Annotated in this window: 201 protein-coding genes, 2 tRNA genes and 5 pseudogenes (2 of these 208 running past the window's edge); 122 read left to right on the top strand and 86 right to left on the bottom strand. The window is 36.9% G+C overall.

Going from position 1 to position 230686, the window contains the following annotated elements:
- The 7 genes in view from JM83_RS05310 to JM83_RS05280 are tightly spaced (at most 40 nt apart) and all read left to right on the top strand, a layout consistent with a single transcriptional unit that may run on beyond the window.
- On the top strand, positions 1 to 146 hold the end of the coding sequence (locus JM83_RS05310; RefSeq protein WP_261376360.1) for a glycoside hydrolase family 16 protein. Its footprint begins 805 nt before the window's first position; the window shows 146 of its 951 coding nt (coding positions 806–951); the start codon falls outside the window, past its left edge; its stop codon occupies positions 144 to 146.
- Positions 147 to 169: 23 nt separating this feature from the next.
- Entirely contained in the window at positions 170 to 1615 is a 1446-nt protein-coding gene (locus tag JM83_RS05305) for a glycoside hydrolase family 30 protein (protein WP_144960063.1), read from the top strand.
- A gap of 27 nt (positions 1616 to 1642) precedes the next feature.
- The gene (locus JM83_RS05300; protein WP_144960061.1) at positions 1643 to 3376 is read left to right on the top strand and encodes a cellulase family glycosylhydrolase; all 1734 of its coding nucleotides are present in this window, start codon (positions 1643 to 1645) and stop codon (positions 3374 to 3376) included.
- Between the two features lie 22 nt (positions 3377 to 3398).
- The gene (locus JM83_RS05295) at positions 3399 to 4856 is read left to right on the top strand and encodes a glycoside hydrolase family 30 protein (protein WP_144960059.1); all 1458 of its coding nucleotides are present in this window, start codon (positions 3399 to 3401) and stop codon (positions 4854 to 4856) included.
- A gap of 3 nt (positions 4857 to 4859) precedes the next feature.
- Positions 4860 to 7136 carry a beta-glucosidase BglX gene (gene bglX / locus JM83_RS05290; RefSeq protein ID WP_144960057.1) on the top strand — a complete coding sequence of 759 codons (2277 nt, stop codon included), beginning with the start codon at positions 4860 to 4862 and terminating at the stop codon, positions 7134 to 7136.
- A 15-nt stretch (positions 7137 to 7151) separates the two neighbouring features.
- Entirely contained in the window at positions 7152 to 7907 is a 756-nt protein-coding gene (locus JM83_RS05285; protein WP_144960055.1) for a family 16 glycosylhydrolase, read from the top strand.
- 40 nt (positions 7908 to 7947) lie between these two features.
- Positions 7948 to 9351 carry a sugar porter family MFS transporter gene (locus JM83_RS05280; protein ID WP_144960053.1) on the top strand — a complete coding sequence of 468 codons (1404 nt, stop codon included), beginning with the start codon at positions 7948 to 7950 and terminating at the stop codon, positions 9349 to 9351.
- 535 nt (positions 9352 to 9886) lie between these two features.
- Here the strand turns inward: JM83_RS05280 and JM83_RS05270 are convergent.
- Positions 9887 to 10336, bottom strand: a complete 450-nt coding sequence (locus JM83_RS05270) for a nucleoside deaminase (RefSeq protein WP_144963687.1) — start codon at positions 10334 to 10336, stop codon at positions 9887 to 9889.
- Positions 10337 to 10374: 38 nt separating this feature from the next.
- Here JM83_RS05270 and JM83_RS05265 point away from each other — a divergent pair, with 38 nt between their 5' ends.
- Positions 10375 to 12153 carry a 1-deoxy-D-xylulose-5-phosphate synthase gene (locus JM83_RS05265; protein ID WP_144960051.1) on the top strand — a complete coding sequence of 593 codons (1779 nt, stop codon included), beginning with the start codon at positions 10375 to 10377 and terminating at the stop codon, positions 12151 to 12153.
- A gap of 14 nt (positions 12154 to 12167) precedes the next feature.
- Entirely contained in the window at positions 12168 to 13184 is a 1017-nt protein-coding gene (locus JM83_RS05260) for a DUF3078 domain-containing protein (RefSeq protein ID WP_144960049.1), read from the top strand.
- A 95-nt stretch (positions 13185 to 13279) separates the two neighbouring features.
- Here the strand turns inward: JM83_RS05260 and JM83_RS05255 are convergent, their stop codons facing one another.
- The 6 genes from JM83_RS05255 to JM83_RS05230 form a co-directional block, all read right to left on the bottom strand.
- On the bottom strand, positions 13280 to 14419 hold the full coding sequence (locus JM83_RS05255; RefSeq protein ID WP_144960048.1) for a sensor histidine kinase: 1140 nt from the start codon (positions 14417 to 14419) through the stop codon (positions 13280 to 13282).
- A 26-nt stretch (positions 14420 to 14445) separates the two neighbouring features.
- Positions 14446 to 15792 (bottom strand): dGTP triphosphohydrolase, encoded by a 1347-nt coding sequence (gene dgt / locus JM83_RS05250; RefSeq protein ID WP_144963686.1) that lies wholly within the window; start codon positions 15790 to 15792, stop codon positions 14446 to 14448.
- A 105-nt stretch (positions 15793 to 15897) separates the two neighbouring features.
- Positions 15898 to 16149 (bottom strand): GxxExxY protein, encoded by a 252-nt coding sequence (locus JM83_RS05245; protein WP_261376359.1) that lies wholly within the window; start codon positions 16147 to 16149, stop codon positions 15898 to 15900.
- A gap of 262 nt (positions 16150 to 16411) precedes the next feature.
- Positions 16412 to 18877 (bottom strand): ribonucleoside-diphosphate reductase subunit alpha, encoded by a 2466-nt coding sequence (locus JM83_RS05240; protein WP_144960046.1) that lies wholly within the window; start codon positions 18875 to 18877, stop codon positions 16412 to 16414.
- Positions 18878 to 19072: 195 nt separating this feature from the next.
- Positions 19073 to 20050, bottom strand: coding sequence for a ribonucleotide-diphosphate reductase subunit beta (locus JM83_RS05235; RefSeq protein WP_144960044.1), 978 nt, complete (start codon positions 20048 to 20050; stop codon positions 19073 to 19075).
- A 577-nt stretch (positions 20051 to 20627) separates the two neighbouring features.
- Complete coding sequence (locus tag JM83_RS05230; RefSeq protein WP_144960041.1) at positions 20628 to 21197, bottom strand: DUF3109 family protein; 570 nt, start codon at positions 21195 to 21197, stop codon at positions 20628 to 20630.
- A 145-nt stretch (positions 21198 to 21342) separates the two neighbouring features.
- Here JM83_RS05230 and JM83_RS05225 point away from each other — a divergent pair, with 145 nt between their 5' ends.
- A complete protein-coding gene (locus JM83_RS05225; protein ID WP_144960039.1) occupies positions 21343 to 21918 on the top strand; it encodes a MarC family protein in 576 nt (191 codons plus the stop codon).
- Entirely contained in the window at positions 21915 to 22118 is a 204-nt protein-coding gene (locus JM83_RS05220) for a hypothetical protein (protein WP_144960037.1), read from the top strand. Before JM83_RS05225 ends, JM83_RS05220 begins: the two co-directional genes overlap by 4 nt.
- 635 nt (positions 22119 to 22753) lie before the next feature.
- On the opposite strand, the gene JM83_RS05210 is transcribed toward JM83_RS05220, so the two are convergent.
- The 7 genes from JM83_RS05210 to JM83_RS05180 all read right to left on the bottom strand — a co-directional run bounded on the left by JM83_RS05210 (position 22754) and on the right by JM83_RS05180 (position 27724).
- A complete protein-coding gene (locus JM83_RS05210) occupies positions 22754 to 24343 on the bottom strand; it encodes a S41 family peptidase (protein ID WP_144960034.1) in 1590 nt (529 codons plus the stop codon).
- The gene (locus tag JM83_RS05205; protein WP_144960032.1) at positions 24340 to 24771 is read right to left on the bottom strand and encodes a deoxycytidylate deaminase; all 432 of its coding nucleotides are present in this window, start codon (positions 24769 to 24771) and stop codon (positions 24340 to 24342) included. Before JM83_RS05205 ends, JM83_RS05210 begins: the two co-directional genes overlap by 4 nt.
- Positions 24772 to 24873: 102 nt before the next feature.
- Positions 24874 to 25464 carry a HupE/UreJ family protein gene (locus tag JM83_RS05200; protein WP_144960030.1) on the bottom strand — a complete coding sequence of 197 codons (591 nt, stop codon included), beginning with the start codon at positions 25462 to 25464 and terminating at the stop codon, positions 24874 to 24876.
- 229 nt (positions 25465 to 25693) lie between these two features.
- Positions 25694 to 25876: a hypothetical protein gene (locus JM83_RS05195; RefSeq protein ID WP_144960028.1), complete on the bottom strand. Its 183-nt coding sequence runs from the start codon at positions 25874 to 25876 to the stop codon at positions 25694 to 25696.
- A gap of 1 nt (position 25877) precedes the next feature.
- Positions 25878 to 26642 (bottom strand): PD40 domain-containing protein, encoded by a 765-nt coding sequence (locus JM83_RS05190; protein WP_144960026.1) that lies wholly within the window; start codon positions 26640 to 26642, stop codon positions 25878 to 25880.
- A 1-nt stretch (position 26643) separates the two neighbouring features.
- Entirely contained in the window at positions 26644 to 26847 is a 204-nt protein-coding gene (locus JM83_RS05185) for a hypothetical protein (RefSeq protein ID WP_144960024.1), read from the bottom strand.
- A 400-nt stretch (positions 26848 to 27247) separates the two neighbouring features.
- A complete protein-coding gene (locus JM83_RS05180) occupies positions 27248 to 27724 on the bottom strand; it encodes a GNAT family N-acetyltransferase (RefSeq protein WP_144960022.1) in 477 nt (158 codons plus the stop codon).
- 805 nt (positions 27725 to 28529) lie between these two features.
- On the opposite strand from JM83_RS05180, the gene JM83_RS05175 reads away from it, so the two are divergent.
- The 8 genes from JM83_RS05175 to JM83_RS05145 all read left to right on the top strand — a co-directional run bounded on the left by JM83_RS05175 (position 28530) and on the right by JM83_RS05145 (position 34047).
- Positions 28530 to 28612, top strand: a tRNA-Leu gene (locus tag JM83_RS05175).
- A gap of 750 nt (positions 28613 to 29362) precedes the next feature.
- Positions 29363 to 29500 carry a hypothetical protein gene (locus JM83_RS19085; RefSeq protein ID WP_186435063.1) on the top strand — a complete coding sequence of 46 codons (138 nt, stop codon included), beginning with the start codon at positions 29363 to 29365 and terminating at the stop codon, positions 29498 to 29500.
- 84 nt (positions 29501 to 29584) lie between these two features.
- A complete protein-coding gene (locus JM83_RS05170) occupies positions 29585 to 29929 on the top strand; it encodes a single-stranded DNA-binding protein (RefSeq protein ID WP_144960020.1) in 345 nt (114 codons plus the stop codon).
- 78 nt (positions 29930 to 30007) lie between these two features.
- On the top strand, positions 30008 to 30388 hold the full coding sequence (locus tag JM83_RS05165) for a DUF6876 family protein (RefSeq protein WP_144960018.1): 381 nt from the start codon (positions 30008 to 30010) through the stop codon (positions 30386 to 30388).
- 11 nt (positions 30389 to 30399) lie between these two features.
- Positions 30400 to 30597, top strand: coding sequence for a hypothetical protein (locus JM83_RS05160; RefSeq protein WP_144960016.1), 198 nt, complete (start codon positions 30400 to 30402; stop codon positions 30595 to 30597).
- Between the two features lie 431 nt (positions 30598 to 31028).
- Positions 31029 to 31409: a BfmA/BtgA family mobilization protein gene (locus tag JM83_RS05155; RefSeq protein ID WP_144960014.1), complete on the top strand. Its 381-nt coding sequence runs from the start codon at positions 31029 to 31031 to the stop codon at positions 31407 to 31409.
- Between the two features lie 10 nt (positions 31410 to 31419).
- On the top strand, positions 31420 to 32451 hold the full coding sequence (gene mobB / locus JM83_RS05150; protein WP_144960012.1) for a MobB family relaxase: 1032 nt from the start codon (positions 31420 to 31422) through the stop codon (positions 32449 to 32451).
- A gap of 9 nt (positions 32452 to 32460) precedes the next feature.
- Entirely contained in the window at positions 32461 to 34047 is a 1587-nt protein-coding gene (locus tag JM83_RS05145) for a type IV secretory system conjugative DNA transfer family protein (RefSeq protein WP_144960010.1), read from the top strand.
- A gap of 19 nt (positions 34048 to 34066) precedes the next feature.
- Here the strand turns inward: JM83_RS05145 and JM83_RS05140 are convergent, their stop codons facing one another.
- From JM83_RS05140 to JM83_RS19080, 4 genes are read right to left on the bottom strand one after another with little or no spacing between them, the layout of a single operon-like run.
- On the bottom strand, positions 34067 to 34537 hold the full coding sequence (locus JM83_RS05140) for a Mov34/MPN/PAD-1 family protein (RefSeq protein ID WP_186434951.1): 471 nt from the start codon (positions 34535 to 34537) through the stop codon (positions 34067 to 34069).
- On the bottom strand, positions 34528 to 36213 hold the full coding sequence (locus tag JM83_RS05135) for a ThiF family adenylyltransferase (RefSeq protein ID WP_144960006.1): 1686 nt from the start codon (positions 36211 to 36213) through the stop codon (positions 34528 to 34530). Before JM83_RS05135 ends, JM83_RS05140 begins: the two co-directional genes overlap by 10 nt.
- Before the next feature lies 1 nt (position 36214).
- Entirely contained in the window at positions 36215 to 36487 is a 273-nt protein-coding gene (locus JM83_RS05130; protein WP_144960004.1) for a DUF2604 domain-containing protein, read from the bottom strand.
- 6 nt (positions 36488 to 36493) lie between these two features.
- Positions 36494 to 36667: a hypothetical protein gene (locus JM83_RS19080; RefSeq protein ID WP_186434950.1), complete on the bottom strand. Its 174-nt coding sequence runs from the start codon at positions 36665 to 36667 to the stop codon at positions 36494 to 36496.
- A gap of 139 nt (positions 36668 to 36806) precedes the next feature.
- On the opposite strand from JM83_RS19080, the gene JM83_RS05125 reads away from it, so the two are divergent.
- The 3 genes and pseudogenes from JM83_RS05125 to JM83_RS05115 form a co-directional block, all read left to right on the top strand.
- Positions 36807 to 37157, top strand: a complete 351-nt coding sequence (locus JM83_RS05125) for a helix-turn-helix domain-containing protein (RefSeq protein ID WP_144960002.1) — start codon at positions 36807 to 36809, stop codon at positions 37155 to 37157.
- Entirely contained in the window at positions 37154 to 38062 is a 909-nt protein-coding gene (locus JM83_RS05120; protein ID WP_144960001.1) for an ImmA/IrrE family metallo-endopeptidase, read from the top strand. Before JM83_RS05125 ends, JM83_RS05120 begins: the two co-directional genes overlap by 4 nt.
- A 142-nt stretch (positions 38063 to 38204) precedes the next feature.
- A pseudogene (locus JM83_RS05115) lies at positions 38205 to 38474 on the top strand (DUF4372 domain-containing protein); the annotation flags it as partial.
- A gap of 21 nt (positions 38475 to 38495) precedes the next feature.
- Here JM83_RS05115 and JM83_RS05110 read toward each other — a convergent pair.
- Positions 38496 to 40046, bottom strand: coding sequence for an IS1634 family transposase (locus tag JM83_RS05110; RefSeq protein WP_222430213.1), 1551 nt, complete (start codon positions 40044 to 40046; stop codon positions 38496 to 38498).
- Positions 40047 to 40264: 218 nt separating this feature from the next.
- On the opposite strand from JM83_RS05110, the gene JM83_RS05105 reads away from it, so the two are divergent.
- From JM83_RS05105 to JM83_RS05095, 3 genes are all read left to right on the top strand, one after another.
- Positions 40265 to 41506: an IS4 family transposase gene (locus JM83_RS05105; protein ID WP_144959997.1), complete on the top strand. Its 1242-nt coding sequence runs from the start codon at positions 40265 to 40267 to the stop codon at positions 41504 to 41506.
- Between the two features lie 257 nt (positions 41507 to 41763).
- On the top strand, positions 41764 to 43116 hold the full coding sequence (locus JM83_RS05100; RefSeq protein WP_144959995.1) for an RNA-binding domain-containing protein: 1353 nt from the start codon (positions 41764 to 41766) through the stop codon (positions 43114 to 43116).
- Positions 43117 to 43122: 6 nt separating this feature from the next.
- Positions 43123 to 43860: a DJ-1/PfpI family protein gene (locus JM83_RS05095; protein WP_144959993.1), complete on the top strand. Its 738-nt coding sequence runs from the start codon at positions 43123 to 43125 to the stop codon at positions 43858 to 43860.
- A gap of 37 nt (positions 43861 to 43897) precedes the next feature.
- Here JM83_RS05095 and JM83_RS05090 read toward each other — a convergent pair whose 3' ends face one another.
- From JM83_RS05090 to JM83_RS05050, 9 genes are read right to left on the bottom strand one after another with little or no spacing between them, the layout of a single operon-like run.
- Positions 43898 to 44269 (bottom strand): hypothetical protein, encoded by a 372-nt coding sequence (locus JM83_RS05090; protein ID WP_144959991.1) that lies wholly within the window; start codon positions 44267 to 44269, stop codon positions 43898 to 43900.
- Between the two features lie 7 nt (positions 44270 to 44276).
- Positions 44277 to 45113 carry a DUF4138 domain-containing protein gene (locus tag JM83_RS05085; protein ID WP_144959989.1) on the bottom strand — a complete coding sequence of 279 codons (837 nt, stop codon included), beginning with the start codon at positions 45111 to 45113 and terminating at the stop codon, positions 44277 to 44279.
- A 30-nt stretch (positions 45114 to 45143) separates the two neighbouring features.
- Positions 45144 to 46073, bottom strand: coding sequence for a conjugative transposon protein TraM (gene traM, locus JM83_RS05080; RefSeq protein ID WP_144959987.1), 930 nt, complete (start codon positions 46071 to 46073; stop codon positions 45144 to 45146).
- Positions 46063 to 46677 carry a conjugal transfer protein TraK gene (locus JM83_RS05075; protein WP_144959986.1) on the bottom strand — a complete coding sequence of 205 codons (615 nt, stop codon included), beginning with the start codon at positions 46675 to 46677 and terminating at the stop codon, positions 46063 to 46065. Before JM83_RS05075 ends, traM begins: the two co-directional genes overlap by 11 nt.
- A 12-nt stretch (positions 46678 to 46689) precedes the next feature.
- The gene (locus tag JM83_RS05070) at positions 46690 to 47532 is read right to left on the bottom strand and encodes a hypothetical protein (RefSeq protein ID WP_144959984.1); all 843 of its coding nucleotides are present in this window, start codon (positions 47530 to 47532) and stop codon (positions 46690 to 46692) included.
- A gap of 2 nt (positions 47533 to 47534) precedes the next feature.
- The gene (locus tag JM83_RS05065; protein ID WP_144959982.1) at positions 47535 to 48116 is read right to left on the bottom strand and encodes a conjugal transfer protein; all 582 of its coding nucleotides are present in this window, start codon (positions 48114 to 48116) and stop codon (positions 47535 to 47537) included.
- 4 nt (positions 48117 to 48120) lie between these two features.
- Positions 48121 to 50523, bottom strand: a complete 2403-nt coding sequence (locus JM83_RS05060; RefSeq protein WP_144959980.1) for a TraG family conjugative transposon ATPase — start codon at positions 50521 to 50523, stop codon at positions 48121 to 48123.
- Positions 50516 to 50794 carry a hypothetical protein gene (locus JM83_RS05055; RefSeq protein ID WP_116769710.1) on the bottom strand — a complete coding sequence of 93 codons (279 nt, stop codon included), beginning with the start codon at positions 50792 to 50794 and terminating at the stop codon, positions 50516 to 50518. The genes JM83_RS05060 and JM83_RS05055 overlap by 8 nt, the downstream gene beginning before the upstream one ends.
- 2 nt (positions 50795 to 50796) lie before the next feature.
- A complete protein-coding gene (locus tag JM83_RS05050; protein ID WP_121344404.1) occupies positions 50797 to 51084 on the bottom strand; it encodes a hypothetical protein in 288 nt (95 codons plus the stop codon).
- Positions 51085 to 51272: 188 nt separating this feature from the next.
- Between JM83_RS05050 and JM83_RS05045 the strand changes: the two genes are divergently transcribed.
- Together JM83_RS05045 and JM83_RS05040 are read left to right on the top strand one after the other, a co-directional pair.
- A complete protein-coding gene (locus JM83_RS05045) occupies positions 51273 to 51920 on the top strand; it encodes an N-acetylmuramoyl-L-alanine amidase (protein ID WP_144959978.1) in 648 nt (215 codons plus the stop codon).
- Positions 51921 to 52063: 143 nt separating this feature from the next.
- Positions 52064 to 52720, top strand: a complete 657-nt coding sequence (locus JM83_RS05040) for a class I SAM-dependent methyltransferase (RefSeq protein ID WP_144959976.1) — start codon at positions 52064 to 52066, stop codon at positions 52718 to 52720.
- Between the two features lie 182 nt (positions 52721 to 52902).
- Here the strand turns inward: JM83_RS05040 and JM83_RS05035 are convergent, their stop codons facing one another.
- The 4 genes and pseudogenes from JM83_RS05035 to JM83_RS05020 form a co-directional block, all read right to left on the bottom strand.
- Complete coding sequence (locus tag JM83_RS05035; RefSeq protein ID WP_144959974.1) at positions 52903 to 53943, bottom strand: PepSY-associated TM helix domain-containing protein; 1041 nt, start codon at positions 53941 to 53943, stop codon at positions 52903 to 52905.
- A gap of 10 nt (positions 53944 to 53953) precedes the next feature.
- The gene (locus tag JM83_RS05030) at positions 53954 to 56305 is read right to left on the bottom strand and encodes a TonB-dependent receptor (RefSeq protein ID WP_144959972.1); all 2352 of its coding nucleotides are present in this window, start codon (positions 56303 to 56305) and stop codon (positions 53954 to 53956) included.
- A 75-nt stretch (positions 56306 to 56380) separates the two neighbouring features.
- On the bottom strand, positions 56381 to 57043 hold the full coding sequence (locus JM83_RS05025) for an ATPase (RefSeq protein WP_144959970.1): 663 nt from the start codon (positions 57041 to 57043) through the stop codon (positions 56381 to 56383).
- Positions 57027 to 57515 (bottom strand): annotated as a pseudogene (locus JM83_RS05020) (hypothetical protein); the annotation flags it as partial. The pseudogene JM83_RS05020 and the gene JM83_RS05025, both read right to left, overlap by 17 nt.
- 143 nt (positions 57516 to 57658) lie before the next feature.
- Here JM83_RS05020 and JM83_RS05015 point away from each other — a divergent pair.
- Together JM83_RS05015 and JM83_RS05010 are read left to right on the top strand one after the other, a co-directional pair.
- Positions 57659 to 58057: a winged helix-turn-helix domain-containing protein gene (locus tag JM83_RS05015; protein WP_186434943.1), complete on the top strand. Its 399-nt coding sequence runs from the start codon at positions 57659 to 57661 to the stop codon at positions 58055 to 58057.
- Positions 58058 to 58070: 13 nt separating this feature from the next.
- A complete protein-coding gene (locus JM83_RS05010; RefSeq protein WP_144959967.1) occupies positions 58071 to 58631 on the top strand; it encodes an IS630 family transposase in 561 nt (186 codons plus the stop codon).
- On the opposite strand, the pseudogene JM83_RS19390 reads toward JM83_RS05010, so the two are convergent.
- From JM83_RS19390 to JM83_RS04985, 5 genes and pseudogenes are all read right to left on the bottom strand, one after another.
- Positions 58623 to 58904, bottom strand: a pseudogene (locus JM83_RS19390) (hypothetical protein); the annotation flags it as partial. The gene JM83_RS05010 and the pseudogene JM83_RS19390 overlap by 9 nt on opposite strands.
- A 3-nt stretch (positions 58905 to 58907) precedes the next feature.
- The gene (locus JM83_RS05000) at positions 58908 to 59192 is read right to left on the bottom strand and encodes a helix-turn-helix domain-containing protein (protein WP_144959965.1); all 285 of its coding nucleotides are present in this window, start codon (positions 59190 to 59192) and stop codon (positions 58908 to 58910) included.
- A 287-nt stretch (positions 59193 to 59479) separates the two neighbouring features.
- Positions 59480 to 60316, bottom strand: a complete 837-nt coding sequence (locus tag JM83_RS04995; RefSeq protein ID WP_144959963.1) for an RteC domain-containing protein — start codon at positions 60314 to 60316, stop codon at positions 59480 to 59482.
- Between the two features lie 221 nt (positions 60317 to 60537).
- Positions 60538 to 60963, bottom strand: coding sequence for a RidA family protein (locus tag JM83_RS04990; protein ID WP_261376354.1), 426 nt, complete (start codon positions 60961 to 60963; stop codon positions 60538 to 60540).
- A 39-nt stretch (positions 60964 to 61002) separates the two neighbouring features.
- Entirely contained in the window at positions 61003 to 61632 is a 630-nt protein-coding gene (locus tag JM83_RS04985; protein ID WP_144959961.1) for an NAD(P)H-dependent oxidoreductase, read from the bottom strand.
- A 92-nt stretch (positions 61633 to 61724) separates the two neighbouring features.
- On the opposite strand from JM83_RS04985, the gene JM83_RS04980 reads away from it, so the two are divergent.
- Positions 61725 to 62630, top strand: coding sequence for a LysR family transcriptional regulator (locus tag JM83_RS04980; RefSeq protein WP_144959960.1), 906 nt, complete (start codon positions 61725 to 61727; stop codon positions 62628 to 62630).
- Between the two features lie 163 nt (positions 62631 to 62793).
- Here JM83_RS04980 and JM83_RS04975 read toward each other — a convergent pair whose 3' ends face one another.
- The 4 genes from JM83_RS04975 to JM83_RS04960 all read right to left on the bottom strand — a co-directional run bounded on the left by JM83_RS04975 (position 62794) and on the right by JM83_RS04960 (position 66728).
- The gene (locus JM83_RS04975) at positions 62794 to 63633 is read right to left on the bottom strand and encodes an RteC domain-containing protein (RefSeq protein ID WP_144959959.1); all 840 of its coding nucleotides are present in this window, start codon (positions 63631 to 63633) and stop codon (positions 62794 to 62796) included.
- Positions 63634 to 63815: 182 nt separating this feature from the next.
- The gene (locus JM83_RS04970) at positions 63816 to 64577 is read right to left on the bottom strand and encodes an MBL fold metallo-hydrolase (RefSeq protein ID WP_144959958.1); all 762 of its coding nucleotides are present in this window, start codon (positions 64575 to 64577) and stop codon (positions 63816 to 63818) included.
- A gap of 79 nt (positions 64578 to 64656) precedes the next feature.
- Positions 64657 to 65478 carry a helix-turn-helix transcriptional regulator gene (locus tag JM83_RS04965; protein ID WP_144959957.1) on the bottom strand — a complete coding sequence of 274 codons (822 nt, stop codon included), beginning with the start codon at positions 65476 to 65478 and terminating at the stop codon, positions 64657 to 64659.
- Between the two features lie 35 nt (positions 65479 to 65513).
- Positions 65514 to 66728, bottom strand: coding sequence for a site-specific integrase (locus JM83_RS04960; RefSeq protein ID WP_144959956.1), 1215 nt, complete (start codon positions 66726 to 66728; stop codon positions 65514 to 65516).
- A gap of 451 nt (positions 66729 to 67179) precedes the next feature.
- On the opposite strand from JM83_RS04960, the gene JM83_RS04955 reads away from it, so the two are divergent.
- Positions 67180 to 68406, top strand: a complete 1227-nt coding sequence (locus tag JM83_RS04955) for a site-specific integrase (protein ID WP_144959954.1) — start codon at positions 67180 to 67182, stop codon at positions 68404 to 68406.
- 123 nt (positions 68407 to 68529) lie between these two features.
- Here JM83_RS04955 and JM83_RS04950 read toward each other — a convergent pair whose 3' ends face one another.
- The gene (locus tag JM83_RS04950; RefSeq protein ID WP_144959952.1) at positions 68530 to 68877 is read right to left on the bottom strand and encodes a hypothetical protein; all 348 of its coding nucleotides are present in this window, start codon (positions 68875 to 68877) and stop codon (positions 68530 to 68532) included.
- A 188-nt stretch (positions 68878 to 69065) separates the two neighbouring features.
- Here JM83_RS04950 and JM83_RS04945 point away from each other — a divergent pair, with 188 nt between their 5' ends.
- Positions 69066 to 70145, top strand: a complete 1080-nt coding sequence (locus tag JM83_RS04945; RefSeq protein WP_144959950.1) for a transporter substrate-binding domain-containing protein — start codon at positions 69066 to 69068, stop codon at positions 70143 to 70145.
- A gap of 55 nt (positions 70146 to 70200) precedes the next feature.
- Positions 70201 to 71091 carry an IS1595 family transposase gene (locus JM83_RS04940; protein WP_144959948.1) on the top strand — a complete coding sequence of 297 codons (891 nt, stop codon included), beginning with the start codon at positions 70201 to 70203 and terminating at the stop codon, positions 71089 to 71091.
- 224 nt (positions 71092 to 71315) lie between these two features.
- Here JM83_RS04940 and JM83_RS04935 read toward each other — a convergent pair whose 3' ends face one another.
- On the bottom strand, positions 71316 to 72191 hold the full coding sequence (locus tag JM83_RS04935; RefSeq protein ID WP_144959946.1) for a DUF808 family protein: 876 nt from the start codon (positions 72189 to 72191) through the stop codon (positions 71316 to 71318).
- 485 nt (positions 72192 to 72676) lie between these two features.
- On the opposite strand from JM83_RS04935, the gene JM83_RS04930 reads away from it, so the two are divergent.
- The 31 genes and pseudogenes from JM83_RS04930 (at position 72677) to JM83_RS04780 (ending at position 112979) form a co-directional block, all read left to right on the top strand.
- On the top strand, positions 72677 to 73885 hold the full coding sequence (locus JM83_RS04930) for a primase-helicase family protein (protein ID WP_144959944.1): 1209 nt from the start codon (positions 72677 to 72679) through the stop codon (positions 73883 to 73885).
- Positions 73886 to 74192: 307 nt separating this feature from the next.
- Positions 74193 to 75077, top strand: coding sequence for a toprim domain-containing protein (locus JM83_RS04925; RefSeq protein WP_144959942.1), 885 nt, complete (start codon positions 74193 to 74195; stop codon positions 75075 to 75077).
- A 111-nt stretch (positions 75078 to 75188) separates the two neighbouring features.
- Entirely contained in the window at positions 75189 to 75485 is a 297-nt protein-coding gene (mbpA, locus tag JM83_RS04920) for a mobilization protein MbpA (protein ID WP_144959940.1), read from the top strand.
- Positions 75482 to 76348, top strand: a complete 867-nt coding sequence (locus JM83_RS04915; RefSeq protein ID WP_144959938.1) for a relaxase/mobilization nuclease domain-containing protein — start codon at positions 75482 to 75484, stop codon at positions 76346 to 76348. The genes mbpA and JM83_RS04915 overlap by 4 nt, the downstream gene beginning before the upstream one ends.
- Before the next feature lie 12 nt (positions 76349 to 76360).
- Positions 76361 to 76810 carry a DUF6730 family protein gene (locus JM83_RS04910; protein ID WP_144959936.1) on the top strand — a complete coding sequence of 150 codons (450 nt, stop codon included), beginning with the start codon at positions 76361 to 76363 and terminating at the stop codon, positions 76808 to 76810.
- A gap of 357 nt (positions 76811 to 77167) precedes the next feature.
- Positions 77168 to 78532: an ATP-binding protein gene (locus tag JM83_RS04905; RefSeq protein ID WP_144959934.1), complete on the top strand. Its 1365-nt coding sequence runs from the start codon at positions 77168 to 77170 to the stop codon at positions 78530 to 78532.
- Between the two features lie 365 nt (positions 78533 to 78897).
- Positions 78898 to 79371 (top strand): transcription termination/antitermination protein NusG, encoded by a 474-nt coding sequence (locus JM83_RS04900; RefSeq protein ID WP_144959932.1) that lies wholly within the window; start codon positions 78898 to 78900, stop codon positions 79369 to 79371.
- Positions 79372 to 79449: 78 nt separating this feature from the next.
- Positions 79450 to 80127: an outer membrane beta-barrel protein gene (locus JM83_RS04895; RefSeq protein WP_144959930.1), complete on the top strand. Its 678-nt coding sequence runs from the start codon at positions 79450 to 79452 to the stop codon at positions 80125 to 80127.
- A 687-nt stretch (positions 80128 to 80814) separates the two neighbouring features.
- Positions 80815 to 82026, top strand: a complete 1212-nt coding sequence (locus JM83_RS04890) for an ATP-binding protein (protein ID WP_144959928.1) — start codon at positions 80815 to 80817, stop codon at positions 82024 to 82026.
- Between the two features lie 226 nt (positions 82027 to 82252).
- Positions 82253 to 82855: pseudogene (locus JM83_RS04885) on the top strand (sugar nucleotidyltransferase); the annotation flags it as partial.
- Complete coding sequence (locus JM83_RS04880; protein ID WP_144959925.1) at positions 82856 to 84292, top strand: lipopolysaccharide biosynthesis protein; 1437 nt, start codon at positions 82856 to 82858, stop codon at positions 84290 to 84292.
- A gap of 2 nt (positions 84293 to 84294) precedes the next feature.
- Positions 84295 to 85377, top strand: coding sequence for a DegT/DnrJ/EryC1/StrS family aminotransferase (locus JM83_RS04875; protein WP_144959923.1), 1083 nt, complete (start codon positions 84295 to 84297; stop codon positions 85375 to 85377).
- 2 nt (positions 85378 to 85379) lie between these two features.
- On the top strand, positions 85380 to 86012 hold the full coding sequence (locus JM83_RS04870) for an acetyltransferase (RefSeq protein WP_144959921.1): 633 nt from the start codon (positions 85380 to 85382) through the stop codon (positions 86010 to 86012).
- The gene (locus JM83_RS04865) at positions 86013 to 86912 is read left to right on the top strand and encodes a glycosyltransferase (protein WP_144959919.1); all 900 of its coding nucleotides are present in this window, start codon (positions 86013 to 86015) and stop codon (positions 86910 to 86912) included.
- A gap of 118 nt (positions 86913 to 87030) precedes the next feature.
- Positions 87031 to 88113, top strand: a complete 1083-nt coding sequence (locus tag JM83_RS04860; protein ID WP_186434948.1) for an O-antigen polymerase — start codon at positions 87031 to 87033, stop codon at positions 88111 to 88113.
- 404 nt (positions 88114 to 88517) lie between these two features.
- Positions 88518 to 89645 (top strand): glycosyltransferase family 4 protein, encoded by a 1128-nt coding sequence (locus JM83_RS04855; protein WP_144959916.1) that lies wholly within the window; start codon positions 88518 to 88520, stop codon positions 89643 to 89645.
- Between the two features lie 895 nt (positions 89646 to 90540).
- On the top strand, positions 90541 to 92658 hold the full coding sequence (locus tag JM83_RS04850; protein ID WP_144959914.1) for a bi-domain-containing oxidoreductase: 2118 nt from the start codon (positions 90541 to 90543) through the stop codon (positions 92656 to 92658).
- A gap of 260 nt (positions 92659 to 92918) precedes the next feature.
- Positions 92919 to 93305: a GxxExxY protein gene (locus JM83_RS04845; protein WP_144959912.1), complete on the top strand. Its 387-nt coding sequence runs from the start codon at positions 92919 to 92921 to the stop codon at positions 93303 to 93305.
- Between the two features lie 361 nt (positions 93306 to 93666).
- On the top strand, positions 93667 to 93891 hold the full coding sequence (locus tag JM83_RS04840; protein WP_144959910.1) for a DUF433 domain-containing protein: 225 nt from the start codon (positions 93667 to 93669) through the stop codon (positions 93889 to 93891).
- Positions 93888 to 94229: pseudogene (locus JM83_RS04835) on the top strand (DUF5615 family PIN-like protein). The gene JM83_RS04840 and the pseudogene JM83_RS04835 overlap by 4 nt, the downstream one beginning before the upstream one ends.
- A gap of 378 nt (positions 94230 to 94607) precedes the next feature.
- Complete coding sequence (gene wecB / locus JM83_RS04830) at positions 94608 to 95705, top strand: non-hydrolyzing UDP-N-acetylglucosamine 2-epimerase (RefSeq protein ID WP_144959908.1); 1098 nt, start codon at positions 94608 to 94610, stop codon at positions 95703 to 95705.
- A 94-nt stretch (positions 95706 to 95799) separates the two neighbouring features.
- Positions 95800 to 97635 (top strand): alginate lyase family protein, encoded by a 1836-nt coding sequence (locus JM83_RS04825; protein ID WP_144959906.1) that lies wholly within the window; start codon positions 95800 to 95802, stop codon positions 97633 to 97635.
- Between the two features lie 4 nt (positions 97636 to 97639).
- Positions 97640 to 98980, top strand: coding sequence for a glycosyltransferase family 4 protein (locus JM83_RS04820; RefSeq protein WP_144959904.1), 1341 nt, complete (start codon positions 97640 to 97642; stop codon positions 98978 to 98980).
- A 542-nt stretch (positions 98981 to 99522) separates the two neighbouring features.
- On the top strand, positions 99523 to 101493 hold the full coding sequence (locus JM83_RS04815) for a polysaccharide biosynthesis protein (protein WP_144959902.1): 1971 nt from the start codon (positions 99523 to 99525) through the stop codon (positions 101491 to 101493).
- A 98-nt stretch (positions 101494 to 101591) separates the two neighbouring features.
- Positions 101592 to 102386: a polysaccharide biosynthesis/export family protein gene (locus JM83_RS04810; protein WP_144959900.1), complete on the top strand. Its 795-nt coding sequence runs from the start codon at positions 101592 to 101594 to the stop codon at positions 102384 to 102386.
- Positions 102387 to 102389: 3 nt separating this feature from the next.
- Entirely contained in the window at positions 102390 to 104786 is a 2397-nt protein-coding gene (locus JM83_RS04805) for a GumC family protein (protein WP_144959898.1), read from the top strand.
- Between the two features lie 256 nt (positions 104787 to 105042).
- Positions 105043 to 106395: a capsule assembly Wzi family protein gene (locus JM83_RS04800; RefSeq protein ID WP_144959895.1), complete on the top strand. Its 1353-nt coding sequence runs from the start codon at positions 105043 to 105045 to the stop codon at positions 106393 to 106395.
- A 265-nt stretch (positions 106396 to 106660) separates the two neighbouring features.
- Positions 106661 to 107125: a DUF6730 family protein gene (locus JM83_RS04795; protein ID WP_144959893.1), complete on the top strand. Its 465-nt coding sequence runs from the start codon at positions 106661 to 106663 to the stop codon at positions 107123 to 107125.
- A 529-nt stretch (positions 107126 to 107654) separates the two neighbouring features.
- The gene (locus tag JM83_RS04790; protein ID WP_144959891.1) at positions 107655 to 109328 is read left to right on the top strand and encodes a M1 family metallopeptidase; all 1674 of its coding nucleotides are present in this window, start codon (positions 107655 to 107657) and stop codon (positions 109326 to 109328) included.
- Positions 109329 to 110717 (top strand): aminopeptidase P family protein, encoded by a 1389-nt coding sequence (locus JM83_RS04785; RefSeq protein WP_144959889.1) that lies wholly within the window; start codon positions 109329 to 109331, stop codon positions 110715 to 110717.
- A 15-nt stretch (positions 110718 to 110732) separates the two neighbouring features.
- Positions 110733 to 112979: a S9 family peptidase gene (locus JM83_RS04780; RefSeq protein WP_144959887.1), complete on the top strand. Its 2247-nt coding sequence runs from the start codon at positions 110733 to 110735 to the stop codon at positions 112977 to 112979.
- A gap of 312 nt (positions 112980 to 113291) precedes the next feature.
- Here JM83_RS04780 and JM83_RS04775 read toward each other — a convergent pair whose 3' ends face one another.
- From JM83_RS04775 to JM83_RS04755, 5 genes are all read right to left on the bottom strand, one after another.
- Positions 113292 to 114368: an alpha/beta fold hydrolase gene (locus JM83_RS04775; protein WP_144959885.1), complete on the bottom strand. Its 1077-nt coding sequence runs from the start codon at positions 114366 to 114368 to the stop codon at positions 113292 to 113294.
- 26 nt (positions 114369 to 114394) lie between these two features.
- The gene (gene ggt / locus JM83_RS04770) at positions 114395 to 116092 is read right to left on the bottom strand and encodes a gamma-glutamyltransferase (RefSeq protein WP_144959883.1); all 1698 of its coding nucleotides are present in this window, start codon (positions 116090 to 116092) and stop codon (positions 114395 to 114397) included.
- An 18-nt stretch (positions 116093 to 116110) separates the two neighbouring features.
- Positions 116111 to 117541: a SusD/RagB family nutrient-binding outer membrane lipoprotein gene (locus tag JM83_RS04765; RefSeq protein ID WP_144959882.1), complete on the bottom strand. Its 1431-nt coding sequence runs from the start codon at positions 117539 to 117541 to the stop codon at positions 116111 to 116113.
- Positions 117542 to 117551: 10 nt separating this feature from the next.
- Positions 117552 to 120752, bottom strand: coding sequence for a SusC/RagA family TonB-linked outer membrane protein (locus tag JM83_RS04760; RefSeq protein WP_144959880.1), 3201 nt, complete (start codon positions 120750 to 120752; stop codon positions 117552 to 117554).
- 523 nt (positions 120753 to 121275) lie between these two features.
- The gene (locus JM83_RS04755) at positions 121276 to 122118 is read right to left on the bottom strand and encodes an AraC family transcriptional regulator (protein WP_144959878.1); all 843 of its coding nucleotides are present in this window, start codon (positions 122116 to 122118) and stop codon (positions 121276 to 121278) included.
- A 145-nt stretch (positions 122119 to 122263) separates the two neighbouring features.
- Between JM83_RS04755 and JM83_RS04750 the strand changes: the two genes are divergently transcribed.
- Genes JM83_RS04750 through JM83_RS04735 form a run of 4 tightly spaced genes read left to right on the top strand, consistent with a single transcriptional unit; the run spans position 122264 to position 127020 of the window.
- Complete coding sequence (locus tag JM83_RS04750; protein WP_144959876.1) at positions 122264 to 123193, top strand: dihydrodipicolinate synthase family protein; 930 nt, start codon at positions 122264 to 122266, stop codon at positions 123191 to 123193.
- Complete coding sequence (locus tag JM83_RS04745; protein WP_144959874.1) at positions 123193 to 124761, top strand: aldehyde dehydrogenase (NADP(+)); 1569 nt, start codon at positions 123193 to 123195, stop codon at positions 124759 to 124761. Before JM83_RS04750 ends, JM83_RS04745 begins: the two co-directional genes overlap by 1 nt.
- A 3-nt stretch (positions 124762 to 124764) precedes the next feature.
- Positions 124765 to 125766 carry a 4-hydroxyproline epimerase gene (locus tag JM83_RS04740; protein ID WP_144959872.1) on the top strand — a complete coding sequence of 334 codons (1002 nt, stop codon included), beginning with the start codon at positions 124765 to 124767 and terminating at the stop codon, positions 125764 to 125766.
- Between the two features lie 12 nt (positions 125767 to 125778).
- Positions 125779 to 127020 carry an NAD(P)/FAD-dependent oxidoreductase gene (locus tag JM83_RS04735; protein ID WP_144959870.1) on the top strand — a complete coding sequence of 414 codons (1242 nt, stop codon included), beginning with the start codon at positions 125779 to 125781 and terminating at the stop codon, positions 127018 to 127020.
- A gap of 492 nt (positions 127021 to 127512) precedes the next feature.
- Here JM83_RS04735 and JM83_RS04730 read toward each other — a convergent pair whose 3' ends face one another.
- From JM83_RS04730 to JM83_RS04715, 4 genes are all read right to left on the bottom strand, one after another.
- The gene (locus JM83_RS04730; protein ID WP_186434946.1) at positions 127513 to 128715 is read right to left on the bottom strand and encodes a serine hydrolase domain-containing protein; all 1203 of its coding nucleotides are present in this window, start codon (positions 128713 to 128715) and stop codon (positions 127513 to 127515) included.
- A 1-nt stretch (position 128716) separates the two neighbouring features.
- Complete coding sequence (locus tag JM83_RS04725; RefSeq protein ID WP_144959866.1) at positions 128717 to 129313, bottom strand: hypothetical protein; 597 nt, start codon at positions 129311 to 129313, stop codon at positions 128717 to 128719.
- 288 nt (positions 129314 to 129601) lie between these two features.
- Positions 129602 to 130567, bottom strand: coding sequence for an N-acetylmuramoyl-L-alanine amidase (locus JM83_RS04720; RefSeq protein WP_222430211.1), 966 nt, complete (start codon positions 130565 to 130567; stop codon positions 129602 to 129604).
- 463 nt (positions 130568 to 131030) lie between these two features.
- Positions 131031 to 131408, bottom strand: a complete 378-nt coding sequence (locus JM83_RS04715; protein WP_261376349.1) for a BlaI/MecI/CopY family transcriptional regulator — start codon at positions 131406 to 131408, stop codon at positions 131031 to 131033.
- Positions 131409 to 131654: 246 nt separating this feature from the next.
- On the opposite strand from JM83_RS04715, the gene JM83_RS04710 reads away from it, so the two are divergent.
- From JM83_RS04710 to JM83_RS04580, 29 genes are all read left to right on the top strand, one after another.
- Positions 131655 to 132095, top strand: a complete 441-nt coding sequence (locus JM83_RS04710) for an ABA4-like family protein (protein WP_144959862.1) — start codon at positions 131655 to 131657, stop codon at positions 132093 to 132095.
- Positions 132073 to 132945, top strand: a complete 873-nt coding sequence (locus tag JM83_RS04705) for a hypothetical protein (RefSeq protein ID WP_144959860.1) — start codon at positions 132073 to 132075, stop codon at positions 132943 to 132945. Before JM83_RS04710 ends, JM83_RS04705 begins: the two co-directional genes overlap by 23 nt.
- A gap of 10 nt (positions 132946 to 132955) precedes the next feature.
- Complete coding sequence (locus JM83_RS04700; RefSeq protein WP_144959858.1) at positions 132956 to 134035, top strand: sensor histidine kinase; 1080 nt, start codon at positions 132956 to 132958, stop codon at positions 134033 to 134035.
- A complete protein-coding gene (locus JM83_RS04695) occupies positions 134016 to 134768 on the top strand; it encodes a LytR/AlgR family response regulator transcription factor (protein WP_144959856.1) in 753 nt (250 codons plus the stop codon). The genes JM83_RS04700 and JM83_RS04695 overlap by 20 nt, the downstream gene beginning before the upstream one ends.
- A gap of 109 nt (positions 134769 to 134877) precedes the next feature.
- A complete protein-coding gene (locus JM83_RS04690) occupies positions 134878 to 136200 on the top strand; it encodes a M20 family metallopeptidase (protein ID WP_144959854.1) in 1323 nt (440 codons plus the stop codon).
- A gap of 3 nt (positions 136201 to 136203) precedes the next feature.
- Positions 136204 to 137856: a hypothetical protein gene (locus tag JM83_RS04685; protein WP_144959852.1), complete on the top strand. Its 1653-nt coding sequence runs from the start codon at positions 136204 to 136206 to the stop codon at positions 137854 to 137856.
- A 629-nt stretch (positions 137857 to 138485) separates the two neighbouring features.
- On the top strand, positions 138486 to 141722 hold the full coding sequence (locus JM83_RS04680; protein ID WP_144959850.1) for a T9SS type B sorting domain-containing protein: 3237 nt from the start codon (positions 138486 to 138488) through the stop codon (positions 141720 to 141722).
- A 315-nt stretch (positions 141723 to 142037) separates the two neighbouring features.
- Positions 142038 to 142436, top strand: coding sequence for a winged helix-turn-helix domain-containing protein (locus JM83_RS04675; protein WP_186434943.1), 399 nt, complete (start codon positions 142038 to 142040; stop codon positions 142434 to 142436).
- Positions 142437 to 142449: 13 nt separating this feature from the next.
- Positions 142450 to 143010, top strand: coding sequence for an IS630 family transposase (locus tag JM83_RS04670; protein WP_144959846.1), 561 nt, complete (start codon positions 142450 to 142452; stop codon positions 143008 to 143010).
- A 345-nt stretch (positions 143011 to 143355) separates the two neighbouring features.
- Positions 143356 to 144078, top strand: coding sequence for a serine hydrolase domain-containing protein (locus JM83_RS04665; protein WP_144959844.1), 723 nt, complete (start codon positions 143356 to 143358; stop codon positions 144076 to 144078).
- On the top strand, positions 144078 to 144413 hold the full coding sequence (locus JM83_RS04660; protein ID WP_261376883.1) for a serine hydrolase: 336 nt from the start codon (positions 144078 to 144080) through the stop codon (positions 144411 to 144413). Before JM83_RS04665 ends, JM83_RS04660 begins: the two co-directional genes overlap by 1 nt.
- Before the next feature lie 828 nt (positions 144414 to 145241).
- On the top strand, positions 145242 to 145571 hold the full coding sequence (locus tag JM83_RS04655) for a dsDNA nuclease domain-containing protein (protein ID WP_144959840.1): 330 nt from the start codon (positions 145242 to 145244) through the stop codon (positions 145569 to 145571).
- 84 nt (positions 145572 to 145655) lie between these two features.
- Positions 145656 to 146627: a virulence protein RhuM/Fic/DOC family protein gene (rhuM, locus tag JM83_RS04650; protein ID WP_144959838.1), complete on the top strand. Its 972-nt coding sequence runs from the start codon at positions 145656 to 145658 to the stop codon at positions 146625 to 146627.
- A gap of 1 nt (position 146628) precedes the next feature.
- On the top strand, positions 146629 to 147231 hold the full coding sequence (locus JM83_RS19385; protein ID WP_261376348.1) for a type I restriction-modification system subunit M N-terminal domain-containing protein: 603 nt from the start codon (positions 146629 to 146631) through the stop codon (positions 147229 to 147231).
- Positions 147128 to 147547: a class I SAM-dependent DNA methyltransferase gene (locus JM83_RS19380; protein ID WP_315897858.1), complete on the top strand. Its 420-nt coding sequence runs from the start codon at positions 147128 to 147130 to the stop codon at positions 147545 to 147547. Before JM83_RS19385 ends, JM83_RS19380 begins: the two co-directional genes overlap by 104 nt.
- A 13-nt stretch (positions 147548 to 147560) precedes the next feature.
- Positions 147561 to 148169 carry an SAM-dependent methyltransferase gene (locus tag JM83_RS19375; protein WP_261376347.1) on the top strand — a complete coding sequence of 203 codons (609 nt, stop codon included), beginning with the start codon at positions 147561 to 147563 and terminating at the stop codon, positions 148167 to 148169.
- A 582-nt stretch (positions 148170 to 148751) separates the two neighbouring features.
- Entirely contained in the window at positions 148752 to 149693 is a 942-nt protein-coding gene (locus JM83_RS04640) for a ribose-phosphate pyrophosphokinase (RefSeq protein WP_144959836.1), read from the top strand.
- A gap of 545 nt (positions 149694 to 150238) precedes the next feature.
- Positions 150239 to 150877: a 50S ribosomal protein L25/general stress protein Ctc gene (locus tag JM83_RS04635; RefSeq protein ID WP_144959834.1), complete on the top strand. Its 639-nt coding sequence runs from the start codon at positions 150239 to 150241 to the stop codon at positions 150875 to 150877.
- 197 nt (positions 150878 to 151074) lie between these two features.
- Positions 151075 to 151701, top strand: coding sequence for an aminoacyl-tRNA hydrolase (gene pth / locus JM83_RS04630; protein ID WP_144959832.1), 627 nt, complete (start codon positions 151075 to 151077; stop codon positions 151699 to 151701).
- Between the two features lie 7 nt (positions 151702 to 151708).
- Positions 151709 to 152647: a bifunctional riboflavin kinase/FAD synthetase gene (locus JM83_RS04625; protein ID WP_144959830.1), complete on the top strand. Its 939-nt coding sequence runs from the start codon at positions 151709 to 151711 to the stop codon at positions 152645 to 152647.
- Entirely contained in the window at positions 152637 to 153956 is a 1320-nt protein-coding gene (locus JM83_RS04620) for an HTTM domain-containing protein (RefSeq protein ID WP_144959828.1), read from the top strand. The genes JM83_RS04625 and JM83_RS04620 overlap by 11 nt, the downstream gene beginning before the upstream one ends.
- Before the next feature lie 53 nt (positions 153957 to 154009).
- The gene (gene serS / locus JM83_RS04615) at positions 154010 to 155281 is read left to right on the top strand and encodes a serine--tRNA ligase (protein ID WP_144959826.1); all 1272 of its coding nucleotides are present in this window, start codon (positions 154010 to 154012) and stop codon (positions 155279 to 155281) included.
- 360 nt (positions 155282 to 155641) lie between these two features.
- A complete protein-coding gene (locus JM83_RS04610) occupies positions 155642 to 157429 on the top strand; it encodes a tetratricopeptide repeat protein (RefSeq protein ID WP_144959824.1) in 1788 nt (595 codons plus the stop codon).
- Positions 157430 to 157591: 162 nt separating this feature from the next.
- Complete coding sequence (locus tag JM83_RS04605; RefSeq protein WP_144959821.1) at positions 157592 to 157900, top strand: DUF4286 family protein; 309 nt, start codon at positions 157592 to 157594, stop codon at positions 157898 to 157900.
- 42 nt (positions 157901 to 157942) lie between these two features.
- Positions 157943 to 158812, top strand: coding sequence for a 16S rRNA (adenine(1518)-N(6)/adenine(1519)-N(6))-dimethyltransferase RsmA (gene rsmA / locus JM83_RS04600; protein ID WP_144959819.1), 870 nt, complete (start codon positions 157943 to 157945; stop codon positions 158810 to 158812).
- The gene (gene mgtE / locus JM83_RS04595) at positions 158802 to 160154 is read left to right on the top strand and encodes a magnesium transporter (protein WP_144959817.1); all 1353 of its coding nucleotides are present in this window, start codon (positions 158802 to 158804) and stop codon (positions 160152 to 160154) included. The genes rsmA and mgtE overlap by 11 nt, the downstream gene beginning before the upstream one ends.
- A gap of 57 nt (positions 160155 to 160211) precedes the next feature.
- The gene (locus JM83_RS04590; protein ID WP_144959815.1) at positions 160212 to 160577 is read left to right on the top strand and encodes a cupin domain-containing protein; all 366 of its coding nucleotides are present in this window, start codon (positions 160212 to 160214) and stop codon (positions 160575 to 160577) included.
- Positions 160578 to 160582: 5 nt separating this feature from the next.
- The gene (locus tag JM83_RS04585; RefSeq protein WP_144959813.1) at positions 160583 to 161530 is read left to right on the top strand and encodes an NAD(P)-dependent oxidoreductase; all 948 of its coding nucleotides are present in this window, start codon (positions 160583 to 160585) and stop codon (positions 161528 to 161530) included.
- Between the two features lie 38 nt (positions 161531 to 161568).
- Entirely contained in the window at positions 161569 to 161955 is a 387-nt protein-coding gene (locus tag JM83_RS04580; protein ID WP_144959811.1) for a VOC family protein, read from the top strand.
- Between the two features lie 227 nt (positions 161956 to 162182).
- Here JM83_RS04580 and JM83_RS04575 read toward each other — a convergent pair whose 3' ends face one another.
- On the bottom strand, positions 162183 to 164510 hold the full coding sequence (locus JM83_RS04575; RefSeq protein ID WP_144959809.1) for a M28 family peptidase: 2328 nt from the start codon (positions 164508 to 164510) through the stop codon (positions 162183 to 162185).
- Positions 164511 to 164637: 127 nt separating this feature from the next.
- Between JM83_RS04575 and JM83_RS04570 the strand changes: the two genes are divergently transcribed.
- Entirely contained in the window at positions 164638 to 165105 is a 468-nt protein-coding gene (locus JM83_RS04570; RefSeq protein ID WP_144959807.1) for a CBS domain-containing protein, read from the top strand.
- Here the strand turns inward: JM83_RS04570 and JM83_RS04565 are convergent.
- On the bottom strand, positions 165102 to 165449 hold the full coding sequence (locus JM83_RS04565; RefSeq protein WP_144959805.1) for a hypothetical protein: 348 nt from the start codon (positions 165447 to 165449) through the stop codon (positions 165102 to 165104). The genes JM83_RS04570 and JM83_RS04565 overlap by 4 nt on opposite strands.
- 209 nt (positions 165450 to 165658) lie before the next feature.
- A complete protein-coding gene (locus tag JM83_RS19370) occupies positions 165659 to 165781 on the bottom strand; it encodes a hypothetical protein (RefSeq protein WP_261376346.1) in 123 nt (40 codons plus the stop codon).
- A 182-nt stretch (positions 165782 to 165963) separates the two neighbouring features.
- On the opposite strand from JM83_RS19370, the gene JM83_RS04560 reads away from it, so the two are divergent.
- Complete coding sequence (locus tag JM83_RS04560; protein ID WP_144959803.1) at positions 165964 to 166668, top strand: hypothetical protein; 705 nt, start codon at positions 165964 to 165966, stop codon at positions 166666 to 166668.
- 204 nt (positions 166669 to 166872) lie between these two features.
- On the opposite strand, the gene JM83_RS04555 is transcribed toward JM83_RS04560, so the two are convergent.
- The 6 genes from JM83_RS04555 to JM83_RS04535 form a co-directional block, all read right to left on the bottom strand.
- The gene (locus tag JM83_RS04555; RefSeq protein ID WP_144959801.1) at positions 166873 to 167757 is read right to left on the bottom strand and encodes an MBL fold metallo-hydrolase; all 885 of its coding nucleotides are present in this window, start codon (positions 167755 to 167757) and stop codon (positions 166873 to 166875) included.
- Between the two features lie 104 nt (positions 167758 to 167861).
- On the bottom strand, positions 167862 to 168359 hold the full coding sequence (locus JM83_RS04550) for a PaaI family thioesterase (RefSeq protein ID WP_261376345.1): 498 nt from the start codon (positions 168357 to 168359) through the stop codon (positions 167862 to 167864).
- Positions 168347 to 169135 (bottom strand): PhzF family phenazine biosynthesis protein, encoded by a 789-nt coding sequence (locus JM83_RS04545; protein WP_144959799.1) that lies wholly within the window; start codon positions 169133 to 169135, stop codon positions 168347 to 168349. The genes JM83_RS04550 and JM83_RS04545 overlap by 13 nt, the downstream gene beginning before the upstream one ends.
- 10 nt (positions 169136 to 169145) lie before the next feature.
- On the bottom strand, positions 169146 to 169721 hold the full coding sequence (locus tag JM83_RS04540) for a pentapeptide repeat-containing protein (RefSeq protein ID WP_144959797.1): 576 nt from the start codon (positions 169719 to 169721) through the stop codon (positions 169146 to 169148).
- A 200-nt stretch (positions 169722 to 169921) separates the two neighbouring features.
- Complete coding sequence (locus JM83_RS19075) at positions 169922 to 170065, bottom strand: hypothetical protein (protein WP_186434945.1); 144 nt, start codon at positions 170063 to 170065, stop codon at positions 169922 to 169924.
- A gap of 1339 nt (positions 170066 to 171404) precedes the next feature.
- On the bottom strand, positions 171405 to 174188 hold the full coding sequence (locus JM83_RS04535; protein WP_144959795.1) for a M16 family metallopeptidase: 2784 nt from the start codon (positions 174186 to 174188) through the stop codon (positions 171405 to 171407).
- A 690-nt stretch (positions 174189 to 174878) separates the two neighbouring features.
- Here JM83_RS04535 and JM83_RS04530 point away from each other — a divergent pair.
- Complete coding sequence (locus JM83_RS04530) at positions 174879 to 175211, top strand: single-stranded DNA-binding protein (RefSeq protein ID WP_144959793.1); 333 nt, start codon at positions 174879 to 174881, stop codon at positions 175209 to 175211.
- Between the two features lie 367 nt (positions 175212 to 175578).
- Here the strand turns inward: JM83_RS04530 and acs are convergent, their stop codons facing one another.
- From acs to metG, 3 genes are all read right to left on the bottom strand, one after another.
- A complete protein-coding gene (acs, locus tag JM83_RS04525) occupies positions 175579 to 177486 on the bottom strand; it encodes an acetate--CoA ligase (protein WP_144959791.1) in 1908 nt (635 codons plus the stop codon).
- 212 nt (positions 177487 to 177698) lie between these two features.
- A complete protein-coding gene (locus JM83_RS04520) occupies positions 177699 to 178010 on the bottom strand; it encodes a GIY-YIG nuclease family protein (RefSeq protein WP_144959789.1) in 312 nt (103 codons plus the stop codon).
- 227 nt (positions 178011 to 178237) lie between these two features.
- A complete protein-coding gene (gene metG / locus JM83_RS04515) occupies positions 178238 to 180307 on the bottom strand; it encodes a methionine--tRNA ligase (RefSeq protein WP_144959786.1) in 2070 nt (689 codons plus the stop codon).
- 123 nt (positions 180308 to 180430) lie between these two features.
- On the opposite strand from metG, the gene JM83_RS04510 reads away from it, so the two are divergent.
- Positions 180431 to 181006 carry a hypothetical protein gene (locus JM83_RS04510; protein ID WP_144959784.1) on the top strand — a complete coding sequence of 192 codons (576 nt, stop codon included), beginning with the start codon at positions 180431 to 180433 and terminating at the stop codon, positions 181004 to 181006.
- A 262-nt stretch (positions 181007 to 181268) separates the two neighbouring features.
- Positions 181269 to 181628, top strand: coding sequence for a YraN family protein (locus JM83_RS04505; RefSeq protein ID WP_144959781.1), 360 nt, complete (start codon positions 181269 to 181271; stop codon positions 181626 to 181628).
- Positions 181629 to 181888: 260 nt separating this feature from the next.
- Here the strand turns inward: JM83_RS04505 and mfd are convergent, their stop codons facing one another.
- The 6 genes from mfd to JM83_RS04475 all read right to left on the bottom strand — a co-directional run bounded on the left by mfd (position 181889) and on the right by JM83_RS04475 (position 192101).
- Entirely contained in the window at positions 181889 to 185341 is a 3453-nt protein-coding gene (gene mfd, locus JM83_RS04500) for a transcription-repair coupling factor (RefSeq protein ID WP_144959779.1), read from the bottom strand.
- 91 nt (positions 185342 to 185432) lie between these two features.
- Positions 185433 to 186227, bottom strand: coding sequence for a tryptophan-rich sensory protein (locus JM83_RS04495; protein WP_144959777.1), 795 nt, complete (start codon positions 186225 to 186227; stop codon positions 185433 to 185435).
- A 16-nt stretch (positions 186228 to 186243) separates the two neighbouring features.
- Positions 186244 to 186879: a ligase-associated DNA damage response endonuclease PdeM gene (gene pdeM / locus JM83_RS04490; RefSeq protein WP_144959775.1), complete on the bottom strand. Its 636-nt coding sequence runs from the start codon at positions 186877 to 186879 to the stop codon at positions 186244 to 186246.
- 13 nt (positions 186880 to 186892) lie between these two features.
- Positions 186893 to 189415, bottom strand: a complete 2523-nt coding sequence (locus tag JM83_RS04485) for a ligase-associated DNA damage response DEXH box helicase (RefSeq protein WP_144959773.1) — start codon at positions 189413 to 189415, stop codon at positions 186893 to 186895.
- Positions 189416 to 189456: 41 nt separating this feature from the next.
- Positions 189457 to 191049, bottom strand: coding sequence for an ATP-dependent DNA ligase (locus tag JM83_RS04480; RefSeq protein ID WP_144959770.1), 1593 nt, complete (start codon positions 191047 to 191049; stop codon positions 189457 to 189459).
- Positions 191046 to 192101 (bottom strand): ligase-associated DNA damage response exonuclease, encoded by a 1056-nt coding sequence (locus tag JM83_RS04475; protein WP_144959769.1) that lies wholly within the window; start codon positions 192099 to 192101, stop codon positions 191046 to 191048. Before JM83_RS04475 ends, JM83_RS04480 begins: the two co-directional genes overlap by 4 nt.
- Positions 192102 to 192259: 158 nt before the next feature.
- Between JM83_RS04475 and JM83_RS04470 the strand changes: the two genes are divergently transcribed.
- Positions 192260 to 192685, top strand: a complete 426-nt coding sequence (locus tag JM83_RS04470) for a TerB family tellurite resistance protein (protein WP_144959767.1) — start codon at positions 192260 to 192262, stop codon at positions 192683 to 192685.
- Position 192686: 1 nt separating this feature from the next.
- Here JM83_RS04470 and fbp read toward each other — a convergent pair whose 3' ends face one another.
- Positions 192687 to 193697, bottom strand: coding sequence for a class 1 fructose-bisphosphatase (gene fbp / locus JM83_RS04465; protein WP_144959765.1), 1011 nt, complete (start codon positions 193695 to 193697; stop codon positions 192687 to 192689).
- A gap of 115 nt (positions 193698 to 193812) precedes the next feature.
- Here fbp and JM83_RS04460 point away from each other — a divergent pair, with 115 nt between their 5' ends.
- The 6 genes from JM83_RS04460 to JM83_RS04435 all read left to right on the top strand — a co-directional run bounded on the left by JM83_RS04460 (position 193813) and on the right by JM83_RS04435 (position 199763).
- The gene (locus tag JM83_RS04460; protein ID WP_144959763.1) at positions 193813 to 194289 is read left to right on the top strand and encodes a GNAT family N-acetyltransferase; all 477 of its coding nucleotides are present in this window, start codon (positions 193813 to 193815) and stop codon (positions 194287 to 194289) included.
- A gap of 243 nt (positions 194290 to 194532) precedes the next feature.
- Complete coding sequence (locus tag JM83_RS04455) at positions 194533 to 195006, top strand: GNAT family N-acetyltransferase (protein ID WP_144959761.1); 474 nt, start codon at positions 194533 to 194535, stop codon at positions 195004 to 195006.
- A 2-nt stretch (positions 195007 to 195008) separates the two neighbouring features.
- Positions 195009 to 196262 carry an aspartate kinase gene (locus JM83_RS04450; RefSeq protein WP_144959759.1) on the top strand — a complete coding sequence of 418 codons (1254 nt, stop codon included), beginning with the start codon at positions 195009 to 195011 and terminating at the stop codon, positions 196260 to 196262.
- Between the two features lie 53 nt (positions 196263 to 196315).
- On the top strand, positions 196316 to 198115 hold the full coding sequence (locus JM83_RS04445) for a GNAT family N-acyltransferase (protein ID WP_144959757.1): 1800 nt from the start codon (positions 196316 to 196318) through the stop codon (positions 198113 to 198115).
- A 102-nt stretch (positions 198116 to 198217) separates the two neighbouring features.
- A complete protein-coding gene (locus JM83_RS04440; RefSeq protein ID WP_144959755.1) occupies positions 198218 to 198862 on the top strand; it encodes an SDR family oxidoreductase in 645 nt (214 codons plus the stop codon).
- A gap of 97 nt (positions 198863 to 198959) precedes the next feature.
- Positions 198960 to 199763: an SDR family NAD(P)-dependent oxidoreductase gene (locus tag JM83_RS04435; protein WP_144959753.1), complete on the top strand. Its 804-nt coding sequence runs from the start codon at positions 198960 to 198962 to the stop codon at positions 199761 to 199763.
- A 505-nt stretch (positions 199764 to 200268) separates the two neighbouring features.
- On the opposite strand, the gene JM83_RS04430 is transcribed toward JM83_RS04435, so the two are convergent.
- The 3 genes from JM83_RS04430 to JM83_RS04420 form a co-directional block, all read right to left on the bottom strand.
- Entirely contained in the window at positions 200269 to 202341 is a 2073-nt protein-coding gene (locus tag JM83_RS04430; protein WP_144959751.1) for a M13 family metallopeptidase, read from the bottom strand.
- 426 nt (positions 202342 to 202767) lie between these two features.
- Complete coding sequence (locus JM83_RS04425; RefSeq protein WP_144959749.1) at positions 202768 to 203322, bottom strand: nuclear transport factor 2 family protein; 555 nt, start codon at positions 203320 to 203322, stop codon at positions 202768 to 202770.
- Between the two features lie 33 nt (positions 203323 to 203355).
- A complete protein-coding gene (locus JM83_RS04420) occupies positions 203356 to 203961 on the bottom strand; it encodes a hypothetical protein (protein ID WP_144959747.1) in 606 nt (201 codons plus the stop codon).
- 144 nt (positions 203962 to 204105) lie between these two features.
- Here JM83_RS04420 and JM83_RS04415 point away from each other — a divergent pair, with 144 nt between their 5' ends.
- Positions 204106 to 205050 (top strand): NAD-dependent epimerase/dehydratase family protein, encoded by a 945-nt coding sequence (locus JM83_RS04415; RefSeq protein ID WP_144959745.1) that lies wholly within the window; start codon positions 204106 to 204108, stop codon positions 205048 to 205050.
- A gap of 94 nt (positions 205051 to 205144) precedes the next feature.
- On the opposite strand, the gene JM83_RS04410 is transcribed toward JM83_RS04415, so the two are convergent.
- The 8 genes from JM83_RS04410 to JM83_RS04375 all read right to left on the bottom strand — a co-directional run bounded on the left by JM83_RS04410 (position 205145) and on the right by JM83_RS04375 (position 216185).
- A complete protein-coding gene (locus tag JM83_RS04410; protein ID WP_026837247.1) occupies positions 205145 to 205342 on the bottom strand; it encodes a cold-shock protein in 198 nt (65 codons plus the stop codon).
- 100 nt (positions 205343 to 205442) lie between these two features.
- Positions 205443 to 205682: a hypothetical protein gene (locus JM83_RS04405; protein ID WP_144959743.1), complete on the bottom strand. Its 240-nt coding sequence runs from the start codon at positions 205680 to 205682 to the stop codon at positions 205443 to 205445.
- A 3-nt stretch (positions 205683 to 205685) separates the two neighbouring features.
- Positions 205686 to 207476, bottom strand: a complete 1791-nt coding sequence (locus JM83_RS04400) for a chloride channel protein (protein ID WP_144959742.1) — start codon at positions 207474 to 207476, stop codon at positions 205686 to 205688.
- Between the two features lie 132 nt (positions 207477 to 207608).
- Complete coding sequence (aspS, locus tag JM83_RS04395; RefSeq protein WP_144959740.1) at positions 207609 to 209357, bottom strand: aspartate--tRNA ligase; 1749 nt, start codon at positions 209355 to 209357, stop codon at positions 207609 to 207611.
- Between the two features lie 163 nt (positions 209358 to 209520).
- Positions 209521 to 213012 (bottom strand): efflux RND transporter permease subunit, encoded by a 3492-nt coding sequence (locus JM83_RS04390; protein WP_144959738.1) that lies wholly within the window; start codon positions 213010 to 213012, stop codon positions 209521 to 209523.
- A gap of 14 nt (positions 213013 to 213026) precedes the next feature.
- On the bottom strand, positions 213027 to 214187 hold the full coding sequence (locus tag JM83_RS04385) for an efflux RND transporter periplasmic adaptor subunit (RefSeq protein WP_144959736.1): 1161 nt from the start codon (positions 214185 to 214187) through the stop codon (positions 213027 to 213029).
- Positions 214188 to 214209: 22 nt separating this feature from the next.
- Complete coding sequence (locus JM83_RS04380; protein ID WP_144959734.1) at positions 214210 to 215574, bottom strand: TolC family protein; 1365 nt, start codon at positions 215572 to 215574, stop codon at positions 214210 to 214212.
- Positions 215574 to 216185: a TetR/AcrR family transcriptional regulator gene (locus JM83_RS04375; RefSeq protein WP_144959732.1), complete on the bottom strand. Its 612-nt coding sequence runs from the start codon at positions 216183 to 216185 to the stop codon at positions 215574 to 215576. The genes JM83_RS04380 and JM83_RS04375 overlap by 1 nt, the downstream gene beginning before the upstream one ends.
- Positions 216186 to 216717: 532 nt before the next feature.
- Between JM83_RS04375 and JM83_RS04370 the strand changes: the two genes are divergently transcribed.
- A complete protein-coding gene (locus tag JM83_RS04370) occupies positions 216718 to 217692 on the top strand; it encodes a polyprenyl synthetase family protein (protein ID WP_144959730.1) in 975 nt (324 codons plus the stop codon).
- Here JM83_RS04370 and JM83_RS04365 read toward each other — a convergent pair.
- On the bottom strand, positions 217689 to 218237 hold the full coding sequence (locus JM83_RS04365; protein ID WP_144959728.1) for an alpha-ketoglutarate decarboxylase: 549 nt from the start codon (positions 218235 to 218237) through the stop codon (positions 217689 to 217691). The genes JM83_RS04370 and JM83_RS04365 overlap by 4 nt on opposite strands.
- 110 nt (positions 218238 to 218347) lie before the next feature.
- On the opposite strand from JM83_RS04365, the gene JM83_RS04360 reads away from it, so the two are divergent.
- Complete coding sequence (locus JM83_RS04360) at positions 218348 to 221125, top strand: 2-oxoglutarate dehydrogenase E1 component (RefSeq protein ID WP_144959726.1); 2778 nt, start codon at positions 218348 to 218350, stop codon at positions 221123 to 221125.
- Between the two features lie 69 nt (positions 221126 to 221194).
- The gene (gene odhB, locus JM83_RS04355; protein WP_144959724.1) at positions 221195 to 222520 is read left to right on the top strand and encodes a 2-oxoglutarate dehydrogenase complex dihydrolipoyllysine-residue succinyltransferase; all 1326 of its coding nucleotides are present in this window, start codon (positions 221195 to 221197) and stop codon (positions 222518 to 222520) included.
- Between the two features lie 256 nt (positions 222521 to 222776).
- Here the strand turns inward: odhB and JM83_RS04350 are convergent, their stop codons facing one another.
- Positions 222777 to 223214, bottom strand: coding sequence for a retropepsin-like aspartic protease (locus JM83_RS04350; RefSeq protein ID WP_144959721.1), 438 nt, complete (start codon positions 223212 to 223214; stop codon positions 222777 to 222779).
- A 51-nt stretch (positions 223215 to 223265) separates the two neighbouring features.
- Here JM83_RS04350 and JM83_RS04345 point away from each other — a divergent pair, with 51 nt between their 5' ends.
- The 9 genes from JM83_RS04345 (at position 223266) to JM83_RS04305 (ending at position 229655) form a co-directional block, all read left to right on the top strand.
- A complete protein-coding gene (locus JM83_RS04345; RefSeq protein WP_144959719.1) occupies positions 223266 to 224033 on the top strand; it encodes a TatD family hydrolase in 768 nt (255 codons plus the stop codon).
- A 55-nt stretch (positions 224034 to 224088) separates the two neighbouring features.
- Positions 224089 to 225231 (top strand): 1-acyl-sn-glycerol-3-phosphate acyltransferase, encoded by a 1143-nt coding sequence (locus tag JM83_RS04340; RefSeq protein ID WP_144959717.1) that lies wholly within the window; start codon positions 224089 to 224091, stop codon positions 225229 to 225231.
- Positions 225215 to 226243, top strand: a complete 1029-nt coding sequence (locus JM83_RS04335) for an asparaginase (protein ID WP_144959715.1) — start codon at positions 225215 to 225217, stop codon at positions 226241 to 226243. Before JM83_RS04340 ends, JM83_RS04335 begins: the two co-directional genes overlap by 17 nt.
- A gap of 73 nt (positions 226244 to 226316) precedes the next feature.
- A tRNA-Ser gene (locus JM83_RS04330) sits at positions 226317 to 226404 on the top strand.
- A gap of 71 nt (positions 226405 to 226475) precedes the next feature.
- Positions 226476 to 227270, top strand: coding sequence for a MotA/TolQ/ExbB proton channel family protein (locus tag JM83_RS04325; RefSeq protein WP_144959713.1), 795 nt, complete (start codon positions 226476 to 226478; stop codon positions 227268 to 227270).
- Between the two features lie 13 nt (positions 227271 to 227283).
- The gene (locus JM83_RS04320) at positions 227284 to 227721 is read left to right on the top strand and encodes a hypothetical protein (protein WP_144959711.1); all 438 of its coding nucleotides are present in this window, start codon (positions 227284 to 227286) and stop codon (positions 227719 to 227721) included.
- A gap of 3 nt (positions 227722 to 227724) precedes the next feature.
- Positions 227725 to 228336 carry an ExbD/TolR family protein gene (locus tag JM83_RS04315; protein ID WP_144959709.1) on the top strand — a complete coding sequence of 204 codons (612 nt, stop codon included), beginning with the start codon at positions 227725 to 227727 and terminating at the stop codon, positions 228334 to 228336.
- 30 nt (positions 228337 to 228366) lie between these two features.
- Complete coding sequence (locus JM83_RS04310) at positions 228367 to 228843, top strand: ExbD/TolR family protein (protein ID WP_144959706.1); 477 nt, start codon at positions 228367 to 228369, stop codon at positions 228841 to 228843.
- Positions 228844 to 228950: 107 nt separating this feature from the next.
- On the top strand, positions 228951 to 229655 hold the full coding sequence (locus tag JM83_RS04305) for a porin family protein (RefSeq protein ID WP_144959705.1): 705 nt from the start codon (positions 228951 to 228953) through the stop codon (positions 229653 to 229655).
- Here JM83_RS04305 and JM83_RS04300 read toward each other — a convergent pair.
- A complete protein-coding gene (locus JM83_RS04300) occupies positions 229650 to 230255 on the bottom strand; it encodes a hypothetical protein (RefSeq protein ID WP_144959703.1) in 606 nt (201 codons plus the stop codon). The two genes, JM83_RS04305 and JM83_RS04300, sit on opposite strands and share 6 nt — an antisense overlap.
- A protein-coding gene (rpoN, locus tag JM83_RS04295) for an RNA polymerase factor sigma-54 (RefSeq protein WP_144959701.1) crosses the window boundary here: on the bottom strand, positions 230255 to 230686 show its 3' portion. It continues 1032 nt past the right edge of the window; the window shows 432 of its 1464 coding nt (coding positions 1033–1464); its start codon lies off the right edge, out of view; its stop codon occupies positions 230255 to 230257. The genes JM83_RS04300 and rpoN overlap by 1 nt, the downstream gene beginning before the upstream one ends.

The following is a 230686-nucleotide window of genomic DNA, read 5'->3' as shown; positions in this document are numbered from 1 at the left end:
CCGTAAAGAATGCCCAAACCTGGCCATTTGATAAGGAACAGTTTATAATTCTAAATGTCGCAATGGGTGGTAACCTTGGAGGGGATATTGATCCTGAATTTACGGAAGGGATCATGGAGATAGATTATGTAAGAGTATATAATTAAAAGATTTGAAAACATTTAAAGGAATGAGATTAATTATTTTGTCGATGTTGTTTTTATTTGGGGTGAATTGCAGCAGCAGTGATCCTTCAGATGAAACACAGGTTACTCCCGAAATTCCGGAGCAGCCACAGGTTCAAAATGAAGTTGATTTCTATATCACGAAAGGCGATGGATCTCAAAAACTCGCAAAACAATCAGGGATACTAGCTTTTGGAAACACCTTTAATAATTATGCAAATATTGAAGTTGACGCTTCGCAGCAATACCAAACTGTAGATGGATTTGGATTTACCCTTACCGGGGGAAGCGCAGAAGTGATCAATTCTTTGAATGCTTCAAAAAAATCCGAATTACTGGAAAAACTTTTCGGGGATTCCGAAAGTTCCATTTCCATTAACTTTTTAAGGCTGAGCATTGGCGCATCAGATCTGGATAGTTCTACTTTTTCATATAATGATCTCCCGGAAGGAGAAACTGATATAGCTCTGGAACATTTCAGTCTTGAACCCGATATGGATAATCTTATTCCGGTTTTAAAGGAAATCCTTACTATAAATCCTGATATAAAGATAATGGGAAGTCCGTGGTCTCCACCCGTATGGATGAAGGATAATAAAAATACTAAAGGTGGTAGTCTATTGCCGGAATATTATGATGTGTACGCACAGTATTTTGTGAAATACATTAAGGCAATGCAAGATGAAGGAATTAATATTTATGCGATCACACCTCAAAATGAGCCATTACATCCCGGGAATAACCCCAGTTTATATATGCCGGCATCAGAGCAAGCTAAATTCATCAAAAATTCCCTGGGGCCAGCCTTTGAAAATGCAAATATCAATACCAAAATTGTGATCTATGATCACAATGCAGATAAGCCGGAATATCCAATTAGCATTCTAAATGATGCTGAAGCCAGAAAATATATTGCTGGATCGGCATTTCATTTGTATGCCGGCGATATCAGCGCCCTTTCTACTGTACATAATCAATTTCCTGATAAGGAAATCTATTTTACCGAACAGTATACCGCTTCTTCTGGTGAGTTTGCTGGTGACCTTAAATGGCATCTAAAAAATGTAATTATTGGTTCAATAAGAAACTGGAGCCGAACTGCCCTGGAATGGAACCTGGCCAATAACGCCAATTTTGGGCCACATACCGATGGCGGTTGCACCACATGTAAAGGGGCTATTACCATTAACAATTCATCGTCTTATACCGAAAATGTTGGGTTTTATATAGTGGGTCATGCTTCAAAATTCGTCCCGGCAGGTTCCCAGCGAATTAAAAGCAGTGTGGTGGGGAACCTTAACAATGTTGCCTTTAATACTCCTGCTGGGAAAAAGGTGCTAATTGTGGAAAATGACAGCAAAAACAGCGAATTGTTCAATGTGAAGTTTAATGGGAAATGGTTTACGGCAAGCCTAGATGGTGGAGCAGTGGGAACATTTGTCTGGGAATAAAACAATTTAAAAACTTAAGTATACTAAATGAAAAATTTATTCCTTGCCTTTTGTGTTCTGTTTTCCTTTCAGAATTATGCTCAGGAAAACAGCTTTTCTGGTTTTCTTAAAGTAGAAGGACAAAAGATTCTTAACGATAAAAATGAAAATGTTGTATTGCGAGGGTTTGGTCTTGGTGGATATATGCTTCAGGAAGGCTATATGCTAAAAGTTCCTTTTTCAGGACAGCAGTATGTTTTTAAAGCACATGTTCAAGAATTAATTGGCAATGAGAAAACGGAAGAATTTTATACTAATTGGCGTAATAATTTTATGCAAAAGAAGGATGTCGATTCTCTAAGAAAATGGGGATTTAATTCCATTCGACTTCCAATACATTATAATCTATTTACGCTACCGGTGGACCAAGAACCTGAAAAAGGTAAAAACACCTGGCTTGAAGAAGGTTTTAGATTGACAGATCAATTGGTTTCTTGGTGCAGGGATAATGAAATATACCTAATCCTGGATATGCATGCAACCCCGGGAGGGCAGGGTAACGATGTGAATATTGCAGACAGAGATCCTTCAAAACCTTCCCTGTGGGAAAGTCAAGAGAATCGGGATAAGCTTGTTGCGCTTTGGGTTAAACTAGCAGAACGTTATAAAGATGAGCCGGTAATTGGCGGTTATGATCTTATCAATGAACCAAACTGGAGTTTTGAGGAAGGAAAGAATATAAATGGCACTGAGGATTCTAAAAACACATTGTTATGGGAGTTTCAGAAAAAACTTACTCAATCTATCAGGGCAGTCGACACTAATCATATCATTATTATTGAAGGAAATGGTTGGGGTAATAATTACAATGGACTTATAGACCTTTGGGATGATAATTTAGTAATGAGTTTTCATAAGTACTGGACCTATAACACAAAAGAATCTATCCAAAATTTTCTTGATTTTCGTAAAAAATTGAATATCCCAATTTGGCTTGGAGAATCTGGTGAAAATTCCAATGCTTGGTTCACTGATGCAATTGGTCTTATGGAAGACAACAATATTGGCTGGTGTTGGTGGCCTTTAAAAAAATTAGGGTCTAATAATCCAATTGAAATTAAGATTAATCCTGGATACGAAAAGATTTTAAAATATTGGAAAGGAGAGGCCTCAAAACCCTCCGCGTCAGAAGCTGAAAGTGCCTTTATGAACCTTGCAGAAAACACAAAGATTGAGAATAGTATTATCCACTATAACTTAATAGATGCTATAATAAGACAGCCAAGGAATACCGAAACTAAACCTTTCAAAATCCATAATATTCCTGGCGATGAGATCCTCGCAGCAGATTATGATATGGGGAATGATGGGTTCGCCTATAAAGATAAAGTTTCTGGCAATTACTGGGTTTCTGAGAATAGTAAAAGAGTACGTTGGAATAATGGCGAAGCTTATAGAAATGATGGGGTAGATATTTATAAGGAAGAAAACCTTCTTTATGTTGGAAATACAGAAAGCGGGGAATGGCTTAAATACACACTCCAAGTTATTGAAGATGGAGTATATGATCTGAATTTTAAACTGACTTCCCCGAATAATGAAGCAAAGGCAAGCATCCATATAGATCAATCTAAAATAGGAGAAATTGTAATTCCTGTTTCTCAAGAATGGAATTGGATTAAGATTGAAAATGTGGAACTAAATGAGGGATCACACTCTCTTGTTTTTAGGATAGAGAATGGAGGATTAAAGTTTGAGAAGTTCAGTTTTGAGCTTAAATAGTTTGGAAAGATAAAAACTAAGAATGAAAAAATGCATACGAAGGGGAGCATTGCTGCTTATAGCACTTTTGACTCATAATATTCATGCTCAGTCTGAAAATAAGGCTATAGACCTAAAAGGCAGGTCTATTCAAATCTATACCACAGCTAAAGATTCAGATCTTAGACTAAGCCAAAATGGGAGTCAGACATTTGGAGATTATAAACAACCTCTAGAGACTGAGATTTCGGTATTTGTAAATCCGAATAAAGAATTTCAAAAGTTTATGGGAATAGGTGCAGCAATTTCTGATGCTAGTGCTGAAGTCTTTGCCCAACTTAAAAAGGAAGACCAAGAGAAATTATTGGAGGCTTATTATGATGTAGATAAGGGTATTGGATACTCATTAACCCGAACTACCATTCATAGTTCAGATTTTTCGAGAGAAAGTTATACCTATGTGGAGGAGGGAGACGAAGAATTAAACACTTTTAGTATAGAACACGATCGCAAGTATAGAATTCCGATGATAAAAAGAGCGATTAAAGCCGCTGGCGGAAAATTGTTATTATATGTATCTCCATGGAGTCCTCCGGCGTTCATGAAAACAAATGGCTCAATGCTTCAGGGTGGTAAATTAATACCCGAATTCCGCCAGAGTTGGGCAAATTATTATGCAAAGTTTATTAAGGCTTATGAAGCCGAGGGAATGCCAATTTGGGGTCTTACCATTCAAAACGAACCTATGGCAACCCAAACTTGGGAATCTTGTATTTATACCGCTGAGGAAGAGAGAGATTTTCTAAAGGACTACTTAGGGCCTACTCTTGAAAAGCAAGGGCTGGGAGATAAAAAAATTGTGGTTTGGGATCATAATAGAGATTTGATGGTTAATAGATCAAATGTGATCTTTGATGATCCTGAAGCTTCAAAATATGCGTGGGGCACCGGATTTCACTGGTATGAAACCTGGACAGGGGCCGAGCCATTATTTGAGAATGTTGGAAAGGTTAATAATGCCTACCCAGATAAAAAATTGATGTTTACTGAAGGCTGTATAGAAAAATTTGATGCTGCAAAATACCAGTTCTGGCCTAATGCGGAACGTTACGGAGAACAGATGATCCACGATTTTAATAATGGTACCGTGGCTTGGACAGATTGGAATATTCTTCTAGATGAAAATGGAGGACCTAATCATGTTGGAAATTTCTGCTTTGCTCCGGTTCATGCAGATACAAGAACCCAAGAGTTAATTTTTACACCTTCTTATTATTACATAGGACAGTTCTCCAAATTCGTTCGCCCTGATGCTAGGCGAATAAGCACTGCCAGTAGCCGCAGCAGTTTGTTAAGTACGTCTTTCAAAAATACGGATGGAAGTTATGCTACTATCGTAATGAATAAAACCGAAGAATCAATTCAATATAATCTTTTTGTAGGAAGTGATAAAGCCAGTTTTGAAATACCTGCACATTCTATACAAACTTTAATATATTAAAACATGAAAAATAGCTTTTTATACTCTTTACTTATTTTATCATTTTCAGGAATGAATGCGCAGAATTCGGAAATAAAGAGTTCGATTAAAAATGTCGAAACTAAGGTTGATTCCGTATTGTCTCTTATGACTTTGGAAGAAAAAGTTGGACAATTGGTACAATACAGCGGAAGCTGGGATTTAACAGGTCCAGCATCAGATTTGAATGATAAGCAAAAAGAAACCAACCTTAAAGAAGGACTTGTAGGCACAATGCTTAATGTTCTTACTATGGAGGGCAAACGAAAAGCTCAAAAATTAGTTATGGAAAATTCCAGAATGAAGATTCCGTTGATTTTTGGATATGATGTAATTCACGGCTATAAAACAATTTTTCCTGTACCCTTAGGTGAAACTGCCAGCTGGGATCTGGAAGCCATGGAATTGTCTGCTAGAATTGCAGCAATAGAATCTGTAGCAGAAGGAGTTAATTGGACTTTCTCACCAATGATAGATGTTTCCAGAGATGCTCGTTGGGGTAGAATTATGGAAGGATCTGGGGAAGATCCTTATCTTACTTCTTTAGTAGGTGTTGCCAAAATTAAAGGATATCAGGGAGATGATCTTGCCGGAGATCTTACTATTGCAGCAACAGCAAAACATTTCGCCGGATATGGTTTTGCTGAAGCTGGAAGGGATTATAACACGGTGAATTTAGGAGAAAACGAATTGCAAAATACAGTGCTTCCTCCTTTTAAAGCAGCAGCGAAAGCTGGAGTAGCATCTTTTATGAATTCTTTTAATGAGATTGATGGTCTTCCTTCAACAGGAAACAAATATCTACAAAGAGAGCTTTTAAAAGGAGAATGGAATTGGAACGGACTTGTAGTGTCAGATTGGGCTTCAATCCCGGAAATGATCGTTCACGGAATTGCCAAAGATAAAAAACAGGCTTCACAGATCGCAATGAATGCAGGAAGTGATGTGGATATGGAAGGTGGTGCTTATGAAACCAGCTTAGTAGAATTAGTAGAAGAAGGCAGCCTAGATGGGGCATTAATAGATGATTCAGTAAGAAGAGTGTTAAGAGTGAAGTTTAAATTGGGACTTTTTGATGATCCTTATAAGTACAATAATCCAGAAGTCGAAAAGAATATTTCTTATGAAGATCATAGAAAAACTGCAAGAGAAATTGCGGCAAAATCCATTGTGCTTCTTAAAAATGAAAAAGAATTATTGCCAATTAAATCTACTGTAAAATCCATTGCTGTTATCGGCCCACTTGCGAATGATAAAGACGCCCCAATCGGAAACTGGAGAGCTCAAGGAGAAAAAAATTCTGCTGTTTCCGTAGTGGAAGGAATTAAAAATGCAGTAGGAAAAGATACTAAGGTGAAATATGCCTTAGGAACCACCTTAGGAATAAGTGAAGGTTCTTTTCTATTATCATTAGAGATCAACAAATCCGACAGATCTGGATTTAAGGAAGCTATTGAATTGGCCAAGAATTCTGAATTGGTGGTCATGGTGTTGGGTGAAGATGCTTTTCAAGCGGGAGAAGGTAGAAGTCAGGCGAAAATTGGGTTAGCTGGGCTTCAACAAGAGTTATTGGAAGAAATTAAAAAGGTGAACAGCAATATAGTTTTGGTATTAATAAATGGTCGCCCAATGGAGATCTCTTGGTCATCAGAGAATCTTCCCGCCATTGTTGTGGCCTGGCAATTAGGAACGGAAAGTGGAAATGCGATTGCAGATGTGTTGTTCGGGAAATATAATCCTTCAGGAAAATTACCGGTATCATTCCCTAGATTGGTAGGGCAAGAGCCTTTATACTATAATCAGAAAAATACGGGAAGGCCTACAAATGGCGAACATGTAACCTATTCCCATTATACCGATGTAAAAAAAGATGCCTTATATCCATTTGGATACGGATTAAGCTACACGCAATTTGAATATGGAGATTTATCACTTTCAGAAGTTGAAATGAATCCAGAAAATAATTTAGAAGCAACAATTAGCATTACGAATACCGGAAAAGTTAAAGGTAGGGAAGTGGTACAGTTGTATCTTCAGGATATCATAGGTAGCAGAACAAGGCCGGTGAAGGAATTAAAAGGTTTCCAATTGGTAGATTTGGAACCGGGAGAAACTAGAAAGGTTACTTTCCCGATTACCCCAAAAATGTTGGAATTTTATACAGCAAACAGAATTTGGGAAGTGGAAGATGGCGATTTTAATATATTTGTGGGCGGGAATTCCAGAGATCTGAAGACAGCCGAGTTTACTTTTAAGAATTAATAAAAATATAGCTTTATGAATTATAAAGTTGCCAGTTTACTTTTAAGCATCATGGCGTTTACCTCTTGTGCCCCCAAGATCTTTCAGGATAATTTTAATGGGGACTCCCTAAATATGGAGCACTGGAGTTACGAAGAGGGGAACGGTTGCCCGGACTTATGTGGATGGGGTAACAATGAACTCCAGACCTATAATAGGGAATATGTAAAAGTGGAGGATGGAAACCTGGTTATTACAGCTGTTAAAAAAGGGGATCACTATTTTTCAGGAAAAATAAACACGAAGGACAAAGTGGAATTTCAATATGGAAGTATTGAAGTAAGGGCGAAGTTGGCAACTGCAAAAGGTTTCTGGCCGGCACTTTGGATGCTGGGAGCAGATGTGAACGAGGTGGGATGGCCTGCTTCCGGGGAAATAGATATTATGGAATATGTGGGCAAGGAACCAGGGATTGTATTCACTTCGCTGCATACACCTGCCAGCCATGGAAATACCATCAATACAAAAAAGACCAAAATAGAAGGCATCCAAGATGGGTTTCATGTTTTTAAAGCAGACTGGAGCAAGGACGACATCAAATTTTATGTAGATGGCAACTTATTGTACACTTTTGTGCCCCAAGCCTATGACGATAAACATTATCCCTTTAGAAAGCCCTTTTATTTTCTGGTCAATCTTGCGGTTGGCGGAAATTTGGGGGGTGCAGAAGTGGATGATTCTTCGTTACCTCAAAAACTTTACGTAGATTACATCAAGGTTACAAAATTATAGATTCAAACCAATTCAGCTAACAAGATCTAATCCAGTTCCTATGAAAAACCAAACATTTCTAATTTTAATAACCATCGTTTCTGCCTTGGGCGGATTGCTTTTTGGGTACGATACCGGGGTAATTAATGGATCTCAGTATTATTTCAGTCAGTATTTCGATTTGGATGCGGGCATGAAAGGTTGGGTAGTTGGGAGTGCATTAATAGGGTGTTTTGTGGGAGCCATTGTGGCGGGCCCCCTTAGTAAAGGAATAGGCAGAAAATATTCGTTGATAATTTCAGCAGTATTATTTTCCATTTCTGCATGGGGATCGGGATTGCCGGCATTTCTACCGGAATCTGTATCGCTTTTGGTGGTTTTTAGAATTATTGGTGGTTTGGGAATTGGGATAGCCTCTATGAACGCACCAACCTATATTGCTGAAATTGCTCCGGCAAAAATAAGGGGAACCTTGGTTACCTACTATCAACTGGCAATTGTAGTTGGGTTTTTTGTGGTCTTTTTAGCTACTTATTTTATTGGGAACAGCGCAACGGAAGCAGAAAATATTCAAACCGGATGGAGGTTTATGTTCTGGTCCGAGTTGATTCCCAGTTTATCATTTTTAATATTACTGTTCTTTGTTCCCAAAAGCCCAAGATGGTTGGCGATTAAAGGATTGAAGGTGGAAGCTTTAAAAGTTTTGACCCGTATTCATGGAGCGGAGGTTGCTCAATTGGAAATAGTGGAGATCGAAAAATCCATTCAAAAAGATCAACATAAATTGAAACTCAGCATCTTTGCGAAAGGAATCTTTGGCATTATAGCAATAGGAACCGTGTTGTCCATGTTGCAACAATTCACGGGTATTAATGCGGTGCTTTATTACGGAGCCGATATTTTTGAAAAAGCTTTGGGTTTTGGAAAAGAAGATGTATTGCTTCAGCAAGTTTTGTTGGCCGGGATCAATTTGTTGTTCACTTTCGTTGCTATGGCAACGGTAGATAAGTTTGGGAGAAAACCGCTTTTATATATTGGAGCTGTAGGAATGTTAACGGGATTTCTACTATTGGGCGCTACCTTAATGACCAATTCGGTAGGCCTGCTCTCTTTAATCGGGGTGCTGCTATTTATTGCCTCTTTTGCCATGTCCATGGGACCGGTGGTTTGGGTAATACTCTCGGAAATGTTCCCAAACAGTATACGAAGTGCAGCAATGTCCATAGCTGTTGCGGCACAATGGGCAGCAAATTATTTGGTGACCCAATCTTTCCCGATGGTTGCTGAAAGTAATTTGAATGAAGGGGACTTTTGGAATGGATCCTTGCCTTATTTCATCTTTTCAGTATTCATCTTGGGAATCATATTCTTTACCTATAAATATATTCCCGAGACCAAAGGGAAAACTTTGGAAGAGTTGGAAGATATGTGGGATATTCCTGAAGAAGCAAAGAAAGTGGTTTAAGCCAATATTGAAGGCAAATACATTCATTGATGTTTCGAAGGAGCTTTTAGCGACCGGTAAATCTCCATTTTCATTTAAAACACATCTCAATTCAAAAAATCCCACTTCGGGTTAAAATCAGAAATCAGTTTATTTTTCTTTTCCCTTCTGTATTATTTCAACTGTTTTTCTCTTCTTATGGCTTCAGAAGGAGTTACGAATGCTTCGTAATAAACCACATAATAGCAATTATATTTCCCAGCAAATGATTTTTAAAATGAATACTATCAAAATAAGGTTATCCTGTTCGCTTCTGAATATTATTTGTCATTCCCACATATAAGGTGGTTTTTGTTTTGATTGGTGACTATATGAACAAAGTAATTATGAAGCATCCATTAATTTAAGCAATATTTATTCACTTACCCTGTCATTTCGAAATGAGCCCGCTAGGGCAATTGAGAAATCTCACGATTGAAGGCGCAGATTTCTCGTCGCTCCGTGCCTGCGCTCTGTCGAAATGACAACCTATTTCATTCAGAGCGCAACAAAGGATCTAGTTCAAATTCCTGCGTTCTATAAAAAAGCGTTTTAAAAGGTTGGAGGCCTCTTCCTCCATAATGCCACTTTTCACGATCGTTTTTGGATGGAGTTGCGATCCCATTTTTCTGTAACCCCGTTCATGATCTGTCGCAGCAAAGACCAGGTTGGAAAGCTGACTCCAATACAACGCCCCTGCGCACATCTGACAAGGCTCCAAAGTTACATACATGGTGCAATCTTTCAGGTACTTTCCACCCAAAAAATTGGCAGCGGCGGTGATCGCCTGCATTTCGGCATGTGCGGTTACGTCATTCAGCATTTCGGTAAGGTTGTGCCCTCGCGCGATGATCTGCTGATTGATCACAATCACCACCCCAACGGGAATTTCTCCTTTGTCGTACGCGTAAGAAGCCTCTTCTATGGCTTTCCTCATAAAATAGGCATCGTCAAAAATCATTTGCATATCCAAAAATACAAATTCAAAATGTACCTTTGCTTTCCATGGAAAAAAGTATTTTAAACAATATTGATTCCCCATTAGAGCTACGCAAACTTTCTACTGAAGAATTACCTGTTCTGGCAAAGGAACTTCGGAAATTTATTATAGATGTCGTGGCAACTAAAGAGGGGCATCTAGGTGCCAGTTTAGGGGTGGTGGAATTGACCATTGCACTTCATTATGCTTTTAATACTCCCAAAGATCTCTTGGTCTGGGATGTAGGCCATCAAGCCTACGGGCATAAAATCCTTACAGGACGAAGAAATATATTTTATACCAACAGGCAATTGAACGGCTTAAGCGGATTTCCTAAACGATCTGAAAGCGAATATGACACTTTTGGAGTAGGACATTCTTCTACTTCTATTTCTGCTGCTCTCGGGATGGCAATTGCTTCCAATTTAAAAGGAGAATTTTCCAAACAACATATTGCGGTGGTAGGTGATGCTTCCATTGCCAGTGGAATGGCTTTTGAAGGTCTAAATCACGCCGGAGTTAGCAAGGCAAACTTATTGGTGATCTTGAATGACAATGCTATTGGAATAGATCCAAGTGTGGGCGCACTGAAGCAATATCTTACCAAAGCCAGAGTGGGGCATAAACCGGCACAGGACAATATTATTGAAGCCTTGAATTTTAAGTATTACGGTCCTGTAGATGGTCATGATATTAAAGGCTTATTAGAGGTTTTTGAAGAATTGAAGAAAATACAAGGTCCTAAATTCCTTCATGTAATTACTACAAAGGGGAAGGGACTGCAAAAGGCAGAAGAAGACCAGGTGAAGTACCATGCTCCAGGGAAATTTGTTCCCGATACCGGAGAGTTGTTACCTTCCAGTTCCGAAGGCTTGCCCTTAAAATATCAAGATGTTTTTGGCTTGACTTTGGTTGAATTAGCAGCAAAGAACGAAAAAATAATTGGGATCACCCCGGCAATGCCAACTGGGAGTTCCTTAAAATATATGATGGAAGCCTTTCCAAAAAGAGCTTTCGATGTGGGAATTGCAGAACAGCATGCGGTAACACTTGCCGCGGGAATGGCCACTCAGGGATTTGTGGTGTATTGTGCTATTTATTCCACTTTTCTTCAACGCGCCTATGACCAACTGATTCATGATGTTGCACTACAGAATTTGCCGGTTATCTTTTGCTTGGACAGGGCAGGATTGGTGGGGGAAGATGGAGCTACGCATCATGGTGTTTTTGACATTGCTTATTTAAGGTGTATCCCTAATTTAATAATCGCTGCACCCAGAGATGAGGTGGCGCTCCGGAATTTATTGTACACGGCTCAATTAGATCTTCAACACCCATTAGTGATTCGATACCCTCGCGGGAGAGGTGTGCGATTGGACTGGAAGCAGGAATTTAAAATGGTGGAAATAGGTAAGGGGGAATTGCTGAGTGAAGGAACAGAGCTAGCCGTACTAAGCGTGGGTAGCATTGCTGAAAATGTAAAAAAAGCGATTACTTTGGCTAAAGCCACAGAAAAAGTCGCTCATTACGATGCCGGTTTCGTAAAACCGTTGGATGAGATGATGCTTCATAAAATATTCTCCAAATTCAAACAAGTTGTCACCGTGGAGGAGGGTGCAATTTCTGGGGGATTTGGAAGTGCAATTTTAGAGTTTGCTTCTAAGTGCAATTACACAAGTCAGATCGAATGTTTAGGAATTCCAGATCAATTTATCGAACAAGGAAATATGAAAGAATTATATGAAATCGTAAAACTGGACGTTACAAGTATAGCCACAACCCTAAAAAGTCTTTTAAATAAATAGTTTATCCATTACAAATGAAGTTGACGTTTACCCCGGTCCTGGTTATTTTATTAGTTTTATCCTTCTCGATTTCAAGCTCGTTCGCTAGCCGAATCCCAAAAAGGGTTTCAGACACTACTACTGTAAATCCTCCTAAGAATGATTCTGTTAAAAAGGAAAATCAGGATCTAACGATGCCATGGTCTAATAAGAACGCTCTTGGTGTCAATCTTAGTGAGGTGGCTTTTGTGAATTGGAATGCAGGTGGAAATAATTCGGTTTCGGCCTTGTTCTACGGTAATTTCGAACGAAAGTTTAAAAAGAGGTTATTGCTTTGGAAGACTTCCGCATCCATTCGTTATGGGCTAAATGCTCAAGAAGGCAGGAAACTTAGAAAAACAGATGATGAGATCTCGTTAAATTCAACTTATGGATATAGAAGGGATTCTACTTCTAATTTCAGGTACTCTGCAAAATTCAATTTTAAAACACAGTTCGCAAATGGTTATAAATATCCGCAAAGAGATAAATCGATCTCCAGCTTTATGGCTCCTGGATATGCCTTTCTGGGAGTAGGTGCCGAATATTCTGCACCTAATGAAGATCTCACAGTGTACCTATCCCCCTTAACCGATAAATCCACTTTTGTTTTAGACCAAAGATTGGCGAACGAAGGAATGTTTGGGGTCACCCCTGCTGTTAGGGATAGTATTGGAAATATTGTTGCCAAAGGGGAAAATGTACGCACAGAATTTGGGGTTCTTCTTACCAGCAACTTTAGTAAAGAGGTTTTCACTAATGTAAACCTGGATAATCAAATCAGTTTTTATACAGATTACCTCAATAAATTTGGGAATATAGATGTGGACTGGGAATTGAAACTGAATTTGGTTGTCAATGAATTTGTAAAAGCAAACATTGGTTCCCATTTAATTTACGATGACGATGTAAAATTTAAAGAAGACACCAATGATGATGGTGCCTTAGAAACCCTTGGGCCAAAAATACAATTTAAGCAACTCCTTGGGGTTGGTTTAATGTATGAGTTTTAATCCCTCATTGAGGGTTTAATTCCCCGAGGCTTGCCTCGAATTTTTAAAATTATTTTCCAATGCATACCTCGTGGACTTGCCCGGAGGCTCTTGATTTAAGCTTCGGCATTTAAAATTGCCCTCTTTTTCCCTGGTACATTACTGTGTTTATTTAATTTGATTTGAAATTCGGTTCCAAAATCTTCTTTACTGCGCAAGGATACCGTGCCGCCATGCGCTTCAGCAACCATTTTTACGAGTGTTAACCCAATTCCATAACTTTTCAGTTCCTTTTCCCTTTGTTGTTTTCCATGATTTAAAAAGGTGAAAATATCTTCCTGTTTCTCCAATGGAATAGGGTTCCCATAATTATGGACCGAAATATTTAACCATTCTGCTTCATTTTTAATTTTAATAACTACCGGTTTATCGGATTGCCCATATTTTATAGCGTTGGTCACTAGGTTTTCCAGCAATCGTCTTACCGCGGTCGCATCAAAAACGCCTTTTATAGGCTCATCTTTTTTCTCTAGGATTATTTCTTCTGAAAACACCTCACAAGCTTCTTCATAAACGGTTTGAATATCTTCATTAAGGTCCATTTCAGAAAAAGAAAGCATGATGCCTTCGCCAGCCTTTACCGTAATAGAATCCAACAAGCCTTCAATAAGATCTATAGCCTTGTTTACGCTATTGTAAGACATTTTTTTAACCTTTTTGAATCTTTCCTCGCCAGCTTCATAAGCCAACATTTCTATAGCCATTCTTGCCGCGGCCAATGGGTTTCTAATATCATGCGCCAGCGTACCTATTAGTTTGTTCTGCATTTCCTGGATGGATTCGGTAAATGAGGAAACAGAATTAAGCATTGCTTTGTCGATAGCGCATTTTATAAGATGAAATAGGGATTCTTCAGTGACTTTGTTTTCATGAAGCACCCTGATGATCACATTATTAAAGATCATATATTCTTGGATTATCTGATCTACGGTATAATTTGGAGAAGTAGCTCGATGCCTGCCATGCTCCAAACTATTTTCTTCTATCTGATGTATCTTGTTGTCACTAAGATAATGATCTGTATTTTCATGACTATTCATGATACTTATAATATCGTCCAGAATATTTGGAACATGATCGTGAAGTGCTATCTTATTGGTACTTGGCGCTGCTTTTACTTGTTCCAAGACTTCCTTTTCCCAAATTGCAATGATCTCCCCATGCTTGTTTTTTAATACTCTGGCAGTTTTTCTCATGAATGCGAACTATAAAACAGTGAAAATTAAATTTTTAGGCCTTGATATTTTTCAAATGAAGCTACCGTAATTCCATCTGTTAAAGAAGCAGTATAGGAACAAAGTTGTATTAAAGTTTCATAAACAGATTGCCCCTCTTGATCCTTTAATTTCAGAACAGATTTCCTAACTAAATTATTATAATTGGAGCCATCTAATTCCAGGGATTCTGGTAGAAAAGCCTCGGTATAGGTATCTAAAAGATGGGATAGCATTTTGTACCCCGCAATCTCTTTGTTTATAACATCTTCGCTCTGGTATATTTTTTCTACTGAAATTTTAATAATATCCTTGATTTGCGCTTCGTAACTGCTTTTATCGAACAGGGCTTCATGAAACTCTCCTTTCAATATAGCGTCTTCATTTTCCAGAAAAATTTCAACGGCTTCTGTGATCAAGGTGTTAATTGCCAAAGCGCGTAAATAGCTCAACCTATCTGCCGTGCTGGTAAGCGAATTGTATTTTGAGGTGTTAATACTATTTTTTACAAGCTTTATTAAATACTCTAAGGCATATTCTTCATCTATCAATCCTAGATTGATGCCATCTTCAAAATCGATGATCGTGTAGCAAATATCATCGGCTGCTTCCACTAGAAATGCCAATGGATGACGTGAAAAGGCAGTAAATTCCCCGTTTCTTACATTTTTAAGGCCTAATTCCTGTGCGATCTCTTCGAATATTTCCTTTTCTGCTTGAAAGACGCCAAATTTCTTGTCTCCTATATTTTTTGTGGGTTTATGCGGAAGGGATTCTTTTGGATACTTTATAAATGCTCCTAAAGTAGCATAAGATAAACGAAGTCCACCTTCTATCCCGGGCCTGTTTTCGGTAAGGATCTTGAAGCCATTGGCATTTCCTTCAAATTTTATAAGGTCCTGATATTCTTTTTCTGAAAGTTGCTTTTTAAAACGTTTCCCGTTGCCTAGGCTGAAGTATTCTCCTATTGCTTTTTCACCAGAATGGCCAAATGGGGGATTTCCAATATCATGTGCCAAGGCAGCCGCAGCTACAATAGCCCCAAAATCGTTCATCTTGTAGCCATGGGTTTCCCTAAGTTGTGGATGTTTCTCCAGGATCTTTTGCCCTGCAAGCCTTCCCAAAGATCTTCCAACAACCGATACTTCTAAACTGTGGGTTAAACGAGTGTGTACAAAATCTGTTTTGGAAAGTGGGATTACCTGGGTTTTATCTTGCAGACTTCTAAATGCTGAAGAAAATATAATTCTGTCGTAATCTACTTCAAACCCAAGGCGGGTTTCATTTTGCTCTTTTCTTAATCTTTTATTTGTGTCTCCGTATCTTTTTAAAGACAGCAATTGTTCCCAATTCATCATATTGTAATTTTATTTCTCCCGCAGATTTTGCTAATTTCCGCAGATTTTTATGCAATCTTTCTATTTCTTATCTCACCATATTTGAATACAAGAATAAACTTACTATAATCCATTTACTTTCCTAAATATGCCAGAGTTTATATTTTCGACATTAAAATTGACTAAAATAGCCAATTTTAATTTTGTGAGCTTTAAATACGTGATTGTTTGTTTATGATGAACTTCGGCTAAGTTCTCGACAGATTTCACTTCTATAATCACTCTATCTTCAATTAACAGATCTATCCGGAATCCAATTTCTAATTTTTCGCCTTCGTAGTATACTGGAACGGGAGCTACTCTCTTTACATTCAAATTTTGTTTTTGAAGTTCATATTGTAACGTTGTTACATAAATCGATTCCAAAATACATGGGCTAAATTGTTACAAATATTGAATATAGCACCTCTAATTTTATAAGAAATTTCATTTTCATCCATAATGCAATTTTACTTTTCTGCGTTTATCGGCGAAATCTGCGGGCTTATAATTTCATTTTAAAAAAGGGAAGTAAACTTGCGAATACTTCCCTTTAGTTAATTGTAACTATATATTGGTTGGGGTAAAAAATTCAATTTTAAGACCCACACATTAAGCAATCGTCGCCTTCGGCCTCCTTGGCTTGGGCAATAAGAGCACGCAATTCGTCTGGAGATAGTGCATTTCCTGCTGCAACCACTGGAGCCACTGCCGCTTCTTCTTGTGGTTTGGTTTGAACTACCTCATCTGGTTGTGCCAATTCAGCATAAGATTCCAATACCGGTTCTTTTTTGGTTTCCTTTTTAAGGGTGAATTTAATGGCGTCTACCGCACTCTTGGTCCTTAGGTAATACATCCCGGTTTTTAGTCCGCTTTTCCATGCATAAAAATGCATAGAGGTAAGCTTGCTGTAATTCGCATTTTCCATGAACAGGTTAAGCGATTGCGACTGATCTATAAAATAGCCCCTGTGCCTGGACATATCTATAATGTCCTTCATGCTTAGTTCCCAAACAGTTTTGTACAGTTCCTTAAGATCGTCTGGAATAACATCTATTCCTTGTACAGACCCATTGGCACGTAAAATGGCATTTTTCACATCTTCTGTCCATAGTTTGCGTTCTACAAGATCTTCCAGTAAGTGCTTGTTCACTACTATAAACTCTCCAGAAAGTACTCTTCTAGTATAAATATTGGAAGTGTAAGGTTCGAAAGCTTCATTGTTTCCAAGGATTTGGGATGTCGAAGCTGTTGGCATAGGTGCCATTAACAACGAGTTTCTAACTCCGTTTTTCATCACTTGTTTGCGCAATTTTGCCCAATCCCAACGTCCGCTTAAATCTTCATCTTTAATTCCCCACATATTATATTGAAATTCCCCTTGACTTATTGGAGAACCTTTAAAGGTGGAATAGGGACCTTCTTCTTTGGCCAATTCCATAGAAGCGGTTACAGAAGCGAAATACAAGGTTTCAAAAATTTCCTGATTCAAGGTTTTTGCCTCGTCACTGGTAAATGGCATTCTCAGTTTTATAAAAGCATCTGCCAATCCTTGCACTCCCAATCCAACAGGACGGTGGCGCATATTGGAATTTTCTGCTTCTTTAACCGGGTAGTAGTTTCTATCGATTACCTTATTCAAATTTTTAATTACCCTTTTTGTGATCCTATAAAGTTCTTTATGGTCAAACTCCTTTCCTTTTACAAACATTGGCAACGCAATGGAAGCCAAGTTACATACAGCCACCTCATCTGGGCTGGTGTATTCCATGATCTCTGTACAAAGGTTGGAAGAGCGAATAGTTCCAAGGTTCTTCTGATTGGATTTTCTGTTTACTGCATCTTTATACAACATATATGGCGTCCCGGTCTCTACCTGGGATTCCAGGATTTTTTCCCATAATTCGCGTGCTTTTATGGTTTTTCTTCCTTTTCCCTCTGCTTCATATTTTAAGTACAATGCATCAAACTCATCTCCGTGAATATCAAAAAGGCCAGGGCATTCATTAGGGCACATTAAGGTCCAAGTGGAATCTTGCTCTACACGCTGCATGAAAAGATCTGGGATCCACATAGCATAAAAAAGATCGCGTGCGCGCATTTCTTCTTTTCCGTGGTTCTTCTTAAGATCCAAGAAATCGAAAATATCTGCATGCCAGGGCTCTACATACATTGCAAAAGATCCTTTGCGTTTTCCTCCACCTTGATCTACATACCTTGCCGTATCGTTAAATACGCGAAGCATTGGTACAATCCCGTTCGAAGTACCGTTGGTCCCGGAAATGTAAGATCCGGTAGCACGAACGTTATGGATAGATAAACCTATTCCGCCGGCCGATTGTGAAATCCTGGCGGTTTGCTTTAGCGTGTCGTAAATACCATCTATACTATCATCTTTCATGGTAAGGAGAAAGCAAGATGACATTTGTGGTTTTGGGGTTCCAGAATTGAACAAGGTTGGAGTTGCATGCGTAAAGAACTTCTTGGACATTAAGTCGTAAGTTTCCAGTGCAGCATCAATATCATGTATATGGATCCCGATAGAAACACGCATCAACATATGTTGTGGGCGCTCTGCTATTTTTCCATTCAGTTTTAATAAATACGAGCGTTCCAGGGTTTTAAATCCGAAGTAGTCATAATTGAAATCGCGATTATATATAATGGTAGAATCCAGCAATTCTTTGTTCTCCTGAATCACTTTTTGAACCTCCTCTGCTAAAAGCGGTGCTTTTTTTCCGGTTCTTGGATTTACATATTCATAAAGGTCTGTCATCACTTCAGAAAATGTCTTTTTGGTGTTCTTGTGGAGGTTAGAAATCGAAATTCTAGCTGCAAGCCTTGCATAATCTGGATGGGAAGTCGTCATGGTGGCAGAAACTTCTGCCGCCAAATTATCCAGTTCGCTAGTGGTAACCCCATCGTACAGTCCTTCTATTACACGCATCGCCACCTTAAGCGGATCTACTATTTCGTTTAGGCCATAACATAATTTTCTAATTCTGGCTGTAATTTTGTCGAACATAACGGGCTCCTTACGGCCGTCTCTTTTTTGTACATACATAGGCTTATGGTGTTTAGTGGGCTTGTATCTTATGAAAATTCATAGGATCCAAACAAAAATTCATATAGTAACCGAAAAGTGGAAATCGAGAAATCAGGGGTTCTCAAACTCGGTTTTTCGAATATTTTTGGGTTGTAAAAAACATTAAATACAATCGTGTTGGGGGACACGATCGTACCCAATAATGACGCTTAGTTAAAAGTCGGCGTCAAAACTTATTTTATCGGTGTCTTTATCCTTGTTCATCACACCTGCTTTTTGATATTCCCCTACCCGTTTTTCAAAGAAGTTTGTTTTCCCTTGTAGGTTGATCATATCCATAAAGTCAAATGGATTTGCACTGCCGTATTCTTTTTCACAGCCAAATTCCACCAACAATCTATCTGCAACAAATTCCAGATATTCTGTCATTAATTTAGCGTTCATACCAATAAGGCTGGCAGGTAAAGATTCGGTAATGAACTCACGTTCAATGATAAGTGCATCGGTAATAATAGCGCGAATACGTTCTTTTGGCACCTTATTTACAATGTGGTTTTGGTGCAAATGCACTGCAAAGTCACAGTGTACACCTTCGTCACGGGAAATCAATTCGTTAGAAAAGGTCAATCCGGGCATCAATCCACGTTTCTTCAACCAGAAGATGGAACAGAATGCTCCAGAAAAGAAGATTCCTTCAACGGCAGCAAATGCGATCAATCTTTCAGCAAAAGAATCGGATTCTATCCACTGTAAGGCCCAATCTGCTTTTTTCTTGATGGCAGGAAAAGTCTCTATAGCGTGAAACAGCTGATCTTTTTCTTTTTCATCCTTCACATAAGTATCTATAAGCAAGGAGTACGTTTCAGAATGGATATTTTCCATCATGATCTGGAACCCGTAAAAGAATTTTGCCTCGGCATATTGAACTTCGTTCACGAAATTCTCGGCAAGGTTTTCATTCACAATCCCATCGGAGGCCGCAAAAAACGCAAGGATATGTTTTATAAAATACCGCTCATCTGCATTCAACTTGTTGTTCCAGTCTGTAAGGTCTTGATGAAGATCGATCTCTTCAGCAGTCCAAAAGCTGGCTTCCATTTTTTTATACCAATCCCAAATATCGTGGTGTTTGATGGGAAAAATTACAAAACGATCCTTGTTCTCTTGTAAAATGGGTTCAAGTTGTGCCATAGATTAGTGGTTTTTTTGTGATTTAAACGTGAAATTCCCGCTTAAACAAATATTGAAAAATCTAATAGATTTTGAAAGGAAAATGGACAAACGTTTTCAACAAAGTTTTTAACACAAGCCTGTTCTTATATTCTTAAAAAAAAGTGAATTTTGTTATTTAAAATACTGGTATATAGTATATTATTAATTTTTGTAAAAAATTAAAAAAGTAGCTACTTTAGATCCTCATCCCTTTACAGCAGACTGTTGCACGCAAATTTTAGAGCTATTAACAATTGCAAATTTTGAAAGAATATTTAACAGAGGTATGTTGGAAGTTTTTAAAATAAAAATGTAAGAAAGTGCAATTGAGAAGCATTTTGTGCCAATGAAGCATTCATTATGAATATTGTTAAGATTGAAAACAGCACGGGTTCCTTTTTGGTATATGAAGGATTCAGAAGCTAAGATTAATTAAAAAAGGGGGAAAGGGGAATACTAAAATAGTGCGGGGTAGTATACTGTTTTCAACAATACATTTCCAAATATAACCTACAATTATAATTAACTAATAATTAGCGGATTATTGAAAATTTTATTATTTATTTAGATTTGCAGCAACCTTTTCGAGTTCTTCATACCAATCTTCACCAAATTTCCTAACCAATGCCTGTTTTACAAATTTATAGACTGGGACCTGGAGTTCTTTTCCAAGGGTGCAGGCATCATCACAAATATGCCAGTGATGGTAGTTCACAGCAGCAAATTCTGAATAATCTTGAACCCTAACCGGATATAAATGACAAGAAACGGGCTTTTTCCAATCGATTTCCCCTTGATTATATGCTTCTTCGATTCCGCACAGTGCAGTTCCTCTATTGTCGAATGTCACATAGGCGCAATCTGCACCCTCTATCAGGGGTGTTTCCAATTCTCCGTCTTCTGTAGTGATAGAAGTGCCCTGGGCTTCTATTGCAGCAATTCCTTCCTTCCGAAGAAAAGGTTTCACTTTGGGATAGAGCTCTTTTAAAATCAAGGTTTCCTCTTTGTCCAAAGGTGCTCCCGCATCACCATCGATGCAGCACGCTCCTTTACATGCAGAGAGATTGCACACAAAATCCTTTTGGATTATATCTTCAGAAATGATGGTTTTACCTATTTGGAACATAGCCGCAAATATATTATATAAACTGAATTTTTGATCTCTTTATATGGGCTTTTTTAAAGAATTCGACTTTCTTAAATTTCCTTGGGATTTTATTTTCTTTCTATATTTTAAACGTAATTTTGCCACTATTTTAATGTATGTTGTTATGAAGTTTGATATCAGGGAAATTGGTAGTGCCACTATGATCTTATTTGCAGTAATAGATATTATTGGGAGTATCCCAATTATTATAGACCTAAGGAAAAAAGCGGGTCATATTCAAAGTGAAAAGGCTACTATAGTCGCTGGTATTTTAATGGTGCTGTTCCTTTTTGTGGGTGCAGAGATTTTAAAACTTATAGGAATAGATGTAAACTCTTTCGCCGTTGCAGGTGCTTTTATCTTGTTTTTTTTAGCATTGGAAATGATTTTGGGAATTACATTATATAAAGATGAGACACCCGAAACTTCGGCAATTGTTCCATTGGCATTTCCGCTTATTGCCGGGGCCGGAACCATGACCACTTTACTGTCGCTTAGAGCTGAATATGATGCTATTAATATAATTGTAGCCATAATAATCAATATTGTTTTTGTCTACATAGTGCTAAAATCTTCAAACAAAATCGAGCATTTTCTAGGAAAACAAGGAATCAATGTGATCCGAAAAATATTTGGAGTAATTTTATTGGCGATTGCTGTAAAATTATTTGCTGCTAACATTCAAAATTTATTTAAATGAGAATATTTATCTATCTATTAATCGCGCTATCGGTTGTTGTTATAGTCTATAATACAACTGTTTTGAACTTCGATGATCTTTTAAGTAAAGATAGTGCCATTGCCTTAATTGGGGTTGTAGCTGCGGCTTGTGTAATCGTGCTACTTTCAGTTTTATTGACCTCTAAAGCGATAGACCGCAAAATTGGTGAGAAGAAATAAGTCTAAATGTGTAAGATAAATCTTATAGCTTTATTTTATGCGTAAGATTTTACTTTCAACTGATGGAATTTAAAAATATAAAAGAATTAGGTTGATTTTTTATAACTAATTGCCTGTTTTTGTGCTCCTTATCATTTTTGTGGCCAAAGCGCTTATCCAAAAAAATCACTTTTTTCAAAACTCTCAAGTCACCTAGTTAAATTAAATAATAGTGGTTATTTGTTAATAATACAATGAGCTTTAGGATCGGTTTGACTACTAAAAATCTTTGTGCCTCTCATTTGGATGACAAAAAAATTTAGTTTTGTGCAAATTAGAATAAAGTGAAGTAAGTCACGACTGTAACAGGAAGCGCAGCAATCATTAAGATGATAAATACCCGATGCAACTTTCTGTATAATAAAGCCCTTTTGAGTTTTAATTTAAATTGATAGTCTGCTGAAGAATTTATTTGATCTTTAATGTCACCCAAGGAAACGTTTGAAGAATCTACCAAGATATCCTTTTGTAAGAATAATAGCGCACTATTGTCTAAAAGGCGGAAACTCACTGCTACAATGTAAAAGAACAAAGGAGAGAGTAAAAGAAAAATGGCCGTATAGTCGTTGTAAGCATCCAAAGTGGCTACGAATATACTAGTTTGTAAGTGATAATTCTATCACTTTATCAACAATTCGGTCATTTTCATTAATAATCCGCTGAAATTCATTGGTGCCAAAAAGTTGTTCTGCCATCACTGCTTTGATATATTTCTTTATTAGAGGTTGATAATTATTGACCTTCATTGGTACATTCTGACTTTTCATATATGCCAAAAAGTTCTCGACCGTGCTATCTGTAACGATTTCGCCTTTGTAAAAATCCTTCCATGAAAGTCCATTATAATAGGACCTGTTTTTCTCCAATTCTTCAAATACAAATCTACTGAAGAGTCCCATTCTAAGAGCATAGGTAATATTTTCCCGCTCCATATTGGTGTCCTTGGCGACGAAGATGTCTGGAATTATTCCACCTCCACCATAAACTATTTTTCCTCCAGGAGTTTCGTAACGTAGAGAATCTGTGACGTGAATGCTATCTCCATTGGTCATTTCCCCATTTTTATACCTCAGGATATAATCATTGAAATAGGCTTCATTTCCCATTTCATATGATTTTTGTATCGATCTTCCTGTTGGGGTGTAATATCTTGCAATGGTGAGTCTCACCGCACTTCCATCGCCTAACTCCATTTCCCTTTGTACAAGGCCTTTCCCATAAGAACGCCTTCCAACAATGGTTCCGCGGTCGTTATCTTGAAATGCGCCCGCGACAATTTCGCTTGCCGAAGCCGAGTTTTCATTAATGAGCACGAAAAGTTTGTTTTTTTCGAAAGCTCCTTTTTTATTGGAAAAAGTTTCTTCTATCGTTCCTTTCTTATTTTTTGTAAATAAAATGAGTTGTCCATCTTCCAAAAATTCATCAACTATATTAATAGCTTCGGAAAGGTATCCTCCGGGGTTATCCCTAAGGTCTATGGCAATTTGTGTGGCACCCTCGTTTTTTAATTCATGAAGACTTGCTTTAAATTCTTTATAAGTTGTTTCAGAAAAACGATTGACTTTTATATACCCAAGATTTGAGTTCAGCATATAAGCGGCATCCACGCTTTTTAATGGCACTTTAGAACGTTTCACATTAAACTTCAGCAACTTGTTCAGCCCTTTTCGCAAAACTGTGAGCGTAACCCTGGAGTCCTCGGTGCCCTTTAGTTGTGCAATTATAGAGTCGTTGCTTATTTGCTTGTCAAAAAGTTGTTTGTCGTTGGCATAAAGAATTCTATCGCCACCGCGTATACCCAACTTTTCACTGGGCCCACCGGTCATGGCCTGAATTACCACGATAGTGTCTTGGACATTGTAAAAACTCACTCCAATGCCCACAAAATCCCCTTTCATATTTTCGGTTACCCCGGCATATTCGTTCTTTGGGATATAAACAGAATGTGGATCCAAATTTTCCAAGATCCTATTTACAGTTACATCTACAATGCTATCGGTATTTACCTCATCTATATATTCGTAGTCTATATAATCTATAAGCCTATTGAGCTTCTCTTTCTTGGAATTGGAAGAAAAAAGCCCTTTTTGATCTGGGGCAAAATTTAACTTGGCACCTAGTAGAATCCCCACGGCACAAGCTAAGCCCAATAATAAAGGAAGGTATATTTTGTGTTTTTTCTTCAATTGTCTAAATCTGTTACTTGGTCCAATTCTATCCCGGCTCTCTCTAAAAATTCCAATCCAGTGTTGTCTTTATATCCAATTTCGTATACAATTCTGGTAATACCAGCTTGATGAATCAATTTACTACATTCCTTGCAAGGCGACATCGTGATGTAAAGGGTGGCACCTTGGCAAGATTGTGTAGAAGAAGCGACCTTTAAAATTGCGTTGGCTTCGGCATGTAGGACATACCATTTTGTATAGCCTTCCTCATCTTCACAATAATTCTCAAAACCGGTAGGGGTGCCATTGTATCCGTCGGAAATTATCATTCTATCTTTCACAATAAGCGCACCAACTTGTTTTCGTTTGCAATGAGAGAGCTTTCCCCACTCATTCGCTATTCTTAAATAAGCTTTATCAAATTTTAACTGCTTTTCTTTCTGCATATTTTTAAATAATTTCCTTCTATAAAGTTCAGTAAGCTTTAAACAAAAAGCTTGCTAAAATATTGTGAGACACGGGTTAAAACAATTTATAGCATAAAATTTTCACCAAATGGCTTGAATGGTATCTTTTAAAAGTGGTAGTATAATGCCAATTACAATTGCTGAAATTACTAAAATCCAATCTCTTCTTGTAACACGAAACATGTTTTGAAGTATAAAAGATATTATTAAGACAGAAAGCACCACAATAATTTGGGCCGCTTCAATTCCTAGGGCGAACTCTATAAGCGGGAAAAACTTTTTTGAAGCATCTGGAAAGATCATTTTAAAATATCTTGAAAACCCAAGCCCATGTATAATTCCAAAGAACGCCGTGCTAAAATAAAGAATATTGATATTCCTTTGATGTTCCCTTTTCTTTGCGGAGATGATATTATAAAAAGCTGTAAAAAGAATTGTTAATACGATTAATAATTCTACCCAAGATGCATCTACTTTTGCAACATCATAAACAGCCAGAAAGAGGGAGAGGGTATGTCCAATTGTAAAAATGCTTACCAGCCATAAGACCCGTTTCCAGCTACTAAACGAATAGGCTGCAACTAAAACCATTAAAAACAATACATGATCGTAGGCCATCCAGTCCAGGACATGCTCCAAGCCCAATCTAAAATACAACCAAAATTCAGACATATTGTGGGAGTGCTAAAGCCCGAAAATACAATTTATTATAGAGTTGGCAAAAATATGATTTCATCATTTTTGATGATGAAATTATTCCTTGAAAAGAACTGTTTTGGAAGCGTTATCTAGAATTTTGGACATGTTCCCGAGAGGTCTCCTGATGCCCATGGGGAGATAAATACGTTTAAAATTAGAGGAATGATGCGGGAAGTTAAATCCTTATTGAGGGATCAAATGTTCAATTCAAGAGCTGATTTGGGTTGAAGTTCACTTTATAAATTTTGCTTTGTCCATTTTCTGAAATTTTCAATGCTGTTTTAAAATCTTCCAATATCAAGAATTCTTTAGCCATGATCCCACTTCTTTTACTTGTAAAATAAAGAGTGTTGGTTGTGTAGTCTATAAATGGGCAATAATCCATTTTATCTGAATTTATGGTAGTGCCTAAATTTTGGGATAGTTTCCAATTGACCGTCTTTTAGTCTAGTGCTTTTATAAAGATCCCCACTTCCTAAACCATCTTCACGGTCATATCCGCTAAAGATTAAAAAGTCCTCCTTTGGTGAGATATACGCATTGAATTCATAGCCTTCGGAATTTATGGAATCACTTAAAGAAATTGGTGTTTTATATGAATTGGAATTCCATTCACTTTTATAAATATCATCCTTTCCTTTTCCCTCTGGCCGATCACTGGTGAAATATAAATTTTCATTAGCTGCAACGGGAGGATAAAATTCATGGAATTCAGTGTTAACTGAAGTGCCAATATTAATTGGGTCGGACCATTTATCATCTTGACTTTTACGTTCTAAATACCAAATGTCAAAGTCGGTTTTTATTTCTGATTCATTTTTAAAAGGGCGATTAGAGGCAAAATATAATTTTAAACCATCGGGTGACAAAAAGGGTTCCAGATCTTTATACTTGCCCGAATGTGGCAGGAAAAGCTTCGTTTCCCACGAACTATTTTTCTTTATAGCTTGTACAATGATGGACAACTCTCCTAAATGGCTTTGTGCTGTAAAAAACAGTTCTGTTCCATCTGAAGCCATGCTGAAATCCCGAATATTTTGAAACTCTGAAAGCAATTCTGGAAACGCCAGATCTACAGGTTCTGGTGTTTGAGCAGAAAGATTCATAATGAAGAATAGGAAACAAAAAATAGAAAGTAGGTTGTACTGCATTTTATTTTTTTAATTTATAGATGCCTTCAAAAGCAACGGAAATAAGCTGATCCTGATCCTTTGTGTCCAATATTTCCCAAAGTTGAGTAACGCTGCCATCTTCATTTTTTGTCCATATTACCCGATTGTAATAGGTTCCTTTTTCATTTTGAACCATCTCACTTTTTAAAGTCATTTTATTTGGAGATGCCTTTCCTTTTAACATCAAGTTATTTCCAGAATTTGCGATCCAAACCTGGTTCCAGATAGAATCTGCTGCATTGTAATAGTTATAGCTTTTCCCAGTACCACCGGTTGCGCCCTTCCAGTTTTTGCTTACAATGCAATCGTCCTCTAATTTTTAGATTTTGTTCTCGCCTATTTTTTCCGGATGTATCATAGACATCCCAATCCCCAACCCAAAAATCAAATTACTGATGATTTGCTGTACAACAAGTACAGCTGGTTTGGGCTAGGCTAAATAGCGTGCAAAAGAACAATGCGAGTGATACTATTAATGTTTGCATGCTATAAAAGTTTTCTTGAAAGTACTGATTTTTGAAAACTCAGCCTCTAAAATGATTTCAATAGGTTGAATCCTGAAGTAAACAGTCGAAATTTTTAAATTAATCTTGTTTTAAGGCCATCCATCTTATTTTCACAGCAGAAATAGTGGGTAATTCCAATCTTTCCTGCTTTAAGACAAAGAAATCATTCCTCAAATAAAACTTTAAAGGAGATCTATAAATAGAACCGTCATTTTTTAGATAATTTGTGTGGTCTATCAACCATCCATTCAATAATGGGTTAGATTGTTTCGCCATTTCTAGCAGCTTAGTTCCAATTCCCTTTCCTTGTATAGAAGCATTCAAAATCATGGCAAACCAAATCCCATCTTCCCTTTTGAAGCCTGAATACCAGGCCACAATATTGCCGAATCCATCTTTAACAAGAACATGATGTAATTCTGATAGCCCATGGAGATAACTATCAAATTCTTCTAGTTTAGAATAGCCCAAACTTTTAGGGTATTCCTGATTCCAAAGCTTGAAAACGGCTTGTTTTTCCTGGGAATTCAAAAAAGCGGTATTGGCTAAAATCATAATTTTTATTGAGTTGTTATACTTTATATCGAATAGATTTTCGGTTTTACTTTAAATTGATCTAACTGTAAATTAAAATTAATAATGTTATTAAATTTATGGAAATTGGTAATTAAGAAGTGTAAAATCAATTAAGTTTGGCAATGCTTTAAGCATAAAAATTTTAATTAAGCGCCAGTTCAAGAAAGAGCTTATACTTGTGGGGAAGTATAAGTTCCTAAAGGATGGCGCTTTTTTTATTTCCCTGATACGCTAAAGTGTCAATGGTTCTCTTGAATAAAAAAATAAGGTTCCTTGGTTCTCGTTTCTGAAGTTGAAAGTAACAATTATTTTATGCTTAGTGGAATGTATGAAACTAATTTTGCGAATAGATAATCTTTCCAAAAGAGTATTTCTTGGTAAAGAAAGAAAAAGTGATCTAGAGATATTGTGCATTTTAACCAGTAACCTTTAACATGATAAATACCACTACAGCTATGCTGCTTACTAAAAATAAAAATTCTGCAATCCGTATTAAACTATCATCTCTCCTAGTGTGAAATGCTAGTAAATAGGGTAGAGCAATAATTATTGGAGAGGCAGAACTAAGTTCACAATAATAAAGATGAATCGAAATCTTGAATATATGGGAGAAATCCCCCATTTTTGACAGCTTTTAAAAAGTTCTTCTTTTTAAAGATTAAAATGCACGATTTTATGTTGTGGTTGATTATTTTTTTATAATTTTGCCCTCCACTAGCTCGAGTGGCGGAATTGGTAGACGCGCTGGATTCAAAATCCAAATTTGAGAAAGGCAAAAAAGAATGCCGAAGTGGTGGAATTGGTAGACACGATGGATTCAAAATCCATTGCTCACAAGGCTTGCGGGTTCGATTCCCGCCTTCGGTACTAAAAAAGCTGAGATGAAAATCTCAGCTTTTTTTATGACTTGGTACAACATAGGTACAACATTTTGCTACTTTTTTGACCACGTTTAGATTAGTGGTTTTTGATGGCAAATACTATAATTCATTATTTTTATATCCTTGTTTTCATAAAATTTAGTTTTCATAAACCACTCAGCCCATTCCCCTGCATTCCGCAAAAAACTCCATTACGGTAAATGCGCTTCACTATAAAAGTCTTGAACAAAACTCCAAAGATTCCGATTTCCATTTCGTTAACCCTGCCTGAAATACGGCAGGAACACTTCATTCCCAATCTCCATCTTTAAAGTTCAGTCCGCTTTAAATCCTACTAAATAAGGATAACCAGTTTTCATAACCCGTTCAGCACATTCCCCTACATTTCGCGAAAAGCTACATTCCGGGAAAAGAGCTTCCCTACAAAAGTCTTGGACACCATCCACAATTTCTACTTTCCATTCCGCTAACCCGATCCGCTGCGCTGGAGCGGGACACTGCATTCCCAATCCGAAACTGTGAACGGAGTCCGCTAAATCGGAATTCCATTTAATCATTTGGTGCCGCTTCCTATGTTTGGGTACTTCACAAAAGCCTTTAGACCCACCTCCGCACCATCACTGTTATTCCCTTTTTTTGACAGCAAAATACCAACATTTGGAAGTTGAACGGACTGCATAAACCGTTGCGTTGCACTTCACTTTTTATAAGTCCTTATCAATTCAAAATATTGAAAATGTATCAGCAACAAAAAAAAGGTAACAGCGAAGGCGCTATGGGAAGTAAATCTAAAATGAATCTTATGAAATCTTACAAAAACATCAAAAAGGAAGCGGCACCAAAAAAACAAAAAAGGAAAACGCTCAAGATATAATAAGTAAATCACTTCAAAAGAATAGAAACGCAAACTATCTGAATGGTTCGGATAGCATTTTAATCAATTCTTAAATATTTTATTATGAGTACTTTAAAAAATCACGTACAGTTAATCGGAAACGTTGGACAAGAGCCAACCATTACAAACCTTGAAAGCGGTAAGAAAGTAGCCCGTTTTTCAATAGCCACAAATGAATTCTACAAGAATGATAAAGGCGAGAAAACCCAAACAACAGATTGGCACACGGTCGTAGCTTGGGGCAAGATTGCCGAAATCGTTGAAAAATATGTAGGCAAGGGTAAGGAAATTGGTATCACGGGAAAACTACGTACCCGAACCTATACCACAGACGACGGAAACCAACGCTATGTAACCGAAGTCGAAGCAAGAGAAATCCTTTTGCTCGGAACTAAAAACGGGAAATAGCCATTAAAATTAAAGAGGGCGTTCCTCTCGAAAGTTGCGCCCTCTTTTTCATTATTAATCCTATAAATAGAAATCAAAATGAAAGCACAAGTTAACGAAATTTTGGACGGTTTGAAACATTTTCACGGTTCAGAAACTATTTTTCAAATACCTTTATTGAGAACCCGATACACCAACGGACTGAAATATTTGGCGGAAGCTGCCGAATGTTTTTGGCTCATTACGGACACTTCCGTAATTGCAAAAAGCCTGATGAACCGAAGCGAGTTTGTAACCATAGACTTCAAAAGATTGTCCGAGGAAAAACAGGATTTTACAGGCTACGAAGCCGAAATAATCTACACGGACGGAAATGATAATATTTTAGAAAAACACGGTTATAGAGCAACAGATTTTCCGCTCGATGAACTACGTTTATTTTTTGTAAATAATACGCTGATGTTACCAAGCGAATATTAAAATGTAGAGCTATGGTATATCTAAATTTTACAGACCTAAACGAAGAGACTCAAAACCGCCTTTTGGAAGATTCCAAAAAAGACGTGGAACGAAAATTTGGCGACAGTATTCGCAAATACGTAAAGGAAAATTATACCTGTTTTGAAACTATGATAGAGGAAGAAGCATTGCGAAATTTGTATTCCTACACCTTCATATTCAATATCTGATTTTCTGAACTTAATGATGAAGCACCTCTAAATTTTGGAGGTGTTTTTCTGTTTAATTAAATTCAGTTCAATAAAAAACCGTATCTTTATTTCGCTGAAATTCAGCATTCAATTTTACGTAGGGTTATCCAATTTTCGACTTTCGCCGATAACCTTACCCATCTAAAAATAACATATCGGAAATTCTATTTCCTTAAAATGGCAATTGGCTTTTTAGCCAGATTGTATGAAATTTTTGTTCGCCTGTGGCGAACGAAAAGGAGTAGCAAGAGGGTAACACGCGATGCGATGTTAAGCACTCCTTTTCGTTTTCAAAATGCTGATATTCAGCTACTTGAAAAAATAGATAATTTCTTGACCTTCAGCAATTTGCGACAAACAGCCTGTAAACGCCCACTTTTAGGGAAGGATTTGCGACAAATCGGCGAAATATGGACTCATTTACAGGCATTAGATTCAAAAAGGAAACTGCCAAACGTTTCCAGGAATTCTCACGCACACACTTCAAATCGCACACAGAGGCAATGTCCACGATGCTCGAGTTTTTCTTCTACAATGAAATCTCGCCAAAGGAAAAATTAGGCCCAACTGGAAGGACAATCGAAGCTTCAATCAAGAAACGTATTAATGCGGTCATTGCCATAATGAGGGATATGGAAAAGACCCAGACCAAACCTACGGTCGCAATGATAGAATCGCTTTTTCAGACGGAAGAACCCAAAAAGAAACCTTTGATTTTGGAAAAGAAAACAATGGAAGAAAAGTCGAAAGTAAGATTTCAGGAAAAGAAAAACCATAACAACGAACTTTAATTTTTGAGCTATGTATATCACAATCACACCCCAAAAATTAGGAGGCACCTACTCACAAAGTTCAGCGGATTTTGTAGGCTATTTAGAGAAAGAAAATGAAGGTCTGGAACAACGGGATATGGAACATTTTTTCAATCAATATGACGAAGGGATTTCCGCTGAAGAAGTGGTAAAAGGTATTGATGGAAATGGAGCAAAACTCAAAAAGACGGAACCTAAATTTTACTCTATAACGGTCAGTCCATCGAAGTACGAATTGAACAGATTACAGAAAAGTAGCGAAGATTTAAAAAAGTACACTCGTGAACTGATGAAGGATTACGTTCAGTCCTTTAATCGGGAAATCAATGGACGACCTATAACAATCGATGACATAAAATACTATGCGAAAATTGAACATCAAAGAATCTTTAAGGGTACAGATTTTCAGATTAAAGAAAACCAACCTTATGCCACAAAAATACTTCAGCTAAAAACTGAAATCCGAAATGTACAAGATGGACGAGCGGAAGGCAATATCAATAAAATGAACAAGGAAATTTCAAAATTGGAAAAGGCAGCACCACATCAACAGAACGGAAAGCGCATTGTACAGGGAATGCCAAAAGCAGGAAACCAAAGTCATATTCACATCATTGTAAGTCGCAAGGATGCATCCAATTCGTTCAGTCTTTCGCCAGGGAGCAAACACAAAGCTTCGGAAGTTGAGATGCACGGCAAAAATGTAAAGCGTGGCTTTGACCGAGACAAGTTTTTTACAAATGCGGAGAAAACCTTTGACAAAACTTTTGGGTACAAAAGAAACTTTGCGGAAACCTATAAGGCACGAAAGGACTTCATCAAGAATCCGAAAATCTATTTTGCATCATTGATGAAGCTGCCCACCAATGAAAAGGCATTGGCGTCCAAAATAATGGGTAAAGCTGGTATTCCTATGATGCCGAGCATTCCCGTTACACAGGCGCAATTGGCTATGAAAGTTTTTAACAGGTTGCGTCGAGGTGTCGAGGTGGCCATTAAATCGAGTTCCATCGGAATCTAAATTTGAATTATGCAGCTGGAAAACTTTTTATCCGTGTTTCTCATAATTGGCTTTGCCAGCGCTCTTTTTTATGGAATGTTTCGGGTGTCGCGATATGCTTTTATTTTTAATATCCTGATACTCGGCTTCTCAATTGTTTACTTTTCCAAAGAAAACGAGTTAATCCAAATATTGCTTTATCTGGTTTGTCCACTTATGCTGATTAATATAGGACTTTACGTTTTTCTGCATAAAACCGACAAACCCAAAACTGCATATGCCAAATACCAAGTAAATTTTGTAACCACCAAAGGAAACTTCAAGATTGATAATATCAAGCGAGGTGCATCTATCATCGGTTCTGCCGGAAGTGGAAAGACCGAAAGTGTTGTTTACGGATTTCTCAAACACTTTCAAGAACAGGGCTTTTGTGGAATCATCCACGATTATAAGGATTTTGAGCTGACCGAAATGGCATATCCGTTATTTAAAAGTGGCGATATCCCTTTTAAGGTCATTTCCTTTGATAAAATTATTCATAGGGCAAATCCTATTGCGCCACGCTATTTAGAGAACGAGGAAAGCGTAAATGAGGTTTCACGGGTATTGATTGAAAACCTATTGGAGCAAAGGGAATCTGGAACGACGGGAACAACCAAATTTTTCAACGATGCTGCGGAAGGTTTGATTGGTGGATTGATTTGGAAGTTAAAGACCACCTATCCACAATTCTGTACACTACCACACTTAATTGCTATTTATCAATTCTTGGATACCGATAGCCTTATCCAATTTCTGGAAACAAATACAACATCGAGAGCAATGGCTGATGCATTTATTAGTGGTAAGGATTCCGAAAGACAGACCGCAGGGGTAAAAAGCACCCTGGCCAATGCGCTGAAACGAATTAGCACCCAACGAATTTTTATGGCGTTGTCCGCAGACGAAGTACCGTTAAATATTAATAGTACTGAAAATCCTTGCGTGATTTCGATAGTGAATAATCCCAAATTTGAAACGTCTTACTCGCCCGTAATTGCCACAATTATTCACACCATTACCAAGCAAATGAGCGTCCGCAATAGCGAGCCTTCATTTCTGTTAATGGAAGAAGCACCAACCATTCGTTTATTGAATATGCATCGTATTCCTGCAACACTTAGAAGCTATAATATTTCTACGATTTATGTGATGCAGGACAAAATTCAAAACGATATGATGTATGGCGATAAGGCAAGTAAAGCGATTTTGAGCAATCTTTCCTATCAATTCTTCGGAAAAGTCAACGATCCTGATACTGCTAAATATTATGAGCGATTTTTTGAGATTATCAAAGACCCGACTAAAAGTATCAGTCGTGGTCATAATCTTGATTTTGATACCCGTATCACTACCGGAGAAAAAGAGATTCCCAAGATTAGGGCAGACGTATTTTTTCGGTTACAGCAAGGCGAATTTATTACCTATGCAGATGGGAAGGATAAGAAGGTGCAATTCAAATTGGAAAAGATACAGAGAGAACTTCCAAAAAATACCAAAGAATTTTCAAAGGTTGATTTGGAGGCTAATTTTGAGAGGATTTATGAGGAGGCACGGTCGATATTCTTTAAAGATTAACTGAAAAAAATAGCCTTTATTAGAAAATAATTTGGTTAAGAGAATAAAATTTGTTTTCATTGAATTTTTTAATTATAGATATAGTTTGGTCTATAAATTTAGTATTGTCAAAGTCAACCGCACCAATGATTAAAAGAATATTTGTTGTTTTTGAAGATTCAGTTATCTCTAACAGTGAATTTAAATCGACTTCACTAGGTGTGGGATAAATCTGAGGGTGAGAATGCCATTCACCAACATATCCAATTTTCCCATCAGAATTGGCATATTCCATATCGATAATCATATCTATGTAGTGTGAATCCGCTTGGAAATAAAAATCTTCGTGAATTGCTTTTGGCCCACCATCTGTCGCTCTAGTAATTATTAATTGATTGTTTTGATTATAGCCTAATAAGACTCCGCCAGTTTCAATAAGTCCGAACTTTTCAATTTCACTTGAAAATACTTCCAGAACTGATTTGTGATATAAAACATCTACTAATTGCATACGGAACATTTTGGATGCTTTTTATAATTTCTGCGTTCCCAAGTAAAAGGCTCGTTGCTATCGGAACCAAAAGGCCCGTGCCAGTAAAATTGTCGATGTTTTAATTCAGGATACGTTTTGTTTTTGTCTTTTAATAAGAGTTGTAAAGAAATCCTAGCGACCTGTAATGAAATTTCTTTCGTATCTATTTCGGAGCCTGGTACGGCAGGATTCGAACAACTACCATACTCTGGCATCAGTTCTTGAAAACTTATTTTCTTAGAAGATGTTGGCAAAAAATCTTTATCTCTTAAGCTAAGGCATCTCAAACAAGCGGAATCGTTACTTACTACTTGAATAGACCCGGAGAGAGCACCTTCCGATACACGAGCGAAAACGAAGGGAACACCAAAATTAGTTATGTATCTATCGTTGATTAAATAATCTACTGACTCTTCAGCAGTAAGTACTATACACAAATCGCTTTTTGAAAGAGATTCCTCAAGCAGTCCAGAATCATCTAGAATATCGGTTTTGTAACTGTTCACTGTAATATTAGGATTAGATCTTCGTATCAAACGTTTCATAACGCTGACTTTGTCCTCCCCGATGTAAAACAAATCAGCTGCGTGTCTGACTGAATTACCAATTTCAAAGATATCGCTATCAAAAAGATTGAAATGTCCTATGCCATTTTTGGCTAAGGATAATGCCACCTCACTTCCAATTGCGCCAAGACCAATAATAGTGATGCGCTTTTTTGAAAGTATTTTATCGTCAAATAAATCTTTTGTTCTCAGGTAAAGTTCACTTGCGACATTTCTTCCGATATAATAATTGGGTTGAATGTTGACCGAAGGGCCATTTACAGTTATTACCAATTTAAAGAAGTGCCAAGGATTGACATCCCCGGGTAAATAAAATGCAACATTCCTGGTTTGGCTTTTTTCAATAAGGTTCTCGCCAAAATATTGTTTAAAAATATCGATGAAAGCTTGAGCAGTAATAGCAGGAAAGAGCTTTTTGAAACTTAGATGTTTTTCAAAACCATACCACCTAAAGACTTCTTTGTTTAATTGAAAATAAAATGGAGGCTCACTAAGTACATTTTGTTCCAGAATATAATAGTTAGGCTTGAATTGTGTTAATGTAAATTCTCCAGTTTTGAGATTTTTTGGTATATGGATTTCCTTCGGAATAATTACTTGGCCAATGTTTTGAAGTGGGGAAGGGTTCTCTTCAACAATCTCTTCTGGCTTGAAGCCTTGAGGAGAATTGACTGATATCAGCCATTTTTGAGCTCTTCTTAATAACCATCCCACATTATGTTCATTACTATTCCAAAAGCCCTGTTGAAAAAGGCATAAAGCGCCATCATTATATTGATTTCCTTTTCCAAATAATTTGGGAATTATTTGAGATACGGTTGTGCCATCAGGAGTGTAAGCTAATGATACAGCCTTTACTTTTGGAGGAGCATACGGATATTTAGTGGGGAAGACAACTAAAACGTGCTGTTCAGAACTATTGCCAAATTTGAGTAATCCTAATACACTGACTTTATTCAATTCAGATTTGGGGGGTTCAAGAAGTTCTAATAATTTAAATTTACCGCCCAAGCCCCTTTTTAGTAAACCAAGTTCAGCCTCATATAAATTCTTATAAGCCGGATGCGTATTCCAATAAAAAACATCCATATTATGCAAATCCCTTATCTCTGTCTGGTTTAGGAGCCTTTTTGAAAAATCTTAGACATTCTCCTGCAGAAATATTAATTTCTTCAATAGTTTTATCCCAATCCAAAATTGGGGTGCCATCCTCTCTCTTTAGCTCTCTTCCATCTGAATCAATTTTCAGATTTGCCAAGCTTTTATTTATTAGAACTTTAATTTTTTGATTTTGGTTGTAATCGTCATTAAATGCCTTATCGCCCTCAATCAATACTTTGATTTGAATTTTTTCTTTTTTCATTTCTAATTATTTCTCTTTTCTAACTCCTTTAAATTTTCCTCCGGTTGTTTTCACATCCATAAATTTACCCGTTTCCGTATTCCTTTTTACGAAGAGGTTTGTTTTCGGGTTAAGCGTTTGTGAACGTTGTTTCACAGCTCCTTTTCTAGCGTTGTCCCCAACAGGTTTATTTTTTGCCATTTTAATAAGATTAAGTATTACGATGCAAACATAAGAATAAATCTAATTATATCAAGCAAAATTATAAATAAAATTAGAACAGTTTAGATTATCGCTATTTTTATCAAGCAATATTTTGTATATTTACAAAAAATTCAAGATGAATTCACTTGGAGCTACTTTAAAAGAAGCCCGTAAAAATGTTGGTCTTACCCTAAGACAAGTGGAGGATAATTCTGGTATTTCCAATGCCTATCTCAGCCAATTGGAAAATGAAAAAATTAAAAATCCTTCAGCTAATATCCTTTACAAATTGTCCGCGCTTTATAGAGTGCCTCTTAAAACATTTCTAAGTAGTGCTGGAATAATTGACAAGAAAAATGAAGAAAAAGATTCCGCCAATGACAGTTTTGTCCAAAAAGTAGCTTTTTCTTCTGAAGATATGACTTTTGATGAAAAGGAAGAAGTTTTAAGATATTTAGAATTCGTCAAAACTCACAAGCGAGTATGATTGACGATACGACTAAGAAGGACATCGAAAAAATATCTTACGAAGTTCTTAAACAAAGTAAAAGCTTTGATGTTTTTCCAACTCCTATCAATAATATTTTAGGACATACCGAATTGACAATAGATAATGGGATAGACCTCCGAAATGTTGATTATAGTTTTATCGAGAAACTAAAAGATAAGTCAGCGGATCGCTTCAAAATTTTACAGTCTGGTTTATCGAAAATTAAAGGCCTATTTTTTAGACCTGAAAAGGTTATTTATGTTGATTTGAGCCAAACCACGGGAAGACAAAATTTCGTTAAACTTCACGAAGTTGGTCACGGCCTGTTGCCTTGGCAAAATGAGATAATGTTAGCTCTGGATGACAATGAAACCCTCAAAGCCAGTTTTGAAGATCAATTCGAAGCTGAAGCCAATTACTTTGCTTCAATTACCCTTTTTCAGCAAGATAGATTTATGACTGAAATGCATAAATTAAATCTGTCAATTGATTCAGCTATGGCTTTGGCCAAAAAATTTGGTTCTTCAGTTCACTCTTCTTTACGAAATTATGTTTTAAAGTCGAAAAATAGATGTGCTCTGCTTGTTTTGAATCCAATTAAAAAAAACGCGGGTAATGGGTCAATCTGTTCCAAGCGAAATTTGTTTCACTCTCAATCATTTGTCAGAGATATTGGGGAGCTTAAATTACCAGAGGAGTATGGATATAAGTGGGATTTTGCTCGTCATTTCAAATTTGGACAAAAGTACAAAAAAGGGGAAATTTCTTTAGAAACAATCAATGACGAGTATTTAGATTGTAGTTATCAATATTTCTTTAACTCCTTTAATATTTTTGTATTTATTTTCCCTAAAGGAGAAGTGAATAAAAGCAAAACTCAAGTAATTTTACAAAATATATAATTGCTTAATTACACTTCAACTATAATACCAATATTTTCATCATAAGAAAATTGTTGAATTTTGATCACAACTATCCGAAAGTTGAAATTTAAAAGAGCCTGAGGATCCCTTATTTTTGTTTTGCACACAAAAAATAATTTTTATGGGACTCTTCAGGCGCACCAAAAATACGAACAAACCCCTTCTTCGACAAATAATCGATCTATGTCCCCGCTGGATGCTCATGCGTTGTGCCGATGAGCACAATGGAGACAAGGGGTGCAGCAGGTACAAGACCTACGATCAATTCGTTGCCCAAACTTTCGGACAGCTGAACAAATGCTATACCCTTAGCGATATTTCCACTGGAATTGGTGTGAGCGAGACCTTTATTGCAGATTTGGGGCTAGCCCAAAGCCCTGCCCGTTCCACCTGTCTTCAGCGTTGCAACACCCTAGAAATTTTTCTCGATGATTTGATATAATTCTGCCTGCTGATCATCCATTTTCAGGAGCTTTGATTTAGTGTGTTTAGAATCAGGAAGGGTATAAGTTATTTGATATATATTATGTGTGAGTTCTGCTGCTTTTCTTAGTGATATAGTAGAGTTTTCTGTGTGCAGCAACCTTTCCAATTCCTTATAGATACTGTAAGCCGTAAATGAGATGCAGATATGGGCTTCGATCCGGTGACGTAATCTGTGGTAAATGGGCCGTATTCGTAAATCGGTCTTTGACATTCTGAAGGCCTTTTCAATATGCCATAAATTTTTGTAATTTTCGACTACGAGTTTATCTGATAGTTCTGTATTGGTTACATAGCCTTTCAATCCATCCCAGGCGTTGTCTTTCCAGAATTTTTCATAATCAATTTCAATGGTCACATCCCCCTGCATTTTTAAATATTTATTGTAACCCTTATTGTTGATGTTGGATTTGGTGAGCTTTCCAGACTTTATCCGCTTTTCCAGGCGCTGCAATCCTCTTTTTCGGTTGTGCTCATCTTTTGCCGCTCGATTGTTGGCATAGGTAACAATCAGACGGGTTTTTTCAGCCTTTGGTATTTTGATCATCTGGCCATCGATAAGCTTTTTTGCCAGTATCTGTTTCTTTATTTTTTCTGGTTCGTTTTTTAACCTTGCCCCAATGATATATTGGTAACCTTTTTCTTCAAGGGCCAAGATGTTGGAATTTGACAATAAGCCAGCATCGGCAACAATCACAGGTTTTTCCAAATTAAATTTTGCTGTTGTTTTTTCTATGAATGGAATCAAAGTATGCCCTTCATAAATATTGCCTTCGAAAATATCATAGCTAATAGCATAGCCTCCAAGCCCCACCAACAAACCAAGAAAGATCTGGGGGTTCTGATGCTTCCCATCCTTACTGAAGCCTGCTTTTCTAAGATCATCCTCATCGCTGGCCTCAAAATAAAGTGTGGTCATATCATAGAAGACAATACTGATCTTACCTCCAAGAACTTTTAAAGTATGTGCAAAAGAAATCTGCTCAACCTGTGTTTTTAAACGGTCATTGAGCTTGTCCAGGAAACGATATACAGCATCTATATCCAGCCTTACACCTTGAAACCGGTACAGGTATTCAATAGTCTTTAATTTGCTCAAAGGAAAGGCCAATCTGGCAATCACCAAATGGCGAAACAGATCTTCATTGATCTCATTAAAACCGATGCCGTCATATATTTTTCCAAAAATAATTTCCGGGCCCGCGGTTTTAATACTGGCATTGCCCAAAGCTTCAAATAACTGCTCAACAACAATGTCATTTTCTGAAACAAACAATTTTCCCTGAGCCTCCAGTCTTTCTATTTCCTGCTTTCCCAGAAAAACAAGTTTTTGGATCTCCTGCTCATTGCTACTGCTGCCAATAGACTTAACAACCTTGTATTTCCCTCTTTCTTTGGAAATAATTTGTACCGATATACTACCAGAACGATTCTTTAATTTTCTTAAAAACATCCTCAAAAATAGGCTTGCAACACCCATTTTCAAAATTCATTCCAGTAAAATCAATGCATCCCAAGCTGATTTTTAAAAAGTGCGGAAGACAGGAAATATATAATTGCTTAATTACACTTCAACTATAATACCAATATTTTCATCATAAGAAAATTGTTGAATTTTGATCACAACTATCCGAAAGTTGAAATTTAAAAGAGCCTGAGGATCCCTTATTTTTGTTTTGCACACAAAAAATAATTTTTATGGGACTCTTCAGGCGCACCAAAAATACGAACAAACCCCTTCTTCGACAAATAATCGATCTATGTCCCCGCTGGATGCTCATGCGTTGTGCCGATGAGCACAATGGAGACAAGGGGTGCAGCAGGTACAAGACCTACGATCAATTCGTTGCCCAAACTTTCGGACAGCTGAACAAATGCTATACCCTTAGCGATATTTCCACTGGAATTGGTGTGAGCGAGACCTTTATTGCAGATTTGGGGCTAGCCCAAAGCCCTGCCCGTTCCACGATGAGCGACGGGAACAAAAAACGCAGTTACAAAGTCTTCGAGACCCTCTATTACAGGTTATTGGCCCACTATGGGCGGCTATTGACAAAGTACGGTCAAGCCAATATTATCAATGAAATCAACGACCGGGACATAAAACTGATCGACAGCACCACTATCAGCCTGTGTTTGTCCATGTTCGATTGGGCAAAGTTTCGGACAGCCAAAGGAGGTATAAAAATACACACCTGCTGGGACGATGCCTTGATGATCCCCGATATGGTCAATATAACACAGGCAAAAGTCCACGACAGCAAAGGACTGGCCCAATCCGTCTTCCGCAAGGGAACGGTCATTGTAGAGGACAGGGCATATTTTGATTTTTCGTTGATACTACAAAGGATCGTGGCGGAAAATGTTTTTGTTACCCGCATCAAGACCAATACAGTTTATGAAACCGTGGAAGAATTGGAACTCCCCGAAGACAGTGATCAGGATATTCTAAAAGATGAGATCATCACTTTGTCAAGCGATAAAGCGTTGAAAACGGGTATTGCACAACACTATCTCCGATTGGTGCACGTTTATAAGCAGGACGAGAACAAGGTAATAGAAATAATCACCAACAACTTGGATTGGAGTGCCAGGACCATTGCAGACCTTTATAAAAAAAGATGGGATATCGAGTTGTTTTTTAAGGCGATAAAACAAAACCTCCAGATAAAGACGTTCCTTGGGACCAGTGAGAATGCAGTAAAATCACAAATATATATCGCACTAATAACGTATTTGCTGCTCCAAATTATTAAGAGAACAATAGCCAAAAAAGCACAGGCATTTTCGAATTTTGTGGAAAAAATCAGGATCTGCCTGTGTTTTTACCTGACCCTGGATTACGCCTGCAATATGGTGGGGGAAGGGGCAAAAAGGATAAGGGGACAAACCCAACTTCATGTCGGGGAAAAACCAGACTTATTTTCATGGAACAGATAAGTTGCAAGCCTATCCAAAGGCCTTCACACGGAAAATTTGCTTAAATTCAAAAACTTTCGGATGAGTATGAATTTTGATTTAATAATTTTGATTGTTTAAATCTTTGTCTTCATTAAAAACACTTCCTTTTTAGACCGCCTCTCAACAACCTTCCATTCAGCTTAACCAATTTAAAAATATTAGGTGTCTTATCAAAGGTAGCAAGATCAATCTCCACAAATTAATATCAGTATCTTTATTGCCTATTTATTTAAATAATGACCGAAACAAACCGCATAGAATACAAACGAGAACTGTCTGATGGACTTGAAAAAGAGGTCATTGCTTTTTTGAACTATCGTGAAGGTGGCATTATCTATATCGGTATTGATAAGGAAGGGAACATTTACGGTTTGCCTGATGCAGATGGCGACCAGTTAAAAATTAAGGACAGGTTAAAGAACAATATCCGTCCTTCAGCTTTGGGTTTGTTTGATATTGTGAGCGAGGAACGAGAGGGCAAAAACATCCTAAAAATCATTGTGGCGAGTGGTCCCGAAAAACCCTATTATCTCAAAAAGTATGGGATGAGCGAAAAGGGTTGTTTCATTCGCTTGGGTTCAGCAGCTGAACCGATGGCACAAAAAATGATAGACGAGCTTTTTGCCAAGCGCACCCGAAATTCCATCAGCAAAATTAAAGCGAGTCGGCAGGATTTAAGCTTTAGTCAGTTGAAAATCTACTACGAAGAATCAGGACACACCCTTGGTAAAGCTTTTGCGAAGAACTTGGAACTACTAACCGAAGAAGGCGCATTCAATTATGCCGGCTATCTTTTGGCAGATAAGAATAACACTTCTATTAAAGTGGCCAAGTATTCGGGCAAAACCCGGACAGACTTGATAGAGAGCAACGAATATGGTCACGAATGTTTGGTCAAGGCCACAAAACAAGTGATTGATAAAATTGCTGTCGAGAACCGAACCAACACTAAAATAACGGCTAAGGAAAGACAACAAGCCAACCTTTGGAATCCTATCGCCTTACGCGAGGCCATCATTAATGCCTTCGTGCATAATGACTATACCAACGAAATAACACCAAAGTTTGAAATCTTTACAGATAGAATTGAAATCACTTCGGCAGGTAGTTTACCAGAAGGACTAAGCGAGCAGGAATTTTTCGAGGGCTTTTCAGTTCCGCGCAACAAGGAATTGATGCGGATTTTCAAGGATTTGGAACTGGTAGAGCAATTAGGATCTGGCATCCCTCGTATTTTGGAACACTATGGCAAAGAGAGTTTTAAATTTTCAGATAATTTCCTTAGAATGACTTTTACAGCTAAAGAAACTGCTGTTGAAGATGGTGGTCAAATAGGTGGTGTAATGGGTGGTCTAAAAGGTGGTCAAAAAGATGCTGAAATTGACGATATCAAAGAGTTGACACATAGACAAAAGGAAGTTTTAAAATTAATTGCTTCAGATAACCGAATAAGCCGTTCAGGAATAGCAGAAATACTACATATAAACGAATCTGCCATTCAGAAACATCTAAACAATTTGAAGGACGCTGGCTTTATAGAGCGTGTCGGTGGTACTCGTGGTTATTGGGAAGTTAAATTATCAAAATAAGATTATATGAATTATTTTAGAATTATAGTATTTATTGCCGCTGCATTAATGATGAGTTGCAATACCGAAAAATCAAAATCAAAAGTAGAAAATCCAGAATTCACTACTACCGAAAAGAAATCAGACACGCTTACCAAACACCTGAAACCCTTTAAATCTGAATTACCTACAATCGGGCTTTTAATGTATAATGGTGTTTTACAAAGTGAAGTCATCGCAACATCTGATGTTTTTACAAAACCTACGGAAGATGGAAAGCAACTTTTTAATGTCGTTACCATAGCAGAAACCGAAAATCCAATTACCACAGAAGAAGGAATGCGATTTGTCCCTGATTACACATTCGATAATTGCCCAAAGCTAACAGCCCTATTCGTTCCAAGTGCTTACGATATGTATGCCCAGGTTCACAATGATAGAATAGTAAATTTTATTAAAGAAAAAAATAAGGAAACAGACTATACCGTGAGCAATTGCGCTGGTGCACAATTAATTGGAAAATCTGGGATTGCAGATGGCTATAAAATAGTAACGTGGATTGGTGGTGGCGAACAGTTGCAAAAGGACTATCCGAACTTGAAAGTTCAGAACGATAGTTTAGTAACGTATGTTAAAGACGGAAAGTTTCTTTCTTCAAACGGAAATTTAGCAAGCTACATCCCAGCCTTGGAATTGGTCGAAATAATGACAAGTAAAGAACACAGAAAGTTTGTTGAAAGTTACTTGTATCTCGATAGACTTTAAAACTGGAAGGAATAATCTTAGCAATGAGACAGAAGCTTTAAAAAGGCGATTTATCCTTTGAGCCTCTCGCATCCGCCAACCATTTGCCATTTTGCTTGACCAGTTTAAAAAGGCCTGGTGTCTTATCATAGGCTGTGGTATATTTTACCCAAGCCACGTTACCCATAATCGTATCCTGCAAAACAGTAAAGTTTGAATCATCCTTTACCGTCGCATTAAACATATTTATAGTATTCATATAGTTAGAATACGCTTGTGGTGTTGAGTTAGCTTTTAAAGCTTCCTCATCCTTTTCATAAAAGCTTTCAATAACAATTTGGGCTGTAGCACTTGGTCCCGAAATTTTAGTTTCGGAATTAGCACAAGAAAGGAACAGTACTACGAGCGAGAAAACAACAATTTTTTTCATAAGATTCTTAATTTGGGTTATTGATATATCTATGTGATATTTTCAGTTCAATATTGCGTTCGCCATCCTTTTCATTCAATTCTAAAATTGCCCTACGGTCATCGGATAATGAAAATTTGGGCAATACATAAACGAAGCGAACCGTCTCACTTTTTGCAATTTTTGAAGGCAGATTGTGTTTGTAAATCGGTTCTTGATACAGGCGTTGTAACGATTTTCTTTTCCCTTTTTGTCTTGTTTCAATCGAAAGGTTCAAGAAATTCAAATCGTAATCCAACGAAGAATTATTCTCAATCTGGATAACGAAATAGAGTTCTTTCTTATCAAAAACAATATTCTCAACACTCAAAACGATACCTTCATTTCGCTTTTTGATTCGACCTATACGCTGGTTTCTGTTAAGAAGATACGAGCAGAATTTTTGGTAGTAATACTTTCTATTATCTACACGTTCTTCAGAGGATTCAGCAAGAATCGAATCGACTTTAATCGGTTTCTCATTCCCTATACTATTGCTTAGCGGAATGAAATAATTGAGCTTAGATAGCTGTTTTTTATACCTTACAATATACGAAAAAATTGAACCATTTCTGTTGACTACCAGCAAATTACTTTCCTTCCCAGGCTTTGCTTGAAGAAGTCCAAAATACTGTTCTTTTTCACGATTGTAAGTAAATACAAAATTATCTGAACCGGTTATACCTTGCCGTATAGGTTCTGGAAAGAATAGCGCAACGTTTTTGGTGTCGTTGGCATAGATTGTATCAAGCGGTATTGGTTGCTGTTGTGCTTTCGCGAAAGCGGAAACAATAATAAGTGCGGAAATAATGATATACTTTTTCATAAGAGTGCGTTTTAAATGCCCATTATGGGCTCATAATTTCGGTTTTAAGATTAATCTGTAATTGTTCAGGACAGTAACCTTTACGTTGCGGTTACTTCGTCTTAGTACTTTTGTAACGCCACCTACTTGCGGAACGGTAGGTATGTTGATGTCGCCAATAATATCGTCCAGAACTTCGGTGGTGGCTTCTGCCCTAAAATTGTTCTGTACATAGATACCTTCACTACCATCAGATAAATCAAAAGCTTTGAGTTTTGTAGGATGGTGCTTTATGTTTTCAATTTCGATTAGCGCCCGATTGGGCTGAAAGCTGATGAAACCGAAAATGGGTGTGTTCTTAAGCATTTCTTTACCATTGATTGTAGCAGTTTTGGTCAGGCGCATCCGCAATCTGGTATTCGCTTTTACGACTTGGTCGCCATCTACTACCACGTATATAGTTTCATCTGTATTACCTATGATTGAGACATCGTTTGGTTTGGGCGCAGCAGCGAAGAACAATTGATGTTCCAATCCCAATTCTTTGGCTTGAATTTTTTGTTCTCTTTTTACTTCAGCAGAATCAATTCTTGATACCACTTTTCGAGCTGTCTTCCACTGTCCCAAGTTTTGGTATCGTTTCGCCGAATACTGAATCTTGCCAGCTTCATAGATACTATCTACGATACGCTCTTTTTCGCGTTCCGGTAGATCCGGGTCGTAAAATCCCAAGGAATCAATCAGTTTTTCATCATAGATGCTCGGCGCATTGTTTTCACGTACTTTTTTTAAGTCGTTAATCGCATCCAATTTGGAATCGTACTCTTTTTGGTCTTCTTCTAAATCTGGCACTAAGGTCTGTTTAAGATTTTCTGTTTCACTTTCATCATCGCCCATTACCATTACAGAATAGGAAATCAGGAATATGAAAATCACGGACAAAACCGCTGCAAATACTATTTTATTCTTTTCAACTTTCATCTGATATTTTTTTTAAAGTGTTTTCGAAATAGTTGGTAATCAGCAATCCGTGCGGATTGTTGGGAAAGTTTCGGTCAACCATAATCAGGTTTCCGGTCGAAACCAACTCGTAAGTGTCTATGATTGAACCTCTATTGATTTCAAAAATGGTCGTCGTGGTAAAACTGTACGAGCCATTATTTTCATTTATCCTTGAATCGATGCTCAGTACTTTTTGAACCAAGGAATACTGAAGCAATCTATTGTAAACGCCATCAGCTTTTTTCTGGCGGTAGAGATTGTCCACGGAACTGTTACCCAACCACAATGCTTTTTCCAAATTGCGTACATAATTACTGGCATCGATGTTATAGAAATAGTTGTGGAACAAATCCAAATGAGCGAGAGCTTCAACCCGAAAATTTTCCTTTTGGGTCACGAGCTTCAGCGGAATGATGCTTCCATCGGTATTGATAGCAAAGGCACTATTGAGCGCTTTTTGATTGGTGTTGAAAACCATCCAAACCGAAAATGTGCTGGACAGCAATGCACAGACAACAACCGCCAAAACGATAAACCGATTCAGTTTTAGGACGTTGTAAATATTCTTGTATGGTGTTTTCATATTTAATCTGATTTAGGCGGTAAATAATCTGAGTGTAAAGGACGTGGCACGTTTATACAATTTGAATTTCAGGAAAACAATAAATGCGACTGAACCTATTTGAACCACAGGCGCAAAAAAGCCTTGACCTGTATCACTACCAAATAAGTTGACCCAGAAATTGGTGTTGATTTCCGTATAAATAGCGTTAACAAATACATTGACTAAAAAGAATGCCGGCACTAACATATATACAGCAGCATACAATTTGAAAAAGGTATAAGCGAGCGAACGAAACTTTTCAAAAACGGCAAGGCTAATTACCAGAGGAAAAAAGGCTTGCATTATTCCCAAAAGGAAGAAACGTTCTGCAAGGAATAGCGGATAAATGAACAGATCCAATATCCAGAGTATCGTACTTAGGATGAATGCCAATATTTTAAAACCGTATAACGGTGTTACTAAGGCTTCATATAAAAGCGTCATTGCGGAACTTGCGGCATCAAAGAGACTTACATCTTCCTCTAACGGAATGTCCTGCATTTGCAATGGTAATAACGCAGGTGCTGTGCCCCTATACTGCCCCTCGATGGCTACCAATATCCCATCAAAGAACCCTAACACCTGCGTTGAGAAAATTACTAATATGACAATGGCAAAATTCTTCATCAAGTCCCCTGGACTCAATCCCCAAGTATAGCCGTCTTTATCCGCAACACCTTCATTGTATTTTTTCAGGATGTTAACCAGAAAAAACAGGACAGCGAGCGTTTTCATTCCGGCAATAGTGTATTGCGAAAAGTTGCTGCTCTGTATGGTCTGGAACACCGTATCGATGTAATCCAAACCTATCCCTAAAATGATGGTCGCCGTCATTTTTAATAATTGGTTTCTCGGTTATTGACTTTATCCTGCATTTTTCTAAAGGAAATAATATCACGATAGCGTTTTGTTTTTGTTGTGATGGTGGAAACCATTTGTTTTGATTCCAGCTCTTTTGCTTTTAGAATTTCAGCACGTTCGGCATCGCTCATTTTTAGGTAATCGCTGGATAGAACTTCATCGATAAAATCCACCGTGTCCAATGAGTTTTGAACTATGGCATCAAATGATTCCATAACTTTGGAAACTTCATCTGGTTTTATATAAGGCGAGTTTAAAATATCCTGTAAATCATTTTGCATTACATTAATCAAGTGTTGATTGTTCTGTCCTATTTCCTCGACTGCTCTTAATTGTTGAACAACACTTGACACTTTTTCTATCGCCTCTTTTGCATCTTTTAAGAACTTCACAGACTTTATCATTTGAGCTGTCTGTTTACCTGATTCTATGAGTTGTTTTACCAAACTGATAAAATTGGTATTGTCATAAGTGGGCATTCCCTGTGCATTGGCATTGCCTGAAATAAATAAGGTCAGGGCTACCGTCATTACTAAAATTTTGATTTTTGTCTTCATAATATTAGGTTTTAGATGTGAATTGAATAATTGCTTTTTGCATATCCTGATGCTCGTTGTAGAGCTTCATAATTTCCTCGTTTTCCTGTCCATCGGTCAGATAAGCGGCATATACTTCCTTCGGAACTTCAAGCCGAAAAATGTTACTTTCCCTACCAATTTTGATAAACATTTCGGTGTACTTGCGTGGTCCAGAAAGGTTGTTTTTGATGGATTTTAATTGGTTTAAATCGTGGCTTGAAAGGCTGAGTCTTTTAACCAGTTCGTCATAACCTTTTTCATTGTTAAGGCTGTAAATGACCTGTGTATTTTCGAGAATACTCGCAGAAGTAGAGTTATTCGGAAGCTGATTTATCGACTGTAGAATGATACCGATAGCACCGTTTTGTTTACGTATCGCTTGATAGTAGAATTCTACACTTTCCAATACATTTTCAAACTTTAGTTGCTTTGCAAACTCGTCAAAGAGGATGATACCTTTTTCAGCTCTATTTTTCCAAATAGTTCTTTGGATAGCGGACTTAATCAGTTTCAACATCACGGAAAGAATTTCCTTGTTGTCCTTTACTTCATCCAGCTCAAAAACAATCAAACGTTTATCCTCAATCTTATAAGTCTGGTCTTCGCTGACTTCAAAGAGGAAGCTATATAGACCATCGCCGACATACTCTGACATTACGTGCAAAAAACTCGTGACATTGAAGTAATCGGGATGGATTTTAAGATTATCAAGTATGTTTTCTTGATTCTTTTCTATAAAGCTGTAAAAACCATCCAACGAATGATTTTCTGATGTACTATCGTAATAGTGGCGTAATATCTTTTTGACGGAAACCGATTGTGCTTTAGTCACTTTCAAATCTGAAGCGAACAGTTCAAATAAAAACAGCGATAGATCTTCCAGACGTTCCGGGCTTAGATCATTCTGGTTATCGATATAAAACGGATTGATCCCTAAATTTTTGCCACTTTCATAGCGAAGCACAGTATATTTTTCAGGATAGAGTTTGGCAAACTTGGTATAAGAACCACCCAAGTCTATGATGACCAGGCGAACGCCACTTTCAAAATACTGGCGTAATATGTTATTGGCCAAAAAGGATTTTCCTTCGCCCGTTGGGGCGAAAATGGCAAAGTTTCGTGCCTTGATGCGTTTCTTCTTTTCATCCCAAACATCTTTGAGCACGGGGATATTATGTTCGCGGTCATTAAAGATGATACCTGTAGGATCAGACTTATAATTTGTGTTATTGATGAACAAGCAGAGCGCGTGTTTTAAATCGGTTACATATAAATCGTTGTTTGAAAAGTTGGATGAAAAGCAGCAGTAACTATTTAGAATATAGTTTTTGCGTTCTTCGCCTCTTGGATAATACGGGATGATATCCAATTCCTTAAATTCAGTCTTGATTTTTGAAGTTATCTTGTCGAGCTCTTTGGCTTCTTTTGCCCAATAGACAATATTGAGATGACCACGAATAATTCGGGCATTGTCATCAGCATTGATTTGGTCAAGGATGTGCTGGATTTTACCAAGCACCACTTTATTCTGTGAACCAAAGTTCGAACTTTTGTTGAGTTCCTCAATCTTTTTATCGAGCAGTTTGCGCCACTTTTGCTTGTCATCCAAATACAAGATTTGATTGACAATATGGTTCTCATTAAGCGTAAGCCCTAAGCCATCAATAAACCCTTGATGAAACACAAAATCGTCAGAAGTGAATTTCTCATTAGTTTTGCTACTCTGCACACTTTCGCCAAAGCACAGTTCGCTGTTGATGGCAAGGGCATCAAAATGGTTTTCGCCAATATTGACGCTTTTTTTATCTAATATGATGTCCGTATCAAAACCCTCATTGAAACCGTTGAAATAACCGTTTGTGAGGTGCTGTATCTCATCCGCTTTAAGCGGAAGGAATGCCATTTTTCGGCTATTGTTGATAAAGGAAACAGAATCGCTTACAGAGTTTACGAAACTCTTAATGTTATCATCCAATTCCTGTACAATTCCCTTTGAAATTTTCCTAAAGGGATTGACATATTTAGGATTGTTTAGAGCCTTGTTTTTGGTCAAGATGAAGAATAAATAACAGCTGTGCTCGATATGCCCACGCCCTTTAAAATGTTCGTGGGTAGCCTTTTCCAGAAAGGTAGAATTCGGAAGTTGCTCTGAGGTATATGATTTCTTCAGGTATATATCCTGCTTGTGAACCACAGTACCAACAGGCAAAGACTTTAATGCCTGAAACCAAGCACCGTGCATATCCTCAAAATCCTTTTCAGATAAGGAATAGATTTCTGGTAGATTACCTTTATAGCACAAGACTACGTTGCCATTATTGGCAAATACGATATTGTCCTGAATATCTACAATAGGTTGATATGCTGAAAGGTTAATCTTATTCATAATCGAAGCCAGAGTTTCTTTTGTTACTGATAATTTTTGGGAAGGCTTTCGCCATTTGGAAAAGCTGTGGATTGTGGGCTATCCGTGTCAGCGCCACATATAGGGAAGCATTGAAAACCAAAACACCTATTATTATCCCGAAGCTGAAAGAGAAGATAATGATGAGCAATGAAGCCAAAATGGAAACCATCATCAAGGCAAACAGGGAAATGGGCAGCCCAAAAATAACTGCCCGTTTTCGAATGTTTTTATAGACCTCGAACCGTTTCATCTTTAAACTACGATTCCTATGAGGTAAGTAAATATGCCTACGACGGCACCTGCTATGAGTACAAAGACAAGTACGCGCGTGATACCTTTTTTTAGGTCTGCATTTTCGCCAAAGAAGTGTCCTGCATTAAAAAGGAAACCAACAAGGAAAATAACCCCTAAAATGATGGGAAAAATGGTTCGGATGGTGTTTGAAACATCATCGACCGAATCTTCAATTCCCCCAATTTGAGCAAAAAGTGATGTTGAGAGCAACGACAAAAAAGTTGCCAAATAGATTGATTTTTTCATAACGTAACAGTTTAAAATTTGTGTTGTTTTCGTTATTCGAAATTTACATATATTTAAATATAAATAACTGAAAATCAAATAATTGTGAATAAAATATTATTTGATATTGATTGAATTCCGTTGTTATTATTTGGTATCAAATGCTATGGAATTTTGAAGGGATGCTGTTAATAACTCAAAAATTGAAAATGAAAAAAGTGTTCAAAAACGCCAGTTTTGTCTTTTTACTCCTAAAAATGTGCATCATTTTTGGACAGAAAACGGCAACTCAAAAAATAATAGTTATTGATGTTGGACACGGTGGAATTGATTCCGGTGCCATTGGAATAAATGGGATTCAGGAGAAGGATGTTGTAATGAATATCGCTCTGGAAATATTAAGGATTAATAAACAATCAAAAATGCCACTTGATATTTACTTGTCACGGTATGGAGATACTCTCATTTCACTATCGGATAGAACAAAATTGGCAAAGACTTTAAATGCTGATTTTTTTATCTCCTTGCATTGCAATCATTCAGATAATGCTAGCGCAAGAGGCATTGAAGTTTATGTGGCTAATACTAAATCTCAGTTTTCAGACCTTTCAACCTTGCTTGCTTATCTGTTGCAGGCTTATTTTAAAAAAGAATTGGGTTTTGAGAGTAGAGGCGTGAAGTTTGCGAATTTTCAGGTGCTACGGGAAAGTGTTGATTACCGCCCTGCTGTTTTAATAGAAGTTGGATTTCTTACCAACGAAGATGAAGTGTTCTATTTTTTGCAGCCTTCTAAAATCAAGGCCGTGGCGATGGCTATTTTAAAAGGAATCTATAACTACTCAAATAAACGATTATGAAAGACTTATTCATCGAAACAATTAAAAGCATCCGAGAAGTATTGAAAGTTTTTTTGTCAGAAGTTCTAAGGCAGATTTATGACCTAAAAAATAAGAAATGAGTATTTTTATACATCAAGTTCATCACCAGATAAAAAAGCGTAATGGAAACTCAAATGTACGGAACAAAGGAAGAACAGGAAAACGCTATTCGTTACTACGATAAGCTTTCCGTCATTTACGATTACATCTCAAATTGGTATTATAAAAAAGCCAGGAACTATGCCATCAAAGAACTTCAACTCAAAAATGGACAGACCGTTTTGAACGTGCCCTGCGGAACAGGGGTCAACTTCAAATATTTCAACGAATATTTGAACAACTCAGGACTAATCATCGGCATTGACCTGTCCAGCGGAATGCTTGATAAGGCAAGACAAAAAATAGAAAAAAACGGTTGGACGAATATCGAAACGGAATTAAACGATGCTACTAAAATTGACCAGAATTGGCTTGATTATCGGGATGAACAAATTACCGTTGACGCTGTTTTTTGCGACCTTGGTTTGTCTGGGCTACCCGAATGGCGAAACATAATCGACAATATGATTTCAATCTTAAAACCAAACGGTAGAATTGTTATTCTGGACTGGTACCTTGAAAAACCAAGTTTGAAGGGCGATTTTGTAAAATGGATTGGGAAAGGCGAAGTGGACAGACCAATATACCAATATTTAGAGATGAAGGTTTCCAATTTTAAAGTGGATGACAGTTTCAACTATGGTGGCATATTTGTCGCTTCGGGTAGTAAACCTGAATAAGTCAGCGCAAGTTTTTTCAGTAAGAGACACTAAGTTTAATTGCACTTCCTTTTATCCCAGCCCCTTCATCAAAAGCTATCAAATTAAACAATTCTTGCATCCGGCTGCGGACACGGTTTCCAAAATTAAAATGAGAGATAAATAAATAAATTATTCATAAAGAATTGATGTATAATTCTCTTTCAGCAAAGTAATTTTTTTCTTTTTAACCAGATGAAATAACCTGATATGGATAAAAAAGGACCGGAAAGTCCAACGATACAGTATAAAACTTTACTAACCCAACCTCCATATTGACCGAAATGAAGCGGCAAGATGCTACTATTGAATTTAGTAATGAAGCTTGCTTCATTAATTTTATCGATACTGACAATAGCTCCAGTTATATAATCAACGGAAAACTTGTTGTAATATTTACTTAGATAAAACGCATCTTCTTCGAAAGTTCCATTAAAAACTATGTTTCCTTTTTTTGAAGAGGGCAATCTTATGTAAGTAGCGTTAAAGGTAGGATATTCTTTTTCAATTTTAATTAAAGATGCTTCTAAAGATGTTTTTAATATGGGGGGCGAAGGTTCTATACTTTCCCTTAATCCTGAATTGACAACTTTATACGCTAAGAAAATACCCGTGAATACAATTACAAGGTTCAATAATAACGCCCAAACCCCCACATATCGATGTAGGGCTGAGTAGAAAGTTCTTTTATTAGTACTTTTTATTTTTACTTGAAATAAAAGTGTTTTGACAATCATTTTACGGTAAAGGATAATTCCTGTAAGCAAAGAAAGAAAAAAAGCAATTCCTGCAAAAAACACTAAAAACCTACCAATAATCCCGGTATGTAATGAATAATGGAACTTTAAAAGCCATTTGGTAAAATGGGTGTTGGCATTTATAGTTTTGATAATATTACCGGTACTGGGTTGAACAAAAACATATTTTCTTGCTTCTGGTCTTCTTAAATTGAATAAAATAGTTTTGCCTTTCTCAAACTTGATTATCCTGGTATCCCAATTAGGAAATTTATCCTGAACCGTTGCTGTGGCTTTGTCTAATTGTAAGTCGGTAGTATTGATTTCAGCCTCATACTTATTAAAAAGCAGATGGTCTATGTCTTCAGTAAAGATTAATACAGAGCCCGTAATACCCATAACGAACAAGAATACACCTGCAACGATCCCGAAATAGGAGTGGTATTTTAATAGGGTTCTGTTGTTCATTAAATTACTACTATAAGTTTACAGTAAGAGATACATTAAATTGCGTCCCATTTGCCTTAATGTAATTGGAATCCCTTGCATTCCATTGAGAAATTGGGGGATAGTAATCTTCATTCAATAGATTTCTAACTCCAACGCCTATTTCTGTAGTAGGGGTAAGTTGATAATTTGTTGTAAGGTTAAATATATTAAAGCTGTTGACCGGGCCTTTACCATAAGTATATCCTCCATTTTCATTAGGGTCAAAGCGATTTCTGTCGCCACTGTAAATATGTGTTAGCCGAGCATCGAATTTATTTGTCAACTTGTAGGACAAATAAGAAACTAGTTTTAATGGTGGAATTCTATCGCCCCCTATAAAAGTTTTATAATCTCCATTGTCCTGAGTATCTATTTTCCCTTCTGTGTATGAAACCGAAGTCCCAAAATTTATATTTCTTAAAAGTTCGGTATCCAATGAAAGTTCAAATCCATATACCTTTTCCGGTTGTCTTAAAATTTCGAAGGCACCGCTTGGAGTTTCGCTATAAGTAGAACCTAAATTGGAGGTGCTAATAAAATATGCACCGCTCAAACTGGTTCTTCCTATATGTGTATTAAAACCAATTTCATAATTATTAGCAATCACGGCTTCAGAATTAATCTGATTAACGGTATTTTCCGTTGCCGAACGCAATGTTCTGCCTAAATCGGCAATGGAAAAACTTTGGGAGAAACTAACAAAAGGTTTAAAAACCCTCCATTTGTTATATCGTACCCCAGCATTAAATACCGTGGCATTGTAGTTCAGTTTCCCTCCTGTTATAGCTATTCCCCCGCTATTAGGAGTTGTTTCACCCAAATTGTACCTGGTAAGTGTAGTATAATCTGGAATTTGGATGTTGATATTTTCAAGTCTAATCCCCGCTTTTAAAACAAAATTTTTATAAAGTGTTTTCAACTGTGCATAAGGCGCAAAATTCGTCATATCCATTTCGGGCACCCATTTCCGGCCATCAACTAATTCTTGAGAAGTTCTATCATTTAAAATATCAACTCCATAAAGAATATTTCCGTTTACTTCACCGAAGGAATATGGTGTTTTAAAGTTTAATCTTGCACCTTTTTTGGTAGATAATATTGATGACTGTCCACCATCAAAACCTAAGTTGGGATCGTAAAAACTATCTGTATAACCATAAACAGTCTTAAAATCTTGCAAATAAAGATTTAACCTGAAATCGGTATTGCCAAAAATATCATCATAATCGTAGGTTAATTGTGCATTATGATTATATCTATTTCCCTGGTCTTCCCCTAAATCATCCCCAAGAACTCCGATAGTAGGACTTTCTCCATACACACCTACCAAGGGAATGTAATCGGAATCTTGATTACTGCTAAAATAGTTGTACATTAATTCTACTCGTTGTTTTTTGGTGATTTGATAATTCAATTTACCAAATAGGCTATACTGACTGGTTTCCCCTAAGCCATAAAATGGTGACAGGACCATACCGTTCGCATCTTTGTAGACACCTGTTTGTCTAAAGCTTCCACTGGTCACATATCCTAATTTATCAAGCTGCCCGGAGAATGTTTGGGTTACGTTAGCGCCAACGGTTTTATCAATATCTACCAAAGCTCCTTCTGCCCCAATAGAAGTTGTACTTTCTAATTTTTTTGTAGTGTTAGGTTTTTTTGTGATGTAGTTTACAATACCTCCATCGGCACCGTTTCCATAAATTGCGGTGGCACCTTTTATAACTTCAATTCTTTCTAAGGTACTTGGGTCAATAGTATTTACATCTCTTCCTCCCCTACGAAGCGGTGTGGATTGTGGGATTCCATCAATCAATATCAGCATATTTCTTCCTCTTAATGTCTGCCCTGTACTGCTAGTGCGGTTAGAACTTAATGCTAGGCCTGGTACTTCAGTCAATACATCTGCAATAGAATTGCTTGTTTGGGCCAAGTTTTCGATTTGCTGAGAGTTTAATACAGATACGGAGGAGGGTACTTCGTCTAAAGTTTCACGTGTTCTGTTGGAAGTGATTACAACTTCACTCAACTGTTGGTTTGATCCATAAAGCATAAAATCAAGGGTAATAATTTCTTGACTGGAAACATTTACCGTCTTGGTCTGTGATTTAAACCCTATAAAGAAAACTTTTACAGTATAATTTCCTTTTTCAATATTGGAAATAGAATACTTTCCATCAATATCTGTAATAGTTCCCCGCGTTGAAGTTAAGGTTATATTAGCACCCATAAGAGGTTCACCGCTTTCATCTTTGACAGTGCCTGTTAAGGTGGTTTGTGCATATGTAAAAGAGCTAAGTAAGCTAAGTGTGGCAAACAATAATTTTAATTTGATTTTCATTGGTCAATGATTTAATTTTTGCCAAATATAATAATTATATTTATTTAGACTTATTCTAAACAAACAAAATTTATTTTATTTTCTCTTATCCCCAGCCCCTTCATCAAAGGCTATCAAATTAAACAGTTCACGCATCCGGCTACGGACACGGTTACCGTAGCGTTCCTCAAGTTCCTCGGCATTGAGATTGGTAGTAGCGTGGGTTTTGATTTTATGCTTGGTCTGAAGATAAAGTTCGTAACGAGATAAAAGCACTTCGCCCATCACGTTCAAATCTTTGCCGTAAAATCTTCCAGCAGGTTCAATGCCTAAATCGTCAAAGCAGAAAAATTTCGTGTTACCATATTCCTCAATAGTCTTAAATCCCAAATGATTAAAACTAAACGCTACATTCCGGCACGGAATCATTTCATATGGTCGCTGTAATGGGACGATATACCTTAATAATCGCATCAATGTAGTCTTTCCACAACCAACCGGCCCGGAAAGCAGAATGCCCTTGTCAGGGTCAATTCCTTCTTTTTCACAATTCTCTTTGTCCTTGATAAAATAGTGGCACAGCTTACGGATTATAACGGTATCCTCATCATAAATTCTGAAGTTCTTGCCAAAGAGCAGCTTACCCTTTGCATTAAGATAAATCAAGATTTGGTCAAAATCGTAGAGAACGCTTTTACCATCAAACTTTCCGAGCGAATATTCCACGCCACCTTCGGTAATTTTAGAGGGGTTGTCCATAATCTTTGTTTTTAGTGGTACGCAAGTTGTCCTTGATTTGGGACGGTTGCTCTTTGTTTGGTTTGTTTTCCTCGTCGAATAATTCGGTTCTGTCCATCCAATTTTTAGCCAAGGCTCGCCAATCTCGAATTTCTTTTCCATCGCTGGTTTGCCAATGTCGGGTTTCGTAATGCTCAAAGAATTTTTTTCCTTCATCGGCATCAAAACCTTTTTCAATAAAAAAATCAATAACGGTCTGCCAGCCCTTTGGTTGTTTTTTATTGTTTACTTGTTTGGTATTGTTTATAGTAGATACCAATGCTTGTCCACCTATGGGACGGTGTGGGTCCACTACTTGTCCATTTATGGGACGGTACTGTCCCATTACTGGTTCACGTATGGGATGGTACCGTTCCGCAAGATGTTCTAATTCGGGATGGTACCGTCCCGTAACCGTCTCATCACTTTTCTCGATAATGGCCATCTTGATCTTATACCAATTTACTTATACAATGTCGCTATTTTTTTGTATATTTACTAATGGCAAAACCACAAGAATTTACAATAACCCAAAGCGTTGAAGAGCTTAGGGCACTCCGCAAAAGTCAAACTAATATAAAGCATGAAAAGCGTGTTATGTTTTTAATCTATCTAAAAGAGAACAAATTTAAAACACGCCACGAGCTTTGCGATTATTTAGGTATTGATCCACGAACCCAACAACGCTGGACAAAACAGTATCTTGAAAATGGAATATCGTTTTTATTGACTGATTTGCCCAAGAACAAAAAGTCAAAAATAATCACTCCTGAAATACATAAGGAACTTGAAAAACGTTTGAATTCTAGCGACCAGGGATTTTTAGGATATTGGGATGCGCAAGCGTGGGTAAATAATGAATTTGACATAGATATACAATACCATTGGTTGCGCAAATATTTGATAAAGCATTTTAAGACCAAGCTTAAAAGCCCCCGTAAATCTCATTATAAAAAAGATGAAGAAGCTGGAAAAGCTTTTTTAAAAACTCCCTAATGACCTAGACAACATTAGAACAAGTCTAAATAAAAACAAGTATAAGCAAGTAAATTTGTACTTTCAAGATGAAGCTCGATTTGGTATGATGACCCATACCGGCAAACACTTAACAGCCTGCGGGATCAAACCTATTGTCAAATATCAACACATATTTAAAACAACTTATCTATATGGTAGTTATTCCCCAATAAACGGAAATAGTTTTGTCTGGGAAATTAATGGAGTAGATACTACTGTTTTCGAAGCTTATCTAGAGAACTTCTCTAAATACAAACCTCAAGAATTTAAAATTGTGATAATTGATAATGCTGGTTTTCATTCGACAAAAAATATTAATGTGCCCGAGAATATATATTTGTTGAGAATTCCGCCTTACACTCCAGAACTCAATCCGTGTGAACAAGTATGGCAGTATATTAAAAATAGGTTTAAAAATCAAAGGTTTAAATCAATGCAGGAACTTAAACAATGGCTACATCAAATCGTAAAAGATATGGGCAAGCAAACAATAAAATCAATTACTGGCAATCACCATTATGTAAATGCATTTATTACGACTTTTAATAGTTAAATTGGTATTACTTCCTTTATATGGATTGTTAGATGGAAAGTAAAAGAGGTAGTTCCAAGAATCAAGCTCTGTAACACATCTATGATACGTTGATTTTGAACCTATTTTCGAGGCCATCATTAGGTCGCGTCGGTTCACGTAGAATTCATCCGCAAAGCGGCTACTGTTCCACTCTTGGAACAGCGCCATATACAGACTGATATGGGTAGGGTTAAGGCGGTCATCAAAATAGAACTTTTCAAAAGCCGCGTTGAGTAGCTTTATATAGTTCATTGCCTAAGAATTTAGACCATGCTGTACACGGTTTGCGGTCATCACATTTTGGATTTCCTCTGCATCATAATAAATAATGCCGCCTACTTTTGTGTAGGGAAGGGTGCCGTTTATTCTTAAATTTTGAAGCGTTCCCGGACTTACTTGCAGTAAATCCATAACCTGTGAAGATTTGAGGTATCTTTTCAATTTTCCTTTAGACTGTTTTGCTAAAAGGGTTTTAATGTCATCGAGCAATTCCATTTTGAATTCCCGAAGGTCGTCTGTAGTAATAATACTTGTCGGCATAATAGAACGGTTTTAAAGAAAGGGACTATCGCATCGCTATCAACTAATTTGATAGTCCCTGCCCTGATTTGACTTTCGTTCTACAAATTTGGGTAGTATTAATGGGTTTTGTTCACAAGATGAAACCAAGTTGGGTGTAACTTCAACATCTTTATAATTAGTCTGTATTGGGGTATTTTGAAAGTTAAAAATGTAATTTGGACGTTCAAAATGTATCAAAATCCATTTTAAAAAGAATTACCCAAGTTGAAACCAACTTGGGTAAGAATTTAACATTTAAAGTCACATTAGTTATCAGCGTCCTCGATTTTCCGAAGTAAGCTGGCTTTAAGTTTGTCCATAAACTTTGCGAGATCAATTTTCCGTGCCCGTATTTCCAAAAATGTTCGATAAATGTTGCCCAGATCAATATCAAAATTTTTTTCAAAGGCAGCTGCCAACTCTTTAATATCGCCCTTAACCGCGCCCGAAGCAATAAGCGCATAAGTAAGTTCTACCAAGTCTATTTTGTTGGCAATCCAAGTTAGGTTCAATCGTTCGAAAAAAATATTCTTTTGATTCCTTCTTGATGGCTTTTTTAGTTTGTTCAACTCTTCGGTATAATGGTTCAGCAATAAATCGTAGGCGATAATTTTGGCCACAGCGTTGTCGTGACTGGTAGAGAATTCTGCATCCGTATAAAAATGAGAAGTATCTGCCATCAAACCTATATTATCATTGCCACGCAAAAAATAGAACTCATCTAAAAACGTGGCGTTCTGTCTGTAGTACTTAATGAACTCGCTATTGTAGTAATAATAGTCCTGGAGTTTTTTTATTTCTGCATCTATGTATAAACGTTTTGATTTATCCGTACCTCTAGGTTTTGTCAAAAGAAATTTATAGAGCTTGGCAAAGAATTTTAGATGGCCGTAAATAAATGGCTTTTGTTTTTTAAAGAATGAAATTTCATCCTCTTTATTCTTGAATTTCCCATTTCGGAGTACAACTCGAAGTTTTTGAAGATAAGACCTAGAAATTTGAATACCTTTTTCGATATTTCGAAATTCATTGAGGTCTCCTTCTTCAATTTTAAAAATATCCTGTCTATATCCAGAAATTGTGTGGGTTATAGCTTCGACCATCTCTACTTAGTTTTATATCATCCTATTACTTTCTTTCTCGTTGAATTTGTATTTCAAAGTTCTAAGTGCATTAAAAAATAGAAGGGTATGCTCGTTCAAAGAACGTTACATACCCTTGAAATTAAATTTTAATTGGATTTTACCAGAGTTATTATTACTCCGAAGATTACTTGTAAATAAGTAACAATAGTAATTATTTCACTCCCTGATTATTTTAACCATTAATTTTCCAATACTGCTATCGCCTCTATTTCTATCAGGGCATCTGGGGAATAAAGGGAACTTACTTCTACAATTGTATCTGCCGGGTATGGCGCGGTAAAGTACTTTTTTCTTAGAGAGACAATTTTGCTGAAATTTGCCATATCCCGTAAAAAGATAGTCACTTTCACTACGCTCTTTAAACTTGATCCTCCGGCTTCAAGTACGGTTTTCAAATTTTTGAACGTCTGTTCGGCCTGAACATCAAAATCATTAATACCTATAAGCTCCCCCGTTTTACCGTAGGCAGCTTGGCCGGAAATATAGAGTACTTCGCCTACAAGATATCCTTGGGCTAAATTGTAAGGTTTGTAGGGGTCTGGACTTATTTCAATATTTTTAACTTGCATAGGATCTATTGTTTTTTTGTTGAAGGTTTCTCGCATCCCATACATATTAGGAGCGTTATAAATGTTATGTTCAAATCAATGAGCTTCATAATCGGGACTTGTTATTTTCACTTCAAATTTTTCATTCAGGAAATTTTTATAGCTTTTAAGTTGTGCTTTGGTATCAGCATTTTTTTCTACGTCAAAGAATTTTAATGATTCCAATAATTCCAGGCCGAGATACCTGTTCATTCCGTGGAAACCGGACATTGGACCATCGTCCACACTGATTTCCTTAAAAAATTCATCAGGCAGGCTAAAGGCTCCTTGGGGCGCATTCCAACTTGTGGTCAATACATAATTTTTGTTATGTAGTAAACCACCGGTACCGTAGTTTATCTCAGGATTTTTTTGGTCTCTACCATCGCTCGACCACATCCCTTTATCCTTTCCGTATCCTGCGGTCAATACTTCATCCAAATATTGTTTGAACTTGAACGGGACGTAGAACCACCATACAGGTGTATGGTATATTATGGTATCTGCCCAAAGGTATTTAGCAACTTCTTCCTCAACATCGTAATCTTTTTCAATTTCTGTAGTTTTCACGATGTAATCGTCGCTCGATTGAAAATGAGCTAGAGAGATGTCAAATAATGACTTATTGAATCTTCCTTGGGAGATTGCAAAAGAGTGCCAGCCATTTATAATCAATATATTCTGCATAGTTTTCTATTTATTTAATCACAAAACTAATTGAAATATTACACCTATAATAATAATACGAATTATACATTTGTATCATAATATTTATAGTTATGGTAAATCTGGAATGGTATAGAACTTTCAAAGCAGTATATGAAGAAGGTAATCTAACAAGAGCTTCGGAAGTATTGTTTTCATCTCAGCCCGGTGTAAGCCTTCATATAGGTTCATTAGAATCTTATATAGGCTTTAAATTGTTCGAAAGGACTTCGCGTAAAATGATACCTACAGAAAGAGGTCAAATCCTTTATGACTACATCATCGACCCCATCAATAGATTGGAAAAAGCAGAACAGCATTTTAAGAGGAAAGGGTTAGAGGAAAAACCGACTTTGAGTATAGGGATGTGTTCAGAGGTTTTCCAGGTTTTTTTTGAACCTAGCATTGGAACTTTGAAATTTGATGTCATAGCCCATTTTGGAGAATATCCACAAATGATAAAAGAACTCACGGAAGGGATACTGGATTTGGTAATCATACCTCAACTTGTCGATTCAAAGGGAATTATCTACAAGCCGTTTTTTAAGGAGAAAATCCAATTGATTGCGGGTAAAAATACAGATACCGAGGATATTGAAAATTTGATTTTCAACAAAAAATGGTCAGAATTAGAACAGGCACTTAAAAAGCAAATTTGGTATGGGTCACATAATGTAATGGAGTATTCCAAGACTTTTTGGTATCAAAATTTCGATAAGAAAAAATGGTTTAAACCTAATTTTTTAGTGCCCAATATTATTTCAATTATTAGGTGTATAAGTAATGGTCAGGGGCTAGCTTTAGTACCGGATTTTCTTTCTGTAGGGCAATTAAAGGAAAATAGTGTAAAATTATTATGGGAAGGGCGCAGCCCTTTTGAGAATACGTTTTATTTCGCTTTTCGTGAAAATTCTAGGCTAACCAAAGAGATTGCTCAAATTAAGGAAATAATTTCTCAGGAAATTAGCAAGATAAAATAATTGAAAAGTCCAGAAGATTATGCACCAACCCAATAGAAGTTATACTGTTTATTTCTAAAGGTCTGAGTAAAATTTTTATATTTCTCAAATCAGACAGAGTTTAATTCTCAGTCTCAATTTTTTTCAACTTGAATTTAACCTTTTTAAAAATACACTTTTTATCTTAGTCATCCGCTACTTTAATTCTTCCTAAGAGGCTTCTCTTTAACAAATCTAAAAACCTAGCCAAACCTTCTTTACGACCACGTATTTCTAAAAAACTACGATAGTAATTCCCTAGGTCAATATCAAAAATTTTCTCAAAGGCGGTAGCCAAATCTTTGATATCTCCCTTTACTGCTCCCGAAGCTATCAATGCATAAATAAGTTCGGTTAAATCAATCTTGTTTGAAGTCCAAGTTAGGCTCAAACCTTCCAATAGTTTTGCATTATTTGAAATTTCTCTTGTTGATTTTTTCAAATTATCAATTTCGAATGTGTAATGGTTTAATAGTAAATCATATGCTATAATTTTAGCCACAGCATTGTCGTGACTAGTTGAGAATTCCATATCTGTATAGAAGTGAGAAGTATCAGTGATTAATCCTATATTATCGTTGCCACGCAAAAAATAAAACTCATCTAAAAATGTAGCGTTCTGTCTGTAGTATTTTATGAACTCACAGTTGCAGTAATAATAGTCTTGTAATTTTTTTATTTCTGCATCTATATAGGCTAGTTTTGATTTATCCGTTCCTCTGGGTTTTGTTAAAAGAAATTTATAAAGTTTGGCGAAAAATTTTAGGTGACCGTAAATAGATGGTTTTTGCTTTTTAAAGAATAAAATTTCATCTTCTTTATTTTTGAATTTTCTTTTTCTAAGAGCGACTCTAAGTTTTTGAAGATAAGACCTAGAAATTTGAATACCTTTTTCAATTCTAGAAAAATTTAGCTCGGAAATCTGGCCCAGTTCATCTATTTCTCTTTTGTAGTTCGATAATATTTCTTCTATATTTCTCGTCATAGGGATCTATCGCATAATTTCATCCAAAATATGACAATCAACATCGAACATCAGTTCCCAAAGTCTAAGCAAATAAAAGTTCTTAAATTAGAGTTTGATATTTTAATAGTTATCTGTGCACATTTATTGAAATACCACTAGTTATTTTGGTTAAGCAATGCACAAAAAAATTATTTAAGGATTCAATTTTTAAGAATTAATTCTGTCGGATCGTGATATCCGAAATACTCTATTTTGTCCGCATACTTTTTTACAACAGTTCTTACTTTATTCAAACTTTCTTTCCTTAGATTATTGTCAACTGCCCTAATTGAGGCAAGTTCATCTATAGGATGATTGATTTCATTAATTTCGGCTTTTAAATAGTAGGCATCTCCAACGTAAAAAACCCATTTATCATCATCCTTTTGAAAAGCTATTCCGCAATGTCCAAGTGTATGCCCAAACAAAGGGATTAAGTACATCTCTGTTTCAAAATTTAAATCAATTTTTCTTGATGGAAGTCCAAACCACTCCCCATCGTTATCTTCATAGAGCTTTATTTTAGGATTATGTTCCAATTGATAGGGAAGATATCTTTCATTACCTTCTTTAAAAGCCACATATTCCTCTTTTGAAACGTGAACTCGAGCATTGGGAAAATCGGTCAATCCGCCAATATGATCTGGGTCTAAATGCGAGCAGATACAGTCAGTTACCTTGCTTGGATTAAAACCAAGTTTTTGAATTTGTTTAATTGCTGTGATTTCTGGATCTAATTGAAAACCAACAGCATCGACAAGTTCCTTACCAAGTTTTTCTTCAGGATTTTGAGCTTCTGATAAACCTATTCCACAATCAACAAGCACTAAATTTTTATTTTGCTCTAGTAACAGACAATGCCCAATAGCTTTGCCCATTGGAGATTTAATAATAACACAGTTTAGATGATGTACCTTCAACATACTTACAATTTAATAATGAATACGGGAGACAAGATATTTAACTAAGTACAGAAAAAATAGTAGAATTACGCCATTAACCTCAATTGAGGATTATTCTTTCAGTTAACAAATGAAAATTGCATTGAGAATTCTCATTTTTCGATAAATCTTTAGGCTTAAATCCAGAAAAGCTTTTAAATTCCTTAATGAAATGAGATTGATCTGTATATCCAAATTGGTAGGCGATATCAGATAATTTTTGATATTTGCCCGTCAATAAAAGATTCAAGGATTTTTGAAATTTAGAAACGCGTATGTAATTTGCAGGTGGAATGCCCACAAAAGTATTGAACCTTCTTTCAAATTGACGCTTGGAAATTTTTAGACTACTGCTTAAATTACTAATGCTTTGGTTTTCGGTGTTATGAAAAATCAGTTCTAAACTTTTCTTAATTAAAAAATCTTCTTTTTCGACTCGGCGAATTTGTTTTTTAATCAATGTATTGAAAATCAGTTCTATGGACTCCAATTTTTTAGAATTCAGTAATTTATCAGTTATATTGTGTTCTATAAAATTATCTAGATTTAGCAAATTATTTTTCATTAGATTAGCGTCAATATTGAACAATGACTTTATGGCCATAGGTTGAAATACTACCCCGTAAAGGAACGAATTCCCATTGTCAAAATTACTACACGGTTTATTGCTTGGGCCATATAGAAAAGCATTCGGTAATTTGGAACCATCTCTTTCAGAAATAGTTGCATTTCCATTATCGTGATGAAAAATTAGGCCAGGGGAACTATCCGCCATCATATTATATTTAAAAAAATTATGATTGGGTCGCTCGAAATTAGTATGCCAAAAGTATTTCACATAATTTTTCAATGGCTCTATAGGTTCTTTAAAATAAATTTTCATATTTTTCTATATCTAGTTTTTTTAATCAATTTAGTCTAAAAATTAATCACACTATCTAAGGCATCATCAGCATCACGATGCATAAAATTAGATTGGTAGTTAATCGTGGTAGTAATCGATGAATGCCTATATAGTTTTTGTAGCATATTAATAGGGATTTTATCCTCAGATATATTTCCAAAAGTATGTCGCGCTATATGCATAGTTACTTTCTTTGATATTTCTGCTTTTTCAGCGACCAATACTAAATATTTATTGAATTTCTTATTGGCTGTTTTTGTTTTAGCATAAATATCTTTAGCATTTGTCAAATCGGCTTTTTTCATTTCAGGAAAAATAAAATCCTCATCATTCTGCCTGTCGCTAGTGTAATCTTCCAAAATCGGAAAAACCTTTTCTGGAATTTTCAGGGACAATAGTTTTGAGTTTTTGTTCATTCGATAGTGAAGTCTATCATCATAAATATCGTTCCAACGAATTTTCAATACATCAGCTACGCGGATTCCGGCAAAGTAAAAACTGAAAAGCCAAAGATTTCGGGCGTGAATTTCATTCTTGGTCAAGTTTTTAACCAATTCAAGCTGTTTGACTTCATTTCTAGTAAGTCCTATTTTTTCAGTTTCAGGGAACTTGATCCGTATTTTATCCGAACCGAATGGATAAAGTTTTCTATCTACTATGCCCAATTTAATAGCTTTATTATAGATAGTTCTAATCACAATAAGATTGTTTACTATCGACCTTTCCGATAGGTTATGTTTTGTACGGAGGTAAGTTTTAAATCTCTTTAGAAAGTTTTCATCAATTTCTTGAAAAGCAAGCTGTTTTGATTTGGTAAAGTTCAATACGTGGTTAACACGAGCCTTGTCGGTCGAGAGCCTAGACAGCTTTTCGTTTGCTTCTAAATCATCAAGAAAATCTTGTGCCACTTCGAAAAAAGTAACTGATTCGGAAGAAGCATAAAGTTTCTCTTTTATTTGATTGGCCGATATATCCTTTTTGCTCGATTGCAAATCGATCAGCATTTTATTTGCCTCAGACAGTTTAGCACTAAGCAAACCGTTTAACCTATCTGAGTAAGGGTGTGATTTTCTAACTCTAATATTTTTCCCATCCCAATCGTTTGGATCAATATTATGACCTATGTAATGATAGTTTGAGCGACGGTTTTTTGTAATACGAATAGTAAGAGGACAATGTCCTTCTTTGTTAGGCTTTTTCCGGAGTACTATTTTTGCGTTTGATGCCATATCTTAAATATTGAGATTATAAAGATAATCATTTTTGGTACAACATAAGTACAACAAATTACGGTTTTAAACGATATTAATTGAAATCAAATAAAATTAGTCAATTGCTAATCAATTGATTATAATATAGTTTAGGTGATTTTGGTGGTAAATACGCTGGATTCAAAATCCAGTTCTTTCGGGAGTGCGGGTTCGATTCCCGCCTCGAGTATTTTTAACATATCAAATCATACCAAAACCCTGTAAACTTCACTGTTTACAGGGTTTTTCGTTTTTTATGTATTCATTTGATATCATATAAATCCATCTAAAAGGTGTCTAATTCGGGGACACTTTAAATAATTAGTTAGGTGTCCCCGAATGGCTTGTAAGTGACTGTTAAATAAAACCTTACGGGTTTTTTGTTATAATTTTTTCAGCTAAATTAAGATGTAATTTTAAACTGAAAAGGATGCAAGATCAATTATCAATATTATTCTATACAAGAAAAAGTAAAGATAAAAACGCTATTCAAGCCACTGTTTATCTGCGAATCACCTACGAAGGCAGAAGAGTTGAATTAAGTACAATGAGGAAAGTTACACTCTCAAAGTGGAATCTTAAAGCAAATAAAGTGATTGGAACATCCATTGAAGCTAAACAAGTAAATCGGAATTTAGACATTATCAAAAATAGGATTTATGAAATTTATCAAAAATTTTTAGACAATAAAGAGGAGATTTCGGCTCTAAAAATTAAAGATGTGTACTTAGGAAATAATGATAGCCAGAAATCCATAATTGAAATGTTCGAAGAACATAATTCTAGAATGAAAAAATTGGTTGGTAAAGATTATTCTTTTAGAACACTACAGCGATATGAAACAACAAAAAAACATATCACTTCTTTTGTTTTATTAAATTATAAAATCAAGGATTATCCGGTGAAGGATATTGATGTTAAATTCATCAATAGTTTTATCTATTATTTAAAAACAGAACTGGATATTTCACATAACTCTTCATTAAAGTATCTCTCTTACCTTAAAAAGATTGTACGAGTTGCGTATGCAAATGGTTGGATAGAAAAAGATCCTTTTTATAATTTCAAACTTAAACTTCAGGTTATAGAACGCGAATTCTTAACCAAAGAGGAGATCATTACACTAATGGAAAAGCAATTCACTATTCCGCGAATTGAGCACGTGAGGGATGTTTTTCTTTTTTCATGTTATACAGGGCTTGCTTATAGCGACGTGTTTAAACTTACTTCAGATGATATTGTAAAGGGAATTGATGGTAGCCAATGGATTAAAATAAAAAGAACCAAGACTAAAACGTTGAGCAGTATTCCTATACTTCCAGTGGCTGAAAAAATTATAGAAAAATATAAACACCTTGATAGTCCAACAGGAAAATTACTCCCAGTGTATTCTAACCAACGAATGAATAGTTATTTAAAGGAAATAGCCGATCGCTGCGAATTAAAAAAGAATTTGACTTTTCATATGGCCAGGCATACGTTTGCTACCACTGTTACCCTTTCCAATGGTGTGCCTATAGAGTCAGTAAGTAAAATGCTTGGACATCGATCCCTTAAAATAACGCAACATTATGCTAAAATTTTGGACGAGAAATTGAGTGAGGATATGAATTTATTGAAGAAAAGAATTGCTATAGAAGATAATAAAAGAATATAGAGCTTTAAGGGCTAGAATAAATTATTTTCTGCCTGCCTTTAAAGTAAAAGAGTAATTTATAAATTATTAAATATTTCAGGATTCTGGATTCGATACTAAAGACCTCTTCTGTTAACTTTTCCTTTAATGAGTATACTTTTTCTCAGCTCGCATAAGGTAACCCGCGGTAACTAAAACAGCTCCAGCTAAAACCCCTAAGGCTGGTTTGCTGGTAATGTATTGTTTGAATTTTGATGGTTTGTTAATCTGCTCAATATATTTTCTGAAGCCCAGTTCTTGAGCCTTATTAAAATTAAGATCGGGCAGGTATTTATCATCACCTTTTTTAATGATCTTATATTGAAGCAACTCTTTATAGGCCGCTTCAAATTCGGAAGGATACTCAATAATATCCTCAATCTCACCTTCATATTTAATGATGAGTAAGATCACTTCGGCAGTTTGATAAATATCTTTTTTTTCTTCTTCCATTTTACGAAAATTATTGCAAACAAAGATAATGCATTAGATCTTTTATAGAAATGGGAAAATATAAAGTTGTATTAAATTTATACTCTTTGATTAATGCTCTATAACTGCTAATCTATCATTGTTGAGGTAGCATAATTAGCTTCAGCCAAAAAAAAATCATATTTTGGGATTTCACCTAACTTTGGAATATGAAATCTATAATAACCCTATTTCTAATAAGCATTTTCTTTTTTTCAGAAATAGGGATCGCACAGGAAACAGACTCATTACAATCTCCGCGCATAAAGAGCAAACTTGTTATAGGAATTACTGAAACACCTCCATTTATAGTAAAAGAGGGCAGTGATTTTTCTGGATTGAGTATTTCCTCTTGGGAACTAATTAATGAAACTCTCAACTTGAAATATGAGTATAAAACCTATCCCTCTCTAATACGGTTAATGGAGGCAGTTGAAAATAATGAAGTAGACTTAAGTATCAATCCCGTGACTGTGACAAATCCAAGAATGAAACGCTTGGATTTCTCCCAACCATATTTCATTTCGTATACGGGTATCGCAAAAAAAAGTGAAACTATGATTTGGTCTTATCTTGCCAATATGTTTAGCTGGAAATTTTTATCAGCAATACTAATCCTTTTGGGGGTAATCCTTCTTTTTGGTTTTCTTGTATGGCTTTTTGAAAGGAAAAAAAATAAAGAGGAATTTGGAGGAGGAGTAAAAGGGATTTTCCATGGTTTTTGGTGGAGTGCTGTGACTATGACTACTGTAGGTTATGGTGATAAATCTCCTAAAACCTTTGGAGGTCGGTTTATTGGACTTATTTGGATGTTTATGGCAATAATAATGATTTCTAGTTTAACTGCGGGAATTGCATCTTCTCTTACGGTTCAAAATATTTCGGACGAGATAAGCAACATTCAGGATTTGGATAATTTTGAAGTAATTACGGTAGCCGGATCAAGTGCACAGGAGCTTCTTAATCAATATAACATTAGAAGTGAAGAAGTAGCAAACGAAAAGGAGGGTATTCAAAAAATTCAGGATAAAGAGTCTGCTTTGTTTGTTTATGACCAGCCAATATTAAAATTCGAAATCGACAGAAGAAATTTGAATGATGAGCTCGAAGTCCTTCAGCAGACTTTAAAGAGAGATTATTACAGTTACAGTTTTCCAAAAGGATCGATGCTTGTGAAAGAAATTAACCCAGTACTTATCGCCACTTTAAAAACTATGGAATGGAACAATCTTATAAAAGATTTGACTTAGGCACTTTGTTATTAGTGATAAAGTCATTAAATTAGGGCAAACAACTGTTGAAATTATGGAGCAAAGATTTAAAAGCCTATCTCTTTTCGAGTTTCAGGAACGGTATTCCTCGAAAGGAGACTGCCTCGCCTATTTGGCAGAGCTAAAATGGGGCAACGGTTTTTTATGCCGTAAATGCGGGCATGGGAAATCCTGTAAGGGCGTGCCAGCTGCTTCGCGGCAGTGCACCAGTTGCAATTATACGGAGTCCCCGACTGCCAACACACTTTTTCATATGGTCAAGTTCGATCTTGTCAAGGCGTTCTACATAGTCTATTTCGTGGCCACAAACAAAAAGGGCATCACCTCTACCGAACTCAGCCGAAAATTGGAGCTTAGGCAAAAGACCTGCTGGTCTTTCAAGCGCAAGGTCATGAAGGCCATGAAAAGCTCTGGAGACCACCCCATAACCGGAACCGCCGAAGTGGACGAAACAGTCTTTGGTGGACAGGAAGAGGGGGTGCGTGGAAGAAAAAATGGGAGCAAAAAGCTCGTGGTAGTTGGTATTCAGAAAAAGAAAAAGGGCGTTTCAAGGCTCTACGCCCGAGAGATATCCCATGCCGATGCAGCATCGTTGGGTGATTTCATGAAGCATCATATCGCTGTAGATGCCAATGTGACCACTGACCAATGGTCAGGTTATGGCCCCTTGGCCAAGGTCTTCGAGAATCTAGTGCAGATCCCGTCGGGAAAGAAAGGAGCCAATTTCCCCGATCTCCATAGGGCTATAATGAACCTCAAGGGATGGCTCAGGGGAATGCACCACCACGTCTGGGACCTTCAGGACTATTTGGATGAGTACTGCTATAGGTTCAACCGAAGCTTCATGAAGGAAGGAATATTCGAAAATCTTATGATACGAATGGTAAACGCATCGCCATGTCTTATAAAAAATATTAGTAATTAAGTGCCTAAGTCAATAAAAGATTATCAATAAAAAAATTTTGATTTTTTATAATTTATAGTGGTGAAAGTCGAAAGACTAATTGGGGATGACTGGATTGTTTTAGTGAGTCGATCAATAATCAGATGCTATATTTATTTCATCAGTATATTTATATACTACCCAATGCCTGTAGGTGAGTTTTTAGATCATACATTGGAATCAACATCTCGCTATATACGAAAGCTTTAAGCAGAGATTTTTTTCCAGACTTTAGTTGTAAGTTTAATTATCAATAAGACGACAATACCAATAACCAATCCCACCAAAAATTCAGTTACTATACTGGGAATCTTTTCAGCAAAACCATGAAAATAAGGTATTTTATGTACAAAAATTCCTCCAGAAACCAGTAGAAGTGCTATAGTACCAATTACAGAAAGACTCTTAATAACCATTGGCAACGCATTTACCAGAAACCTTCCTATAATATCTGAAAGGCTGTCATCTCTTTCATTTAATGATATAAGTTTTGCTCCAAAATTGTCCATTCTAATAATTAAGGCAACAATACCATAAACTCCAACTGTGGCAACTAAAGCTATAATTGTAACCACAATAATTTGAATATTTAGAGATTCACTTGCAACAGTACCTAATGCTATAATAACTATTTCTACGGAAAGTATAAAATCTGTTATTACTGCCGATTTAATTTTTTCTTTCTCCAAGCTTAAAGCTTCTTCTTCGGTGATTTCTCTGAGTTCTGGTTTTACTGTTTTATGATGATGAGGAAATACCCATTCATAAATTTTTTCAGCGCCTTCATACGCCAGGTACAAACCTCCCAGTAATAAAATTATAGTAATAGCCGATGGTAATAACCAGCTTAGAACGAAAGCCAATGGCAGGATGATTAGTTTATTTAGGAGAGAGCCTTTTGTAATAGCCCATAATACTGGTATTTCCCGAGAAGACATGAAGCCCGAAGCTTTTTCCGCATTAACTGCAAGATCATCTCCCAATATGCCTGCGGTTTTTTTACCAGCTAATTTTCCCATTACTGCAACATCATCCATAAGAGCTGCAACATCATCTAGAAGTGCAAAAAAGCCTGAAGCCATAAGTTGTTTTTTAAATTTCGAACAAGATACATGGAAGTTGATAATTTTTTTATTTGCTTAACATACTTTTTCATAGAAATAGTCAACCTAAATAATTATGAGCGTTTTTTGATAATTGAACTTAATGGCACTTATGGGATCTATTTTGATAAAATGGGTAGATATGGTCTTTAGATTAATTGGAATTCTTCAGGTAATTAATCCAAAATAAGATTTTAAAAAGTTTCTCTAAATCTCTTAAAAAACATCAAAATCTCAAAACCATACATTTAAATACATCTGTTATGTCTAAATTCATGAAAATGGATTTTCATTCACCAAAATACACTATTCTCAATCAAACATAATGTTTAATAAATATTATTTAATTAAAATTGGTTTTCATTATATTTAACTGATGATTTGTCAGTACAATTTTACCTCCTATTAGAGTTTTTATTCAATTCTGAGGAACCATTTTGAAGCTGATGACATCCTAAATTGAGATGATAGTTGAAAATTCATATATACGGGTAGAGGCCAGTTATTATAAAATAGTTGAAGCACCAACCATTGCTGGGCAGATAAATGAAATACTGGTCGCTTGGAACATTGAAACCATTCGACAAGACCATGGCAAAACATTTCTAGCTAGTATTCCGAAATTCGATGGCTTTACCTGTATTCCAGACCATCTAAACTTTAAATCCACCTATAACAACTTTTACAATACCTACTCCCCACTGAGCCATAGGGTCTCGAAAGGGACTTGTACTACATCTTTAGAATTTGTAACACATATTTTCGGGGATCATTTCGAACTAGGCCTGGATTATCTTCAGCTTTTATATACCAAACCCATTCAGATACTTCCCATTCTTTGCTTAGTATCCCGGGAACGCTCCACGGGTAAAAGCACCTTCTTGAAATGGCTCAAGCAGATTTTTGAAAACAATCTGACCTATCTCACCAATGATAGCTTCAGCAGCCAGTTCAATGCTGATTGGGCGAATAAGTTGTTGATCTGTATCGATGAAGTGCTGTTCAATAAAGAAGAGCTCACCGAGCGGATCAAATATTTAAGCACGACCAATTTCAATAAACTGGAAGCAAAGGGAAAGGACAAGCGCGAAGTAGAATTCTTTGGGAAGTTTATCCTTTGTAGCAATAACGAAGAGAATTTTATTAAAATAGATCATCATGAAACCCGGTTCTGGGTGTTGAAGGTTCCCTCGATCAAAAAGGAATATACGGGATTTTTGGAGGCACTGGAAAAAGAGATTCCTGCGTTTTTGTATTTCCTTCAGAATCGATCATTGCATAGCCCGCATCAAACTCGGATGTGGTTTACTCCGAAACAGATTGAAACACCCGCCCTGACCAAACTGGTTCAGAACAATCGGAATAGGGTGGAGAAGGAGCTGGCTAGTATGCTACTTATGGTGATGGAAAATCACGATCTCGAAGAAATCAAGTTTTGTCCATTGGATATACTAAACGCCTTGAGTAAAACAAGGTTGAGAACCGATTTGACCCAGATCCGTAAAATTCTAAAGAAAGATTGGAAGCTTGAAAATATAACGAACTCGAACCGCTACCAAAAGTTCACATTGTGGGGAGATGGCAGTATGAACCTTTCAGATGCCAAAGGACGCTATTTCACCATAAATAAAAGTTACCTCTTGGAGAATTTTGAAGATCAAAAATCTGACTGAATTTATAGGGATATAGGGGAAAACGATGAATCGATGACAAAACGATGACACGGAAACCCTTGGTTTTATAGGGGGTTTGGAAGGTTGTCATCGTTTCATCAAAATGAAACCGGTTTTTCAGGAAAAACCCCTCTTAATTCTTCATTTTTTTGATGAATGATGACAGAATCTTGTTAGCCCAGTAATAGTGGGAGCTAAGGCCCTCATCGTTTTGTCATCAAACTGTCATCAAAAATAAAAGTGATGACAAAAAGTTGAGAATATGGAAACTATCAAAGAGGCATAATTGCAGTTAAATAAAATGCTGATGAAAGAAAAAAGATTGACCTGTGAAAGAGCCCGTAGTATTTGCATCGTTGAAACACTCGCAAAACTAGGGCACTTTCCAAACAGGACAACGGAGAAAGAAGCTTGGTTTCTGAGTCCCCTGCGGTCAGAAACCCAAGCCTCTTTCAAAGTTTCTTTAAAACTGAATCGATGGTATGATTTCGGAATGGGCAAAGGTGGAAATGTGATTGATTTGGTATGCCTTATTTCCAATTGTTCGGTGGGTGAGGCGCTTCGATATCTATCTCATGACAAACCTATTTTTTCATTTCAACAGCCGTCTAATATTTTGGATAGTAATTTCGATAAGAACACCATTCTGGAAGTCAGAACGATCTCTCAAGGTTTTCTAAAGAAGTATTTGTACGCAAGAGGTATTTCTCTCCAGATAGCACAGAAATATTGTAAGGAGGTCTGGTATACCTGTAAAGGAAAGAAATATCACGCCCTCGGACTTCAAAATATTGAAAGCGGCTGGGAACTAAGGAACCCTTATTCCAAAACTTCCACTTCACCAAAAACCTATACCTATTTAAAAGATCATTCAGATCGTCTCATTCTAGTAGAAGGAATGTTCGACCTGTTATCCCTGGCTGAATTGTTTCCGAATGAATTGGAGAACTCTGATGTAATTATACTGAACTCGCTCTCTTTTTTAGAACAAGTAAGCCTGCTTTTTAAGAAATATAATAGGGTTGAGCTGTATCTGGATAATGATCAATCGGGAAATAACTATTCGGAAGAGCTGATCCAAAAGTATAAGAACATCATAGATAAAAGTAATCTGTTTAATGGCTACAAAGACCTGAATGAGAAACTGATTTCAATAAAGAAGAAAAGAAGTTCAATGAAGAAGTATAACTAGACCGGGTAAAATCCACAAGGGAGGATTTCATATGGAGTAGCAAAGCAAGATGTGTCATTGTCATGACAATCCTGCTTTGCTCCCGGAGGTTGCAAAGATTTAAAAGAAAAAATGAAACGGGAATACATCCAGATACGCTGCTCGATCTACGAGAAAAAGCTGCTCAAAAAAAGAGCGGCCAGGGCAGGGGTTTCCCTTTCAGAATATCTGCGCTCTACGGCATTTGAAAGAAACATTGTAGAGCGGATTACCCCGGAACAGTTGGAATGTTACCAGCTTCTGATTCAATATAAAAACAACTTTAGCCGAATCGGTAACATGTTTAAAAAGAGCAATCCCCAGCTGACTAGGGAAGTACTGCAATTGGCGCAAGAGATTAGAGGTCATTTAAAAAACTTCAGAAAATGATAGGGAAAGGTCATTCCATAGCAAGAACGGGGGCATCTATTGATTATGGGTGGAACCAAGAGAAAGATGCGGAAGTGGTTTTTAAAGAGCACCTAGCTGGTGACTCCCCTAAAGAGATCACTGAAGAATTTAAGATCATTCAGTCGCAAAACGAGCGATGTGTCAATAATACGCTCAGTTTTATTCTAAGTCCTACCGTTGAAGATGGGCAGCAGATGAGCAAAGCACAACTACAAGAGATCACCAAACTATTCCTGAAGGAAATGGAGTTAAAAAATAGACAAGCCATTGCTTTTGTACATCGGGATAAGGCACATACCCACGTTCATGTATATGTCAATAGGATTGGTTTTGATGGTAAAGCCTATAACGATAGTTTTATTGGCAAACGAAGTCAGCTAGCTGCAGACAATGTTGCAAAACAGCTCGGACTTACAAGAGTCCGCGAAGTGCAGCAAGAAAAACTACAAGAATTAAAAGGGCAGCGATCGGCCATCAAACATATTAGTGACCGGGTTCTGGAAACCAGACCTAAATCTATAGATGAATATATCAGCAAGATGAAGCTGAACCAAGTAAAAGTGATTCCAAGTATCAACAAGTCAAATCAATTACAAGGCTTTCGGTTTGAATATAAGGGAGTGAATTTGAAGGGAAGCGACGTTCACAGATCGATGACTGGGGGTAAACTCATTGGGGAGATCACTCAAAATTCAGGATATACAAAAATGAATGAAGTTCCTAGCAGTTTGAAGCTCCTAGATAAAACAGTACAATTAAGTGCTAATATGGCAGCAGGAATAGCCAAAAACTTAGTGAAACAGGTAATAAAAAGAAGCTTAGATGTGGGAATAGGATTTTAAATTAATAAAACAATGAAAAAGCTAGACGAAATAATGGAGCTCATGACCGATGAGATGGCAGATTTTAAAGCAGCTATTATAAGACTTGAAGAGCTTTCAAAACAACTATCCAATTTTAGTATTCCCATTAGTACCGAGGCTTTGGATAACAACCTGAATGCCTTTTTGGAAAAACAGGAAGAAGAGAATAGGTTGAAAGATGACGTTCTCAAAGAGATAGAGAAGAAATTAAAATATGCACGGATAATTCCTAATTACCTTTTGATTCTGTTTTGTTCACTGGGTCTCATTTTATTAAGTCTCTTGGGTTATTTTGGATATTCCTTGAAAGAAAGACAGAACGAAAATTTTGAACTCTATCAAATCCTCATGGAAACTAACAATGAAAAATATCAAGAATATTTCTCAAAAAAACCGGAAGTACAAGATGATTTTAAGCAGTGGTTAAAGGAGAAAAAATAGGCGTTGTCATGACAAATGGCTTTGCCGCAAATCATTCTAATTTTACAGTAAATGGCTTTGAAACCCCAGTAAAATCATCATATTTTACTGTAACTAATGCGGCATAAGCATGTTGCGCCCTATGCTGTTTTTACTTTACGCTTAACTTCCCGTACGCTATAAAAACAGCACAGGAACCTCGCGCAGATTAGTTATGGTAGATTTGGGGCTTAAAAATACAAGCTATCTTATAAATTCTTGGGTATAAAAGTACCATATCTCCTATTTACCCCTATTACATTACATAAATAAGCAAAATAAACCCTTATTTTATTACAATAAAATTATATATTTGCCCTTATTTTATTACAAAAAAGTATGAATTTCGCAAGGCATATCAGTTTTCATTTGGAAGAATGGAAAGAAGAAACGAACAGGAAGCCTTTAGTAATAAGAGGGGCAAGACAAGTTGGTAAAACCACTTTGGTAAAAGATTTCGCAAAAAAATATGAGCATTCCATATTTTTAAATTTGGAAAAAGTTGCGGATAGAAGATTATTCGAAGAATATGATGATGTAGAAACTATAGTGGAAGCCCTATTCCTTACCAATAATATACCTTCTGTAGATATAGACGATACTTTATTATTTATAGATGAAATTCAAGAGTTGCCAAAAGCTATCCAGTTTTTGCGTTATTTTTATGAAGATAGACCAAAACTGCATGTTATTGCGGCGGGTTCTTTACTTGAGTTTGCTATAAAGGATGTGATAAGTTTCCCCGTGGGACGTATCCAATATTTATATTTATACCCCCTTAACTTCGCTGAATATCTCAAAGCTCTTAAACACGAAAAAGCATTTGACCAATTAAATACTATTCCAGTAAAACCTTTTGCCCATTCAACACTAATGAATTTATTCCATAGATATGCCATTATTGGTGGTATGCCAGAAGTAATTAAAGCCGATTTAAAAAACAAAAACTTAGCTGACTTACCTAAGATTTATGAGAGCATTTGGGGCACTTATAAGAATGATGTGGAGAAATACACATCCAATTCTACAGAAAGACGCGTTATAAAACATATTATGGACGTAGCACATTTATATGTGGATGAACGAATCAAATTTCAAAATTTTGGAAATTCTAATTATAAATCCAGGGAAGTAGGGGAGGCTATGCGTAATTTAGATGATGCCAAAATCATTCAACTTATTTACCCTACCACAGATGCCGATAATCCAATTAAATCCAATTTAAAAAAGTCCCCTAGACTCCAGTTTTTGGATACGGGATTAATAAACCATGCTCTGGGAATTCAGGCGCAGATGTTGGGAATGCAAGATTTAAGCAATTCCTTTAAAGGAGCTATAATTCCACATCTAATTACCCAGGAACTAATTTCTTTAAATACAATGACCAATGCGAAACCAAATTTCTGGGTCAGAGATAAAAATCAATCATCCTCCGAGGTGGCTTTGGTTTACCCGTATAAAGATAAAGTGATTCCCATAGAAATAAAATCGGGGGCAAAAGGTACTCTCAGATCCCTGCATCAATTTATAGAAAGAGCAGACCATCCATACGCAATAAGAATTTATGGAGGGAAGTTTACTGTTGAAGAATCAAAGACCATTAATGGTACTCCATTTTTATTAATGAATTTACCTTATTATTTGGGCACACAACTTCCAAATTATATTGAGTATTTTGTAAAGAATTATACTCTAGAACCATAATCACAATTACAACAACATCAAAGGCTCCCAATTTTGCTTCAAATTATAAAAGCCTAAATGGTTTGCAATTCGATCTATCAAAAGGAAAAAGTTTATACTTAACTTCCCGTACGCTATAGGAAAACTAAATAATCTATCCGGATGGCCAATCATTGTATATATGGATTCTGCTATGTTTATGATTTTAATGAAATTTATTCAATAGAAATGCGTTTTTTCTATGAAACTGAAGATTTCTAAAAGTATAAAAGTGTTTGAAAGCCTTGTTAATTATCATTACAAATTATATAATTGTACTTTTATTCCTAATAATAAATGCTTTCCTAACCCTGCTCGGGAAATATATAAACTCAAATTTTTAAGGTATGCCTTGGTATGTAGTCCGCACAAAGCCCCGACATGAACTAAAGTCGGCTAAAATCTTGGAAAATCTTGGTATGGATATTTACTGTCCTGTAGTTACAGAAGTTAGACAATGGAGCGATCGCAAGAAAAAAGTTACTATGCCTCTTTTTAAATCCTACTTATTTGTACAGTTAGATTTAAAAAATAGGAGCGATGTTTTTCAAGCTCCTGGGATTTTGTGTTTTGTAGACTGGCTCGAAAAGCCTGCTATTGTTCGTGATGATGAAATTGAAATAATAAAAACTTGGTTAAATAATGAAACATTAGGAGATTTCGAGCTTACAAATTTTAAAAAAGGGGATGAAATTGAAATTAAGAACGGGAGCCTTGCCAATAAGAAGGCAATAATTCAAGGGGTAGGCACCAAAAAATTAAAATTGATTCTTTCAGAACTGGGATGGACACTTACTGTCAATATTCAAGATGTAATTTAATTTTTAAATTTCTTGGTTATAGTAACAGCTAGAAACTTTTTATAAAAATATTTAAATCATAGCAATTAATCAGAAATAATGAAGAATACACGTCAGTTAAATAGAGGAGCGAAAATCCTTTTTTGTCTATTAAGTTGTATGTTTTTCTCCACTGTACACGCTCAACAATATAGCGTAGGCTTAAAAGCAGGATTAAATTATAGTATGAATAATGAAGGTTCAGAAATCGCAGGTGGGGGTGATAGTTTTAGTGCTGAGTCTAAAATTGGATATGTGCTAGGAGCCTTTGCAGAAGTTGAATTCGGGAAATTTTTTATGCGTCCAGAAATTCTTTATAATCATACCACCGCAGAATTTCCCTTTTCTCCAAATCCCTCGGAATACGTTGTAAATAAAGTGAGCATCCCACTCTTAATAGGTTATAATATTTTTGGACCGATAGATATTTACGCAGGCCCTTCTTATCAATTTTTTACAGAGCAAACCCTGGAAAATATAATGGCACCTTTAGAACAGGAATATAATAATTTGGCTGCACAAATTGGAATAAAAGTGGTCTTTCGTCGGTTCGAACTCGATCTTCGGTACGATTTTACTTTTACATCCGATGATAATCAGTTGGTGGATATTAATGGTGTTATGAACAATGCGTATTTTGATGATGGCCGACTCAATCAGGCTATGTTAAGCCTGAGTTATAAACTATTCGGGAGCAATATTGCTCCTGCCCGTCGGAAAGACAATTGTTATTTTTAAAAATGCAAAAAGCCAATAGAAATCTCCCTTTTTTTGGAATATATAAGGATTTTATGCGTAGGAAATAAATTACAAATATTTTATTATATTACACAAATAAAGCCAATTAAATAATATTTTAGACACTTTAACGGATATTCTGACTAATTTATTTAGTGCATTAAATATAATTTTATTTAATACGTTTCGTTTTTACTTATATTTAAATTAACCGCAAAAAGTTAAAATTATTAATATTTACTTTAGTCCATTTCGAATAAAGTGTATAACTTTACCAACTTAATTAAAAGCTGAAACTTAACCCCACTTATGTATCCAAAGTCTATCCAGGCTTGGAATTTCCCAGCAATTTAATTGTCCTAAATTTTCTTTTACGGTGGTTGCAAATTGTGACTCACGATGGCGAAGCCCTGTTTTGTTGAATGGAATTTTTTGTGGTTTATAGCTCTAACCGTCCAAATTTTAAAAATTTTAATGTATATCGGTTTTTTGTCAATGGTAATTTATTTCAGGGTCTCAATTTGCTATATTGATTCCTTAGTGTAATAAGGTTCTGAAACTCCCGAACGGTCGGGACAGAATGACGTTATTTATCATTTTAGGATGCTTTACGGATACACAAAAATATTATAATCATACTTATAACTTTTGTTATATTTACACAAAGTTATAATCATAATTATATAAATGAATTTTTCAGTTCCAAAGAATATACATACCCGGGCTCCCTATTTAGAAAAAGTGCAACCTTTTATAGGGCAGAATATTATCAAGGTACTAACGGGTCAACGTCGTGTAGGTAAAAGCTACTTACTTTTTCAAATCATACAATGGATTAAAGAAAATGACAATGCTGCGGCAATTGTTTATATCAATAAAGAAGATCTCGCTTTTTCATTTATAAAAACTGCAACAGATTTAAATGAATATATACTTTCTAAAAAAGCAAAATCGGGAAGAACTTATGTTTTTATAGATGAGGTTCAGGATATTGAAAATTTTGGGGATGCCCTGCGCTCCCTGTTACTTCAAAACGATCTCGACCTGTATTGCACTGGCAGTAATGCCAATTTATTATCTGGTGATATCGCGGGGCATCTTAGCGGAAGGTATATCGCGATAGAGGTGTATAGTCTTTCCTATCCTGAATTTTTAGCTTTTCACAACCTGACAGAGGAGGCTGAAAGTTTGGACAAATATCTTAAATATGGCGGTCTACCTTATTTAATTCATTTAGAACTGAAAGATGAAATTGTATTTGAGTATTTAAAGAATATTTATCAGAGCATTGTGTACCGGGATATTATTAATCGTTATGCCATTCGTAATGTTAATTTTCTGGAACAATTGGTTTTGTTTTTAGCGGCGCATACCGGTAGTATATTTTCCGCAAAAAAAATAAGTGATTTTTTAAAATCCCAGCGCATAAAAATGGCCCCCAACCAGGTACAAAATTATATACAACACCTGGTGAATGCCTTTCTAATCCATAAAGTTGGGCGATACGATTTAGTTGGAAAACGCATGTTCGAGATAGGCGAAAAATATTATTTTGAAAACCTGGGAATTCGTAACGGGCTTTGGGGCTATAGGTTGGAAGACCGGGGAAAAATCATGGAAAACCTGGTATATAACCATCTGGTTTTTAAAGGGTATAAAGTGCAGGTAGGAATGCTGGGGCGCAAAGAAGTAGATTTTATAGCAGAAAAAAAAGGTGAGAAAATATATGTGCAGGTAGCTTTGAGCTTAAACGATCCCGCAACAATAGAACGGGAATTTGGGAATTTAAAACAAATTGAAGACAACTATCCAAAAAAAGTGGTGACTATGGAGGGCTTTTCCGGGAATTCAGTGACCGGGATCGCGGTCCAGTCACTTAGAAATTTTTTAACAAGTTAAAGAAGAATTGCTGTAGCCTCGTGCTCTCGGTACAATTTTGTTCTACTCCCGTGCCACAAAATCACTCGACCTGATGACCTGGGTAAAACGATTCCCGTCAGTTCGAGTAAACAGAAAACCCAGGGATTTTAAGTTTTGTATTGAGAACGAGAAATCAAGAAGCCGACACTAAGAATATAACAAAACACAATACATGTATTACACCAACTTAAAAAATAAAAAAGTTTTAATAGGAGAAGAATGTATGCGTAATGAAGATGTTTGTTTGGTGGTTGAGTACAATATTTTTTACGGTGCGGGATTACAGAAAATCTTAAAACAAGCTGTAGAAACTGTACAGAATGAAAAAAAGGCTGTTATCTTTGAAAACTATGTTAATGACCCTGAAAGATATGGGGTTGCAGAATTTGATCAAGAGCAACACGTTATCAGTTTAGAGGAGAAACCCCAAAATCCAAAATCTAATTATGCTGTTGTTGGGCTCTATTTTTATCCAAATTCGGTTATAGATATGACCAAACAAGTAAAACCTTCTAATCGGGGAGAGTTAGAAATAACTTCGGTTAACCAGATATATCTTGACAAGGAGAATCCTAAGACGCAAATTTTTAGCCGCGGTTTTGCTTGGCTGGCTACCGGAACTCACGAAGCGCTCACAGAAGCTACTGAGTTTGTAAAAGCAGTAGAGAAAAGAACAGGATTAAAAATAGCCTCTTTGGAAGAAATCGCTATAAATTATAACTGGATTGATAAGGATGAAGTTCACAATGCAACCAAAGATTTGAAAGGAGAATATTTTGAGTACTTATATAAAATCACATCAAAATAAATGTCGCTAAGGAAACAGACGTTGTCGGGTTTAATTTGGACTTTTATTGATACATTTTTGGTTAGTGGTCTTTTCTTTGTAGCTATGATTTATATAGCGCGGATATTGGGACCTAAAGAATTTGGTCTTATAGGAATGATATCAGTCTTCATTGCAATTGGCACTTCGCTTGTGGACAGTGGATTATCATCCTCTATTGTAAGGACAAAAGACGCAGACAACCGTGATTTTTCCACAGTTTTTTATCTAAACCTGGGGATGAGTTTTGTTGTATACCTGGTTCTATTTCTGGCTGCACCCTGGATAGCCGATTTTTTTAGCCAGCCAATTTTGAGTGGCGTAATTCGCTTGTATTGTTTTAGTTTCATAATTTCAGCTTTTTCTGCGGTTCAGTTGGCGCAGTTAAACAGAGAAATGCAATTTCAGAAAATCGCTAAGTATAATGTTCCGGGAACTCTCATAGGTATAGCTGTAGGCGTAATATTAAGCCTTTACGGCTACGGGGTTTGGAGCATAGTATGGATGTATTTGACCAAACAACTAGTCCAATCATTGATATTGTGGATATTTTCTACCTGGAAGCCTACCCTATATTTTTCAAAAGAGAAGATGAAGTATCATTATGGGTTTGGGTATAAATTGATGCTCTCAGGATTATTGAATACAGTCTTTGATAATATCTATAATATAGTAATAGGTCGTTATTATACGGTACAAAGCGTAGGGTATTTTGAGCGGGCCAGAACTTTTAATCTGTATCCGGTAAGTACTTTGACAAGCATTATTAGCCGAGTAACTTATCCTTTACTGGCAAAAATACAAGATGAAAAGGAGAGAATTTCCAAAGTTTATAAACAACTTTTGCAATTTTCATTTTTTATAACGGCACCATTAATGTTGGGTGCTGCGGCAATTGCGGCCCCATTATTTGAGTTGGTACTGGGAGAACAATGGATGCCGGCAGTAACATTTTTTCAGATATTGTGTCTTTCCAGTATCTTTATACCCATTCATTCTTTTAATTTGAATGTTTTAAAAGTATTTGGAAGGAGCGACTTATTCTTGCGCCTGGAAATATATAAAAAACTAACGGTCGTGATTGCCATAGCAATTTCATTGCCTTTTGGCGTAATTGGTTTGGTATGGAGCAGTGTGGCTACTTCTTTTATTGCACTTTTAATAAATACATATTACAGTCAGGATTTAATAAATTATAAAACAGGAAGACAACTTTTGGATATGTTGCCAACATTTTTAATTGCCGGCTTAGTGGCCGTACTTATGTTTGTGCTGGTTTACAAACTAAAATCTTATTCCTTATGGCTGCAAATAATTTTGCCTTCCATTGTTGGAGTATTAGTGTATTTTGGAACCAGCATAATTTTAAAAAGGCCCTCTTTACAATTTGGCCTCGAACTAATTAAACCTAATAAATAAAAATGATACCAGTTACCTATCCCTTTTTGCCGCCGCAGGAGAAATATCAAGAATACCTTAATGGAATTTGGAAACGTAACTGGCTCACCAATATGGGGCCTTTATCTAGTGATTTGGAAATGAAATTAAAAAAACATTTAAACCTCAATCACTTGTTATTTGTTACCAACGGTACGGTAGCTTTACAAATGGCTATAAAAGCATTGCAATTAAGAGGCGAAATAATCACTACGCCATTTTCATTTGTGGCAACTACCAGTAGTATCGTCTGGGAAGGCTGCCAACCGGTTTTTGTGGATATAGACAAAGACTCTTTGAACCTTGATGCTACAAAAATAGAAGCAGCTGTTACAGAAAACACTTCCGCGATTTTGGCAACCCACGTATATGGAAATCCTTGCGATGTAGAAGCCATACAAAAGATAGCCGATAAGCACAACTTAAAGGTGATCTATGATGGGGCGCATGCATTTGGAGTGGAAGTAAATGGCAAGTCTATTTTTGAATATGGGGACATCTCTATTTGCTCTTTGCATGCTACAAAATTGTACCACTCGATTGAAGGTGGTTTGGTTGTAACTAAAAATGCCGATTTATTAAAAAAACTGGCTTATATCCGGAATTTTGGAATTTCAAGTCCTGATACTTTTGTCGAATTAGGGATAAATGGGAAAAACTCAGAGTTTCATGCGGCGATGGGCCTGGTAAACCTTGATTTTATTGAAGAGATCCACCGTAAACGTAAAGAATTAACTGAGGCCTATGATGCTGGTTTGGCAAACTTAAAAGCTTTTAAGCCAAAATGGAATAAAAATGCAACTGAAAATTATGCCTATTATTCAATAGTATTAGAATCTGAAGCTTTACTTCTAAAGCTAAAAGAGAGATTAGATGCACATGAAATATTCACAAGACGATATTTCTACCCAAGTTTGGCAAGTGCCTTACCCTATATAGAAACACAGGCTCTAACAACAACTGACAGCCTTTCCAGACGAGTGCTGTGTTTGCCTTTGTATTATGATTTAACTTTAGAAGAGGTTGAATTAATTTGTCGCTTAATGTTAAGGATCCAAAATAATTAATTATGTTGGTTATAGGAGCAAAAGGCTTTGCTAAAGAGGTATTGGAAATTTTACATCAAAATAATCAATTAAATAATTTACATTTTTTTGATGATGTTAATAAAAATATCGGGGAATATCTATTTGATACTTTTCCAATTATAAATTCGTATACTCATGCCAAAACATTATTTAAGGAGGTTGCCCCCGACTTTACTATTGGTGTAGGAAATCCGACAGTAAGGCGAAAATTGTATCAATGTTTTGTGGTACTGGGGGGTGAATTAACTTCGGTAATTAGTAAAAATGCCGAGATTGGCTCTTATGATATTTTTATAGGCAAAGGATGTAATATCTTACCCAGCGCTGTAGTGGCCAACGGTTCTATTTTAGGAAAAGGTTGTTTAATATATTACAATGCCATGGTAACCCATGACTGCATCCTTGGTGACTTTGTCGAGCTTGCTCCTGGGGCCACGATTTTAGGGAGGGTAGAAATAGGAGATAATTGTCATATTGGAGCAAATGCCACCCTACTTCCTAATGTAAAAATAGGAGCAAATGTTGTTGTGGGGGCGGGCGCCGTAGTGACTAAGAACTTACCGGATAATTGCGTAGCAGTTGGGATTCCGGCAAAAATTATAAAAAAGCATTAAATGTCACCCTTAGAGAAAAGCCCATGTGTTAGCGTAGTTATGATTACCTACAGTCATGAGAAGTATATAAGAGAAGCCATTGAAAGCGTTTTAATGCAAGAATGTGATTTTGAAGTGGAGCTTATTGTGGCCGATGATAAATCACCAGATAATACCGAAGCCATAGTTAAAGACATTATTAATCAACATCCTAAGGGGAATTGGATAAGGTACATCAAGCATGAAGTAAACAAAGGTATGATGCCAAATTTTATTTGGGCTTTAAACCAAGCAAAAGGCAAATACACAGCTTTATGTGAAGGCGATGACTATTGGATAGATCCGTTGAAGTTACAGAAACAGGTGAACTTTTTAGAATCCAATCCAGCTTATAATTTTTCTGTAGGGAGGGTATTAACCATAGACGAAACTGGTAAAACTAATCAAATTCATGAATTTGCAAATCCTGAAAAACGTAAGACCTATACGCTACAAGATTATATTACCTATAGATTCTCACAAACATCCAGTTTCTTTTTCAGAAACAAATACGTTTTTCCAAAAGTATTTTACAAAACATTTAGTGGAGATCAGGCGCTAGTAATTGCTGCTACTAAGGATAAAAAAATTTATTATCATAACGATGTTTTTTCGCATTATAGGATAAATAGCCAAAGCGTAAGTTATAGGGCAAACCCCGAGAAAAGATATAAGCAAATGTTAGCATTTTGGGATAATGTAAACACTTTTACGAATAGCAAATATCCCCTCTCTATTTCTATGAATTCCTTGCTCATAGAAAGTGGTTATAAGTCTAAATTAAATTTCTTTTATAAAATTCAAAATATTGTAGTCAAAAGTCTGTTTTTATTACGGGTAAAATTTATTTATAAGTTTAAAGAAATTTTCAGTGGATTATAAAGCATTAATACCTTTTCTAACTTTTCTTATAATATTTATTTTAGCTTATAAGCGCAAGAATAAAATAAGTATGATAGTGGTAGGATTATATCTGCTATCTTCTTTTAGTTCATTTTTTATGGATAAAGATGTATTACCTACTCATAATTTTGAAGAGGATAGCATTTTTTTATTTATCCTTTATACGGCTCTCCTTGCTCCATTTCTTATTATGACATTATATTTAAAACCTTTTAGATTTATTGAGGCATTGCCGAGGGGCGAAATATTTAATATTATAATAGCATTTCTGGCTGTAGGAGCATTGTTTTCAATTATTTATTTAACACCTTACGCTATAGCCTCGTTGTCCATTTCCGCGAGCGAGGTGCGGCGTTCTCTTAGCGAAACTATTGTACTTCCTCAAAGTATTTTAACCACAATAGCTGTTGGTTTTCCAACCTTTTACTTTGCTTATGCCTTTATCTTTTATGTAACCATAATCCAAAAAAGAGGAATTATTATAAAAATTCTGATGCTTTTAGGTGTTTTAAGCTTCGTTGTAAATGTTTTTACTTTTGCAGGAAGGGATGGAGTATTGTTTAGCAGCTTTGCTTTAGTTTTAGGTTATTTTTTCTTTGAACCTTTATTAAAAGTAAGTACCAAAAAAACACTCAAAAAAATATTTATTCTAAGTATTTCGTTTGCATTATTTCTTATAATTGGTATTACAGCAGAACGCTTTAGTAATTCTGAAACTCTTGATATGCGGGGTCTCAAAGTTGGAATTGTTGGTTATTTAGGGATGCAACCGTACATTTTCAATGATTGGGTAAATTATAATGATGTATTTAATCATGGTCATAGTAGTTTTAAAATGATAGTTGATTTTTTTGGGATTGGTAACGCTCCTGTAAAAGTTAATAATCAACCCTATACCTGGATGTTTGGTACATTTCTCACTTCATTTTATGCCATTTCAGGATTTTCATCTTTATTATTAGTAACTTTTGGTTTTTGGTTTTATTTTAAATCAAGAATTAAATTAATACGGCAAAACAGGTACTACCCCTTGGGAGTTTATTTCTTTTTAGGCTTCTTTTTTCATTTTGTTATTTCGGGAATGTTTTATTTCCGGTTGGGTAATAGTGGTGGCAATTTATTTATGTTATTAAGTATATTAGCTGTTTTTTTGTTCCGTAAAAGAAAAATTAAATTTTGAATTGAAAAGAAATAATGAACCTCTTAATCAATCTAATTCCCATAAAACAAGGCGGCGGGCAGCAAGTAGCTTCAAATTTTATCAATCAAATCATAGCAAATCCCGAATTATCCTTATTCTTTCTGGCTACAGAAGGCACATGTAGAAAAACTGTTGAATGAAAAAGAAACGAGGTTCAAATCTGTTCGAAGTGGTATAATTCAGCGTTTAAAGTTTCAACAATTTGAATTGCGGGAAATAGTGAAGGAAAATAAATTAGGATTTGATTATAATGAATTTGCTAACGGCTTACATCAATAAATTATTAGTATTACTGACCTAACTTATTTAAAAAGTTTTTCCTTTTTATAAAAGATACAATTATTAAATTATATTTTTTCAATTTCAATTTCAATTAATAAATAATGGTTCGATTTTCAATAGATGCCACAAACATTAAAGCTGGAGGCGGTCTAACGCACCTGAAGCAGCTTGTAGAAAACAACTCGGTAAAAAATGATTCTATTGAATTAATTGGAGGCATTTGGCTAAAAGATATTATAGATCAAGATAATGTTTCAAAAATCATTTTTAAAAATGATTTTAAGAATATTGTTACTCAGGAATATTTTAAAAAATTTAAGTTAGAAGATTTTTTAAAAAGAAGCGATATAGCTTTTATTCCTGGAGGTACATTTTCATCTAAAAAAGTGGATTACGTAAGTATGTCTCAAAATATGTTAGTTTTTGAAAATTTGGAAAGAAATAGATTTCCTATATCCATAACTTGGTTACGCTATATCCTATTGGAGAAATTACAAATCAAGTCTTTTATAAATGCCAAAGGCATTATATATATTTCAGAATATGCGAAAAATTTTATAGAAAACAAATATCCGATACTGAGAGAAAAAAAATCTATAGTAATCTACCACGGTATTTCAGATGATTTTAGGCAAGAACCAAAAGAGCAATTACCCTTATCTCAATATACTGAAGATAAGCCTTTTAAATTAACCTATATATCCATTGTGAATTTTTATAAACATCAATGGAATGTGATTGAGGCTATCAAAAAATTAAAGAAGGATGACTTTAATATAGAGTTGAACATTATTGGGCCAATTTATGAGCCGGTTAGAGAAAAATTTGAAAAGTCATTAGAAGGAACCGAAACGTATGTAAATTATAAAGGTAAAGTTCCATATCTCGAGATATCGAACACATATAAAAGTTCTGATTTGTTTATTTTTGCCTCTACTTGTGAAAATATGCCAAACATTTTGGTGGAAGCAATGTCTGCTGGCTTACCTATATTATCCTCTAATTATGGGCCGATGCCGGAAATTTTAAAAGATGCTGGCGTTTATATGGATCCCACTGATGTCGATAGTATTTATTCAAATCTAAAAAAAATGATTTTAGACGAAAATTTAAGAGCTCAAGTTGCTAAAAAGGCATATACATATTCCCAAGATTTTTCATGGGAGAAAACTTCAAAAGAAACCTTTGATTTTATAAAGGAGGTAGGACAAGAAAATAAATTTAAATAAAACAAATCCTCCAATCTTTAAAACAGGAACCACCATATTAGTAGAAGTACCGGCACCACAAATAAAACGGGACCAAGGACTCATACAAACCACAAAAAGCATGGTTTCCTTGGGGACAGAACGCATGCTTGTGGAGTTTGGGAAAGTCCGATTTTATGGTGAAACCCAAAGCATACTTGTCTTAAATAGTTAAATCATTGAGGTTAGAATTCCCGGCATCAGGATTCAAAAAGATACCTATATATTTAGAAAATAATTAAGAAATGCTTTTCAGGTAGAGAGAAAGTAATATTTAAGTTAATCATTCCACGCAGCGCTCGCAGCTAAAAAAAAAGCAGCGTTCGCAGCGAGGCCTTTGCGCTCGCCGCGTGAAAAAAAGTTTCCTGCACCACTTGTATAAAAGTTTTCACGCAGCGTTCGTAGCGAAAAAAAACGCAGCGCTCGCAGCGAGGCCTTTGCGCTCGCCGCGAGAAAAAGCGGACAAGTGCTTATACAAACCACCAAAAGCCTAGTTCTCTAAGAGACAGAACGCATGCTTGTGGAATTTGGGAAGTCCGATTTTATGGCGAAACCCAAAGTATACCGGTCTTAAATTGTTAAATCATTGAGGTTAGAATTCCCGGCATCAGGATTCAAAAAGATACCTATATATTTAGAAAAGAATTAAGAAATGCTTTTCAGGTAGAGAGAAAGTAATATTTAAGTTAATCATTCCACGCAGCGTTTGCCGCGGAAAAACCGCAGCGCCCGCCGCGAGAAAGAAACATTTCGTACAACCTGTGTAGAAAAAGTTTTCACGCAGCGTTCGCAGCGAGACTGTTGCGCTCGCCATGAGAAAAAACCATTGTGGTCACCGTATGAAAAAAAATAACATCATTTTTAAAAAGATTAGTACATGAAACAAATCATCCAATCCTTTAAAACAGGAGCCACCATATTAGAAGAAGTCCCCGCGCCGCAAGTTAAACGCGGACAAGTGCTTATACAAACCACCAAAAGCTTGGTTTCCCTAGGGACAGAACGCATGCTGGTAGAATTTGGTAAGTCCAACCTTATCTCCAAAGCCCGCCAACAACCCGATAAGGTAAAACAGGTACTCGATAAAATAAAAACAGAAGGCTTGTTACCTACGTTGGAAGCAGTTTTTAATAAACTGGGAGAACCTTTGCCACTTGGATATTGCAACGTGGGGAAAGTAATTGGCGTGGGAGAGGGCGTTTCAGAATTTCAAGTTGGGGATAGGGTAGCTTCCAACGGGCAGCATGCAGAGTTTGTAAGTGTCCCTAAAAATCTGGTAGCACATATTCCCAAAAATATTAGTGATGAAGAAGCTGCCTTTACGGTTATTGGTTCCATTGGCTTACAAGGAATTCGCCTGTTAAATCCAACTTTTGGGGAAACTATAGTTGTAACCGGCTTAGGCTTAATAGGCCTCTTAACAGTACAAATGTTGTTGGCCAATGGCTGTAGGGTTATAGGGATCGATATAGATCAATCTAAGCTGGATTTGGCAAAACAATGGGGCGTAATCCCTATCAACCCAAAGCAAAGTGATGTTGTAAAGGAAGTGACAGAGCTTACTCAAGGTGTGGGTGCCGATGGGGTGATTATCACCGCTTCTGCCAAAACAGATGCAATAATTTCACAAGCCGCACAAATGTCGCGCAAACGCGGCCGAATTGTGTTGGTAGGTGTTATTGGATTAAACCTTAGCCGCGCAGAATTTTATGAAAAGGAATTAAGTTTCCAGGTTTCCTGTTCCTACGGCCCGGGTCGTTATGACGAAGATTACGAAGCCAGGGGAATCGACTATCCTTTGCCCTTTGTGCGCTGGACGGAGAAACGCAATTTCGAAGCGATACTTCAAGCCATTGCTTCAGGGAATTTGAAAGTAAAAGGACTCATTACCGAGCAAATCCCCTTAGAAGATTATATGAAGATATATGGGGAGATAGGCAGCAGCCGTTCCATCGCCTCTATTCTTACTTATCCGGAAGAAATTCAGCTCACACCAGCTCACACCATAGCCTTACGTGATAAAAAATATGAGGGCAGTAAAGGTGTTATTGGGGTTATTGGTTCGGGTAATTTCACCAAGATGACCATGTTACCTGCGCTTAAAGACAGCGGTGCAGACTATAAACATATTGCCAGCCAAGGCGGGGTAAGCGGTACCGCGATCGCTCAAAAACACGGCTTTAGCCATTCTACCACCAATTATAAAGATATCTTAAACGATCATGATGTAGATCTGGTTTTAATCACCACGCGACATCATTTACATGCGCCCATGGTTATTGATAGTTTGGAAGCCGGGAAACACGTTTTTGTAGAAAAACCTTTGGCTTTAAATGCTGAGGAATTGGACAAAATTATTGCAGCTCATGAGCAAGCCGGCAGCAGTTTGACCGTAGGCTTTAACAGGAGGTTTTCTCCTCACGCCCGCAAAATGAAAGAACTCGTGGGCAATTCTGTCATGAACGTGATAGCCACTATGAATGCCGGAAACATTCCTGCAAATGTATGGGTGCATGACATGCAAGTGGGTGGGGGAAGAATAATAGGTGAAGCCTGCCACTTTATGGATTTGATTACTTTTTTAACGGGAAGTAAGATAAAGTCGGTTTGTATGAATGCTATGGGCATAAACCCCGAAGAAACCACCGATAATGCTTCCATTTTACTGCAATATGAAAATGGTTCCACAGGAGTCATCAATTATTTCTCCAATGGTTCCAAGGCTTATTCTAAAGAGAGGGTAGAAGTTTATAGCCAGGAGCGCACCTTAGTTATGGACAATTTCAGAGTAACTCGTGGCTATGGTTTTAAAGGTTTTAGCAAATTAAAGACAAAACTGGACAAAGGCCACAAAGCCCAGTTTACTGAAATTATTGCTGCCGTAAAGAAAGGCGGAAGTCCCATGATCCCCATGGATGAATTGGTAAATACCACTCGAGCTTCCTTTGCAGCTATAGAAAGTTTAAAGCAAAAAGCCTGGATAGAAGTTAAATAGTTACATTATTCCGGAGGATAAATTAGTTGCAAAGAGATTTCACGCAGCCTTCGCAGCGAAAAAAAACGCGGCGCTCGCAGGGTGACCTCCGGTAAAAAAATAATGCTTAAAACATTTTTAACGCCGTGTTCACCGCGTAACCGTTGCGCGTGCCGCGAGAAAGAAAAAGCATTTGTTATAGCGTCCGCAGCGAGAGAAAATATAACGATAAGCCACTTCCATAGAAATAAAGTAAGTGAACCCCATAAAATATAGTTATTATGGAACCAAAAATAGAAAACCAGATTTGCACGATCATTTTGGATCAAGCATTTAAAATTCATACAGAACTTGGACCCGGACTATTGGAGTCGGTTTATGAAAAATGTTTACAATACGAATTGATCCAAGCAGGATATATTGCAGAATCACAGGTTCCAGTTCCGATGAATTACAAAACAATACGATTTGAAGCTGGGTTTCGAATTGATTTACTGGTAGAAAACAAAGTTTTGGTAGAAATAAAATCAATAGAAAATCTTGCTCCAGTTCATTTCGCACAAACTTTGACCTATATTAAAATGAAAAATATAAAACTTGGTTTATTAATTAATTTCAACACAAAAAGGTTGAAAGATGGAATTCATCGGGTAGCGAATGGGCTGTAGAAGATAAGAGTTTCATACGGGAAAAATTTCACCGCGTGCATAAAAAATTTCACCCAGCGTTCGTAGCGAAACCTTTGCGTTCGCTGCGTGAAAAAATTGTTTCCTGCACCGCCTGCCTGCATATAAAATTTCACGCAGCACCCACAGCGAGAATTTCACCCAGCGTTCGCAACGAAAAAAACGCAGCGGTCGCAGCGAGACCGTTGCGCTCGTAGCGAGAAAAAATCATTGTAATCGCCGTGAGAAAAAAATAATACCATTTTTTTTAAAAAAATAGTATATGAAACAAATCAAAAGCCCTGTATTTTTTAGATCGTAATTCTTTTGGTAGAAAAAATCGTATTTTAGATAAAAAAATAAAATGATCAATTATAAAGAATATATAACAATAGACCCAAACAAGAGATTTGGTAAACCTGTTTTATTGGGTACTAGGATTTCTGTATATGATGTTTTAAATTGGCTGGCCAATGGGATGACCAAAAAGGAAATTTTAAATGACTTTCCAGAATTGAATGAAAATAGCATCCACGCTTGTTTATCGTTTGCAGCGAACAGGGAAAATAGAATTAGGGTTGCCTCGTGAAGTTACTATTCGATCAAAACATCTCTTTTCGTGTCGTCAATAAGACACTTCCAATTTTTTCGGGATCAAAGCAAGTAAGGGATTTAGGACTTCACGACGCTTCGGATATTTAAATATGGGAATATGCAAAAAGAAATGATTTTGTAATTGTCACCTTCGATGTCGACTTTTCAGATATTGCAAGTATGAAGGGAAGTCCGCCAAAAATTATTTGGTTAAGAACTGGAAATATGACCACAAATAAGCTTGTTGAAATATTAATAAAACACCAGCCAATAATTAATGATTTTGTTAAGAATAAAGAATATGAGGAAATTGATTGTTTGGAAATCGAATAAGTAATTGGTCAAATAAAAGACAATAATTTTGGTATAAGTCAACAAAAAAATTGAATAGGACAAAATAATCAGATATACAAAAAATCATAGCGCCCGCTGCGAGACCTTTGCGGCCACCGCAAGAAAAAATCATTTAGCGCAGCGTGTGTATTAAAGTTTTCACGCAGCGCTCGCAGGGAAAAAAACGCAGTGCTTGCAGCGAGACCGTTGCGCGCGGCGCAAGAAAGAAAAAGCATTTCCCCACACCGTGTGTATAAAATATTTCACGCAGCGCTCGCAGCGAAACCGTTGCGCTCGTCGCGAGAAAAAAACATTTCGCTCGCCGCAAGAAAAAATTCTAAAAATCACTTAATCCCATCCCATAAAATCAATTTTTTAATGAAAATTACAATCATAGCGGGCGCACGTCCAAATTTTATGAAAATTGCCCCAATTATCCACGCCTTTCAAAAGGCAAAAGCCCAAGGTGAAAATATAGACTTCCGGCTAGTGCACACAGGGCAGCATTACGACAAAAAAATGTCAGGCAGTTTTTTTGAACAGTTGGAAATCCCCGAGCCTCATGCCAATTTGGAGGCTGGAGGAGGAACACAAGCAGAACAAACAGCAGCCATAATGATTGGCTTTGAAAAAGAATTGCTTGAAAATCCTAGCGATCTCGTTTTGGTCGTGGGCGATGTAACCTCGACAATGGCTTGTGCGCTTGTAGCACAAAAACTGCATACCAAAGTGGCTCATGTAGAAGGAGGTATAAGGTCTGGGGATTGGGGAATGCCTGAAGAGATAAATAGATTGGTAACAGATAGCATTAGCAATTACTTTTTTACCACCTCTGAGGGAGCCAATAATAATCTCAGAAACTCAGGAGTTGAAGAAGCACGCATTTTTTATGTGGGGAATACTATGATTGATACATTATTAAAACAAAGACCTAACTTTAAAAAACCTGCTATTTGGACGGAATTAAATTTGCAGGAAAAAGCTTATCTTGTAATGACCTTACATAGGCCCGCCAATGTAGATCAAGAGTCTAATTTAAAGAAGTTGATGGATGAAATCATCGATCACTCTCAAGATTTGCCGCTTGTCTTTCCCGTACATCCGCGCACGGCCAAGATTTTAAAAAGTATGGGGGTGTCACATCCGCGACTCCACATGGTTGAGCCCTTAAGTTATTTGGAGTTCAACTATTTGGTAGAAAGAGCCAAAGCCGTGGTAACCGATTCAGGAGGGATCACCGAAGAGGCTTCCATCATGAATGTTCCCTGCATGACCCTGCGCGACAACACCGAACGTCCAGAAACCTTGGAGTTGGGAACCAATGAACTCTTGGGCACTGATCCGAAGGCGATTGCCCCGGCGATGGAAAAACTTTTTTCCGATAACTGGAAAAAAGGTAGGGAAATACCCCTTTGGGATGGAAATACAGCGGAGCGAATAGTGAAACATTTATTGCAAATATCCCCGAAATTGTAAGGAAACATTAGCTTTCCAACAAAAAATAATTTCTAAAAACATGTTCTTTTAAGTACAGATGAAAATAAAATTAGCCCTTCAAATGTTTAATAATATGGGTATTCGATACGTCGGGTACCGCTTATTTCATGAATTTGAAAAAAGAACGGGAATCCTCAAAAAAAAGCATCCTATAAATCCTGAAATAAAAAAATTCATTTCTCTGGAAGAATGGAAAAGCGTACCAAACAATTTTATTATTGAGGAACGGGAAAAAATAACCTTGACGAAAAATCCTACCGGATCCCTTGCCAAAAAAGCAAAAAATATCCTTGCGGGAAAACTTTGTTTTTTTAACCATGAATGGAAGGATCTTGGAAAGGATTACGATTGGGTTACCAATCCTACTACTGGATTTAAATACGACATTATTAAACATTGGTCTGAAATTGATGATTTTGATTCGGACAACGGGGATATTAAAGATGTTTGGGAAAAATCCAGGTTTACCTTTTTATTAAACCTTATAAGATATGACCATCATTTTAATGAAGATCATTCTGAATTTGCCTTCTCACAAATAGAGGACTGGATAGAGAAAAACCCCGTGAATAGGGGGCCAAATTGGAAGTGTAGTCAGGAAATTTCATTGAGGCTTTTTAATTGGAACTATGCGCTTAGCTTCTACAAAAATTCACCAGCGCTTTCCAACCAACGGTGGGAAAAAATACAAAATGTAATTTATTGGTCGCTCCATCATGTATATCATCATATAAATTTTTCAAGAATAGCAGTTAGGAACAATCACGCCATCACTGAAACACTTTGTCTTTCGTTAAGTGAAATGCTTTTTCCTTTTATCCCTGAAACAAAAATTTGGGCCAAAAGAGGTAGAAAGTGGTTTGAACAGGAGATTCCCTATCAAATTTATAAGGATGGTACCTTTTTGCAATTTAGCATGAACTATCATAGAGTAGTAATTCAATTATTTTCATTAGGAATTGCTGTTTCTGAAAAACATCAAAAACCTTTCTCTTCCATAATCTATGAAAGGGCCTATAAAAGTTTGAATTTTTTATACCAATGCGTACAAGAAGAAAACGGTTTTGTCCCTAATTACGGGAATAACGACGGGGCATTGTTCTTTCCTCTTTCTGAAACTGCGTACCGCGATTACCGGCCACAGCTCAATACGTTACATTATTTATTATCAGGAGAAAATTTATATACATCTGCTCAGGTTCGGGAAGATGCTAATTGGTTAATTCCTATAAATTTGAACACCAAACTTTTTAAACCGCTTAAGATAAACTTTGGGGCTCTTTCATTTCCCAATGGTGGATTTTATACGCTCCGGGAAAAGGATAGCTTCACTTTTGTTCGCTGCGGAAATCATAAAGACAGGCCTGCACAGGCAGATAATCTTCATCTAGATATCTGGTACAAAGGAGAGAATGTTTTAAGGGATTCGGGCACTTATAAATATAACACGAAAAAAGAATATCAGGAATACTTCTCAGGAACAGCTGGACATAACACTGTTATGATTGGCAACAATTCACAAATGCTTAAAGGAAGTAGGTTCATTTGGTTTTATTGGAGCCAAGCAAATATTGCCCAGTGGGAAGTAAAAGATGATCAATTTATTTTCACCGGTGAAATTAGCGCCTTCAAACAATTGCATCCTAACATTAAACATAAACGAACAATAATAAAAGAAAAAAATTCGTTAATATGGAAGGTGAAAGATGAGGTTAATGGAAACTTTGAAGCCGAATGCAGACAGCTCTGGCATTTGGGCAGTAGTGAATCATCTATACAATTAATTAATAAAAAGGCCCCCCCAATTGAAATCCCCTCTTACAATTCCTCATTTTATGGGGAGATGAAAAAAACCAAAGGCCTAGCCTTTGGTTTCAAAAACGAACTAACCACAACTATTAAAATTTAGGATCATGAAAATCTTATTATTACATCAGTATTTTCTGGAAGAAGATGACCCCGGCGGGTCGCGCTGGAACGAAATGGCAAAAAGTTGGACAGATGAAGGAAATGAAGTTACTGTTATTGCTGGAATGATGCATTATAACGGTGATGAAAAAAGGAAAGTTTACAAAAAAAAATATTTTAGTAATCATAATCAAGGAAATATAAGGGTGATTCGAACCCACGTATCAGAATCTTATAACAATGGGTTCTTGGGAAGATTAAATGGCTATATTTCTTTTATGATCTCTTCAATATTAGCTGGTATTTTTAAAGTTAGCGGAAAATTTGATGCGATTGTTGTAACCTCGCCCCCGCTTTTTATTGGAATAAGCGGCTATTTAATCTCTAGGATAAAAAGGGCCCCAATGGTTTTTGAAGTAAGGGATCTTTGGCCTGAATCTGCAATAGATACCGGGATCCTTACCAATAAATGGATAATTAAATTAGCATATAAAGTTGAGGCTTTTCTTTACAAGAAATCTACGCTTATTAATGTATTAACACCAGCATTTCGAACAAAACTTATTGAAAAGGGGGTGCCAAAGGAAAAGATAATTTTTATACCTAATGCTGCAGATTTTAATTTGGCAGAAAAGCTTGCAAAAGATTTTGATCCTATCCAGTTTAAAAAGGATTTAGGTTTTGAAAATAATATGGTAATTACTTATGTTGGTGCTCATGGGGTAGCTAACCATTTAATCCAGGTTCTTGATGCTGCTGAAAAATTAACCAATACAAATGTAATATTTCAACTTATAGGATCAGGAATGCAAAAAAAGGCCCTTATGATGGAAGCAGTGTCCAGAAATATTACTAACGTGGTATTTCGTGATCCTGTTCCAAAAAGTGAAGTTTTTAAGTATATTTTGGCTTCAGATATGGGAGCTTCAATTTTAAAAAAGGTAGATACCTTTAAAACAGTTTATTCAAACAAAACCTTTGATTACTTTTCTTGTAAAAAACCAGTATTAATGGCCATAGGTGGGATTTCTGCTGAATTAATCAAAGAGGCGGATGCCGGGACCTATGTGGAGCCCGAGAATGCATTGGAATACAATAGGGTAATTAGAGATTATATTGCAGATCCTGAACGGCTAAATAGGGAAGGAGAAAATGGATTTAACTTTGCTAAAAAAGACTTTGACCGAATTGTATTGGCCGAAAAATTTATTAAACAGATCAAGCTTGCATTATCTATTAAGGATATCCCCAAGAAAGATGAGGTATTGAAATATAATAGACAAAAAGATTATTCAGTAAAGGGAATATCTGTTCAAAGAGCTAAAGAAAAAATTACAACAGAATAACCTACCTTAGGGTTTGAATTTTTTATTCATGATTTTTTAAGAAACATTTAACAACCCCCTTTCTTTATGACGTCCCTACTATCTTTTTTTTACAAATTATCCGAAGGTATTAATCTTCTTGTCGATCTCCTATTTTTCTTCATTTTAATGTTTGGCCTGTTTATAATTGAAAAAAAAGAGAAGTTTGATTTAATGGTATTTAAGTAATTTAAAATAATAAATCACGTTGAAGATGTGCATTATTTTATCCTACAGAAATAAAACGTAAAATTACATGAAGAAAAAATTTTAACCATTGGTTTTCTATATTTCCAATTATGGTAATCAAATTTTTGGTATCATGATGTTTCGTCCTCAGGTAAGTTTTTGATTTTTATTCGTGATGCAATTTTTAAAAAATACGCTGTGGTTACCAAAAATTAAAGGATTTGGCAACACTTTTAAGATTCAAACTCTTGTAAATTGTCATTATTAAAAAGAAAAAATCATCAGTATTTTTTCCTCACTTGACTTCTGTATGAATAGTTTAAAATTAAATTCCCATGAAAGTTCTGCGGTTCAAAGATTATATTAAAATTATATTCCTTCGCAAGTTGGACGGTTTTGATCTTTCCAACATTAACTATTTGCCAAGATATATTGTACTTTTAATAGATATTTTCCTTGCTATAATAGCGCTAACAACAACACATTTTTTCTTAAACTCGGTAAACGTTACTTTTTTTTCTGTGCTGCCTAATATTTTCAATATTGTTATATTACTGAGCGTTTATATTTTATTCTTTTTTGTTTTTAAAACCTATTCTGGTCTAGTTCGCCATTCATCTTTTATAGATATTTTGAAACTGGCTTTTGCTTCGGTTGCAACTGTTTTTACCTTGGGGGTCATACAGTATTTGTACTTTTTCTATACAGGGAATAAAATATTTACAATGGTTGGCCTGGTTCTTTATACAGTACTTTCTTTTACCTTCTTACTTATCTTTAGGGTTTTTGTAAAGCAAATCTATTTAACATTCAAATTAGAAAACCGAAAAAACAACAAAAAGAGGATTGCGATTATTGGGATAGATGATAGTTCCATATCTTTAGGAAAAGCTTTGAATACGACTTCCGGGGAAACTTTTTTTCTTGTAGGTTACTTATCGGAGAGGCCCGTAAATAAATTAAATATTGGTGGAAAACCTGTAATTTCTACAAAACCCTCACTTAAAAATATATTGCCCTCATTAAACCTAGATGGTTTACTTATTATTGGGGAAAAATTAACAATCCAAAAAAAAAATGAATTAATAAATTTATGTTCAGATAATAATATGCAGTTGTTCAATGCCCCCAGGGTGGAGGCCTGGACATTGAACGATGATATCACGAAAAACATAAAGGCTTTTGAAATTGAAGATCTTCTGGATAGGGAACCAATTCTTCTTAATAATCTAGCTATCAAGAAAGACCTGGAAAATAAGAACATCCTTATTACCGGTGCCGCTGGATCCATAGGTAGCGAATTGGTGCGGCAAATAGCATTATACAATCCTAAAAATTTAATTCTTGTTGATCAAGCTGAAACGCCTTTGTACGCTTTAGAACTTGAGCTGAACGAAAGTTTTCCAGATTTAAAATTTAGGGTAATCCTAGCAAGCATAAGCAATAAATACCGGATGTACGCGCTTTTTAAAAAGAACAGTTTTTCTGCTGTTTTTCATGCTGCTGCATACAAACATGTGCCCTTAATTGAAAGGAACCCTAGGGAGGCAATTATGGTTAATTTATTGGGAACGATAATATTGGCAAAACTCTCAAGCCAATATAAGGTAAACAAATTTGTCATGATTTCCACAGATAAAGCGGTAAACCCTACGAATGTAATGGGGGCCTCTAAAAGAGCGGCAGAAATGTATGTGCGATCTTTCCAACACCACAGCAGTAATAGGACACAATTTATTACTACGCGTTTTGGAAATGTACTTGGTTCTAATGGTTCAGTAATTCCTTATTTCAGGAATCAAATAGCAAAAGGAGGACCGGTTACGGTCACTCATCCAGATATTATTAGATATTTCATGACCATTCCAGAGGCTTGCCAATTAGTTCTTGAAGCAGGCACCATGGGAAAAGGGGGTGAGATTTTAATTTTTGATATGGGAGAACCCGTAAAAATTTTAGCTCTTGCTGAAAGGATGATCGAGCTTTCAGGATTTAAGCCATATAAGGATGTAAAAATTGAAATAACAGGTTTACGCCCGGGAGAAAAACTATATGAAGAGTTACTTAGCGAAAACACCAAAACACTTCCAACTCATCATAGCAAAATCCTCATTTCGAAAGAAATATCCTCTAACTTTGAAGACATTAAAATAAAAACTGAAAGATTAATAAAATCGTCTATACGTGATACAGACAAAAAAGAGATGGTGAAATTGCTCAAAGATCTAGTACCGGAATTTATAAGTAAAAATTCACTTTTCGAGGAACTCGACTATAATGATGAATTGATTCAGGCTAAGATTTAAAAAGGATCACATAATTCGTTGTCGGTGGTTCATACCCAGCAGCAAATGGAAATATATAATTAACCTAAACCCCTATATTCACAAAAATTTTTAAATTGATGAAATCCCAAAATTATTTAAAACTGCCTTTATTAGCTTTTTTCAGCATAATCTTTATGAATTCCTGTGTTTCAAATAAAGAAATCGCCTATTTTCAAGGTTTGGATACTATACAGCAACAAGCAAATGCCTCCAAAAATAGTTTGGAAATAAAGCCAAACGATCTTTTAACCATTTCGGTCTCTGCTTATAATATGGAAGCGGCTATGCCCTTTAACCTGCCTGTAGTTGGGATGTCCAATGGTGGAGGGATGGATGCTTTAAGGGTTTCTGGAACTCCACAATTGCAATCTTATTTGGTGGATAGCGATGGTAATATTGAATTTCCACAACTTGGAAGCCTAAAGGTAGAAGGCCTAAACACACAGGAGCTTGCTTCAAACTTAAAAGAGAAGATTTCTGAATACGTACAGCAGCCCATTGTTAACGTTAGACTTGTGAATTTTCAAGTGAGCGTCTTGGGGGAAGTGAACCGCCCAGGCACTTTTACAATACCAGATGAATATTTAAGCCTTCCCAAAGCCCTCGGTTTGGCCGGTGACCTAAGTATTTACGGGCAGCGTTCCAATGTGCTGGTCATGCGCGAGGATAATGGTGCCAAGGTCCATGGTTATTTGGACCTTTCCAATGCCAATGTTATAAACTCTCCTTTTTATTATTTACAGCAAAACGATGTGGTGTATGTAGAGCCCAATGGAGCTCAAAAACAAGCTGCAAATTATAATAGGAATGCTTCTGTTTATATTTCGGTAGCCTCCGTATTAATCTCCCTAATCGTTTTGATAGCAAGATAAATTATGTCACAACAACAAGCCCCACAGCACCAACAGCAGTTTCAGCAGGAAGAAGAGATCAACCTGCGGGAAGAACTGGAAAAATATTTGAGGTTCTGGCCATATTTTATAGCCAGTGTTTTATTATGCTTAATAATTGCCTTCTTTTATTTACGTTATAGCACGCCAGTTTTCCAATCTACCGCCACCATTATTATAAAGGATGAAAAAAAGGGCGGCATCATGTCCGAATTGTCCGCCTTCGAGGATATGGGGATTTTAAGCGGCATGGGTGGGGGCAATAGTATAGAAAACGAAATGGGGATTTTACGCTCCAAGCAACTTATAACAGATGTGGCAAAGGAACTTCAATTGAATATCCGCTATTTCCTGGAGGGTGATGTCCAAACCACGGAAATTTACGCAATTATACCAATTGAGATCCAGCTTTTGACCCAAGACGATTTAAAATTAAGTGCTGCAAAATCCTTTAAGTTTATCAACAAGGAAGGGACGAATTTTAGTTTAGTGAATACCGAAAGCCAGACTGAATTTAAAGGAACTTTTGGAAAACCCGTAGATCTGGATTTTGCCACGATAATAGTTACAAAAAACCAAGAGCAAAAAACGGGTCCCTCACCTGAAAATAATGATCCACTTATTATAAGCTTCAGTACGGTGGATGCCGCTGCTGGGAGTTATAGGGGAAAAATTCAACTTAGTCTAACCGATAAGAATTCCAGTTTAATTGAAATAAACCTAAACGATCCTGTAAAGGAGAAAGCTAGGGATATTCTTAATCAGTTGATCTTTGAATATAACAGGCAAGCTATTGATGACAAAAACCTGGTAGCGATAAATACCGCGAAGTTCATAGAGGACAGGTTGGATATCATCACTGGCGAACTGGATTCTGTGGAAACCGGCAAAGAGAATTTTAAGGAATCCAATCAGTTAACAGATATTCAGGCAGAGTCTGAAATGTTCATAGAAAACGCGAGTGAATTCAATAAAAAAAGACAGGATGTCAACACGCAATTAGAGCTAAGCAATGCCATGTTGGATTATCTGGCAAAAGATTCAGATTCAGATCTTCTCCCTGCCAATTTGGGAATTTCAGAAACAGGGGTAAACAATGTTATTTCTGAATATAACAGCTTGGTATTGGAACGCAACAGGATTTTAAGGGGGTCCACCGAAAAAAATCCTGTAATCATAGATTTAAACAGTCAGATTTCACAAATCAAAGGAAATGTAAGAAGGAGCTTGGAACGGATGCGTGCTAACTTACGAATAGCGCGGCAAGATTTGGATAGCCAGGCTTCTGCCATGGGTTCTAAGATAGCCTCGGTACCGGGAAAAGAAAAACAATTTAGGGGCATAGAGCGTCAGCAAAATATCAAAGAAGCTTTATACCTGTTCCTGCTTCAGAAGCGGGAAGAAACGAGTTTATCTTTAGCCGTTACAGCACCTAAAGCAAAGATCGTGGATGCGGCATATACGATGGACCTGCCAGTATCCCCAAAGAAGAAGATCATATTTCTAGCTGCGCTCATCTTGGGATTATTGATTCCATTTTTGATTATTTACCTGAAACATCTCCTCAATAATAAAATCCACAGTCAGCAGGATATGCAGGTGGCCTTAAAGACCATTCCCTTGGTGGGGGAGATCCCAAGAATTGCAAAAGCGGAAAGTGAAATAATCACTGAAAATGATCGTTCGGTGCTATCGGAATCTTTTAGGATCCTGCATACCAACTTACAGTATTTGTTGGTAAATGCCGGAAATGATACCGATGCGAACGTGTTGTTTGTAACTTCCACTGTTAAAGGCGAAGGAAAAACCTTTATTGCATTTAATTTGGCATTGACCTTGGCAAATTCAGGAAAGAAAGTATTGATAATGGGTGCCGATCTTCGAAATCCGCAATTACAACGTTATGAAGAGGATTTCAAGACGAATAGGGGGATTAGTGATTATTTGGTAAACAAGGAGCTGGAGCTAAAATCCCTGATTAAGACTTCTGAAACTCATGAAAACCTTGATCTTTTAGCCTCTGGAAGTATTCCTCCAAACCCTTCAGAACTTTGGAGGACCAACAAGTCTGAAACTTTATTTGCAAGTTTAAAAGAGAATTATGATTATGTGGTGGTAGATACTGCCCCCGTTATGTTGGTAACAGATACCTTTTTAATAAGCAAATACGCCGATCTTGTTTTATATGTGACCAGGGCAGGATATACAGAGAAGAAACTTTTAAATTTTGCCGTCGATTCCCAGAAAGCCGGAAAATTGCACGATGTAAGTTTTGTGCTAAATGATGTGAAACTTGCGAATTTTGGATATGGTAATAAATACGGATATGCCTATGGAGTTGAAAAGGAAGGTTTTTGGCAAAAACTGAAAGCTGGGTTTTAGGAGTTAAGAAATGGTTTCAGGATTTAATAATACGAGAAGTTTATTGTCAAACTGAGCTTGTCGAAGTTTAGACAGTCCTACCTGCACATTTCGGCGGGCTCAATGTGACAACTATGTCATCCCGACATGAGCGACCATAGGGAGCGATTGAGGGATCTCAAAAAAGCAGGAAAATGTTGAAGGCTCGGGATTTATTTTCTATCGATTCCCGCTTAAAATGGCATTTTTCATCCAATAAAAATTTAAAACGCAATTCTTGAAACCAAAATCTCATTACATATTTTTGCTCTTTATCCTAGCTGCAAATCAGCTTTTTTCCCAAATAGAATATTCGGGAAGCATCAATTTGGAAGGTTACGCTTCAAATAAAGATGAACTGCCTTTTTGGATGTATAGCAATACTCGGGGCAGGGTTTCGGAAAAATCAAATTTCGCAACTTGGATCAACGGTAAAGCAGTCTACGGTTTTTCTTCCAATTCCAGTCTTGAAGTAGGAGCGGGAATTTTATATCAAGATGAATTACGCAACGATGATTTTATAGATGAGCTGTATGCTAGCTATAAAATTTCTTGGTTGGAAATTGTCGTGGGCAGAAAACAGAAACAAGAATTCTATAATGGCCTTAGTGCCACAAACGAGAGTTTTGCCTGGTCTTTAAATGCCAGGCCGTTACCAGGAATCCAAATAAGGACCCAGCGACCTATTTATTTCAATGAAAACGAAAAGTTGGGAGTTGAATTTTCTCTAAACGAATATCTATTGGGAGACGATCGTTTCGTGAAAGCTGCGCGTTTGCACCATAAACGTTTTCATGTAGTTTACAATCCCCACCCTGGCTTTAGTATAAGGGCAGGGATCCAGCATTATGCACAATGGGCGGGTGATTCCCCCGAAAGCGGACCACAACCTAGTGGTTTTTCAGATTATCTAAGGGTGGTAAGTGGAAGAGAAGGGGGAGAAAATTCAGTTGTGGGGGATAGGATGAATGTTCTGGGGAATCATCTGGGAAGCTATGAGTTGTATCTAACCAAAAAATTTGAAAATGCCAGCGTGAAACTCATCTATAACCACTTTTTTGAAGATGGCTCTGGAACCCGTTTTGATAATTTCCCCGATGGCCGCTACGGAATCTTTTGGGAAAAGGATTCCAAGGAGGGTTTTGTAAATTCGGTTTTATATGAGTTTTATTACACAAAAAATCAGAGCACGAACAGTTTATCTCCCCATGGTAAAGATGCTTATTTTAATAATTTCCAGACCTATCGTAGCGGGTGGACCTATCAAAGAAGGGTATTGGGAGTTCCCTTTTTCGATTTTAGCGAGGAAAAGGACATTGTGGTAGGAAATCGGTTTTTAGCGCATCACGTTGGTTTTTCAGGAAGCCTCACAAAATCTCGAGAATTTGAATATAAAATATTGTCCAGCTATGTGAAGAAATACGGTGCTTATTTAAAAAGGTACAGCCCCAATCGTGAAGAGATTTATTTAAAATATGATCTTGGTTTATTTAAAGACCCATTTAATTTAAATTTGATAATGAGCGCCGAATATTCCAATATTGCTCAACCTATCTATGGAGCTGGACTAAGTTTATCCAAGCAGTTTTAATTAATGTATTTCCCTAAATGGATTTTTAAATTATAACTGTTATACAGAAAGATTTAATTCCATAAACAATGAATGTTAAAACTATGTTAAATATGTCTAGTTCGGGGATACTCCAAATTGGAAACCCTGAGAGCTCAACCTCAAAGGGAGGAACAAATTTTCAAGCACTCCCGCTTCATCTTCTCTAGATATTTATATAGCCAACAAGGAGAATTCGGTTCAATACACCAACTTTTTTAAAAATCAACAAAAAAGTGCTACTCCTGTGTTATCCACAAAAAAAGCCGACTCGCTAAAGTCGGCTTATCCCTTTGTGCGGGCGGGGAGACTCGAACTCCCACATCTCGCGGCACCAGATCCTAAGCTTCAGTTAATTTCAAAAACAATTATTAGCTCTATCCCTCTTAGCACCGAAGCTTTGGATAAGAACCTGAACGCCTTTCTGAAAAAACAGGAAACAGAAGATAAATCCACAGATGAACTTTCAAAGAGCATGGATAAAAAGCTGGAAAAAGCCACGGTGCTACCCAATTATATGCTCATGATCTTCGGAATATCCATGTTGGGGCTTCTGGGCTATTTCAAACACACCGCCAATATAGCGGAAAAGGAAAAATATAGAATCCATCAGTTACTGATAGAATCAAAAAATTACCATTATCAAGAATATTTTTCAAAAACCCCTGAGATCAAAGATGATTATTACAAGTGGTTGGGGGAGCAAAAATAAGAGATGTCATGACAATTACCTTTGCCGCACATTATTCTAATTTTACAGTAAATGGCTTTAAAACTCCAGTGAATTGGTTGTTTTTTACTGTAACTCATAAGTGGTTCACGTCCTGTGTTGTTTTTACTTTACGCTTAACTTCCCCGATGCTATAAAACCAATACAGAAACCACGCGAAGGGTTAGTTATGGTAGGTTTGGGGCTGAAAATTTTAAAAATACTTATTAGAGTGTGCTTTTGTGTAAAATTAAAAGACTAAAATTTAGTTTAGGGTTATTAGTATAGAGCAGATATAAGTTGAAGATTTGATGAATTTGTTTATTCAAGGAATTTCAGAGCTGAAGTAATTACCTAGATTAATTGTGTTTAATGAATTTTTTAACCCTTTATTGTTTCCACATTTATATTGAATTAACCAAGTATGGTACTATGTTGTCCATAATTCAATATAAAATTGCCTGCTAAAGATAAAATATGCAAATTTAGGGATCCTACTACTCATTGCAACACAAATTCAAATTTTCCTGGAATGAAAAGACTCTTAACTTATCTGTTGTTTGCTACAATTTCAATTCAGTTGTATGCTCAGGAAAAGGAATTTACGCATGCCGATACACTTCGAGGTTCTATTACTGCTGAAAGAGCCTGGTGGGATGTGATGAGGTATGATATTTCGGTAACCCCTGATTTCGAAAACAAATATACTTCAGGATTCAACACTATCACTTATAAAGTTGCTCAGGAAAAGCATCCGGAAATGATGCAGATCGATTTACAAAAACCTTTGGAAATCGATAGTATCGTCTACGATAAGACTAAGTCTTTAAGCTTTAAGCGGGAAGGAAATGTTTTTCATGTGCAAACTCCCAAACAAAAATTAAATACCGAGCATGAAGTAAAGATTTACTTCAGCGGAAAACCTCATGAAGCCATTCGCGCTCCTTGGGATGGTGGATGGACTTTTGCAAAAGATGAAAAAGGAAGACCATGGATGACGGTTACTTGCCAGGGCCTTGGTGTTTCTATCTGGTATCCTAACAAAGATCACCAAAGTGATGAGCCCGATCGCGGAGCTTCCTTAACCATGCGGGTCCCAAAAGATCTAATGGCAGTAGCTAACGGCCATATGTTAGATAAAACCGAACATCAAGATGGTACAGTTTCCTATAAATGGGGCGTAGAAAATCCGATAAGTAATTATACGATCATTCCATATATAGGGCACTATAAAAACTTTTCAGAAGAATATAAAGGAATAAAAGGAGCCCTTGAACTCAATTATTGGGTATTGGACTATAATCTTGAAAAAGCCAAAGATTATATGCCGCCGGAAGTTCACAATATGCTCGATGCTTTTGAATACTGGTTTGGTCCCTACCCGTTTTATGAAGATGGCTTTAAACTTGTGGAAACTGAACATACCGGGATGGAGCACCAATCCAATGTTTCTTATGGTAACTGGTATGCGGGGGGCTATCGTGGCAGAGATCTTTCTAATACTGGACTGGGCTTAACTTGGGATTTTATAATTATCCATGAAAGTGGGCACGAATGGTTTGGAAACAATATCACTAGTAATGATCTGGCAGATATGTACATTCATGAAAGTTTTACCAATTACAGTGAAACCTTATTTCTCGACTATGTATATGGAGAAGAAGCTGCGAATGATTATAATTTCGGAAGTAGAATCGGGATTCAGAATGACAAACCTATCATTCCTGTGTATGGTGTAAATGCACAGGGAAGCGGCGATATGTATCCAAAAGGAGGAAATATGCTGCATAGCATTCGTCATAGTATAGATAACGACAAGCTCTTCAAAAATATCCTTACCGGTTTAAATATGACTTTTCATAATAAAACGGTAGATGGAAGTGAAATTCAACACTATATTTCAGAGAAAGCGGGATATGATTATTCGAAGGTTTTTGAACAGTATTTAACAACTACACAAATCCCGAAACTTGAATTATATATAGATGCTCCAAACAGTAAAATATTCTACAGATATATTAATTGTGTAGATGGTTTCAATTTGCCGCTGGTATTAAAAGGCGATGAAGAAAAAATTAAAATAATCCCTTCTTCAGAATGGCAAAGTGTAGGGATTCAGAATAAAAATCAATATCTGTTCACTCCCTGGAGGATAGAGCATATGTATTATTTAGAGGTTGAACTGGTTAAAAATATGGAAGAATAAATGTTTTCAAGAGAAACTTATGTATCGCGGCGGGAGATTTTAAAAAAGAAAGTGAAATCTGGGATTCTGATATTTCCCGGGAATAAGGAAACCGGGATGAATTATAAAGATAACTGGTATCCATTCCGCCAGGATAGTACTTTCTTATATTACTTCGGAATTAACCTTCCCGACTTGTATATGGTCATCGATCTGGATGAAGACAAAGAAATTCTTTTCGGAGAAGATTTAACCCCTGAAGATATGGTTTGGGTGGGAGCTTCTGAACCTTTAAATACCTATGCTGAAAAATGTGGCGTTGCGGAGGTAAAACCAATGTCTAAGCTTGAAGAAACAGTTCGTAAAGCAAAACAAAAAGGGCAAAGGTTACATTATTTACCGCCCTACCGAAGTAAAGTCACTATTGAAATTAGTGAGCTTACGGGAATTCCTGTGGCTGAAGTGGAAGCAAACAAATCTATTGAATTTATCAAAGCAGTGATTGCACAGCGTTCTATAAAATCTGAGGAAGAAATTAAAGAACTACATAAAGCCGTAAACATCACTGCCAACATGCATCGCCATGCGATTAGGTGCACGAAACACGGAGTTACCGAAAAGCAGATTGCGGGTGAATTACAGGCGATAGCAATAGCCGGGGGCGGGAATATTTCTTTCCCAATAATTTTAACCAAAAACGGGCAGTATCTTCATAATCACGCAACCCAGGCAGTAGTAGAAAACGGGGATATTATTTTATGTGACTGTGGTGCAGAAACAGCAATGAATTATGCCGGGGATATGACGCGTACATTTCCCGTTGCCGAAAGATTTACAGCTATTCAAAGTGAAATTTATTCCATTGTGCTGGATGCCCACGAGTCGGCTTCTTCGGCTTTAAAACCAGGATATATATTTAAAGATGCACATTTACTTGCCTGTAGCCGCATTGTGGAGGGCTTAAAAGGTTTCGGCTTGATGAAAGGAGATACGCAGGAAGCCGTGAATGCCGGTGCGCATACCTTGTTTTTCCAATGCGGGCTGGGACATTTTATGGGAATGGACGTGCACGATATGGAAAATTTCGGAGAACAGCTGGTAGGTTATACCGATGAGGCTAAAAAAAGTACCGATTTCGGCTTAAAATCCCTCCGATTAGGGAAAGCACTGGAAGCAGGGAATGTCCTTACCGTAGAACCCGGAATTTATTTTAATCCGTTTCTAATCGATGCCTGGAAAGCTCAGGGGAAATACACCGATTTCGTGAACTATGATAAGGTTGAGAGGTTTAAAGACTTTGGCGGAATGCGCGTTGAAGAAGATTTTCTCATCACTACTACCGGAAAACAGTTATTAGGAGAGCCTTTGGCCAAAACAATAGAAGAATTAGAAGAACTTAAAAATTCATAAATAAATAAAAAAGCTATGAAGTCCTTAACATTAAAATCCCTACATTTTTTATTAAGCTTCATAGCTTTTACCTTTTCAGGAATTGCTCAGGAAAGCGATTCTTTGTTAGATCTTGATCGTATCTATGCTTCGGAAGAATTCAAAAGCGATCGTCAAGCACCAATTTTTTGGGTAGAAAATGGCGATGCTGTTGTAACTATAGAAAAAAGTGAAAACGGAAATGATCAGCTTATTAAATACCAGAGTAAAGATTACAAAAGCAATGTCTATCTAGCTGCTGAAAAGCTCGCTTCCAATGGCGCTAATCTAAAAATTGAAGATTTTTCATTGTCGCCAGACGCAAGTAAGGTGATGATCTTTACCAATTCCAGCAGGGTTTGGCGTACAAATACAAAAGGAGATTTTTGGGTGTATGATTTTGAGTCAGATAAGCTAAAACAATTAGGGAAAGATTTCACACCTTCTTCTTTAATGTTCGCAAAATTCTCTGAAAACAATCAGTTTGTAGCCTATGTTCAGGATTTTAATATTTATAAAGAGAATTTTAAGACCGGCGAAATAACGCAGCTAACAAAGGATGGGACCGGAGATATTATTAATGGTACTTTTGACTGGGTGTATGAGGAAGAATTTGGACTGCGGGACGGTTTTGCCTGGAGTCCCGATGCTTCAAAAATAGCATTCTGGCAATTAGATGCTTCAGAAATTGGTACTTTTTATATGATCAATAATACCGATTCGGTATATTCTGAACCTATCCCTTTACAATATCCCAAAGCAGGTTTCGATCCTTCTTCATCTAAACTGGGATTAATCAATACGAAAACTTCAGAGATCAACTGGATTCCTGTTCCCGGGGATCCCGTTCAGCATTATCTGCCGGCGATGCAGTGGGTGAATAAAGATTTACTGTTGCTTCAGCAAATGAACAGAAAGCAAAACGAACTGAATATTTATACTTATAAACCTTCTTCCTCTGAACTTAGTAAAATATATACGGAAACCGAAGATACCTGGGTAGATTTAAGATATCCCGATATTGCCTCAAATCAATGGGGAAATACCGACCAGTTAATCGTAGATGATGGGAAAAGCTTTTTAAGAATGACTGAAAATGATGGCTGGCGTCATATTTATAAAATCAGCTTGGAGACCGGAGAGAAAACGCTTTTAACCCCCGGAGATTATGATGTGGCGGCTTATTATCAAACCGATGCTAAGAATTTATATATCGTTGCTTCTCCAAATAATGCCACACAACGTTATTTATATAGTGTTCCATTAAATGGAAAAGGAAAATTAACCAGGATCACACCACAGGAATTTGATGGTGTGAATACCTATGATGTTTCTCCAAACGGCGAATATGCGATTCATAAATTTACCAATGTAACTACGCCTAATACGGTGAGCCTAGTAAGCCTTCCAAAACATAAAACCATACAGAAGCTGGTAGATAATAAACGACTAAAGGACAGGTTAAAAAGCCTGGCGATTCCGGAAATTTCATTCTTTAAAGTAACAACTAAAGAAGGAATTGAAATGGATGGCAGAATGACAAAACCTTTGAATTTTGATGAATCTGAAAAATATCCCGTTTTATTTCATGTGTATGGCGAACCCTGGGGAGTCGTGGCCACCGATGCGTGGATTGGATTGTATGAAATCTTTATGGCGCAAAAAGGTTTTGTAGTGATTAATATGGATAACCGTGGGACCCCGAGTTTAAAAGGTAGTGACTGGCGAAAAAGCATATATCAGAAAGTTGGAGTTCTCAACACCAGAGACCAGGCATTCGCTGCACAAAAAGTTTTGGAAACTTATGATTTTTTAGATAAAGACCGTGTAAATGTATGGGGTTGGAGCGGAGGAGGTTCCATGACACAAAATTTGTTGTTCCGTTATCCTGAAATTTATCAAACCGGTGTCGCGGTGGCTGGAGTGGCAAATCAGTTGTTTTATGATAACATTTATCAGGAGCGTTATATGGGATTGCCGAGTGAGGATAAAGATAAATTTATTGAAGGATCACCGGTAACTTATGCTAAAAACCTGGAAGGAAATCTACTATTGATCCATGGAACCGGTGATGATAATGTGCATTATCAGAATATGGAATTTCTGATAAATGAACTTATTAGAAATAACAAACAGTTTGAAATGATGGCGTATCCTAATCGCTCGCATGGTATTTATGAGGGTGAGGGTACCAGCTTACATTTATATACGTTGATTACCAACTACTTTTTAGAGCATAATTAATTAAAATGATGCACATTCCCCTCTTAATATTGTCTGAAGTAAAAAAATAGTGATGTTGAAATCTGTACGGTACCACAACAATATTAAATAGTATCTTTTTAAAGCTAGCCACTTTTATGCATAAGGAATGGGCAATACGAGATAATTAGAATGGAACATATCTTATTTGAATTACCCTTGAAGGAATTTTAATAACCTGGAAAGAGGATCCTTAATAAAATAAATCGGCTCGGGTTTCCCCGAGCCGATGGCCATCCAAAACTTATAATTAACACTCAACTTTATTGGAAAAAAAGCCTAAACCATATGGTTTTATTTTTTAGCGGAAATAGCCATTAATTCTTCGAGATAGTTCCCCCAAATGGCAGGGTTAGAATGGGTTCCATGTCCGCTGGTTTCATCCGTTATTGGTAGTAGGACAAATTTCGCATTTGCTATTTTTTGAATATGCTCCTCCATCAAACCTAATTCAGGTGGATTTACCTGATCATCGGCCGAATTTATTGCAATTAAAGGTGCTTTTATTTTTGAAAGATGAGGAGCAGGATTATAATTTCGTGAGGATTCAAATGCATAGATCATGTCATTAGCATCCATGATAGACAAATATCTTTCTACCATATTGTCCAGCATTTCTTCCGCTTCTTCTCTTGTAGGAGCACGTTTTTGCCACTGGAGGGGACTGCTCACCATAAACATTAGTTGCCCGATAGCTCCAGATAGACCTACCTTTGGTTGCTCCTTATAATTTCCGTTCTTCCACTCAGGATCCATTTCAATTAACTTAACAATCATGGCTCTCTGCATTCTGTTACGTCCCGCTATTTCTACCGGTAAACTGGCTAAGGGCATGATAGCATCCATAAAATCGGGATAGGTGTAACCCCAAACCCAGGACTGCATACCACCCATTGAGGTACCGGTAACCAAACGTAAATGATCAACTTTCAAATGCTCTGTTAGAAGCTTATAATTGGCCAGGACCATATCATCATAGGTATATTTAGGAAATTCCATGCGTAAACTATCACTTGGTTTGCTAGACTTGCCATGACCAATATCATCTGTTAGGATTATGAAGTATTTAGTTGCATCCAGGGTTTGTCCCGGACCAAAAAGATTCCCTGCATATCTTGAACTCAAAAACTGATGTCCGGTTCCAGTGGTACCGTGTTTGATTAAAATGGCATTATTTACTTTTCCATCTTCACCCTTAGTTGGTTCGCCCAGCGTTGTATAATGAAGGTTCAGGTTCTCTAATTTCTCACCGCTTTCAAATTCAAACTCATCAATAACATAATCACCCTCAACCGGAGTAGGGTAATCCTGTGCAAACAGGCTGAAACTTAGAAAAAAGACAAATATTGATACTGGAAATTCATACTTCATAAGACTACTATTTTTAATTTATATCATTAATAACCGGCTGCATTGCCATCTTTTCTGGATTCGGAAGCACCAAAATAGACTCCTTTTTCAGCGTCATAAAGGATTGCCTGATACCCGCCATAATATCCTCCAAATCCTACTTTATGTCCAAGAGCCATTAATTTTTGAATCTCTTCGAAGCTAAAACCGCTCTCGATCAAGATCTCTCCCTTGTTGTTACTAATTTCTCCAGTTACCGAAGAAGATCCAACGTGTTCAAATCTTGGAGCATCTCCCGCTTCCTGCAGGCCCATCCCAAAATCTATTAAATTCATAATTATTTGCACGTGTCCCTGGGGCTGAAAGTCTCCTCCCATAACACCGAAGCTCAAATAAGGCGCACCATCTACTGTAATAAATCCGGGAATAATGGTATGAAAAGGACGTTTGCCCGGTGCGTAGGAATTGGGTTTTCCTTCTTCCAAATTGAATAATTCACCTCTATCCTGTAGCATGAAACCTAATTTAGGTGGTACCATTCCTGAACCCATACCTCTGTAATTACTCTGAATCATAGAAATCATATTCCCATCCTTATCTGCGACTGTAAAATATACTGTGCTCGAATGATCGGTCTTACCAGCCTTAAAAACTCCGGCTCTGTTCATCTTTATCAAATCTCTCCTCTTAGAAGCGTATTCCTTCGAAAGAAGCTGCTCAACAGGGATATCAGAAAAATCCGGATCGGCATAATATTCTGCTCTATCCTCAAAAACCAGTTTTTTGGCTTCATTTACAATATGAAGATGTCCTGCACTTCCATAAGGGATTCCTGTGAAGTCATATCCTTCAATAATATTCAGCATTTGAAGTGTGGCCAGTCCCTGCCCGTTTGGAGGTAATTCCCATATGTCATATCCTCGATAGTTAGTTGAAATAGGCTCTACCCAGGTTGAAGTATGATCTTCAAAATCTTTCATGCTTAAGAATCCTCCCTGTCCTTGAATGAATTTGGTAATTGTGGAGGCTATTTCTCCTTTATAAAACACATCTCTACCTTTCTCTGCCAATTTCTTATAGGTAGCAGCCAGGAGTGGATTCCTGAAAATATCTCCTTTTTCAGGAATTTTTCCATTATCTGTATAGGTTTCCTCAACATTTGGGAACTCGCTCATATATCTTTTCACAGATCCGTTCAGGTAAAAAGCAATCAATTCAGTTACCGGAAATCCCTCTTCAGCATATTTTATACTTGGGGCGAGAATTTCAGACATAGGCAACTTGCCAAATTTGTCATGAAGTTCAAACCATCCATCCACACATCCCGGTACAGAAACTGGGAGGGGACCTGAGGAAGGTATGCTTTTAATATTATGATCTTTGAAATAATCTAAAGTTAGGTTTTGCGGAGACCTTCCACTTGCATTGAGACCTGAAAGTTTTTGCGTTTTTGAATCCCAAACAATAGCAAAAAGATCACCGCCTATACCACTTCCCGTCGGTTCCATTAATCCTAAAGCAGCATTTACTGCAATAGCAGCATCTACTGCTGTTCCTCCCTTTTTTAAAATATCCAATCCTATTTGTGTTGCCAAAGGATGGCTGGAAGCGACCATTCCATTACCAGCGATTACTTCTGAACGGGTGGCAAAATTCCTACCTGTCAATCGATCCTGGGCAAGGCAGGTGAATTGAATAATTAAAAATGATATTAATAAGTAATTTCTAATGTGAGATCGTTTCATAGAGTTGTTTGTTCAATATTAAAAAACATCCCAAAATAACTTGGTTTCTGTTTCATCTCCTCCAATATTTGCAGAGGCTTGGCTATAATTTGCATTGTTCAGTTGCTGCTCATTCCCTGGATATCTCAATCTATTAGGGAATCCCGAGATGGCATTTTCAGCAAGGGGTAGATCTGGGTGATCTAACCTCCTCATTTCTACCCATGCTTCGAAGGGTCTGTTATATAGGGCAATCCATTTTTGGAATCCTATTTTCTGTTTCCAATCTCCTGTTGCGGAAGAATATGCCACTTCAGGCTGATTTAGATACTCCTGTGCTTCTTCAGCTGTCCCTCCCCAATAAAGAATTGATGCTGTTACCCCATTATTGTAATGCTCTTCAGCAGAACCTGGGATGTCATAGCCTCTTTCCACAGCCTCCGCACGAAGAAATTCTACCTCAACCAGATCTATGAGCACATTAGGGGCATCTGGTGCCGCTACACGGTCACTAGGTTTGGAGCTTTGCGAAAAACTTGTGGCGCGTCCAACAACACCTCCTGAATACTCACCCTCATCATTTAATCCGAAATATCCCGGTAAACGCGGATCCTCCAATTCAACAAGCTCTTCTAAAAGATCTTGTGCAGCAATATAATCTGTTCTTCCTGCCAATACCAATTGGTCATATAACGGATTATTGTTTGGGGGGGAATTGTAATACTCAATGAACGCATTTTGATCTTCGGAAGTAATAGCATTAGCATTTGCTTCTTCAAAAGCTGCTTTGGCGGTTTCACTGTCAACATCAGCTAAAGTCATTGCCATTCTCAATTTCAATGAATTAGAAAAAGCGACCCAGTTCGAAACATTTCCTTGATATAGAATATCTTCAGAAGATGAAAAACCCGGAGAAGAAGTGTTAAGGTTGGCAATATCTTCATCTAAGCGTCTAAGCAAATCGTAATATACTGTTTGGGCGTCATCGTAAACCGGAAAAAGGTTGTTGTCATCAAGAGCCTCTGTGTAAGGAATATCTCCAAAGGTTTTTATTAAAATATCATACGTATAAACTTGCATAATATCTACCATAGCAAGTTGATTGGCTTTTTGACCCGGACTAAGGGATTCATCTTCATTAATAATTCGTGCAGCTTCCTGAAGGTCATTTAATACGTCCTTGTACATTCTGCTCCACCAATTCTCGTTAACGGCCCTAGTAATGTAGTCATATTGAGCTTCCTGTTGAATAACTGCCTGCCCCCAGTATTTCACAATGTGCCTGAAAATATTAACATTTACACTTGCGGAGGCTAAACCGTCCGATAAATTTTTAATGGCATTTGTAAATAATGGACCTGGTGGAATAGTTGCCGCTCTTTTAGTTTCTTCATTAAGATCTGTAATATCCTTCGTACAAGAAGAGTAAAGAAGGATAAACGGAATAATTAAAATATATAATCTTTTCATAATCTTGATTTTATAATTTCAAATTAACATTAAGGCCTATTGTTCTAGTAGTAGGATAAGATCCACTTTGATAACCTTGAATGTTACCTGAGGAAAGGTTTTCTTCCGGATCTGCATAAGGTACATTTTTATGAATGATCCAAAGGTTTCTTCCAATAATGGATAAATCAATATCCTGAAAGTACTTGGGAGTTAATTTTTCTGGTACTGAATAAGATAAAGATAACTCCCTTAATTTCACATAACTCGCATCGTAAACAAATTCTGACTGCGGTTCATAAAAACTGTTATTAGATGTTATTGTTACTCTTTTGTCATTGGGGCTTCCATCTTCTGTGACACCGGGCAAAATTACTCCTCCGCCATCTTCAACGGCATCCCGAACAGGATTTCCTAATTCGTTCAAACCAACAGTACGTGGATAAAGTCCTGCAGCACTACCATAGTACATATCCAATGAAAACAGGTCACCACCTTTGCGCACATCAATTAAGAAACTTAAGGAAAGATCTTTATATCTAAAGGTGTTACTTATTCCTCCAATCCAATCTGGATTTATGTTTCCTATAATATTAGAAGTGGTAGAAGATACTTTCCACAGTCCATTTTCTTTTACGACCCTTTCACCATCTAGGTACTCATAATCTGCACTTTGTAATTCTCCATAGGGTCTCCCAACAGATGCATTTAAACTAACCCCACCTTGAAATGAAGCTAATCTCAAATTAGAACTATTTTCATAAAGGGAAAGCACTTTATTTCTATTTCGGGAAAAATTAATATTCATATTCCAAGAAAAATCATCAGTACGAATTGGGGCTCCATAAACAGATAATTCAATCCCCTTATTTTCTATATCCCCTGCATTAATAAATTTACTGGTGTAACCAGTTGCCAGGGATACCGCTACAGGTATAATTTGATCTACCGTATTGGTGTGATAGTATGAGGCATCAAAACCAAAACGGCTTTTGTAGAATGCCATTTCAATTCCAATTTCTCTACTTTCCGTCATTTCCGGTCTTAGGGCAATATTATTTTTAGTGTCTGGAAGGGAAAATAATAATCCACTTCCAAACGGATTAGGCTTAGCATAAACATCACTAATACTTCCCCACGGCGCATCACTTCCCACCGTTGCATAATTCGCTCTTAGTTTTCCATAATTTAGCCATTCTAAATTTTCAAAATGTTGGGAAAAAAGCCAGCTGCCAGAAAGTGCATAATAGTTATACGCATTAGCATTTTCAGGAAGAGTCGAGGATATATCCCTTCGGAAGGTTCCATCTAAAGTTAAGAAGTCTTGAAAAATTACAGTAGCCCCTGCAAAGTAACCATCCACGGCTTTAGGTTGATAAGTTTCTATTGGAGCAGGGACAGTTCCTACCGAATTAGAGATGGCATATAATCGAGGTACTACCAACCCTCCCGAAGTTGAAGAATAAGCAGAACTTAGGGTATTCCTTCTCAAATTGATTCCTGCCAATGCACTCAGATCAAAATCTTCGGATAATTCTCTATTAATCGTTGCAAGAAAATCATAATTTGTTTCATTAAACCTTCTGTCAAATCTGGAATACGATGCGATTCCCGAACTCCCTACAGCCACTCGCTCTTGTTGGAATTCATTATAATTATCTACAGAAACACGGCCAAGCAACTCTAACCAGTCTGTCAACTTGTAGTTTAGGGAGATATTTCCGAAGATCCTATTTCTTTGATCATCCTGATAATTTTCATAAATGGTCCAGTAAGCGTTATTGGAAAATGCAGGTCTTATTCCTTCTGGAGTGGTAGGATCTGCCCAGTTCCAGGTAATGTTTCTGCGTGTTCTAAAATAAGCATCTTTTTGTTCCTGGATGTCAACATTGGTTTGATTAAAATGTCTGAACGTGCTGTTGATATTTCGTCCACTGTCATAACCAGTTCCGTATCTTCCTTTTCCGTCTATTTGTGAATAATTAGCCATTGCAGACAGGGTCAGGTTCTCTTTTAAGTTATAGCTTGTGTTTAAACTCAAAATATTTTTTAAAACCTGACTATTAGGTACAGTTCCTCTTTCGTCATTTCTAGTATAACCAAATTTTACAGAACCTTTTTCGGCGATATTCCCACTTACAATGATACTGTTGTTTGTAGACACAGAGGTTTCATAGAAAGTCTCCGGGCCGTTCTCGGGGAACACCCACGGTTTGGGCTGTTGAAAGTTGGGAGAAGATGGGTCAAATGCATCCCAATGATAAACCAATAAATTGTTATCATATCTTGGACCCCAAGAACGAGGAGCAAAAGTGGGAACCACTAAATCCTCTGTCCCATCGTTATTAACATCTGATAGCAAAAAGCCATCTTTATCATACTCAGCTGAACGACCTGCTCCGTAATCTTTTTGATAGGTTACAAAAGTGGATTCATCAATTTGACCAACAATTAAAGCACTGTTAATAGCAATGTTTAAACCCCGTTTTCCTTTTTTAGTGGTGATCATTACTACACCATTTGCGGCCCTCGACCCATATAAAGCACTAGCGGCGGCTCCTTTTAGAACGTTAATTGATTCTATGTCGTTGGGATTAATATCTGCTGCAGCATTTCCATAATCATATCCTCCACCCCCGGACTGTTGAGACGCAGAATTTGTATTCGAATTGTCTACTGGAACACCATCGACCACAAAAAGAGCTTGATTGTTACCTGTCAATGATTTTGCTCCTCTAATTACAACATTTACAGATCCGCCTATCGCATTTCCTTGCGTAATTTGCAAACCAGATACTTTCCCTGATAAAGCAGACGCAACATTCCCCACTTTGGTTTGGTTAACTTCATCTCCATCTATTTGTTGTGCAGCGTAAGGGAGGGTGTTTTTTTCCCTTTGAATTCCAAAGGCGGTAACAACAACGGCATCCAACTCTGCAGCATTTGGTGCCAACATTGCATCAATAACACTGGTGTCGCTAACTGTGTATTCTGCGGTTTGTAAACCAACAAAAGAAAACACCAAAACCTGGCCTTTTACTGCTTCAATAGAATAATTCCCATCAAAGTCTGTTTGAACTCCTTTTGAGGTTCCTTTTACCACTATATTAACACCGCCCAATGGCATACCTGTTTCATCAGTGACAGTTCCTGTTATTGTCATCTCCTGGGCATAAATGGTTAGAATCTGAAATAACCCTAAAAAAACTAAGAGTAATATTTTTTTCTTCATACTGTGGATTTGTTTAATTCTTTAAAATTATTATGTATATCCGTTTTCTACCCTAAAAGCTTTTTTGTCACCCTGAATTTATTTCAGGGTCTCCATATTACATTGATTTACATTGAAATGAGATTCTGAAACAAGTTCAGAATGACATCATTTTTCAGTTTGGGATGCTTTACGGACAAACAAAAAATTATTATAACCAAAGTAGAGGATAATACGAAAAATGAATAATCTCTTATTATCTGATAATGATACTATATTAACCCAAATCCAGGATATTCTAAAAAATTGTTAATTATATATTATAGGAATAGTTTTTTTTGGTGGGAATGGCGTAGGAGGGAAGATCTTAAAGTTTTAATAAGCGATCTATGAAAATATTTTTTATGGAGTTAGCAATATGATTTAATAGAGTAATAAACTGCATTAATTTCCCCATTTGGACGGTCGATCAGAAAAAAATGGAGTATCATTTTTATAACAATAAAGAATATACTTAAATAACTCATTTTAATAAGATAGATCTTTAAAACTGAGAGCGATATTGAGAGGGAGTCATATGTTTTAATTCTTTGAACTTTCTATTAAAATTTGCGATATTATGAAAACCACAAAATTCTGAAATTAATGCTACAGATAGGTCTTTTTCTTTATATAGCAATTTGCAGGCATTTTCAATTCGTATTTCAATAAGGAATTGGAAAAATGTTTTATTGGTTCTGTTTTTAAAATATCGGCAGAACGCGTTTTTACTCATGTTTGCATTTTGGGAAATTTCTTCTAAAGAAATAGATTCATTAAAATGATCCATAGCGTATTGAAAAACGTCGTTCATTCTTTTCCCCTCTGCATCTGTATATTTTTTTCTATAAACGAAAGAAGATAATTGCTCTTTTTCTGCTAGTATAATTAGGTTTAAGATATTTAAAAGGGAAGCAATACGTACTATTCGATTTTTCATTTTCATTTCCTGAAAGTACCTTATAATCTCATTTTGGTGAGATAAAAGTTTCATTCCGTAAACGGATTCATTAAAAAACGAACTCAATTCAAGTAGATCACTAATATTAAAAAAATCCTTTCCAAATGAACTCCTAGTAAAAAATAAGGAATACATAATAGATTCAGAAATGACGGAAGAATCACTTCTGAAAACGTGTGGAATATTCTCCCCAATTATAAGGATGTCATTTGGTTTATAGTAGTTGATGCTATCGCCTACTATTAAGGATCCAGATCCCTTAACGATATAACTTATTTGAATTTCTTCGTGTTGATGTAGTTGATTATAAAAGACAATTTCATGATCCTCCTGGTATACAAGGGCATCTAACTCGGGTTTGGGTATTTTAAAAGGAAATACTTTCAAGAAATATCTTTTAAGTTTAGTATATATTACAAGAAAAATAGATAATTTCAAACAAAACAGGTAAGATAATATAAGTTCTCGATAATAAATACAAAATCTATCCATTTGTAAAACTTTAGATTTGAATAGAAAAAATGAAATTAATATGAAACTACATTGGAAAGGTGTAATGCCTGCTGTTACAACTAAATTTACTGATGATGATCAACTCGATCTTAAAGCATTCGAAAAAAACATCGCCGCTCAATTAGAGGCCGGAGTTACGGGAATTATTTTGGGAGGAACTTTGGGTGAGGCCAGTACCTTAAATTCAGAAGAAAAGGAAAGGCTAATAGACGCTACGCTTAAAATGGTTAAAGGTAAGGTGCCAGTAATAATAAATATTGCAGAACAAAGCACAGAAGATGCCATTTCAGTGGCAAAACGTGCAGAGAAAATAGGGGCTAATGGCTTAATGCTTCTACCTCCCATGCGATATAAAGCAACAGATAGGGAAACAGTTGAATATTTTAAAGAGATTGCAAGGAGCACCTCTCTCCCTATTATGATTTACAATAATCCCGTAGACTATAAAATTGAAGTTACCATCGAAATGTTTGAAGAATTACTAGCGAAATGTGATAATATTGAAGCAGTAAAGGAATCTACCCGTGACATTAGCAATATTACCAGACTAAAGAATAATTTTGGAGACCGAATTAAAATTTTATGCGGGGTAGATACTCTGGCTCTGGAGAGTATGGTTGCAGGAGCTGATGGATGGGTAGCCGGTTTAGTTGCGGCTTATCCTGCAGAGACTGTTGCAATTTATGAGCTAGTGAAGGCTGAAAAAATAAAAGAAGCATTGGAAATATACCGTTGGTTTATGCCTTTGTTGGAACTGGACATTTCTCCGCAACTGGTGCAGAATATTAAACTGGCCGAGGTGGCTACGGGCTTGGGAACCGAGAATGTACGGCCGCCCAGATTGCCATTAGAGGGTTTAGAGCGAGAACGTGTTCTGGCAATCATCAATGATGCTATGCAAAATAGACCGACTTTGCCAGATTATAAAAATTTAAGTTTACAGCAGTAATGATAACAGGAAAGAATTATATAGGAGAGGAGCTTTCGGCAACAGGAAGTGTTATCTATAAAACTATAGATCCGGAAGCAAATACGGAAAATGAATTTGTTTTTTACGAAGCAACAAAAGAGGAAGTAAATAAGGCGGCAGACAAAGCAAGTAAAGCTTTTGAAGTTTATAAAAACAAAAGTGCCAACGAAAAAGCCAGATTTTTAGAGGCCATCGCTTCAGAAATTGAAGCCCTCGGCAAGGAACTAACAAATATTTATTCCAAAGAATCCGCTCTGCCTGAAGGGCGGGCCAAAGGAGAATGTGCTAGGACATCCAGCCAGTTACGCTCTTTTTCAGAAATGCTCAAGGAAGGTTCCTGGGTAGAAACAATAATAAGTAAAGCAGAAGGAAAACCCGATATAAGAAGAATACTTACTCCCTTGGGACCGATAGCAGTATTTGGAGCGAGCAATTTTCCCTTCGCATTTTCAACAGCAGGAGGAGATACCGCAAGCGCACTTGCAGCCGGTTGCCCTGTAATTGTCAAATCTCATCCCTTACATGCAGGGACTGGTGAGATGGTATCACGAGCAATTTTGAAAGCTGCAAAAGAAACAGGAATGCCGGATGGAGTTTTCTCCAACTTAAATAGCAGCGGAATAGAAGTTGGCCAATGGCTAGTAAAACACTCGAAAATAAAAGCAGTGGGCTTCACAGGAAGTATTAAAGCGGGAACCGCCCTTTGCAAACTGGCAGCAGAGAGGGAAGAACCCATTCCTGTTTATGCTGAAATGGGAAGTGTAAATCCTGTGGTGATTTTACCTTCAGCTTTAAAAAATAATGCTGAAGAATGGGCGGAAAAATATGCCGGATCCATCACAGCGGGAACAGGGCAGTTTTGCACAAATCCGGGTTTGATCCTTGGGATTAAGGGTGAAGGTTTTGATAGGTTTGTAAGAGTTTTGGGAGAATCTTTAGAAAAAATAGAGCCCACATGTATGTTGCATCCAAATATCAAAAAGCAATACGAAACATCAACGTTAGAGCTTCTTTCGCAGAAAGGGTTTACTAAAGTTGGCGCTTCTTCCAAAGAAATAAAAGTAAATTATGCACGCCAACAGATAATCGCGGTTGATGGCGAGACCTTCTTGAAGAATAAAAACTTTCATAAAGAAGTGTTTGGACCCTTTTCAGTTGTTGTGAAATGTAATGATAAAAAGCAACTTTTGGAGAATATCAGGAACCTGGAAGGCCAGTTAACGGGTACAATTCTTAATTCCGAAGAAAAAGAGTTGCAGGATTTTGCCGAAATAATAGATGCTTTGAAGAGTAGGGTGGGGCGGTTAATTTTCAACGGAGTTCCAACCGGGGTAGAAGTATGTGCAGCAATGACTCACGGAGGACCATTTCCTGCAACTTCAGACAGCAAGTTTACCTCTGTAGGATTAACCGCTGTGAAAAGATGGGTGCGTCCGGTTTCCTATCAGGACTGGCCAAATTCCATTCTACCTAAGGAATTAAAGAATGAGAATCCTTTGGGGATTTCAAGAAATGTAAACGGAAAAATCACTAAAGACAGTTTATAACCAATGGCAAGAAAAACTTTTTTTTGTGTAGACGCTCATACCTGTGGCAATCCTGTGAGAGTTGTGGCAGGGGGTGGACCTATTTTGATTGGGGAAACCATGAGTGAGAAAAGGCAGCATTTTCTACGAGAATATGACTGGATAAGAAAAGGACTTATGTTTGAACCCCGCGGCCATGATATGATGAGTGGAAGTATTCTGTTTCCACCTACCAATCCTAATAATGATGTTGGGGTGCTCTTTATTGAAACCAGCGGCTGCCTTCCCATGTGTGGACATGGTACTATTGGTACGGTAACGGTCATGATAGAGGAAGGATTGATAACACCCAAGAACCCTGGTACCTTGAAATTGGAAACTCCTGCGGGAATTGTAAATGTTGGTTATGTGCAGGAGGGTAAAAAGGTAAAATCGGTAAAACTCATCAATATTAAATCCTATCTTGCAAAAGAAAATATTGAAGTTAGTAGTAATAACCTTGGATTATTAAAGGTAGATGTTGCTTACGGCGGAAATTTTTATGCTATAGTGGAGGTGCAGGAGAATTTTAGAGGACTGGAGCATTATCAACCAAGTGAGCTAATAACTTGGAGCAGGGAAATTAGAAGTAAATTAAATGAAAATAATTCTTTTGTCCATCCCGAAGATAAGACAATAAACGGACTGAGCCATATTCTATGGACTGGTGCTGTCATCGATAAAAATTCTACTGCTCGGAATGCTGTTTTTTATGGAGATAAAGCCATAGACCGTTCGCCATGCGGCACTGGAACCTCTGCGCGAATGGCACAGTGGTCTGCAAAAGGTAAACTTTCAAAAGGGGATCAGTTTATACATGAGAGTATTATTGGTAGTAAATTTATAGGTAGGATAGAAGAAGAAACAGAATTGGATCATAAAAAAGCCATTATCCCCAGTATTGAAGGCTGGGCCGTGGTTACCGGGTATAACACTATTATTATTGATGATGACGATCCGTATGCTCATGGATTTCAGGTTTTATAAATCTTTAGGGAATTGAAAAAAGTAGTTATAATAGGAGGTGGAATAATCGGTTTGTTTTCTGCTTATTACCTTGTGAAAAATGGTTGCGAAGTTACTGTAGTTGATAAAGGAGATCTTACAACCGGAGCCTCTTTTATCAATGCAGGGTATTTAACTCCAAGCCATTTTATTTCCTTGGCATCTCCCGGAATGATTAATAAAGGACTTAAATGGATGTTTAACAGTGCCAGCCCTTTTTATATTCAGCCTAGACTTGATATTGACTTCTTTAAATGGGCCTGGGCCTTTAAAAAATCTGCATCTGTATCTAATGTAGAAAAGGCTGTACCTATTATAAAGGAGATAAATCTCAAAAGCAGGGATTTATATGAAGAAATTTTGACTTCTGGTGATTTCAAATTTCACTATGAAAAGCAAGGACTTTTAATGGCATTTGTTTCCCAGAGGGGTAAAGAAGAAGAATTAAAAATGGCAGAACGTGCCGTAAAAGAAGGTCTGGAGGCTGAAATTATTTCTGGAGAAACTCTTAAAAAGATTCAGCCTGTATTTTCTGACAAAGTAATGGGGGCTGTACATTATAAGTGTGACAGGCATACCACCCCAAATCATTTTATGAATAGTTTAAAAGACTGGCTTGAGGATAATGGGGTACATTTTGAACTTAGGCAGGACGTGAAAGATATTGTGATTGAGAATCAAAATATTGTTGCTATAGAAACAGAACAGAATTCTTTTCGAGCTGATGAATTTGTACTTGCAGCGGGTAGCTGGACTTTTGATCTTGCAAAAAAATTAGGGCTTAACATTCCTATTCAGGGAGGTAAAGGCTATAGCATTGATGTAAACCGTACTACTGGAATCAGTATGCCGGCGATCTTGGTTGAAGCAAAAGTTGCCGTAACTCCTATGGATGGATTTACGCGTTTTGCAGGTACTATGGAGTTCTCCGGGAATAACTCTATCATTAGGAAAAATCGTATAGAAACAATCTCGAAAGCTGTAAGTTCATTTTATAGAAATATTGAAATTTCTTCAAAAGAAAAGAAAGACAGTAAGTGCGGACTTCGTCCCGTTTCTCCCGATGGTCTTCCGTTTATTGGTAGAACTTATAAATATACAAATCTTACTGTAGCGGCAGGTCATGCTATGATGGGTTGGAGCCTTGGTCCAATAACAGGCAAACTGGTTTCTGAAATTATAGTTGGGCAAAAGACTTCTGTAAACTTACAACCTTTCAGAATTGAAAGGTTTTAGAAGAATAATATAATTATTAACATTTTTTTAAATATTGCTTAAAAAATTTATGTGATTTGAGATTTTAGAATACCCCTTTTTTATTTTTTAATATAAATTACCTAATTATCCGGTAAACCATGACCTTAATAGTAATTGCTAATATTTTTATAGCCACTGAATCGTAGGGGTCTCTTGTAAATTCAATCCTAATAAAATGGAAACTTTAAGTTTAAATTGAAAAGTGAACGAGAAGAAAAGAGTACCGGGGAGAATCTTTTTAATTTTCCGAAAGAAAATTTTTCAGTGTACCTAATAAACCAATTTTCACCAGAAAATCCTTCACAATAATTTCAGAATTTCCACTGATTTATTAGACAAGGCTGCTCTTATTTTACTTCATAGCTGCGGATAGAGAACGAAAAGTTTGAACTCTATCAAATCCTTATGGAATCTAATAAGGAAAGAGATCAAGAATATATATCGAAAAAATCCTAAAATCAAAGATAATTATTACAAGTGGTTGGGGGAGAAGAAATGAGCTTTGTCATGAGAAAACGATGTTATCCCCTGTTTTTTCTCGTAATTATTGTTTTCCATTTCCAAAAACTTCTCTAAATTCTCATTAAATTCATTCCCTTTTTCACAATTGACAAAGAATACGTAGCCATATTTTTTTTTAACACTAAATGCATATTCAGACTGGGCACCTTTAACTGAGCCACCGTGGCGATAGATAGTATCATTTTTCATTGGCTTTATACCAAATCCTAAACCCCAATGAGTAATTCCATCTTCTGTATAATTTACATTATCGCTAGGAATCACAGTGTGTGGACTTAGCATTTCCTTGTAAGTTTCAGGATGCAATCCTTTTCCTTTCATAATAGAAGTTAAAAAATTAGCGTAGCTATTTGCTTCGGTACTAAGCCCACCATACATCAATGAATTTATATATGGCAAACCTCCTCCTCCTTCTTTTTTTAATGCTTTTCCGTCAATATGTCCAAATACTTTATTATTGTATAAGTAATCATCCCAGACAACGTAAGCGTGTTTCATTTCTAATGGTTCAGCAACTTCTTTTTGAAATATATCGCCTAATTCATTCATATTAACAAAATTTAAATGGGCGATTACTCTTCCTAAATATGCATATGCTTCCCCAGAATATGTAAATGTAGAGTTTGGGTCATCAACCATGAAAAAATCGCCTCTATCTATTTCTAAATTATTTGGGGGTTTATCAAACCAACGCCAATTTGGAAAGCCAGTTTTATGGCTTAACACCATCTTTGCGGAAATATTTTTATAGCGCTGATCTATTTCTAAGTCTTTTTCGGGAAGATAGAAATACAATGGTCTGTCCAAATCAATAATTCCTTTTTCACTTAATCTCATCACAAAAAAAGCTGTAGTTGATTTAGCAAGGGACGCGGCACTAAAGATAGAGTTTTCATCAACTTTTTGATTAGTAGTTGTGGTAGAGACCCCCAGTGCATTATGATATGCTATTTCCCCGTCGTTAATGATGGCTATCGATAAGGCTGGAATACCTAATGAGTCCATTTGAATTTTTAAAAAATCATCTAAAGCATCAATACTTATATCATTTCCTTTGTAGGTTTTGATTTGGCTCAATTTAATATCTTCTTTACAAGATTGAAAAAAAGTCATTATCGTAAACAATAAAAATAAGTAGATAGGTTTATCCATGTTATCTTTTTGTTTTAATGACTTGTCCATCCATTGTTTGACTATCTACATTTCCAATAACATTTTCTATAATGATATCTCCATCTGAAGTCTTGGCAATTACGTCACCGTTTATATTGATTAGCTCAATATTGCCATCATTTGTAACACACTTTTGGTTAGAGTTTAGTCCTTTTAAAGTAATAGTACCGTCGGATGAAACCAAGTCACAACTTGTTTGTTTTGGTACATAGACTATAAAATCTATAATGATTGCATCTTTTGAATTAATGTAGCCTTCTTTAACAGCATTTGTAACTTCCAATTTTAGTTCGTCTGCTGAACTCTGAATATTTAATTTGGATTGCTCGTTGATTAATTGAGTTAAATTTTTCTTGTTGTCCGAGAGCAATTTTTTATCTTTTTTGACAACGAAATAAACTTCTATATTTTCCTTGTCGTGAGATATAACTTTTATATTACTATTACTTGAGGAAATATTCAATTTTGTAGGTGCCAAAATCTCATAAACTTCCTTAAAAGAATATTCGAATTCTTGAGATTGTACAGAGAGGTTTGTTAGTAAAGAAAATAGGATCAACATTATTGAAATTTTCATAATCTTATGGTTTTAAGGTTTATACTGTTTCCATAAAGACAATCAAAATTTCAGCTTGTTACAGTTTGGAATATTTATTATTAATTACGATTTTCCCTTAAAAATAAGGCATAACGGCTTGGTGAACGCAAGTAGGGAGGCTTTATTATCAGCTTTGTTATTTTGTTACATGATGTCTAAAAAATCGCTTTTTAATCAAATGCCAGCTATTGCTGTTAAACGACTTGGCAGTTGACAAATAAAAAACTCGCGCTTTTAGGCACGAGTTCTATTTAGATATATGTGATATTATTTTGATATTGAGCTTATTTGCTCTAGCCCATCCAATATTCTGGTTGCTATTATTTTTTGCTGTTTCTTATCGCGGAGTCTTTCGGAGTCCATATTATTAGTAAGAAATCCTAATTCTAAAAGTACGGATGGAACTTTAGGATCTCTAAGTATTATAAAATTTACAGATTTAATATTTCCATTGTCACTCTCATTTTCTAACTGTTTTTGAACTAAAATTTCAATGAATGATTTCGAAACTTTATCGTAAAGATTATTTGGTGAATAATAACCTTCTACCCCTTTTTGTTCGCTATTTCCTGATGCATTACAATGCAAACTAAGTAACAAGTCTGGCTTAATTTTATCTATCATTTTTACTCTGTCATTCAGAGATATAAATTTATCGGAATCTCTTGTCGAAACTATTCTAATGTTACTGCTTTTGGACAATTCTATAAGTTGATTTGCTATTTCTAAATTTATAGTCTTTTCATCAAGACTCCCAAGATCTTTGCCGCCATGACCTGGATCAATTAAGACCACGAACGATTTGTTTTCTTTTACCGGAGATGATGAGCTAAGGACGAAAATACCTGTACAAAGAATGAAAGCAAAACTAATTTTAAGAAAGTTTTTGAAAATTGAAGGTTTCTGTTGATGTAACATATTTAAACGGTTTTTGGTTTTTATTAAACTGAATCCACTATAAATTCCTGAAATATGACTTTTAGATTGATTTACTATTAAAGTTGAATAATAGTTGACATCTATTCCCGAATTCACAACAAATGAATCGGCCAAAAATTCATGATTTGTCTCTATTTCCTTTTTAAATAACCAAATGAATGGATTAAACCATAAAAAACACATTAGTACTTCAATTAACATAATATCTAAGGAATGATACTGTTTGGAATGACATTTTTCATGTAACAATATAGATCTCAATTCATCCTTATTTTTTAGGTGTTTTGATCTCAAAAAAATATATTTAAAAAAACTATATGGACTGTTTTTGTCCTCCGTGAGACTTATCTCTTGATTTAAGTAGTAGACTCTTTTGCTGTTTTTAATTGAATAATAAATATTCTTTAAATTCCATAACAGCCTTAGAAGCATTATCAAGGATATTGTGAGATATATAATTGAAATGACAGAAAATTTATTTGCTGGTTTGTAATTTATCTTTTCAGAATTCTCAAAGGATAAATTGGGCGAAAAAAATTCAATATTTTCAAATTCATTGCCTTTATCAATCTTATTTATAGGATTCCAATTTAAACCATAATCCAATTGCAAAAAAGGCGAAGTAAAACATAGAAAAAGTGATATTATCAAATAAATCCTATTAAGTCTTAGGTTCTTTTCCTTTTTTAATAGAAATATATAGATAAGAAAGAATAGCCCTAGAGATATTATGTTATAACATATAAATTCTATCATATTACTCTTTTTTAGATATTTTATCTTGAAGAATTTTTTCTAATTCCTTTAATTCTTCTAGCGTTAGATCTGAATTTTTAGTAAAAAATGATGCGAATTGAGAACTGGAATTATTAAAAAAGTTTGAAACAATATCTTTAAAATGTTTCTTGAAATAATCGTTTCTCTTTAAAATTGGATAATAATTTTTATCCCTACCATTTTTCTCAAAACCAATATATTTTTTATTTACCATTCTACTTACCAGTGTAGATATGGTTGTATAAGCTGGTTTTGGTTCTGGAAATTCTTCAACTATATCTTTTAGATATCCTCTTTCAATTTTCCAGAGATATTTCATGATTTCAAGTTCCGTATTATTTAACTGTTTTATATCCACAAGAGTAGTTTTGATACTACAAATGTAGTAATAAATTTCAATAAATATTATTTTAAACGAAAATTGTCATATTTATTTGCTGCCAACTACCTTTTTTAATAATCAGACTAATAATCCTTAAGTCTTATACTCGACGATTCAATGGCATTTTACGATGCTTGAGGATAAATTCATTTTGTTTTCTAGTCAACGGTGACATATTTGAACTATCGTTTAATTAATAACAATTTTTCAAACTAGATAGTTATGACACCAACTGATGTCTTTTCGATGGTCAACAAGATAGCTATACCTATGTGGATCTTGATGATTTTCTTATCCAGATGGAAGGTTACTAGATTCTTGATTGATTTTAAAGTGATTCCTATAATTCTATCATTTGTTTATGCCGTTTATATTATTAAATCATTACAAAATGGTGGACAAATGGATTTTGGTAGTCTATCGGCTGTCATGATTTTATTTACTGAAGAAAATGCCGTCTTGGCGGGTTGGGTTCATTATCTGGCCTTTGACTTACTGATAGGTATGTGGATACTAGATCAGAATAAAGAATTAGGTGTTCATCAAGCACTGATAGCACCTTGTCTTGTATTAACCTTTCTGTTTGGCCCTATAGGCTTTCTCTTATTTATGATCATCAAATCGATAAAACTAAAAAATTATGATAGCCACAAACACAGCTAGGGTACATCCTTTGGTTTCGAACTATTTTGCGACACTATTTTTAGAGTGCAGAAGATTAACGAGCAAAATACTTCATACGGTCAAGAAAGATAGCCCCGTAGTTTATTGGACCGCCATCAGTATCTTCATTCTTGGTATCGGATGCTTGTTCGGGCTCTTAGTCGATGAGAGAAGCCTAATGGGGGTTAATGTTTGGGTAAAACCGCTGAAATTTTCAGTTTCTATAGGCATTTACCTTTTGACGGTTGGATATCTTATCACAAAATACCCATATTCCAGAAGGAAGAAAAACACCATAAATAACATTGTTTCTTGGACGCTTTTGTTGGAAATGGGTATCATTGCTTTTCAGGCTTCAAGGGGTGTACAATCTCACTACAACAACGAAACTGCATTTGACTCAATTCTTTTTTTGTTAATGGGCGTTTTCATTGGTATAAATGTTTTAATTATGGTATTGTTTATCTTCGACACTATTCGTCTGAAACTTAGAACCACCAAATCAATTCAATGGTCTATACTATTAGGCTGGCTAGTGGTGTTTTTTGGTAGTTGGGTAGGAGGTCAGATGATAAGCCAGATGGGCCATAACGTTGGTGTGGCTGATGGAGGGGCGGGACTAGCATTAGTTAATTGGAGTACCGTTGGCGGGGATTTACGGATCGCACATTTTTTCGGATTGCACGGCATTCAGATAATTCCGTTCTTCGCCTTATGGGTATCTAAAAAATGGAAGACTTCGACTCGAAATCAAGTTATTGCAGTAACTGTTTTTGGAGTTTTATTCGGCTCATGGATCGGATTAATCTTCTATCAAGCGAAACAGGGTATCCCGTTCATTGTAACATAATTGAATTAGAATGCTGCTTAACAAAGAGAAACGTATAAAATATTTAGGGTTTGATGACTTCTGGTTTGTGGTCATTGGTATTTTGGTCCTTGCCTCTATAATCTTCTATACGCTTAGTGGAACCTTGGAGAACCTATCTTTTTTTGAATTGTTCTTTAGTTATTTGGTAAGCGTGCTTTTTACCATTTGTGATTGGTTTATAATTCGCACTATTATTATCCTCCTACGAAAAAAATACCCCAGTTTTAAAGATGATTCCAAACGTCTTACACTATTATTTCTTGCAATTGTCAGCACCGTTCTACTGGTCGACTTTTTAGGTAATAGGCTGATGTCTTTCATTTTTCAGCAAACCTCCCACAATAATTCACCCAAAGTAATTCTACCTATTATTATCATAAGTGTCATGACAATGGCCATTTATGAAGCTATTTATTACCACACTCGGCTCAAAAAATCAATAAAGGAAGAAGAACAATCAAAGCAGGCTATTGTGCAAGCTCAATTAGATGCACTTCGAAATCAGGCCCAACCACACTTTTTCTTTAATACCCTTAACACACTTCGAGATATCATCGATCAAAACTCCAAGGAGGATGCAAAAGAATTTGTAGATAACCTATCGGATGTGTATCGATTTTTATTGGAATCTGGAAACGCTAATCTGATTTGTCTCAGGGATGAATTAAAATTTGCACGATCCTACATTCATATACAATCTGAGCGGTTCGGGGATAACTTAAAATTGATTTGGGACATTCCTGAAACTTCTTTAGATACTATGATCGTACCCATGAGCCTACAACTTTTATTGGAAAATGCAATAAAACACAATGTGATCTCAAAAGCAAAACCGCTAATAATACATGTAGTTGTCGAGGATAATAAATTGGTCGTTAGCAATAAGATGGAAGCGAAATCTACCCAATTGCCATCCACGAAGGTCGGACTAAAAAATATCCAAAAAAGGTACACATTGATTTCCAGTAAATCAATCGAAATTAATAATAACGGAAATCAATTTTCTGTTTCCCTTCCATTATTAAAAACATCAGAACAAAAGTATAGCTATGGAAATATTGATAATTGAAGATGAGCCTAGGGCAGCAAGCCAATTGCAAAACATGCTAAAAGCCTGTAATTTCGATTATCAATTATTGGGAATAATCGATACCGTCGAAGATGCCGTGCTATGGTTTCAAAAAAACACTACACCTGATTTGATTTTTATGGACATCCAACTGGCCGATGGATTGAGTTTTGAGATTTTTCAAAAAATAGAGGTACCAGTTCCGATTATATTTACAACGGCTTTCGATCAATATGCTATCCAAGCATTTAAAGTGAATAGTGTAGATTATTTGTTAAAACCCATTCAAAAAGATGATTTAAGCAGTGCTTTGGACAAATTCTTGAAGTCGAGTAAACCAGCTGTTATAGACCCTTCCATATTAAAACAATTACTTGGCAGTATACAGGCACCCCCTAAAAGAGAAGGCTTGTTGGTAAAAGAGGGAAGTGGGCTCGTACAAATCAAGGTTTCAGAACTGCTATATTGTTATTCTGAGGATAGCATCACTTTTGGCGTGACTTCAAATAAGCGCTATATTATCGATGAAACAATGGATGAATTATTAGGTTCATTAGATCAGAACACATTCTATAGAATCAATCGTGGACAAATCGTCTCTAAAACTTCCATTCAAAAAATCGAACCTTATTTTAATCATCGGGTTAAACTTTCAATTACCAATCCACGAGATCTAGAATTTGTGGTAAGCAGACCAAAAACCAGCGATTTTAAGGAATGGATGAATAAGTAATATAGGTCGTTACAATTCAACCATCCTTTGCGATACTCTGGCAAAAATGGCTATTCAGAAAGGAAGGTTAAATTGATATTGCACCAATATTAATTTAACAATAGAAAAAATGACTTTAGCTACAAAAAAAATCCGAACCGCGTTGCTCTTACAGTTTTTGCTTTGTGGGTTGTTTACATTTGGTCAAAATGCCACAACTCCATCTTCAATTCATCAATCAGTTCAATCTTACACAGATGAGATTTTTGATAGTCTTGTAAAAATTCGTAGAGACTTCCACGAACATCCTGAAGTGTCAGGGAAAGAAAAAAGAACTTCAGAAGAGATTGCTGAATATTTATTAGCCTTAGGTCTAGAAGTTAAAACTAATATTGGTGGCTATGGTGTCGTTGGGATCTTAAATACTGGCCGAGCTGGGAAACGAATTGCCTGGAGAGCCGATATTGATGCAATGCCATCAGATGTTCCAGATGTTGTGGATTTTTCATCAAAAAATGAAGGAGTAAGGCATATTTGCGGTCATGATGTCCATACTACCATAGGAATGGGAATCGCCAATGTTTTGGCAAACCAAAAGGAAAAATTAGATGGTACCATCTATTTTATTTTTCAACCTGCGGAAGAACTTAATAAAGGTGCAAAAGCAATGATTGCAGATGGATTGTTTAATCTGATTCAACCTGATGAAATTTATGGACTACATATTTCTCCATACCCTGTTGGTACCATAGCCACTAAATCAGCAAATGTATTTACTCATATTACGGTTGTTGAAATAGCATATAAAGCGTCTAATAACCAAGAGGCTTTAGTCGATTTTACAAAAGAATTGATGACGAGTGCTCAAACCTATGGGCCAAACGCTGAATTTTGGGACAATAACAATATATTTAGCCCGGAGTTGGGAGTAACCAATCCAAATACGATTTATAAAGATTATACCGCATTGATGGATAAGCTCTATTTTGATGTTAAAAAATCTAAGGACACGTTGAAAATAAGAGTATTACTTAATGCTAGTACTAAGGAACGATTGGATACGTTTTTACCTATGATCAAAAATAAAATTGAAACTTCTAAGTATTCCAAAGAGCTACTATCTGTCAAATTTAATTTTCAGAAAGGATTACCTGTTATGGAAACACCTATGAATAACAAAGAATTGACCAATGAAACGATGAAAAGTATCTCTAGTATCTATGGAAAGCAAAGTGTTATTCCCTTATATGGGGTCGCCCCACTTCAATTTAGTGATGATTACGCATATTTTCAGAAATCTGTGCCAGGCGTTTATTTCTTTTTAGGAGGTTCTAATAATGAGAAGGGAATTATTGCTATGCCACACACTCCCAACTTTGAAGTAGATGAAGAAAGCATCAGAACAGGAGTAAACTATTTTTCATCAATGATCATTGAACGACTAAACAACTAAATCATGAAAAACATACTACTATTATTCCATATTCTGGTCTTCCTGCAGTTACCCGCGCAAGAAAACCTCACCACTAAACAATGGCAAGAAGACCTTCGGTTTTTACAAACTACTGTTCATAAAGATTATCCTTTTCTATTTGTGAAAACGACCAAAGAGATTTTCGATACTGAAGTCGAAACACTTTATAAAAATATTCCGGATCTAGAAGAACATGAGGTCATCGTTGGCATCTCTAGAATTATTGCCCTATTCGAATATGGTCATAGTGACATTGGTTTTAATCAGAAACCTTTCGAGTTCCATTATTTGCCTATTAATTTGTACGAGTTTAGTGATGGGGTCTATCTTCAGGGGGTGCATAATAACTATTCAGAAGCTATTGGCGCTAAGGTTATAGAAATTAATAACATTCCCATCGTTGAGGCATTAGAGAGAATACGTCCCGCTGTGAATGTTGAAAACGACCAGTATTTTAAGGCCTATGGGATCAATTATCTAAGAATACTCGAAGTGCTTCATGCGCAGGGGATCACTGATAAACTTGAGAATTCGATAGAACTGACTTTAGAAAAAGATGGCAAGCTCTTTACTCAGTCTTTTAAAGCACTGCCTAAGGGAGAAACCGTACCAACGAAATATAGTCATGTCTGGAAAGATGAAAATTGGTTGGAAGCAAGAAATCAATCAACTACTCCATTATATCTAAAAAACCTTGACAAGATTTATTTTTTCGAACACTTACCCCAAGAGAAAGCCTTGTATGTTAGGCACAGCCAAATACAGGACGACCCAGAAGAAGACATATCATCTTTTTATGCACGTGTTTTTGATTTTATCGAAAACAATGATGTAGAAAAACTGATACTCGATGTGCGGTTGAACGGAGGTGGAAATAACTTCTTAAACAAGGACATTATCACTGGCATCATTGAAACCGAAAAAATAAATAAAGTGGGTAGTTTCTTCGTAATTATCGGAAGGCGAACTTTTTCGGCCTGTCAGAACCTTGTAAATGAACTGGACAATTATACGAATGTCATCTTCGTAGGCGAACCTACGGCGGAAAATATTAATTTCTATGGCGATGCACGTCCTGTTCCTCTACCCAATAGTAAGATTCCCGTGTACCTATCTTTTGCATGGTGGCAAGATAAGCCCGCCTGGCAGAATGCCGAGTGGATTGCGCCAAGTATTCCCGTTACCATGGATTTTGAGGAATATACATCCAATCAAGACCCCGTACTCGATGCTGCTCTGAACTTTTCTGGAAGTGATTTCAAGCCAGACCCAATGCAATATATAACCGATCTGTATTTAGCTGGAAAAATGCAGGAGCTGGCACAAGAGGTCCCTAGAATGATACAGGATCCCAGATATAGCTTTTTTAATTTTGAAGCCGAACTAACTAAATCTGGATATTTTCTTTTGCACAGTGGCCGACCTGAAGAGGTTCAAGGTGGCATTCAGATATTTTTGTTCATTACGCAGGTATTTCCAAATTCCGCAAATTCTTGGAAAAATTTAGGGGAGGCATATTTAAAAGTAGGAGATAAAAATCAAGCCGTCAAGTTTCTTGAAAAGGCAATTGTTTTAGACTCCGATGGCGAAATAGGTAAGAGCGCAAAAGAAATGCTCAAACATATTAAGAAATAATTGGTTCGATGGCTCTTGCTGAGACAAGATAAATGTTCAAATCAAATAGTTAAGCTCATAGATGATCGACGCATGGATTTATGAAAACAGAAATATTCTTACAGTAAATGTGTCCTCTGCTGTTTTTATTTCAATTATGATGTCATCACCTCCTAAAAAACTGAGGGTGATGGTAGCGAAAAAGGCCACATAAAAGAGCTTTATGTTTTCTAAACACTTTTATTACAGTGATGACTTCCAGAAGACATTATTTTCTATTTTTTTATAAACGCTATTATATAGTTATTGAAGGGGTACTAATAACTTTACGAGTGAAGGAAAGATCAACAAGAGTTTACGAGACCGAAAAATCCAGATACAGAACTATTAAACTAGAACTTATAAGTCTTCTTATTTTTCAGCTGAATTATGCCTTAAGATCATTTCCTTTATAATGACAGCTTCTTTCTTAAAGAAATGTGAATTTTTAAGATAATTTTATAACTTTACCCACCATATAATTTGCAGAATCCATTTCTACCCTATTAGGATTATTGAAATTTTATGCCATATAGCTTTATCTGCGACGATAAAAACAAATCTTGCACTATATCAAATTTTGAAAAACAGTTAACTTTTTCAGTCCAAAAATGAACAAATTATTCCCTGCAATTTTATTTCTAGTTATTCTATCCTTTCAAATTGCAAATGGTCAAATTAAATTAACCCATAATATTGGTACAAACCCAATAGAAACTGGCATGCCATCTTGTGAGGATTATGAAAACTGGGCAAGGGTTTTTGAACTTTCTGATTTCGGAATAACCTCAGGTGAACAGTTTTTAATTAAATCAATAGAGGTTGCCATTAGTAAATCTTATAATGGGGCCAACTTACAATATGGTGTTTATAGTGTTGATTCCAAATTTCCCGAATCAGAACCACTCCTTCTGGGGTATGGAGGATATATGCTATTGCCACAAATAGATACTCCTCAAATTATTCAATTCGATTTAGAGTCGCCAATTGTCGTCCCGTCAGGAGTAAAAAAAATTTTAATTACTATAGGAAAAAGCCCCGATAGTTATAATCCAAATTCCGCGGAAGTAATTATTGCAGGGACAGAAAACGACACCGGTGAATCTTGGTATAAAGGATGTAGAAAATATTATTCCTATACTTCAACCGATGATCTAGAAGTTCCGGTTCCAGATGCGAATTTTTACATAAATGCTACGGGGGAAACATTTAGCACTGCTAACTCCGGAGCTACTACTACTTTGAATCCCAATGTTTGCGATGAATTAATTAATCGCGTAATTTATGGGTGCACCTATGGTGGCATGGGCTATTCAAGAGATTTTATTTTAAACGATTTTGGGATATCCGAAAATGAAGAATTTATAATTAATTCTGGTCAAATTGGAATTGGCCAGGTTCAAGGAGGAGTTAGCATTAAATTTAGAATCTATGAAATAGATGATAATTTTCCTGCTTCATTTTCAGATAACAATTTGATAGGTGCCAGCCAGGAAGTAACTTTAGCTTATTATAATTCGGTTACAAATGCAATTCCTGAAATAATTAATGTGGAATTTGATAATCCCGTGGTTGTGCCAAAGGACGTAAAAAGAATATTGGTGGAAGTATATCAAACCAAGTATTATATGTTTCCGGCTGCTACAGAGGTAGATGACGGAAGTGTAACATGGATTAGGTCCTACAACGGCGGCTGCACTCCTTACGGAAAATTCTTAGATGTAAGAGATACGGGGTGGCCAAAAGCAAAATTATACATAAACGTAACAGGAAGCGTAAAACATATTACCAACAATTTTCAGATGAACATTTCTAATATCTGCTCCGAGTTTTTAACGGAATTCAGTGTGGAGAATGAATCAAACATTGCTTCAATTAAATGGGATTTTGGGGATCCGGCTTCGGGTGTAGATAATACATCTACAGAAAGATCACCTTTTCATGATTTTTCAGAAGACGGAATATATACTATTACGGCGAATGTTACGGGTAGAGACGGCAGTATTGAGCTTTTAACCGAAACCACCGATGTGAAAGAGCCACCTCAAGCTTACGGAATTAATAATATTGAAGCCTGTGAAAGTTCAGCTGGTACAGGAATTTCTAATTCTTTTGATACTTCGAATATTGAAACTCAGGTTTTAGGAAATCAAACAGATAAAATTATCACTTATATCGATGGGAGCGGAAATGAGTATGATGCACTTCCAAATCCTTTTACAAATACGGTAAGGGATAGGGAGGTTATCAAGGTAAGAGTCGCTAGAAAAGATGAACCATGCTGTTATGATGAGACTACTTTTGATTTAATTGTCAATCTGTTGCCGGATCTTTCAGGTATTGAAAATATATTCCTATGCAGCAGCGACAATAACGGATTCGCTACTTTCGATTTAACTCAAATTCAGTCAGATAGCTCGAGTAATAATATCAATACGGAATTCTTTTTTCAGGATGGCCAGCAAATCCCCAATTCTCAATTAGATAAAGTTGTAAATAAAATTAAGGATCGAGAAACGATAACAATTCGAGCTACAAATACCGACAGCAATTGTTACAATGAAACTGATTTTACAATTGGCACGACTGCTCCACCAAATGCGATTACACTGCCTGACTTAACCGGCTGTGATGACAATAACGATGGTATATCAGAATTCTTTGACACCAGCGAAATTATGGATCAAATACCCGGAAGCCAGGAAAACATAAGAGTATCTTTTTTCAATTCTGACGGGATGGAAATGAATGAGCTCCCAAATCCTTATACCAATCTTCAAAAAAATGAGGATTATCTCACTATAAGGCTAACAGATGAAACTAGCGGTTGTTATTCAGAAAATAAAATATTGCTTAAAACATCCTCAAAACCAGGCATCAATCAACCGTCAGATCTTTATGCCTGTAATGAAGGTAACGGATATGCCTTTTTTAATACCGAGCATGTCACAGAAAATATTATTGGTGGGCAGAATAATCTTAGCATCACATTTTATAGCATGGAAGGTGAACAGCTGAATGATTTTGAGAACGGAAATTTCCAGAACCTGCAGCCTTACGATCAGGAAATAATAGCAAAAGTTGAAAATATTAGTAATAAATCCTGCTCTGCTGAAGTTCATTTCAACTTAAGGACAGTAGCTCCGCCAGAAATATTAATTAAAGATACCTATCAGATCTGTTATGCTGGGGAATCATTGTCTCTGGAAACAAGCGAAATGTATAGTGTTTCATGGTTTGGCCCTAATGGCGATATACTGTCCAATAATTCTTCCATATCCATAAATGAAGAAGGTACTTATAGCCTTAGCATTCTTAAAGAAGAAAATGGAATACTCTGCGAAAGCTATAAGGAATTTGATTTGGTTCATTCAGAAGCTCCGACTATAGATAAGATATCCTATAGAGACTTTGCCGAAAATTCTACGGTTGAAATATTCGCTTCAGGAGATGGAGATTTTGAATATTCACTGGATGGCATCAATTTTCAGGATGGGAATTTATTTGAAGATGTTGAGGGGGGTGAATATTATATTACTATTCGCGATAAATATGGATGTGGCCAGGCAATACAATTAATAAACATTATCAATTACGAACGATTTTTTACTCCAAATAATGACGGATACCACGATTCCTGGATTATAAAAGGCATCTCTGACCAAACTACAAGTTTTATCCAGATCTATGATCGCTACGGAAAATTACTGGTACAGCTGGATCCCTCGGGTAACGGTTGGGATGGCAATTATAACGGTATGCCAATGCCTTCTGATGACTACTGGTTTCAGGTAAACCTAAATGACGGCAAGGTTCATAGTGGCCATTTTTCTTTAATAAGATCCTAACCCCTTTATAAAAAAGAAAAACCGGTGTCATTAGAACCGATAAGTATTTCTGTCATTTCCAGTTCAGCATAGTTTTACAAAAGCAGCAAGCCAATGTATAAACTATAAGATCTTTATCAGAAAGGTTATTGTACTCTCATTCATGTTTATTGTGCTATCCCGTAGTTTAGTTATACCAATTTACTTATACAATGTCGTTATTTTTTTGTATATTTACTAATGGCAAAACCACAGGAATTTACAATAACCCAAAGCGTTGAAGAGCTTAAGGCACTCCGCAAAAGTCAAACTAATATAAAGCATGAAAAGCGTGTTATGTTTTTAATCTATCTAAAAGAGAACAAATTTAAAACACGCCACGAGCTTTGCGATTATTTAGGTATTGATCCACGAACCCAACAACGCTGGACAAAACAGTATCTTGAAAATGGAATATCGTTTTTATTGACTGATTTGCCCAAGAACAAAAAGTCAAAAATAATCACTCCTGAAATACATAAGGAACTTGAAAAACGTTTGAATTCTAGCGACCAGGGATTTTTAGGATATTGGGATGCGCAAGCGTGGGTAAATAATGAATTTGACATAGATATACAATACCATTGGTTGCGCAAATATTTGATAAAGCATTTTAAGACCAAGCTTAAAAGCCCCCGTAAATCTCATTATAAAAAAGATGAAGAAGCTGGAAAAGCTTTTTTAAAAACTCCCTAATGACCTAGACAACATTAGAACAAGTCTAAATAAAAACAAGTATAAGCAAGTAAATTTGTACTTTCAAGATGAAGCTCGATTTGGTATGATGACCCATACCGGCAAACACTTAACAGCCTGCGGGATCAAACCTATTGTCAAATATCAACACATATTTAAAACAACTTATCTATATGGTAGTTATTCCCCAATAAACGGAAATAGTTTTGTCTGGGAAATTGATGGAGTAGATACTACTGTTTTCGAAGCTTATCTAGAGAACTTCTCTAAATACAAACCTCAAGAATTTAAAATTGTGATAATTGATAATGCTGGTTTTCATTCGACAAAAAACATTAATGTTCCCGAGAATATATATTTGTTGAGAATTCCGCCTTACACTCCAGAACTCAATCCGTGTGAACAAGTATGGCAGTATATTAAAAATAGGTTTAAAAATCAAAGGTTTAAATCAATGCAGGAGCTTAAACAATGGCTACATCAAATCGTAAAAGATATGGGCAAGCAAACAATAAAATCAATTACTGGCAATCACCATTATGTAAATGCATTTATTACGACTTTTAATAGTTAAATTGGTATTATATTAAAATAAGAGAGCTCACGCGTTGTATATGCTATGTGCATTTAGTGAGTGTGATTATCGACCTCACCTTACGGGTGTACAAGAACCCTCGTAATTAAATCCCCAATATGTTATAATCTTATGATACGAAAGGTAAACGCATCGCCATGTCTTATAAAAAATATTAGTAATTAAGTGCCTAAGTCAATATTTAAATTGAGCAAAACTGCCCTGACCCGTGTGAGTAGGATATTAAATAAATAATGGTTTGATATAACAAGTTACCAAACAATTAAAACGAATATTTCGGTAACATTAATATTCACTACAAGACTTATAATAAAACCTCCATCAATGAAAATCATCCGTAGTTTAATAATCTTATTGATAACAGTTCAATTTGCTTTTGGTCAATCCCGAGCGCAAAAGATTGATTCAATTAGCCAGATAATTCATAATAAAAATCCAGAAATTGCAATTAGTATAGGATTCATCGACATGGGAAAAGAATATTTTTTCAATTACGGAAAAATAAGTCGGAAAAGTGAATTGGAAGTGAATGAGAACACGATTTATGAAATTGGCTCTGTTACCAAAGTGTTAACTGCTAACTTATTAGCCCAAGCACAAGATGAAGGAAAGTTAAAAACTGATGACTTTATAGATAACTATCTGCCAAAAGAATACATACTATCTGACGAAATTAAAGGCAAACTGAAAATTTCAGATTTAGCGTCTCATCAATCTGGACTGCCAGATTTCAATTTTATAAAACTGATGGAATTGAATCCCAATCAACCATTGGACATAAATAAAGAAATAGTTCATTCAATTATCAACGACAGAACATCGTTATTGGATTATGGAAATTACCATTACTCAAATATTAGTTACGTTTTAATGGGAATGATATTAGAAAATATCTACGCCAAAGATTTTGATACATTAGTAAGGGAAAAAATACTCACTCCTGCTCAAATGGCTAATACGTTAACAACTGACTTCAATGTAAAAAATAAGTTACAGGATACAATACAAACGGAACTGAGCAAGAATTCTTTAATTGGAATTCTTTGATGGTGCCTGCGGGTCTATTAAAGTCTAACACATCGGATATGATAAAATTTCTAAAAAAACTTTTATCAGATGAAGGAAAGATTTCTCAGGCGACGGGAATCACAGAAAAAACTTATTTTAAAAACACCCAAAGGGAAATAGGTTTCGGACAAGAAATAGAACGAAACGGAGATGATACTTTCTTTTATAAAGATGGAGACACATTTTCTTGTTCTTCAATCATTGCTTACGACAAGAAATCTGATTGGGGAATAGTTATTATGATTAACCAAAAAAATCCCGATTTGATACGAGAATTGATTAATACAAATTACGAACAAGCCATAGCAGAATAACCGTTTGCTAGCATCGGTAAACAGCAAATAGCGGGCATTGTGGTGAAAAGTGCTATTTTAGACACCAAGTAAAATACAACAAAGCCGACAAGAACGCTTCCCCATTCCACGCTACTTGCGTTAGTGTGCCGAGCAAGCAATGACGGCAATAAATAGTCATTGTGAACTGTAATTAAGATGGTAGAACCGACCTACCAATGTCGTCTTATAAGAGAGCATTAAACCACCTAAAGGTGCTTTGGTAAAGAGCCAGGGTATTGAGCGTTTAGGAAACGGTCACGCCAAGAGCGTGATCAGGTACGGATAAAAGAGATGAACAAAAGTGAACCCCTTATGAGGTGTCGAGAAGTTGCTACATCCTGTCAAAAACTACGGAGTAACGCACGGAGTTAAAGAGTATAGCGATTACCTATTTATTGGCTATACGACAAGCGTCATTCAGGGGGCATGACTTTTATCCAGGCTTGATTATGGAACTCGGGCACCTGAACATAGATGTTAAGGAAAATACACAATAGGATCAACCTAGAGGTAGAATACCAAGGTTATGTTCAGGGGCGGACTAACCCGTAGTAGTGATGAAGTTCCTGTAATGGGAATGGAGCAAAGGGGTTAGGTTATACAGTCACATAACATTTACCAACTTGAAAGAGGATGAGTTTATGGGATGGGACAAATTCAATAGCCTTCAAACAGGTTTTTACTTACCTTGGCCATTGAAAAGTATAACAAGAGCCGTATGATGGGAGACTATCACGTACGGTTCTGGGAGAGGCTTGGGGTGAAATTCCCCTTGTCTACTCGACACCAAAACCGTTGGAATATGTAATGAAGATACAGCAAGAATTAATAAAGATAAAACCGAGAGAAGAGTCTGGCAGCAAAAATGCTAGAAAATATAATTATCAAAAAAACTTATCTCTATTCTTATTACTTAAGTTCTACGAGAAGAATGAAGGCTACGTCTTTTTATTTGATTATCACGATGATTTAATCATTTTAGATTCTTGCATTAAACCAGAGAATATGGATTTCTTTCAAATAAAATCCAAAGATGCCGGAAATTGGATTGTGAATGCTTTAACAAAGGCAAGTCAAAATAAACTTTCAATATCTGGAAAGGATAAAGGCGGAAAGGAAATGATGAATTTGGAATGAAAAAAATGAACTTGTGCAAAAAATGCAACAGTTCAAAAATAAAATAAAATGAATTACCTAGAAATACTCGGTAGTTAAAAAGATATGGAGACACAAAACCAAATAGAGATTTATCAAGCTAAAGATGGTTCTACTCAAATTGAGGTAAAATTTGAACAGGAAACGGTTTGGCTTACACAAGACCAAATGGCAACTTTGTTTGGTAAAGGAAGGAGCACTATTACTGAACATATTTTAAATGTTTTTTCGGAAAAAGAATTAGAGCAAGAAGCAACTAGTCGGAAATACCGACAAGTTCGAAAAGAAGGAAATAGAACAGTAGAAAGAGAGATTGAACACTATAATCTTGATGTCATTATTTCAGTAGGATATCGTGTAAAATCAAAACAAGGAACACAATTTAGAATATGGGCAACTCGTGTTTTAAAAGAATATCTAGTAAAAGGATATACTGTTAATGAAAAACGTTTAGCTCAAAAAGAACAAGAAGTATACATATTAAAAAATGGTATTCAAATTTTAAGCAGAGCTATTGAAGAAAAAACAGCCGATAATGAATGGTTGACTGTTTTTGCCAAAGGTTTAAGCCTATTAGATGATTATGACCACGAACAATTAGATGCTAAAGGTTTAACCGAAAGAAAAGCAAATTACCCAAGTTTAGCAGATTATCAAAAACTCATCAATCAAATGTTGGCCGAATTTGATTCCGAAGTATTTGGTAAAGAAAAAGATAAAAGCTTTGAAAGTTCCGTAGCCCAAATTGCAAAAGGCTTTGGAGAAGATGATTTTTATTCCACACTAGAAGAAAAAGGCACCATGCTTTTATACTTGATAGTAAAAAATCATTCGTTTGTAGATGGCAATAAACGAATAGCAGCAGCTTGTTTTCTGAAATTTTTACAACAAAACAAAATGCTTTTTAACAGTAAAGAACAACCCATAATTAGCAACGACACTTTAGCTAGTTTAACACTTTTTATTGCTTCTAGTAAACCCGAAGAAATGGAAACGGTAAAACGATTAGTGATTAGCGTTTTAAATAGAAATAAATAAAATGACCGACAGTTCAATAATATCAAAAATATGGAACCTTGCCAACGTACTTCGTGATGATGGGGTAGGATATGGGGACTACTTAGAACAAATTACCTATTTGCTATTCTTGAAAATGGCAGATGAGCTCAACAAACCACCTTATAATAAAGGCTTGGTTTTTCCAAGACTAAAAGATGTTGAAGGCAATGAGGTTGAAGACGCCGAAATAGCCAACTGGGAAACATTGTCTGGTAAGCGTGGTACAGAATTAGAATCCTTTTACAGTCAATTATTACGTACACTTTCAACAGAAAAAGGAACGTTAGGACAGATTTTCACTAAGAGTCAAAACAAAATACAAGACCCTGCTAAATTGCTCAAGGTTATTAATTTAATTGATAAAGAAGAGTGGAGTATGATGGGTGCAGACATCAAGGGAAAAATTTATGAAGGTCTACTAGAAAAATGCAGAAGATACCAAAAGTGGGGCAGGACAATATTTTACACCGAGAGCTTTAATAAAAGCGATAGTGGCTTGTGTACAGCCAAAACCAATGAAAACCATTGTCGATCCAGCTTGTGGAACTGGTTTCTTTTTAGCAGCATACGACTGGATTATTGATAACAACAAATTAGACCGAGAAGAGAAAGAATTTCTTAAAAATAAAACATTTCACGGTAATGAAATTGTTGCCAATACACGTAGAATGTGTTTAATGAATATGTATTTGCACAACATTGGCGAAATAGATGGGGAATCGTTTATAAATCCAAATGATGCCCTAATTTCGGATGATGGAGAACGGTTTGATTATGTTCTAGCTAATCCTCCCTTTGGGAAGAAAAGCAGTAGGACGTTTACCAATGAGCAGGGTGAAATAGTAAAAGAGGATTTAAGCTATAATAGACAAGATTTCTGGGAAACTACCTCTAACTAAGCAATTAAACTTCTTGCAACATATAAAAACACAGCTTAAAATAAACTGGGGGGCAGCAGTTGTACTTCCAGATAATATTTTTTTTGAGGGTGGTGCAGGTGAAGAAGTTAGAAAACAGTTGATGAAAACAGCCGAATTGCATACCATTTTAAGATTATCAACAGGTATATTTTATGCGCAAGGAGTTAAGGCAAATGTAGAGTTTTTCAACAATAAACCTGCGAATAAGGAAGCTTGGACAAAAGACATTTGGTTTTATGATTACAGAACAAATGTACATCACACGCCCAAGAAGAATCCGATGCGTCAAGAACATCTTTCAGAATTTATTGAACTTTATAATGGCAAAAATATAAGCAAGCGAAAAGAAACTTGGAGCGAAGAAAACGAAGATGGCAGATGGAAAAAATACAGTTATGATGATATTATAAAGAGAGACAAAACTAGTTTGGATATTTTTTGGCTGAAGGACAAAAGTTTGACTGACTTGGATAATTTACCAGATTCGGACATTTTAGCATTAGAAATTATTGAGAACATTGAATCCGGACTTAATAGCTTTAGGGAAATAATGGAAACGATAAACGGAGAAACAAAAGCCAACTGCCTCATCCTAAAATAGGTTGACTAATATAGAATTTTCTTTGGATGAAAACAGCGTTATTAGATAAGTTCTGTCTCACTGCAATCCTCAATTGTTAAATCTAAGTTAAAGGTGTCTAATTCGGGGACACTCCTATAAGCAATGCTTGGACAGCCCAATATTAAAGGCGTGAACAAATTTTAAAGCACTCCCGCCTCGAGTACCAAGGGTTTAGATTAATTTCTAAACCCTTTTTTATTTTTTGGTACAACAGAGGTGCAACCATTTGCAATTTTTCTTATTTAACATTTAGATTCATAGTGTTTGATAGCAAATGAGATAATATGCTATTTCTTAAAACCTAATTTAATAGGATTTGAGTTATTTGGATTCATTGAGCCTGCATTCCGAAGAAAATCTACATTAAGTAAATGCGCCTCATGTCACAGGTTTTGGACATATTCTCGAACTCCATTTAAGTTAGCGGGTTTATCGTTAGCCCTTTAGGTTCTAAAAATATTAAAAACATTCTAGGGGTTCTATTGGGAATGGCAGGGAATAAATTTCTAAATTTGGGGACACAACAAAACCATGGTTTAACCCTATAAAACACAACACCAAATGCCAAATTTAATTCCCGAAGCCAAAATTTTTAATTGCACCCAAAGTAGGGTATTAGCCGAAAAAATAGCTGTAGCCTACGGAGCACCACTGGGAAATGTTATAACTAGTACTTATAGCGATGGAGAATTTCAGCCTTCTTTTGAAGAGTCTGTAAGAGGTTCCCGTGTCTTTATAATTGGATCTACACATCCTGGTGCAGATCATCTTATGGAAATGCTTTTGATGTTGGATGCTGCAAAAAGGGCTTCAGCAAGACATATTACTGCTGTGATGCCTTATTTTGGATGGGCTAGACAGGATAGAAAAGATAAACCTCGGGTTCCCATTGCGGCAAAAATGGTTGCTAGTATTTTGGAAACCGCAGGTGCAACTAGAATAATCACTATGGATCTTCATGCCGATCAAATTCAGGGATTTTTTGAAAAACCTGTAGATCATCTATTTGCTTCTACTGTATTCCTACCTTATTTAAGGAATTTGAAACTGGACAATTTAACGATTGCCTCCCCAGATATGGGTGGTTCCAAGAGGGCCTATGCCTATTCTAAAGCGATGGAAAGCGATGTGGTTATTTGTTACAAACAACGTGCAAAAGCAAATGTGATCTCCCATATGGAACTTATTGGCGATGTAACGGGTAAAAACGTGGTATTGGTGGACGATATGGTGGATACCGCAGGAACACTTACGAAGGCTGCAGATGTAATGATGGCAAAAGGAGCCATTAGTGTACGGGCTATTTGTACGCATCCAGTGCTTTCTGGAGATGCTTATAAAAGAATTGAAGATTCAAAATTAGCAGAATTAATAGTAACAGATTCTATTCCCCTAAAACAAAAGAGCGAAAAAATTAAAGTAGTGAGTTGTGCCAATCTTTTTGCAGATGTAATGAACCGTGTACACAACAATAAATCCATCAGCTCTAAATTTATAATGTAAGTTTTGTATATCACTTAATTTTTAAAAATTTGTTTTTGAGGAAGCTCAATAATTTATAACAAAATGATTTTCAATTAGTTGAAACCAAGTCTTTGTTCTTGTCTCTTTAAGCGAAGCGATCTTTAATCTCTTACCGAATTTTAATCTTCAAAAAAGCTTAATAAATTATTGTATATCCGTAAACAGTCATACTCCAAAATTTGGACGTCACCCTGGCCCGTAACGGTCGGTCGGGTTTCAGGGTCTCAATATTGTATTGATTCCCATTGAAATGAGATTCTGAAACCTCCGAACAGTCGGGGCAGAATGACTTCCTTTTTCAGTTTAGGATACTTTACGGACAAACAAAAAAATTGATTACCAATTAGTTGAAATTAAGTCTTTTTTCTTTTCTCTAGTTTCTTTTGTCTATCAGCAAAGCGCTCTTTTCTCTAACAGCGAAGCGATCTTTAATCTTTTACCAGAACACTATTCCTAAATATTTCCAATTCAGTATTTTATACTAGTTAAAAAAGTCGCACCTTTGCACACTAAAATTTTTTATAATGAAATCAATCACGATCAACGGATCTAAAAGAGAAAGCGTGGGCAAAAAGGACACTAAAGCCTTACGTAATGCTGGAAAGGTTCCTTGCGTAGTATACGGAGGAGGCGAACCATTACATTTTTCAGCAGATGAAATTGCCTTCAAAGACCTTGTATACACACCAGATGTGCATACAGTGGTAATAACTTTGGAAGGTGGGGAGAAAATTGACGCTGTTCTTCAGGACATCCAATTTCACCCGGTAAGCGATGCTATCCTTCACATGGATTTCTATCAAATATTCGACAACAAGGAAATATCCATGGAGATTCCTGTGCATACCAAAGGTATTGCTCGTGGAGTTAAAAATGGTGGGGTTTTACGTTACAACCTTCGTCGTTTAAAAGTGAAAGGCCTTCCTGGAAATCTTCCAGATTTTATTGAAGCCGATGTAACTTCCCTTAAAATTGGAAACAAATTGTACGTTACTGCGGTTGCAAGTGACGATTTTACAATTAACCATCCAGACAACACGGTAATTTGCCAAGTTAAGACATCTCGTAACCTTATTGCTGATGAAGCTGAAGATGAGGAAGAAGTTGCTGCAGATGAAGTTCCAGCTACTGAGGTAGATGATGCTGCTGCCGTAAAAGAGTAATTATTATTTAGCAAAAAATTAAAAGCATTCCTGTTCCGATTCGTTCGGGATTCGGAATGCTTTTTTGTTTATAAACATTTCAACCATAAGTGCTATGTTTGTTCTGAAGCGATCAAAACTCGATTATTAAAAGTGTCCAACTAAAAATTGCCCGGGCAAAGAATATTATTAATTTTATCTTTACCAAAACAAATTCCATGTTGGCTTTCTTCGGAAGAATATTTAGTAGTGAACCAAAAGAGGAAGAAGTAGACCCTATGAAGAAATTTTTGATTGCGGGGCTTGGGAATATTGGTCCCAAATACCACAATACCAGGCATAATATTGGTTTTAAAATAGTGGATTATTTGGCTGAAAAGGAAGGGGTGTCATTTTCAACCGATAGGCTTGGGGATATTGCGAGTTTCCGGTTTAAAGGGCGGACTTTTATTCTACTAAAACCCAGCACCTATATGAACCTTAGCGGGAAAGCGGTGAACTATTGGCTTACCAAGGAAAAAATCCCTTTGGAGAATTTGCTGGTGGTTACAGATGATCTCAACCTCAATTTTGGAGCTATAAGGCTTAAGACCAAAGGAAGTGATGGCGGCCATAATGGGTTGAAGGATATTCAACTTCAGCTAAACACCACAACATATAATAGATTTAGGTTTGGGATAAGTGATGAATTTTCTAAAGGACGACAAGTAGATTATGTCTTGGGGGAATGGTCTTTGGAAGAAGAAAAAAACCTTCCAGAACGCTTGGAAAAAGCAGCCGAGCTTATAAAATCCTTTGGAACTGCGGGAATAAATATTACAATGAATACTTTTAACGGTAAATAAGAGGCATTTGAAAGAACATTTAGGAGCATATACCTTTAAAAGTGAACATCCAACGGTTATCACCATTGGAACTTTCGATGGAGTGCATGCGGGCCATCAAAAAATTATAGAAAAGCTTGTGAATACTGCGAAACTCAGTAATATGGAGTCGGCAATACTCACTTTTTTCCCGCATCCAAGAATGGTATTGCAAAAGGAGAGCGATATTAAACTTATCAATACGATCGACGAACGTAAAAAGCTCCTTTCCAATTCTGGGATAGACCATCTAATTATCCATCCTTTCACCCATCAATTTTCCAGGCTTACAGCGCAAGAATTCGTTCTGGACATATTGGTAAACAAACTAAATGCTAAAAAGGTCATTATTGGTTACGATCATAGGTTTGGAAGAAATAGAATTGCAGATATCAATACCTTAAAAGAGTTTGGAAAAGAATATGATTTTGAAGTAGAAGAAATTGGTAAAGAAGAGATAGAAAATGTTGCGGTAAGTTCTACAAAGATTAGAAAAGCCTTGATGCAAGGAAAGGTCGAAAAAGCGAATCGCTACCTTCAGCAGCCTTTTATGCTAACGGGCACTGTGGTAAGGGGAAAAGGGCTTGGGAAAGATTTTGGATACCCAACCGCCAATTTAAAAATTGAAGAAAAGTATAAATTGATCCCAAAAAATGGGGTGTATATAGCACGTGCAACCATAGATGAAATTCCGTATTTTGGAATGATGAATATTGGCACCAATCCTACCGTGGGCGGCACAGAGAAAACGATAGAAACCTATTTTTTCCTGTTGGACCAGGATCTTTACGGACAAAAGTTGGAGATTCAATTGCTTGCCAGAATTCGGGACGAAAAGAATTTCGATTCTATAGATTCCTTAAAAATAGCGATGAAACAAGACGAAGCTTTTAGCTCGCAGTTTATCAAGGACAACTATGCTGAATAAGTTCCTTTTTACCCGTATCGATAATTCTGCACTGGTGGTCTTCCGTGTTTTTTTTGGGTTGTTAATAGCTTTGGAAGCTTTTGGCAGTATTGCCACTGGTTGGATTAAACGCACCCTAATAGAGCCCCAGGAAACCTTCAACTTTATAGGTTTCGAATTTTTGCAACCGCTTCCAGGGGACGGAATGTTGTATTATTACGGAGTAATGGGCCTGTTTGGCTTACTTGTAATGGTGGGTTACAAATATAGGTTCAGCATCTTTTGTTACGGCATTATGTGGGCATCGGTCTACCTCATGCAAAAATCCTCCTACAACAATCATTATTATTTATTGATGCTCTTGTGTGGCATCATGTTCTTTTTGCCGGCGCATAAAAATGTTTCCATAGATGCATGGAGGAATCCTTCCCTTCGGGAAATTTCAATGCCTCGTTGGGTTTGGCTGTTTATCGTGTTCCAAATGTGGATCGTTTACACTTATGCATCGGTAGCAAAACTATATCCAGATTGGTTTACGGGTGCATTTCCGGAGATTTTAATGAAATCCAAGGCAGACTATTGGTTGGTAGGAGAGTTGCTCCAGCAAAAATGGACACATTTTACCATTTCCTGGTTTGGGTTTTTGTTCGACCTCCTTATAATTCCCTTATTACTTTACCGAAAAACCAGGGTTCCTATATTTATCGCGGCCATATTCTTTCACCTGTTCAATAGTTTTATTTTTCATATTGGGATCTTTCCGTATCTCTCACTCGCATTGATGTTGTTCTTTTTCCCTTCAGAAAAAATAAACAAATGGTTCCTAAGGGGAAAAAAGAAATATTACGATGAGAAGGAAATTATTGTCCCGAAGTACAGAAATGCGTTTTTGGCAGTGGTCTCTATTTGGTTCATTTTTCAACTGGTATTACCATTAAGACATTGGTTCTTTGAAGACGATGTGTTATGGACAGAGGAGGGCCACCGACTTTCCTGGAGAATGATGTTGCGTAGCAAAAGCGGGCGCAGTGCTTTTAGGGTAGTAGATAAGGATACCAAAGAAGTGGAATATATAGATAAAAGTAAATTTTTGTCCAAAAAGCAATTAGGAGCCATAAATTCCAAGCCAGACATGATTTGGCAATTTTCGCAGCGCCTTAAACGTGAGTATGCCAAGAAAGGGCAAGATGTGCAGGTATTTGTAGACTCTAAAGTAAGTGTGAACGGGAGGCCTTATCAGCAATTTATAGACCCAAAAGTAGATCTTGCTAATGAGAAGTGGCAACACTTTAAGCACCACAACTGGATTTTACCTTCCAAATTAAACTGATATTTTTACTTGCTTTTGCTACATTTGCTGCTTACTAAAAATCAGTTGGCCTTATGTTACAAGTTAGCAATATTAGAGCGCATAAAGAGGGATATATCAAAGCCCTTAAAAAACGTAATTTCAATGCCGAAGATGTCTTTGAAGAGATCTTGATATTGGACGAATCCCGCCGCTCCACACAAACGCAGTTAGATGAAACTTTGGCCGAATCCAATCAGCTTTCCAAGGAAATTGGGATGTTGTTTAAATCTGGCGAGCAGCAAAAAGCGAATATTTTAAAAGAGAAAACTTCCCAGTTAAAAGATAAGTCCAAAGAGCTTTCAGATAGTTTTAACGAAATTGTTGCTAAATTAGAGCAACTGCTTTATACCGTTCCCAATATTCCCAACGATTTAGTTCCTGCGGGATCTACAGAAGATGATAATGAAGAGATCTATAAGGAAGGGGAAATTCCAGTATTGGCAGAAGGTTCTATGCCACATTGGGAATTGGCGAAGAAATACGATATCATAGATTTTGAGCTTGGTAATAAAATTACCGGGGCAGGATTTCCAGTTTATAAGGGAAAAGGCGCAAGGCTACAACGCGCCCTGATTACTTATTTCCTTGACAAGGCGGTAGATGCCGGATATACAGAATTTCAATTACCATTATTGGTAAATGAAGCATCAGGATTTGGAACGGGACAATTACCAGATAAAGAAGGGCAGATGTATTATGTTACTGAAGATGATCTTTATTTAATTCCTACTGCGGAGGTACCAATGATGAACCTTTTTAGGGACAGAATGCTTACTGAAGCAGATCTGCCTATTTCTTGTACGGGCCACACGCCTTGTTTTAGGAGGGAAGCGGGGTCTTATGGAGCACATGTGCGAGGTTTGAACAGGTTGCATCAATTTGATAAAGTTGAAATTGTGCGCATAGAAAAAGCAGAGGATTCTTATGCTGCTTTAGACGGGATGGTAGATCATGTTAAAGAGCTATTGAAAGATCTAAAATTACCTTATAGAATTTTGAAATTGTGTGGGGGAGATCTTGGATTTACTGCTGCGATTACTTACGATTTCGAGGTGTTTTCTACCGCTCAGGATCGTTGGTTGGAAATAAGTTCTGTATCTAATGTTGAAACTTTTCAGGCAAATAGATTGAAGCTGAGGTATAAGGATAAAGATGGTAAAAAGGAATTATTGCATACCTTAAATGGAAGTGCTTTGGCATTGCCAAGGGTTCTTGCAGGAATCCTTGAGAATTACCAAACCCCGGAAGGTATAAAAATACCGGAGGTTTTGGTGAAATATACCGGATTTACAATGATCGATTAAATTCCTCATTGGGGGTTTTATTCTCCGAGGCTTGTCTCGAATTTTAAAAGTATTTTCTAATTTATACCTATTGGGCTTGTCCAGAAATTATTGATTTTTAATTGATTGTCCGTAAAGTAATAATATGTTGATAAAAGGCGTCATTCTGCCCTGACTGTTCGGGGGTTTCCGAATCCCACAATACTATAAATCAATAAAATGAATTGAGACCCTGAAATATCCCGACGCTTCGGGACAGGGTGACGAGATAGCTTTTATGACAAAAAACGGATATGCATAAAATTTGAAGAGGCTTTCTGATAAATAGCTTTTAATCTTATATAGTTATTCCCAAACACCGCATTTTGTTATCTTTACAAAATGCGGTGTTTTCTTTATATAGCCTTATTTTTTATAGGTATTCAGGGCGTTTTTTGCCAGTCAGATCAATTGGCGCAAAAATATCTGGAGCAAGGGGAGTATGCCAAAGCACTAAGTGTCTACCAGAATTTGGTAAAAGAAGCTCCCGGAAATTCCAATTATTTTTTGGGCTTGGTTACTTCCTACCAGCAATTGGAGGATTTTGCAATGGCAGAAAGTTTATTGCAGGAACGGCTTAAAGACACCAATAACAATCCAACTATTTTAATTGAATTAGGCCACAATTACGAGCTTCAAAATAAGCCAGAACTTGCAAAAAAGCAGTATACAGGTGCTTTAAGTGTATTAAATGAAAAAGCAAATTACGCGTATGCAATTGCTCGTAATTTCGAAAAATATAGTTTGTTGGATTATGCAGAACAAGCCTATGTTTTGGGAATGCAACTAAGACCTGAAATGAATTTTGATCTTCCCCTTGCCAGGATTTATGGCGAACAAGGAAAATTGGACGAGATGTTTGCTGCATATTTAGAGCTAATTGCGAAGCAACCCGAGATGAGTATTAATCTCATGCGGGAATTTGATCGTTATATCTTGGAAGATGCTTCCAATTTGGCAAATATCGCCCTTAGAAAACAGTTGCTTCAAAAGCTTCAAAAAACTCAAGAGCTTACTTATAGCGAATTGTTGGCTTGGCTTTTTATTCAGCAAAAAGATTTCGACAAGGCCTTTCTTCAGGAAAAAGCAATTTATAGAAGGAACAATCGGGACCTGCAACGCATCATTCAGCTTACGGTTTTAGCAAAGTCTGAAAATGATATTGAAACGGCAAAAGAAATAGTTTCCTTTATTATTGAAGAAACTACTTCGCCCGGCATCCTTGTACAAGCGAACCAATTATTGTTGGATATGAAGTTGAGCACTGCAAAAGGTTCAGATTTCAAAAATATCGAAAAGGATTTTGAAAAAGTGCTTTCCGAATTTGGAACAGGGTTGGAAACCATGGCCGTGCAAATAGATTACGCCAATTTTCTCGCCTTTAAAATGGATAAAATTGAGGAAGCCAAACAATTGCTGAATACGCTTTCTAAAAATCCGTTAAATAATTTTCAGCAAGCTGCCATCAAAATGGTATTGGCAGATATTCTGGTCTTGGATCAAAAATTCAACCAGGCACTGATTTATTATTCCCAGGTTCAGACTTTAGTGAAAAATGATGAAATTGCGCAAAATGCTAGATTTAAAGTAGCGAAAACCAGCTATTTTAAAGGAGATTTTGCTTGGGCGCTTACGCAGTTAAATGTCTTGAAAGCTTCTACCACCCAATTAATCGCAAACGATGCTCTGGAGCTGAGTCTGCTTATAAAGGAAAACAGTTTGGAAGATTCCACCCAAACGGCACTAAAGCTATACGCAAAAGCCGATTTATTAGCTTTTCAGAATAAACCAATTGAAGCTATTGGAGTGTTAAATGATATCTTGCAGAATCATAAAGGTGAAAAAATTGAAGATGAAGCGTTATTGAAGCAAGCCGAATTGTTCAAACTTTCTGAAAATTGGAACAAGGCCGAAGAAAATTATTTGAAGATCTTGGAATTTTACGGAAAGGATATTTTGGCAGATAACGCCACTTTTTTATTGGCAGCATTATATGATAATCAGCTAGAAAATCCTGAAAAAGCAAAACAGTATTACGAACAGATCATCTTTAATTTTCCTGATAGTATTTATTTTGTAGATGCAAGAAAAAAATACCGTGCGCTAAGAGGGGACGAGGTAGAACAGTAATTAAAAATAAATTTAATTGCTTGATGTTTTTTGTCTCCCTGAGCCCTTCGACTATCGCTCAGGATAAACTAAAAGCAAAGGGTTGAAAACATCTCGACTCCGCTCGATGTGACATTTAAATAGGACAGGAAAGCAGATAAGCATAGATTAAAAAATAAAAAAATGTACATATACAATGTAACTATAAACATCCAGGAAGATATTCATGATGAATGGCTTAACTGGATGAAAACCGAGCATATTCCTGAAATGTTGGATACGGGAAAGTTTAAAAAGGCATTGATGAGCAGGGTGATGGTAAATGAAGAAATGGGCGGAATCACCTATTCTGTTCAATATACCACCGAGAGCAAAGCGATGTTGCAAAAATATTATGAAGAAAATGCTCCTAGTTTGAGAGCGAAATCGAAACCCTTCAATGGTAAATTTGTAGCTTTTAGAACCGAGATGGAAATTGTAAGTGAGCAATAAGCGGTACTTTTCCTATTATAGTTAGCAGTAAAAAATCCCTGCATGAAAAAAAACAAGAAGAATCCTTTCAATTCAAAGGACAATAAATTTAAGCAAAGTAAATACGCTCCCGGGAAAGTTGCTTTTAGTGTAGATGGTTCTGTTCGAGCAAAAAAGCACTTAGGACAACATTTTCTTAAAGATGAGGGAATAGCAGAAAAGATCGCCGATTCCCTTGGATATGAAGGCTATATGAATGTATTGGAGATTGGCCCGGGAATGGGCGTCCTCACTAAATATTTGCTTAAAAAAGATATTGACCTTCATGTTATAGAAATAGATAGGGACAGTGTGGCTTATTTGGGAGAGAACTACCCTCAACTGGAAGGGAAGATCCTCGAAAAGGATTTTTTAAAGACCGATATCAGTGAGATTTTTGAAAAAGAACCTTATGCGATCATCGGGAATTTTCCTTATAATATTTCCACTCAAATTGTTTTTAAGACCTTAGAAAATAGGGAGCTGATCCCGGAGTTTGCGGGAATGTTCCAAAAAGAAGTGGCCCAGCGAATTGCAGCGCCACATGGCAATAAAACCTATGGAATCCTTTCGGTTTTGGCACAGGCATTTTTCGAAGTGGACTATTTGTTCACGGTGCCGCCAACGGTTTTTAATCCGCCGCCAAAAGTAGAAAGTGGGGTGATCAGATTAAAAAGGAAAGAAAACTTCACACTTCCATGCGATGAAGCTTTATTCTTCAGGGTAGTTAAAACAGCCTTTCAGCAACGTCGAAAGACCTTAAGGAATAGTCTAAAAACTTTCGAATTATCCGATAATTTGAGGGAAGATGCTATCTTTGGGCAACGACCAGAGCAGTTAAGTGTTCAAGAGTTTATAGAACTTACAGAAAAAATTCAGCAGGATGCAATTTGAATTAAGCGAAGAATTAATTGAAAAAATTGAATACCTCATCGAGCAAAAGAACGATGCGGAACTGCTGTTGCATCTAGAAGAAGTTCACCCTGCAGATATCGCCGAGATCCTTTCGGAAATAGATATTGAAGAAGCTACCTATATTGTAAAATTGCTGGATAGCGAGAAAACTTCGGAAGCCTTAATGGAGCTGGAAGAAGGCGTTAGGGAACGCATTTTAGACAGTTTATCTCCTAAGGAAATTGCCGAGGAACTGGAAGAAATGGATACCGATGATGCTGCCGATATTATTTCTGAACTTTCCGAAGACCGCCAACAAAAGGTTATTGCCCAGATCTTGGATGAGGAACATGCCGATAATATCGTGGAATTGCTGCGATATGATGAAGATTCTGCCGGCGGTCTTATGGCAAAGGAATTGGTGAAGGTGAATGAAAACTGGAACGTTACCGGTTGTATGAGCGAAATGCGCAACCAGGCAGAGAACGTTACCAGGGTGCACTCCATTTATGTAGTGGACGATAAAAACAAATTAAAAGGGAGGTTATCGCTTAAAGATTTACTTACTGCGCCCAGCAACGCGCATATAAGCGATGTGTACATTCCGCAAGTAGATTATGTAAATGTGCACACGCCTGGCGAAGAAGTGGCAAGGGTGATGCAGAAATATGATTTAGAGGCTATTCCTGTGGTAGATGAAATGGGAAGATTGGTTGGCCGAATTACCATCGATGATATTTTGGATTTTGTTAAGGATGAAGCGGAGAAAGATTACCAGATGGCTGCGGGTATTTCTGAAGATGTAGAGGCAGATGACAGTATCTGGTTGCTTACCAGAGCTCGTTTGCCTTGGCTTGTTTTAGCCCTTTTTGGGGGATTTATAAGTGTTTCGGTTCTTGGAACTTTCGATGGTGCTATGCAGGAACATGCAGCACTCTTCTTTTTTGTTCCCTTAATTGCTGCGATGGCAGGAAATGTTGGGGTCCAGTCTTCAGCAATTGTTTTGCAGGGTTTGGCAAATAAAAGTTTAAAAGGTTCATTGCTTAAAAGGCTTTTAAAAGAGATTGTTTTAAGTCTTTTTAATGGCGTGGTTTTGGCAATTTTATTAATCGTGGGAGGCATCTTTCTGTTAGGGTTCGATCTTTATTTTGGATTAACTATTGGAATTTCGTTGATCTCTGTAATCGTGATCGCGTCTTTAATTGGGACATTCGTTCCAATTATTCTAGACAAACAAGGGATAGATCCTGCAATGGCAACGGGTCCATTTATCACGACCAGTAATGATATTTGCGGAATATTAATATATTTCAGTATTGCAAAACTCATTCTAGGTTTTTAACTTAGTAGCATCTTTATATATTCCTCCCTTTTAAAATTTCCCCTTAATATTCTATCTATGGAAAGTATCAACATCAATAAGAAATTCGAAAAATTCAGCAAAAACTGGAATCCACATCAAATTGCTATTGTAGACGATATGCAAGTATTATTGGCCAAGCTAAAGGGTGAATTTATCTGGCATGCCCATGAAGAAGAAGATGAATTGTTCCAAGTTGTTAAAGGCACTTTATACATACAATTCAAAGATAAAACGGTAAAGATAAAGGAAGGTGAACTCATTGTGGTTCCCAAAGGAGTAGCGCATCGCCCTTTTACGAAGAACGACGAAGAGGTTCATGTGATGCTTTTTGAAAAACTATCGGTAAAACATACCGGGAATGTGGAAAGTGAACTAACTGTGAATACATATCCAAAAATTTAGAAATCATGATTGTCCTGCATGCCGACAGCAATAACCCATTATTGATAAAAGAACTACAAAAAGCAGGCTATCATAATATTGAAGCTTATGATGTTTGTAAGGAAGAAATACTTGCCAATCAGCATTTATTTGACGGGATCGTGATACGAAGTAGATTTAAGATCGATAAGGATTTTATTGATGCAGCTCCCAATTTAAAGTTTATAGCTAGGGTTGGCGCAGGTCTGGAAAGTATAGAGGTAGCATATGCAAAACAGAAGGGGATTGAACTTTTTGCCGCCCCAGAAGGAAATAGAAATGCCGTTGGAGCACACGCCTTAGGGATGTTGTTATCGCTCCTAAATAAATTGAACAAAGCAAATCGGGAAGTGCATCAAGGTTTGTGGCACCGGGAAGAAAACCGGGGCATAGAGCTGGATGGGAAAACAATTGGGATTATTGGCTATGGAAATATGGGGAAAGCCTTTGCCAAGAAACTTAAGGGTTTCGATGTTAAGGTGCTTTGTTATGACATTTTAAAGGGAGTAGGAGATGAAAATGCCACCCAGGTAGGTTTAGAAGAACTTCAGGATAATGCGGAAGTATTGAGTTTGCACACTCCCTGGACGCCAGAAACGAATAGGATGATAAATACCAATTTTATAAATGGATTTAAAAAACCATTCTGGTTTATTAATACTGCCCGTGGCAAAAGTGTGGTAACTGCAGATTTGGTTTTAGGTATTATAGAAGGAAAGATCCTAGGTGCCGGTTTGGATGTTCTGGAATATGAGAAGGATTCCTTCGAGCATTTATTTCAAGATCACCAGATCCCTCCGGATCTTAAGGAGCTTATGTTTTTTGACAATGTACTATTAAGCCCGCATGTTGCAGGTTGGACAGAGGAGTCACATAGAAAATTGGCTTCTACCATCGCCTACAAGATCATAAATAAATTTGGAAAAGCAATCTAGCAAACACGGGGAACAATGCTAATTCTGAAATAAAGACTATGAAAAAACGAGTTACAGGTATTGGTGGAATCTTCTTTAAAACCAAAGATCCAAAAGCAGTAAAAGATTGGTATCGAGACCACTTAGGATTTAATACCGACCAATGGGGATCTACCTTTTGGTGGCAGAATAAAGAAGGTGAAGACTGTTCTACACAGTGGAGCCCTTTTAAAGAAGACACCGATTATTTTAAGCCTTCCAAAAAAGAATTCATGATGAATTTTAGGGTAGAGAACCTGGATGAATTATTGGAAACCCTAAAAGCTGAAGGTGTCCAGGTTATTGATAAAACAGTATCTATAGAGGAAGGCAAATTTGGCTGGATAGTGGATCTGGAAGGAAACAAAATAGAACTTTGGGAACCTAATGATAAAGCTTTCTTATAACTAAAATAAAAAAACCTCCAACTAGAACTTTATAGTTGCCATTTGGAGGTTTTTTATTTTGCCCAGAATAACAGAAAGAATGTTATAACAAGGCTTCTAAAAATTTACGGCGATGAAACACTATACTTGCAAAAAAGAAGTGTTTAAGTCAATAAACCTGTGAGCAACCATCATGCGTAAATTTCCTGCATTAGAATAAATTTTATTTTCACGGACTCAGCGTGACATTATTCCTCTAACCTAATCGTCTTTTTAAGGATCACGGCATCATTCAGCACAAAAGGCTTCGGTATTTTAGCTTTATCCCTCTTTTTTATTTTTAAATCTGGATTATCCAGAAGATCATAACTGCTTTCATAAAGCACAATTTCGGGTGCAGCCTTTTTCTTGGTCGTAAAATTAATCAATAATGTATCTGCATTGGCGGCATGATAAGTGAGCAATCTGTCGCTCCACCTATTTATAAAAATATGATAATTTTCTCCACCAGCAATAATTGAATCTGCTTCCAGTCCATTCACGGTGAATTCCTCAAAATTATAGGAACTATTTAAAAACAACTCCATCCTGTGCACTTTTCTATTGGGTGCGATCTTTAAGGAATAACTGTGGGAAGCATTCAATGAACCGTCATTCCTCACTTTTTTATAAACAATTCCCGGGGAAGAAATCTTCACCACAGGGGCTGTTGATCTATGTTTAAAGCCAGATCCATATTTACTTTCAAAAGCGTTATCCATGATTTCAGTATTGTGGGGGTCCTCTCCAAAATAGGCTTTATTCCAATCGTCCAATTTAAGATCGTAAGAATTCCAACTTGCAGTATTCCTATCTTCATCTAAAATATATACCAAACTATCTGGTCTTGGTCGATCTTCATTAAAACCTGATTTAAAATGAGCAATTACAGCCATCGTGATCGCTACCAATCCAAATAACACCGCAATCGACTTTTTGCCCTTAAAATATCCGAAAACAGGGAGGAACAAGGCAAATAACAAGACTGTCAATATCCCAGCCACAAATAGGATCTTAAGTCCTAAGGCCACCGGAAAACTCGTAACAAATGGCAAAATCAACACTAGTGCAGGTAAACTTAACAACAGCATCAAGAATAAATTAGGCCTTTTTTGACGGATCATTACCCAAAGTTGCGATACCCCAAAGAACGCCGGAATAATAAAATAAGCAGCTCCTTTTAAATAGAAGGCGGTAAGTGCGCAAATAAGCAACCAAAAGAAGAGCGGAAAGACAAAAACACTTGCTTGATCTTTCGCCTTGCCCATAAAATGATAGGTATAAAAACTAATGGACAAGCTCAAGAATATTGCAAAAGCTATATAATAATAGCCGTTGTAGGTGAAGCCATTCAGCATTTCTCCATATTCAGGATAGAACATCTTACAGAACTTCCAAAATACAAACACTAAAAATCCGGAACCCAATAAGCTTATAAAAAATGGCAAAACTCCTTTTAAAATGGATTTTGGCAATAGTTTCCTCTTGAAGATTCCATGCACTACAACCAGAAAAAACAACAGAAACCCTATAATTAACATCGGTAAGATCCAGGAAAATGGATAACTCACCATCTTCCCCAAAGGTAAATTGAAATAGATGAGGTCTTCTTTAGAATCGAAACTTGCAAGATCTGCATCTTTAAAAAATGCAAGTAAGGGCATGAGATAACTGCCCTGATGCGCCAAGGTTTCTTTATCTAGGTTTGCAGGGATGTCATTAGCAGTGTGATAATCGAAATGATCGTCTATAAATGCAAAATTAAAACCGTTGATATTTCCTTGTTCCCGCAGTACGGTAAGATCTGTATCATTTGGAAGCATTTTATAAATGCTGTATGCCAAGGAATTGGTTACCGGAAATTGAGGTTGTGCCTTAATAAAATCTTCAATGAGTTTCGAATTCCCACTATTTGTTTCCAAGAGCATAAAGGAATTTCCCCCACTTCCACGGGCTTCAAAATTTAGGGCCAGCCCTGCATCTTTTGCCCAAGGATGTTCATTTACAAACAAGTCGGCACCATTCAATCCAAGTTCTTCAGCATCAGTAAACAGAACAATAATGTCATTTTTAAACATATTCCCTTCAGCCAACAAGGCTCGAACACCTTCTAAAATTACAGCTACCCCACTTGCTGCATCACTTGCCCCAAAAGAAGAATGTCCGGCAGAATCGTAATGCGACATCAATAAAAGGGCTTTTCCATCTCCATTTCCCGGAATCCTTGCCAAAATATTTTGTGGCCTGATAAGCATCCCGCTATTGGTTAAACTATAGCCTTCCTGAGTTTGCACTTCCAATCCAAGATCCTGCAATGTTTTTACAATATAATTTCTCACCAAACTATGCGCAGGACTTCCAACAAAATGAGGCTGTTTAGAAATAGCCTCCACATGTTCAAAAGCCCGGGCGGTAGAAAATTCTGTTTCTGGGATATTTGCTTCAGAAGTGCTTCTTGGCATGCTAGAATAAAAAAGAAACCAGACGATCCCAGATATTAAAATAGCTATTAAAAGTGGAGATAATTTTTTCAGCATAATAGAAAGCAGTATTGGTGGTTTAAATATAAATAAGTTAAGCTGAATAAAATAAATATACGGTTCTGGTTTCAAAAAGCCAAGAAATTGATTATATTAATGAGCTAATAATCAAAAACTTAGGGCTATGGGAATTAAAAGTTTTCAAGGAAGAAGGGCGGAACCCGAAAAATTACAGAGTGCGGCAATTTTGGTAAAGGACTATATGTCTCATTCATTAATTACGTTCAGAAAAGATGATCCAATTATAAAAGTGATCGAAACACTTATGAAATATAAGATTTCCGGAGCCCCGGTAGTTAACGAACGGAACGAACTTATAGGCGTGATTTCTGATGGGGATTGTATGAAACCAATTTCTGAGAACAGGTATTACAACATTCCTATTGGGGATAGAAGGGTGGAAGAATTTATGGAAACCGATGTGCGGACCATAGATAAGGATGTAAGTATTTTTGATTGTGCTTCACTTTTTTTTAAACACGAGTACAGGAGATTTCCCGTTGTAGATAACGGAAAATTGATTGGACAAATTAGCCGAAAGGACATCTTGTATGCTGCAATGAAATTAAGGGCACAAAATTGGCATAGCTAGTTTCGTTTTACCAAGGCGTAATAATTACCCTCCAATGGTAAATATCCTTGATCGTAGATAAAATAATACACGGTCCCCGTCTTGGTAGTATAAATGCTTGTGAAATATTCAAAACTAAAACCTTTGGCCATGAGCTTGGCTTTAGTGGTTTTGGTTTTATCTGTAGGGTTTAATTCCTGAAGGATCCTGTAATTCTTGCGAAGTAGATTGTTCACATTCCGAACAAGGTTTGTCGAATCCTTATTCATCTTATTATTATGGGCATTGCGACAATAGTCACTGCAGAATTTTTTATCTGTTCTCCCAACTATTTTTTCTCCGCATTCCGGACAAGCTCTTTGCATGAATTAAATATAGGAAAAAGAGTTTTAATGGGGAATGAGTTGTTTCAAGTGTATTAACCAGGGAAATTTAAAGCGAAAAAACACCTCGAGATCGATAGTTGTTGAGACACTCAATGTGCTATTGAATATTAATCTTTTTTCAATTTATAACAAGTATGAATGCTGATTAGTTTTCCATTTTTCAATTCCCAATCCTTATCTGTGTGCTCCTATTTAAAATGAAGTTTCTCCATTGCTCGCTTACAATCTTGATTTTCACATCCCCCAAAGCCTTCAATTCTGTCGAGGCCTAATTCCTTGCGATCTTGCTCAATAGCTTCGCGAATTTTCATTTAAATGGTATTTACTACAATTTAAGTTTTAAACGCGACACTTAGAAAATACCGCTTTAGAAATTCATTTTCTTATTTATTTTTTGTAAATTATTGCTTTAAATTTTTTTCTTTCTCCCCATCCTCCCCCGCCGAGGATTTTTTGTTATCAAAAAATTAAACAACTATTAAATCTATTCATTATGAAAAAGCAAATTTATTTGTTCGAGATTCTGGCTGTGGTATTTTCTGTTTTAATGTTAAGTTGGAATACACCAAAAGTAGATTTCAATGAAAAGCAACAAGAAAATAATGAACCGAAGGCTTTAACCCAAACAAAAACAAAATCTTTGATCTATCATAAAGTGAAAGATTATGGAATTTGGAAAAAGGCTTTCGATGCTTACCTACCTCAACGAGAAAAAAATGGAGAGCTTAGCTATGAAGTTGGAACACTAGAAGATGATCCTAATACTGTGTATGTGTTTAACACTTGGAAGTCTAAAGATCATTACAAACAATTTAAAGAAGATCTGGAGTTAAAGGAAAAAATGGAGGAGGCAGGGGTGACAGAGGCTCCAAAATTTCTTCTTTTAAACAAATTGGAAGGTTCTAAAACGGTGGACAATAAGATTACCGGAATCATTTATCATGAAGTGGAAGACTATGATAAATGGAAACGTGTTTTTGACGATTTTGAAAGAACCAGAAAAGAATTTAAAGAAGTGAGCTATGAGGTGGGAACTATTAATGGCGACCCTAGAATGATTTACGTAATGAATCAGTGGAATACTTTACAGGATTATAAAACCTTTGTGAACGACGCAAAACTGAAAGAAGCAATGGACCATGCCGGAGTAATTGGGCAACCTATATTTTTGGTGTTCAATCCGAAGGAAAAAGGTTAAAATAAAATCGGCTGTCTAGAATTTTTTTTTCAAGAAAAATGGTAATTTATTAAGAGGTTATTTTATAATTATAGGGTATTGATTTCTAACTTTGATCCTTCCTTAATCCCTTAAAATCATTTTAATCATCGAAACTATAATTTTAGACAGCTTTTTTTTATCTACACAGACCTTCACTTTTTACGTTACAAAAATTCTAAAAAATTAATCTTTGTTATTTGAAAGGCTATCATAATACGTAGCACGAATTTTAGGCCCGGTGATAAATGCCTTTTCCGCAGCAGCATCTGTAATATATCCCGAAGTTAAACTCTCATCGGCTACAATTTCTTCCTTGCTACTTCCGGCTTTCATTGCTGCCATTACATTTCTTTTTATTCCCTCAAGCATATTCAAATAATTCTTATAATCTAAATAAGTTGCCAAAGGCCCATGTCCAGGAATGATCTTAGTATTCTCATTGATAAGCATCAAACCTGTTTTTGCAGCTTCAATATCCCCTGCAACACTTCCTCCGCCTTTAAGATCGATATAGGGGAACATCCCGTTAAAAAAGGTATCGCCGGTATGCAGCACATTGCTTTTAGGGAAATAGATAAGCGCATCGCCATCTGTATGTGCATTGTGGACATGAACCACTAAGATATCATCACCATTTAAATGCAAGTGCATTTTATGATCGAACGTGATTATAGGTAATCCTAATTGATCTGTATTTTTTTTATCTTCCTTTAAGCGTTTTCTTACATTTTCATGAGCAAAGATCAGCGTTCCCTCTTTTTCAAAATTCGAATTTCCGCCGGTATGATCCCCATGATGATGGGTATTCACTAAAAATTTTACAGGTTGTTCACTAATGGATTTAATCGCTTGCCGAATTTTTGCTGACAAAGGCGCATATTGGTCATCTATCATAAAAACCCCATTATCTCCAACAGAAACCCCAATATTCCCGCCTCTCCCCATGAGCATATAAATATTCTCATTTACCGGAATCACTTCAATTTTTACATCTTCCATATCTTGAAAAGCAAATAGGGAAGTTGAAGCGAAGAAACTTAATGTGAACAGAAAACTGAATTTTATCATGGGTTAATTCTTGGATTTATTTTTTACAATTTACTGAAATTTAAGTTCAATTACCGATCCAGTATTTTTAGGAACTCAAAAGATTAGAAATACTACAGGGATCCTCATTTTCCTATTTTTGTTTCTGAAGAATTTTTTATTTGAATAAGCGTTGCTTGTGATGCAGCACATAATTTCTCTACACCATCCTTTACCACAAAAACATCTGCTCGGCATATAGTGAGTGTTTTGCCAGATTTCAGCACGTTGGCTCTTGCAATTAGCAATTCTCCAATTCCCGGGGAGAGCAAATTCAGTTTAAATTCTACAGAGAGAATAGATGAACCTTCTTCCATAAGCGAAAAACCAGCATATCCCGCGGCATTATCTGCCAAGGTACTTACAATGCCCGCATGAAAAAAGCCATTTTGCTGCGTGAGTTCTTCCCGGTATGCTAAATGAATTTCACAAAAACCGGGTTTCACGTCTATCAATTTCGCCCCAATAAAATCCATGAATTTCTGAAGCTTGAAACTGTCTTCAACTTTTTGTTTGTAATTCTTTGTTTTGGGTTTCAACTCCATAGATTTAAGATCATCAAAATTATAAATTATTCCATACATATCTCACCTAGAAGATACGTTCTTGCATTTCCGCTAATTAATACACGATCCCCAAGGTCTTCGCAGTTCAAAATTCCTTTTCTTTCTGAAAGTTGTATCGCGCTTAGTTTTGTTTTCTGAAGTTGCTCGCTCCAATAAGGAACAAGCGTGCAATGTGCCGAACCTGTTACAGGATCTTCTAAAATGGAGGCTTGCGGTGTAAAAAACCTCGAGACAAAATCTGATGTCGAACCCTTAGAAGTGATAATAACGCCGCCAGTTCCTAAGTTGATTTTATCGAAAAAGGTACGATCTATTTTAAGGTTCTCGATATCCTCTTCACTATCATAGACCAGCATAAAATCCCGGTCTTTATACACTTTTTGTGGCTGCATGCTCAATGCCTGCCTTATTTCTTCAGGTAACTCTGAAGGTTTTGGTTTTCGGGATGGGAAATTTAGGGTATATCCTTCAGTATTTATTTGAACACGAAGCTGTCCCGATAAAGTTTCGAATCTGACCTCCGTAGAAGTCTTATCTATAAAATTCCAAATTACGTGTGCCGAAGCAAGCGTCGCGTGGCCGCAAAGATCCATTTCTACTTCCGGAGTAAACCAGCGTAAATGATAATTATCCTTTCCTTTGATAAAAAAAGCGGTTTCTGCCACCGCATTTTCTTTGGCAATATTTAGCAGCACCTCATCTGGCAGCCATTCATTCAGCGGCACTACACAGGCAGGATTCCCGGCAAAAACAGCATTTGTAAAAGCATCTACTTGATATATTTTTAGCTTCATTATATGGAACTTATTTCCCTATTGTAATTTTGTATTTCTCTAAAAGTCCCACCACACCCTTCAATGAAAATTTGGCTCCCTTCATTTTATTATTCTCAGGATCTATAGAATAATTGGAGGCAGTCCTAAAATCGCATTTTTCGAGAATAGATCTTTCAAAGATCGCGCTCTGAAGATCACATTTTTCAAATTGTACCCCAGATAAATTGGCTTCGGTAAAATCCACATCTTTTAGTTTGGAGTTAATTACTTTGAAAGTATTTAATTTCATCTTGTAAAAGGAAGTATGATTTAACTGGCAATTTTCCAAACTAATTTCAAAACCAAAAGGATCACATTTATCGAAATGGAGCCCGAACATTTTACAATCCTCAAATCTCACTTCTTGAAATGAAGTTCCAACAATATTTGCAGAGCTAAGGTTACAATCTTTAAAACCGCATTCTGCAAATCGAAGCTTTGAAAGATCCGAATTGGAAAAATCACAGGCCTCAAAAGTGCATAATTCATAATCGGCTTTTGGAAGCTTTTCTTTCCTAAAATTTATTTTTTTGAAGTTTTGTTCTTCTATAAGTTTTGGTTGCATTGATCGTGGTAATTTATTTTTTTTGAAGATAATTAAAGATCTTCCAATATAAAAATTGCATTTAATACATATTCCTTATTTGTCCAGCAATTCACCTGACCCTCTATCTCGTCATCCCTGAGACCCGGGATAAAAAAATTATCCAGCGTAGGAAATTGAAGTGTTTAAAATTCTATTAAAGGAAATTTATTTCCAGGTATTTAAGATTTTGAGACCAGTTCAGCATTGTTCGGCGTTTTGTTGGTTCTCTGGATATCGCCACGAATGCACGAATAATTTTCCAGGATTGTTAAAACCAATAATTCGTGCATTCGTGGCCAATGATCCTGTTTATTGTTGGTCATCCTAAAACCTTTGATAAAAACATAAAGCATGGGAAAATGGATATATTTTAGGAATCCGTCAATGGTAGCTTGTCAAAGGATCTCAAGGCAGCTTACCATTCGTCACCCTGAACTTGATTCAGGGTCTTAATTTAACATACATGAGATGCTGAAACAAGTTCAGCATGACGAGAGACCTTCGATACAAACATGGGATGACAATTTTATTCCTATATCATCCCGACGCTAGGAGGGATCTCTATTGGATCGAAGTGATTTTTACTGCACGAATTCACGAATATTTTAAAAAAAAGTGTCATTTCGGGCATTTCGACTTCGCTCAATACAGGCTAAAGTCGAGAACTATTTTTATAACGCATTACTGCTTCAGTGAGATTCTTCACTATGTTTAGAAACACATTTCGATCTTCATGATTATCGGGACAGAACGACTTCTCGACTCCGCTCGAAGGGACAATTATACCCCCTTTTGTCATCCTGACGAAGGAAGAATCTCTTTTATTATATATTATTGCTGCTCCTTAGAGATTCTTCACTATGTTCGGAATGGCAAAAAAAGGCTCTCAGACTGAGCTTGTCGAAGGGTCTCAAAACAGCTCGCCATTCGTCACCCTCAACTTGATTCAGGGTCTAATTTAACATACATGAGATGCTGAAACAAGTTCAGCATGGCGAGAGGCCTTAGATACAAACAATTAGGAGGACAATTTTATTCCTATATCATCCCGACGCTAGGAGTGATCTCTATTGGATCGAAGTGCTTTTTACTGCACGAATTCACGAATATTTTAAAAAAAAGCGTCATTTCGGGCATTTCGACTTCGCTCAATACAAGCTAAAGTCGAGAACTATTTTATAACGCATTGCTGCTTCAGTGAGATTCTTCACTATATTCAGACAATTCGATCTTCATGATTATCGGGACAGAACGACTTCTCGACTCCGCTCGAAGGGACAATAATATCCCCTTTTGTCATCCTGACGAAGGAAGGATCTCTTTTATTATATATTATTGCTGCTCTTTAGAGATTCTTCACTATGTTCGGAATGGCAAAAAAAGGCTCTCAGACTGAGCTTGTCGAAGGGTCTCAAAACAGCTCGCCATTCGTCACCCTGAACTGGATTCAGGATCTAATTTAACATACATGAGATGCTGAAACAAGTTCAGCATGACAAAAACATGAATATAGCCAATTCAATGGAATTATAGGAACCCATCAATTAGTTGCATTTTATTTACAATAAAAAAGCAAAGCTATTTCCTTGTTTCAGTAATAGCTTTGCTTGATTTTATACTGTGCATGAGGCTTAATTTAAGTCAACTTCAATACGTTCAACCTTAATTTTTAACCTCATCTTTTTCGGGGGTTTTTATAGGCGGAGTAAGCATGTTTCCATCGGCATCAATCTCAATGATGGAATCAAAACCAAGTTGGTCTAATTTATCTGCGATTTTAGCTCGATCTCCTACCATAAACCAGTTCACTTCATTAGGTTTTACCATTTTTGTGCTAACTTCTTCAATATCCTTTAAAGAAAGGTTTCTAATATTGGAGTCATAACTCTGATAATAATCATCTGGTAAATCATATTTAACAAGATTATACAGCGAATTATTAACTGCGCTATTGGTTTCCCATTGTCCCGGAAGTGCCAAAATTTGATTGTTTTTCACCTTATCCAATTCTGCTTGGGTAACTGGTCTAGTTGACACAAACTCTGAAAGCTCCTTTCTTAATTCTAAAATAGACTCTGATGTTTTATCGGTTTGTACGGGAGCATATACCACAAAAGGGCGTTCCTGCTTGGCATCCATAACAAATCCAAAAGCACCATATGCCCAATGTTTATCTTCTCTTAAGTTCATGTTTATTCTGGAAGTAAATTCTCCCCCAAGCACATTTACCATTTGCTCTAGCGCAACCTCAGAAACATCTCCATATTTTTCAGTAAGGTAACTCCCAATAATTACAGACTGTTGAGATTCTGGCCTGTTCATTAAATAAAGGGTATTCTTCGCGCCAGTTTTAGGCTTGGCATAGGTAATTGTAGGCACATCGCCCTTCTTCATCTTACCTAAGGACTTTTCTAGTTTGGACTTTAACTCGCTCATTTCTACATCCCCAGTGATCACTAATGTAGCATTATTTGGTTTTATCCAAGTCTCATAAAATTTCTGAACATCTGCCCGGGTTAATTTTTCTACCGTGTCCTCATATCCGGTTCCTGTTGCAGGATTACTGTAAGGATGATCTTCTCCATACAAGTATTTATTGATTACTCGTAATGCCATTGCAACAGGTTGCGACTTTTCCCTTTTTATATCATTCATTTGTTCGCTCTTAAGTCGGTCGAACTCTTTCTGCGGAAAATCCGGGTTCATGATCACATCTGCAAATAAGTTTAAACTTTCATCCAGACTTTGCTTTAAAGTGTTCATACCAACTCTGGAAATATCCAGATCGGAATTTGAATATAAATTTGCTCCCAGCAACTGTAGTTTTTCATTTATTTGTAGGGAGTTCATGTCTTTTGTTCCCTCATCCATCAAATTCATCGCTAAGGACGCGGTTCCCGGAATTGCTAGATAATCTGTTTTGTATCCGGCATCAAACATTAGATCCATTACAATTGTGGAAACACCTTCTCTCTTTGCAAGAACGATATTCATTCCATTTGATAATTGAGCCCGCTGCACTTCTGGAAATTTTGCGGTTTTAGGAGTTCCTAAAGGCGGCAATTTAGATCTGTCTATCTTAGACTCGGTCACGGTATATTCAGGAAAAGGATTTGCTATTAAGGTATGTTTGCCCCTTGTCAACCATTTCTTGGCAGTAGCTTTCAAATCGGCAGCAGTGGCTTCCTCTATGAATTTTAATTGTTTCTTATAGTAGGAAGCATCTTCATGATAGGTCTCATTTGAAGCCAATATATCTGATACTCCTCCAAAACCGCCTATACGTTCCAACCCCTTTATAAATCTGGCAAAATATTCAGCTTTTACTCGTTTTAATTCCGCTTCTGTAGGGCCGTTTTCAATAAATTTATCAATTTCAGCCAATAGTTTTTTCTCCACTTCCTTGGCATCCTCTCCTGGTTTCACATTGGCAAAACTCACAAAAGTACTCGCGATTTCACTTGAAGCCTGATATGCAAATACGTTACTGACTATTTGATCTTCATAGACCAGTTTTTTATATAACCTTGAGTTCTTCCCACTACTAAGTATGGCGCTAATTAAATCGAAATGAAGATCTTCTTTATGTCCAAAAGGAGGAGTGTTCCAAGCAAATAGCACTCTGGTTTCCGGAACCCTGTCCTCGTATACCTGATAGGTATCTCCATTGTGCACTGGAATATTCACCTCTTGCCTTCCTATCGTTTGGCCTGCAGGGATATCCCCAAAATATGCTAGCACTTTTTTATGAATCTCTTCAGGATTCACATCTCCGGCAATTGCAATAACAGCATTTGCCGCACCATAATAAGATTTAAACCATTCCTGCACATCCTCTAGGGACGCTGCGTTGAGGTCTTCCATTTCGCCAATTACCGTCCATGAATATGGGTGGCCTTCCGGGTACATCGCTTTGGTTAGATAGTTTCGTTGTTGGCCATAAGGCTGATTCTCCCCTTGCCGTTTTTCATTTTGAACAACACCCCTTTGTTCATCCAATAATTCTTGATCTACAACTCCCAATAAATGCCCCATTCTATCCGATTCCAGAAAGAGAACTTGATCTAAGGCTGAAACTGGCACATTTTGAAAATAATTTGTCCTGTCGGAATTTGTTGTTCCATTAACATCTGTTCCCCCAATCCGCTCTATTACTTGAAAATAATCATCGTCGTAATTCTCGCTTCCGTTAAACATTAGGTGTTCAAAGAGATGGGCAAATCCGCTCTTCCCTTTTTTTTCATTTTTAGAACCTACATGATACCAAACGTTTACGGCGACAATAGGTGCTTTATGGTCTTCATGTACCAATAAGGTCAATCCGTTAGGCAATACAAATCGTTCATAGTCTATATTGATTTCATCTATATTGAATTCAACATTTTGTGCTTGGTATGGCTGTACATAACAGATTGCAGCCAGTAAGAAAATTAGGATTTTTTTCATTTTTAGTGGAATTAGATTGATATAATAAAGAGGTAGGGAACTTAAATATAGGAAATTTAAGTCACTAAATCTCGATAGATTAAAGATCTATGCCATGCATGTTATTTATTGTTTGTTCGTAAAGTATCCTAAACTGGAAAAGGATGTCATTCTGTTCCGATATCGGAATTGTTTCAGAATCTCATTTCAATGTAAATCAATGCAATATTGAGACCCTGAAATAAATTACCATTGATGGATTTTGAATACTTTGTCATCCCGACGCTAGGAGGGATCTCTGGTTACATTGATTCTGTTTTATTGAGATTCTTCAGTCCACTACGTTTCCTTCAGAATGACAATCCTTTTTTATTGTCTTCCCGACCTATGAAGGATCTGCTCTCAGATCCTTCAACAGGCTACATTCGAGGTAATTTTTAACCGTCAATTTCCTCCGCTAGATAAAATTTTTTTCACGGGCCTCAGAGTGACGAAAGAACTATTAGGACAAAAAACGGATATATATATTTATTCAAATAATTTAGATAACGGGTAGATCAATGTATATCAATATATTAACCGACAACAAACGCTTACAAACGTAAGTAAACGAAAACAAACCTTTCCCAACCGAATACGCCAAAAGCCCTTATATACATTTGTCTTGTTGAAATGAACGAATGATTTTCAACTGCAATAAATTCTATAGTTATGAGCACTTTAAGAAACAAAGTTCAATTGATCGGGAACGTAGGTAATGATCCTGAAATCATCCATCTTGAATCAGGAAAGATCCTGGCAAAATTCACAATGGCCACCAACGAATCCTATAAAAATGCAAAAGGAGAAAAAGTAACCGATACCCAATGGCATAATATTGTTGTTTGGGGAAAGACTGCCGAAATTGTTGAAAATTATGTCCCAAAAGGAAAAGAAGTAGGCATAGAAGGAAAACTAACTTCCCGTAGTTACGAGGATAAAGAAGGCGTAAAACGTTATGTTACTGAAATCGTTTGTAGTGAACTGCTGCTGTTGGGAAAATAAAAGCTTAATAGTTTAAAAAGAGGTTGTCTCAAAGGTCAGAAATGCGTCATCCTGGAACCCGTAATAAAAAAAATATCTAGCGTAGGGAATTAACGTATTTTTCATATAAGCTGATGGGATGCTGAAACAAGTTCAGCATGACGACAATTCCGCATCGTCACCCTGGACTGGTTTCAGGGTCTTGGATTCACAAATAAATAAAAATCCGTCAATGGTAATTTATTTCAAGATTTTAACTAATTGAAAATTCACACCAATTGGAAGTTGAAACAATTCCCATAGCTATCATCGGAACAGCTTGACGAAAAAGGTGCTTTTGAGACAGCCTCTTTATTTTTCTATTTTTTTAGTTCAAAAAACTTAAATTCTACAAGGCATTATCCATAATCTCTTGTACCACTTCGGGATTCAGCAAGGTGCTAATATCACCTAGATTCTCAGTGTCTTTATGTGCAATCTTACGCAAGATCCTGCGCATGATCTTCCCAGAACGGGTTTTTGGCAATCCTACGGTAAACTGGATTTTATCTAGTTTCGCTATGGGACCAATATGTTCAGTAATGATCTGATTGATCTCTTTTCTTAAATTTTCATGCAATCTGGATTCTCCGGTTTCTTTCAGAATAACATATCCATAAAGTGCATTTCCCTTTACATCATGGGGAAACCCTACAATTGCCGATTCGGCCACAGCAGGATGCTCATTAATCGCATCTTCTATAGGCGCAGTACCTAAATTGTGACCAGAAACAATGATTACATCATCTACCCTTCCAGTAATCCTATAATACCCAACGGTATCTCTTAATGCGCCATCTCCGGTAAAATATTTGTTTTCGTAAGCTGAAAAATAGGTTTCCTTATACCGGTTATGATCTCCCCAAATTGTTCTTGCCATTCCAGGCCACGGAAACTTGATACACAACCGTCCATCTACCTGATTCCCTTTGATCTCATCTCCTTGTTCATCCATCAATGCTGGCTGAATTCCGGGTAAAGGTAACGTAGCATAGGTAGGAATGGTTGGAGTAGTATATGGAATGGGTGAGATCATGATCCCGCCTGTTTCGGTTTGCCACCAAGTATCCACTATTGGACTTTTCTTTTTCCCCACATTATCATTATACCAATGCCAGGCTTCTTCATTAATAGGTTCTCCAACAGTCCCCAGAACTTTTAAAGAAGAGAGGTCATGGTTTTCCACAAAATCCAATTTCTCCTTGGCCAAAGCTCGGATTGCTGTTGGTGCTGTGTAAAACTGATTTACTTTGTGCTTTTCTATGATCTCCCAAAATCGTCCAAAATCAGGATGGTTTGGTACTCCTTCAAACAGTATCGTGGTTGCTCCATTTGCCAAAGGGCCGTAAACTATATAGCTATGCCCCGTGATCCAACCAATATCGGCAGTGCACCAATACACATCTCCTTCTTTATATTGAAAAACATTTTTGAAGGTATACGCGCAAAACACCATATACCCTGCAGTAGTATGCATCATTCCTTTAGGTTTCCCGGTAGACCCGGAAGTATATAAAATAAACAGGGGCTCTTCAGCGTCCATTATTTCAATAGGACAGTCCTTTTCTGCTTTCTCCAAAAGTGGCTGTAACCAATGGTCACGCCCAGATTTCATATTGATTTCAGCATTGGTTCTTTTTACCACCAAAACAGATTTTATAGTAGGTGTACTCTCCAAGGCTTCATCCACAATTCCTTTAAGATCTATTTTTTTTGTTCCGCGGAAAGAACCATCGGAAGTGATCACCATATTGCATCCGCAATCATTTATTCTGGTAGATAAAGCTGTTGCTGAAAAGCCCGCAAACACTACAGAATGGATTGCGCCAATCCGCGCACATGCCAAAACCGAAACTGCCAATTCCGGGATCATGGGTAAATAAATACATACGCGATCCCCTTTTTTGATGCCCTGATCTTTTAGGACATTTGCAAAAGCACAAACTTTTTCATGCAGCTGCTTATAACTAATATGTTGTGCCTTCTCTAAAGGATCATTTGGTTCAAAAATGATGGCGGTTTTATCTGCTTTTGTAGCCAGATGCCTATCGATACAGTTTTCGGTAATATTTAGTTGAGCACCTTCAAACCATTTTACCTCTGGGGTAGAAAAGTTCCAATCCAACACCTTATTCCAAGGCTTTCTCCAAACAAAATGTTCTTCGGCGATCTCTGCCCAAAAATTTTCCGGATCCCGCACAGATTTTCTATACACTTGGTAATATTCTTCTAGGTTCTTTATGTGATAACTGCTCATATTGCCTTATGAATTTTAATAAGCCCTAAGATATAGAAATTATAAGAGTATTGATAATATAGAAAGCAATTATAAGAGGAGAGATTTATTTTTAGGAATTATAAATAATAATTTGATTAGAGTGAAACCTCTAGACTTCGCTCGAGGGGACAAATACACAACTGTCAGTTCGAGCATTTCGACTTCGCTCAATACAGGCTAAAGTCGAGAACTCAATGTTTATTCCTAAAATGCGAATCATTTCTGCATTCAGCTAAAAGATGTAACAGCAATTCATCTTCCTTGGCTAAAGCTCTTTTCTTGACTGCACTCCACTTTTTAATTTTCTTTTCAAAGTAGATAGCCTGATTCACATTAGTAAATTCTTGACTAAAAATAAGGTTTACGGGTCTTCTTTTAAAGGTGAAACACGTTTTATTCAATCCTGAATTATGTTCTGTAATTCTCCGAGATATACTGTTGGTGATACCCGTATATAAAAGGGTATCTGAACATTCTAGGATATAAACATAATAGAGTTTCATAACCAATTGAATTTAGCTTAAGACCTCTCGACTTCGCTCGAGGTGACGAATACACAACTGTCATTGCGCAATCTAGAATTATCTGAAAATAACAAATTCAACATTTCGGTTATTGTCGTTACTCTTGACGTAAAATTAATTACCTCTTGACTCCGCTCGAGGTGACAAACACTGTCAGTTCGAGCGGAGTCGAGAACTATATTAGTCCAGAAATATCAAAACAAGAACTAACTAATGACAGTCCCATTAGTTGCTCCCTCTTCATCGGGATTCAAGAACACCAATTTTCCTTCAGCATTCTCTGTCATTAAAATCATTCCCTGGCTCTCTACTCCTCTTAACTTACGTGGAGCAAGATTAACCAATACAGTTACTTTTTTACCAATAATATCTTCAGCTTTAAAGCTCTTTGCGATTCCCGAAACAATGGTGCGCACATCGATTCCCGTATCTATTTTTAACACCAATAATTTATCTGCTTTTGGCATTTTTGAAGCTTCAACGATGGTTCCAACTCGAAGATCCATTTTGGTGAAATCTTCGAAAGTACATTCTTCTTTTTGTGGTTCTGCTTTTTTATTATCGACTTCGTTAGCGGCTTTAGTTGCTTCCAATTTATCTAATTGTTGTTGAATTTGTTCATCTTCAATTTTACTGAAAAGCAATTCAGCTTTCCCTATTTTATGTCCTGTAGGAATCAAAGTACCTTTTTCGGTTACTTCTTCCCATTTAAGAGCTCCTTCATTGGAAGGAACATTTAATATCTTTTTCAACTTCTCTGAAGTAAATGGTAAGAACGGTTCGCATAAAGTAGCTAAAGCTGCAGAGATCTGAAGCGCTACAAACATTACAGTTTTCGCTCTTTCCGGGTCAGTTTTAATCACTTTCCAAGGCTCTTCATCGGCTAGGTATTTATTGCCAAGTCGGGCCAAGTTCATTAACTCCCCTTGCGCTTCCCTAAACCTGTATCGCTCTAAAGAACTTGCAATTACCGCGGGATATGCTTTTACTGCAGCTAAGGTTTCTTCATCAACTTCAGTGAAATCTCCTGGTGCTGGAACCACTCCTTCATAATATTTATCTGTAAGCACGACTGCACGATTAATGAAATTCCCGAAGATCGCAACCAACTCATTGTTGTTCCTGGCCTGAAAATCCTTCCAGGTAAAATCGTTATCCTTGGTTTCAGGGGCGTTGGCGGTAAGTGTATACCTTAACACATCTTGCTGATTTGGAAAATCTTCCAAATATTCATGTAGCCACACTGCCCAGTTTTTGGAAGTGGAAAGCTTTTTCCCCTCCAAATTCAAAAACTCGTTTGCCGGTACATTTTCTGGAAGAATATAACTCCCTTCTGCTTTCAGCATAATTGGAAAAATAATACAGTGGAATACGATATTGTCCTTTCCTATAAAATGCACCATTTTGGTGTCTTTCTTCTTCCAATAATCTTCCCAATTCTTTCCTTCCCGTGCTGCCCATTCTTTGGTAGACGAAATGTAACCGATTGGCGCATCAAACCATACATAAAGCACTTTTCCTTCAGCTCCTTCTACAGGCACCGGGATTCCCCAATCCAGATCCCGGGTTACCGCACGTGCTCTCAATCCTTCATCTACCCAAGATTTTACTTGTCCGTACACATTGGCTTTCCAATCTTTTTTATGCCCTTTCAGGATCCATTCCCTTAAAAAACCCTCATATTGATCCAAAGGCAAGAACCAGTGTTTGGTTTCTTTCATACTAGGCACCGCACCTGTAATAGCCGATTTAGGCTTAATAAGGTCTGTAGCATTCAAAGAACTACCACAACTTTCACATTGATCCCCATAGGCTTCTGGGTTGCCACATTTTGGGCAGGTTCCCGTTACAAAACGATCTGCAAGAAACTGATTGGCTTCTGCATCGTATAATTGCTCGGTGGTTTCTTCAATAAATTTTCCATCCTCATATAACTTCTTAAAAAATTCTGAAGCCGTTTCATGATGGATCTTACTGGATGTCCGCGAATAATTATCGAAAGTCACTCCAAAATCCACAAAAGATTGTTTGATGATGCCATGATATTTATCAATAAGTTGTTGCGGTGTAACACCCTCCTTCTTGGCCTTCATAGGGATTGCAACTCCATGCTCATCACTTCCACAAACAAATGCCACATCTTTTCCCTGCATTCTTAAATATCGTACATAAATATCTGCAGGCACATAAACTCCAGCCAAGTGCCCAATATGAATGGGCCCGTTGGTATAAGGTAAAGCTGCTGTAATAGTATATCTTTGCGGTGAATTGCTCATTAGGTTCTAAGATTTATTTACGGGCGCAAAGGTAAGCAACTGCTAAATAGTATGCGTTAAATTATTGCAAAAGAGAATGACTATGTCATGCGAGAACATCATTTTAGCAAAAAAAATTAAGTTATGCACAAGTTTTTCTATTTATCGGCTATTCTACTCATTGTTGCTTGTAATTCTTCGAAGAATTTAGAAAGCTCTGCTTCTAAACAATTTTTTGTTGAAGATCTTTTAGAAATGAATGCAGAAGAAATTAAAAATTCATTTCCAAATGAGGTGATCACTGAAGATGTTGGACTATTTGAAGAAGGAACCGAAGAACGTGCGTATACCGTGATCTCCCCTAATTCTCCAGATGAATTGCATATTACCTGGAAGGATAAAAACAGAACTCGAATAGAGGATATTAGAATGGGTTCCAATGGAAAATGGAAAAGTAAGACCGCTATTAAAATAGGTTCTTCCTATGAGGAATTGACCCAAATGAATCAGAAACCAATTTCTTTTTATGGCTTTGGATGGGATTATAGTGGCGCGGTACAATGGAATGATGGAAAATTGGAAAAATCGAATGTGCATGTGTTTCTAGCGCCAGAAAAGGAGCCAAAAAATAAATTCTATGGAGATCAAATTGTAAAAGCAACTCCTGAAGAAATCAAAGAGCTGGACCTAAAAGTGAAAGCCATCCTATTTAAACCTTAATTCAGGGCTTAACAACCAATAAAGTTTTATGAAACAGACGTTTTTTGTCCTAATAGTTCTCTCGTCACCCTGAATTTATTTCAGGGTCTTAATATTGTATTGATTTTCATTGTAATGAGATTCTGAAACCCCCGAACGGTCGGGACAGAATGACGTCTCTTATTTTTGGGATACTTTAGGGACAATCTATAAAGCAATAATCTACTGAAAATTAGTACATTTAAGTCATTATTCCTTCCCTACATAATTATAAAGACAATAAATGGCATTTCACAACGAGCTCGGTAAAAGGGGAGAGGAACTGGCAGTTTCATATCTTTTAAAGCATGGCTATAAAATCGTGGCCACGAACTTTAGACATCAAAAAGCTGAAGTGGATATCATTGCCAGAAAAGGGGATATTTTGGCAATTATAGAAGTCAAGACCCGCAGCACTCCAGATTTTGGAAATCCCCAAGATTTTGTGAAAGGGAAACAAATCCAGAACCTCGTAAAAGCAGTCGATTTTTTCGTGATCGAACATAATCTGGATGTGGAAGTTCGATTCGATATTATAGCGATTATCAAGAATAAGTCTGGCACCAAAATAGAGCATTTGGAAAATGCTTTTTTGTATTTTTAATAGGTCTCAAACCGGATAGGTTTCGACTCCGCTACCATTGACGTGTTTTTATTTATTTGTGAATCCAAGACCCTGAAACCAGTTCAGGGTGACGATGCGGAATTGTCGTCATGCTGAACTTGTTTCAGCATCCCATCAGCTTATATAAAAAACACGTCAATTTCCTACGCTGGATAATTTTTTTATCACGGATCTCGACCTGACATTTTTGTCTATTACAGTTTCACTTTTACTGTATTACTTCGAGCGTAGTCGAGAAGTTATACTTTCGCCTCTTCCTCCACTTTCACCCTAAAATCCAAGGGCTGTAAAACTTTTAAAGCCCGATCTATAGAGGTTATTTTTTCAAAAGTTAATAATAATCGCAATCCTGCCCTGGTTTGTTTTTCTTTCATGGTGCAGGAATGCGAATGTGTTTGCACATATTGTAATACCTTGGTAAAAATTGGTGTCTGATAGAATCTGGATTGCTGATCTGAAAGGAAATACCCAATGAATTTTCCATGTTTCATAATCACTTTCTCCAAACCAATGTGAGCTGCGATCCATTTGATGCGCACACTGTTTAAAAGATCTATCGCCTGTGTTGGCAATTCTCCAAATCGGTCTTCCAGATCAGCTTCAAACTTAAGAAGCTCTTCTTCAGATTTAATATTATTTAATTGCGTATAAAGGTTCAGTCGTTCTGTAATGTTATTGATATAATCATCCGGGAACAACAGTTCAAAGTCGGTATCGATTTGTGCATCTTTCACGTACACCTTATCATCTACATCCTCGGTATCCTCATAAAGGTCCTTGAATTCATTTTCTTTCAATTCTTCAATAGCTTCATTCAATATTTTCTGATAGGTATCAAAGCCGATTTCATTCATAAATCCGCTTTGCTCTCCTCCCAAAAGATCTCCTGCACCGCGAATTTCAAGATCTTTCATCGCAATGTTGATCCCGCTTCCCAACTCCGAGAATTGCTCTAATGCTGTGATCCTTTTTCTAGCGTCATCGGTCATTGCAGAATATGGCGGGGTAATAAAGTAACAAAACGCCTTTTTATTGCTTCGCCCAACCCGTCCCCTCATCTGGTGCAGATCTGATAACCCGAAGTTATTCGCGTTATTGATAAAAATGGTATTGGCATTGGTCACATCCAATCCGCTTTCAACAATCGTAGTAGAAACAAGTACATCGAACTCCCCGTTCATAAAACTCAACATCAGTTTCTCGAGTTTTTTCCCTTCCATTTGCCCATGGCCCACACCAACTTTGGCATCCGGCACCAAGCGCTGGATCATCCCGGCAACTTCCTTGATATTTTCAATCCTATTATGAATAAAGAACACCTGCCCTCCACGCTGAATTTCATAAGTAACCGCATCTCGAATAGTCTCTTCTCCAAACCGAATTACATTGGTCTCGATAGGATATCTGTTGGGCGGCGGAGTGGTGATAGTGGAAAGATCCCTCGCCGCCATCAAACTAAATTGAAGCGTACGCGGAATAGGCGTTGCAGTTAAAGTAAGCGTATCAACATTCTCTTTGATGGTTTTCAGTTTATCCTTTACTGCTACTCCAAATTTTTGTTCTTCATCTACGATCAATAAGCCCAAATCTTTAAATTTTACGGCTTTGTTCACTAATTGATGCGTTCCTATAATAATATCGACTTTCCCTTTTTCAAGATCTTCCAGAGTTTCCCTACGTTCTTTTGCCGTTCTAAACCTGTTTAAATAATCTACCGTTACGGGGAAATCCTTTAATCGTTCGGTAAAAGTTTTATGATGCTGAAATGCCAAAATGGTAGTCGGCACTAAAATAGCCACTTGCTTTCCATTATCTACCGCTTTAAAAGCCGCACGAATAGCCACTTCTGTTTTTCCAAAACCTACATCGCCACAAACCAATCTATCCATTGGCCTTGGGCTTTCCATGTCTTCCTTCACATCTGCAGTTGCTGTACTTTGATCTGGTGTGTCTTCATATAAAAATGAAGCTTCCAGCTCCAATTGCAAATAAGAGTCTGGCCCATATTGAAATCCTTCCTGAGTTCGTCTTTTCGCATACAATTCAATTAAATTATACGCGATATGTTTTACCCTGGCTTTTGTTTTCTGCTTTAAACTTTTCCAGGCATTACTACCTAATTTATATATTTTTGGTGGTTTCCCATCTTTTCCATTGAATTTGGAAATTTTATGAAGCGAATGAATACTGAGGTATAAAATATCCCTTTCTCCATAAAACAATTTGATGGCTTCCTGCATTTTTCCTTCAACATCTATTTTTTGAAGTCCGCCAAACTTTCCAATTCCGTGATCGATATGGGTTACATAATCCCCTACTTCTAAATTGGTCAATTCTTTTATAGTGATGGCCTGTTTTTTGGCATAACCATTCTTTAAATGGAATTTATGGTAGCGCTCAAAGATTTGATGATCTGTATAGCAAACCATCTTAGAATCTGGATCTATAAAGCCTTGATACATAGAAAGCACCACTGTGTGATATTTCACTTCCCGATCCTGATCTTCAAAAATATCGTGGAAACGCTTTGCCTGTTGCTCGCTTACACAAAAAATATAATTGGTATACCCTTCCTCGTGATTTTCAATTAAATTATCGATCAATAATTCGAATTGTTTATTGAACGAAGGTTGCGGCTTGGTATGGAATTCTATTATTGAAGCGTCACCCTGAACTTGATTCAGGGTCTTTTTCTGATTGGATCCTGAAACAATTCCGATAGCTGTCGGAACAGGATGACGTAAATTGGACGTTCCTAAGTCCACCACCTTAAATTCTTCTAATTGAGTTGTAAGCAAACCTGAAGTGCAAAATAATTCTTCTGGGGTATTATGCTTTATTTCTTCTGAAAGCTTGCCAAAGGCATCTTCCGCCTTTTGGAAAAGCTTGTCCATAGCTCCAGCCAGTAACTCAGCATTTTTGATAAGTACCACTGTTTTAGATGAAACATATTTCAAGAAGCTTTCCCGCACCTCATCAAGGCGCTTATGCTCCACATTGGGCATCACCGATATCTTCTTCACCTTATCTGTAGAGAGTTGCGTTTCCACATCGAAACTCCGAATGCTATCTACCTCATCTCCAAAAAATTCTATTCTATATGGTTCGTCGTTACTGAAAGAAAACACATCTATAATTCCACCTCTCACCGAAAACTCTCCCGGTTCTGTCACAAAATCCACTCTTTTGAACTTATATTCAAATAGCACTTCATTCACAAAATCCAAAGAAAGCTGATCGTTGACAGAGATCTTCAATGTGCTTTTTTCGAGCTCTTTTCTGGTCACCACTTTTTCGAACAACGCATCTGGATAGGTAACAATAAGTGCCGGTTTCTTTCTGGAATTGATCCTGTTTAAAACTTCCGCCCGCAAAAGCACATTGGCATTGTCGGTCTCTTCCAATTCGTAAGGCCTACGATAACTCCCGGGATAAAAAAGTACATTTTTATCACCCATTAATTGTTCCAGATCGTTCAAATAATAGGCAGCTTCCTCCTTATCGTTGAAAATCAGCAAAAACGGACTCTCAGCTTCTTCAAAAGCATTCGAGATCACATAGGATAATGCCGATCCTACAAGGCCTTTTAATTGAACTTTCGAATTGTTTTTTTCAGAAGAGGCAATAAAATCCCCAAGTTTCTGCTGTTGCAGAGACTTTGCAAAGGTTTGGGCAATAGTAGACTTACTCATTGGTGCAAAGATAATCCCTCGCTAGTTCCCTCACAAAAGTTTAATGATTATTTGTATTTTTCCAGTTCAAATTAATTTGAGCTTTAAGGAGCTAAAGCAACTTCCCGTTTACCAATTTGTACATGGGGTTGGTCTTTCTGTTTACAAACCCATGGTATGCGATATTCAAAAACACTAAGATGGCAGCACCCATGGCAACATAAGCCACATTAGGCTCTTGTGCCATGTTTTTGAAATAAATCCCAATAAATGCCCAAACCCCAACCAGTGCAAATTCCCGCATATTTCTTGTGTAGATCATTAGTAGATTAATAAGCAGCGCAACTACAATCATAATAGTTGCCCATAGCGGTTCACTCAGTCCCCAGCCATTCCAGTCATATTTTACAAGCACCGAAGAAATATTTGCAATTGTCGCCACAGTGATCCACCCAGAATACAAGCAAATGGGCCACCAAAAAAATGCAATGGTTTTAAAGGGGGCATCCCAACGTTCCATATTATTAAGTAGGATTAATTTTATGAGACTAAATAAAATAATGAGCATAAAAAACACCGATAAAATAGCGTACTCATATAGCCAAACGATCACCCAAAGAGCATTTGCAACATTTGCGATAATAAACCAAGGTCCTGTTTGAAAGTTCAATTCGTCCTCGTCATTTATAAAAGTTCTATATAATTGATGACCAGCCATTATTAACAAGCCAATATAAATTATTCCCCAAATGGCAAATGTAAACCCGGATGGTGTAAACAGCGTATCGTTTTCCAAACTAAGCTCTCTTATAGTGTTATTATTAAGCCTAAGAATTTGAGAGAAATAACTCATCATTATGGTGAACAGGACAGACAATAAATTTAACACCGAATAATTCCCGTTCATTTTGATGAGCTTTTGGTTAGTAAACTAAAATTACTTCTTTTTTAGTTATTGCAAATACACGGTCACCTTCATTGGGCGAAATCCAAAAATTCCCAGTAAATTCCCCAAATGCAGGCATAATTAATTGTTGTTGGTTTTGGTAAAAACATCGCAATTTTACCATTTGTCGTCCAACTCCCTTCAATTTGAAACCTGGGTGCAGGTGTCCGCAAATGTTGTAAAACCCATCTCGTTCTTCAGGATGGTGGGTTAACAAAATGTTATTTTGAATAATTTCCGAAAATATTTTAATCCCAAGAGCTTCATATTTTAATCCTGAAATAATATCATGATTCCCAGCCACTAGAACAATTGAAGCACTAGTTTTGGTTGCCCAATCTGTGAATAGATCCCATTCTACATTCAAAGAACTATGAAAAAGATCACCCAGAAAACAAATGATTTTGGGAGCGAAAAAATCTACTGCTATGGTTAAATTTTTGAAATTTTCTGAAATCGCGGCGTAAGGCACAGCGCTTCCGAATTTCCTGAAATGCGAAATCTTCCCTAAATGCACATCGCTTATAAGCAGTATTTCTTGCTCTTCCCAGAACATCACTCCAGAAGGGTGTAATATAAAATGCTGATCGCCTAATTGGATATTTTCTAACACGCAGTAAATTTAATCACTTTTCAAGCGATTTCAGCATTTTTCGAATACGGTCTTCCACCTTTTCTGAGGTTAATTTTTCCCGTAACCTATCTGTAATTATAGGAAAAGAAAACGGCGTTGGTTTTTTACAAGCTTTCCATATTATTTCTTGTCTGGAAATTCGTTCTAATGCCTTTCGCAATCGGCCTTCTTCCAATTGGTGCTCAAAAGTTTCCCTAAATGCCTGTAAAAACAACAAATTATCTGGCTCATAATCCCTGAATACACTAAAAAGCAATTGGGAATTGGATTGCAAATGTTTGGTCTTGATCAATTTATTTGGGTAGCCCGTAAACACCAAGCCTGCAATTACGGCTACATCCCTAAATTTTCTTCTCGCCATCTCTGTGGCATTTAAACTCTTGTACAAATCGTCCATTAAATATTCCGCAGAAAAAAGATCGTTATCCAATACTTGTTTCATATCGATTTCCTGGTCGGAAAGTAACTCGAAACCGTAATCGTTAAAAGCCAAAGTAAAACTAATAGGCAATAACAAACTGATTCGATATGCCAACAAACTGCCTAAAGCTTCATGCACAAATCTGCCTTCAAAAGGATAAAAAATGGCATGATACCCTTCCCTTGTTCTAAAGGTTTCAATCAAGAATTCTTCGTTATTTGGAATGATGGATTCTTTTAATTGTCTCTTAAAAATAGGTGCCAGGGCAATAAGTTCTTCTGAAAATTTTGATCCTTTTCCCTTGTTGATCTCTTTTTTTGAAGCATTCTTTACCGAAGCTGAAGCTTCATACATTTCCTCGCGAAGCAATTCACTCATCTGTGCAGAAAAAGTCATTCTTCCTCCTTGCCAGCTTGGCACGCGAGAGGTCTTGCTTTTAGATGACTTCACGATTACTTGCATGTTTTTAATAAGTACCAGTTCCAGATTTCTACCTGCAAACGTAAATACATCTCCCGGATTTAATTTCGAAATAAACCATTCCTCAATACTGCCAATAAAGCCACCTTTCATATATTTTACGCTAAGTACGGCATCGCCCACTATGGTTCCAATTTGCAAGCGATGGCGCATTGCAACACCGCGGTCGTTCACCTTAAATCTTCCATCCTCTTCAATCTCCACTTTCTTATACTCATCGTAGGCTTGTAAACTCTGGCTACCCTTGGTTATAAAATTAAGCACCCAAAGCCACTGCTCTTCTGTAATTCCTTGAAAACAAAAAGTGGATTTTATTTCTGGGTAGATTTCGGCTGGAAAAAATCCGTTGGAAACGGCTAAAGTGGTAAGGTACTGTACCAGAACATCGAAACTCAATAAATAGGGAATCCTGTCTTCCACCACCGTTTTATTTACCGCCTTTTGTAAAGCAGAAGCCTCGATCAACTCTATAGCATGTGTTGGGAAAAAATAGATCACACTTTCCTTTCCGGGTTGATGTCCGCTCCTTCCAGCCCGCTGAATAAACCGTGCCACCCCTTTGGGACCACCAATCTGAATGATGGTTTCCACAGGCGCAAAATCTACTCCCAGATCTAAACTAGAAGTGCAAACCACCGCTTTTAGGGATTCATTTCTAATGGCCTGTTCTACCCAAAGCCTCGTTTCTTTATTGATACTTCCATGATGCATCGCAACATCGCCGGCAAATTCAGGATATTTCTCCATCAATCTCTGAAACCACAACTCGCATTGCGACCGGGTATTGGTAAATATTAAAGTTGTTCTTGAATTGTTGATAATTGGAACTACCTCTGCAATTAAGTGCAATCCTAAATGCCCGCGCCATGGAAATTTTTCCATTTTAGCGGGAATAATCGATTTTACAGAGATTTTTTTGTTGAGTTCGGCTCGTATCAATTCTGAATTTTTAAAGGCTTCGGAATCTGGCCCCAATAAAACTTCTCTCGCTTCTTGCAGGTTTCCAATGGTTGCAGAGATGCCCCAGATCTTCATTTTTGGAGAAATTATTTTTAGTCTGGACAATCCCAATTCTACCTGCACTCCTCGTTTGGTGCCCAACAATTCGTGCCATTCATCCATTACAATCGCATTGAGATCTTTAAAGGTTTTATCATATCCTTTAGAGGACAATAATAACTGTAAGCTTTCCGGCGTTGTGATCAGCAAATCTGGCATCATTCGCTTTTGTGCAGTACGTTCTTTTTGGGAGGTATCCCCGGTTCTAATTCCTACTGTTAGCTGAGTGCCCATTTCTTCGGCAAACCTTCTGGCAGATTGTTCAATTTCCACAGAAAGTGCCCGCAAGGGAGTGATCCAGATCGCTTTTAAGCCTTTTTTATGTTTGGACTTATAATCTGGGTTTTTCTTGATGTATTCCAAGACGATGGGCACCCACAATGCATAGGTCTTACCGCTCCCTGTAGGCGCATTTAAAAGTCCGTTTTTATTCTGAAGGTAAGTTTTCCAAGTTTGGGTTTGAAAAGGGAAAGGCTTCCAACCTTGATCCTTAAACCAATCTTTTCCAAGATCGTAAAGTTCAGTTTTTTTTAATTTCACCTCCTTACTTTTCATACTGAATCATTCTACTTATTTTAAATGTTTTTGGCCATTCTTTAGGGAATGAGTGCTTTAAGGTCTTCTAAGGAATTAGCATCTTCAATTTTTTTGTCTTGTCTCCATCTTAAAATTCGGGGGAACCTAGTAGCTATTCCGCTTTTATGCCTTTTGGATTCTGCGATCCCCTCAAAAGCAATTTCAAACACATGATGTGGGGTGACGCTACGAACCGGGCCAAAACGCTCGAGTGTATTTTTTTTGATCCAAGCATCTACTTTTCTGAATTCGGCATCGGTGAGTCCGGAATATGCTTTGGCAAAGGTTACCAGTTCTTGTTTTTCTTCGTCCCAAAGGCCGAAGGTGTAATCTGTAAATAAATTAGAACGCCTTCCATGGCCACGCATCGCATAGGTAAGCACGGCATCGATAGTTAAAGGATCTACTTTCCACTTCCACCAATCCCCTTTTTTTCTTCCCACGAGGTAGGGGGAATCCAATTTCTTCAGCATTAATCCTTCAGATTTTTCTTCCCGCGATCTTTCCCGCTCTCTTGCTACTTCCTCCCAAGTTTCAAAAGATATACTTTTTGAAAGCTGAAGCGGAATATTTTCAGAAGAAATTTCAGAAACTAACTTTTCCAAAATTTCCCGTCTTTTCTTAAATGCTTCGGTTCGAATATCTTTTCCTTCCCACTCCAAAAGGTCATATACTTTTAAGATGACCGGGGTTTTTTTCAATAAAGCTTTGGAGACGTTTTTTCTTCCTATCCGGGTTTGCAAGTCGTTAAAAGTGCCTATTTCGCCATTAGGGAAAGGTAAGATCTCCCCATCCATGACCGTTCCATTAGGGAGCACACCTACAAATTCCTTAAATTCCGGGTATTTATCGGTTACCAACTCTTCTCCCCGGCTCCATACAAATAACTCGTCATTCCGAACAATCACCTGGCACCGGATTCCGTCCCATTTGTGCTCGGCACTCCAATCCTTAACATTTCCAAGTTCCTCTATGCTTCCTTCCAAGCCATAAGCCAGATAAAAAGGATAGGGTTTAGATAAATAATCTTCTTCGTTTTCTTCCAGTACAAGCTGTGTAAATGTAATTTCTGTAGATTCCCAATTCCCCATTAATTTATAGGCAAGAATATCTTCATCTATTTTAGTGGCTTTGGACAGTGCGCGGGTCATCAATTTTTGGCTCACTCCAATTCTAAAACTTCCCGTAATCAATTTGCTGAAAACAAAACGTTCATAATAATTAAGTTCCCGCCAGTTTTTATGAAGATATTCCTTCTTTTCTTCTTCAGATTTAGCTTTTAGTGCTTTGATCTCCAAAAGAAACCGGTTCAAACTTTTATCTGAAGAAGTATCGGAAGTGGGAATTATTAAAGCTATCGTCTCTGCCAGATCGCCAACAATGTGGTAGGATTCTTCAAACAACCAAAGCGGAATATTTGCTAACTCTGTTGCCCATTCCCGCAACAAGGTAGTATTTACTGGTCTTGGTGGCCTTCTGTGAGAAAGAATGGCAATTGCCCATACCTTATCCCTATCTGGAGCTTCCTTAAGATAACGGGTAAGCGCCTCTACTTTAAGGGTAGTTTTATTGGTGCTATCCAAGGTTCTTATTAGTTCGGCGAAAAGTTTCATAGGTTCTCAGACGTTTTTTCCAAGGGTTCCGGATCTTTTTCCAACTCGCTTTTGGATTCCAATTCCCCGAGTTCACCTTCATATTGGGTTTCCTCGGTCCGGGCATCGTAGCCTTTTTCTCTTAAGAATCTCGAAAAAATTTCGGTATAGCCATGCGTACAGATCACTTTTTCGCAGCCGGTTCCTTCTATGGCTTGCAACAAACCTTGCCAATCGCAATGATCGGAAAGTACAAAACCTTTGTCTATGGCACGCCGTCGTCTTGCGCCACGAAATGCCATCCATCCACTTGCCGAGGCAGTTACATAAGGAACCATTTTACGAATCCAAGGAGTGCCGTGAGCGCTAGGTGGTGCTAAAACCATACTTCCTTTAAGCTCTTCTTTTTTAGTGTCCCTTGTAATTCGAATTGTTTCTGGCATGTTCAATTGGGACCTTAAGACTTCTGTCATGTTTTCGATTGCTCCGTGTGTATAGATCTTTCCAATACTTGGGTCTAGATGCTTCAACAAACGTTGGGCTTTTCCCAAGGAATATCCAAAAAGAATGGAAGTCCTACCATCCTCCCTATTTTGCTGCCACCAATTATTAATATCTGCCATTACTTGTTGCTGGTGCACCCATTTAAAGGCCGGCAAGCCAAAAGTGCATTCTGTGATAAAAGAGTGGCACTTCACAGGTTCGTAGGGGACTGCAACCCCATCATCTTCCATTTTATAGTCCCCTGTAAACACCCATATTTCGCCTTTATACTCAACTCGAACCTGGGAAGAACCAATTATATGTCCGGCTGGGTATAGCGAGAACTTAACTCCATTAATTGTAAAAGATTCATTCCAATCCTTACCAGTAACCACTATTTCACCTAACCTGTGCCTTATTATTGGTACATTGGAATGATGGGTGATGTATTTTTTGTGCCCCCACCTAGAATGATCTGCATGCCCGTGGGTAATAATGGCATTGGTTACCGGCTTCCAAGGATCCAGGTATACATCTGCTTGGGCACAATAGATTCCCTTGTCATTAAATGCCAGTAAAGGTGCTTTCATCTTATTAATTTAGAAAGAGAAAGTTAAGGTTTCTCGTTTTTTTGATAAAGCGATTAAGAAAAGATTAGCGAATGTGTAGCTTGGCAATAATTATGCGGTTAATTGATATCACAACCTTATAGGTTTATCTATATTTGCTTCATTAAATTATTCAACATATGTCATTTTTAGATTTGTTTGGCTCGGGAGAGCATTTACGCAATTTAGGTCACTTTGCAGCTATTGTTAATCTTGCTGTTGTAGATGGGGATATCAACGCTGAAGAAGAAATTCAGCTTCAACGTTTTGCAAGAAAATTGAATATTGATGAAAGTGAATATTCCAAGGTTCTAGAAAACCCAACCGCTTTTCCTATACAACCTCCAAACTCTATAGAAAGAAGATTAGAGAGGCTTCACGACCTGTTTGTGATTATCTTCGCAGATCATATCATAGAGGATCAAGAGGCAGAGCTAATCAAAAAATATGCTATTGGACTTGGATTCTCAAATGAAACTGCAGAAGCTATCATAAAGAGATCTATAGATATCTTTAGCGGACATTTAAGCTTTGACGATTACCGTTATTTATTGAACAAAGAGTAGGTTAGCGATCTTTCGCCGTCATAAATTCTTCAGCTTTTTCTACCATTTTCGTGCTTCCACAAAAGAATGGAATTCGCTGGTGCAATTCGGTTGGCTTTAAATCCAATACTCTTTCAAAACCATCACTAGCCTTGCCTCCGGCTTGTTCTACTATGAACGCCATTGGGTTGCACTCATATAGCAACCTTAATTTCCCAGAAGAGTTCTGGGAACTTTTAGGGTAGATAAAAATCCCTCCTTTTATCATATTCCGGTGGATATCGCTCACCATAGAACCAATATATCTTGAAGTATATGGCCCTTCTGGTTTTTCCTGTTGGCAGTATTTAATATAATCTTTCACTCCTTGTGGGAAATGAATATAATTGCCTTCGTTGATGGAATAAATGGTTCCGGTTTCAGGAAATCGCATATGGGGATGTGATAAATACCAAGAACCTAAGGCCGGGTTCAATGTAAACCCGTTTACTCCATTCCCAGTGGTATACACCAACATGGTTGAAGTACCGTAAATAATGTATCCAGCAGCTACTTGTTTGTTCCCTGGTTGTAAAAAATCTTCCTTTGTAACAGGCTTTCCAACCGGGGTAATCCTTCTATAAACAGAAAAAATGGTTCCTACAGATACATTTACGTCTATATTGGAACTCCCATCCAAAGGATCCATTAGCACCACATATTTATTTTTGTGGTCTTTATTATGCCCTTCGATGGTAATAAAATCGTCATTTTCTTCGGAAGCAATCCCACAAACAATTTCCCTGTTTGTAAGGGTCTTTATAAAAGTGTCGTTTGCATACACATCCAGTTTTTGCTGGTCTTCTCCTTGAATATTGGTCTCTCCGTAAGCCCCAATAATATCCACCAACCCCGCTTTGTTCACCTCATGGTTTACCACTTTTGCGGCAAGCCGGATAGAATTGATCAACCTGGATAATTCCCCGGAGGAATATGCAAAATCCTCTTGGTTTTCAATGATGAATTCACCTAAAGTCTGATTTTTCTTGAACATTTTAATGGGATAAAGTTAAGTTGTGGCAAAAATATTCAAAATATATAAGGTACTATAACGTTTTCGCAATTTAAATATTTGTAAGTTCCTTATTTTTGAAACAATTAACATCCTTATGAAATATACAATCCGAAAAGCTGAAAAGAAAGATCTCCCACAAATCCTTGAATTAATTCAGGAACTGGCGACTTTCGAAAAAGAACCAGATGCCGTAGAGATAAATGTCCTAGATCTCGAAAAAGCAGGTTTTGGAGTCAAAGCATTTTACACTTGTTTTGTGGCTGAAACAAACAACAAAATTGAAGGAATGGCACTGGTCTATTTTAGGTTTTCCACTTGGAAAGGCCGTACCGTGCATCTTGAAGATCTGGTAGTCCGCCAAGAAATGCGTGGCACCGGTATGGGCAGTGCGCTCTACAAAAAGGTAATTGCTTATTCATTGGAACAAGGGGTAAAACGGGCAGAATGGGTAGTCCTAGATTGGAACACACCAGCCGTAGAATTCTATGAGCGAAGTGGAGCAAAGGTTTTAAGGGATTGGGACACGGTTCAAATGGATGAAGATGCCATGAAATCTTATTTGGAGAAATAGAGGCCCTTATTTTTGTGTATCTGCTTTCTCACAAATAATCTTGGTAAATATCACATTGAGCACAGTCGGGATGTTTTTGTTTTTCAATAGAACTATCATTATTTGTGTTTCCATGAATTTGGAAAAAACACCCTCCCGAACATTCGGGGAATTTTTATATTAAACCCTCAATGAGGGATCCTATTTTCCATATATCCACCATATATAAGAATGGTTTGCTAAATTTGTGAAAAAGCAACAGTTATGGAATATACAATTAGAGAAGCCAAAAAAAATGATATGCCACAAGTACTTGAGCTCATCAAGGAACTTGCAGTTCATGAAAATGCATCTAATCAGGTAGAAATAGACGTTGCAGATTTGGAAAAGGAAGGTTTCGAGAATGATAATTTCAAGTGTTTTGTAGCCGATGTAGGTGGGGAGCTACAGGGAATGGCTTTGGTGTATTTCAGGTTTTCCACTTGGAAAGGCCGTACCGTGCATTTAGAAGATCTTATTGTAAGAAAGGAGATGCGTGGAACCGGACTTGGAGGTGCATTGTATAAAAGGGTGGTGCAGTATGGACATGATAATGGCGTAAAACGGGTAGAATGGGTGGTTTCTGAAGGCAATAAAAACGCGATCGAGTTTTACGAAAACTCCGGGGCAGACATCAAGAAAAACTGGTACACCGTGCATATGGACGAATCTGGGATTCAGAAAAATATCGAAAAATAAGCATGGATATATACAAGTTTGGTGGCGCCTCTGTTAAAGATGCAGCTTCTGTACAGAACGTTTTAAAGGTTCTCAAACTAACAGGAGCAAAAAATAAAGTGATCGTAATCTCGGCAATGGGAAAAATGACCAATGCTTTTGAAGTGGTGATCAAAGATTATTTAAACGATCCAAAAGCTATTCCTGAAAGCCTTTCAGAAATAAGATCTTATCATCTTAAAATAATCAACGGATTATTCCAGTCGGAACAAGCCCCCATATATAAGAAGCTGAAAGGATTTTTTGAAGAGATCCAGAATTTTATGGTTCATAACAAGTCTACCAAGTACGATTTCGTGTATGACCAAATGGTGTGTTTTGGGGAATTGATCTCCTCTACCATTGTGAGCGAATATTTTATCCAAGAAGGTGTTGACCATACGTGGATAGATGCCCGCACCCTTATAAAAACCGATAATATTTATCGTGATGCCTCCGTAAATTGGGAAGAAACACAAAATAGAATTGCAAAAAAGGTTAAAAAAAACCACCTCCACATCACACAGGGGTTCATTGCCGCAGACACCAATAATTTCACAACGACCTTAGGGAGGGAAGGAAGCGATTATACAGCCGCTATTTTTGCCTATTGCTTGAATGCTGAAAAAGTAGTGATCTGGAAAGATGTTCCCGGAGTGCTGAACGCAGATCCAAGGGTTTTTGAAAATCCGCAGCTGTTGCACCAAATTTCTTATGAAGAGGCTATAGAATTGGCATTTTATGGGGCTTCTGTAATTCACCCTAAAACACTTCAGCCTTTACAGCGAAAGGAAATTCCGCTATTCGTTAAATCTTTTATAGACCCTTTGGGAAATGGAACGGCGGTAAGTAAAGGGCAGGCATTAATTCCCGCTATTCCTTGTTTTATAGTTAAAAAAGACCAAGTTTTAATATCCCTTTCTTCCTTGGATTTCTCTTTTATGGTAGAAGAAAACATCAGTGAGATCTTCAGGTTGTTTCATTTGTATCAGATAAAGGTAGATCTCATCCAAAATTCGGCAATTAGTTTTGCTGTTTGTGTAGATAATAGATTCAATACCCTCGAGAAGCTTATTCAGCATTTAAAAGCGAGGTATAAGGTGAGTTACAACACAGGGGTTTCCCTATATACCATTAGGCATTTTGATGATGGCGCTATTAAATCCCTGGAAAAAGATAAAGAGGTATTGCTGAAACAAGTGATGCAAAATACCGTTCAAATAGTAACAAAGACATGATCCGGACCGAAAGCTGATTTCGTTATCTTTGTTAACAACCTAAACCAAGCTTAATGGGAATTGTTACCGCGCAGGAAGTTGCCAAAGTTATGAATCTTCAAAAACTGGGGCCAATAGGCACTGCTATTGGTTGGATGGTTTTACGCAGTACCAAACTTTCTACCTTAAATAAAGAATACGATTCTAGAAAGGACCTAGATGGAATTACATTTATAAATTCTATTTTGGAAGGTTTTGAGATCGATTTCGAGATCCCCGAAAAAGACCTAAAACGAATCCCAAAAACAGGCGCATTTATAAGCATTTCAAATCATCCTTTAGGCGGAATAGATGGGATGATCCTTATGAAAATTCTACTGGAAAAACGCAGTGATTTTAAAGTAATCGCCAATTTCCTTTTGCACCGTTTAGATCCGTTGAAGCCTTATATAATGCCAGTAAATCCTTTTGAAGACCATAAGGATGCAAAATCCAGTTTAAGCGGAATCAAGCAATCGATCGCACATTTAAAAGAAGGCGCGGCTTTGGGGATCTTTCCGGCAGGAGAAGTTTCTACCTATAAAGATGAAAAACATATCGTGGATAAACCATGGGAACCTTCTGCCATGAAGCTTATTCAAAAAGCTCAGGTTCCGGTGATTCCTATTTATTTTCACGCCAAGAACAGCACTTTTTTTTACCGCTTGGCAAGTATGAGCGATATCTTGCGAACAGCTAAGTTGCCCAGCGAAATGCTTTCCCAAAAGAAAAGGAAGATCATGGTGCGTATTGGAAACCCTATCTCGGTTGAAGATCAAATGGCAAATCCAAATTTGGAGGGCTTTACCGCATTTTTACGTAGAAAAACCTTTATGTTGGCCAATTCTTTTGAAAAGAAAGGCCTTTTTGATAACATTCCCAAAAGCCTGAAGTTGCCAAAAAGTCCAAAAAAGATCGCCTCGCAGGCAAATCAATCTTTGATGGAAGAGGAAATTGAGACTTGTAGGAGATTTGATAAGCGCCTTTTGCAAAGTAAAAATTATGAAGTCTTTTTAGCCAAAAGAGAAGTGGTTCCAAATATCCTCACTGAAATTGGAAGGTTGCGGGAAATCACTTTTAGGGAAGTTGGCGAAGGCAGCAATAATTCTATAGACCTGGATCCTTTCGATGATTATTACTATCATTTATTCCTTTGGGACAACGAGTCAAAAAAAATAGTTGGCGCTTACAGAATGGGAATGGGTGCCGAAATATTTAAAAAACATGGAATAAATGGCTTTTATCTGCAAGACCTCTTTAGGTTCGAACCAGAATTGTACGATATGATGAGCCATTCCATAGAAATGGGAAGGGCTTTTGTTATAAAGGAATATCAATTAAGACCAATGCCTTTGTTCTTGTTATGGAAAGGAATCGTGCATTGTACACTTAGATTTCCAGAGCATAAATATCTAATTGGTGGCGTGAGCATCAGCAATAAATTCTCGAATTTCTCCAAATCTTTGATGATCGAATTCATGAAGTCCAATTATTACGATCCCTTTGTGGCGCAATATATAAGACCAAAAAAGGAATTTAAAGTGAAACTGAATGATGCCGATAAAGACATTGTTTTTGATGAAAGTGAAGCCGATCTCAATAAATTCGATAAGATTATAGATGAGCTGGAACCAGAAAGTTTAAGGCTTCCAGTATTGATCAAAAAATACATAAAGCAAAACGCCCGCGTGGTAGCCTTTAATGTAGATCCATTGTTTAACAATGCAATTGATGGCCTAATGTACATCAAGATTGCAGACCTCCCGGAAAGCACGGTAAAACCTGTAATGGAGGAATTCCAAAGGGAATTGGAACAAAAACAGAATCAAGTATAAAAAAATCATTTTTTTGTGGGTTGTTAATTTCCTGTTATACCTTCAGTAATATTGGGAATTGTACGGCATCATAGGTATATTAAAATTTTAAAATCAAATAAAATGGAAAGAGTATTAGTAGTAGGAGCAACAGGTCAAACTGGGAAAAGGATCATTGAAATATTGAACAGTTCCAGCACCTTTGAGCCATACGCAATGATAAGAAAAGAAGGCCAACGACAGATGTTCGAGGATATGGATGTGGAAACTGTGATGGGCGATCTTGAAAAGGAGGTAGGGCAAACCGTCCAAGGAATGGATAAGGTGATCTTTGCTGCTGGTTCCGGTGGAAAAACAGGAGAAGATAAAACCATTGCGATAGATCAAGAAGGAGCCATAAAAATGATAGATGCTTCCAAAAAAGCGAAGGTCAAGAAATTTGTGATGCTGAGCTCTATGGGGGCAGATAAACCTGAATCCAACGAGGATTTAAAAGTATATCTGGAAGCCAAACAAACGGCAGATGAGCATCTAAGAAATAGCGGACTTTCATATACAATTGTACGGCCCGGCGCATTGAATGATGATCTTGGATTGGCAAAAGTAAAGCTTGCTGAAAAATTAGAGGAGAAGGGAGAAATCTCCAGAGATGATGTTGCCTTTTTATTGGTGATGAGCCTTGCAGATCCCTTGGTGAAAAATAAGACTTTTGAGGCCTTGGAAGGAAAAGAACCCATAAAGAATGCTATTATAGATTTAAGTAGATAGTATAAGCACATTTCAAGCTCAATGTGGCAGACTTTTGAAATATAAAATAAGGTCACGCAGGGCCTGTTGAAGTGTGAATTAATAAAGTCTGAAAAACATGAATATTTCCATATTAGGGTGTGGTTGGTTGGGATTGCCATTAGCAAAAAAATTGATTGAAGGTGGTCATACACTAAATGGATCTACCACGAGTCGAGATAAGATGAACTCGCTTGGGAATGAAGGGATTGCACCCTATAAAATTCAACTTTTTGAAGAAGGCGTGCAGGGTGATATTTCTTCATTTTTAGAAAATTCTGAAGTACTGATCATCGATATCCCACCGGGATTACGAAAGGATCCTGAAGTGAATTTTGTTGCTAAAATAGGTCGGCTTAAGTCCTATGTTGAAAAATCGGGGATCCAAAAAGTGCTTTTTGTAAGTGCTACCTCGGTGTTCGAGGATGGGAAAAATTTACCAACATATACAGAAGAAGATGTTCCCAATGGCACTGCTGAGAATGCAAAGCAGCTAATAGAAGCAGAGGAATTGTTGAAAGCTTCAGATAACTATAAAACCAGCGTACTTCGTTTTGGAGGATTGATTGGACCGGGAAGACATCCTGTAAATTACCTTTCAGGGAAAACCGATCTTAAAGATCCGGAAGGACCGGTAAACCTCATCCATCTGGAAGATTGTATCGGGATAATTGAAGCCATTATAGAAAAAGACGCCTGGGGAGAAACCTTTCATGGGGTCTGTCCCGAGCATCCAACCCGTAAAGAATATTATAGCAGAGTAGCCAAAGTGAAAGGATTGGCAGGCATGAGCTTTAATGAGGATTCGGTTTCAAAAGGGAAGGTTATTAAGTCTGTGAATATTGATGAGATCTTAGGATATCAATTTAAGAATACAATTTGAGGTGTATTGACAACCGTTTGTCATCTCGACCAGCGGGAGAGATCTCAATGAAATCAATTTTTGCTGGGAAGAAGGGATTTCTCAGTCGCGAAAAGCTCCTTCGAAATGACAGTAGAGAGAATGTTTTTCTACATCGTGAGATTTCCCGTCTCCGCTCGAAATGACATTGTTTGTTGAGCATGATTTTCAGGGTTTGTCATCTGGACCCCCGGGAGAGATCTCGTTGAAATCGATTTTTGCTGGGAAGAAGGGATTTCTCAGTCGCGAAAAGCTCCTTCGAAAGGACAATAAATCGAATGTTTTTCTACATCATGAGATTTCCCGACTATGCTCGAAACGACAACTTTGATGCTCTTATACACCCTGCGAGGGATAGCAGCGGTAGCTCCCGATTGCCTTTTGCAATTGGGACTTTAGCGAATAGCCCGACCGCCTTTTTGGCGGACGCAGCCAAAGAAAAAGGGCCTACATTGCTGCGGCCCTTTTGTAGTTTCAACTTAAAATCTTACCAGATCTTTACCCTGTTCTCTGGTTTTACGTACATTTTGTCCCCTTCGGTAATATCAAAAGCCTCATAAAAAGCATCGATATTCTGTAAAGGCACATAGGCGCGGTACATTCCAGGAGAATGCGGATCGGTTTTAATTCTGTTTCTTAAAGCTTCATCCCTCATCTTGGTTCTCCAAACGGTTGCCCATGAAAGGAAGAAACGCTGCTCTGGAGTAAAGCCGTCTATTTCACCAGGATTTCCATGTTCTTTTAAATGTAATTGAAGTCCGTCGTAAGCGGCATTTACACCACCTAGATCCCCAATGTTCTCGCCCAAAGTGAACTTTCCGTTAATGTAAACACTATCCAGCACCTCGATAGCACTGTATTGTTCAGCCAAAGCCCCGCCCAGGCCTTCGAAAGATTCAAGATCTTTATCGCTCCACCAGTTGTTCAGGTTTCCTTCTGCATCGAATCGGGATCCGCTATCGTCGAATCCGTGAGAAATTTCATGACCTATTACCGCTCCAATTCCGCCATAATTTACAGCAGCATCTGCTTTGTAATCGTAGAAAGGGGGTTGTAAAATGGCAGCAGGAAATACAATTTCGTTGTAGCTAGGGTTATAATACGCATTCACAATTTGAGGTGCCATAAACCATTCGGTTTTATCTACAGGCTCTCCTAATTTTGCCATATCCTCTTTTACATTCCATTTAGCTGCATTCAGCATATTCTGGAAGTAGGACCCTTTATCATCTTTTGGAGACGTGATCTCCAACTCGCTATAATCTTTCCACTCATCTGGATATCCAACTTTAATGGTGGTAGAGGCTAATTTTTCTTTAGCTTTTGTTTTAGTGCTGTCGCTCATCCAAGCAAGCTTGTCTATTCTTACTTCGTAAGCTTTTATAATGTTAGCGATCATCTCTCGGGCTTTTTTCTTGGCTTCTGGCGGAAAATTCTCCTCAACATATAGTTTTCCCAAAGCTTCCCCCAAAGTTCTATTTACAGTTTGTAAAGCGCGTTCTTTAAGCGCGCGTTGTTCTTTAGCTCCTTGAAGCGTTTTGCTGTAAAAGTCCCAGTTGGCTTGCTCTATTTCCATGCTTAAAGCAGAGGCAGCATCGTTCAATAAATTCCAACGCAAGTAAGTTTTCCAGTCTGCAACTTTATTTGCAGTAAAAGTCTTTTGTAAAGCTTGCATATATTTTGGTTGCGATACAATTACGGTATCTGCCTTGGAAGCTCCAATTTCATTGAAATATTTTTTCCAATCGATTGCAGAAACTTCTTTTTGTAGTTGAGCTATAGCCATTGGATTGTAGGTCTTTCTCGCATCTCTACGATCTACTTTATCCATTTGAGGTGTAGCCAAACTAGTTTCAAAGGCTAGGATTGTTTCAGCACTTTTAGAAGCTTCTTCTTCAGAATCTCCTAAATACTGCAACATTCTGGTCACATGTTTTTTGTATTTTTCACGAGTTTCTTTCGAGCTAGCATCATTTTCTACGTAATAATCCCTATCTGGCAATCCTAGGCCAGAAGGATAAATGTAAGCAGCATTGGCATTGCTGTCCTTGGCATCGGCACGAATGGTAAACCTAAAAAACCCGGCTCCTCCATATTGTTGCATTTCGGTTAAAAATGCTTGAAGATCTTGCTTATTCTGGATCGCTGCAATTTTCTCTAAATATGGAGTTAAAGGTTCCACTCCTTTTTTGTTCCTGGCAACAGTATCCATGATACTTTCGTATAGGAACACCGCTTTTGCCTGATCGCTTTTGGCATCTAAGTCTTTATCTTTTGAAGCTTTTTCCAATAAAGAAAGCGCATCTTCATCGGTGTTTTTTCTTAGTTCATTAAAACTGCCCCAAGTGGTGTGATCGTCTGGAATTTCGGTAGAATCTGCCCATGTTCCGTTAACGTATCTAAAGAAATCCTCTTTAGGGCTCATGGTGGTATCCATAAAAGCTAAATTGATCCCATGGGATTCTTCTTTAACTTCCATTTTTTTATCGTCACTTTTACAGCTGGTTACTACCGTTGCCGCAAGTGCAGATAAAATAAGTGCATTTGTTATTTTTTTCATTTAAAGGATAAATTAAAATTTCCAAGCTAAAATACTAAAAAGTAGAAGATTGCAAATAGTTATTCTTTACGCTGGATTTTTATTATTTAGGGAAAAAGTAGGCCTAGGTTTAAATATTGGTGAAAATTTAAAATTGTCTCAAACGAAACCTGCCTTTACATTAAAATTAAGATGGGTTTGAATTATAATTATTAGAGGCAATGGTTGTGTTCATATCAAAATTATAATGTGTAGTAGGGATGTCAGGTTGCACAATTCGACTTCGCTCAATACAGGCTAAAGTCTAAACCTTCTTTTTAAGCTAAAAAGTTCTCGACTGCGCTCGAACTGACAAAACTAAATATTTTAACTGTTTGAAGATCAATAAAATAATTGATAAAAATCGTATGTGGTTGTCTGCCGACCTCTCGTAATTATTTGAAATGCTTACTTCTCAGACTGAAACTTTGCGATTAAAAGACTATCGGTCTCTTTTTTTAAAGCAGTAATTTCTGCAACATTGTCATTGGGAATGGCAATAGAAAGCACATAATGTTTCACTTTCCAATTCCCGTCTACATTTTCCATTACACCAGACCCTCTACAAATTCCCATTTGCGTACTTAACAATTCATCGAACCAAGCCAGATCATTCCTATTTTCTGTGTAGATATTTCGTTCCAAAGTTGTGAAGCTCCAGGCTTTTCCTTTATCGAAATAAGGCTTGGAGAATTCACGGAACTCTTTGTGTTGCCAGTTTTCGGTAGCATCGGTACCAAGGAAAACTCCATCTTTTGTCATTAACCCGAAATACGCTTCAAAATTAGCTTCGGCAGCTGCATTGTGCCAATTCTCTAGTGCAGTATTTATTTTTTCTTTTGAATTTTTTTCGGGAGCCATCCTTTGAGATTCCGATTTTTCTGAAGATGTTTCATCTTTTTGAGAGTTGGCGTTATTGCATGAAAAATTTGCAATTAAAAGGAGAAGGACTAATTTTTTCATATTTCTGAAGAAGTTAATTTTGAGATATATCAATTAAATAGAGTCGCGTATTTTCTTAAGGTTCATTGGTCTTTTTCGCAATGGCGGTATCAACCTGTTTGTTGGTTGTTCTTCTTCATTTTCAATTTCATCCAATTCTTCTTCAAATTCCTCTAAGGTTTTCAGGAAGAGTTCATTTACCTGAATTTTGAAATTGTTCCACTCTAAAGGCAGTTCTTTTGCTGTTTTAGAAATTTCTTCAGGATTCACTGTTCTTTTATTGGCGAGTTGCTGCAAGATCTTAGACTTCGTTACGAGCACTCCCAATCTGGCCCTAACCGCATTGGATTTTAATCTTGCCGGCACCGTCTCCTGCAAAGATTTCATGATTTCCGTTATTGGTGCAGCATTAGCAATCACATCATTCAGTGTATAATTCTTAAGGTTTTCAATCTCACTTTGAGCAGTGATATAAGCCAACCATTCATTGGTGATCTCTTGAGCCTCGGGCAAAAGAGTTACCTCCATTTTTGAAGCTTCCAATTTCTTGGCAAGAGCTAATTGAACTTCTTTTTTGGTTGACTCATTTGTGGTTTCTGTCTTTTTTTGGTTGCAGCCAACTATTAAAACTATAATCAATATCCAGAAGAAGGTTTTCATAAGCGAATCTTGTAAGGCAAAGTTAAGGAAAAAGCCTTCCAAAAAAAGGCTGCTATAAAGTTGTGAGAGGAAACCTGCTTTTTTAGGTAGAAGTTTGTTTCATCCTTATTGAATTGGATATATTTGCGCAGTAAAATAGAAAGAATGAATTCTAAGAGAATATTGATCATTGGGGCTTCAGGACAGATTGGAAGCGAGCTAAGTTTGAAATTGCGAGTGCTTTATGGGAACGAAAATGTTGTTGCCAGCGATATAAAAAAGGGGGGAAAAGAATTAATGGCATCAGGCCCTTTTGAGATCATGGATGCTACAGATGAAGAGGGAATTGCGAACTTAGTCGAGAAGTACGAGATCACTGATGTATATTTAATGGCAGCAATGTTGAGTGCTACGGGAGAGAAAATGCCAATGAAAGCGTGGGATCTAAATATGGATTCTCTTTTTATTGTTCTTAACCTTGCGAAAGAAAAGAAGATTAACAAAGTATTCTGGCCTTCTAGTATTGCTGTTTTTGGACCAAGTACTCCAAAACAAAACACTCCACAGACCACCATTATGGAACCTACCACAGTTTATGGAATGAGTAAGCAAACCGGAGAGCGCTGGTGTGAATATTACTTCAGAAAATTTGGGGTAGATGTTAGGAGCATCAGATATCCCGGGATCATTAGTTACAAGACCTTGCCCGGTGGTGGAACTACAGATTATGCCATCGAGATCTTCCATGAAGCGATTAAATCTGGCAATTATACTTCCTTTCTAAGTGAAGATACCGCTTTGCCAATGATGTTTATGGACGATGCCATTAAAGCGACTATTGATATTATGGAAGCCCCTAAAGAAAAAGTGAAGATAAGATCTTCTTATAATTTATCTGCAATCAGTTTTACGCCTAAAGAGCTTGCAGAAGCTATTAAAGCTGAATTGCCAGAATTTGAAATTACATACAATCCAGACTTTAGACAAGAGATCGCCGATTCCTGGCCAAGTAGTATTAATGACACTTCTGCAAGGGAAGATTGGGGCTGGAAGCATACATATGATCTACAAAAACTTACTCAAGCGATGTTAGAAGGATTAAAGGATTAAATCCCTTTTAGCCTGAAGATAAAGCAAACAAAAAAACCCGTCTGAATTAATTCAGACGGGTTTTTAAATCTTCGAATTAAATATAAAAAATATATTAATCGTGGATCAAACGAACTTGAGCAGCCGTTAGTCCTTTTCTTCCTTCTTCTTCAACGTACTCAACTTTGTCGCCTTCATTTAAAGACTCTCCATTAAGACCTGTAACGTGCACGAAAATGTCTCTTCCTGTATCGTCGTTAGTGATGAATCCGTAACCTTTAGACTCATTGAAAAATTTAACTGTACCTTCCATTGTAATAAAATAAAAATTAATAAAGAACAAACTTACATAATATAATTTACCCTTTTTGCTCAATTAAGAATATTTTTTACCATTATTAATTATATCCCTTTTAATTCCTGCGGTTATCGCGCATTTTCTCCATGTTTTCTTTTGAAAAGGTATAATCGCTTAATTTTTTTCCTTTCCACCGAACGTATAGGAAGATGGGCATCAGGATAAAAGCACTTGCAAGTACCGCAATTCCTATTATTCTATCCCCTAAGATCATTTCATTGTTCATTCTAAAATAGAAGCCAATTCCAATGGCAATTAGGATAGATATCGCCAGTATTTTAATAATTAATTTCATTGGTTAAACGGTTACTTCAATTAATTTCTGTCTATATGCGGTGAGCAATTTAGATTTGGATACAAACCCGATATACGTATCATTTTCTATTACTGGTAAATTCCATGCATCACTTTCCTGGAATTTTTTCATTATATCCTGCATTCCATCTTTTCTGATATCAATAATTTCAGGGGCCTGTTGCATAAGCTCCTGAACGGTGACCTTGTCGTATAGATCCCTGTCGAACATAATGGGCCTTATATCGTCCAATAATATAATGCCTACAAAATGTCCTTTATGATCCAATACCGGATATAAATTTCTGGAAGATTTGGTTACGCCTTTATGTATTACATCTCCCAAGGTCATATCTATTTCCAATTTAATAAAATTAGTTTCAACTAGCCTTCTAATATTCATTAAAGTGAGTACGGCTTTATCTTTATCATGTGTTAAAAGTTCCCCTTTCATTGCCAGTTCCATGGTGTAAACAGAATGTGGTTGGAACTGATTTGTGATCATATAGGAAATGGTTGCCGTAATCATTAAAGGCACAAAAAGGCCATAGCCCCCTGTAAGTTCTGCTATTAAGAAAATAGCGGTAAGAGGAGCATGTAAAACACCCGCCATTAGTCCTGCCATACCTACCAATGTAAAGCTGCTTACAGAGATAGGATTTTTTAAGAACCCCAAGTTATTTACCAATAGTGCAAAAACATGGCCCATGGCACTTCCCATAAAAAGAACAGGTGCAAAGATACCTCCAACCCCACCAGCTCCAAAGGTGAGGGAGGTGGCAATAATTTTAAAGATAACCAGTCCGGCCAAAAGAGCGATCACTATCCAGATATTTTCGAGATAATCGTTAAATAAATTGGTTCCCAATGCTTTTAGGTAGTTTTCGTGCAATAAGTTGTTTATCACATTATAACCTTCCCCGTAAAGTGGCGGGATCATATAAACCAGTATTCCTAAGCCTATTCCTCCAAACAACAGCCTTTTTAAAGGAGAGCCAAATTTTTTGAATAGTTCATTGATTTTGAAATACATACTTGTAAAATACATGGAACAAATTGCAGCTAAAATTCCTAACATTATATAAAATGGGACTTCAGAAATAATAAATTTGTCTTTTAGCTGAAACGGTAAAATAATATCCGATCCGAAGAAAAAATAGGAGGTAAGTATTGCGGAAACCGAAGCGATAAGCAAGGGCAACATAGAAACCAAAGTAAGGTCCAAACTAAATACTTCAATAGCAAAAATTATTGCAGCAATGGGGGCTTTAAAGATAGATGACATGGCTCCTGCAGCGGCACAACCAATTAATAGGGTGCGATGAGTCTGACTCATTTGAAACAGCCTAGCGATATTGGAACCCAAAGAGGCACCAGTGGCAACTGTTGGGCCTTCCAGTCCTACAGATCCTCCAAAGCCCACGGTAATTGGAGCCGTAAGCAAGGATCCATACATCTGGAAAGGTTTCATGAGCCCCTTTCGTTTGGAAATCGCATATAAAGTAGACGGAATCCCATGACCAAGTTTTTTATGGAAGCCGTATTTTAGAATCACTAGAGTAAGTGCAAGCCCAATAATTGGAAAAATGAAATAGAAAGCATGATACACATTTGTAATTAGTTTTCCTTCTAACAATTCCTGAATGAAGTGCGTCAGGTTTTTAATCAAAACTGCACCTAAACCACTGGCCAACCCAATGAGGGCGCTTAGAATTAAAATAAATTGATGTTGAGTAAGATTATTAGTCTTCCAAAGCAAAAATTTTTGAAAACCGGGTTTGGCTCGTGAGAACATCTAGGATGTTGAAATTATTGAACAGTGAAAATGGTATTACTAATATATCAAGATAAAATCAATTAGGAGTTCTATACTTTCTCAATAAAAATCCTAAAAGGTATCCAACCTTGTTTTAAAATGAATCTTGCCCTATTCCGTTACTCGCAAATGCAATTCTCCAAGTTGGGCGTCACCCAATTTCGAAGGTGCATCTATCATGATATCCCGCCCGGAATTGTTCTTTGGGAAAGCGATATAGTCCCGAATTGTTTCATGTCCTCCCAAGATTGCTACCAACCTGTCAAATCCAAAAGCAATCCCGCCATGTGGTGGTGCGCCATATTGGAATGCGTCCATCAAAAATCCAAATTGCGCTTTTGCTTCTTCCGGGGTAAAGCCTAGATAATCAAACATTTTAGCCTGAGTTTCTTTATCGTGAATACGAATAGAACCTCCACCTATTTCATTTCCGTTCATCACCAAATCATAAGCATTTGCCCTTACCCTCCCTGGCTCTGTAGCTAAAAGCTTGATATCTTCAGGCTTTGGAGAGGTAAATGGGTGGTGCATTGCATGATACCTTTTGGATTCTTCATCCCATTCTAAAAGAGGGAAATCTACTACCCAAAGCGGAGCAAATTCTTTCGGATTTCTCAAGTCTAGTTCTGTAGCTAATTGCATTCTTAAAGCACTAAGCTGAGTCCGGGTTTTATTGGCATCTCCAGACATCACCAAAATAAGGTCTCCGGGATTTGCTCCAGTTGCAGTTGCCCAGGTTTTTAGATCCTCTTCAGAATAAAATTTATCTACCGAAGATTTTAAAGTTCCATCTTCATTGTATTTTGCCCACACCATGCCGCTGGCACCAACTTGTGGGCGCTTCACCCACTCGATAAGTTTATCTATCTGCTTTCTTGTATAAGATGCAGCTCCAGGAACCGCAATTCCAACAATAAGCTCTTGCTGATCGAACACATTGAACCCTTTGTTTTTTGCCAGCTCGTTCAATTCTGCAAACTCCATCCCAAAACGAATGTCCGGTTTGTCGTTTCCATATTTTCTCATAGCGTCGGCATAGGTCATCCTTGGAAAATCACCTATTTCCACCCCTTTGATTTCTTTAAGTAAATGGCGGGTCAATCCTTCAAAGATATTCAAGATGTCTTCTTGCTCCACAAATGCCATTTCACAGTCAATCTGTGTAAATTCCGGCTGCCTGTCTGCTCTAAGGTCTTCATCCCTAAAACATTTCACGATCTGGAAATATTTATCCATTCCGCCCACCATCAACAATTGCTTAAAGGTTTGTGGGGATTGTGGCAATGCGTAAAACTGACCTTCGTTCATCCTACTTGGCACTACAAAATCCCGAGCTCCTTCTGGAGTGGATTTTATAAGATAAGGGGTTTCCACTTCAATAAATCCTTCTTCAGAAAGGTAATTTCTCACCTTCATTCCCACTTTATGACGGAACATTAGATTTTCCTTCACAGGATTTCTACGAATGTCCAAATAGCGATATTTCATACGAAGTTCCTCGCCACCGTCGGTTTCATTTTCAATAGTGAAAGGAGGGGTTAAGGAAGCATTCAATATTTCCAATCCTGTAACCAAAATTTCAATACCCCCTGTTGGAAGTTGCGGATTCTTGGATTCGCGCTCGATCACTTTTCCGGTCACCTGAATTACAAATTCGCGACCCAATTGTACTGCTTTTTCCATCATTTCCAAAGGAGTACGCTCCTCGTCAAAAATAAGTTGCGTTACCCCATAACGATCCCTAAGATCTACCCAGATCATAAAGCCTTTATTTCGGGTCTTTTGAACCCAACCAGACAGGGTAACTTCTTGATTTATATGAGTTTCTCTTAATTCCCCACAACTATGACTTCTATACATAACGCACTATTGAATTTTGGTTTGCAAAAGTAAGAAGAACTGCTGGTTTCTTTAAATATTTAAGTGTAAAATTAGTAAAGATCAAAATTAGAGGATTTTTCTTTGATCGTAAAAAAACCCGAAACAATCGGTTTCGGGTTTGTAGAAATAATAGGGCTATTAATTAGGTAGTTGAAAGTGCTTCTTTTTCCCGCTCTTTTCTATCTGCTCGTTGTTTTCTTTTATTTGCAAACCTAACTTTGGCCCTGTTCACCAAATAGAACATAACTGGCACAACAATGAGCGTGAGGAAAGTGGCGAAAATTAATCCGAAGATCACGGTCCATGCTAATGGGCCCCAGAAAATCACGTTATCCCCACCTATATAAATTGCGGGATCATAATCTGTAAACAATCCGAAGAAATCTATATTAAACCCTACTGCCAATGGGATAAGTCCTAAGACCGTAGTAATGGCCGTTAGTAGGACCGGTCTTAGACGCGATCTTCCACCCTCCACAATTATTTCAAAATATTGTTCTTTGGTCAGGAGGTCTTCATCTTCAATCTTTAAATCCAATTTCTTTCTATCTATAAGGATTTGAGTATAATCTATTAATACAATAGCGTTATTTACTACAATTCCTGCCAGGGAAATAATCCCCATCATGGTCATGATAATCACAAAATCCATTTGGAAAACCACAAGACCAATAAATACCCCCGCCAAACTTAAAACAATGGCCATTAAGATGATTATGGGTTTGGAAACCGAGTTGAACTGTCCAACCAGGATCAGTAAAATACCTCCCATGGCATAGAATAATGCCAATAAAAGAAAGGACATGTTTTCTGATTGTTCTTCTTGTTCCCCTGTAAAAGAATATGAAATGTTTTGTGGGGTTTCGTAATTTTCCAATTCAGATTTTAAATCTGTGACCAATTCTGTTGGATTGTAGCCACCAAGTACGTTGGAATATACCGTAATAACACGTTTAAGATCCTTTCGTTTAATAGAACTAAAAGAAGAAGTGTTCTTTTTTGTTATTAATGAAGAAATAGGGACCTGAATAAGATTTCCACTATTGTCCCTAAAGGTTACCGGCTGATTGAACAAGGCGTTCTCATCATGTCTAAATTTGTCTGCAAACCTCACATTGATTTCATAATCGTCGTCACCGTCTTTGTAAGTGGAAATTTCTTCTCCATAAATGGCACGCCTTAAAGTTTGCCCTACATCTGCCGTAGAGACCCCCAACTGTCCTGCTTTTTCGCGGTTCACAGTGATGTCCATCTCTGGTTTGGCTTTGTTCACATCGATTTTTAGCGCTTCAATTCCGGCGAGATTAAGGCTTTCTATGTGAGCCCTCATGTTCTCTGCTTCTTTCAGCATCTCGTCGTAGTTATCGCCCTTTAGCTCGATGTTAACGGGATATCCTGAAGGAGGTCCGGCGGCATCTTTTTCTACAATAATTGAGGCTCCCGGAAAGCCTTTAACAGCATCCCTAACTTCTTCCAGAACCGTACTGCTTTTGATACCTCTTCTAAGTTTAAAGTCGCGCATGGACAGCGTGACTTTTCCTTTTTGAGGCATTTCATTCGCTTGTCCTGCATCTGTTTGAGGGTTTCCTGCACCTTGACCGACCTGGGAAATCGCAGATTCTACCATATAATTATAGCCATCTGGATCTTCATATTTGCTGATGGCTTCAAAAATCCTGTTTTCAACTAATTTGGTGAGTTTATTTGTTTTTTCAATGTCTGTTCCTTCGGGATATTCGAGATATGTGATAATTTGATTTGGTTCATTTTCCGGGAAGAACAGCACTTTTGGCTGTACCAAGGCAACCAGTACAAAGGATAGGATTAACAACACAAAGGTGCCCACAAAGAACCAATAGGCTTTTCTGCCCCTAAGCGCAAACTTTAAGGTCCTTTCGTAAAAGTTTTCAAGCTTTTTCAAGGCTTTAAATTGAAAATAGTCTACCGCACCTGCAAGCAAATACTTATAAACCCAAAGCATAATGGCCGTAAGGATAATTAAATTCCCCAATCCTCGAAATCCTCCAGAATCTATTGCAAATCCTGTTATTAAAAATACCACCCCAATTATGGTTAGGATTAGACTCCATCTAATCAGCTTTTTCTTGGTTAAAGATTCTTCTTCCGTTTTCATGAACTTGGAAGTAAGCATCGCATTAATAATCAATGCTACAAATAGGGACGATCCCAATACTACCGATAGGGTTATTGGGAAGTAAATCATGAATTTCCCAATAGTCCCGGGCCATAGACCTAGAGGAAAGAAGGCTGCCAAGGTGGTCGCGGTAGATGCAATAATTGGCCATGCAATTTCCCCCATTCCCTGTTTTGCCGCTTTTATTCGTGGCATCCCTTGATCCATAAGGGTATATACATTCTCTACAACAACAATTCCATTATCCACAAGCATTCCCAGACCCATTACCAACCCAAAAAGCACCATGGTGTTTAAGGTAAACCCAAAGGAGGAGAGCACAAATAGGGACAGTAACATAGATAGCGGTATCGCAAAACCAACAAACAGTGCATTTCTAAACCCTAAGAAAAACATCAATACCAAGACCACGAGAATTACCCCGAAGATGATGTTGTTGACCAAATCGTCTACCTGGTTTTGGGTCTTAATGGACTGATCGTTCGTAAGGGAAATTTTTAATTGTTCTGGGAAATAATCCTCTTGCTCCTTTTTAATTAATTCTTTGATTTGCTCTACGGCTTCAATCATGTTTTTACCGGCACGCTTTTTAATGTCCAACATCACCACTGGTGTTCCATATTCCCTTGCGTAGGTGGTCGCTTCTTTTTCTTTGAATTTTATATCAGCAATATCTTTTAGAAAAACGATTCCACCATCCCTTTTTATCACCACATTCTCTAGTTCCTTTGGATCGTCTATTTCACCAATGATCCGAATGTTTTTTTCCACTCCATTACTAATAACGTTTCCTCCCGAAATCGTGTTGTTTTCTCCCCTTACTGCATTGATGATATCGCTAAAACTTACTACTGAAGCTGTCATTTTATAAATATCCACCGCAATTTCGACCTCCATTTCTTCGGCGCCACGAATACTGGCTTCCTTAATTTGAGGCAATAACTCTATTTTGTCTTGAAGATATTCGGCATAATCCTTTAATTGCTGTACAGGATAGTTTCCGGTAAGGTTGATGTTTAAAATAGGTTGCTCTTCAGATATGTTTAAATCGAAAACATTTGGCTCTACCTTGGCTCCATTATCCAGTGTGGGCCATGTGGTTTCAGACTTTACCTGGTCTACCTTATCTTTTACCAATTGTTTGGCGAAGGGAATTTCCATATCTTCTTCAAATTCCACAATTATCATGGAATAATCTTGAAGCGTGGTAGAAGTTATTTCCTTTACCCCCGCAACATTGTTGAATTCTTGTTCTAAAGGTTCGGTGATAAATTTCTCCACATCTTCGGCAGAGTTTCCAGGGTTTATGGAACTCACATAGATCTTGGTTTCCACGATTTCTGGAAAAGCTTCCCTTGGCATGCTGTAATAGGAGAAAATACCTAAAAATAAAATGATACCAATGATAACATACACGGTCATTTTGTTATCTATCGCCCAAGAAGAAATGCTAAATTCTTTATACGGATTCTTACTCATAATAACGTTCTTTCTTAGTTAATTGCAGTTACCCGTTGCCCATCCCGTATGCTTTTTGCGCCTTCTAGGATAATGATATCGCCAGCACTTAATCCGCTTTTTACCTCGATATTATTTTGATAAATGGAACCCAATTCCAATATTGCCTTTTTAGCAATCCCAACGCTGTCGTTTATTGCTTCATAAATGTATGCGATGCTTTCCCCGTTGGAATTTTCCTGAAGTATGTTTTCTGGAATTGTAATGGTGTTTTCACTGGTATAGTCGTTTACCTTGACCGTTGCTATAAGGTTTGGTTTTACAAAACCATCCTTATTGGGAATTTCAATTTGCACATCAAAGGTCCTGTTGTCCGGATTAATATAATTTCCCACCTGTCTAACAATTCCTTTATAATCCTGGCCTATAGAAGAGAGGTTCACCATGACTTCTGTTCCTTTTTTAATGCTTTTCGTATAATTTTCGGGGATTGAAGCTTTCACATACATGTTATCCAGATTTACCAATCTAATCACTTCTGTTTGTCCTTGATTTACAACTTGCCCTTGATCTGCGATCACATTGTCCACAACTCCGCTAAAAGGGGCGGTAATTACTGTTCTTGCCAATTGAGATCTTAGTTGGTTGGAAGCATTCTTTAAAGATTCGAAATTGGATTTTGCCTCTAGGTACTGGATCTCGGATCCAATCTTCTGATTCCATAATCGCTCCTGCCGCTCAAAGGTTGTCTCGGCCAGGGAAGTTTGGGTTTCTTGTTGTGCCAATTGGCTGGAAAGACCGGCATCATCTATAGTCGCCAAGCGCTGTCCTTTGGTAACTTTTTGCCCAGGTTTAACGTAGATATTGGTTAAGACCCCAGAATAATTTGGGTATAAAATAATGTTTTGATCTGTTTCTACATTTCCCTGAACTTCTACAAAATGTTTAAACAGGGTATCGTTAAGGGTTCGTGTAGTAACCAACACCGGCAATTCGTCTTTTTCTTTAGACTGGATGTATTCATTGAGCTTTTCCAAATCCAACCTTAAACTTTTCTGCTGGTTGTTCAATTCGGTTTTTTTTGCTTTTATGGCGGTAAGGTCCCCGTTGCTAATTAAAGAATCCACAGATTCGTTTTTGTTTGCACAGGAAGCGAGTAAAAAACTTAATGCTGATATATATAATAACTTTTTCATGTTCTTAAAATTGGAGGGTTTTTTAATTTTCTTTTGAATATTTTGTGGTGTCCAGTAGATTTTCCAGTTCTGTTTTGGTGGTGATTACTTCCAACATAGCTTGTAAATATTCCTGCTGTGCCCTATATAATTGTTGTTGTGCGTCGTTTAATTCGAAACTGGAAGACAATCCTTCTAAAAATTTAACCTGATTTTTATTTTCTATGCGTTCGGCGAGATCCAAACTTTTACCTTTGTTGGCATAGTTCTCCAAGCTAAATTCATAATCGTTTTTAGCCGATTGAATTTCCAATTCCACCTGATTTTTAGTGAATTCCAATTGCAGTAAAGATTGCTCAAATTGAATTTGCTTTTGTGCGGTTTTGGCACTTCTTGAGCCACTACTAAAAATTGGCACATTTAGGCTAAGGCCCAACACAGATTGATCGTAATAGATTTGATTGTTATTGAAAAAACTAAAACTCTCGCTGTTCCCTTGTGTCCCGTAATTTAGAAAAGCACTCAAAGTGGGCAAGGCCTTGCTTTTTTCAAGTTTCACCAAGATCTCTGCCTGGTTGCTTTGATCTTCTGCCAATCTATAATCTATATTTTCTTCTACCGGAATTTCTTTGTTCAGCAATTGCAAGTCAAAATTATCGGTACTCAATTGTTCTAGGTTGTCCACCGCAACTATAGAATTTTCCACCGGGATTCCCATACTTAATTTTAGTATGTCGTAGGCAATCACTTCCAAGCGTTGCGCATTGTTCAAACTGGTTTCCACACCAAGTAAAGTGATTTCCAGCTGCTCTACAGACTCTTCTTCAATAAGACCATTCTCGTAAGTGACTTTCGTGTCGTTATAATTTTTCTGAATGGAAGTAAGGTTCCTTTTGGAAATTTCCACGCTTTCCCTTGCCAGCAATACATTCCCGTAAGCATCGGTAATGGTTTGTTTTACCTCCAGGTCCGTTTTTACCTTGGCGTTTTCCGAAATTTTCAACAAGGTTTTTGCAGATTGCACTCCTACTATATAGGAGCCGTCAAATATCAACTGATTCCAGATTGCTGTAGCAGTTAAATTTTGCTTGGTTCCAAAAGTAACGGGCACAAATGTTCCTGGATCTCCACCAGCAATCTCACCAGGTAAAATTGTGACAGGCAGTTTTATGTTGTTCCTATATTCTGCATTGCCACTTATTTGTGGTAGGCCCTGAGCAATAATTTCCCACTTTTGTTTCAATGCAATTGCAACATCCTTGCTAGCAATTTCTGAATTATAGCTATTTTCCAATCCATACGCAACGGCTTCTTCCAGTGTATAGGTTTGTACGGGATTGGTGTCTACATCCTGTGCGTATATAAGGACAGGGAACGCAAGAAAGAGGGTTAGGATAATCTTTTTCATTACTTGTTTTCAGGTATTTTTTTGATGAATTGATTGAGTGTTTTTATTCCCTTATCTGTTACTATGGCGCGTAAATGATATTCAAGATAATTCTGCATTAACTCAGGAGTGCTAATTTCTTCAGGTGGGAAAATATCATTATCCTTGATTCCCGTAATCCCTATAAAATAGATCTTAGAGATAAATGAAACGGGGATGTCCTTTCGGTAAATTCCGGTTTCTATCCCCCTGTTTAAATTATCCACCACACAGCTCTGCATAATTTCATATTGTTTTTTCTTTAGTAACGCAGCTGTCTTAGGGTAATATTTGTTTAGTTGATATTGTGGCGACGAGCGTTCATTATTTAAATGCTGCATCGCAAAGTCCTTTATTTCGAAAGTCTCTTCTATCACATTTAGCTTTTTGGCACTAATGCAATTGATACCGGTTGAAATAATATCAAAAATATGAAGTGAAGCTGCTTCCACTAATTTTGTTTTGGTAGAAAAGTGGGCATAGATGGTCTTTTTTGAGATCCCCATTTCTGAGGCAATATCATCCATCGTTACACTTTTAAATCCGAAGTTTAAAAATAGCTCCACAGCTTTATGTAAAATTTTCTCTCTCACGCTAATTATAAATTTCGGCAAAAGTACAGCAAGGAAACTTTAAAAACAAAAAAAGTTTCCAAAGTTTAATATTGAGTCCCCTACGAAAAGCAGCTTTAATTTTAGAAACACAAAAAGTCAAAATTTAAAAACCCTCCAAACCTTGCTCAATAGCCGTATGCAAAATGGCAAAATCCAGAATTATTGACTTTTTTACTCATTACCTGTTTAACTTGAGTTTTCGGAGTAAACTCAATATTTATCAGTTGTGTAAGGTAAAAATCCTAGATTTCGGTGATCTTAGAAACGACGTATATTTAGATTGTTTTCAATAGCTGGGTCTTGCTATCGGCACATAATTATTTTTTCTGATTGAAAAATCAATACAAATCAAAACATTCATTTTCACAAAGTTAAAATCAAGTCTTTGTTCTTGTTTCTTTGAGCAAAGCGGTCTGTAATCTTTAACCAGACGTCAATGAATATTTATATTAAACTTCCTTAAGATTAGAATATATTTTCAATTATGGTATTTTAGCCAAAAATTTTGCGAATGCACACTATTTCTGAATATAGAGAAGCTTTTATTGAGTATTTAAATGCAAAAGTAGAGACTAGAGAACCTAAAAATCTTTACGAACCTATTACTTATATATTGAGTCTTGGAGGAAAGAGATTGCGCCCCGTTCTTGTGCTCATGAGTGCTGAGATATTTGACACCCCTTTTGAAAAAGCCTTGGATGCGGCATTGGCCATAGAGGTGTTTCATAATTTTTCCTTGGTGCATGACGATATTATGGATGATGCTCCATTAAGGAGGGGGGAAGCTACGGTACACGAAAAATGGGATTTAAACACCGGGATACTTTCTGGGGATGCCATGCTTATAAATGCCTATCAATTATTCGAAAATTATGATGGCACGATTTTTAAGGAACTGGCGCAATTGTTTACACAAACGGCAATCCAGGTTTGTGAAGGGCAGCAATACGATATAGATTTTGAGAGTAGGGATGATGTAGAGATTGAGGATTATCTTAAAATGATAGAATATAAGACGGCTGTTTTGGTGGGCGCTTCCTTGCAAATGGGCGCTATCATAGCCGAAACTACTGAAGAGTGCAAAAAAGCGGTATATCAATACGGTAGATTGTTGGGCATTGCATTCCAGTTACAAGACGATTACTTGGATGCCTTTGGAGATCCAGAAACTTTTGGAAAACAACCGGGGGGGGATATTATAGAAAACAAAAAGACATTTTTGTACCTAAAGGCATTAGAGCACTCGGGAAAATTAGATGTTAATAACCTAGAAGATCTTTACTCCATTAATCCTATGGATGCCAGTGGAAAGATAGAGGCTGTAAAAATTATTTTTGAAGAAAGTGGTGCTGCAGAACTTACGAGAAAAGAAATCTCAAAATATACAAACCAAGCCTTTGGGATTCTAGATAAAATGGATTTGCCAAAGAACAAAAAAGCATTGTTAAGGCAGTTTGGCTCTTCCCTAATGGAGCGTGAGGTTTAAAAATATACACTAACAAATGGCATAAAAGCATTGCTATAGAAGCTTTTGTTTTCATCGTACAAAAGATCATAGCGTACGCCGGCGACAACATTTCCTGTGTTGTACCCAATTCCTGCCCAAAGCGCGGGCACCCAATATCTCTCTTCTAAGTCCAAGCCAATCAGTTCATATTTCCTGTGAATATTCAATTCCTGGAATTCTGCTGAAAGTTGAATAAACCTAAGAGGCCTTATTAGCGCCAAGACACTTCCCCCAAGGCTGGTTGCCTTGGATTGGCCTTGTTTGGCGTATGCTGCATTCAATCCTACTCCTGCCGAAACAATTTCATTAAAATCGTAAACTGCCGATGGAGCAATGATTCCTGTAAATTGCTTGTTGCCAAAACTCAATCCCAAGCTACCGCCAAACCTAACCGAATCCCAAAAATCATTCTCCAAATATTGTGCAGCTCCATTTTCTTGTGCTAAAAGGTTATTAACACCAAGAAGACCGGTAAAAAGACAATAAAAGGCTAAATAATTAAGGAGCAGTTTTTTTTTAAACATGTTAAATTTCTTATAAGATGAGGGATAAATATAAGGATTTCTATAAGCTATAAATTCTAAAATTTGTATTTTCGCTTTGTTTAATATAAAAGAAACATTAGTTTCCACCTATGGACAAATTTTCATTTCTAAACGCTGCACCTACAGCTTACTTCGCAAATCTTTACGATCAGTATTTACAAAATCCAGATAGCGTAGAACCTAGTTGGAGAGCTTTCTTTCAAGGTTTCGACTTTGGAATGGAGCAAGATGGAAAACTTTCTCAAGAAGCACATCAGGAAAATGGTGTTGCACCACAAGAGTTCGCGCTAGCCGAAGTCCCGGAAAATATAAGAAAAGAGTTTCAGGTAATCCGATTAATAGACGGTTATAGAACTCGAGGGCATTTGTTTACTAGAACAAATCCAGTAAGGGAACGTAGGCAATATGTACCTACTTTAGCGTTAGAGAATTTCGGATTGACTTCAGAAGATCTAGAGAAAACATTTAGTGCAGGGGAAATTATAGGAATTGGGACCACAACGCTAAAAGATATCGTTGGGCATTTGGAAACGATTTATTGCCAATCTATCGGAGTGGAATATATGTATATCCGAAAGCCTGAGGAGATCGATTGGATTCAGAAAAAACTTAATATCAACGATAATCAGCCTAATTTTAATGACGCCGAAAAAAAGAATATCCTTGCCAAATTAAATAAGGCTGTTTCTTTTGAAAGCTTTTTGCATACCAAATATGTGGGGCAAAAAAGATTTTCTTTAGAAGGGAACGAGAGTTTAATTCCAGCATTGGATATCCTTATAGAAAAAGCTGCAAGTCTTGGTGTAAAAGATTTTGTAATGGGAATGGCTCACCGGGGAAGATTGAATACACTTACCAATATCTTCGGGAAAAGTGCAAAAGACATCTTTAGTGAATTTGATGGCAAGGATTACGAACAAGATATTTTTGATGGAGATGTAAAATATCATTTGGGCTGGACCAGTTGTAGGACTACTGAAAGTGGTAACGGGATAAACATAAACATTGCTCCCAACCCATCTCACTTAGAGACCGTAGGGGCGGTTGTAGAAGGAATTTCCAGAGCAAAACAGGATAGGCATTTTAAAGACGATTTTTCTAAGGTTTTACCCATAATTGTACATGGGGATGCAGCAATTGCAGGCCAAGGTTTGGTATACGAGCTGGTGCAGATGGCGCAATTGGAAGGCTACAAAACTGGTGGAACTATTCATATTGTTGTGAACAATCAAATTGGATTTACTACCAATTATTTAGATGGACGTTCTTCTACTTATTGTACAGATGTGGGAAAAGCGACCCTTTCACCTGTACTTCACGTAAATGCCGATGATGCAGAAGCGGTTGTGCATGCAATTTTATTTGCTTTAGATTTTAGAATGCAATTCAAAAGGGATGTCTTTATAGATCTATTGGGATATAGAAAATATGGGCATAATGAAGGAGATGAGCCAAGATTTACTCAGCCTAAATTATATAAAGCAATTGCAAAGCACCAAAACCCACGGGATATTTATGCTGAAAAATTGATCAAAAGTGGGGTAATTGAAGAGGGTCATGTAAAGAAACTAGAAGAAGAATATAAAGCAAATTTAGAAGAAGAACTAGTAGATTCCCGTAAAGAAGACACTACAAGGATCACCCCTTTCATGCAAGATGAATGGGAGGGATTCGAGAATGTGCAGGAAGACACGATGATGGCTCCTGTAGATACTACTATAGATATAAAGATACTCGATAAGGTTGCTAAAATAATCACGAAACTTCCAGAGGACAAGAAATTCCTTAGAAAGATCGCAAAGCTTATAGAGGCTCGTGAAAAAATGTATTTTGAAACCAATCAATTGGATTGGGCCATGGCAGAACTGCTTGCTTATGGAACTTTGATGACCGAAGGATATAGCGTACGAATGAGTGGGCAAGATATAGAAAGAGGCACTTTTTCTCACCGTCACGCAGTGGTTAAAGTCGAAGAAAGTGAAGAGGAGATCATTCTGCACAATAATATTCCAGACAGAAAAGGGGATTTTAGTATTTACAATTCCTTATTGTCAGAATATGGTGTGGTAGGATTCGATTATGGGTACGCCATGGCGAGTCCAGATACACTCACCATTTGGGAAGCCCAGTTTGGGGATTTTGTGAATGGTGCACAAATCATGATAGATCAGTATATTTCTGCCGCAGAAGATAAGTGGAAATTACAAAATGGCTTGGTAATGTTACTGCCGCATGGATATGAAGGTCAAGGAGCAGAACATTCTTCAGGAAGAATGGAACGTTTTTTACAACTTTGTGCTACAGATAATATGTTTGTTGCCGACGTAACGACTCCTGCAAATATGTACCATTTGTTGAGGAGGCAAATGAAAGTGAATTACAGAAAACCTCTAATAGTATTTACCCCAAAGAGTTTGCTTAGGCATCCAAAAGTGTTGTCCACCAAAGAAGAATTTGCAAGTGGTACTTTCCAAACAGTGATAGACGATGCTACAGCCAAGGTTGATAAAGTAAAATCTTTGGTATTTTGTACCGGTAAATTCTACTACGACCTTTTAAGGCATCAAGAAGATAACAAGAGGGAGGATATCGCGCTGGTTCGTGTAGAGCAATTATTCCCTTTACCTGAAAAAAGGATAAATGAAGTAATGGCTAAATATAAGAATGCCGATGATATTGTCTGGGCCCAGGAAGAACCAAGAAATATGGGGGCATATAGTTATTTATTGTTGCATTTTGATGCAGCAAAAAGCTTTAGGGTTTGCAGTAGAAAGTTCTACGGATCTCCGGCAGCCGGTAGTTCAGTAAGGTTTAAAAAACGACACGAAAAAGTAATTGAAAGCGTATTTGATAAAACAATGGTGTAATCAAATACCAATAAATTTAACACCCTTTCTTAGTAATAAGTAAGTTTTAAAAAAATAAAACAAAAGATCATGGCTTTAGAAATGAAAGTTCCTTCTCCGGGAGAATCTATTACAGAGGTTGAAATAGCTCAATGGCTGGTAGAAGATGGAGATTATGTTGAAAAAGACCAGCCTATTGCTGAAGTAGATAGCGATAAGGCAACCTTAGAACTTCCTGCTGAGGCAAGCGGAATAATTACCCTGAAAGCGGAAGAAGGCGATGCCGTTGCTGTTGGTGCAGTGGTGTGCCTTATAGATACAGATGCCCCAAAACCAGGGGGTGGTGATAAAAAGGAAGCCAAACGCAATGATGAAGCTAAAGAGGAACCTCAAGATGATTCAAAAGATGAATCTGCAGAAAAGGAAGTAAAAGAACAAAGAGAAGAAGCGCCCACAAAAGCTAATAGCGAGAAAGAGGAAGCCTTAACCCAAACTCCTTCCAAACCTTCAACTCCATCTCAGCAACAAGATAAAACGTATGCTACCGGAACCCCGTCCCCTTCTGCCAAGAAGATTTTGGATGAAAAGGGAATAGATTCTAAATCTGTTTCTGGATCTGGACGTGATGGAAGAATCACCAAAGAAGATGCTGTACAAGCAAAAGCTTCTATGGGAACTCCGGGAACTGGGAAAAGAGGAGAAGAGCGTAAAAAAATGTCCATGTTACGTCGTAAAGTGGCGGAACGTTTGGTGAAAGCTAAAAATGAAACAGCCATGCTTACTACTTTTAATGAGGTAGATATGTCGGCTATTTTCTCGTTACGTAAACAATACAAAGAAGAATTCAAGGAGAAGCATGGAGTAGGCTTAGGATTTATGTCCTTCTTTACCCTTGCCGTTGTTCGTGCCCTGGAATTATATCCAGACGTAAACTCTATGTTAGATGGAGATTACCAAATAAAATACGATTACAAAGACATCAGTATTGCAGTATCCGGTCCTAAAGGATTAATGGTTCCTGTAATGCGCAATGTAGAAAACCTTGGTTTTAGGGGAGTAGAAGAGGAAGTGAAGCGTCTTGCAATTCGCGCTAGGGATGGTAAGATCACTGTGGATGAAATGACGGGTGGAACCTTTACTATTTCCAATGGTGGTGTTTTTGGATCCATGTTATCTACGCCAATTATAAATCCACCTCAAAGCGGGATTTTGGGAATGCACAACATTGTGGAAAGACCAGTGGCAATAGATGGTCACGTGGAAATTAGACCTGTCATGTTTGTTGCGCTTTCTTACGATCACAGGGTGATTGATGGAAGAGAGTCTGTTGGTTTCTTGGTTGCTGTTAAAGAAGCTTTAGAGAGTCCGGAAGAATTATTGATGGATAACGATGTGAAAAGAGCATTGGAACTATAGTTCAGGAAGAATATTCATTAAAAAAGGGTGACAATTTTAATTGTCACCCTTTTTCTTGTTATATATCAATTAAAATAAAGCTATTAGTGTAAGGATATTTAAGAGGAGCACTGCAATAACCGCAATGGTCAAAAATAAAACACCTATACTCGAAGCCGATTTTTTATTATCTAAAATTTTCATAACCTTTACCTTATAATCCAAATATAAAAGGAAAAACAAGATGATTTAATGGGGGTTTTTCCCCATTTTCAAGTTATTTTAAATAAAGCGCTTTATTTTTATAATCTATTATTGCTTTTCCTTTTTTTAGGATATCTGCACCAAGTATACCATGTACTTTTTCGGCTTTATGGTTTACAAGAGCTTCATTTACATGGGTTAGGTCAAATAACACCAGATCTAATTTTTTGGTTTTCCAGCCTTCAATTTCTATACGGTTCTTAGAGGCTATTTGGGTTAGCATATTGGTGGCGCCAGCTCCCGCGGCCCTAATCTTGCTTTCTTCACCCAATAATTTAAAATGAGCTGCCGCGTCAAAACCAACACAGGTACTGGACGCGCCTGTATCCAGAATAAAATTGCCCTCAATTTCATTTATTTTTGCGACCAGCTCAAAATGATTGGTTTCGGTATATTTTAATTTGATGCGATGATAACCTTTATTGTCAAGCAGTTTTCTAAGGGACGACATTCTTTATCTTTTCGCAAAGATAGGTCTTCAAAATAAATTATTTTTGCCTTTATGATGTTAACCGATACCCACACGCATTTATATAGCAAGGAGTTTGATGCCGATAGAAAAGAAGTTATCGAAAAGGCTATCAAAAAAGGAATCAGTCGCTTTTTTATTCCGGCTATAGATTCTTCGCATACCATAGCCATGTATGAGCTGGAAGCTCAATTTCCCGAGAATGTTTTTTTGATGATGGGCTTGCACCCAACATCGGTAAAAAGTAATTTTGAAGAGGAACTGCAATTTATAGAGGAGCAATTTAACAAAAGGGATTTTTACGCCGTTGGTGAAATTGGGATAGATCTTTATTGGGACAAAACCTTGCTTAAGGAGCAGCAAACAGCCTTTAAGCACCAAATCCAATTGGCCAAATCCAAGAACCTGCCAATAGTTATACATTGCAGGGATGCATTCGATGAGGTTTTTGAAGTGTTGGAGTCTGAGAAGGACGATCATCTTTTCGGGATTTTTCACTGTTTTACGGGAAATAAGGAGCAGGCTTTAAAGGCACTTTCTTATAATATGAAACTGGGGATTGGTGGTGTGGTTACGTTTAAAAATGGAGGTTTGGATAAATTTTTAGCTGAAATTCCTATGGAACATATAGTTTTGGAGACCGATGCTCCTTATTTGGCCCCTGCACCATTTAGGGGAAAAAGAAATGAAAGTGCCCACATAGAGATAATCGCCCAGAAAGTTGCAACCCTTTACGGACTCTGTTTAGAGGAGGTTGCTGCTATCACCACCAAAAACTCCAAAGATATATTTGGTGTGTAATGTGGGGAATTAACATATTATTTTGTTCATTTGTGAAGCTAACCAAAAAATGTACGTGGCAAACTTCGAAGAAATAAGGTTTTATAATGATAATGAGGTGCAACCGGCTTTAAACAAGTACGCGAATCACCCAATGATCAAGACGTTGCTTCAATTTACTTTCCCGGAGAAATCATTCGATGAGATTAAACAAATATTAAACGATTGCCATTCGATCTACGATTTTCAAGGAAAAGTTATTTATAATTCCGTAAAAAAGGTATTGGAAAAAAGTTCTGAAGGCCTTTCTTATAGCGGTTTTGAAAAACTTAAAAAAGATGAATCCTATATGTTTATTTCCAATCATAGGGATATCATATTGGATACCAGTCTTATAAATTGTGCATTATATGAGCAGGATTTGGTGATGACGGCTTCGGCAATTGGGGATAATCTAGTTCAAAAACCATTTTTGTTGCTGTTATCCAGGCTAAATAGGAATTTTTTGGTGCAACGCGGACTTACTCCCAGGGAAATGCTTCGCAGTTCTCAAAACCTTTCAGAATATATTCGGCATTTATTGCTGGAAGAGAAGAGATCTGTTTGGATGGCACAGCGAGAAGGGCGAACCAAGGATGGTAATGATGTTACACAACAAGGAGTCCTCAAAATGCTGGCTATGGCCAAGGGAGACATGAGTATTTCTGAATATTTTTCAAAAATCAAAATTGTTCCAGTTTCTATTTCTTATGAGTTCGATCCTACAGATGTTCTTAAAATGCCAGAGTTGATGGCCAAGAGAAAAGAGGAAGTTTATAAAAAGTCTGCTCACGAGGATTTTAATTCTATTCTCAAAGGTGCACTAGGAAATAAGGGGAGAATACATATCACCGCTGGAGACATGCTCGATGAGAACTGGTTTGAGGAATTAGAGAAGACAGAGCATTCCGTGAACGATCAATTACAAGCTATTGCTGGCGCTATTGATTCTAAGATCTATAAAAACTACAAACTTTGGCCTGCAAATTATATTGCCTGCGACTTGTTGAACAATTCTGAAACACACGCTGGTCGGTATACCGATAAGGAAAAAAGGCAGTTTGAAAGGAGATTAACCCGAAGGGTGGATTTTAAAAATGCCCTGGAAGTAAATAGTTACCTTCTAATGTATGCCAACCCAGTGATAAACCATGAAGTTTTAAATGAAAACAAAATCTAATATTTTATTGATCTATACCGGGGGAACCATTGGTATGATCAAAGATTTTGAAACCGGGGCCTTAAAGGCCTTTAATTTTAGTGACTTACTTCAAAACATTCCTGAGCTTAAACTTTTGGAACATTCCATAGATACTGTAAGTTTTAAGAAACCAATAGATTCTTCTAACATGAACCCGGTAAACTGGCTTCAGATTGCAGAGATCATTGAAGAAAAATACGAAGAGTATGATGGGTTCGTGGTGTTGCACGGTAGTGATACCATGTCGTACACTGCTTCGGCCTTAAGTTTTATGTTCGAGAACCTTACAAAACCCATCATTTTTACGGGTTCACAATTGCCAATTGGAGATCTTAGGACCGATGCAAAGGAAAATCTAATCACCAGTATTCAAATTGCCGGTTTACAAAAACAAGGGCGGCCCGTAATTTCTGAAGTTTGCCTTTATTTTGAATATAAATTGTACAGGGGCAATAGAACCACAAAAATAAATGCAGAGCATTTTCAGGCATTTGCATCTTCAAATTATCCTCCACTTGCAGAGTCTGGGGTATATTTATCGGTAAATCATTCAGCTCTTTGGGTTACAAACAGAAGAAAAAAGATAAAACTGCATAAAGAATTTAACTCGGAAGTGCTTATTTTGAAAATGTTTCCAGGAATAACCGAAAGCACTGTCGCACATATTTTGGCCAAGAAAAATCTTCGGGGGGTGGTGTTGGAAACATTCGGAAGCGGAAATGCACCCACAGACGCTTGGTTTATTAATTTATTAAGAAAGCATATTTCTGATGGTTTAATGGTCGTTAATGTGACCCAATGTGTTGCGGGCAGTGTGGCTATGGGTAATTACGAGACAAGTACGCAATTAAAAAAAATAGGGGTAGTGTCTGGGAAAGACATTACAACAGAAGCTGCAATCGCAAAATTAATGTACCTTTTGGGTAAAGAATTATCACCTAAAGTATTCAAAACCATTTTTGAGACTTCCCTGCGTGGTGAAATGTTATAAATATTAACGATTCTTATTTTGATGGTAATCTTTTTTTTTTGTTACTTGGCGCACTAATTAAAATAAGCTATTTAGAGAGGTGGCCGAGTGGTCGAAGGCGCACGCCTGGAAAGTGTGTATACGCCACAAGCGTATCGAGGGTTCGAATCCCTTCCTCTCTGCAATTTATTTTTATTAAATATTTATTTTTATATCTTTAACCTTTTAACTAATTAATTTAAGACAAACAGTAATGAAAAGATTATTTTCAACTTTGGTAATCGCTTCGATTATGTTATTTGGAGCCGCACAAGCTAATGCGACAATTAATGTAAACATCTTACCTGATAACATCCAGACGATTGTTCAGGATGACGAAGCAGGCCTCGACACACAAGAGGAAGATTTAGGTTTTCATCAAAAACTTAAAAAACGTTTTATAGAAGGTGGTGCCGGATTTATGGGGATCGTTCTTTTATGTTTAATTCTAGGTTTGGCCATTGCCATCGAGAGAATTATCTTTTTAAACTTATCTACAACAAACACTAAGAAATTAGCTCAGGATGTTGAAGATGCATTAAACAATGGTGGGGTAGAAGCTGCTAAAGAAGTTTGTAGAAATACAAGTGGGCCGGTTGCCTCTATATATTACCAAGGTTTGGATCGTGCAGACGAAAGTATTGAAGCTGCTGAAAAAGCGGTTGTTGCTTACGGTGGTGTGCAAATGGGACAACTAGAGAAGAATGTTTCTTGGGTATCTTTATTTATCGCCTTGGCTCCTATGTTAGGATTCATGGGTACGGTAATTGGGATGATCCAAGCATTCGATAAAATTGAAGCAGCAGGGGATATGCAACCTTCATTGGTAGCAGGTGGTATTAAAGTAGCACTTCTTACAACTGTATTTGGTTTGATCGTAGCGATTATTCTTCAAATTTTTTATAATTACATCATCGCTAAGATCGATAGTATTGTAAATGATATGGAAGATGCGTCTATCTTATTGATCGATATGTTAGTTGATTACAAAAACAAAAAAAGAATCTAAGAAATAATAAATCATGACCATACACAAAGTTTTAAAATATTTAGCACTTGTTATTGGTGTAATAGGTCTTATCCTTGTGGGTAGAATTATTATAGCTGGTGATGATGCTATTGTGGCCTCAGCTGCCGAACAGCAAAGTTTACTTGATCCTATGATGTGGGTTGCCTATTTTGTACTGGCTGTTTGTATATTAATAGTAGGTTTCTTCGTGATTAAGGGATTGTTCTCCGGAAACGTGAAGAACACACTAATTTCAGTAGGAGCATTTGTACTTGTTATAGTTATAGCATACGTTTTAACCGATGGTAATGAAGTTCAACTCAAAGATGGTGATACTTTATCTGCCAGTGCAGACCATTGGGTTGGTACCGGATTAGTGGTATTCTATATTCTAACAGCAATAGCGGTTGGAGCTATGGTACTTTCCGGAATAAGAAAATTAATAAAATAAATTATGGCTAAAAGATCAGCACCAGAAATAAATGCCGGCTCTATGGCCGATATAGCATTCTTGCTATTGATTTTTTTCCTGGTAACCACAACAATGGAGAACGATAGGGGAATCAGCCGTAAATTGCCCCCTATTCAAGATGAGAACGTTGAGCCGCCAGTTATTAAGCAAAAAAACATCTTTACTGTAATTGTTAACAGAAACAATGATTTATTGGTAGAAGATCAAGTTATGCAACTTAGCGAACTACGTAAGGCTGCCATGGATTTTCTGGATAACGGTGGAGGAGCTGGTGAAGATGGATGTAGTTACTGTAAAGGAGCTAGAGATCCACAATCATCAGATAACCCAAAGAAAGCTATTATCTCATTGGTAAATGATCGTCAAACTGAATACAGAACTTATATTTCTGTGCAAAACGAACTGGTTGCAGCTTATAATGAATTGAGAAACAGGGAATCACAGAGATTGTTCGGTATGGATTATACTGAGATGGAAGCTAGATACAATGATCCTAATTATAGAGGTAATAAGGATAAAATGGAAAAGCAGATAGATCAAGTAAAGGAAATGTATCCTCAGTTGTTATCTGAAGCAGAGCCAAAAAGCTCTTAGATTAGTATAAAATTTTAATTCAATCTAATTATGTCTAAATTTAAAAAGAAAAAGAGTGGTGAATTACCAGCGGTAAACACGGCTTCATTGCCAGATATCGTTTTTATGTTGCTTTTCTTTTTTATGGTGGCTACGGTAATGCGTCAAAATACTTTGATGATTGAAAATAAGTTACCCTTTGCAGACCAAGTAGAAAAGTTGGATAGAAAGGAATTGGTAATGTATATTTATGCAGGAAAACCAAGCCCTAGATACCAACAGAAGTTTGGTAGTGAAGCTCGAATTCAGTTAAACGATAAGTTTGCAGATATCAAAGATATCCAGAATTTTATCTACGCAGAAAGAGAGACTAAACGTGAAGAATTGATTCCTTATTTAACAACTGCCTTAAAAGTGGATGTTGAAACCAATATGGGATTGGTGTCTGATATTAAACAAGAATTAAGAAAAGCAGAAGCACTTAAAATAAACTACACTACCCGAATTGGGGAAGTAGCTAAGAATTAGTAACACTGTTACATTACTGTTAATAAAACGTCCCATCTGGATTTACCAGATGGGATGTTTTTTTTATATTTAACTTTCTGAATATTATGGGAACCAACGTTTTGAAAATGAAAAGACTTTTATTTTTTGCTTTTGCCCTTTTTGCTTTGGGACCTTCATTTTCACAAACAGCAGTAGGGGATACCCTTCTTAAACCAATTGACAGCCTTTATAGGGAGGATCAACTTTATGTGGGACTTACGTTCCACCTATTAACAGATCTACCGGAAACAGTTGCACAATCTGGATTTTCAGGAGGACTTCATCTTGGTTTTATTCGGGATTTTCCTATAAACAAACGTCGGAATATTGCTATAGGTGCGGGACTGGGTTGGTCCTTAAATTCGTATGGACAGGAATTGTTTATTGGCGAGGATGAAAATAATAATACTATTTTCAGAAATTTAAGCGATCCTGAGGTAGATTATGATACCAATAGGTTTTCTACACAACTCTTGGAATTGCCTTTAGAGTTTAGGTGGCGTACTTCTACACCTCAATCTTATAAGTTCTGGAGGATTTATACTGGTTTTAAACTTGGATATGTTTATTATTTTAAATCTAATTTTAGGCAAGGTTCCAATCAGGTAATTCAAACAGATGTACCAGAATTGGAAAGGTTGCGATTAGGCACCACTTTTACATTTGGTTATAATACCTTTAATTTTCATGTGTACTATAGCTTAAATCCTTTCTTTAAGGATGCTCAACTAAACAACACTCCCGTGGGGATATCTACCTTTAAATTGGGATTGATGTTCTATATTCTATAACCAGTAGTTAAGCACGATTAATTGCGGCAAAAAGCCTATAAAAAATCCTAGAAATAACTCTAGCCAGGTGTGGGCCTTATAATGCAATCTTGATGTTGCAGTTAGCCCTAGGGCTGCTATTAAAAAGGCTATGGTATAAATTAGGTTTAGCCTATAATAAATACTTAACGCTAGCACGAACATTAAAATCCCGGAAAGGCCTAGCATATGCAAACTTATTTTCAGTTTGAGCCATGCTAGAAAGAGGGCAGTGATTATGGAAAACAAAATGCCCACAAAAAAGTAATACAAGGCGGGATAATTATAGATGTTTAGGATCTGGTAGAGGTTAAGACCAATAAGCAAACTATAAAAAAATAACGGCCAACGGCGTTGGTTTACATCTTTTAGAAATATTGAATCTGCCTTGCCTAAATTTTTCAGAAGAAAATAAAAGACCACAGGAATAAACAGGGTGGTAATGGCTATAGCCAGCAATTTAGCTTGAATCAATGGCAAGGGAAAGAATCGTGGGGTAACCAGAAAATAAAATAGACTACCGGCAAAAGGCATCCATAAAGGATGGAAAATATAAGAAGCACTTTTAATCAAGAACTTCATTAAATCTCTTTTCTCATTCTTGCCACCGGGATATCCAGTTGTTCTCTATATTTTGCAACTGTCCTTCTAGCTATGGGATATCCTTTTTCCAATAACAATTTAGCAAGTTTATCATCGGTTAACGGCTTGCGCTTATCCTCTTCCTCAATGGATATTTCCAAGATCTTTTTAATCTCCCTGGTAGAAACCTCTTCTCCTTGATCGTTCGTCATAGATTCAGAAAAGAATTCCTTGATCAATTTAGTCCCGTACGGGGTATCTACATACTTGCTGTTTGCAACACGGGATACCGTGGAAACATCCATTCCAATCTCATCGGCAATGTCCTTTAGGATCATTGGGCGCAAATTACGCTCATCCCCACTCAAAAAGTATTCTTTTTGATAATTCATTATGGAGCTCATCGTAACCATTAGAGTCTGCTGTCGCTG

Origin of the sequence: Gillisia sp. Hel_I_86, assembly GCF_007827275.1 — a bacterium.
Lineage (GTDB): Bacteria > Bacteroidota > Bacteroidia > Flavobacteriales > Flavobacteriaceae > Gillisia.
This window is presented reverse-complemented; position numbering and strand designations above follow the sequence as displayed.

Coding starts and splice junctions, on each gene's coding strand:
- JM83_RS05305 (WP_144960063.1), top strand. CDS start 170: ATGAGATTAATTATTTTGTCGATGTTGTTTTTATTTGGGGTGAATTGC.
- JM83_RS05300 (WP_144960061.1), top strand. CDS start 1,643: ATGAAAAATTTATTCCTTGCCTTTTGTGTTCTGTTTTCCTTTCAGAAT.
- JM83_RS05295 (WP_144960059.1), top strand. CDS start 3,399: ATGAAAAAATGCATACGAAGGGGAGCATTGCTGCTTATAGCACTTTTG.
- bglX (WP_144960057.1), top strand. CDS start 4,860: ATGAAAAATAGCTTTTTATACTCTTTACTTATTTTATCATTTTCAGGA.
- JM83_RS05285 (WP_144960055.1), top strand. CDS start 7,152: ATGAATTATAAAGTTGCCAGTTTACTTTTAAGCATCATGGCGTTTACC.
- JM83_RS05280 (WP_144960053.1), top strand. CDS start 7,948: ATGAAAAACCAAACATTTCTAATTTTAATAACCATCGTTTCTGCCTTG.
- JM83_RS05270 (WP_144963687.1), bottom strand. CDS start 10,336: ATGCAAATGATTTTTGACGATGCCTATTTTATGAGGAAAGCCATAGAA.
- JM83_RS05265 (WP_144960051.1), top strand. CDS start 10,375: ATGGAAAAAAGTATTTTAAACAATATTGATTCCCCATTAGAGCTACGC.
- JM83_RS05260 (WP_144960049.1), top strand. CDS start 12,168: ATGAAGTTGACGTTTACCCCGGTCCTGGTTATTTTATTAGTTTTATCC.
- JM83_RS05255 (WP_144960048.1), bottom strand. CDS start 14,419: ATGAGAAAAACTGCCAGAGTATTAAAAAACAAGCATGGGGAGATCATT.
- dgt (WP_144963686.1), bottom strand. CDS start 15,792: ATGAATTGGGAACAATTGCTGTCTTTAAAAAGATACGGAGACACAAAT.
- JM83_RS05240 (WP_144960046.1), bottom strand. CDS start 18,877: ATGTATGTACAAAAAAGAGACGGCCGTAAGGAGCCCGTTATGTTCGAC.
- JM83_RS05235 (WP_144960044.1), bottom strand. CDS start 20,050: ATGGCACAACTTGAACCCATTTTACAAGAGAACAAGGATCGTTTTGTA.
- JM83_RS05230 (WP_144960041.1), bottom strand. CDS start 21,197: ATGTTCCAAATAGGTAAAACCATCATTTCTGAAGATATAATCCAAAAG.
- JM83_RS05225 (WP_144960039.1), top strand. CDS start 21,343: ATGAAGTTTGATATCAGGGAAATTGGTAGTGCCACTATGATCTTATTT.
- JM83_RS05220 (WP_144960037.1), top strand. CDS start 21,915: ATGAGAATATTTATCTATCTATTAATCGCGCTATCGGTTGTTGTTATA.
- JM83_RS05205 (WP_144960032.1), bottom strand. CDS start 24,771: ATGCAGAAAGAAAAGCAGTTAAAATTTGATAAAGCTTATTTAAGAATA.
- JM83_RS05200 (WP_144960030.1), bottom strand. CDS start 25,464: ATGTCTGAATTTTGGTTGTATTTTAGATTGGGCTTGGAGCATGTCCTG.
- JM83_RS05195 (WP_144960028.1), bottom strand. CDS start 25,876: ATGGATTATTGCCCATTTATAGACTACACAACCAACACTCTTTATTTT.
- JM83_RS05190 (WP_144960026.1), bottom strand. CDS start 26,642: ATGCAGTACAACCTACTTTCTATTTTTTGTTTCCTATTCTTCATTATG.
- JM83_RS05185 (WP_144960024.1), bottom strand. CDS start 26,847: ATGTTAAAAGGAAAGGCATCTCCAAATAAAATGACTTTAAAAAGTGAG.
- JM83_RS05180 (WP_144960022.1), bottom strand. CDS start 27,724: ATGATTTTAGCCAATACCGCTTTTTTGAATTCCCAGGAAAAACAAGCC.
- JM83_RS19085 (WP_186435063.1), top strand. CDS start 29,363: ATGTATCAGCAACAAAAAAAAGGTAACAGCGAAGGCGCTATGGGAAGT.
- JM83_RS05170 (WP_144960020.1), top strand. CDS start 29,585: ATGAGTACTTTAAAAAATCACGTACAGTTAATCGGAAACGTTGGACAA.
- JM83_RS05165 (WP_144960018.1), top strand. CDS start 30,008: ATGAAAGCACAAGTTAACGAAATTTTGGACGGTTTGAAACATTTTCAC.
- JM83_RS05160 (WP_144960016.1), top strand. CDS start 30,400: ATGGTATATCTAAATTTTACAGACCTAAACGAAGAGACTCAAAACCGC.
- JM83_RS05155 (WP_144960014.1), top strand. CDS start 31,029: ATGGACTCATTTACAGGCATTAGATTCAAAAAGGAAACTGCCAAACGT.
- mobB (WP_144960012.1), top strand. CDS start 31,420: ATGTATATCACAATCACACCCCAAAAATTAGGAGGCACCTACTCACAA.
- JM83_RS05145 (WP_144960010.1), top strand. CDS start 32,461: ATGCAGCTGGAAAACTTTTTATCCGTGTTTCTCATAATTGGCTTTGCC.
- JM83_RS05140 (WP_186434951.1), bottom strand. CDS start 34,537: ATGCAATTAGTAGATGTTTTATATCACAAATCAGTTCTGGAAGTATTT.
- JM83_RS05135 (WP_144960006.1), bottom strand. CDS start 36,213: ATGGATGTTTTTTATTGGAATACGCATCCGGCTTATAAGAATTTATAT.
- JM83_RS05130 (WP_144960004.1), bottom strand. CDS start 36,487: ATGAAAAAAGAAAAAATTCAAATCAAAGTATTGATTGAGGGCGATAAG.
- JM83_RS19080 (WP_186434950.1), bottom strand. CDS start 36,667: ATGGCAAAAAATAAACCTGTTGGGGACAACGCTAGAAAAGGAGCTGTG.
- JM83_RS05125 (WP_144960002.1), top strand. CDS start 36,807: ATGAATTCACTTGGAGCTACTTTAAAAGAAGCCCGTAAAAATGTTGGT.
- JM83_RS05120 (WP_144960001.1), top strand. CDS start 37,154: ATGATTGACGATACGACTAAGAAGGACATCGAAAAAATATCTTACGAA.
- JM83_RS05110 (WP_222430213.1), bottom strand. CDS start 40,046: ATGGGTGTTGCAAGCCTATTTTTGAGGATGTTTTTAAGAAAATTAAAG.
- JM83_RS05105 (WP_144959997.1), top strand. CDS start 40,265: ATGGGACTCTTCAGGCGCACCAAAAATACGAACAAACCCCTTCTTCGA.
- JM83_RS05100 (WP_144959995.1), top strand. CDS start 41,764: ATGACCGAAACAAACCGCATAGAATACAAACGAGAACTGTCTGATGGA.
- JM83_RS05095 (WP_144959993.1), top strand. CDS start 43,123: ATGAATTATTTTAGAATTATAGTATTTATTGCCGCTGCATTAATGATG.
- JM83_RS05090 (WP_144959991.1), bottom strand. CDS start 44,269: ATGAAAAAAATTGTTGTTTTCTCGCTCGTAGTACTGTTCCTTTCTTGT.
- JM83_RS05085 (WP_144959989.1), bottom strand. CDS start 45,113: ATGAAAAAGTATATCATTATTTCCGCACTTATTATTGTTTCCGCTTTC.
- traM (WP_144959987.1), bottom strand. CDS start 46,073: ATGAAAGTTGAAAAGAATAAAATAGTATTTGCAGCGGTTTTGTCCGTG.
- JM83_RS05075 (WP_144959986.1), bottom strand. CDS start 46,677: ATGAAAACACCATACAAGAATATTTACAACGTCCTAAAACTGAATCGG.
- JM83_RS05070 (WP_144959984.1), bottom strand. CDS start 47,532: ATGACGGCGACCATCATTTTAGGGATAGGTTTGGATTACATCGATACG.
- JM83_RS05065 (WP_144959982.1), bottom strand. CDS start 48,116: ATGAAGACAAAAATCAAAATTTTAGTAATGACGGTAGCCCTGACCTTA.
- JM83_RS05060 (WP_144959980.1), bottom strand. CDS start 50,523: ATGAATAAGATTAACCTTTCAGCATATCAACCTATTGTAGATATTCAG.
- JM83_RS05055 (WP_116769710.1), bottom strand. CDS start 50,794: ATGAAACGGTTCGAGGTCTATAAAAACATTCGAAAACGGGCAGTTATT.
- JM83_RS05050 (WP_121344404.1), bottom strand. CDS start 51,084: ATGAAAAAATCAATCTATTTGGCAACTTTTTTGTCGTTGCTCTCAACA.
- JM83_RS05045 (WP_144959978.1), top strand. CDS start 51,273: ATGAAAAAAGTGTTCAAAAACGCCAGTTTTGTCTTTTTACTCCTAAAA.
- JM83_RS05040 (WP_144959976.1), top strand. CDS start 52,064: ATGGAAACTCAAATGTACGGAACAAAGGAAGAACAGGAAAACGCTATT.
- JM83_RS05035 (WP_144959974.1), bottom strand. CDS start 53,943: ATGAACAACAGAACCCTATTAAAATACCACTCCTATTTCGGGATCGTT.
- JM83_RS05030 (WP_144959972.1), bottom strand. CDS start 56,305: ATGAAAATCAAATTAAAATTATTGTTTGCCACACTTAGCTTACTTAGC.
- JM83_RS05025 (WP_144959970.1), bottom strand. CDS start 57,043: ATGGACAACCCCTCTAAAATTACCGAAGGTGGCGTGGAATATTCGCTC.
- JM83_RS05015 (WP_186434943.1), top strand. CDS start 57,659: ATGTTTTTAATCTATCTAAAAGAGAACAAATTTAAAACACGCCACGAG.
- JM83_RS05000 (WP_144959965.1), bottom strand. CDS start 59,192: ATGCCGACAAGTATTATTACTACAGACGACCTTCGGGAATTCAAAATG.
- JM83_RS04995 (WP_144959963.1), bottom strand. CDS start 60,316: ATGGTCGAAGCTATAACCCACACAATTTCTGGATATAGACAGGATATT.
- JM83_RS04990 (WP_261376354.1), bottom strand. CDS start 60,963: ATGCGAGAAACCTTCAACAAAAAAACAATAGATCCTATGCAAGTTAAA.
- JM83_RS04985 (WP_144959961.1), bottom strand. CDS start 61,632: ATGCAGAATATATTGATTATAAATGGCTGGCACTCTTTTGCAATCTCC.
- JM83_RS04980 (WP_144959960.1), top strand. CDS start 61,725: ATGGTAAATCTGGAATGGTATAGAACTTTCAAAGCAGTATATGAAGAA.
- JM83_RS04975 (WP_144959959.1), bottom strand. CDS start 63,633: ATGACGAGAAATATAGAAGAAATATTATCGAACTACAAAAGAGAAATA.
- JM83_RS04970 (WP_144959958.1), bottom strand. CDS start 64,577: ATGTTGAAGGTACATCATCTAAACTGTGTTATTATTAAATCTCCAATG.
- JM83_RS04965 (WP_144959957.1), bottom strand. CDS start 65,478: ATGAAAATTTATTTTAAAGAACCTATAGAGCCATTGAAAAATTATGTG.
- JM83_RS04960 (WP_144959956.1), bottom strand. CDS start 66,728: ATGGCATCAAACGCAAAAATAGTACTCCGGAAAAAGCCTAACAAAGAA.
- JM83_RS04955 (WP_144959954.1), top strand. CDS start 67,180: ATGCAAGATCAATTATCAATATTATTCTATACAAGAAAAAGTAAAGAT.
- JM83_RS04950 (WP_144959952.1), bottom strand. CDS start 68,877: ATGGAAGAAGAAAAAAAAGATATTTATCAAACTGCCGAAGTGATCTTA.
- JM83_RS04945 (WP_144959950.1), top strand. CDS start 69,066: ATGAAATCTATAATAACCCTATTTCTAATAAGCATTTTCTTTTTTTCA.
- JM83_RS04940 (WP_144959948.1), top strand. CDS start 70,201: ATGGAGCAAAGATTTAAAAGCCTATCTCTTTTCGAGTTTCAGGAACGG.
- JM83_RS04935 (WP_144959946.1), bottom strand. CDS start 72,191: ATGGCTTCAGGCTTTTTTGCACTTCTAGATGATGTTGCAGCTCTTATG.
- JM83_RS04930 (WP_144959944.1), top strand. CDS start 72,677: ATGATAGTTGAAAATTCATATATACGGGTAGAGGCCAGTTATTATAAA.
- JM83_RS04925 (WP_144959942.1), top strand. CDS start 74,193: ATGAAAGAAAAAAGATTGACCTGTGAAAGAGCCCGTAGTATTTGCATC.
- mbpA (WP_144959940.1), top strand. CDS start 75,189: ATGAAACGGGAATACATCCAGATACGCTGCTCGATCTACGAGAAAAAG.
- JM83_RS04915 (WP_144959938.1), top strand. CDS start 75,482: ATGATAGGGAAAGGTCATTCCATAGCAAGAACGGGGGCATCTATTGAT.
- JM83_RS04910 (WP_144959936.1), top strand. CDS start 76,361: ATGAAAAAGCTAGACGAAATAATGGAGCTCATGACCGATGAGATGGCA.
- JM83_RS04905 (WP_144959934.1), top strand. CDS start 77,168: ATGAATTTCGCAAGGCATATCAGTTTTCATTTGGAAGAATGGAAAGAA.
- JM83_RS04900 (WP_144959932.1), top strand. CDS start 78,898: ATGCCTTGGTATGTAGTCCGCACAAAGCCCCGACATGAACTAAAGTCG.
- JM83_RS04895 (WP_144959930.1), top strand. CDS start 79,450: ATGAAGAATACACGTCAGTTAAATAGAGGAGCGAAAATCCTTTTTTGT.
- JM83_RS04890 (WP_144959928.1), top strand. CDS start 80,815: ATGAATTTTTCAGTTCCAAAGAATATACATACCCGGGCTCCCTATTTA.
- JM83_RS04880 (WP_144959925.1), top strand. CDS start 82,856: ATGTCGCTAAGGAAACAGACGTTGTCGGGTTTAATTTGGACTTTTATT.
- JM83_RS04875 (WP_144959923.1), top strand. CDS start 84,295: ATGATACCAGTTACCTATCCCTTTTTGCCGCCGCAGGAGAAATATCAA.
- JM83_RS04870 (WP_144959921.1), top strand. CDS start 85,380: ATGTTGGTTATAGGAGCAAAAGGCTTTGCTAAAGAGGTATTGGAAATT.
- JM83_RS04865 (WP_144959919.1), top strand. CDS start 86,013: ATGTCACCCTTAGAGAAAAGCCCATGTGTTAGCGTAGTTATGATTACC.
- JM83_RS04860 (WP_186434948.1), top strand. CDS start 87,031: ATGGATAAAGATGTATTACCTACTCATAATTTTGAAGAGGATAGCATT.
- JM83_RS04855 (WP_144959916.1), top strand. CDS start 88,518: ATGGTTCGATTTTCAATAGATGCCACAAACATTAAAGCTGGAGGCGGT.
- JM83_RS04850 (WP_144959914.1), top strand. CDS start 90,541: ATGAAACAAATCATCCAATCCTTTAAAACAGGAGCCACCATATTAGAA.
- JM83_RS04845 (WP_144959912.1), top strand. CDS start 92,919: ATGGAACCAAAAATAGAAAACCAGATTTGCACGATCATTTTGGATCAA.
- JM83_RS04840 (WP_144959910.1), top strand. CDS start 93,667: ATGATCAATTATAAAGAATATATAACAATAGACCCAAACAAGAGATTT.
- wecB (WP_144959908.1), top strand. CDS start 94,608: ATGAAAATTACAATCATAGCGGGCGCACGTCCAAATTTTATGAAAATT.
- JM83_RS04825 (WP_144959906.1), top strand. CDS start 95,800: ATGGGTATTCGATACGTCGGGTACCGCTTATTTCATGAATTTGAAAAA.
- JM83_RS04820 (WP_144959904.1), top strand. CDS start 97,640: ATGAAAATCTTATTATTACATCAGTATTTTCTGGAAGAAGATGACCCC.
- JM83_RS04815 (WP_144959902.1), top strand. CDS start 99,523: ATGAAAGTTCTGCGGTTCAAAGATTATATTAAAATTATATTCCTTCGC.
- JM83_RS04810 (WP_144959900.1), top strand. CDS start 101,592: ATGAAATCCCAAAATTATTTAAAACTGCCTTTATTAGCTTTTTTCAGC.
- JM83_RS04805 (WP_144959898.1), top strand. CDS start 102,390: ATGTCACAACAACAAGCCCCACAGCACCAACAGCAGTTTCAGCAGGAA.
- JM83_RS04790 (WP_144959891.1), top strand. CDS start 107,655: ATGAAAAGACTCTTAACTTATCTGTTGTTTGCTACAATTTCAATTCAG.
- JM83_RS04785 (WP_144959889.1), top strand. CDS start 109,329: ATGTTTTCAAGAGAAACTTATGTATCGCGGCGGGAGATTTTAAAAAAG.
- JM83_RS04780 (WP_144959887.1), top strand. CDS start 110,733: ATGAAGTCCTTAACATTAAAATCCCTACATTTTTTATTAAGCTTCATA.
- JM83_RS04775 (WP_144959885.1), bottom strand. CDS start 114,368: ATGAAGTATGAATTTCCAGTATCAATATTTGTCTTTTTTCTAAGTTTC.
- ggt (WP_144959883.1), bottom strand. CDS start 116,092: ATGAAACGATCTCACATTAGAAATTACTTATTAATATCATTTTTAATT.
- JM83_RS04765 (WP_144959882.1), bottom strand. CDS start 117,541: ATGAAAAGATTATATATTTTAATTATTCCGTTTATCCTTCTTTACTCT.
- JM83_RS04760 (WP_144959880.1), bottom strand. CDS start 120,752: ATGAAGAAAAAAATATTACTCTTAGTTTTTTTAGGGTTATTTCAGATT.
- JM83_RS04750 (WP_144959876.1), top strand. CDS start 122,264: ATGAAACTACATTGGAAAGGTGTAATGCCTGCTGTTACAACTAAATTT.
- JM83_RS04745 (WP_144959874.1), top strand. CDS start 123,193: ATGATAACAGGAAAGAATTATATAGGAGAGGAGCTTTCGGCAACAGGA.
- JM83_RS04740 (WP_144959872.1), top strand. CDS start 124,765: ATGGCAAGAAAAACTTTTTTTTGTGTAGACGCTCATACCTGTGGCAAT.
- JM83_RS04730 (WP_186434946.1), bottom strand. CDS start 128,715: ATGGATAAACCTATCTACTTATTTTTATTGTTTACGATAATGACTTTT.
- JM83_RS04725 (WP_144959866.1), bottom strand. CDS start 129,313: ATGAAAATTTCAATAATGTTGATCCTATTTTCTTTACTAACAAACCTC.
- JM83_RS04710 (WP_144959862.1), top strand. CDS start 131,655: ATGACACCAACTGATGTCTTTTCGATGGTCAACAAGATAGCTATACCT.
- JM83_RS04705 (WP_144959860.1), top strand. CDS start 132,073: ATGATAGCCACAAACACAGCTAGGGTACATCCTTTGGTTTCGAACTAT.
- JM83_RS04700 (WP_144959858.1), top strand. CDS start 132,956: ATGCTGCTTAACAAAGAGAAACGTATAAAATATTTAGGGTTTGATGAC.
- JM83_RS04695 (WP_144959856.1), top strand. CDS start 134,016: ATGGAAATATTGATAATTGAAGATGAGCCTAGGGCAGCAAGCCAATTG.
- JM83_RS04690 (WP_144959854.1), top strand. CDS start 134,878: ATGACTTTAGCTACAAAAAAAATCCGAACCGCGTTGCTCTTACAGTTT.
- JM83_RS04685 (WP_144959852.1), top strand. CDS start 136,204: ATGAAAAACATACTACTATTATTCCATATTCTGGTCTTCCTGCAGTTA.
- JM83_RS04680 (WP_144959850.1), top strand. CDS start 138,486: ATGAACAAATTATTCCCTGCAATTTTATTTCTAGTTATTCTATCCTTT.
- JM83_RS04675 (WP_186434943.1), top strand. CDS start 142,038: ATGTTTTTAATCTATCTAAAAGAGAACAAATTTAAAACACGCCACGAG.
- JM83_RS04665 (WP_144959844.1), top strand. CDS start 143,356: ATGAAAATCATCCGTAGTTTAATAATCTTATTGATAACAGTTCAATTT.
- JM83_RS04660 (WP_261376883.1), top strand. CDS start 144,078: ATGGTGCCTGCGGGTCTATTAAAGTCTAACACATCGGATATGATAAAA.
- JM83_RS04655 (WP_144959840.1), top strand. CDS start 145,242: ATGAAGATACAGCAAGAATTAATAAAGATAAAACCGAGAGAAGAGTCT.
- rhuM (WP_144959838.1), top strand. CDS start 145,656: ATGGAGACACAAAACCAAATAGAGATTTATCAAGCTAAAGATGGTTCT.
- JM83_RS19385 (WP_261376348.1), top strand. CDS start 146,629: ATGACCGACAGTTCAATAATATCAAAAATATGGAACCTTGCCAACGTA.
- JM83_RS04640 (WP_144959836.1), top strand. CDS start 148,752: ATGCCAAATTTAATTCCCGAAGCCAAAATTTTTAATTGCACCCAAAGT.
- JM83_RS04635 (WP_144959834.1), top strand. CDS start 150,239: ATGAAATCAATCACGATCAACGGATCTAAAAGAGAAAGCGTGGGCAAA.
- pth (WP_144959832.1), top strand. CDS start 151,075: ATGTTGGCTTTCTTCGGAAGAATATTTAGTAGTGAACCAAAAGAGGAA.
- JM83_RS04620 (WP_144959828.1), top strand. CDS start 152,637: ATGCTGAATAAGTTCCTTTTTACCCGTATCGATAATTCTGCACTGGTG.
- serS (WP_144959826.1), top strand. CDS start 154,010: ATGTTACAAGTTAGCAATATTAGAGCGCATAAAGAGGGATATATCAAA.
- JM83_RS04610 (WP_144959824.1), top strand. CDS start 155,642: ATGCGGTGTTTTCTTTATATAGCCTTATTTTTTATAGGTATTCAGGGC.
- JM83_RS04605 (WP_144959821.1), top strand. CDS start 157,592: ATGTACATATACAATGTAACTATAAACATCCAGGAAGATATTCATGAT.
- rsmA (WP_144959819.1), top strand. CDS start 157,943: ATGAAAAAAAACAAGAAGAATCCTTTCAATTCAAAGGACAATAAATTT.
- mgtE (WP_144959817.1), top strand. CDS start 158,802: ATGCAATTTGAATTAAGCGAAGAATTAATTGAAAAAATTGAATACCTC.
- JM83_RS04590 (WP_144959815.1), top strand. CDS start 160,212: ATGGAAAGTATCAACATCAATAAGAAATTCGAAAAATTCAGCAAAAAC.
- JM83_RS04585 (WP_144959813.1), top strand. CDS start 160,583: ATGATTGTCCTGCATGCCGACAGCAATAACCCATTATTGATAAAAGAA.
- JM83_RS04580 (WP_144959811.1), top strand. CDS start 161,569: ATGAAAAAACGAGTTACAGGTATTGGTGGAATCTTCTTTAAAACCAAA.
- JM83_RS04575 (WP_144959809.1), bottom strand. CDS start 164,510: ATGCTGAAAAAATTATCTCCACTTTTAATAGCTATTTTAATATCTGGG.
- JM83_RS04570 (WP_144959807.1), top strand. CDS start 164,638: ATGGGAATTAAAAGTTTTCAAGGAAGAAGGGCGGAACCCGAAAAATTA.
- JM83_RS04565 (WP_144959805.1), bottom strand. CDS start 165,449: ATGCAAAGAGCTTGTCCGGAATGCGGAGAAAAAATAGTTGGGAGAACA.
- JM83_RS19370 (WP_261376346.1), bottom strand. CDS start 165,781: ATGAAAATTCGCGAAGCTATTGAGCAAGATCGCAAGGAATTAGGCCTC.
- JM83_RS04560 (WP_144959803.1), top strand. CDS start 165,964: ATGAAAAAGCAAATTTATTTGTTCGAGATTCTGGCTGTGGTATTTTCT.
- JM83_RS04555 (WP_144959801.1), bottom strand. CDS start 167,757: ATGATAAAATTCAGTTTTCTGTTCACATTAAGTTTCTTCGCTTCAACT.
- JM83_RS04550 (WP_261376345.1), bottom strand. CDS start 168,359: ATGTATGGAATAATTTATAATTTTGATGATCTTAAATCTATGGAGTTG.
- JM83_RS04545 (WP_144959799.1), bottom strand. CDS start 169,135: ATGAAGCTAAAAATATATCAAGTAGATGCTTTTACAAATGCTGTTTTT.
- JM83_RS04540 (WP_144959797.1), bottom strand. CDS start 169,721: ATGCAACCAAAACTTATAGAAGAACAAAACTTCAAAAAAATAAATTTT.
- JM83_RS19075 (WP_186434945.1), bottom strand. CDS start 170,065: ATGACCAACAATAAACAGGATCATTGGCCACGAATGCACGAATTATTG.
- JM83_RS04535 (WP_144959795.1), bottom strand. CDS start 174,188: ATGAAAAAAATCCTAATTTTCTTACTGGCTGCAATCTGTTATGTACAG.
- JM83_RS04530 (WP_144959793.1), top strand. CDS start 174,879: ATGAGCACTTTAAGAAACAAAGTTCAATTGATCGGGAACGTAGGTAAT.
- acs (WP_144959791.1), bottom strand. CDS start 177,486: ATGAGCAGTTATCACATAAAGAACCTAGAAGAATATTACCAAGTGTAT.
- JM83_RS04520 (WP_144959789.1), bottom strand. CDS start 178,010: ATGAAACTCTATTATGTTTATATCCTAGAATGTTCAGATACCCTTTTA.
- metG (WP_144959786.1), bottom strand. CDS start 180,307: ATGAGCAATTCACCGCAAAGATATACTATTACAGCAGCTTTACCTTAT.
- JM83_RS04510 (WP_144959784.1), top strand. CDS start 180,431: ATGCACAAGTTTTTCTATTTATCGGCTATTCTACTCATTGTTGCTTGT.
- JM83_RS04505 (WP_144959781.1), top strand. CDS start 181,269: ATGGCATTTCACAACGAGCTCGGTAAAAGGGGAGAGGAACTGGCAGTT.
- mfd (WP_144959779.1), bottom strand. CDS start 185,341: ATGAGTAAGTCTACTATTGCCCAAACCTTTGCAAAGTCTCTGCAACAG.
- JM83_RS04495 (WP_144959777.1), bottom strand. CDS start 186,227: ATGAACGGGAATTATTCGGTGTTAAATTTATTGTCTGTCCTGTTCACC.
- JM83_RS04485 (WP_144959773.1), bottom strand. CDS start 189,415: ATGAAAAGTAAGGAGGTGAAATTAAAAAAAACTGAACTTTACGATCTT.
- JM83_RS04480 (WP_144959770.1), bottom strand. CDS start 191,049: ATGAAACTTTTCGCCGAACTAATAAGAACCTTGGATAGCACCAATAAA.
- JM83_RS04475 (WP_144959769.1), bottom strand. CDS start 192,101: ATGAAAGCACCTTTACTGGCATTTAATGACAAGGGAATCTATTGTGCC.
- JM83_RS04470 (WP_144959767.1), top strand. CDS start 192,260: ATGTCATTTTTAGATTTGTTTGGCTCGGGAGAGCATTTACGCAATTTA.
- fbp (WP_144959765.1), bottom strand. CDS start 193,697: ATGTTCAAGAAAAATCAGACTTTAGGTGAATTCATCATTGAAAACCAA.
- JM83_RS04460 (WP_144959763.1), top strand. CDS start 193,813: ATGAAATATACAATCCGAAAAGCTGAAAAGAAAGATCTCCCACAAATC.
- JM83_RS04455 (WP_144959761.1), top strand. CDS start 194,533: ATGGAATATACAATTAGAGAAGCCAAAAAAAATGATATGCCACAAGTA.
- JM83_RS04450 (WP_144959759.1), top strand. CDS start 195,009: ATGGATATATACAAGTTTGGTGGCGCCTCTGTTAAAGATGCAGCTTCT.
- JM83_RS04445 (WP_144959757.1), top strand. CDS start 196,316: ATGGGAATTGTTACCGCGCAGGAAGTTGCCAAAGTTATGAATCTTCAA.
- JM83_RS04440 (WP_144959755.1), top strand. CDS start 198,218: ATGGAAAGAGTATTAGTAGTAGGAGCAACAGGTCAAACTGGGAAAAGG.
- JM83_RS04435 (WP_144959753.1), top strand. CDS start 198,960: ATGAATATTTCCATATTAGGGTGTGGTTGGTTGGGATTGCCATTAGCA.
- JM83_RS04430 (WP_144959751.1), bottom strand. CDS start 202,341: ATGAAAAAAATAACAAATGCACTTATTTTATCTGCACTTGCGGCAACG.
- JM83_RS04425 (WP_144959749.1), bottom strand. CDS start 203,322: ATGAAAAAATTAGTCCTTCTCCTTTTAATTGCAAATTTTTCATGCAAT.
- JM83_RS04420 (WP_144959747.1), bottom strand. CDS start 203,961: ATGAAAACCTTCTTCTGGATATTGATTATAGTTTTAATAGTTGGCTGC.
- JM83_RS04415 (WP_144959745.1), top strand. CDS start 204,106: ATGAATTCTAAGAGAATATTGATCATTGGGGCTTCAGGACAGATTGGA.
- JM83_RS04410 (WP_026837247.1), bottom strand. CDS start 205,342: ATGGAAGGTACAGTTAAATTTTTCAATGAGTCTAAAGGTTACGGATTC.
- JM83_RS04405 (WP_144959743.1), bottom strand. CDS start 205,682: ATGAAATTAATTATTAAAATACTGGCGATATCTATCCTAATTGCCATT.
- JM83_RS04400 (WP_144959742.1), bottom strand. CDS start 207,476: ATGTTCTCACGAGCCAAACCCGGTTTTCAAAAATTTTTGCTTTGGAAG.
- aspS (WP_144959740.1), bottom strand. CDS start 209,357: ATGTATAGAAGTCATAGTTGTGGGGAATTAAGAGAAACTCATATAAAT.
- JM83_RS04390 (WP_144959738.1), bottom strand. CDS start 213,012: ATGAGTAAGAATCCGTATAAAGAATTTAGCATTTCTTCTTGGGCGATA.
- JM83_RS04385 (WP_144959736.1), bottom strand. CDS start 214,187: ATGAAAAAGTTATTATATATATCAGCATTAAGTTTTTTACTCGCTTCC.
- JM83_RS04380 (WP_144959734.1), bottom strand. CDS start 215,574: ATGAAAAAGATTATCCTAACCCTCTTTCTTGCGTTCCCTGTCCTTATA.
- JM83_RS04370 (WP_144959730.1), top strand. CDS start 216,718: ATGCACACTATTTCTGAATATAGAGAAGCTTTTATTGAGTATTTAAAT.
- JM83_RS04365 (WP_144959728.1), bottom strand. CDS start 218,237: ATGTTTAAAAAAAAACTGCTCCTTAATTATTTAGCCTTTTATTGTCTT.
- JM83_RS04360 (WP_144959726.1), top strand. CDS start 218,348: ATGGACAAATTTTCATTTCTAAACGCTGCACCTACAGCTTACTTCGCA.
- odhB (WP_144959724.1), top strand. CDS start 221,195: ATGGCTTTAGAAATGAAAGTTCCTTCTCCGGGAGAATCTATTACAGAG.
- JM83_RS04350 (WP_144959721.1), bottom strand. CDS start 223,214: ATGTCGTCCCTTAGAAAACTGCTTGACAATAAAGGTTATCATCGCATC.
- JM83_RS04345 (WP_144959719.1), top strand. CDS start 223,266: ATGATGTTAACCGATACCCACACGCATTTATATAGCAAGGAGTTTGAT.
- JM83_RS04335 (WP_144959715.1), top strand. CDS start 225,215: ATGAAAACAAAATCTAATATTTTATTGATCTATACCGGGGGAACCATT.
- JM83_RS04325 (WP_144959713.1), top strand. CDS start 226,476: ATGAAAAGATTATTTTCAACTTTGGTAATCGCTTCGATTATGTTATTT.
- JM83_RS04320 (WP_144959711.1), top strand. CDS start 227,284: ATGACCATACACAAAGTTTTAAAATATTTAGCACTTGTTATTGGTGTA.
- JM83_RS04315 (WP_144959709.1), top strand. CDS start 227,725: ATGGCTAAAAGATCAGCACCAGAAATAAATGCCGGCTCTATGGCCGAT.
- JM83_RS04310 (WP_144959706.1), top strand. CDS start 228,367: ATGTCTAAATTTAAAAAGAAAAAGAGTGGTGAATTACCAGCGGTAAAC.
- JM83_RS04305 (WP_144959705.1), top strand. CDS start 228,951: ATGAAAAGACTTTTATTTTTTGCTTTTGCCCTTTTTGCTTTGGGACCT.
- JM83_RS04300 (WP_144959703.1), bottom strand. CDS start 230,255: ATGAAGTTCTTGATTAAAAGTGCTTCTTATATTTTCCATCCTTTATGG.